Source organism: Rhodobacter sp. SY28-1, from assembly GCF_005222785.1.
Classification (GTDB): domain Bacteria; phylum Pseudomonadota; class Alphaproteobacteria; order Rhodobacterales; family Rhodobacteraceae; genus Tabrizicola.
In genome coordinates this window covers 1-195,831 of record NZ_STGH01000004.1, presented here as the reverse complement: position 1 = coordinate 195,831, position 195,831 = coordinate 1, and the positions used below count along the sequence as shown (strand labels likewise).

General features: G+C 65.8%; 195 protein-coding genes and 1 tRNA gene. 81 read left to right on the top strand and 115 right to left on the bottom strand.

Going from position 1 to position 195,831, the window contains the following annotated elements:
* The first annotated feature begins 5 nt into the window (after nucleotides 1-5).
* Nucleotides 6-710, top strand: a complete 705-nt coding sequence (gene phoU / locus E8M84_RS20000; RefSeq protein WP_137113021.1) for a phosphate signaling complex protein PhoU — start codon at nucleotides 6-8, stop codon at nucleotides 708-710.
* Nucleotides 711-849: 139 nt separating this feature from the next.
* The gene (locus tag E8M84_RS19995) at nucleotides 850-1,521 is read left to right on the top strand and encodes a DUF1028 domain-containing protein (RefSeq protein WP_137113008.1); all 672 of its coding nucleotides are present in this window, start codon (nucleotides 850-852) and stop codon (nucleotides 1,519-1,521) included.
* Nucleotides 1,522-1,643: 122 nt separating this feature from the next.
* On the opposite strand, the gene hppD is transcribed toward E8M84_RS19995, so the two are convergent.
* The gene (hppD, locus tag E8M84_RS19990; RefSeq protein WP_137113007.1) at nucleotides 1,644-2,738 is read right to left on the bottom strand and encodes a 4-hydroxyphenylpyruvate dioxygenase; all 1,095 of its coding nucleotides are present in this window, start codon (nucleotides 2,736-2,738) and stop codon (nucleotides 1,644-1,646) included.
* A gap of 139 nt (nucleotides 2,739-2,877) precedes the next feature.
* Between hppD and E8M84_RS19985 the strand changes: the two genes are divergently transcribed.
* The gene (locus E8M84_RS19985) at nucleotides 2,878-3,333 is read left to right on the top strand and encodes an Lrp/AsnC family transcriptional regulator (protein WP_137113006.1); all 456 of its coding nucleotides are present in this window, start codon (nucleotides 2,878-2,880) and stop codon (nucleotides 3,331-3,333) included.
* Here E8M84_RS19985 and E8M84_RS19980 read toward each other — a convergent pair.
* Entirely contained in the window at nucleotides 3,322-3,903 is a 582-nt protein-coding gene (locus tag E8M84_RS19980; protein ID WP_137113005.1) for a TetR/AcrR family transcriptional regulator, read from the bottom strand. The genes E8M84_RS19985 and E8M84_RS19980 overlap by 12 nt on opposite strands.
* Nucleotides 3,904-4,002: 99 nt before the next feature.
* Between E8M84_RS19980 and E8M84_RS19975 the strand changes: the two genes are divergently transcribed.
* The 5 genes from E8M84_RS19975 to E8M84_RS19955 all read left to right on the top strand — a co-directional run bounded on the left by E8M84_RS19975 (nucleotide 4,003) and on the right by E8M84_RS19955 (nucleotide 9,874).
* Entirely contained in the window at nucleotides 4,003-4,428 is a 426-nt protein-coding gene (locus E8M84_RS19975; protein ID WP_137113004.1) for an ABA4-like family protein, read from the top strand.
* Entirely contained in the window at nucleotides 4,425-5,195 is a 771-nt protein-coding gene (locus tag E8M84_RS19970) for a hypothetical protein (protein WP_137113003.1), read from the top strand. Before E8M84_RS19975 ends, E8M84_RS19970 begins: the two co-directional genes overlap by 4 nt.
* 57 nt (nucleotides 5,196-5,252) lie before the next feature.
* The gene (locus tag E8M84_RS19965; protein WP_137113002.1) at nucleotides 5,253-8,321 is read left to right on the top strand and encodes a valine--tRNA ligase; all 3,069 of its coding nucleotides are present in this window, start codon (nucleotides 5,253-5,255) and stop codon (nucleotides 8,319-8,321) included.
* 70 nt (nucleotides 8,322-8,391) lie between these two features.
* Nucleotides 8,392-8,721 (top strand): DUF1992 domain-containing protein, encoded by a 330-nt coding sequence (locus E8M84_RS19960; RefSeq protein ID WP_137113001.1) that lies wholly within the window; start codon nucleotides 8,392-8,394, stop codon nucleotides 8,719-8,721.
* Between the two features lie 52 nt (nucleotides 8,722-8,773).
* Nucleotides 8,774-9,874: a pyridoxal phosphate-dependent aminotransferase gene (locus tag E8M84_RS19955; RefSeq protein WP_137113000.1), complete on the top strand. Its 1,101-nt coding sequence runs from the start codon at nucleotides 8,774-8,776 to the stop codon at nucleotides 9,872-9,874.
* Here the strand turns inward: E8M84_RS19955 and E8M84_RS19950 are convergent, their stop codons facing one another.
* From E8M84_RS19950 to E8M84_RS19940, 3 genes are all read right to left on the bottom strand, one after another.
* Entirely contained in the window at nucleotides 9,875-10,255 is a 381-nt protein-coding gene (locus tag E8M84_RS19950) for a DUF4177 domain-containing protein (protein ID WP_137112999.1), read from the bottom strand.
* Between the two features lie 109 nt (nucleotides 10,256-10,364).
* Nucleotides 10,365-11,876 (bottom strand): Asp-tRNA(Asn)/Glu-tRNA(Gln) amidotransferase subunit GatB, encoded by a 1,512-nt coding sequence (gene gatB, locus E8M84_RS19945; RefSeq protein WP_137112998.1) that lies wholly within the window; start codon nucleotides 11,874-11,876, stop codon nucleotides 10,365-10,367.
* 74 nt (nucleotides 11,877-11,950) lie between these two features.
* A complete protein-coding gene (locus E8M84_RS19940; protein ID WP_137112997.1) occupies nucleotides 11,951-13,057 on the bottom strand; it encodes a hypothetical protein in 1,107 nt (368 codons plus the stop codon).
* Nucleotides 13,058-13,337: 280 nt separating this feature from the next.
* Here E8M84_RS19940 and E8M84_RS19935 point away from each other — a divergent pair, with 280 nt between their 5' ends.
* Nucleotides 13,338-13,850, top strand: coding sequence for a transglycosylase SLT domain-containing protein (locus E8M84_RS19935; protein ID WP_394347440.1), 513 nt, complete (start codon nucleotides 13,338-13,340; stop codon nucleotides 13,848-13,850).
* A 125-nt stretch (nucleotides 13,851-13,975) separates the two neighbouring features.
* Here E8M84_RS19935 and pepN read toward each other — a convergent pair whose 3' ends face one another.
* The gene (gene pepN / locus E8M84_RS19930) at nucleotides 13,976-16,537 is read right to left on the bottom strand and encodes an aminopeptidase N (RefSeq protein WP_137112995.1); all 2,562 of its coding nucleotides are present in this window, start codon (nucleotides 16,535-16,537) and stop codon (nucleotides 13,976-13,978) included.
* A 113-nt stretch (nucleotides 16,538-16,650) separates the two neighbouring features.
* On the opposite strand from pepN, the gene E8M84_RS19925 reads away from it, so the two are divergent.
* The 3 genes from E8M84_RS19925 (at nucleotide 16,651) to E8M84_RS19915 (ending at nucleotide 21,752) form a co-directional block, all read left to right on the top strand.
* Nucleotides 16,651-18,147, top strand: a complete 1,497-nt coding sequence (locus E8M84_RS19925) for an FAD-binding domain-containing protein (protein ID WP_137112994.1) — start codon at nucleotides 16,651-16,653, stop codon at nucleotides 18,145-18,147.
* Between the two features lie 72 nt (nucleotides 18,148-18,219).
* Entirely contained in the window at nucleotides 18,220-20,244 is a 2,025-nt protein-coding gene (locus E8M84_RS19920) for an FAD-dependent oxidoreductase (RefSeq protein WP_137112993.1), read from the top strand.
* Nucleotides 20,244-21,752: a trimethylamine methyltransferase family protein gene (locus E8M84_RS19915; protein WP_137112992.1), complete on the top strand. Its 1,509-nt coding sequence runs from the start codon at nucleotides 20,244-20,246 to the stop codon at nucleotides 21,750-21,752. The genes E8M84_RS19920 and E8M84_RS19915 overlap by 1 nt, the downstream gene beginning before the upstream one ends.
* Nucleotides 21,753-21,768: 16 nt before the next feature.
* Here the strand turns inward: E8M84_RS19915 and E8M84_RS19910 are convergent, their stop codons facing one another.
* The 3 genes from E8M84_RS19910 to E8M84_RS19900 are packed head-to-tail and all read right to left on the bottom strand — an operon-like array spanning nucleotide 21,769 to nucleotide 23,470.
* The gene (locus E8M84_RS19910) at nucleotides 21,769-22,659 is read right to left on the bottom strand and encodes an SRPBCC domain-containing protein (RefSeq protein ID WP_137112991.1); all 891 of its coding nucleotides are present in this window, start codon (nucleotides 22,657-22,659) and stop codon (nucleotides 21,769-21,771) included.
* Entirely contained in the window at nucleotides 22,656-23,132 is a 477-nt protein-coding gene (locus E8M84_RS19905; protein ID WP_137112990.1) for an SRPBCC family protein, read from the bottom strand. Before E8M84_RS19905 ends, E8M84_RS19910 begins: the two co-directional genes overlap by 4 nt.
* Complete coding sequence (locus E8M84_RS19900) at nucleotides 23,129-23,470, bottom strand: helix-turn-helix transcriptional regulator (RefSeq protein ID WP_137112989.1); 342 nt, start codon at nucleotides 23,468-23,470, stop codon at nucleotides 23,129-23,131. The genes E8M84_RS19905 and E8M84_RS19900 overlap by 4 nt, the downstream gene beginning before the upstream one ends.
* Before the next feature lie 200 nt (nucleotides 23,471-23,670).
* Between E8M84_RS19900 and E8M84_RS19895 the strand changes: the two genes are divergently transcribed.
* On the top strand, nucleotides 23,671-25,815 hold the full coding sequence (locus E8M84_RS19895; protein WP_137112988.1) for a malate synthase G: 2,145 nt from the start codon (nucleotides 23,671-23,673) through the stop codon (nucleotides 25,813-25,815).
* A gap of 280 nt (nucleotides 25,816-26,095) precedes the next feature.
* Here the strand turns inward: E8M84_RS19895 and E8M84_RS19890 are convergent, their stop codons facing one another.
* The 3 genes from E8M84_RS19890 to E8M84_RS19880 form a co-directional block, all read right to left on the bottom strand.
* Complete coding sequence (locus tag E8M84_RS19890; protein WP_137112987.1) at nucleotides 26,096-26,383, bottom strand: DUF6525 family protein; 288 nt, start codon at nucleotides 26,381-26,383, stop codon at nucleotides 26,096-26,098.
* Nucleotides 26,380-27,582 (bottom strand): GTP-binding protein, encoded by a 1,203-nt coding sequence (locus tag E8M84_RS19885; RefSeq protein ID WP_137112986.1) that lies wholly within the window; start codon nucleotides 27,580-27,582, stop codon nucleotides 26,380-26,382. Before E8M84_RS19885 ends, E8M84_RS19890 begins: the two co-directional genes overlap by 4 nt.
* A gap of 87 nt (nucleotides 27,583-27,669) precedes the next feature.
* On the bottom strand, nucleotides 27,670-27,921 hold the full coding sequence (locus E8M84_RS19880; RefSeq protein ID WP_137112985.1) for a BolA family transcriptional regulator: 252 nt from the start codon (nucleotides 27,919-27,921) through the stop codon (nucleotides 27,670-27,672).
* Between the two features lie 76 nt (nucleotides 27,922-27,997).
* On the opposite strand from E8M84_RS19880, the gene E8M84_RS19875 reads away from it, so the two are divergent.
* Nucleotides 27,998-28,630, top strand: a complete 633-nt coding sequence (locus tag E8M84_RS19875; protein ID WP_137112984.1) for a J domain-containing protein — start codon at nucleotides 27,998-28,000, stop codon at nucleotides 28,628-28,630.
* Here the strand turns inward: E8M84_RS19875 and msrB are convergent.
* Complete coding sequence (gene msrB, locus E8M84_RS19870) at nucleotides 28,627-29,073, bottom strand: peptide-methionine (R)-S-oxide reductase MsrB (RefSeq protein WP_137112983.1); 447 nt, start codon at nucleotides 29,071-29,073, stop codon at nucleotides 28,627-28,629. The genes E8M84_RS19875 and msrB overlap by 4 nt on opposite strands.
* A 175-nt stretch (nucleotides 29,074-29,248) precedes the next feature.
* Here msrB and cobS point away from each other — a divergent pair, with 175 nt between their 5' ends.
* Both cobS and E8M84_RS19860 read left to right on the top strand, forming a co-directional pair.
* The gene (gene cobS, locus E8M84_RS19865) at nucleotides 29,249-30,223 is read left to right on the top strand and encodes a cobaltochelatase subunit CobS (RefSeq protein ID WP_137113020.1); all 975 of its coding nucleotides are present in this window, start codon (nucleotides 29,249-29,251) and stop codon (nucleotides 30,221-30,223) included.
* Nucleotides 30,224-30,337: 114 nt separating this feature from the next.
* Nucleotides 30,338-30,715: a hypothetical protein gene (locus E8M84_RS19860; protein ID WP_137112982.1), complete on the top strand. Its 378-nt coding sequence runs from the start codon at nucleotides 30,338-30,340 to the stop codon at nucleotides 30,713-30,715.
* A gap of 4 nt (nucleotides 30,716-30,719) precedes the next feature.
* Here the strand turns inward: E8M84_RS19860 and E8M84_RS19855 are convergent, their stop codons facing one another.
* Nucleotides 30,720-31,304 (bottom strand): NADPH-dependent FMN reductase, encoded by a 585-nt coding sequence (locus tag E8M84_RS19855; protein WP_137112981.1) that lies wholly within the window; start codon nucleotides 31,302-31,304, stop codon nucleotides 30,720-30,722.
* 162 nt (nucleotides 31,305-31,466) lie between these two features.
* Between E8M84_RS19855 and E8M84_RS19850 the strand changes: the two genes are divergently transcribed.
* The 4 genes from E8M84_RS19850 (at nucleotide 31,467) to E8M84_RS19835 (ending at nucleotide 36,293) form a co-directional block, all read left to right on the top strand.
* Nucleotides 31,467-32,156, top strand: coding sequence for an aspartate/glutamate racemase family protein (locus tag E8M84_RS19850; RefSeq protein WP_137112980.1), 690 nt, complete (start codon nucleotides 31,467-31,469; stop codon nucleotides 32,154-32,156).
* Nucleotides 32,157-32,161: 5 nt separating this feature from the next.
* Nucleotides 32,162-34,030 (top strand): cobaltochelatase subunit CobT, encoded by a 1,869-nt coding sequence (gene cobT, locus E8M84_RS19845; protein ID WP_137112979.1) that lies wholly within the window; start codon nucleotides 32,162-32,164, stop codon nucleotides 34,028-34,030.
* A gap of 111 nt (nucleotides 34,031-34,141) precedes the next feature.
* Complete coding sequence (locus E8M84_RS19840; RefSeq protein ID WP_137112978.1) at nucleotides 34,142-35,941, top strand: aminopeptidase P family protein; 1,800 nt, start codon at nucleotides 34,142-34,144, stop codon at nucleotides 35,939-35,941.
* Between the two features lie 10 nt (nucleotides 35,942-35,951).
* Nucleotides 35,952-36,293, top strand: a complete 342-nt coding sequence (locus E8M84_RS19835) for a DUF427 domain-containing protein (RefSeq protein WP_137112977.1) — start codon at nucleotides 35,952-35,954, stop codon at nucleotides 36,291-36,293.
* On the opposite strand, the gene E8M84_RS19830 is transcribed toward E8M84_RS19835, so the two are convergent.
* Nucleotides 36,280-36,690 (bottom strand): SufE family protein, encoded by a 411-nt coding sequence (locus E8M84_RS19830; protein WP_137112976.1) that lies wholly within the window; start codon nucleotides 36,688-36,690, stop codon nucleotides 36,280-36,282. The genes E8M84_RS19835 and E8M84_RS19830 overlap by 14 nt on opposite strands.
* Nucleotides 36,691-36,830: 140 nt before the next feature.
* Between E8M84_RS19830 and E8M84_RS19825 the strand changes: the two genes are divergently transcribed.
* Complete coding sequence (locus tag E8M84_RS19825; protein ID WP_240790462.1) at nucleotides 36,831-37,289, top strand: hypothetical protein; 459 nt, start codon at nucleotides 36,831-36,833, stop codon at nucleotides 37,287-37,289.
* 77 nt (nucleotides 37,290-37,366) lie between these two features.
* On the opposite strand, the gene rnd is transcribed toward E8M84_RS19825, so the two are convergent.
* Nucleotides 37,367-38,521, bottom strand: coding sequence for a ribonuclease D (gene rnd / locus E8M84_RS19820; protein ID WP_137112975.1), 1,155 nt, complete (start codon nucleotides 38,519-38,521; stop codon nucleotides 37,367-37,369).
* 135 nt (nucleotides 38,522-38,656) lie between these two features.
* Between rnd and E8M84_RS19815 the strand changes: the two genes are divergently transcribed.
* A complete protein-coding gene (locus tag E8M84_RS19815; protein WP_137112974.1) occupies nucleotides 38,657-39,019 on the top strand; it encodes a YbaN family protein in 363 nt (120 codons plus the stop codon).
* On the opposite strand, the gene purN is transcribed toward E8M84_RS19815, so the two are convergent.
* Nucleotides 39,011-39,601, bottom strand: coding sequence for a phosphoribosylglycinamide formyltransferase (purN, locus tag E8M84_RS19810; protein ID WP_137112973.1), 591 nt, complete (start codon nucleotides 39,599-39,601; stop codon nucleotides 39,011-39,013). The genes E8M84_RS19815 and purN overlap by 9 nt on opposite strands.
* Nucleotides 39,598-40,644: a phosphoribosylformylglycinamidine cyclo-ligase gene (purM, locus tag E8M84_RS19805; RefSeq protein WP_137112972.1), complete on the bottom strand. Its 1,047-nt coding sequence runs from the start codon at nucleotides 40,642-40,644 to the stop codon at nucleotides 39,598-39,600. Before purM ends, purN begins: the two co-directional genes overlap by 4 nt.
* A gap of 208 nt (nucleotides 40,645-40,852) precedes the next feature.
* On the opposite strand from purM, the gene E8M84_RS19800 reads away from it, so the two are divergent.
* Nucleotides 40,853-40,929: transfer RNA gene (locus E8M84_RS19800), tRNA-Ile, on the top strand.
* 19 nt (nucleotides 40,930-40,948) lie between these two features.
* Here the strand turns inward: E8M84_RS19800 and E8M84_RS19795 are convergent.
* The 4 genes from E8M84_RS19795 to yajC are packed head-to-tail and all read right to left on the bottom strand — an operon-like array spanning nucleotide 40,949 to nucleotide 44,312.
* Nucleotides 40,949-41,305: an Mth938-like domain-containing protein gene (locus tag E8M84_RS19795; RefSeq protein ID WP_137112971.1), complete on the bottom strand. Its 357-nt coding sequence runs from the start codon at nucleotides 41,303-41,305 to the stop codon at nucleotides 40,949-40,951.
* A gap of 9 nt (nucleotides 41,306-41,314) precedes the next feature.
* Entirely contained in the window at nucleotides 41,315-42,286 is a 972-nt protein-coding gene (secF, locus tag E8M84_RS19790; RefSeq protein WP_137112970.1) for a protein translocase subunit SecF, read from the bottom strand.
* A gap of 15 nt (nucleotides 42,287-42,301) precedes the next feature.
* Nucleotides 42,302-43,969, bottom strand: a complete 1,668-nt coding sequence (gene secD, locus E8M84_RS19785) for a protein translocase subunit SecD (RefSeq protein WP_137112969.1) — start codon at nucleotides 43,967-43,969, stop codon at nucleotides 42,302-42,304.
* A gap of 10 nt (nucleotides 43,970-43,979) precedes the next feature.
* Nucleotides 43,980-44,312 carry a preprotein translocase subunit YajC gene (yajC, locus tag E8M84_RS19780; RefSeq protein WP_137112968.1) on the bottom strand — a complete coding sequence of 111 codons (333 nt, stop codon included), beginning with the start codon at nucleotides 44,310-44,312 and terminating at the stop codon, nucleotides 43,980-43,982.
* Nucleotides 44,313-44,497: 185 nt separating this feature from the next.
* On the opposite strand from yajC, the gene serS reads away from it, so the two are divergent.
* Together serS and E8M84_RS19770 are read left to right on the top strand one after the other, a co-directional pair.
* A complete protein-coding gene (serS, locus tag E8M84_RS19775) occupies nucleotides 44,498-45,787 on the top strand; it encodes a serine--tRNA ligase (protein ID WP_137112967.1) in 1,290 nt (429 codons plus the stop codon).
* Between the two features lie 57 nt (nucleotides 45,788-45,844).
* Entirely contained in the window at nucleotides 45,845-46,561 is a 717-nt protein-coding gene (locus E8M84_RS19770; RefSeq protein WP_137112966.1) for a hypothetical protein, read from the top strand.
* A 40-nt stretch (nucleotides 46,562-46,601) separates the two neighbouring features.
* Here the strand turns inward: E8M84_RS19770 and der are convergent, their stop codons facing one another.
* The 5 genes from der to E8M84_RS19745 all read right to left on the bottom strand — a co-directional run bounded on the left by der (nucleotide 46,602) and on the right by E8M84_RS19745 (nucleotide 55,635).
* Nucleotides 46,602-48,071: a ribosome biogenesis GTPase Der gene (gene der / locus E8M84_RS19765; protein WP_137112965.1), complete on the bottom strand. Its 1,470-nt coding sequence runs from the start codon at nucleotides 48,069-48,071 to the stop codon at nucleotides 46,602-46,604.
* Between the two features lie 48 nt (nucleotides 48,072-48,119).
* The gene (locus tag E8M84_RS19760) at nucleotides 48,120-49,475 is read right to left on the bottom strand and encodes a PQQ-binding-like beta-propeller repeat protein (RefSeq protein ID WP_240790461.1); all 1,356 of its coding nucleotides are present in this window, start codon (nucleotides 49,473-49,475) and stop codon (nucleotides 48,120-48,122) included.
* A 44-nt stretch (nucleotides 49,476-49,519) separates the two neighbouring features.
* Complete coding sequence (locus E8M84_RS19755) at nucleotides 49,520-50,176, bottom strand: tetratricopeptide repeat protein (protein WP_137112964.1); 657 nt, start codon at nucleotides 50,174-50,176, stop codon at nucleotides 49,520-49,522.
* 81 nt (nucleotides 50,177-50,257) lie between these two features.
* Nucleotides 50,258-53,611, bottom strand: a complete 3,354-nt coding sequence (locus E8M84_RS19750; RefSeq protein WP_137112963.1) for a caspase family protein — start codon at nucleotides 53,609-53,611, stop codon at nucleotides 50,258-50,260.
* 92 nt (nucleotides 53,612-53,703) lie between these two features.
* Complete coding sequence (locus tag E8M84_RS19745) at nucleotides 53,704-55,635, bottom strand: ABC transporter ATP-binding protein/permease (protein ID WP_137112962.1); 1,932 nt, start codon at nucleotides 55,633-55,635, stop codon at nucleotides 53,704-53,706.
* Nucleotides 55,636-55,734: 99 nt separating this feature from the next.
* On the opposite strand from E8M84_RS19745, the gene E8M84_RS19740 reads away from it, so the two are divergent.
* Nucleotides 55,735-56,100: a helix-turn-helix transcriptional regulator gene (locus E8M84_RS19740; RefSeq protein ID WP_137112961.1), complete on the top strand. Its 366-nt coding sequence runs from the start codon at nucleotides 55,735-55,737 to the stop codon at nucleotides 56,098-56,100.
* Here the strand turns inward: E8M84_RS19740 and E8M84_RS19735 are convergent.
* Complete coding sequence (locus E8M84_RS19735) at nucleotides 56,061-57,515, bottom strand: LysM peptidoglycan-binding domain-containing protein (protein WP_240790460.1); 1,455 nt, start codon at nucleotides 57,513-57,515, stop codon at nucleotides 56,061-56,063. The genes E8M84_RS19740 and E8M84_RS19735 overlap by 40 nt on opposite strands.
* A gap of 95 nt (nucleotides 57,516-57,610) precedes the next feature.
* Between E8M84_RS19735 and E8M84_RS19730 the strand changes: the two genes are divergently transcribed.
* The gene (locus E8M84_RS19730) at nucleotides 57,611-58,162 is read left to right on the top strand and encodes a TIGR00730 family Rossman fold protein (protein ID WP_137112960.1); all 552 of its coding nucleotides are present in this window, start codon (nucleotides 57,611-57,613) and stop codon (nucleotides 58,160-58,162) included.
* A gap of 60 nt (nucleotides 58,163-58,222) precedes the next feature.
* Here the strand turns inward: E8M84_RS19730 and E8M84_RS19725 are convergent, their stop codons facing one another.
* The 7 genes from E8M84_RS19725 to E8M84_RS19695 form a co-directional block, all read right to left on the bottom strand.
* Complete coding sequence (locus E8M84_RS19725; RefSeq protein WP_137112959.1) at nucleotides 58,223-58,825, bottom strand: superoxide dismutase; 603 nt, start codon at nucleotides 58,823-58,825, stop codon at nucleotides 58,223-58,225.
* A 168-nt stretch (nucleotides 58,826-58,993) separates the two neighbouring features.
* A complete protein-coding gene (locus E8M84_RS19720; RefSeq protein ID WP_137112958.1) occupies nucleotides 58,994-59,551 on the bottom strand; it encodes a sarcosine oxidase subunit gamma in 558 nt (185 codons plus the stop codon).
* Entirely contained in the window at nucleotides 59,544-62,462 is a 2,919-nt protein-coding gene (locus E8M84_RS19715; RefSeq protein ID WP_137112957.1) for a sarcosine oxidase subunit alpha family protein, read from the bottom strand. Before E8M84_RS19715 ends, E8M84_RS19720 begins: the two co-directional genes overlap by 8 nt.
* Nucleotides 62,459-62,794 (bottom strand): sarcosine oxidase subunit delta, encoded by a 336-nt coding sequence (locus E8M84_RS19710; protein ID WP_137112956.1) that lies wholly within the window; start codon nucleotides 62,792-62,794, stop codon nucleotides 62,459-62,461. The genes E8M84_RS19715 and E8M84_RS19710 overlap by 4 nt, the downstream gene beginning before the upstream one ends.
* Before the next feature lie 34 nt (nucleotides 62,795-62,828).
* Entirely contained in the window at nucleotides 62,829-63,584 is a 756-nt protein-coding gene (locus E8M84_RS19705; RefSeq protein ID WP_170972012.1) for an FkbM family methyltransferase, read from the bottom strand.
* 93 nt (nucleotides 63,585-63,677) lie between these two features.
* Nucleotides 63,678-64,016, bottom strand: coding sequence for a hypothetical protein (locus E8M84_RS19700; RefSeq protein ID WP_137112954.1), 339 nt, complete (start codon nucleotides 64,014-64,016; stop codon nucleotides 63,678-63,680).
* A gap of 103 nt (nucleotides 64,017-64,119) precedes the next feature.
* Nucleotides 64,120-65,367: a sarcosine oxidase subunit beta family protein gene (locus tag E8M84_RS19695; RefSeq protein WP_137112953.1), complete on the bottom strand. Its 1,248-nt coding sequence runs from the start codon at nucleotides 65,365-65,367 to the stop codon at nucleotides 64,120-64,122.
* A 229-nt stretch (nucleotides 65,368-65,596) separates the two neighbouring features.
* On the opposite strand from E8M84_RS19695, the gene ccmI reads away from it, so the two are divergent.
* From ccmI to E8M84_RS19680, 3 genes are read left to right on the top strand one after another with little or no spacing between them, the layout of a single operon-like run.
* Nucleotides 65,597-66,799 carry a c-type cytochrome biogenesis protein CcmI gene (ccmI, locus tag E8M84_RS19690; protein ID WP_170972011.1) on the top strand — a complete coding sequence of 401 codons (1,203 nt, stop codon included), beginning with the start codon at nucleotides 65,597-65,599 and terminating at the stop codon, nucleotides 66,797-66,799.
* The gene (gene ruvX / locus E8M84_RS19685) at nucleotides 66,796-67,269 is read left to right on the top strand and encodes a Holliday junction resolvase RuvX (RefSeq protein WP_137112951.1); all 474 of its coding nucleotides are present in this window, start codon (nucleotides 66,796-66,798) and stop codon (nucleotides 67,267-67,269) included. Before ccmI ends, ruvX begins: the two co-directional genes overlap by 4 nt.
* Nucleotides 67,270-67,273: 4 nt before the next feature.
* Nucleotides 67,274-67,507 carry a DUF1289 domain-containing protein gene (locus tag E8M84_RS19680; RefSeq protein WP_137112950.1) on the top strand — a complete coding sequence of 78 codons (234 nt, stop codon included), beginning with the start codon at nucleotides 67,274-67,276 and terminating at the stop codon, nucleotides 67,505-67,507.
* Between the two features lie 115 nt (nucleotides 67,508-67,622).
* On the opposite strand, the gene E8M84_RS19675 is transcribed toward E8M84_RS19680, so the two are convergent.
* From E8M84_RS19675 to E8M84_RS19665, 3 genes are all read right to left on the bottom strand, one after another.
* Nucleotides 67,623-68,363 (bottom strand): hypothetical protein, encoded by a 741-nt coding sequence (locus E8M84_RS19675; RefSeq protein WP_137112949.1) that lies wholly within the window; start codon nucleotides 68,361-68,363, stop codon nucleotides 67,623-67,625.
* Nucleotides 68,357-69,175, bottom strand: coding sequence for a sulfite exporter TauE/SafE family protein (locus E8M84_RS19670; protein WP_137112948.1), 819 nt, complete (start codon nucleotides 69,173-69,175; stop codon nucleotides 68,357-68,359). Before E8M84_RS19670 ends, E8M84_RS19675 begins: the two co-directional genes overlap by 7 nt.
* 72 nt (nucleotides 69,176-69,247) lie before the next feature.
* On the bottom strand, nucleotides 69,248-69,967 hold the full coding sequence (locus E8M84_RS19665; RefSeq protein WP_137112947.1) for an SDR family oxidoreductase: 720 nt from the start codon (nucleotides 69,965-69,967) through the stop codon (nucleotides 69,248-69,250).
* A gap of 134 nt (nucleotides 69,968-70,101) precedes the next feature.
* On the opposite strand from E8M84_RS19665, the gene E8M84_RS19660 reads away from it, so the two are divergent.
* Nucleotides 70,102-70,662: a TetR/AcrR family transcriptional regulator gene (locus E8M84_RS19660; protein WP_240790459.1), complete on the top strand. Its 561-nt coding sequence runs from the start codon at nucleotides 70,102-70,104 to the stop codon at nucleotides 70,660-70,662.
* A 104-nt stretch (nucleotides 70,663-70,766) separates the two neighbouring features.
* Complete coding sequence (locus E8M84_RS19655; protein WP_137112945.1) at nucleotides 70,767-71,960, top strand: multidrug effflux MFS transporter; 1,194 nt, start codon at nucleotides 70,767-70,769, stop codon at nucleotides 71,958-71,960.
* Here E8M84_RS19655 and dusA read toward each other — a convergent pair.
* The gene (dusA, locus tag E8M84_RS19650) at nucleotides 71,942-72,925 is read right to left on the bottom strand and encodes a tRNA dihydrouridine(20/20a) synthase DusA (RefSeq protein WP_137112944.1); all 984 of its coding nucleotides are present in this window, start codon (nucleotides 72,923-72,925) and stop codon (nucleotides 71,942-71,944) included. The genes E8M84_RS19655 and dusA overlap by 19 nt on opposite strands.
* A 323-nt stretch (nucleotides 72,926-73,248) precedes the next feature.
* Here dusA and E8M84_RS19645 point away from each other — a divergent pair, with 323 nt between their 5' ends.
* The gene (locus E8M84_RS19645; protein WP_137112943.1) at nucleotides 73,249-73,440 is read left to right on the top strand and encodes a hypothetical protein; all 192 of its coding nucleotides are present in this window, start codon (nucleotides 73,249-73,251) and stop codon (nucleotides 73,438-73,440) included.
* Nucleotides 73,441-73,623: 183 nt separating this feature from the next.
* Here E8M84_RS19645 and E8M84_RS21625 read toward each other — a convergent pair whose 3' ends face one another.
* A complete protein-coding gene (locus E8M84_RS21625) occupies nucleotides 73,624-74,487 on the bottom strand; it encodes a hypothetical protein (protein ID WP_205914645.1) in 864 nt (287 codons plus the stop codon).
* Between the two features lie 235 nt (nucleotides 74,488-74,722).
* Here E8M84_RS21625 and E8M84_RS21585 point away from each other — a divergent pair, with 235 nt between their 5' ends.
* Genes E8M84_RS21585 through E8M84_RS19625 form a run of 3 tightly spaced genes read left to right on the top strand, consistent with a single transcriptional unit; the run spans nucleotide 74,723 to nucleotide 77,255 of the window.
* On the top strand, nucleotides 74,723-75,196 hold the full coding sequence (locus E8M84_RS21585; protein ID WP_170972003.1) for a PepSY domain-containing protein: 474 nt from the start codon (nucleotides 74,723-74,725) through the stop codon (nucleotides 75,194-75,196).
* A gap of 44 nt (nucleotides 75,197-75,240) precedes the next feature.
* Complete coding sequence (locus E8M84_RS19630) at nucleotides 75,241-75,900, top strand: response regulator transcription factor (protein WP_137112941.1); 660 nt, start codon at nucleotides 75,241-75,243, stop codon at nucleotides 75,898-75,900.
* Nucleotides 75,900-77,255 (top strand): sensor histidine kinase, encoded by a 1,356-nt coding sequence (locus E8M84_RS19625; protein WP_137112940.1) that lies wholly within the window; start codon nucleotides 75,900-75,902, stop codon nucleotides 77,253-77,255. Before E8M84_RS19630 ends, E8M84_RS19625 begins: the two co-directional genes overlap by 1 nt.
* A gap of 108 nt (nucleotides 77,256-77,363) precedes the next feature.
* Here the strand turns inward: E8M84_RS19625 and E8M84_RS19620 are convergent, their stop codons facing one another.
* The 17 genes from E8M84_RS19620 to E8M84_RS19540 all read right to left on the bottom strand — a co-directional run bounded on the left by E8M84_RS19620 (nucleotide 77,364) and on the right by E8M84_RS19540 (nucleotide 96,220).
* A complete protein-coding gene (locus E8M84_RS19620) occupies nucleotides 77,364-78,605 on the bottom strand; it encodes a glycerate kinase (RefSeq protein ID WP_170972010.1) in 1,242 nt (413 codons plus the stop codon).
* The gene (locus tag E8M84_RS19615) at nucleotides 78,605-79,612 is read right to left on the bottom strand and encodes a LacI family DNA-binding transcriptional regulator (RefSeq protein WP_137112938.1); all 1,008 of its coding nucleotides are present in this window, start codon (nucleotides 79,610-79,612) and stop codon (nucleotides 78,605-78,607) included. The genes E8M84_RS19620 and E8M84_RS19615 overlap by 1 nt, the downstream gene beginning before the upstream one ends.
* The gene (locus E8M84_RS19610) at nucleotides 79,612-80,781 is read right to left on the bottom strand and encodes a dihydrodipicolinate synthase family protein (protein WP_137112937.1); all 1,170 of its coding nucleotides are present in this window, start codon (nucleotides 80,779-80,781) and stop codon (nucleotides 79,612-79,614) included. The genes E8M84_RS19615 and E8M84_RS19610 overlap by 1 nt, the downstream gene beginning before the upstream one ends.
* Before the next feature lie 9 nt (nucleotides 80,782-80,790).
* On the bottom strand, nucleotides 80,791-81,093 hold the full coding sequence (locus E8M84_RS19605) for a Dabb family protein (RefSeq protein WP_137112936.1): 303 nt from the start codon (nucleotides 81,091-81,093) through the stop codon (nucleotides 80,791-80,793).
* A complete protein-coding gene (locus E8M84_RS19600) occupies nucleotides 81,090-82,670 on the bottom strand; it encodes a GMC family oxidoreductase (RefSeq protein WP_137112935.1) in 1,581 nt (526 codons plus the stop codon). The genes E8M84_RS19605 and E8M84_RS19600 overlap by 4 nt, the downstream gene beginning before the upstream one ends.
* A 3-nt stretch (nucleotides 82,671-82,673) precedes the next feature.
* Nucleotides 82,674-83,432 carry a 3-ketoacyl-ACP reductase gene (locus tag E8M84_RS19595; protein ID WP_137112934.1) on the bottom strand — a complete coding sequence of 253 codons (759 nt, stop codon included), beginning with the start codon at nucleotides 83,430-83,432 and terminating at the stop codon, nucleotides 82,674-82,676.
* Nucleotides 83,429-84,916, bottom strand: coding sequence for an FAD-dependent oxidoreductase (locus tag E8M84_RS19590; protein WP_137112933.1), 1,488 nt, complete (start codon nucleotides 84,914-84,916; stop codon nucleotides 83,429-83,431). Before E8M84_RS19590 ends, E8M84_RS19595 begins: the two co-directional genes overlap by 4 nt.
* Nucleotides 84,917-86,026: an ABC transporter ATP-binding protein gene (locus E8M84_RS19585; RefSeq protein ID WP_137113016.1), complete on the bottom strand. Its 1,110-nt coding sequence runs from the start codon at nucleotides 86,024-86,026 to the stop codon at nucleotides 84,917-84,919.
* Nucleotides 86,027-86,086: 60 nt separating this feature from the next.
* Entirely contained in the window at nucleotides 86,087-87,331 is a 1,245-nt protein-coding gene (locus E8M84_RS19580) for an ABC transporter substrate-binding protein (protein ID WP_137112932.1), read from the bottom strand.
* A 195-nt stretch (nucleotides 87,332-87,526) separates the two neighbouring features.
* A complete protein-coding gene (locus E8M84_RS19575; RefSeq protein ID WP_137112931.1) occupies nucleotides 87,527-88,405 on the bottom strand; it encodes a carbohydrate ABC transporter permease in 879 nt (292 codons plus the stop codon).
* Complete coding sequence (locus E8M84_RS19570) at nucleotides 88,402-89,292, bottom strand: carbohydrate ABC transporter permease (protein WP_137112930.1); 891 nt, start codon at nucleotides 89,290-89,292, stop codon at nucleotides 88,402-88,404. The genes E8M84_RS19575 and E8M84_RS19570 overlap by 4 nt, the downstream gene beginning before the upstream one ends.
* 114 nt (nucleotides 89,293-89,406) lie before the next feature.
* A complete protein-coding gene (locus E8M84_RS19565) occupies nucleotides 89,407-90,657 on the bottom strand; it encodes an ABC transporter substrate-binding protein (RefSeq protein WP_137112929.1) in 1,251 nt (416 codons plus the stop codon).
* 34 nt (nucleotides 90,658-90,691) lie between these two features.
* The gene (locus E8M84_RS19560) at nucleotides 90,692-92,215 is read right to left on the bottom strand and encodes an aldehyde dehydrogenase family protein (protein ID WP_137112928.1); all 1,524 of its coding nucleotides are present in this window, start codon (nucleotides 92,213-92,215) and stop codon (nucleotides 90,692-90,694) included.
* A 1-nt stretch (nucleotide 92,216) separates the two neighbouring features.
* Entirely contained in the window at nucleotides 92,217-92,984 is a 768-nt protein-coding gene (locus tag E8M84_RS19555; protein WP_137112927.1) for an enoyl-CoA hydratase/isomerase family protein, read from the bottom strand.
* Nucleotides 92,981-94,552, bottom strand: coding sequence for an acyl CoA:acetate/3-ketoacid CoA transferase (locus tag E8M84_RS19550; protein WP_137112926.1), 1,572 nt, complete (start codon nucleotides 94,550-94,552; stop codon nucleotides 92,981-92,983). The genes E8M84_RS19555 and E8M84_RS19550 overlap by 4 nt, the downstream gene beginning before the upstream one ends.
* The gene (locus E8M84_RS19545) at nucleotides 94,549-95,544 is read right to left on the bottom strand and encodes a Gfo/Idh/MocA family protein (RefSeq protein ID WP_240790458.1); all 996 of its coding nucleotides are present in this window, start codon (nucleotides 95,542-95,544) and stop codon (nucleotides 94,549-94,551) included. Before E8M84_RS19545 ends, E8M84_RS19550 begins: the two co-directional genes overlap by 4 nt.
* Nucleotides 95,545-95,725: 181 nt before the next feature.
* The gene (locus tag E8M84_RS19540; protein WP_137112925.1) at nucleotides 95,726-96,220 is read right to left on the bottom strand and encodes a MarR family transcriptional regulator; all 495 of its coding nucleotides are present in this window, start codon (nucleotides 96,218-96,220) and stop codon (nucleotides 95,726-95,728) included.
* Between the two features lie 222 nt (nucleotides 96,221-96,442).
* Here E8M84_RS19540 and E8M84_RS19535 point away from each other — a divergent pair, with 222 nt between their 5' ends.
* A complete protein-coding gene (locus E8M84_RS19535; RefSeq protein WP_137112924.1) occupies nucleotides 96,443-97,213 on the top strand; it encodes an aldolase/citrate lyase family protein in 771 nt (256 codons plus the stop codon).
* Nucleotides 97,214-97,276: 63 nt separating this feature from the next.
* Here the strand turns inward: E8M84_RS19535 and E8M84_RS21895 are convergent, their stop codons facing one another.
* The 5 genes from E8M84_RS21895 to E8M84_RS19510 all read right to left on the bottom strand — a co-directional run bounded on the left by E8M84_RS21895 (nucleotide 97,277) and on the right by E8M84_RS19510 (nucleotide 103,132).
* Nucleotides 97,277-99,244: an aminotransferase class V-fold PLP-dependent enzyme gene (locus E8M84_RS21895; RefSeq protein WP_346763699.1), complete on the bottom strand. Its 1,968-nt coding sequence runs from the start codon at nucleotides 99,242-99,244 to the stop codon at nucleotides 97,277-97,279.
* Nucleotides 99,245-99,336: 92 nt separating this feature from the next.
* On the bottom strand, nucleotides 99,337-100,095 hold the full coding sequence (locus E8M84_RS19525; protein ID WP_137112923.1) for an inositol monophosphatase family protein: 759 nt from the start codon (nucleotides 100,093-100,095) through the stop codon (nucleotides 99,337-99,339).
* A gap of 134 nt (nucleotides 100,096-100,229) precedes the next feature.
* Complete coding sequence (locus tag E8M84_RS19520; RefSeq protein ID WP_137112922.1) at nucleotides 100,230-100,544, bottom strand: 2Fe-2S iron-sulfur cluster-binding protein; 315 nt, start codon at nucleotides 100,542-100,544, stop codon at nucleotides 100,230-100,232.
* Nucleotides 100,545-100,551: 7 nt separating this feature from the next.
* Complete coding sequence (locus tag E8M84_RS19515; RefSeq protein WP_137112921.1) at nucleotides 100,552-101,844, bottom strand: glutamine synthetase family protein; 1,293 nt, start codon at nucleotides 101,842-101,844, stop codon at nucleotides 100,552-100,554.
* 31 nt (nucleotides 101,845-101,875) lie between these two features.
* A complete protein-coding gene (locus tag E8M84_RS19510) occupies nucleotides 101,876-103,132 on the bottom strand; it encodes a cytochrome P450 (RefSeq protein ID WP_137112920.1) in 1,257 nt (418 codons plus the stop codon).
* Between the two features lie 69 nt (nucleotides 103,133-103,201).
* Between E8M84_RS19510 and E8M84_RS19505 the strand changes: the two genes are divergently transcribed.
* Nucleotides 103,202-103,915 carry a type 1 glutamine amidotransferase gene (locus tag E8M84_RS19505; protein WP_240790457.1) on the top strand — a complete coding sequence of 238 codons (714 nt, stop codon included), beginning with the start codon at nucleotides 103,202-103,204 and terminating at the stop codon, nucleotides 103,913-103,915.
* A gap of 30 nt (nucleotides 103,916-103,945) precedes the next feature.
* On the opposite strand, the gene E8M84_RS19500 is transcribed toward E8M84_RS19505, so the two are convergent.
* Complete coding sequence (locus E8M84_RS19500; protein ID WP_137112918.1) at nucleotides 103,946-104,611, bottom strand: GntR family transcriptional regulator; 666 nt, start codon at nucleotides 104,609-104,611, stop codon at nucleotides 103,946-103,948.
* A gap of 273 nt (nucleotides 104,612-104,884) precedes the next feature.
* Between E8M84_RS19500 and E8M84_RS19495 the strand changes: the two genes are divergently transcribed.
* From E8M84_RS19495 to E8M84_RS19415, 17 genes are all read left to right on the top strand, one after another.
* Nucleotides 104,885-105,898: a BMP family protein gene (locus E8M84_RS19495; protein ID WP_137112917.1), complete on the top strand. Its 1,014-nt coding sequence runs from the start codon at nucleotides 104,885-104,887 to the stop codon at nucleotides 105,896-105,898.
* A complete protein-coding gene (locus E8M84_RS19490; protein ID WP_137112916.1) occupies nucleotides 105,895-107,427 on the top strand; it encodes an ABC transporter ATP-binding protein in 1,533 nt (510 codons plus the stop codon). Before E8M84_RS19495 ends, E8M84_RS19490 begins: the two co-directional genes overlap by 4 nt.
* Entirely contained in the window at nucleotides 107,417-108,460 is a 1,044-nt protein-coding gene (locus E8M84_RS19485) for an ABC transporter permease (protein WP_137112915.1), read from the top strand. Before E8M84_RS19490 ends, E8M84_RS19485 begins: the two co-directional genes overlap by 11 nt.
* Entirely contained in the window at nucleotides 108,457-109,404 is a 948-nt protein-coding gene (locus E8M84_RS19480; RefSeq protein ID WP_137112914.1) for an ABC transporter permease, read from the top strand. The genes E8M84_RS19485 and E8M84_RS19480 overlap by 4 nt, the downstream gene beginning before the upstream one ends.
* On the top strand, nucleotides 109,405-110,673 hold the full coding sequence (locus E8M84_RS19475; RefSeq protein ID WP_137112913.1) for an amidohydrolase family protein: 1,269 nt from the start codon (nucleotides 109,405-109,407) through the stop codon (nucleotides 110,671-110,673).
* Nucleotides 110,674-111,001: 328 nt separating this feature from the next.
* The gene (locus E8M84_RS19470) at nucleotides 111,002-113,155 is read left to right on the top strand and encodes a serine/threonine-protein kinase (protein ID WP_170972009.1); all 2,154 of its coding nucleotides are present in this window, start codon (nucleotides 111,002-111,004) and stop codon (nucleotides 113,153-113,155) included.
* 2 nt (nucleotides 113,156-113,157) lie between these two features.
* Nucleotides 113,158-113,361: a hypothetical protein gene (locus E8M84_RS19465; RefSeq protein ID WP_170972008.1), complete on the top strand. Its 204-nt coding sequence runs from the start codon at nucleotides 113,158-113,160 to the stop codon at nucleotides 113,359-113,361.
* Nucleotides 113,362-113,474: 113 nt separating this feature from the next.
* A complete protein-coding gene (locus E8M84_RS19460; protein WP_137112910.1) occupies nucleotides 113,475-114,581 on the top strand; it encodes a transporter substrate-binding domain-containing protein in 1,107 nt (368 codons plus the stop codon).
* A gap of 202 nt (nucleotides 114,582-114,783) precedes the next feature.
* The gene (locus tag E8M84_RS19455; protein WP_137112909.1) at nucleotides 114,784-115,878 is read left to right on the top strand and encodes a LysM peptidoglycan-binding domain-containing protein; all 1,095 of its coding nucleotides are present in this window, start codon (nucleotides 114,784-114,786) and stop codon (nucleotides 115,876-115,878) included.
* A 92-nt stretch (nucleotides 115,879-115,970) separates the two neighbouring features.
* Entirely contained in the window at nucleotides 115,971-116,882 is a 912-nt protein-coding gene (locus tag E8M84_RS19450; protein WP_240790456.1) for a MurR/RpiR family transcriptional regulator, read from the top strand.
* A 76-nt stretch (nucleotides 116,883-116,958) separates the two neighbouring features.
* Nucleotides 116,959-118,866 (top strand): 5-dehydro-2-deoxygluconokinase, encoded by a 1,908-nt coding sequence (gene iolC, locus E8M84_RS19445; protein ID WP_137112908.1) that lies wholly within the window; start codon nucleotides 116,959-116,961, stop codon nucleotides 118,864-118,866.
* The gene (gene iolD / locus E8M84_RS19440; RefSeq protein ID WP_137112907.1) at nucleotides 118,863-120,689 is read left to right on the top strand and encodes a 3D-(3,5/4)-trihydroxycyclohexane-1,2-dione acylhydrolase (decyclizing); all 1,827 of its coding nucleotides are present in this window, start codon (nucleotides 118,863-118,865) and stop codon (nucleotides 120,687-120,689) included. Before iolC ends, iolD begins: the two co-directional genes overlap by 4 nt.
* A gap of 11 nt (nucleotides 120,690-120,700) precedes the next feature.
* The gene (iolE, locus tag E8M84_RS19435; protein WP_137112906.1) at nucleotides 120,701-121,609 is read left to right on the top strand and encodes a myo-inosose-2 dehydratase; all 909 of its coding nucleotides are present in this window, start codon (nucleotides 120,701-120,703) and stop codon (nucleotides 121,607-121,609) included.
* A 10-nt stretch (nucleotides 121,610-121,619) separates the two neighbouring features.
* On the top strand, nucleotides 121,620-122,426 hold the full coding sequence (gene iolB, locus E8M84_RS19430) for a 5-deoxy-glucuronate isomerase (protein ID WP_137112905.1): 807 nt from the start codon (nucleotides 121,620-121,622) through the stop codon (nucleotides 122,424-122,426).
* A gap of 244 nt (nucleotides 122,427-122,670) precedes the next feature.
* Nucleotides 122,671-123,456 (top strand): 5'/3'-nucleotidase SurE, encoded by a 786-nt coding sequence (surE, locus tag E8M84_RS19425; RefSeq protein WP_137112904.1) that lies wholly within the window; start codon nucleotides 122,671-122,673, stop codon nucleotides 123,454-123,456.
* Nucleotides 123,453-124,124 carry a protein-L-isoaspartate(D-aspartate) O-methyltransferase gene (locus E8M84_RS19420; RefSeq protein WP_137112903.1) on the top strand — a complete coding sequence of 224 codons (672 nt, stop codon included), beginning with the start codon at nucleotides 123,453-123,455 and terminating at the stop codon, nucleotides 124,122-124,124. The genes surE and E8M84_RS19420 overlap by 4 nt, the downstream gene beginning before the upstream one ends.
* 57 nt (nucleotides 124,125-124,181) lie before the next feature.
* Nucleotides 124,182-125,357: a M23 family metallopeptidase gene (locus tag E8M84_RS19415; RefSeq protein WP_137112902.1), complete on the top strand. Its 1,176-nt coding sequence runs from the start codon at nucleotides 124,182-124,184 to the stop codon at nucleotides 125,355-125,357.
* Between the two features lie 51 nt (nucleotides 125,358-125,408).
* Here the strand turns inward: E8M84_RS19415 and E8M84_RS19410 are convergent, their stop codons facing one another.
* The 5 genes from E8M84_RS19410 to E8M84_RS19390 are packed head-to-tail and all read right to left on the bottom strand — an operon-like array spanning nucleotide 125,409 to nucleotide 129,317.
* Complete coding sequence (locus tag E8M84_RS19410) at nucleotides 125,409-126,683, bottom strand: hemolysin family protein (protein WP_137112901.1); 1,275 nt, start codon at nucleotides 126,681-126,683, stop codon at nucleotides 125,409-125,411.
* A gap of 52 nt (nucleotides 126,684-126,735) precedes the next feature.
* Nucleotides 126,736-127,575 carry an ATP-binding protein gene (locus tag E8M84_RS19405; protein ID WP_137112900.1) on the bottom strand — a complete coding sequence of 280 codons (840 nt, stop codon included), beginning with the start codon at nucleotides 127,573-127,575 and terminating at the stop codon, nucleotides 126,736-126,738.
* Entirely contained in the window at nucleotides 127,572-128,489 is a 918-nt protein-coding gene (locus E8M84_RS19400) for a twin-arginine translocase subunit TatC (protein WP_137112899.1), read from the bottom strand. Before E8M84_RS19400 ends, E8M84_RS19405 begins: the two co-directional genes overlap by 4 nt.
* On the bottom strand, nucleotides 128,486-129,076 hold the full coding sequence (gene tatB / locus E8M84_RS19395) for a Sec-independent protein translocase protein TatB (RefSeq protein WP_137112898.1): 591 nt from the start codon (nucleotides 129,074-129,076) through the stop codon (nucleotides 128,486-128,488). Before tatB ends, E8M84_RS19400 begins: the two co-directional genes overlap by 4 nt.
* 25 nt (nucleotides 129,077-129,101) lie before the next feature.
* Nucleotides 129,102-129,317, bottom strand: coding sequence for a twin-arginine translocase TatA/TatE family subunit (locus E8M84_RS19390; RefSeq protein ID WP_137112897.1), 216 nt, complete (start codon nucleotides 129,315-129,317; stop codon nucleotides 129,102-129,104).
* Between the two features lie 173 nt (nucleotides 129,318-129,490).
* Between E8M84_RS19390 and E8M84_RS19385 the strand changes: the two genes are divergently transcribed.
* The 3 genes from E8M84_RS19385 (at nucleotide 129,491) to E8M84_RS19375 (ending at nucleotide 130,987) form a co-directional block, all read left to right on the top strand.
* A complete protein-coding gene (locus E8M84_RS19385) occupies nucleotides 129,491-129,844 on the top strand; it encodes a YafY family protein (protein WP_137112896.1) in 354 nt (117 codons plus the stop codon).
* Between the two features lie 135 nt (nucleotides 129,845-129,979).
* The gene (locus tag E8M84_RS19380; RefSeq protein WP_240790455.1) at nucleotides 129,980-130,291 is read left to right on the top strand and encodes a hypothetical protein; all 312 of its coding nucleotides are present in this window, start codon (nucleotides 129,980-129,982) and stop codon (nucleotides 130,289-130,291) included.
* A 21-nt stretch (nucleotides 130,292-130,312) separates the two neighbouring features.
* Complete coding sequence (locus tag E8M84_RS19375) at nucleotides 130,313-130,987, top strand: YafY family protein (protein ID WP_137112895.1); 675 nt, start codon at nucleotides 130,313-130,315, stop codon at nucleotides 130,985-130,987.
* A gap of 9 nt (nucleotides 130,988-130,996) precedes the next feature.
* Here E8M84_RS19375 and E8M84_RS19370 read toward each other — a convergent pair whose 3' ends face one another.
* Nucleotides 130,997-132,079 (bottom strand): ABC transporter ATP-binding protein, encoded by a 1,083-nt coding sequence (locus E8M84_RS19370; protein WP_137112894.1) that lies wholly within the window; start codon nucleotides 132,077-132,079, stop codon nucleotides 130,997-130,999.
* 230 nt (nucleotides 132,080-132,309) lie between these two features.
* On the opposite strand from E8M84_RS19370, the gene E8M84_RS19365 reads away from it, so the two are divergent.
* Nucleotides 132,310-132,774: a hypothetical protein gene (locus E8M84_RS19365; RefSeq protein ID WP_137112893.1), complete on the top strand. Its 465-nt coding sequence runs from the start codon at nucleotides 132,310-132,312 to the stop codon at nucleotides 132,772-132,774.
* Here E8M84_RS19365 and E8M84_RS19360 read toward each other — a convergent pair.
* The 4 genes from E8M84_RS19360 to E8M84_RS19345 form a co-directional block, all read right to left on the bottom strand.
* On the bottom strand, nucleotides 132,771-133,547 hold the full coding sequence (locus tag E8M84_RS19360; protein WP_137112892.1) for an SDR family oxidoreductase: 777 nt from the start codon (nucleotides 133,545-133,547) through the stop codon (nucleotides 132,771-132,773). The two genes, E8M84_RS19365 and E8M84_RS19360, sit on opposite strands and share 4 nt — an antisense overlap.
* A gap of 146 nt (nucleotides 133,548-133,693) precedes the next feature.
* Nucleotides 133,694-134,059 (bottom strand): nuclear transport factor 2 family protein, encoded by a 366-nt coding sequence (locus tag E8M84_RS19355; protein ID WP_137112891.1) that lies wholly within the window; start codon nucleotides 134,057-134,059, stop codon nucleotides 133,694-133,696.
* Between the two features lie 55 nt (nucleotides 134,060-134,114).
* Entirely contained in the window at nucleotides 134,115-135,173 is a 1,059-nt protein-coding gene (locus E8M84_RS19350) for a sugar-transfer associated ATP-grasp domain-containing protein (protein WP_170972007.1), read from the bottom strand.
* Between the two features lie 38 nt (nucleotides 135,174-135,211).
* A complete protein-coding gene (locus E8M84_RS19345; RefSeq protein ID WP_170972006.1) occupies nucleotides 135,212-136,270 on the bottom strand; it encodes a sugar-transfer associated ATP-grasp domain-containing protein in 1,059 nt (352 codons plus the stop codon).
* Between the two features lie 175 nt (nucleotides 136,271-136,445).
* On the opposite strand from E8M84_RS19345, the gene E8M84_RS19340 reads away from it, so the two are divergent.
* The 3 genes from E8M84_RS19340 (at nucleotide 136,446) to E8M84_RS19330 (ending at nucleotide 139,458) form a co-directional block, all read left to right on the top strand.
* Entirely contained in the window at nucleotides 136,446-136,883 is a 438-nt protein-coding gene (locus E8M84_RS19340) for a hypothetical protein (RefSeq protein WP_137112888.1), read from the top strand.
* 50 nt (nucleotides 136,884-136,933) lie between these two features.
* Nucleotides 136,934-138,529 (top strand): peptide chain release factor 3, encoded by a 1,596-nt coding sequence (locus tag E8M84_RS19335; RefSeq protein ID WP_137112887.1) that lies wholly within the window; start codon nucleotides 136,934-136,936, stop codon nucleotides 138,527-138,529.
* Between the two features lie 71 nt (nucleotides 138,530-138,600).
* On the top strand, nucleotides 138,601-139,458 hold the full coding sequence (locus E8M84_RS19330; protein ID WP_137112886.1) for a hypothetical protein: 858 nt from the start codon (nucleotides 138,601-138,603) through the stop codon (nucleotides 139,456-139,458).
* Here the strand turns inward: E8M84_RS19330 and E8M84_RS19325 are convergent.
* Nucleotides 139,455-139,850: a hypothetical protein gene (locus E8M84_RS19325; RefSeq protein ID WP_137112885.1), complete on the bottom strand. Its 396-nt coding sequence runs from the start codon at nucleotides 139,848-139,850 to the stop codon at nucleotides 139,455-139,457. The genes E8M84_RS19330 and E8M84_RS19325 overlap by 4 nt on opposite strands.
* A 217-nt stretch (nucleotides 139,851-140,067) precedes the next feature.
* On the opposite strand from E8M84_RS19325, the gene E8M84_RS19320 reads away from it, so the two are divergent.
* Nucleotides 140,068-141,702: a DEAD/DEAH box helicase gene (locus E8M84_RS19320; RefSeq protein WP_137112884.1), complete on the top strand. Its 1,635-nt coding sequence runs from the start codon at nucleotides 140,068-140,070 to the stop codon at nucleotides 141,700-141,702.
* Between the two features lie 75 nt (nucleotides 141,703-141,777).
* On the opposite strand, the gene E8M84_RS19315 is transcribed toward E8M84_RS19320, so the two are convergent.
* The 28 genes from E8M84_RS19315 to E8M84_RS19185 all read right to left on the bottom strand — a co-directional run bounded on the left by E8M84_RS19315 (nucleotide 141,778) and on the right by E8M84_RS19185 (nucleotide 165,465).
* Nucleotides 141,778-143,448, bottom strand: coding sequence for a ribonuclease J (locus E8M84_RS19315; protein WP_137112883.1), 1,671 nt, complete (start codon nucleotides 143,446-143,448; stop codon nucleotides 141,778-141,780).
* Nucleotides 143,445-144,218, bottom strand: coding sequence for a type III pantothenate kinase (locus tag E8M84_RS19310; protein WP_137112882.1), 774 nt, complete (start codon nucleotides 144,216-144,218; stop codon nucleotides 143,445-143,447). Before E8M84_RS19310 ends, E8M84_RS19315 begins: the two co-directional genes overlap by 4 nt.
* A 60-nt stretch (nucleotides 144,219-144,278) precedes the next feature.
* Nucleotides 144,279-145,025: a biotin--[acetyl-CoA-carboxylase] ligase gene (locus tag E8M84_RS19305; protein WP_137112881.1), complete on the bottom strand. Its 747-nt coding sequence runs from the start codon at nucleotides 145,023-145,025 to the stop codon at nucleotides 144,279-144,281.
* Complete coding sequence (gene nuoN, locus E8M84_RS19300) at nucleotides 145,015-146,451, bottom strand: NADH-quinone oxidoreductase subunit NuoN (RefSeq protein WP_137112880.1); 1,437 nt, start codon at nucleotides 146,449-146,451, stop codon at nucleotides 145,015-145,017. The genes E8M84_RS19305 and nuoN overlap by 11 nt, the downstream gene beginning before the upstream one ends.
* An 11-nt stretch (nucleotides 146,452-146,462) precedes the next feature.
* Nucleotides 146,463-148,001, bottom strand: coding sequence for an NADH-quinone oxidoreductase subunit M (locus E8M84_RS19295; RefSeq protein WP_137112879.1), 1,539 nt, complete (start codon nucleotides 147,999-148,001; stop codon nucleotides 146,463-146,465).
* A 12-nt stretch (nucleotides 148,002-148,013) separates the two neighbouring features.
* Nucleotides 148,014-150,377, bottom strand: coding sequence for an NADH-quinone oxidoreductase subunit L (nuoL, locus tag E8M84_RS19290; RefSeq protein ID WP_137112878.1), 2,364 nt, complete (start codon nucleotides 150,375-150,377; stop codon nucleotides 148,014-148,016).
* Nucleotides 150,378-150,551 carry a hypothetical protein gene (locus tag E8M84_RS21580; protein WP_170972005.1) on the bottom strand — a complete coding sequence of 58 codons (174 nt, stop codon included), beginning with the start codon at nucleotides 150,549-150,551 and terminating at the stop codon, nucleotides 150,378-150,380.
* 2 nt (nucleotides 150,552-150,553) lie between these two features.
* On the bottom strand, nucleotides 150,554-150,859 hold the full coding sequence (gene nuoK / locus E8M84_RS19285; protein ID WP_137112877.1) for an NADH-quinone oxidoreductase subunit NuoK: 306 nt from the start codon (nucleotides 150,857-150,859) through the stop codon (nucleotides 150,554-150,556).
* Between the two features lie 34 nt (nucleotides 150,860-150,893).
* The gene (locus E8M84_RS19280; protein WP_137112876.1) at nucleotides 150,894-151,433 is read right to left on the bottom strand and encodes a hypothetical protein; all 540 of its coding nucleotides are present in this window, start codon (nucleotides 151,431-151,433) and stop codon (nucleotides 150,894-150,896) included.
* Between the two features lie 4 nt (nucleotides 151,434-151,437).
* The gene (locus tag E8M84_RS19275; protein WP_137112875.1) at nucleotides 151,438-152,046 is read right to left on the bottom strand and encodes an NADH-quinone oxidoreductase subunit J; all 609 of its coding nucleotides are present in this window, start codon (nucleotides 152,044-152,046) and stop codon (nucleotides 151,438-151,440) included.
* Nucleotides 152,043-152,456 carry a carboxymuconolactone decarboxylase family protein gene (locus tag E8M84_RS19270; RefSeq protein ID WP_137112874.1) on the bottom strand — a complete coding sequence of 138 codons (414 nt, stop codon included), beginning with the start codon at nucleotides 152,454-152,456 and terminating at the stop codon, nucleotides 152,043-152,045. Before E8M84_RS19270 ends, E8M84_RS19275 begins: the two co-directional genes overlap by 4 nt.
* Nucleotides 152,457-152,462: 6 nt before the next feature.
* A complete protein-coding gene (nuoI, locus tag E8M84_RS19265; protein ID WP_137112873.1) occupies nucleotides 152,463-152,957 on the bottom strand; it encodes an NADH-quinone oxidoreductase subunit NuoI in 495 nt (164 codons plus the stop codon).
* Nucleotides 152,958-152,959: 2 nt separating this feature from the next.
* Nucleotides 152,960-153,997 carry an NADH-quinone oxidoreductase subunit NuoH gene (gene nuoH, locus E8M84_RS19260; RefSeq protein WP_137112872.1) on the bottom strand — a complete coding sequence of 346 codons (1,038 nt, stop codon included), beginning with the start codon at nucleotides 153,995-153,997 and terminating at the stop codon, nucleotides 152,960-152,962.
* Nucleotides 153,998-154,026: 29 nt separating this feature from the next.
* Nucleotides 154,027-154,434: a hypothetical protein gene (locus E8M84_RS19255; protein ID WP_137112871.1), complete on the bottom strand. Its 408-nt coding sequence runs from the start codon at nucleotides 154,432-154,434 to the stop codon at nucleotides 154,027-154,029.
* A gap of 1 nt (nucleotide 154,435) precedes the next feature.
* Nucleotides 154,436-156,457, bottom strand: coding sequence for an NADH-quinone oxidoreductase subunit NuoG (gene nuoG, locus E8M84_RS19250; RefSeq protein WP_137112870.1), 2,022 nt, complete (start codon nucleotides 156,455-156,457; stop codon nucleotides 154,436-154,438).
* A 4-nt stretch (nucleotides 156,458-156,461) separates the two neighbouring features.
* A complete protein-coding gene (locus tag E8M84_RS19245) occupies nucleotides 156,462-156,959 on the bottom strand; it encodes a DUF3291 domain-containing protein (RefSeq protein ID WP_137112869.1) in 498 nt (165 codons plus the stop codon).
* Entirely contained in the window at nucleotides 156,956-157,357 is a 402-nt protein-coding gene (locus E8M84_RS19240; protein WP_137112868.1) for a DUF5333 domain-containing protein, read from the bottom strand. The genes E8M84_RS19245 and E8M84_RS19240 overlap by 4 nt, the downstream gene beginning before the upstream one ends.
* 107 nt (nucleotides 157,358-157,464) lie before the next feature.
* The gene (locus E8M84_RS19235) at nucleotides 157,465-157,704 is read right to left on the bottom strand and encodes a hypothetical protein (RefSeq protein ID WP_137112867.1); all 240 of its coding nucleotides are present in this window, start codon (nucleotides 157,702-157,704) and stop codon (nucleotides 157,465-157,467) included.
* A 5-nt stretch (nucleotides 157,705-157,709) separates the two neighbouring features.
* The gene (nuoF, locus tag E8M84_RS19230) at nucleotides 157,710-159,005 is read right to left on the bottom strand and encodes an NADH-quinone oxidoreductase subunit NuoF (RefSeq protein ID WP_137112866.1); all 1,296 of its coding nucleotides are present in this window, start codon (nucleotides 159,003-159,005) and stop codon (nucleotides 157,710-157,712) included.
* Between the two features lie 9 nt (nucleotides 159,006-159,014).
* Complete coding sequence (locus tag E8M84_RS19225) at nucleotides 159,015-159,242, bottom strand: DUF5337 domain-containing protein (RefSeq protein ID WP_137112865.1); 228 nt, start codon at nucleotides 159,240-159,242, stop codon at nucleotides 159,015-159,017.
* A gap of 6 nt (nucleotides 159,243-159,248) precedes the next feature.
* A complete protein-coding gene (locus E8M84_RS19220; RefSeq protein ID WP_137112864.1) occupies nucleotides 159,249-159,830 on the bottom strand; it encodes an NADH:ubiquinone oxidoreductase in 582 nt (193 codons plus the stop codon).
* 86 nt (nucleotides 159,831-159,916) lie between these two features.
* Nucleotides 159,917-160,996, bottom strand: coding sequence for a hypothetical protein (locus E8M84_RS19215; protein WP_137112863.1), 1,080 nt, complete (start codon nucleotides 160,994-160,996; stop codon nucleotides 159,917-159,919).
* A 64-nt stretch (nucleotides 160,997-161,060) separates the two neighbouring features.
* Nucleotides 161,061-162,239 (bottom strand): NADH-quinone oxidoreductase subunit E, encoded by a 1,179-nt coding sequence (locus tag E8M84_RS19210; protein WP_137112862.1) that lies wholly within the window; start codon nucleotides 162,237-162,239, stop codon nucleotides 161,061-161,063.
* Nucleotides 162,239-162,733 (bottom strand): hypothetical protein, encoded by a 495-nt coding sequence (locus E8M84_RS19205; RefSeq protein WP_137112861.1) that lies wholly within the window; start codon nucleotides 162,731-162,733, stop codon nucleotides 162,239-162,241. Before E8M84_RS19205 ends, E8M84_RS19210 begins: the two co-directional genes overlap by 1 nt.
* Entirely contained in the window at nucleotides 162,730-163,974 is a 1,245-nt protein-coding gene (locus tag E8M84_RS19200; RefSeq protein ID WP_137112860.1) for an NADH-quinone oxidoreductase subunit D, read from the bottom strand. The genes E8M84_RS19205 and E8M84_RS19200 overlap by 4 nt, the downstream gene beginning before the upstream one ends.
* Nucleotides 163,971-164,573 carry an NADH-quinone oxidoreductase subunit C gene (locus E8M84_RS19195; RefSeq protein ID WP_137112859.1) on the bottom strand — a complete coding sequence of 201 codons (603 nt, stop codon included), beginning with the start codon at nucleotides 164,571-164,573 and terminating at the stop codon, nucleotides 163,971-163,973. The genes E8M84_RS19200 and E8M84_RS19195 overlap by 4 nt, the downstream gene beginning before the upstream one ends.
* Before the next feature lie 2 nt (nucleotides 164,574-164,575).
* Entirely contained in the window at nucleotides 164,576-165,109 is a 534-nt protein-coding gene (locus E8M84_RS19190) for an NADH-quinone oxidoreductase subunit B family protein (RefSeq protein WP_170972004.1), read from the bottom strand.
* Nucleotides 165,100-165,465, bottom strand: a complete 366-nt coding sequence (locus E8M84_RS19185) for an NADH-quinone oxidoreductase subunit A (protein ID WP_137112858.1) — start codon at nucleotides 165,463-165,465, stop codon at nucleotides 165,100-165,102. The genes E8M84_RS19190 and E8M84_RS19185 overlap by 10 nt, the downstream gene beginning before the upstream one ends.
* 272 nt (nucleotides 165,466-165,737) lie before the next feature.
* Here E8M84_RS19185 and E8M84_RS19180 point away from each other — a divergent pair, with 272 nt between their 5' ends.
* Nucleotides 165,738-166,157, top strand: coding sequence for a hypothetical protein (locus tag E8M84_RS19180; RefSeq protein WP_137112857.1), 420 nt, complete (start codon nucleotides 165,738-165,740; stop codon nucleotides 166,155-166,157).
* Nucleotides 166,158-166,286: 129 nt separating this feature from the next.
* On the opposite strand, the gene E8M84_RS19175 is transcribed toward E8M84_RS19180, so the two are convergent.
* The 5 genes from E8M84_RS19175 to E8M84_RS19155 form a co-directional block, all read right to left on the bottom strand.
* Nucleotides 166,287-167,081 carry an MBL fold metallo-hydrolase gene (locus E8M84_RS19175; protein ID WP_137112856.1) on the bottom strand — a complete coding sequence of 265 codons (795 nt, stop codon included), beginning with the start codon at nucleotides 167,079-167,081 and terminating at the stop codon, nucleotides 166,287-166,289.
* Nucleotides 167,078-167,596 (bottom strand): thermonuclease family protein, encoded by a 519-nt coding sequence (locus E8M84_RS19170; protein ID WP_137112855.1) that lies wholly within the window; start codon nucleotides 167,594-167,596, stop codon nucleotides 167,078-167,080. Before E8M84_RS19170 ends, E8M84_RS19175 begins: the two co-directional genes overlap by 4 nt.
* Entirely contained in the window at nucleotides 167,596-168,828 is a 1,233-nt protein-coding gene (locus tag E8M84_RS19165; RefSeq protein ID WP_137112854.1) for a DegT/DnrJ/EryC1/StrS aminotransferase family protein, read from the bottom strand. Before E8M84_RS19165 ends, E8M84_RS19170 begins: the two co-directional genes overlap by 1 nt.
* Entirely contained in the window at nucleotides 168,825-170,072 is a 1,248-nt protein-coding gene (locus tag E8M84_RS19160) for a TCR/Tet family MFS transporter (RefSeq protein ID WP_137112853.1), read from the bottom strand. Before E8M84_RS19160 ends, E8M84_RS19165 begins: the two co-directional genes overlap by 4 nt.
* A gap of 170 nt (nucleotides 170,073-170,242) precedes the next feature.
* Entirely contained in the window at nucleotides 170,243-170,893 is a 651-nt protein-coding gene (locus E8M84_RS19155; protein WP_137112852.1) for an HAD-IA family hydrolase, read from the bottom strand.
* Nucleotides 170,894-170,996: 103 nt separating this feature from the next.
* On the opposite strand from E8M84_RS19155, the gene glmU reads away from it, so the two are divergent.
* The 4 genes from glmU (at nucleotide 170,997) to E8M84_RS19135 (ending at nucleotide 175,574) form a co-directional block, all read left to right on the top strand.
* On the top strand, nucleotides 170,997-172,349 hold the full coding sequence (glmU, locus tag E8M84_RS19150) for a bifunctional UDP-N-acetylglucosamine diphosphorylase/glucosamine-1-phosphate N-acetyltransferase GlmU (RefSeq protein WP_137112851.1): 1,353 nt from the start codon (nucleotides 170,997-170,999) through the stop codon (nucleotides 172,347-172,349).
* A gap of 2 nt (nucleotides 172,350-172,351) precedes the next feature.
* Entirely contained in the window at nucleotides 172,352-174,169 is a 1,818-nt protein-coding gene (gene glmS, locus E8M84_RS19145) for a glutamine--fructose-6-phosphate transaminase (isomerizing) (protein WP_137112850.1), read from the top strand.
* A gap of 122 nt (nucleotides 174,170-174,291) precedes the next feature.
* Nucleotides 174,292-174,825, top strand: coding sequence for a DUF3833 family protein (locus tag E8M84_RS19140; protein WP_137112849.1), 534 nt, complete (start codon nucleotides 174,292-174,294; stop codon nucleotides 174,823-174,825).
* 50 nt (nucleotides 174,826-174,875) lie between these two features.
* Nucleotides 174,876-175,574 (top strand): DNA alkylation repair protein, encoded by a 699-nt coding sequence (locus E8M84_RS19135; protein ID WP_137112848.1) that lies wholly within the window; start codon nucleotides 174,876-174,878, stop codon nucleotides 175,572-175,574.
* 40 nt (nucleotides 175,575-175,614) lie between these two features.
* Here E8M84_RS19135 and E8M84_RS19130 read toward each other — a convergent pair whose 3' ends face one another.
* The 3 genes from E8M84_RS19130 to E8M84_RS19120 form a co-directional block, all read right to left on the bottom strand.
* On the bottom strand, nucleotides 175,615-175,830 hold the full coding sequence (locus E8M84_RS19130) for a hypothetical protein (protein WP_137112847.1): 216 nt from the start codon (nucleotides 175,828-175,830) through the stop codon (nucleotides 175,615-175,617).
* A 184-nt stretch (nucleotides 175,831-176,014) separates the two neighbouring features.
* Complete coding sequence (locus tag E8M84_RS19125; RefSeq protein ID WP_276607137.1) at nucleotides 176,015-177,850, bottom strand: beta-N-acetylhexosaminidase; 1,836 nt, start codon at nucleotides 177,848-177,850, stop codon at nucleotides 176,015-176,017.
* On the bottom strand, nucleotides 177,847-178,608 hold the full coding sequence (locus E8M84_RS19120) for a GntR family transcriptional regulator (protein WP_137112846.1): 762 nt from the start codon (nucleotides 178,606-178,608) through the stop codon (nucleotides 177,847-177,849). The genes E8M84_RS19125 and E8M84_RS19120 overlap by 4 nt, the downstream gene beginning before the upstream one ends.
* 233 nt (nucleotides 178,609-178,841) lie before the next feature.
* Here E8M84_RS19120 and E8M84_RS19115 point away from each other — a divergent pair, with 233 nt between their 5' ends.
* The 10 genes from E8M84_RS19115 to E8M84_RS19070 all read left to right on the top strand — a co-directional run bounded on the left by E8M84_RS19115 (nucleotide 178,842) and on the right by E8M84_RS19070 (nucleotide 189,670).
* The gene (locus tag E8M84_RS19115) at nucleotides 178,842-179,768 is read left to right on the top strand and encodes a carbohydrate ABC transporter permease (RefSeq protein ID WP_137112845.1); all 927 of its coding nucleotides are present in this window, start codon (nucleotides 178,842-178,844) and stop codon (nucleotides 179,766-179,768) included.
* A gap of 1 nt (nucleotide 179,769) precedes the next feature.
* Nucleotides 179,770-180,612 carry a carbohydrate ABC transporter permease gene (locus tag E8M84_RS19110; protein WP_137112844.1) on the top strand — a complete coding sequence of 281 codons (843 nt, stop codon included), beginning with the start codon at nucleotides 179,770-179,772 and terminating at the stop codon, nucleotides 180,610-180,612.
* Nucleotides 180,613-180,644: 32 nt separating this feature from the next.
* Nucleotides 180,645-181,853 carry an ABC transporter substrate-binding protein gene (locus tag E8M84_RS19105; protein WP_137112843.1) on the top strand — a complete coding sequence of 403 codons (1,209 nt, stop codon included), beginning with the start codon at nucleotides 180,645-180,647 and terminating at the stop codon, nucleotides 181,851-181,853.
* Nucleotides 181,854-181,909: 56 nt separating this feature from the next.
* Complete coding sequence (locus E8M84_RS19100; RefSeq protein WP_137112842.1) at nucleotides 181,910-183,007, top strand: ABC transporter ATP-binding protein; 1,098 nt, start codon at nucleotides 181,910-181,912, stop codon at nucleotides 183,005-183,007.
* A 16-nt stretch (nucleotides 183,008-183,023) separates the two neighbouring features.
* A complete protein-coding gene (locus E8M84_RS19095; protein WP_137112841.1) occupies nucleotides 183,024-184,166 on the top strand; it encodes a Gfo/Idh/MocA family protein in 1,143 nt (380 codons plus the stop codon).
* Between the two features lie 136 nt (nucleotides 184,167-184,302).
* Nucleotides 184,303-185,310 (top strand): SIS domain-containing protein, encoded by a 1,008-nt coding sequence (locus tag E8M84_RS21835; protein ID WP_276607136.1) that lies wholly within the window; start codon nucleotides 184,303-184,305, stop codon nucleotides 185,308-185,310.
* Nucleotides 185,307-186,365, top strand: a complete 1,059-nt coding sequence (locus E8M84_RS19085; RefSeq protein WP_137112840.1) for an SIS domain-containing protein — start codon at nucleotides 185,307-185,309, stop codon at nucleotides 186,363-186,365. Before E8M84_RS21835 ends, E8M84_RS19085 begins: the two co-directional genes overlap by 4 nt.
* A complete protein-coding gene (locus tag E8M84_RS19080; protein WP_137112839.1) occupies nucleotides 186,362-187,270 on the top strand; it encodes an ROK family protein in 909 nt (302 codons plus the stop codon). Before E8M84_RS19085 ends, E8M84_RS19080 begins: the two co-directional genes overlap by 4 nt.
* Nucleotides 187,263-188,522 carry a class II D-tagatose-bisphosphate aldolase non-catalytic subunit gene (locus tag E8M84_RS19075; protein ID WP_137112838.1) on the top strand — a complete coding sequence of 420 codons (1,260 nt, stop codon included), beginning with the start codon at nucleotides 187,263-187,265 and terminating at the stop codon, nucleotides 188,520-188,522. The genes E8M84_RS19080 and E8M84_RS19075 overlap by 8 nt, the downstream gene beginning before the upstream one ends.
* Entirely contained in the window at nucleotides 188,519-189,670 is a 1,152-nt protein-coding gene (locus E8M84_RS19070) for an N-acetylglucosamine-6-phosphate deacetylase (RefSeq protein ID WP_137112837.1), read from the top strand. The genes E8M84_RS19075 and E8M84_RS19070 overlap by 4 nt, the downstream gene beginning before the upstream one ends.
* A gap of 148 nt (nucleotides 189,671-189,818) precedes the next feature.
* Here E8M84_RS19070 and E8M84_RS19065 read toward each other — a convergent pair whose 3' ends face one another.
* Nucleotides 189,819-190,295, bottom strand: coding sequence for a hypothetical protein (locus E8M84_RS19065; RefSeq protein ID WP_137112836.1), 477 nt, complete (start codon nucleotides 190,293-190,295; stop codon nucleotides 189,819-189,821).
* Between the two features lie 86 nt (nucleotides 190,296-190,381).
* Between E8M84_RS19065 and moaA the strand changes: the two genes are divergently transcribed.
* On the top strand, nucleotides 190,382-191,383 hold the full coding sequence (moaA, locus tag E8M84_RS19060) for a GTP 3',8-cyclase MoaA (RefSeq protein WP_137112835.1): 1,002 nt from the start codon (nucleotides 190,382-190,384) through the stop codon (nucleotides 191,381-191,383).
* 77 nt (nucleotides 191,384-191,460) lie between these two features.
* Here moaA and hemP read toward each other — a convergent pair whose 3' ends face one another.
* The gene (gene hemP, locus E8M84_RS19055; protein ID WP_137112834.1) at nucleotides 191,461-191,619 is read right to left on the bottom strand and encodes a hemin uptake protein HemP; all 159 of its coding nucleotides are present in this window, start codon (nucleotides 191,617-191,619) and stop codon (nucleotides 191,461-191,463) included.
* Nucleotides 191,616-191,738 carry a hypothetical protein gene (locus tag E8M84_RS21830; RefSeq protein ID WP_276607135.1) on the bottom strand — a complete coding sequence of 41 codons (123 nt, stop codon included), beginning with the start codon at nucleotides 191,736-191,738 and terminating at the stop codon, nucleotides 191,616-191,618. Before E8M84_RS21830 ends, hemP begins: the two co-directional genes overlap by 4 nt.
* 154 nt (nucleotides 191,739-191,892) lie before the next feature.
* Between E8M84_RS21830 and E8M84_RS19050 the strand changes: the two genes are divergently transcribed.
* Nucleotides 191,893-192,915: a phosphotransferase gene (locus E8M84_RS19050; protein ID WP_137112833.1), complete on the top strand. Its 1,023-nt coding sequence runs from the start codon at nucleotides 191,893-191,895 to the stop codon at nucleotides 192,913-192,915.
* The gene (locus tag E8M84_RS19045) at nucleotides 192,912-194,225 is read left to right on the top strand and encodes an aspartate aminotransferase family protein (RefSeq protein WP_137112832.1); all 1,314 of its coding nucleotides are present in this window, start codon (nucleotides 192,912-192,914) and stop codon (nucleotides 194,223-194,225) included. Before E8M84_RS19050 ends, E8M84_RS19045 begins: the two co-directional genes overlap by 4 nt.
* A 207-nt stretch (nucleotides 194,226-194,432) precedes the next feature.
* Here E8M84_RS19045 and phoB read toward each other — a convergent pair whose 3' ends face one another.
* Both phoB and phoU (E8M84_RS19035) read right to left on the bottom strand, forming a co-directional pair.
* Nucleotides 194,433-195,125 (bottom strand): phosphate regulon transcriptional regulator PhoB, encoded by a 693-nt coding sequence (gene phoB / locus E8M84_RS19040; protein ID WP_137112831.1) that lies wholly within the window; start codon nucleotides 195,123-195,125, stop codon nucleotides 194,433-194,435.
* Nucleotide 195,126: 1 nt separating this feature from the next.
* Nucleotides 195,127-195,828 carry a phosphate signaling complex protein PhoU gene (phoU, locus tag E8M84_RS19035; RefSeq protein ID WP_137113009.1) on the bottom strand — a complete coding sequence of 234 codons (702 nt, stop codon included), beginning with the start codon at nucleotides 195,826-195,828 and terminating at the stop codon, nucleotides 195,127-195,129.
* Nucleotides 195,829-195,831: the final 3 nt, after the last annotated feature.

The following is a 195,831-nucleotide window of genomic DNA, read 5'->3' as shown; positions in this document are numbered from 1 at the left end:
GCGAGATGTCCGATCACGAACAGCACATCCTCTCGGCCTTCGACCGCGACCTCGAATCGCTGCAGGCCCATTTCCTGAAGCTCTCGGGTCTGACGGAACAGGCCCTGATGGACGCCGCCAAGGCGCTTGAGGCGCTGGATACGCCGGCGGCAGAACGGGTCATCGCCTCGGACACCGCCATCGACGAACTGGAAGAATTCATCCAGATGGAGGCCGCAAGCCTGATCGCCCGCCGCGCACCCACGGCCAGCGACCTGCGCCGCGTCTTGGGCGTCATGCGCGCGGCGCACAGTCTGGAACGCGTCGGCGACTACGCCAAGAACGTCGCCAAGCGGACCCGTGTCCTGCCGCGCTCGGCGCCGCTTGAAGGTCATGCGGGCACGATCCGGCGGATGTGCACGCTGGTCGTCCAGCTGCTGGATGAGGCCACCCGTGCGCTGGTGCAGAAGGATGCCGTCCTTGCCGCTTCGGTTCGCAGTCGGGACCTCGACATCGACCAGATGTACAACACGCTGTTCCGGTCGCTGTTCACCTACATGATGGAAAGCCCGGCCAACATCGGGCCCTCGATGCAGCTGCATTTCATCGCCAAGAACATCGAACGCGCCGGGGACCATGCCACGACCATCGCCGAGCAGGCGCTGTACCTTGCGACCGGCGCGATGCCCAGCGATCCCCGTCCCAAGGCTGGGTTGGAGGTCGAGGGCTGACAGCACAAGGACTCGCAAGGCGGCCTGGCCTGCCGTCTTGGGCCATGTCGACCCCTTGCCAGCCGGAAACGCTTGGCATCTTCTGCGAGGGACAGCCGCACGCCTGCCGCGTCGGCACCGTTCTGCAAGGACCCCTCGCATGACCTTCTCGATCATCGCCCGTTGTGCCCGTACCGGACAGTTCGGCATGGCGATCTCTTCCTCCTCCCCCGCCGTGGCCGCGCGCTGCGCCCATGTCCGGGCCGGGGTCGGGGCCGTCGCCTCGCAGAACATCACCGACCCGGCGCTTGGGCCGCTTGTCCTCGACCAGCTGGAGCTGGGCCTTCCGGCTGCGGCTGCGCTGTCGACGGTGGCAACCGGCCGCCCTCACATCGACTACCGCCAGCTTCTGGTGATCGACCGGACCGGTGCCACGGCAATGCGTTCCGGGCAGCAGGTGCTGGGGATCTGGGGCGAGGCGCGGGCCACCGACTGCGCGGCGGGGGGCAATCTTCTGGCGGGCGAGCTGGTGCCGATGGCTATGGTCGAGGCCTTCACGGCAGCGAAAGGTCATCTGGGAGAGCGGCTGATGGAGGCGCTGGAGGCGGGGATGCGGGCGGGCGGCGAGGCGGGGCCGGTTCATTCCGCGGGGCTGAAGGTGGCGGACCGGCTGAGCTGGCCCCTGATCGACCTGCGGATCGACTGGGCCGACGACCCGATCGGCATGCTGCGGCAGGCCTGGGAGGTCTACGCGCCGCAGATGGCGGCCTATGTCCAGCGGGCCGAAGACCCCACCCTGGCGCCGTCCTATGGGGTGCCGGGAGACGAGTAAGCCGGATCTGTCCACGGTGGACAAATCCGGATAATCCATTCTATTCAAACATTTACTTGCGGACGTTCATTCTTTTTTAACCCGCGGAACCGGGTGTCGTCGGCCCCGGTCACCGGCCCCCCTTACGAGACCTTCAGCACGCCGCGGTCGATCTGGTCCTGCTCGATCGACTCGAACAGCGCGCGGAAGTTGCCTTCGCCGAACCCGTCATCGCCCTTGCGCTGGATGAACTCGAAGAAGATCGGCCCGACCATGGTCTTCGAGAAGATCTGCAGCAGGATGCGTGTCTCTCCGCCGTTCAAGACCCCTTCGCCGTCGATCAGGATGCCGTGCTTGGCCATGCGGTCCAGCGGTTCATCGTGGCCGACGACGCGGGTCTTTGACAATTCGTAATAGGCCATCGGCGGCTTCGGCATGAACTTGACCCCGGCCTCGGCAATTGCGTCGGTCGCAGCGTAAAGGTCGTCGGTCCCCACCGCGATGTGCTGGATGCCTTCGCCCTTGTAGCGCTTGAGATATTCCACGATCTGCCCGGTCTCGCCCCGGTCCTCGTTCACCGGAATCCGGATGCGGCCGCAGGGGCTGGTCAGGGCGCGCGAGTGCAGGCCCGAGAACTTGCCCTCGATGTCGAAGAACCGAATCTGGCGGAAGTTGAACAGACGGCCGTAGAAGTCGAACCAGGTGTCCATGTTGCCGCGATGGACGTTGTGGGTCAGGTGGTCGAGGTAGTGGAAGCCCACCCCCTTCGGCTTCGGCATGGTCAACCACTCGAAGTCGGCGTCATAGGGGTTGCTGCCGCCGTAGCGATCCGTGAAGTAGATCAGCGAACCGCCGATCCCGACGATGGCAGGCAGGTCAAGAGTTTTTCCTTCCCCCTCATAGGGTTCCGCGCCATTCTTCACTGCGTGGTTGAAGGCATGCGCCGCATCCACCACCCGCCAGCCCATCGCGGGAGCGCAGGGCCCGTGCTCCTGAACAAACTGGCGAGCATGGCTGCCGGGTTCGTCGTTCACGATATAGGTGATGTCGCCCTGCTGCCAAAGCTCGATCGCCTTGGTCGTGTGCCGCGCGGTCAGGGTGTAACCCATCCGGGCGAAGGTGGCCCGCAGTTCATCGGGGTTCGGATGGGCGAATTCCACAAACTCGAACCCATCGGTCCCCGCCGGGTTTTCGGTCGAGATCACGGCGCGGGGGGCAGAATGCGGAAAGGGTCCCATCGGATGCTCCTGGATGCGGAAAGGCTATTCCCGAAATGATGACACGGACTTCCCGTCTCTGGCGCGCATCTTGCGGCAAAGTGAGACCAAACAGCGCGCAAATTTTCCGGAAATCGCTCAAACCATGCTACAAACAAGCATGCTTGATGAAACCGATTCCCGCCTTCTCGCCGCCGTCCAGTCGAATGCCCAGCTGACCGCGCAGGAGCTGGGCGAACTGCTGAACCTGTCGGCCAGCCAGGCCGCCCGCCGCCGCGCAAGGCTGGAGGCCGACGGGATCATCACCGGATACGCGGCGCGGCTGTCGCCCGGAAAGCTTGGGCTGAGCGTACAGGCCTTCGTGCAGGTCCAGATGGCCGCGCATAGCCCCGAGGCCGCGAAGGGTTTCCTGCGCCTGATTGCCACCCTGCCCGAAGTCGTGGCCTGCTGGACCCTGACGGGCGATGCGGACTACCTCTTGCGCGTCTGGTGTGCCGATCTGCCCGCCTTGAACGACCTGATCCACCAGCGGCTGCTGCCGAACCCCGCCGTCGCGCGGGTGCAAAGCCAGATCGTGATGGCGCAACCCAAACCAGACGCGGGGCTACCCGTCTGAAAGCGGCAGGCAGCGCATGAGAACGGCGCGAATCATCGCCTCGCGGTCCTGATGCGATTTTCCCTGCAGGGTCCGCATCTTCTGCCCCGCACACAGATCGGCGATCCCGTGGCTGGTGGCCCAAAGCGCGATCACATCCGTCTCACCGCCGCCCAGGACGGTGACAAGCCCGACCAGATGGTCATAAGCCCGGTTGGCGGCCGCGATCAGCTCTGCCGAAGCAAAGTCGGGGCGGGCCGAGGAAAAGATCAGCCGGAAGAGCGCCGGACGGGCGAGCGCAAACTCCAGATAGCCAAGGCCCGCCCGCACCGCCCGGTCGCGGTCATCGACGGCCCCCACCTCGCGCGCGTCGAGCGTGTCCTGAAACCGGGTGAAGCCCTCGGCCGCAAGCGCGGTCAACAGCCCGTTCGTATCGCCGAAGTGATGCGAGGGCGCGGCATGGCTGACCCCTGCCCGCTTGGCGACCGAGCGGAGCGAGAATCCCTCGACTCCCTTTTCAGTCAGTTCGGCCTCTCCGGCGGCCAGAAGCGCCGCCCGCAGGTCGCCGTGGTGATAGGGTTTTTCTGTCATGTCCAAGGCTTAGCCGCCCATCTTTCCAGCGTAAAGATTTTTCTTGACGCTGCGGCCATTCGCCCCATAATCCTGACAGTGTAAAGATAAGAGGCCGCCATGTCCGCCGACCAGTTGTTCCAGCTTGCCAATCCGCTTGCCCTGCTGGGCTGGCTGGCTCTCTTGCTGTCGCCCCTTGCGCCGCGGGCTGCGCAATGGGTGTCGGCAGCGGCAATTCCCCTTGTCCTGTCGCTGGCCTATGCCGGGCTGGTCCTCGCCTTCTGGTGGGACGCTCCCGGCGGCTTCGGGTCCCTGCCGGACGTCCAGGCCCTGTTCACCAACCCCCACATCGCGCTGGCCGGGTGGCTGCACTACCTGGCCTTCGACCTTTTCCTTGGCGCCTGGGAGGTCCGGACCGCCCGGGCCGAGGGCATCCCGCACTGGATGGTCGTACCCTGCCTGATCCTGACGTTCCTCTTCGGTCCCGCAGGCCTTCTGGCCTTCGCGATCCTTCGCTTCACCCTGACCCGAAAGGTCCTGCCATGACTGCTGTCCTGACCGCCCCGCGCCTTGTCGCGCTGTCCCGCCCCAATGCGCAACTGATGCGCCTGACCCTGTTCGTGGCACTTGCCGCCCTGCCGCTGATGGCCGCCTACGGGCTGGACGACCGCCTGTTCCAAGGCGACAGCATCTGGCTCAAGCCATTGAAATTCCACCTGGCGCTGACGGTCTATACCGGGACGCTGGCGTTCTATGGCATGCTTTTGCCCGAGGGCACCTTCTCCTCGCCCCGCTGGCGGGTCTACCTTGGTGTGGTGACCACGGCAATCCTGGCGGAACTTGTCTGGATCGGCGCGGCCGCGGCACTTGGCACGGCCTCGCATTTCAACCAGTCGGGGCTGTGGGGCGTGATCTATCCGATCATGGGCGCAGCGGCGGTGATCCTCACCTCGCTGTCGCTGTCGATGGGGGTAGTCTTCTGGCGGCACCGGGCCGATGTGCTGATGTTGTCGGTGGCGGTCGGCCTGATCCTGACCTTCGTCCTAACCGTGCCGATTGCCGCCACCATGTCGAACGGCACGGGGCATCTGGTTGGCACCCCCGTCACCGGGGCACGGTTCCCCCTGATGGGCTGGTCGACGGAGGTGGGCGACCTGCGGCTGTCCCACTTCCTGGCGACCCACGCGATGCACTTCGTGCCGCTGGCGGGGCTGACCGGCAGCCGGGGGGCGGTCTGGGGGGCGGCGGCGGGGTTCACGGCGCTGACTTTGTGGTGCTTTGCCCGCGCGCTGATGGGCCTGCCGCCCTTCTGACGCTTTCCCTTCCGCGCGGGTCACGCTAGAACCCGCGCGGACGCAAGGGGAAGCCACATGCCGATGGAAAAGACCTTCAACGCCGCCGAGGCCGAAGCCCGCATCTCGAAGCTGTGGCTGGATGCCAAGGCTTTCAAGGCGGGCGCGAATGCCAAGCCCGGACGTCCGGCCTTTTCCGTCATGATCCCCCCGCCGAACGTCACCGGCTCGCTGCACATGGGTCATGCGTTCAACAACACGCTGCAGGACATTCTGACCCGCTGGCACAGGATGCAGGGCGACGACACGTTGTGGCAGCCGGGGACGGACCACGCCGGGATCGCGACCCAGATGGTGACCGAACGCGAGATGGCGCTGCAGCAGGAACCCGACCGCCGCACGATGGGGCGCGAGAAGTTCCTGGCCCGCGTCTGGCAACAGAAGCAGAAGTCGCGCGGGAACATCCGGGGGCAGCTGGAACGGCTGGGGGCGTCGTGCGACTGGGACCGCGAGGCGTTTACCATGTCGGGGGCTCCGGGGGCTCCTGCGGGCGAGGAAGGCAACTTCCACGACGCGGTGATCAAGGTCTTCGTCGACATGTACAACAAGGGCCTCATTTACCGCGGCAAGCGGCTGGTGAACTGGGACCCGCATTTCGAGACGGCGATCTCGGACCTTGAGGTCGAGAACATCGAGGTCCCCGGCCACATGTGGCACTTCAAATACCCTCTCGCTGGGGGGCAGACCTATGAGTACGTCGAAAAGGACGCCGAGGGCCGCGTGACCCTGCGCGAGACGCGGGACTACATTTCGATTGCGACCACCCGGCCCGAGACGATGCTTGGCGACGGCGCGGTGGCAGTTCATCCATCGGATGAACGTTACGCGCCAATTGTGGGGAAACTTTGCGAAATTCCGGTGGGGCCGAAGGAACACCGCCGCCTGATTCCGATCATCACTGACGAATACCCAGACCCCACCTTCGGCTCGGGCGCCGTTAAGATCACCGGCGCGCATGATTTCAACGACTATGCCGTCGCCAAGCGCGGCGATATCCCGTGCTACCGTCTGCTGGACACCCGCGCCCAGATGCGGTCCGATGGGGTGCCCTATGCCGAGGCGGCAGAGATCGCCGGTCGCATGTCCCGCGCCTGGCTGGTGGCCAAAGGCTACGCGACGCCCGGTTTTGTGGAACAGCCCTTCACCCTGTCGGAAGCCGAGATCGACGCGCTGAACCTCGTCCCCGACGACCTCCGCGGGCTGGACCGGTATGAGGCCCGCAAGCGCGTGGTCGAGGCGATCACGGCAGAGGGGCTGGCGGTCACCACCCTGAAGAAATCCGTCGACAAGGAAACCGGCGCGGAACACCTGGAACTGGTGCCGTATGTCGAAGCAAAGCCGATCATGCAGCCCTTCGGCGACCGGTCGAAGGTGGTGATCGAGCCGATGCTGACCGACCAGTGGTTCGTCGATACCGCCAAGATCGTCGAACCCGCGCTGGAGGCGGTGCGCTCGGGCCGCACCAAGATCATCCCGCCCTCGGGCGAGAAGACCTATTACCACTGGCTGGAAAACATCGAGCCCTGGTGCATCTCCCGCCAGCTTTGGTGGGGGCACCAGATTCCGGTGTGGTATGGGCCACATTGCGGAGACGAATATGCGAGACGCGCAGGAATTGTGAGTTCGGACGGAGAACTACAGGCGTTCTGCGCCCCCAATTTCAGCGATGCCCGAGAAATCGCGAAGAAGTACTATGGTTGCGAGATTGGTGAAGAAGAACTTGCCTATGGCGACTTCCGCTGGGTGTTCAGCCAGCAGGATGAAAGCAAGAACGCAATCTACCTCACCCGCGATCCCGACGTCCTCGACACCTGGTTCTCCTCCGGCCTCTGGCCGATCGGCACGCTCGGCTGGCCGGAGCCCACGCCGGAGTTGAAGAAATACTTCCCCACCTCGGTCCTCGTGACCGGGCAGGATATCCTGTTCTTCTGGGTCGCCCGGATGATGATGATGCAGCTGGCCGTGGTGAACGACATTCCGTTCCACACCGTCTACCTGCACGGCCTGGTCCGCGACGCCAAGGGCAAGAAGATGTCGAAGTCGCTCGGCAACGTCATCGACCCGTTGGAGATCATCGACGAATACGGCGCCGACGCGCTGCGCTTCGCCAATGCCGCGATGGCCTCTCTGGGCGGCGTGCTGAAGCTGGATACCCAGCGCATCGCGGGCTACCGGAACTTCGGCACCAAGCTCTGGAACGCCTGCCGCTTTGCCGAGATGAACGGGGTCTGGGAGGGTCACGCGACCGGCCCGGCGCCTGAGCCCAAGGCCACCGCGAACAAGTGGATCATCGGCGAGACGGCGAAGACGCTCGCCGAGGTCAACGAGGCGCTGGAGAACTACCGCTTCGACCAGGCCGCCGACGCGCTTTACAAGTTCGTCTGGGGCAAGGTCTGCGACTGGTATGTCGAATTCGCCAAGCCCCTCTTCGACGGCCCCGACGCCGCCGAGACGCGGGCGACAATGGCTTGGGTGCTGGATCAGTCGATGATCCTGCTGCATCCCTTCATGCCCTTCATCACCGAAGAGCTGTGGGGCACGACCGGCAAGCGCGAGAAGCTGCTGGTTCACACCGACTGGCCGACGCTGCCTGCGACCCTGATCGACGCGGAAGCCGACCGCGAAACGTCCTTTGCGACCACGCTGATCGACGACATCCGGTCCGCCCGCGCGCAGGTGCATGTGCCGGTGGGGCTGAAGGCGGACCTGGTGGCGACCTCGCTGACCGACGAGGCGCGGCAGGCCTTCCAGCGCAACGAGATGCTGATCAAGCGGCTGGCCCGGATTGATCAGGTGACAGAGGGCGCGGCCCCGAAGGGCTCTATCGCCGTGGCGGCGGAAGGGGCGGCCTTTGCGATCCCGCTGGCAGGGCTGATCGACATTGCCGAGGAGAAATCCCGGCTGCAGAAGGCGCTGGACAAGCTGGGCAAGGAGATCGGGGGGCTGAAAGGCCGGCTCGACAACCCGAACTTCGTCAAGTCGGCGCCGGAAGATGTTGTGATGGAGGCGCAGTCGAACCTGGAGGCGCGGCAGGAAGAGGCGGCAAAGATCAGCGAGGCGCTGCGGCGTTTGGCGGACCTTGGCTGACCATTTCCGGAATCGCGCGGCCCTTGAAGAGCGCTCTGTGAAGGGCCACTTTTGGTGAGGAGGTGACGCGATGTCCTGGCTGTCCCGACTGGCCGAGCGCCAGATCCAGAAAGCCCGGCTGAAGGGCGAGTTGCAGGGGTTGGAGGGTGAGGGCAAGCCCCTGCCCGACCGGCCAGGCGATGCCTTCGTGTCGGCGGGCGATGCGGTGGGGTTCCGGATCATGGCGCAGGCAGGCGTGTTGCCCGAGGAAATCACGTTGAAGAAGCAGGCCGCGGCACAGCGGGCGCATCTGGCGACCCTGACTGACGAGGCCGAGCGCAAGGCCGCCATGGCGGAACTCGCCCGGCTGGAGATGCTGCAGGCCATCGCCGAGGAAAGCCGCCGCAAGTTCCTGCGTTGAGTGCGCGCCCCGGGGCTTGCGCGGGCCCCGGCCCCATGCCAGCTTTCGCCGCATGAGCCGCTTTCTGACCCCCCATGCCGCCGCCCTGCCCTCCTCCGTACCGTTCACCGGACCGGAGGCGCTGGAGCGACGGAGCGGCATTCCGTTCCGCGCCCGGTTGGGGGCGAATGAGTCGCTGTTTGGCCCCTCACCCCGCGCGATTGCTGCCATGAAGGCGGCGGCCGAGGGGGCCTGGATGTATGGCGACCCGGAAAATCATGATCTGAAACAGGCGCTTGCGGCGCACCATGGCGTGACACCGGCGCATATTGCGGTTGGACCAGGGATCGACGGACTTCTGGGTCTTGTCTGCCGTCTGGTGCAGGAACCGGGGACGCCGGTCGTGACCAGTCTTGGGGCCTATCCGACGTTCAACTTCCATGTCGCGGGCTATGGCGGCGACCTTACCCGGGTGCCCTATCGGAGGGACCATGAGGACCCGGAGGCCCTTTTGTCCGAGGCGCAGGCTACGGGTGCAAAGCTGATCTACTTCGCCAATCCCGACAATCCGATGGGTAGCCACCATCCTGCGTCGGTGGTGGAGGACATGGTGGCGAACCTGCCCAGTGAGACGCTGCTGATCCTGGATGAGGCTTATGCCGATCTTGCCCCGCCCGGCACGGTGCCAGTAATCCCGGCAGACCACCCTCAGGTGATCCGGATGCGGACCTTTTCAAAGGGGTACGGGCTGGCGGGGGCAAGGGTAGGTTATGCGATCACCAATCCTGGCCTGGCGCTGGCCTTCGACAAGGTGCGCGACCATTTCGGGATGGGCCGGATTTCTCAAGCCGGGGCCTTGGCTGCCCTGCAGGATCAGGACTGGCTGCGCGAGGTGCAGGCGCGGACGATTTCGGCGCGGACGCGGCTGTCGGGCATCGCGCGGGACAACGGTCTGGTCCCGCTTCCGTCGGCCACGAATTTCGTCACCATCGATTGCGGGCGTGACGGCGACTTTGCCCGGAAGGTTCTAGCCGAGTTGGGGCAAAGGGGTATCTTCATCCGGATGCCCGGGGTCAGCCCACTGGACCGCTGCATCCGGATCAGTCTGGGCGATGATCCGACGCTTGATCTGTTGGCCGAAGCCCTGCCGCTGGCGCTGAAGGCTGCGGGCTGACTACTCGGCCGCGAGGTCGGGCTTGGCGGGGCCGACGGCGGGCGCGTTTCCGGGCATCGGGGTTTCTGCAGGACCAAGGCGCGGTGTGGCCTGGACCGGTTCCTGCAACAGAAGACGTGTCGAGGACTGAACTTCGGCTGCGCCGCCAGAGATAACCCGCCGGAATACCAGCACATTCTGGAAGGTGGTCTTCGACCCGGTGAAGCCCACCCGTTCCTCGCACGGAAGCGCATCGGCGCGGACGTAGTCCCAGCCTTCCGCGCCAAGCTGGTTCATCAGGTTGGTCAGGGCCAGCGCGAAGCGGTCTTCCGTGGTCTTGACACCGCGCGCCTTTTCGCCGCGTTTGGGGGCCGGAATGACCTTGAACTCGAAACGTTGCATCGGGTGCTCTCGCAATGTGTTGCGAAAGAGATAGGATATCTTGCGACTTGTCGCAAACCACCCCGGATCATTCCGGCAGAACCGCGCCTGATCGGCAACAGCCGGGGCGTCAGAGACCCAGCTTGGCCGCGACCAGCGCGTTGACGGTGGCCGGGTTGGCCTTGCCGCCCGAGGCCTTGATCACCTGCCCCGTGAACCAGCCGGCAAGCTTTGGATTGGCCTTGGCCTTTTCCACCTGCTCGGGGTTTGCAGCGATGATCTCGTCGACCGCCTTTTCAATGGCTGCAGTGTCGGTGACCTGCTTCATCCCCCGCGCCTCGGCGATCTGGGCCGGGTCGCCGCCTTCGGTGTAGACGATTTCGAACAGGTCCTTGGCCATCTTGCCGCTGATCGTGCCCGCGGCGATCAGGTCGATGATCCCGCCAAGTTGCACCGCCGAGACCGGGCTTGCGGTGATGTCGTGGCCTTCCTTCTTCAGCCTGCCGAAAAGTTCGTTGATGACCCAGTTCGCCGCCATCTTGCCGTCGCGGCCCTTGGCGACTTCGTCAAAGTAGCGGGCGGAGTCCAACTCGGCGGTCAGGACGTTGGCGTCGTAATCGGTCAGGCCGTAGTCGGCCATGAAGCGGGCCTTCTTGGCGTCGGGGAGTTCCGGCATCCTGGCGGCCACGTCGTCGACCCAGGCTTGCTCGATCTCCAACGGCAAAAGGTCGGGGTCGGGGAAGTAGCGGTAATCATGCGCCTCTTCCTTCGAGCGCATGCTGCGGGTTTCGTTCTTGTCCGGGTCGTAAAGCCGGGTTTCCTGTACCACCGAACCGCCGTCCTCGATGATGGCGATCTGGCGGCGGGCCTCGTACTCGATGGCGGCCTGGATGAAGCGCATCGAATTCATGTTCTTGATTTCGCAGCGGGTCCCCAGATGCGAGAAGTCCTGCGTGGCCTGATATTTCTCATACTGGCCGGGGCGGCAGACGCTGACGTTCACGTCGGCGCGGAGGTTTCCGTTCTGCATGTTGCCGTCGCAGGTGCCAAGGTAGCGCAGGATCTGGCGCAGCTTGGTGACATAGGCCGCCGCTTCCTCGGGCCCCCGGATGTCGGGGCGGGAGACGATTTCCATCAGCGCCACACCTGTCCGGTTGAAGTCGACGAAGGACAGGTTCGGGTCCATGTCGTGGATGGATTTCCCGGCGTCCTGTTCAAGGTGGATGCGCTCGATCCGGACGCGGCGGGCGACGCCGGGGGCCATTTCCACGATCACTTCGCCTTCACCCACGATGGGGTGATAAAGCTGGCTGATCTGATAGCCCTGCGGCAGGTCGGGGTAGAAGTAGTTCTTCCGGTCGAAGGCCGAGGTCAGGTTAATCTGCGCCTTCAGGCCAAGGCCGGTGCGGACCGCCTGTTCCACGCAGAATTCGTTGATGACCGGAAGCATCCCCGGCATCGCGCAATCGACGAAGGAGACGTTGGAGTTGGGCTCGGCCCCGAAAGCGGTCGAGGCGCCCGAGAACAGCTTGGCGTTCGAGGAGACCTGGGCGTGGATTTCCATGCCGATGACCAGTTCCCAGTCGTGCTTGGCCCCGGCGATCACGCGTGGAGCGGGCGCGGTATAGGTCAGGTCGAGCATGGAAGCCTCCGAATGGTCCTTGGGGCCGGGTTTAGGCCGCAAGGACCGTCAGGGCAAGAGGTCAGGACTTGGGATCAGGTCCGGCGGACCAGAGTACCAAGGCCGTCGCCGCGCCGCACGATACGCGCGCCACGTTTCAGGGCGGGGCCGAAGACTTCGGCCATCGCGAAGGCGAGACTGTCGGTGCCACGGGTCCAGCAATCCATCTGAATCTCGCGCAGCCGGTTCCACAGGACGTCGGACAGCGCCGCGCGCACCTTGGTCAGCTGGTAGGCCGAGGTCGAGGCGTCGCGGCGGAATTCCAGCGCGATGTTGCTGAGAAGATGGGCCGCCACGTTGGCACGGTGCTGGCAGCCGGTGGCGGTCTGGTAGTCGGCCAGCGCCTCGCAGAAGTATTCGAGGTCGACTGTGGGGGACAGATCGCCCAGAAGATCGGCCGCAGTGATATGGTAGACGGCATAGGCGGCCTTGCCGGTCACAGCCTCGGTCATCCGGACGGCGCGGCGGGCTTCGCGTTCGAAACCGGACAGCGAGCCGTTCCAGCCGGGCATCATGTTCACGGCATGGGCAGCATGAGCGGCCGCATCCTCGGGGTCGAGGTCGACCCAGTCCTGATACCATTCACGGCAGACCGAGCCGCCATCCTCGATCCCGGGCAGAAGTGCGTAACGGGTCGCGGCGAGAAGCGGCGACATTTCCTCGATCGGGTCGAACTGGTTGACCAGCGCCTCGGCCCGGTCGAAATGGGCCGCGCCCTCGGCCAAGAGGTCGCGCGAGATCTGGCCTTGCGGCGCGGAACGGCCGCGCGCGAGGGCAAGGTCGATGTGACCCTGGGCCACGACCTGGGCCGCGCAATAGTCTTCGGGGTTGCGTTCATGCAGGACTTCCAGCGCCGCAAGCTCGGCCTGGGCGGCGGACCAGTCCTGACGGTTGATCGCGCCGGTCAGCGCGGCGCGCATGCCATCGCTGATCAGCGGGGCGACACGGTGGCCGCCCGAGGCCATGACGCGTTCCTGGTCGGTGTAGCGCAACGCTTCGAGAAGGTCGGCCCATTCCCCCGCCGCGGCCATCGCCGCGTGATCGTCACGCACGCACTGCCATTCGGTCTTCTCGGCCCCGACCCGCAGGACCGGAGCATCGATGCGCGACAGCACCTGATCGGCCGCAAGCCCGTCCGGCATGACAGCAGAAGCGGCACTGTCCGCGCGAAGGGCCAAGGCGTCTTCTTGCTGACTGCGGCCCGCACGGGTTTTCACATGCATAAGTGACGGTGTAACTAGCATCGACTCGCTCTCCGGGCAGGTTTTGCCTGCCGTTGGCCAAACCGTGATCCCGGATCAGGGCGAAAAAAGGGAAATGCAGTGATTTTCGGGTGACACCGCCATGATGAAACGCGGGATTATGGGAATGTTTGCAGCGGCTTCGCTGTCGGCGTGTGTGAACACCAAGCCGGCGGACGAGATGTCCTTTGTTGCGCCGCCCATGCAGTGGGACCACCACCCGGAAGGCCCGGAGTGGACCGAATCAACCCTGGTCGCCCTGTCAACCAAGGATCAGGTCCTGTCAGAAAAGGTGCCGGCGGACATCGAAACCTGGTGTCCAGGCTATATGGATGCCTCGGTCGACGAGCGGCGCGCCTTCTGGGCGGGGCTTCTGTCGGCGGTGGCAAAGTACGAAAGCACCTGGAATCCGGCCGCTTCGGGCGGTGGCGGGCGGTGGATCGGTCTGATGCAGATCTCGCCCCGGTCGGCGCTGAACTACGGCTGTGAGGCGACCTCGGTCGTGGCGCTGAAGGATGGCGAGGCGAACCTGGAATGCGCGGTCGAGATCATGTCGACCCAGGTGGCCAAGGACGGAATGGTTGCAGGCGGCGGGAATCGTGGCATCGGGCGGGACTGGGCGCCCTTGCGCAGCAGCGAAAAGCGGTCGGCCATGTCGGCCTGGACCAGCGCGCAGCCCTATTGCAAGGCCTGAGACCGGGTTGATCGGCCCGGACGGGCCGTTTCCGACAGTGCCAGGATTCTGGGTCCAAGCCCTTCTTTCGTTGAAGGAATTAGTCCCTTCGGTCGCCCCGTGGACGTGACCGCCCTATCCCTGTCCTACCCCGCAGCAAGCATTCGTTCGACCATCTCGCTCAGGTCGCCGCTGAGGCCGGGAGTATCAAGCATCCGGCCCAGCTCGCCTCTGGCCAGCTTGCGCCGGGCGGCGTCATAGCGTGGCCAGGTCTCGAAGGCGGTCGAGACGCGGGCGGCGGTCTGAGGGTTCAACGGGTCAAGCTTCAGAAGCCAGTCGGCGACAAGTCTATAGCCCGCCCCCGACCGGTGGTGGAAAGCCGCGTGGTTGGCCGCAAACGCCCCGATCGCGCTGCGGAAGCGGTTGGGGTTCTTCCAGTCGAAGCCCGGGGTCTCGATCAGCCTTGCGGTCACGGCTGCGGCCTCGGCCGGGTCGGCGTAACCGATCTGCAGTGCATACCACTTGTCCATCACGTTCGCGTCACGGCCCCAGCGCGCGGCAAAGGTGACAAGTTCCGACTGGCCTTGCTGCACATCCAGAAGCGCCGCCAGAGCGCCGATCTCCTCGGTCATGCTGCGGGCGCGGGCGAAGGCCGAAGCGGCAAGCTTGCCGCCGTCACGGCGCGACAGAAGGCCAAGGGCGGCAATCTTCAAGGCCCGCCTGCCCGCCTGCGCCGCCGATGGCGAGAACGGAGCATTGTCGTCCAGGTCCTTGTAAAGACGCGACAATCCGTCGCCCAGGCGGATCGCAAGTGCCCCACCCATTTCGCGACGCGCAGCGTGGATCTTTGCAGGATCGGGGATGCGGCCCATGGCATGAATGGTCTGCGCCATGTCGTCTTCGCCGGGCAGGCGCAGGCAGAGCGCACGGAACGCCGGGTCAAGCGTTTCGTCGAACGTCACCGCGGCAACCGCATCCAGCCAGTTCGTGCTGACCGGGGCCGCCTTCAGCACCATGTCGGCAAGGACCTCTTTCGCCAGAGCCCGGCCAGCCTCCCATTTGTTGAAGGGGTCGGTGTCATGGGCCAGAAGGAAGGCACGCTCGGTCGCCGGGGCCTTGCGGTCAAGGATCACAGGGGCCGAGAAGCCGCGCAGGATCGAGGGGACGGGCTTTGTGGCAAGGCCTTCAAAGCGGAAGGACTGCCTGGGGCGTGTCATTTCCAGCATGATCGTCGGCACGATCTCGTCGCCGTTGGGGTTCAGCAGTCCGACCTTGATCGGGATGACCTTCGGCTGCTTTTCCGGTTGGCCGGGAGTGGGCGGGTTCGTCTGGGTGAAGGTCAGCGTGTAGACACCATTGTCCCAGTTTTCCGTGACCTTGAGGCGCGGGGTGCCCGCTTCCGAATACCAGAGCTTGAACTGCGACAGGTCGCGGCCGGTGACATCTTCGAAGACCTTCAGCCAATCCTCGATGGTGGCGGCATCGCCGTCGTGGCGGTCGAAGTAAAGGTCAAGGGCGCGCTTGTAGCCGGTCTCTCCCACCAGAGACTTGAGCATCCCGATAACCTCTGCCCCCTTCTCGTAGACGGTGGCGGTGTAGAAGTTATTGATCTCGATAAAGCTTTCCGGGCGGACGGGGTGGGCAAGCGGACCGTTGTCCTCGCGGAACTGGCGGCTGCGCAGGACGGCGACATCCTCGATCCGGCGAACGGCGGCGGAGCGCATGTCGCCACTGAACTGATGGTCGCGATAGACAGTCAGCCCTTCCTTCAGGCAAAGCTGGAACCAGTCGCGGCAGGTGATCCGGTTGCCGGTCCAGTTGTGGAAGTACTCATGCGCGACGATGGCCTCGATCCGGGCATAGTCGTCGTCGGTCGCGGTTTCCGGGGACGCAAGAACATAGCGGGAGTTGAAGATATTCAGCCCCTTGTTCTCCATCGCACCCATGTTGAAGTCGTCAACGGCGACGATGTTGAAGACGTCCAGATCGTATTCGCGGCCGTAGGCCTGTTCGTCCCACTTCATCGAGCGGATGAGGCTGTCCATCGCATAGGCGCAGCGGTCCTCGTCCCCCGGGCGGACCCAGATGTTAAGGTCGACCGGGCGACCCGAAGCGGTGGCGAACTTCGCTGAATGGGCACGAAGGTCGCCCGCGACGAGGGCAAACAGATAGGCAGGCTTCGGCCAAGGGTCGTCCCATTCGGCCCAGCCCGGCCCCTGCCCGGTCGGGTTGCCGTTCGACAAAAGCACCGGCAGGTCGGATTCGATCCGCACCTTGAAGCGGGACATCACATCGGGGCGGTCGGGGTAGTAGGTGATCTTGCGAAAGCCCTCGGCCTCGCACTGGGTGCAGTACATGCCGTTCGACATGTAGAGGCCTTCCAGCGCGGTATTGGCCTCGGGCGCGATCTCGACTTCGGTTTCCAGAATGAAGGGGGCGTTCGGCAGCTCGTGGGCCGCAATGGTCAGGGACTGGGCGTCGACCGTCGGCGTGATGGGTTGGCCATCCAGACTGCAGGAAACGAGCTTCACCCCCTCGCCATCGAGGCGGAGGTGATTGCGGTCCTTGCGTTCGGGATTGGGGCGCAGGCTCAGCCGGGCAAGCACTCGGGTTGCCGTGGGATGCAGGCGGAAGGTCAGGTCCACGCTGTCGACGACATGGGAATACGGCTGGTAATCGGCCAGGTAGACAGTCTTCTGCTCGGACATGCGGGGCTCCCTTTGGCCCGAAGCTACGGGGAATGGGGCGCGACGCAAGGGGGAGGCAGGTAACAGTCTTTTGCCGCTTTACGAATCTGCGCTGGCGGCTACATCTATGTTCCATGAATGTTCTCGTCTGGTTCAAGCGCGACCTGCGTGTCCACGACCACCCGGCGCTGGTGCTGGCGGCGGGGATTGGGTCGGTGCTGCCCGTCTATGTGGTAGAGCCGGAGCTGTGGTTGCAGCCCGATGCCTCGTCCCGGCAGTGGGAGGTCGTGGCCGAGTCGCTGGTGGACCTTCGGGAACAAATGGCGTGGATCGGCGCGCCATTGGTAGTGCGCGTTGGCGATGCGGTGACGGTGCTGGCGGGGCTGTGCAAGCGGCACGCAATCACCCGGATCGTCAGCCATGAGGAGACGGGGAACCTCTGGACCTACGCGCGCGACCGGCGGGTGGCGGCCTGGGCGCGGTCTGAGGGGATCGAGTGGACCGAGGTCCCGCAATCGGGGGTCGTGCGCCGCTTGCCGACACGGGACATCTGGGCCGCCAGCCGGGACGGGTTCATGGGCCAGCCGGCGCTGCCCACCCCCGCCCTTCGTGCGGTCGAAGGGGTGGAGCCGGGTCTGATTCCCTCGGCCCGCGCCTTGAAACTTGCCCCGGACCCCTGCCCGCACCGGCAGTTGGGCGGACGGGCGCGCGGTCTGGAGCTGGTAGACTCTTTCCTGTCGCGTCGGGGAGAGCCGTATCGGGTCGCCATGTCATCCCCCCTGACCGCCGAACGCGCCTGTTCGCGGCTGTCGCCGCATTTCGCCCTTGGCACGCTGTCGATCCGCGAGGTGGTGCAGGCGACGGCTGTGCGACAGTCCGACCGGCCGGGGGGCAAGTGGGGCGGGTCGCTTTCCAGTTTCCAGTCGCGGCTGGCCTGGCGGGACCACTTCATTCAGAAGCTGGAGGATCAACCGTCCATCGAAACCCGGGACTTGCATCCCATCGCGGTGACCCGGCCGCGTGAGGTGGACGCGACCCGGCTTTCGGCCTGGGAAAATGGCGAGACCGGGCTGCCGTTTCTGGACGCCTGCATGCGCTATCTGCGGGCGACCGGCTGGCTGAACTTCCGGATGCGGGCGATGGTGATTTCGGTCGCGTCCTATCACCTCTGGCTCGACTGGCGGGCGACGGGGGCGCATCTGGCGCGGATGTTCACCGACTATGAACCTGGCATCCATTGGCCACAGGTGCAGATGCAGTCGGGGACGACAGGGATCAACATTCCGCGCATCTACAATCCGGTGAAGCAGGGGCTGGATCAGGACCCCACGGGGGTCTTCACCCGCCGTTGGCTGCCGGAACTGGGCGCGGTGCCAGATGCGTTCCTGCAAGAGCCCTGGCTTTGGCCCGAGGCACGGCGGCTTCTGGGGCACCGCTACCCCGAGCCGATCATCGACATCGCCTCGGCGGCGCGGGAGGCGCGGGATCGGATTTGGACGGCCCGCCGCAGCACAGGCTTTGCCGAGGTGGCTGCTGGTTTCGTCCAGCGTCACGCCAGCCGGGCCGGGAACCGCGAGGGGCGACGTCCGGTCCGCAAACCGGCCTCGGCTCAGCTGACCTTGCCCTTCTGACGCGACTCTGCGCGCCGCTTGACGCCTGTTCGCCCCGGACCCTACTGTCCGATCAGAAAAGAAGGCCCCCCGATGCCCCGCGATCCGCGCTACGACATCCTGTTCGAGCCTGTCCGCATCGGTCCGGTCACCGCCCTCAATAGGTTCTACCAGACGCCGCATGCGACAGGCTTCGGCTGGCAGCGTCCCCAATCCGGCGCGGCGTTGCGCGGGGTGAAGGCGGAAGGCGGTTGGGGGGTGGTCTGCACAGAGTATTGTTCGATCCATCCTTCGTCCGACGACAGCCCCTACGCATTCCTGACGCTGTGGGATGACGGCGACATCGCGCCGCTTGCGCTGACGGCGGAGGCGATCCACGCGCACGGCTCACTGGCCGGGATCGAGCTGTGGCACGGTGGCGCTCATGCCTCGAACCGGATGACGCGGGTGCCGGGGATCGCGCCGGTTGTGCAGCCGGCGCTTTACCACCTGCCCGCGACGGCGCGGGCGATGGATGCAAGCGATATCAAGGCCTTCCGGGTCTGGCAGCGGGATGCCGCGATGCGCGCAAAGCGGGCCGGGTTCGACATCGTCTATGTCTATGCGGGGCACGACTACCTGCCCTTCCAGTTCCTGTCCCGCCGCACCAATCACCGGATTGATGCCTATGGGGGCAGCCTGGAGAACCGGGTGCGGCTGCTGCGCGAGATGATCGAGGACACGAAAGAGGCCGTCGGCGACACCTGCGCCGTGGCGGTGCGGCTGGCGGTGGACGAGTTGCACGGGCCGGAGGGGATCACGTCGGAAGGCGAGGGCCGCGAGGTCATCGAGATGCTGGCAGAGCTGCCGGACCTTTGGGATGTGAACGTCGCGGGGGCCTTGGGCAATGACTCACGGTCGGCGCGGTTTTCCGCGGAAGGGTTTCAGGAGGAGAACGTTGCCTTCGTGAAGTCGCTGACAACAAAGCCGGTGGTGTCGGTGGGGCGGTTTACTTCGCCCGACCGGATGGTCAGCCAGATCAAGCGGAGGGTGCAGGATTTCATCGGGGCGGCCCGGCCCTCCATCGCCGATCCGTTCCTGCCCGCGAAGATCCGCGAGGGGCGTGAGGATGAGATCCGCGAATGCATCGGCTGCAACATCTGCCGGGCGGCGAACAATGAGGGCGTGGGTCTGCGCTGCACCCAGAACCCGACGATGGGTGAGGAATGGCGGCGCGGCTGGCATCCGGAGCGGATTGCCGTCTATCCGAAACGCGAAAAGGCGCTGGTGATCGGCGGCGGTCCAGCGGGACTGGAGGCGGCGCTGACCTTGGGGCGCCGGGGGCTGGAGGTGTCCTTGGCCGAGGCGTCGGATCAGTTCGGCGGGCGGCTGCTGCGTGAGGCGACATTGCCGGGGCTGCAGACTTGGACCCGGGTCCGGGACTGGCGACTGCACATGATCGGCAAGCTTCCGAATGTGGAACTGTTCCCGGCCAGCCGGATGACTGCGGCGGATGTGGCCGAGTTCGGGGCCGATCGTGTGGTGCTGGCGACGGGGTCGCATTGGCGGCGGGATGGGGTCGGCGTCTATTCGGTCCGGCCGGGAGAGTTCCCGCTGGCCCTGACGCCGGACGATGTCTTTGCCGGGGCGAAGATCGCGGGTCCGGTGGTGATCTATGACGACGAGCATTACTTCATGGCCGGGGCCTTGGCCGAAAGGTTGGCGGCGAAAGGGCACGAAGTTCACTATGTGACCACGGCCGCCGTTGCCTCATCCTGGAGCGTGATGACGAACGAGCAGGATTTCCTGCAGGCCCGGTTGATCGAGACGGGGGTGGTGATCCACGCGCTCAAGTCTTTGAAATCGAACAGCGATGGCGTGGCTGCCCTGTCCTGCGTCTATACCGGGCGGGACGAGGCGCTGCCCTGCGGAACGCTGATCCTTGCCACCGGGCGCCTGCCGGACAGCGCCCTGTCGGACGACATTGCCGGGGCCGGGATCGCGGCCACCCGGATTGGCGATTGCCTCACCCCATCCTCCATCGCCGATGCGGTCTATTCCGCCCATCGCTTTGCCCGCCTTCTGGGCGAGCCAGACCTGCCCCCGCGTCGGGAACTGCCCCCGGAAAGGACGCCCTGATGCGCCAGCGCCGCCCGGTCCGCACGCCGAATGCCATCCCGCAGCCGCCCTTCGGCCAGGTGCCGCGCGTCTACGATCCGATCCGGGTGCTGTCCGAGGATCATGTCGAGGCGATCCACCAGGCCGCCCTTAGGCTTCTGGCCGAACAGGGGATGCGCGTGTTGAACGGCCGGGCGCTGGACCTTTTTCGCCGTGCAGGGGCGCGGATTGATGGAATGATGGTCTACCCCGATCCCGGCCTGATCGAGACCTGCCTTGCAACCGTTCCGCGCAGCTTCACCATCGCCGCCCGCAACCGCGCCAAGGACCTGCGCTTTGGTGGGAGTGACATGGTCTTCTCGTCCGTCGGCGGTCCGGCCTATGTGATGGACCTTGACCGCGGCCGCCGGGACGGGACCTTGCAGGACATGCAGGATTTCCTGCGGCTCTGCCAACGCCTGAACGTGATCCAGCAGGAATCCGGCGGTCCGCTGGAACCTATGGACCTGCCCGCCAATTCCCGGCATCTGGACCTTTACCTTTCGCAGTGCACGCTCCTCGACAAAAGCTGGAACCTGAACGCGCTGGGGACAGAGCGCACGATGGACGGCATCCAGATGGCTGCCCTTGCAATGGGGTGGAGCCTGGACGACCTCGCGCGCCAGCCGATGATGATGGGGGTGATCAACACCAACTCGCCCCGGCAACTGGACGATCCGATGAGCCAGGGGTTGATCGCCTTGGCCGAACACGGTCAGGTGGCCATCGTCACACCCTTCACGCTGGCGGGCGCGATGGCCCCGGTGTCTCTGGCCGGGGCACTGGTCTTGCAGCATGCCGAGGCGATGTTCGGCGTGGCGCTGACCCAGATCGTGCGGCCGGGGGTGCCGGTGATGTATGGCGGGTTCACCTCTAATGTCGACATGAAGACCGGGGCCCCGGCCTTCGGCACGCCGGAATACGCCAAGGCCGCGCAGGCGTCAGGTCAGCTTGCCCGGCGGATTGGCGTCCCGTTCCGGTCGTCCAACACCACGGCGGCGAATGCGCTGGACGCGCAGGCGGCCTACGAATCGATGATGTCGCTGTGGGGCTGTCTGATGGGTGGGGCGCATCTGGTGATCCATGGCGCGGGCTGGATGCATGGTGGGCTCACCGCCAGTTTCGAAAAGCTGATCCTTGATGCCGAGATGCTGGGCATGATGCAGGCCTATTTCCAGCCCATCGCTGTCACGGACGATGCCCTGTCGCTGGACGCCATCGCCGAGGCCGGGGTCGGCGGGCATTTCTTCGGCACGGCACAGACGATGGCAATGTATGAAACGGCGTTTCACCCGCCGATGCTGTCGAACTGGGACAACTATCCAACCTGGCTGGCGCGGGGGTCGCAAGAGGCCCCTGCCCGCGCCAACCGGATCTGGAAGGACCTGCTGGCCAATTACGAGGCCCCGCCCATCGACCCCGGCACGTTGGAGGCTCTGGAGGCTTTCGTCGCAAAGCGCAAGGCGGAAGGCGGGGCGCCGACGAACTGAACCAGCCCAGCTGACCCTATTCGGCGCCGATGGACCGCGCCAGTTTGCCCAGTGTCTGCAGGCCAAGCTCGACCGCGCCGAACCCCTTGGCGTCGTTGTATTCCTTGGCGGTGGCCATCACCATGCCAAGGGTCACCTTAGTTGCCCCGCCCTCATCCTCGAACATGGCCCAGGCGTCCGCATGCTTCGGGCCATTCTCGCCCCAGTGCAGCGTGTAGTCCAGCCGGGTTTCCGGGATCACCGAGCCATAGCGGTGGTGGTTCGGATAGACCGTGCCGTCCGGCCCGATCATGTCGAACACCCATTCGCCCCCGGCCCGCAGGTCGATGCGGGAGGTGCGGCAGGAATACCCTTCCGGCCCCCACCATTTCGGCAGGCTCTCGGCGTTCATCCAGGCACCCCAGACCGTGGCCACGGGCGCCTTGATGACCCGCTGAAGCAGCATCGTGCGTTCCGCCACACCGGCAAGGTTTGCGACCCCGGCGGTAAAGCCCTGCCGGTAGCCGTCGGCCATATCCTCGGCCAACGAGGCAAGCTGGACCGTCACGGCAATCCGGCTGGCTTCTGCGTTGCCCGAAAACTCGGCCGTGACCAGCGCTGCCGATTTGCGTTCGCCGCCCGAGGAGACGACCTCATAGCCGACGCTGCGCGCATCGGACACAAGGTCAAGCCAGCCAGCCTCGACCCGGATGTCCGGCTGTCCCGCGACCTTGCACAGGGAAACCTCACGCCCGCCGACCCGGCTGTCGGCCTCCAGAAACTCCACCACCACACCCGGCGCGGGCGGCGCCCAGACCGCCCGTGCCGCGGGCGCGGTCCAGGCGGCGTAAAGCGTTGCCAGCGGGGCCGCGACCTTGCGCTCGAAGGTCAGGGTCGCGAAACGGTTGGATTGCAGATCGCGGCTCATTTCTTCAGGCCTTGGGCGTATTCTTCCAGCTGGGTGACCACGGTGCCCCAGCCGTCGTAGAACCCCATGTCCTTGTGCGCCTTGGCGGTGTCGGCGTTTCGGTGCCGGGCAATGGCTGTGTACTTGGTGCGGCCGTTGCCGATGTCCTCGAACGTCAGGATCGCGGTCATGAAGGGTTCGGGCGCGGGCTTCCAGCCTTCGGTGTAAGCGTCCGTGAACACAAGCTTTTCGTTCGGCACCACTTCCAGATACACGCCGTTGTTCTGCATCTCGTTGCCTTCGACGTTGAAGGTCGTGTTGCATTTGCCGCCGACGCGGACGTCCAGTTCGCAGGCCGTCACCTTGTGCGGCTTCGGGACGAACCAGTGGACCAGGTGCTCGGGCGTGGTCCAGCACATGTACAGGATCTCGCGCGGGGCATTCACCTCACGGGTCAGGACGAGGTCAAGCTCGGGGTCATAGTCAACTGTCATTTCTCGCGCTCCTTCATGAGGTTCATTACATAGTCATCCAGCCGGTCCAGCCGCGCCTCCCAGACCTTGCGCTGCTCGTCCAACCACTCGGTCATCGGCCGCAAGGCCGCGGGCTGGAAGGCGCAGGACCGGACACGCCCGTCCTTCTGGGTGGCAACCAGCCCCGCCTCCTCCAGCACCGAGAGGTGGCGCAGGATGGTGGGGAGTTTGAAGCCCGATGGTCCGGCCAGTTCCGTGACCGGGGCTGGACCCTTGGCTAGCCGATTCAGCATCATGCGCCGGGTCGGGTCCGACAGCGCGTGGAACAGAAGGTCCAGTTGGGGATCATGCTTAGCCATATTGCTAACTATACACCCTTTGCTGGCGCGGGAAAGAAAAACTTAGCCAGTCGGCAAAGTTTTTTATCTTCCGTTTTTCACGACAAGTGATTTTCGGCCCTGTTTGAAATTTCGGGTCTGCTTTTCTTTGCCCAGCCCCGCCCCCTGCCCTATTGTGTGCGACAGCATACAAAGCCCTGCGGGGCGCATGGGAGACAGAGATGACCGAGCGTCTGGATCGTGCGGGGCTAAAGGTGGATGCGGTGCTGGCCCGCTTTGTCGAGAACGAGGCGCTGCCCGGAACGGGGATCGAGGCCGGGACCTTCTGGTCGGGGCTGGCGGGGCTGCTCGCGGACTTTGCCCCGCAGAACCGGGCGCTGTTGTACAAGCGGGACGATCTGCAGGCGAAGATCGACGCCTGGCACATCGCCCGCCGCGGTCAGCCGCATGACCATACGGCCTACAAGGCCTTTCTCGCCGAGATCGGCTATCTGCTGCCGGAAGGCCCGGCCTTTACGATCGAGACGACGAACGTCGACCCCGAGGTCGCCAAGGTTCCCGGCCCGCAGTTGGTAGTCCCGGTCACCAACGCCCGCTACGCCCTGAACGCGGCGAATGCGCGGTGGGGCAGTCTGTATGACTGCCTCTACGGGACCGATGCGATGGGGTCCCTGCCCCCTTCCGGCGGCTATGAACGGGGTCGTGGCGCGCGGGTCATCGCCCGGGCACGGGTGTTCCTGGACGAGGCGTTTCCGATTGCCGGGACCAGCTACGCCGACGTGCGCCGCTATGTGGTGAAGGACGGAGCGCTTCTGGTGGACGACTTGCCGCTGGTGCAGCCAGAGAAGTTTGCGGGCTACCGGGGGAACCCGAAGGCTCCGGACGCGGTGCTGCTGCGGAACAACGGTCTGCATGTCGAACTGGTCTTTGACCGCGCGCATTTCATCGGCTCGCGCGATCAGGCTTTGCTGGCTGACGTCCAGCTGGAAAGCGCGCTGACGGCGATCATGGACTGCGAGGATTCGGTCGCCTGCGTGGATGCCGAGGACAAGGTCGGGGCCTATCGCAACTGGCTGGGGCTGATGCAAGGCAACCTGTCCGAGGTTTTCGACAAGGGCGGCCGCAAGGTCGAGCGGCGGCTGGCGGCGGACCGGGAATATCTTGATCCGAACGGCTCGCCGTTCACGCTGAAGGGCCGCGCGCTGATGTGGATCCGGAACGTCGGCCACCTGATGACCAACCCGGCGATCCTGCTGCCGGATGGGTCCGAGGTGCCTGAGGGGCTGATGGACGCGATGGTGACGGTGGCCATTGCGCTGCATGACCTGAAGAAGATCGAGGGGATGCGGAACTCGGTCCTAGGGTCGGTCTATGTGGTGAAGCCGAAGATGCACGGGCCCGAGGAAGTGGCCTTTGCCGACGCGGTGATGGCGCGGGTTGAGGAGGTCTTGGGTCTGCCCAAGGCCACGGTCAAGCTGGGGATCATGGACGAGGAACGGCGGACGTCCGTGAACCTGAAGGAATGCATCCGGGCCGCGAAGGGGCGGGTCGCGTTCATCAACACCGGCTTCCTGGACCGGACCGGGGACGAGATCCACACCTCGATGGAAGCGGGCGCGTTCAGCCGGAAGGACTTCATCAAGCGGAAGTCCTGGATCACGGCCTATGAGAATCTGAACGTCGATATCGGGCTGGAATGCGGGCTGTCGGGAAAAGCCCAGATCGGCAAGGGCATGTGGGCGATGCCGGATCTGATGGCGGCGATGCTGGACGAGAAGATCGCCCATCCCCGCGCGGGGGCGAACACGGCGTGGGTTCCGTCCCCCACCGCCGCGACCTTGCATGCCCTGCACTACCACAAGGTCGACGTCTTCGCGGTGCAGGCGCGGCTGGCGAAGGGGGGTCGGCGGGCACATGTGGACGGGATCCTGGATATTCCGCTGGCCAGCTTCCAGGCGTGGAACCGGGCTCAGGTCGTGCGGGAGGTCGAGAACAACGCGCAAGGAATCCTGGGCTATGTGGTGCGCTGGATCGACCAGGGGGTGGGCTGTTCGAAGGTGCCGGATGTGAATGATGTGGGCCTCATGGAGGACCGGGCGACGTGCCGGATCTCGGCCCAGCACATCGCGAACTGGCTGCATCATGGGGTGGTCAGAGAGGCCGAAGTGATGGAGGCGATGAAGAAGATGGCCGCTGTCGTGGACCGGCAGAATGCGGGCGATCCTTTGTATCGGCCGATGGCCCCCGCCTTCCAGGGGGCGGCGTTCCAGGCGGCGTGTGATCTGGTCTTCAAGGGGCGGGAGCAGCCTTCGGGGTACACCGAGCCTCTCCTCCATGCCTGGCGGCTGCGGGTCAAGGCGGGGTAGTGTCCACGGTGGACAATCTCTGATGGACGTTTGAAATCAACGGATTACCCGTGGGCGTTAGGGGATTCTTAACGTCTGGATTTCGCGTGGGTTGGGTCGGTTTTCAGGTGGAGCGCTGACGCGCGAGCCTTTTGTCTCGTCGTCGGGACTTCGCCCTCCTCCTCGGATGTTGGAGGCGCTTCGCCCCCCCAATCCCCAGTGAGTATTTGGCACATGGGCAAGCCAGCCCGATCGGCAGTCGACTAGCGCAGGGTCTTTCCTCTGCCGCGATCAACGGTCGTCACAAGTGAGGACCTGTCAGATCGTCAGCCGGGTATGCGGGGCCCCAGACCACCGCCGCGTCGCGGAGGAGGGTTTTTGCTTCAGCCTGGGTCAGGCGGGCGATGGCCTGTTTCGGACAACCGGTGTCGCGCAAGGCGCGCTGCCAGATTCGGAGGAGCGAGGTCGTGCTCCAGGGCAGTGCGGCCCCGGCGGCCCAGGCCCGAAGGTCCGGGGGCAGCCGGTCGTGCGCGGCCATGGGGTTCGTCTTTCGCCAACGGGCGCGGGGCGAGGCGAGGTTGCAGGTCATGCCGCCTGTCGCCGCCAGTCAGGGAAGGGATCGGAAAAGCCAGTCCATGCTTCAGGCGAGAAAGAGGAAGCCGGGACCAGGGCCGCGTCAAGGCGGGAGCGAAGGGCGGCCTCGTCCATTCCACTGCCGATGAAGACGAGTTCCTGCCGCCGGTCGCCCCAGGGGTCCTGCCATTTTGACGCGACTTCGCGCAGGGCGTCGGGGTGGGTCGGCCAGCGGTCTTTTGGGACCGAGGCCCACCAGCCGCCGAGCGGCGTCACCGAGGAGACGGCGCCAGCCAGCGAGAACTCGGCCACCCAGTTGGGTCTGGTGGCCAGCCAGAAATGACCCTTGGCGCGGATAACGCCGGGGAGGTCGCCGTTCAGGACGGCGTGGATACGACCGGGGTGAAAGGGGGCACGGGCGCGGTAGACGAAAGAGGTGATGCCGTATTCCTCGGTCTCGGGGGTATGATGGGCAAAGCCATACAACTCCTTGGCCCAGAGCGGATGTTCGGCGGCGCGGTCAAAGTCGAAGAGGTTGGTATCAAAGATGTCGTCCGGGTCGACGCGGGAATGGTCGGTCTTGATCAGGCGGGCGTCCGGGTTCAGCGCCTTGATGATCTTTCGGGCGGCGTCCGTGCGGTCGGGTCCTGCGTCGCGGACCTTGTTCAGGATCACCACATTGGCGAATTCGATCTGGTCGGTCAGGAGGTTGACCAGGGTGCGACTGTCCCCGTCCCCCAGGCTTTCGCCGCGGTCGGCCAGGAAATCGTGGCTGGAGAAGTCGCCCAGCAGGTTGATCGCGTCGACCACGGTGACCATCGTGTCAAGCCGCGCGACGTCGGACAGGCTGATGCCATTTTCGTCGCGGAAGTCGAAGGTCGCGGCGACGGGCATCGGTTCGGCGATCCCGGTCGATTCGATCAGGAGGTGGTCGAAGCGGCCTTCCGCCGCGAGGCGGCGCACTTCGGTCAGAAGGTCGTCGCGCAGCGTGCAGCAGATGCAGCCATTGGTCATCTCGACCAGCTTTTCCTGCGTGCGGGACAGATCGGCGCCTTCGCGAATGAGGTCGGCGTCGATGTTTACTTCGGACATGTCGTTGACGATTACCGCGACCCGGCGGCCGTCGCGGTTGTTCAGGACATGGTTCAGAAGCGTGGTCTTTCCGGCACCGAGAAAGCCGGAGAGGACAGTGACTGGCAGGCGGTTATCGGGCATGGCATCCTCGCGCTATGTTATCATATAACATATTTGGAGCGGAGGAGAGACGCAAGGGGCGTGACAGCAGCGGGGTGTGAGGGCGCCCTAGCCGATGTCCAGCGCGATGGCGTGGATGCGCTGGTTCAGTTCCCCCAGCGCCTTTTGCACCGCGCGATGGCGGGCAATGCGGTTCATCGCGGCAAGGGCCTCCGCCCGGATGGTGATGTGGAAATGGCTTTCCCCGGTGCCGTCATCCCCGGCATGGCCTGCGTGCTTGTAGCTTTCGTTCACCACCTCCAGCACTGACGGGTGGAAGGCTGCGGTCAGGCGGTCCTCGATCTCGTCCTTCACGGCCATGTCAGCACCCCCTGCCCTTCCAACTTCCGGGAAAAGCCTTAGACTTGGGCGCCCGAGTCGGAAAGGCCCCTGAAGCATGTCCAGTCGTCCTCCTTTCGAGTTCAACATCAGCGCCGCGGCGGCGAAGAAGCGCAAGACGGCCGGACGGCGCGGCATGTCGGGGGCGTTCGAGACCGCCGACCGGCCCTGCGACTATCCGGGCTGCAAGGACAAGGCCGCATTCCGGGCGCCGAAGTCGCCGGACCAGCTGGACGAGTATTTCTGGTTCTGCAAGGACCACATCCGCGAATACAATCTGAAATGGAATTTCTTCCAGGGCACCACTGACGAGGAGTTCCAGAAGTTCCTGGACAAGGACCGGGTCTGGGAGCGCGAGACGAAGCCCTTCAGCCGTCAGGGTGACGGCAATGCCTGGGCACGGCTGGGGGTAAACGATCCGATGGCCCTGCTGGGCGAGAAGGCGACGCAGAACCCGGGGCGCCCAAGCTCGGCCGCGACGCGGAAGCTTCCACCGACAGAGCGGAAGGCGATCGAAATCCTGGACGCCCGCGACACGATGTCGAAGACCGAGATTCGCAAGGTCTACAAGGGGTTGATCAAGGTTCTGCATCCCGACATGAACGGCGGCGACCGCACCCATGAGGAGCAGCTGCAGGAGGTCGTCTGGGCCTGGGACCAGCTGAAGGACAGCCGGTACTTCCGCGACTAGGCCGGTTTGAAGGCCAACGACACCCCGTTCATGCAGTAGCGCAGGCCGGTGGGCGGCGGGCCGTCATTGAACACATGGCCGAAATGCCCGCCGCAGCGGCGGCAGTGGACTTCGGTCCTGGCGCCGAAGATCCCGCCATCTTCCCTCGTGGCGATGGCATTCGGCAGGGGCTTCCAGAACGAAGGCCAGCCGGTCCCGCTGTCGTACTTGGTGTCGGACGAGAAGGCAGGCAGATCGCAGCCGGCGCAGTGGTAGATGCCCTTGCGCGTCTCGCCGTTGAGCGGGCTGGTGTGCGGGCGTTCGGTCGCCTCTTCGCGCAGCACGCGGTAGGCGAGGTTCGACAGGCGGTCGCGCCATTCGGCCTCGGTCAGGGTGACCTCGAAAGTCTCGGCCCGAGCCATCGGGGCGGCAAGCAGGGAGACGAGGAAGAGGCGGCGGTGCATGGGCGGGCTCCTTTCGCGCGAGGATACGGGCAGAGATACGCGGCGACGAAGCGGGAAGTTGCGTGGTCACGCGATTGGGAAGCGCCCCTTCCCCTTGAACCCCCTCGCGATATGTTCCAAGGATGGCCGGGTGCGGCGCAATGGGGTGCCGGGCGACTTTGGGTGGACTATGGCGATGCTGGATCAGGTGATGAAACCGACCGAGGAAATCTCGGTCCGCGATGTGTTCGGGATCGATACCGACATGCGTGTGAAGGGATTCACCGAGCGCACTGACCGGGTGCCGGAGATCGACCCGACCTACAAGTTCGACCCGGACACGACTTTGGCGATTCTGGCGGGTTTTGCCTATAACCGCCGAGTGATGATCCAGGGCTATCACGGGACGGGGAAGTCGACCCATATCGAGCAAGTGGCGGCGCGGCTGAACTGGCCCTGCGTGCGGGTGAACCTCGACAGCCACATCAGCCGGATCGACCTGATCGGCAAGGACGCGATCAAGCTGCGCGACGGCAAGCAGGTGACCGAGTTCCACGAGGGCATCCTGCCCTGGGCGTTGCGGAACCCTGTCGCCATCGTCTTCGACGAATATGACGCGGGTCGCGCGGACGTGATGTTCGTGATCCAGCGTGTGCTGGAGCATGACGGCAAGCTGACGCTTCTGGACCAGAACGAGATCATCACGCCGAACCCCTATTTCCGGCTGTTCGCCACGTCGAACACGGTGGGTCTGGGGGACACGACGGGCCTCTATCACGGGGTCCAGCAGATCAACCAGGCGCAGATGGACCGCTGGTCGCTGGTGGCGACGCTGAACTATCTGTCGCATGACGCCGAGACGGCAATCGTGCTGGCCAAGAACGCGCATTACAACACCGAGAAAGGCCGCAAGACCATTTCCCAGATGGTGACGGTCGCCGACCTGACGCGGACCGCGTTCATGAACGGGGACCTGTCGACGGTGATGTCGCCGCGGACGGTCCTGAACTGGGCGCAGAACGCCGAGATCTTCCGCAACGTCGGCTATGCCTTCCGGCTGACCTTCCTGAACAAGTGCGACGAGTTGGAGCGGCAGACCGTGGCCGAGTTCTACCAGCGTTGCTTCAACGAAGAGCTGCCGGAGAGCGCCGCCAGCATGGCGATGAAGTAAGCCGGAGCAACGTCGGATCATGGGCCGCCCTTCGGGGCGGCTTTTTCTTTTCGGGCTGCGCAGAAGTTTTCATTCCGCCTTGAAAAAGTGCGGTTTTCAGAGCCTCATGCTGAAATGGCGCGCGGTTTGGAAACTTTTCTGGCCGTCCTTGTGCTCGGGGCTGCGACGGCCCCCGGAGCGGCCGATCCCCTGCTGCGTGAGTTTGCGGTCTGCGCGGGGCGGCTTTCGGCCACGATGGAAGATCAGTGGATGTTCGACGGGCCTGCGTCGGAGCGGACGGCAGAGGAGCTGTCAGCCGTCGTGTCGCTGATCGAGGCCTCGATGCCGCAGGGCTCGGGACGGCAGGTGATGGCCTGGCGGATCGACGCCAAGGTGGCGCAGAAGGGCCTGTTGCAGCAGGCGCGTTTTGCCCGCGATGCCCGGCTGGCGGAAACGGCAGCGGCCAGAGCCGAAGCTCTGGCCGCCGAGTGTCGTGCGATGATCCTGAGCTGACGGCTTAGCCGCGCGCGGCTTTGGTCGCCTTTGCCCACCAGACCACGTCATCCAGCATGGCGGTCGCCGAGGGAGCAATCACGGCTTCGATGTCGCCAAGGTTGCCCGAACCGCCAAAGCCGGGGTGGACCTTGAAGAAGTCGGACCCGCCGATGCGGACGTTGTTGCGGGTCGGGACCATCTGCAGCTCGACGCCGATGTTCTGCAGGTGACCCAGCGCGTTGGCGCCGCCCATCGAACCGTAGGAGATGGCGCCGAAGGGCTTGCGGGCCCATTCCACATAGGCCTGGTCCAGAGCATTCTTCAGCGCTCCGGTGATCGAGCGGTTGTATTCCGCGACGACGAAGATGTAGCCGTCAAACTCGCCCACCTTCTTCTGCCAGGCGACGGCAGCAGAATCCTGCGAAGGCGCCCAGGCGTTCGACGCGACTTCGGCGAAAAACGGAAGCGGATGGTCGCGCAGGTCAACGACCTCAACGTCGATGTCGCCGCGGGCTTCTGCCTGAGCCTTGATCCAGGCGGTCGGGATGTCGGCAAAACGGGTCGCGCGGGTCGACGACACGATGATCGCGATTTTCGGGTTGGCCATGGGTCTGGTTCCTTGCGGGTTGGTGTTCGTTGCCTGTCTTATCTGGCCTGTATGCGGGCTCTGCCAACTCTCCAATCCCGCGCCGGTTCTGTGCGCTGGTGCACGGCGGCTTGTGGCGACCATTGCGGAGTGCTTTAGTCGGGTCCTTCGGGGAGGAGAGCCATGCACATCGGATTGATCGGCGGCATCGGACCGGCTGCGACCGTGGTCTATTACCAGCGGCTTTGTGCAGCGATGGCGGAACGGGAGGCGCGGTTGGAGCTGACCATCGTGCAGGCCGATATTCACGAGCTGATCCGCAACAACCTGGCCGACTGCCGCGAGGCGCAGGCCGGGATCTACGCCGGATTGATCGATCGGCTGAAGGCCGCGGGGGCGGAGTGCGCGGCGATCACGTCGCTGGGCGGGCACTTCTGCTTTGACGAGACGGTGGCGCGGTCTTCGCTGCCCCTGGTGTCGGCGGTGGAGCCGCTGGACGCGTTCTTTGCCGCGGAGGGTATTTCCTGCGTCGGCCTTCTGGGGACCCGCGTAGTGATGCGGACGAAGCTTTTCGGCCAGTTGCGGCAGACGCGGGCCATCGCTCTCGACGACGAGATCGAGGGGCTTGGCCAACTGTATCAGGACATGGCGGTGGCTGGGGTCTGCGATGCCGAGTCGCGGGCCACACTTCTGGCGGCAGGGCAGCGGCTGGCCGATCAGGGCGCTGAGGCGGTCGTGCTGGCAGGAACGGACCTGGGCCTTGCCTTCGATGGACAGGAAACGCGGTATCGGGTGATCGACGCTTTGGACGTGCATGTGGCGCTTCTGGCCGATCTGGCCTCTGGAAGCCGGTCGCTGGACGCACTAGGCTGAGCCCTATGAACAAGCCCACCGACAACCCCGCCGATCCGTTCAAGAAAGCTCTGGCTGAGGCCACCCGCACGATGGCGGATGACCCGGAGATGACCGTCACCTATTCGGTCGATCCCGCCGGGATGAACAAGGAGGGCATCCGCCTGCCCCAAGTCTCGCGCCGGATGACGCGGGACGAGGTCCTGCTGGCACGCGGGACGGCGGATGCCTTCGCGCTGCGGCGGCGGTATCACGACGAGGGGGTGGCGGCGCGCTATGCACCGACCGGGCCCCTGGCGCGGGACATCTACGATGCGATGGAAAACGCGCGGTGTGAGGCCGTGGGCGCGCGCGACATGCCGGGGACGGCCGGGAACATCGACGCGAAGATCGGCCATGAGGCGGACCGCAAGGGCTATGGCCAGGTGACGGCGGCGTCCGAAGTGCCCCTGCCGGTCGCGGCGGGGTATCTGGTGCGGCAGATGGCGACGGGGCGGGCGCTGCCGAAATCGGCCGAGCATGCGGCGGACCTCTGGCGCGGATTCGTTGAGGAGCAGGCGGGCGAGACGCTGTCGAACCTTGACCATGTGCTGGCGGATCAGGCGGCCTTCGCGCGGCTGGCGCGGAAGGTGATTGCCGACCTTGGGTATGGTGACCAGTTGGGCGATGACCCCGACGCACCGGAGGATGCGGGCGACGATCAGGCGGAGGAGGATCAGGATTCGCCCGATTCCGCTGGTGAGGAGCAGGACGAGTCGGATGAGTCCGAGGCGTCTCCGGAGCGTTCGCAGGAGGAGCAGCAGGACCAATCCCAGGCGCAGGTCACGATGGAAGACAGCGCCGACATGGAGCAGGGTGACGAGGCGGAGCTGCCCGAGGGCGAGGCGCCGCTGGAGCCGCCACCGCCTGCCCCGCATTCGGACGCAGACCCGAACTATGTCGTGTATACGACTGATTTCGATGAGGAAATCAAGGCGGAGGAGCTGGCCGAACCGGCGGAACTGGAGCGGCTGCGGGCCTACCTTGACCAGCAGCTGGAGCCGTTGAAGGGGGCGGTGTCGCGGCTGGCGAACAAGCTGCAGCGCCGCTTGCAGGCGCAGCAGAACCGCAGCTGGGAGTTCGACAAGGAGGAAGGCATCCTCGACGCCGGGCGCCTGGCGCGGGTGGTGGCGAACCCGACGACTCCGTTGAGTTTCAAGTGGGAGAAGGACACCGAGTTCCGCGATACGGTGGTGACACTGCTGCTGGACAACTCAGGCTCCATGCGGGGGCGGCCGATCTCCATCGCGGCGATCTGCGCCGACGTGCTGGCGCGGACGTTGGAGCGGTGCAACGTGAAGGTGGAGATCCTGGGCTTCACCACGCGGGCCTGGAAGGGCGGGCAGTCGCGTGAACGTTGGCTGGCGCAGGGCCGCCCGCAGATGCCGGGGCGGCTGAACGATCTGCGGCACATCGTCTACAAGTCAGGGGATGCTCCGTGGCGGCGGGTGCGGCCCAATCTGGGGCTGATGATGAAGGAGGGGCTGTTGAAAGAAAACATCGACGGCGAGGCGCTGGAATGGGCGCATCGGCGGATGCTGGCGCGGCCCGAGCAGCGGAAGATCATGATGGTGATCTCGGACGGGGCGCCGGTCGACGATTCAACCTTGTCCGTCAACCCCGCGAATTACCTGGAAAAACACCTGCGCGACGTGATCGCGATGGTGGAACGGCGGCGCGCGGTGGAGCTGATCGCGATCGGGATCGGGCATGACGTGACGCGGTACTACCAGCGGGCGGTGACAATCACCGATGTCGAGCAGTTGGCGGGCGCGATGACCGAGCAGCTGGCGGCGTTGTTCGAGGTGGACCCGAAGAAGCGCGCGCGGGCGCTGGGGATGCGGCGGACGGGTTGAGGGGACTGTCTGCCCCCCTCTGGCCTGAAGGCCATCAGGTCGGCGGCCTCTTGAACCGGTGGCGATGCCGCCGACCCACCCCAAGGATTCTTGTCGAAGGGAAAGCGGCTTATGTTTCAAAGCTTTGAGAGCCATGCCTCACCTGACCAGGGGCCTCCGCGCTTGGTGGCTTTGCGGGAACGGCTGGCGGCGTTGGGGCTGGCGGGCTTCATCGTGCCGCGGTCGGACGTGCATCAGGGCGAATATGTCGCGGCGCGGGATGAACGACTGCAGTGGCTGACCGGGTTCACCGGCTCGGCGGGCTTCTGCATCGTGCTGCCGGACGTGGCGGGGGTTTTCATCGATGGACGATATCGGACGCAGGTGAAGGCCCAGGTGGACCTTTCGGTCTTTACGCCGGTGCCGTGGCCGGAAGTGAAGCCGGGGGAGTGGGTCAAGGAGAAGCTGGCCTCGGGTCGCGTGGGGTTTGACCCCTGGCTGCACACGGCGGATGAGGTCGCGCGACTTCAAGCGGCACTTGAAGGAACGGGCGTAACGCTTGAGCTTGCCATCGAAAACCCAGTTGATGAGATCTGGCCGGATCAGCCTGTGGCTCCTGTCGGGAAGGCCTTCGTCCATCCGGTGGAACTGGCCGGGGAAAGCCATGAGGCGAAGCGCGCTCGGCTGGCCGAGGGGTTGCGGAAGGCGGGGCAGAAGGCTGCCGTCGTAACGCTGCCGGATTCGCTCTGCTGGCTGCTGAACGTCCGGGGGGCCGACGTGCCGAAGAACCCGGTGCTGCATGGGTTTGCCGTGCTGCATGACGACGGGCGGGTCGATCTGTTCGTGAACCCGGAGAAGCTGGATCAGGCGGTGCGCGATCACCTCGGGCCGGAGGTCGCGGTGCATCCTGTGGAACGGTTCGCCGAGGCGCTGAAAGGATTGACCGGGCCGGTGCGGGTGGACAAGGCCCAGGCGCCGCTGGCGGTGTCGGACATCCTGAAGGTCGCGGGAGTGGAGGTTAGCTGGGGCGATGATCCCTGCCGCCTGCCCAAGGCCTGCAAGAATGCCGCCGAGATCGCCGCGACGCGGGAGGCGCATCTGCGCGACGGCGCGGCGATGGTGGAGTTCCTGCGCTGGCTGGACGAGGCCTCACCTTCGGGCGGGCTGACCGAGATTTCGGTGGTGCAGGCGCTGGAAGGGTTCCGGCGGGCGACGAATGCGCTGCACGACATCAGCTTTGACACGATCTGCGGCGCGGGTCCGCATGGCGCGATCATGCACTACCGGGTGACGGAGGAGACGAACCGGCCCGTGCAGCAGAATGAGCTGCTGCTGGTCGATTCGGGCGCGCAGTATCTGGACGGGACGACGGACATCACCCGTACGGTGGCGGTTGGCGATCCGGGGCAGGAAGCGCGGGAGTGCTATACGCGGGTCCTGCAGGGGCTGATCGCAATCAGCCGGGTGCGGTTTCCGAAGGGGCTGCCGGGGCGGGATATCGATGCGCTGGCGCGGTTCAACCTTTGGGTCGCCGGGCAAGATTACGACCACGGGACCGGGCATGGCGTGGGCGCTTTCCTGTCGGTGCATGAGGGGCCGCAGCGGATCAGCCGCATTTCCGAAGTGCCTTTGGAGCCGGGGATGATCCTGTCCAACGAGCCGGGGTATTACCGCGAGGGGGCGTTCGGAATCCGGCTGGAGAACCTGATCGTGGTGCAGGAGGCCCCAGCGCTTGGCGACAACCGGGCGCAGATGTCATTCGAGACGCTGACCTTCGTTCCTTTCGACCGCCGCCTGATCCTGCGCGAGGAGCTGTCGCCGGGCGAGATGCGCTGGCTGGATGCCTACCACGCGGAAGTGCTGGAAAAGCTTGGCAATCGGGTTGCCGGTGCTACCTTGCAGTGGCTGAAGGACGCCTGCGCCCCGATCTGAGGAGGCATCGATGGCCGATCACATCAAGATCACCCCGGTCAATGGTCCGGTGACCGTCATGGCGGGCTCGACCCTGCTTGGGACCAGCGTCAAGGCGCTGGAGTTGAAAGAGGGGTCCTATCCTCCGGTCATCTATGTCCCGCGCGAGGATATCGACATGGATCGCTTGGTGCGAACGGATCATGCGACCTCATGCCCGTGGAAGGGCAAGGCGAGTTACTATTCGATAAAGGGCGATTTCGGGATGTTGGCCAATGCGGTCTGGACCTACGAGACGCCGAAGGATGATGTAGCCGAAATTGCCGGCCACCTGGCGTTCTACCCGGACCGGGTGACCGTTACGCGCGGCTAGCGGCCTCTTCCCGGATGCGCTGAACCATGGCGCGGACGCCGTTCGAGCGCTGGCTGGAGAGGTGTTCGTTCAGGCCAAGGCGGCCGAGTTCGGCGGTGGCGTCGATCTTGCCCACCTCGGCCAGCGGGACACCGGAGTAGAGCGCATGCAGGACGGCGATCAGGCCGCGGACGATCATCGCATCCGAGTCGCCCTGAAAGTCGAAGCGGCCATCTTCGATCATGGGCCGCAGCCAGACCTGGCTGGCGCAGCCCTGGACCTTGAGCGCCGGGACCTTGAAGCTGTCGTCCAGGGGCGGCATCGCCTTGCCCAGTTCGATGACATGGCGGTAGCGATCTTCCCAGTCGTCGAGGAAGTCGAAGGTTTCGGCGATGTCTTCGAAGGCTGCGGTGGCCATGGCTGTCTCCCTGCCCTGGCGGTGAGGTAAGGCCGGGATGCGAAAAGGTCCAGCCCCGGGGTGGCGCTTTCCCAGAGAAGCGCTTTTCAAACGCGGTGCCATCGGCTACCCAAGAGGCAACGCATCAGGAAGCTTGACCCATGTCCCTGTCCCGCCGTCACGTTGTTCTTGGCCTGGCCGTCGCCCTTGCGGGTTGCGGGGGGTTGCGGCAAAGCAAACTCAACCCGTTCAACTGGTTCCGGAAGTCCGAGCCGCGCGAGATCATCGTGCTGCCCGAGGCCAAGGAAGACGGGCGGGTGCTGGCCGAAGTGGTGATGTCGCTTGCGGTCGAGCCGATCCCGGGCGGGGCCATCGTGCGGGCCCGCGGGCAGATGCCGGTTCAGGGCTACTGGAGCGCGGAACTGGTTCCGCTGCCGCTGTCCGAGGGCGGCACGCAGGTCTATGAGTTCCGGGTGTTTCCGCCGACGACCAAGACTGATGTCAACACCGCGCAATCGCGGCAGGTAGATGCGGCGATCTACATTTCCGACTTCAAGCTGGAAAACGTGCGGGAGATCGTCGTGCAGGGCGCGACCAACGCGCGGGCCTCGCGGCGATAACGGGGCTTTTGCGTCGCGCCTTCGGCTTCGCGTCGCAGGTGCGCCCAGCGAGGAGTGACGAAGTCCGCGACGAGCGGTCAGAGGCGGACGACGCGCACCTCGTTGCCCTTTGCTGACAGCGCGATCTCACCCTTGCACAGGCGCATGGCGTCATCGCCGAATGCCTCAAGCCGCCAGCCGGTCAGGGCGGGCACGCTGCGGTCGCCCGCGGCGATCAGGTCCAGATCGGCCGAGGAGGCTATGAGGCGGGGGGCGACACCCAGCGATTCCGACTTGGCCTTCAGAAGCACGCGGAGGAGGTCGGCCAGTGCGGGGTTCACCTGCATCTGTTCGCGCGAGGACTCAACCCGAGGCATGTCCTCGGGCTTCATCTCAAGTCCCTCTTTCACCGCGGCAAGGATGCCGTCGGCGATCTCGGGCTTGCGGCCTTCGCGCAGAAGCAGGCGGGAGCGGCCCAGTTCTTCGACCGTGGTGGGGCGGGTTGAGGCGAGTTCAAGGAGCGCATCGTCCTTCATCACCCGGCTGCGCGGCACGTTCTGGCCCTGGGCATAAGCCTCGCGGAATCGGGCGAGCGCCTTGACGACAGCCAGGAAGCGGCCGGAGGTGGTGCGGGTCTTGATGCGCTGCCAGGCCTCATCGGGGTGGACGGTGTAGGTCGCGGGATCGGTGAGGGCGGCGAGTTCTTCGGCCACCCATTCGGCACGGCCATTCTTCTTCAGCTGGGCCGCGAGCCATTCGTAAATCACCCGCAGGTGGGTCACGTCGGCCAGCGCGTATTCCTTCTGCGCGTCCGACAGCGGACGGCGCGACCAGTCGGTGAAGCGCGAGGTCTTGTCCAGATCGGCGCGGGCGATCTTCTTGACCAGGGTTTCGTAGCCCACCTGTTCGCCGAAGCCGCAGACCATGGCGGCGATCTGGGTATCGAACAGGGGCTTGGGGAAGACACCGCCTTCGACGAAGAAGATCTCAAGGTCCTGCCGGGCGGCGTGGAAGACCTTCACGGTCGCCTCATGCCGGAAGAGGTCGTAGAGCGGCTCGAGCGACATCTCGTCGCCCTCGATCGGGTCGATGAGGACGGCCTCGCCCGCGCCGGGGAGTGCCATCTGGATCAGGCAGAGCTTGGACCAGTAGGTGCGTTCGCGCAGGAATTCGGTGTCGATGGTGACGAAGGGCTGGGTCTTGGCAAGCGCGCAATAGGCGGCAAGGTCTTCGGTCGTGGTGATCGTGCGCATGTGCCGTCCTTTCGCTCGCGGGGTCATCCCGCCCATTTCCGCGCCGCTATAGGCGGAGAAGGAAGAAAAGAAAAGGGCCGGGGTTGAGCTTGCTCCATGGCCATGCGCATTTGGCCGCCAGACGCGGAGGGCGCGATGCGTTGGATCTGGCTGACACTGGGTGGCGTGTTCCTGGGGCTGGGGCTCGTCGGGGTGCTGCTGCCCGTCCTGCCGACGACCCCGTTCCTGCTGCTGGCGGCCGGGTGCTTCGCCAAGTCCTCGCCCCGACTGCATCGCTGGCTGCTGGCGCATCCGGTCTTCGGCCCGTCGATCCGGAACTGGGAGGAGAACGGAGCAATCTCGCGGCCCGCCAAGCGGCTGGCGGTGGGGAGCATGGTGGCGGTCGTCGCGGTGTCGGTGCTGCTTGGGCTGTCCTGGAAGGCGCTATTGGTGCAGACCGTGCTGATTGCGGTGGGCTCGGCCTTTGTCCTGACGCGGCCAGATGGGCCTTCAGGGTAGCGAGACCGGCGTCCGGTCGCCCGTGACGAAGCGCCGGAGGACGGCGGGGTAGAGCTGGTGCTCCATCGTAAGGACCCGGGCGGCGAGGCTGTCTTCGGTGTCGCCGGGCAGGACGGGGACGCGGGCCTGGCCAAGGATGGGGCCTGCGTCCAACTCGGCGGTGACCTCGTGGACGGTGCAGCCGGCCTCGGCATCGCCTGCGGCCAGCGCCAGGGCGTGGGTGTGGAGGCCGGGGTATTTCGGAAGAAGCGAGGGGTGGATGTTCAGCATCCGGCCCTCATAGCGGCGGATGAAGCCGGGGGTCAGGATCCGCATGAAGCCCGCCAGGCAGAGGATATCTGGGCGGGTGGCGTCGATCTTTTCGGCGAGCGCGGCCTCGAAGGCTGCGCGATCCTTGCCATGGGGGCGGTGGTCGACCGAGGCGGTCGGGACTCCGAGTGCAGCGGCTTTGGCGAGGCCCCCGGCAGCGGGGTCGTTGGAGGCGACGAGGACGGGCTGGGCGTAGTGGGCCTGGGTCATGTCCCGAACCAATGCCAACATGTTCGAGCCACCCCCGGAAATCAGGATGGCGACGCGCTTCACAGAAGCTTGCCCTTGTAGATGACCCCCTGCCCTTCGACGATCCGGCCAAGGCGGGTGACGGTCTCGCCTTCGCCTTGCAGGAGCGCGGTCAGGGCCTGGGCGCGGTCTTCGGCGACCACGAGGATCATGCCGATGCCGCAGTTGAAGGTCTTGAGAAGCTCGGGTTCCGACATGTTCGCCGTGGCGGAAAGCCAGCGGAAGACCGGGGGCAAGGCCCATGCGCCGAGGTCGATCTCGCAGGCGAGGCCTTCGGGCAGGACGCGCGGCGGGTTCTCGGTAAGGCCCCCACCGGTGATGTGGGCAAGGCCGTGGACGCCGCCCGCGCGGACGGCGGCGAGGGCCTGTTTGACGTATAGGCGGGTGGGAGTCAGGAGCGCTTGGCCGAGAGTGCCTTCGGAGAAGGGCGACGCGGCGTCCCAGCCAAGGCCGGAAAGTTCCACGACCTTGCGGACGAAACTGTAGCCGTTGGAGTGGACGCCAGAGGAGGAAAGGCCGAGGAGAATGTCGCCCTTTGCAACGTCGCGCGGCAGGTCCTGGCCACGTTCCATGGCGCCCACGGCGAACCCGGCGAGGTCGAAGTCGCCCTTGTGATACATGCCTGGCATCTCGGCCGTTTCGCCGCCGATCAGCGCGCAGCCTGAATCGGCGCAGCCCTTGGCGATGCCGGTGATGATGCGGGTGGCCTCTTCGACCTCCAGCTTGCCGGTGGCGAAATAGTCGAGGAAGAACAAGGGCTCTGCGCCCTGGCAGACGAGGTCGTTGACGCACATGGCGACGAGGTCGATGCCGATGGTGTCGACGTGTCCGGTGTCGATGGCGATCCGCAGCTTGGTGCCGACGCCATCGGTGGCCGCGACCAGGATCGGGTCCTGGTAGCCTGCGGCCTTGAGGTCGAAAAGCGCGCCAAAGCCGCCGAGGCCGCCCATCACGCCGGACCGGCTGGTCGACTTGGCAGCGGGCTTGATCCGGTCGACGAGCGCATTCCCGGCGTCGATGTCCACGCCCGCATCGGCATAGGTCAAGCCGTTGTGTCCCGTCGCCATGTCGCATCCCCTTGAGAAGCCGGTTCCGCCTGTCCGCTACACCAGATGCAGGGCAGCGGCAACTGCAGGCTTGGCGGGTCTGGCCCACGGTTTCCTTGTTTTGCTAGTCCCGAGCGGCTGCGGCGTGACGGCGTCGCAGATGACGGCATGGGCCGGTCCCCCGGTGGCTTGACCCGACGCGCCGGTCTGCTAGGCAGAGGGGGCCTACGGGCCTGTAGCTCAATTGGTTAGAGCAGGGCGCTCATAACGCCTTGGTTGGGGGTTCGAGTCCCTCCGGGCCTACCATTGCCCCCGCTGACGGCGGTCAATCGACCGGGATCAGCGCCACTGCAACGCGGCGGCCTTCGCCGAGAAGCACGTTGTAGGTCCGGGCGGCGGTGGGGGAGGCCATGACCTCGACCCCGATCCCCTGCCCTTCCAGAGCCTCACGAAAAGCCTGCGGGACATGGGCGATGGCAGAGCCAGTGCCGACGAAAAGGACGTCGATCCTGTCCGCAAGCGACAGCGGCGCTGCCGTGTCCTCGAACCCGCCCCAGGGACCGGCGTCCCAGGGGGTGATGAGGCAGGGACCGCGCAGGACGTGCCCGGCCACACGGAAGAAGCCGGGGCCGTAACCCTCGATCGCCTTAGCGCTGCCGTAGGTGACTTCGGTCAGGCGCACGAGGCCCCCTTAAGCATCCACATTGGCGAATTCGCCGTTGCCCGGTTTCTTGGTCTTGTCGCTGCGGTCCACACCCAGCATCAGCACGATGTTCTTTGCCATGTAGAGCGTCGAATAGGTGCCGAGGACGACGCCAAGCAGCATGGCGAAGACAAAGCCCCGGATCACGTCGCCGCCGAAGATGAACAGGACGAGAAGCGAGATGAAGGTGGTCGAGGCCGTCATGATCGTGCGCGACAGCGTCTCGTTCGCGGTGAGGTTCATCATCTCGCGCAGGGGCATCTGCTTGTACTTGGCGAGGTTTTCCCGCAGCCGGTCAAAGATGACGACCGTGTCGTTGACCGAATAGCCAAGAATGGTCAGCAGGGCCGCGACGATGGTCAGGTCGAACTTGATCTGGAACAGCGCAAAGATGCCCACGGTGACCAGAACGTCATGGATCAGCGCCGCCACGGTTCCCACCGCGAACTGCCATTCGAAGCGGACCCAGACGTAGAACAGGATGCCGGCCGCGCCGGCCAGCACGGCAAGCAGGGCGGATGTGATGAGTTCCTGTGAAACCTTCGGGCCAACGGATTCGACCGATGGGAAGGTGATAGCCGGGTCGATTGCCTGCAGGGCGGCTTCGACCTCGGCAATGACTTCCGGCGTCACTGATTCCTCGCCTTCACGGGCCGAAAGGCGGATCATCGCGACGTGCTGGTCGTCGCGGAACGACGGATCGAAGACCTCGGTGATCGAGACATCGCCCGCACTGATTCCGGAGAGAGCGTCACGATAGGCGCCCACGTCGACGGCGGTCGTGGATTCGGTGCGGATCGTGGTGCCGCCCCGGAAGTCGATGCCGAAGTTCAGTCCCATCGTGAAGATCAGCACGATCGAGGCCAACATGGCGAAGACCGAGGTCCCGAAGGTGACCCACTGGATCTTGAAGAAGTCGATGTTGGTCTTTTCGGGAACCAGCCGCAGACGCCAGGCCATTTCCAAATCCTCCGGTCAGACCACGAGCGTCTTGGGACGCTTCCAGTCGATGTAGGTTTCGACGATCAGGCGGGTCACATAAACGGCCGTGAACATCGAGGTGATGATGCCAAGACCAAGGGTCACCGCAAAGCCGCGCACGGGGCCGGAGCCAAGCCAGAACATGATGATCGCGGTCAGAAGGCCAGTCACGTTCGAATCCATGATGGCCGAGAATGCCCGGTCGAAGCCCTGCTCGACCACCCGCCGCGGGTTGGCCCCGGCGCGGATTTCCTCTCGCATCCGTTCGAAGATGAGAACGTTGGCGTCGACTGCCATACCCATGGTCAACACGATCCCGGCGATGCCGGGCAGCGTCAGCGTGGCCCCGATGGCCGATAGAACCGCCATGATGAGCGCGATGTTGATCGCAAGCGCGAGGTTGGCGAAGACGCCGAAGAGGCCGTAGGACAGAACCATGTAGACTGCGACGGCCACCATGCCGATGAGGGCGGCTGTGCGGCCCGCGTCGATGGAATCCTGGCCGAGCTCCGGGCCGATGGTACGTTCTTCAAGGAAGGTCATCTCGGCCGGAAGGGCACCGGCCCGCAGAAGGACGGCAAGGCGGGTCGATTCCTCGACCGAGAAATTGCCGGTGATGATGCCCGATCCGCCGGGAATATGGCTTTGGATCACCGGGGCCGAGATCACCTCGCCGTCCAGCACGATGGCGAAGGGCGCGCCGATGTTGGCGGCGGTGTAGTCGCCGAAGGCGCGGGCGCCGGTGGTGTCGAAACGGAAGCTGACGGCGGGCTGGCCGTTCTGGTCGAAGGAGGGCTGGGCGTCGACCAGATCTTCACCCGAGACCACGGGCGCGTCCTCGACCACATAGTAGACGCCCTCTTCGTCAAGGGACGGCAGCAGCACGTTGCGGGCCCCGGGGGTGATGCCAGCATCGGTGGTGCGGCTGACGACTGCGTTGAAGGTGAGCTTCGCGGTCTGGCCGATCAGCGCCTTCAACTCTTGCGCCGAGCCGATGCCGGGGACCTGGATCAGGATGCGGTCTTCGCCCTGGCGCTGGATGGTTGGTTCGCGGGTCCCGGCTTCGTCGACGCGGCGGCGGATGATTTCCAGCGACTGCTGGATCGTCCGTCCGTCGGTGGCGAGCTTCTCGGCTTCGGACAGCTGGACCACGATGTCATTGCCTTCGGCGGTGACGTCGATGGTGCTTTCGCCGATCCCGGTCAGCGAGACGACGCTGGAGCCAAGCGCGCGGACCGCCTCGAGGGCTGCGGGCATGCCTTCAGGGGTGGAGATCGTGACGCGCAGGACATCGTCGGGCGAGGGCGCGCGGCGGACGGCGCCAACCTGGTCGCGGAGATCGCGGAGCGCGTCGCGGACCTCGGGCCAGAGGCTGTCCATCCGGCTTTTGTAGACATCCTCGACCTGAACTTCGGCCAGAAGATGCGCCCCGCCCCGCAGGTCGAGGCCAAGGTTCATCAGGGCCGACGGCAGGTAGCCCGGCCATTCGGCACGCGCCGCCTCTTGCTCGGCCGTGGCGGTTCCACCAGCCTCTTCGATGGCAGCGACGGCGTCATTGTGGCGCTCGACCTGAGCGTAGAACAGGTTCGGAATTGCCGCGACAATTCCCCAGCTGCAGACGAGCAGAATGAGAATCCGCTTCCAGAGCGCCATCGATTCCATGGGTCCGACCTTAGCTTGCCGCAGGTTCGGTCTTGTTCAGGACCTGGGTGATCGTGTGCTTGATCACCTTCACCTTGACCCCGTCGGCGATCTCGACCTCGACCATGCCGTCTTCCTGGACCTTCGAGACCTTGGCGACGATGCCACCCGAGGTCACGACCTGATCGCCCCGGCGCAGGGCTTCGACCATGGCGCGGTGCTGCTTCATCTTCTGCTGCTGCGGGCGGATCAGCAGGAAGTAGAAGATCACGAAAATCAGGATGATCGGCAGGAACTGCGCGAAGACGGCGGCTCCGCCGGGGGCGGCACTTGCGGCTTGCGCGAAGGCGGGGGTGGCGAACATGGACATCCTCTCTGGTAGGATCGGGTGGCTTAGGCTGCCGCCCGTTTTGCAATTGTCGGCTGATGTAAGGCCTTTCGGGACGGTTTGCCAGAGGGCGCGGTTCGTTTGCGGGCAGCCTCGCACCTTCCCCCCTGCCACGATATCGGGCATAAGCGCCGCCATTGGTGTTTCAGGAGACTAGGCCCATGCACGACATCCGGTTCATCCGCGACAATCCCGCTGCGTTTGACGCGGCGCTGTCTCGCCGCGGGTTGGCGCCGATGTCGTCGGAATTGCTGGCGATCGACGAGGCGCGGCGGGCGAAGATCCTGGCTGCGGAAACCGCGGCTGCGGCGCAGAATGCGGCCTCGAAGGACGTGGGCGCCGCCAAGGCGCGTGGCGACAACGCGGAATTCGAGCGGCTGCGGGCGCTGGTGGCCGAGAAGAAGGCCGAGGGCGCGCGCCTGACCGAGGAGGCGGGCGCCGAGGATGCGCGGCTGCGCGATGCGCTGATGCGGATCGCGAACTTGCCGCTGGACGAGGTGCCCGAGGGGCCGGACGAAAGCGGGAACGTCGAAATCCGGCGTTGGGGCACGCCGCGCGTCATGGATTTCAAGCCGTTGGAGCATTTCGACATTCCGGCGGCGAAGGACGGGCTGGACTTCCAGACGGCGGCGAAGCTTTCGGGCAGCCGCTTTGTCGTGCTGCGCGGCGCGGTCGCGCGGGTGCACCGGGCGCTGGCGCAGTTCATGCTGGACCTGCACACGTCTGAACATGGGCTGGCCGAGACCTGGACCCCGGTGCTGGTGAAAGAGGATGCCATGTATGGCACCAACCAGCTGCCGAAATTCGCCGAGGACAGCTATCAGACGACGAACGGCTGGTGGCTGATCCCGACCTCGGAGGTCACGCTGACCAACTCGGTCGCGGGGGAAATCCTTGAGGAGAGCGCCTTGCCCTTGCGGATGACGGCGCACACGCACTGCTTCCGGTCCGAGGCTGGGTCGGCGGGCAAGGACACGACGGGCATGCTGCGGCAGCACCAGTTCGAGAAGGTCGAGATGGTGACCATCTGCACGCCGGAGACGGCGCTGGCCGAACATGAGCGGATGACCAAGTGCGCCGAGGCGGTGCTGGAGCGGCTGAGCCTGCCCTACCGGACCATCGTCCTGTGCACGGGCGACATGGGATTCGGGGCGCAGAAGACGCATGACCTGGAGGTCTGGCTGCCGGGGCAGAACACGTTCCGCGAGATTTCGTCGGTCTCCACCTGCGGCCAGTTCCAGGCGCGGCGGATGAATGCGCGCTATCGGCCCGCCGGCGGCAAGCCCGAGTTCGTGGCGACGCTGAACGGGTCGGGCCTCGCGGTCGGGCGCTGCCTGATCGCGGTGCTGGAGAACGGGCAGGAGGCGGATGGGTCGGTGACCTTGCCTGCGGCGCTGGTGCCCTATCTTGGGGGCAAGACCCGGATCACTGCCGAAGGGCAGCTCGTCTGACCGGGAACCTTGGGCAGGGTGCGGGGTTTCCCCATGCCCGCCCCATTGGAGTCCGGAATGAACCGCCTGTTTGCGCTGATCGTACTTGTTTCCGCCGCCGCCTTTGCGGTGGCCCCTTTCGTGACCCCGCCCTTCACAGGCTATGAACCGGGACAGTTTCCGGTCGAAATCGCGCGCCCCGCGATCCAGCCAGCGGGATACGCCTTCGCAATCTGGTCGGTCATCTATCTGTGGCTGATCCTGCACGCAGGGTTTGGCCTGTGGAAACGGGCGGATGATCCGGCCTGGGTTCGGGTGCGACCGGCGCTGGCGGTGGCCCTGGTGCTGGGAACGGTCTGGCTGGCCATCGCCGGCGCAAGCCCGGTCTGGGCGACGGCAGTGATCCTGGTGATGGCGGCTTCGGCGATCCTGGCTTTCCTGCAGGCCCCTACCGAGCCGGACCGCTGGATCCTGTCGGCGCCGCTGGCCATCTTCGCGGGCTGGCTGACGGCGGCGTCGCTGGTGTCCACCGGGATCCTGCTGGCGGGATACGGATATACCGGGAACGAGGAAGCGGCGCTGGACATGCTGGGCGTCGTCCTGATCCTGACGCCGCTGGTGCAATCGCGGAAGCCCCGGATGCCGGTCTATTCGGTGACCGTGATCTGGGCGCTTGTGGGTGTTGCGGCGAAAAACTGGGGCAGCGAGACGCTGGTCGCCTGGGCGGCACTTGCGGTGGCGGCAGTCGTGCTGGTCGCGGCGGGTTGGCTGTGGCGGCGGAGCCAAATTCCTTAAGTAAGGAATTTGGCAAGAATTTTACTTAGAATTCTTGGATTTACTGCCCGGTGTTCTTTTCCTTGTGCTTCCGCAGCCGCGAAGGCGTGTTGAACTTGCGTTCCTTCCACGGGTTCTCGTTGCCCTGCGACCGCAGATACAGACGGATCGGCGTGCCAGGCATGTCGAAATGGTCACGCAAGCCATTCACGAGATAGCGCTTGTAGCTTTCCGGGAGTTCGTCGGGGCGCGAGCATTTTATCATGAAACCGGGCGGCCGGGTCTTGGCCTGGGTCATGTAGCGCAGCTTGATCCGGTGGCCTCCCGGTGCGGGAGGCGGGTGCGCTTCGGTCATCGCCCCCAGCCAGGTGTTCAGCTTGGCGGTGGGGATGCGGCGGTTCCAGACGTCATGCGCCTTCAGGATAGCATCATGCAGGCGGTCGAGGCCCCGGCCCGTCTTGGCTGAAACGGTGACAAGGGGCGCACCGCGGAGCTGCGGGAGGAGGCGTTCGAACATCTCCTTCAACTCGGCGAGCTTTTCCTGCTTTTCGTCCTCAAGGTCCCACTTGTTGACGGCGACGACCACGGCGCGGCCTTCGGTTTCGGCGAAGTCGGCGATGCGGAGATCCTGAACTTCGAACGGGATTTCGACGTCCAGAAGGACGACCACAACCTCGGCGAATCGCACGGCGCGGAGGCCATCGGCGACGGAGAGCTTCTCCAGCTTCTCGACCACCTTGGCCTTCTTGCGCATGCCGGCGGTGTCCCAGATGCGGATCGGCGTGCCCTGCCAGTCGGCGCGGACGGAAATCGCGTCGCGGGTGATCCCGGCCTCCGGCCCCGTAAGCATCCGGTCGGTGCCGAGGATCTTGTTGATAAGGGTCGACTTTCCGGCGTTCGGGCGGCCGATGACGGCGATCTGCAGGGGTTTCGCAGCCGTCGGCTTGTGGGCGTTCTCGTCGGCCTCAAGCTCGGCGTCTTCTTCCGAGATGTCGGTATCGGTTTCCGGCAGCATTTCGGCTTCGCGGGGGGCGAACTCTTCCTGGAAAGGTCGCAGGGCGTGGTAGAGGTCGTCGATCCCCTCACCATGTTCGGCCGACAGGCGGATGGGTTCGCCAAGGCCCAGCGAATAGGCCTCCAGCGCGCCGGAATCGCCCGCTTTGCCCTCGGCCTTGTTGACGCCGAGCAGGACACGGGCGGATTTCTTGCGCAGGATGTCGGCGAAGACCTCGTCCGAGGGGGTCACGCCGACGCGGCCATCGATCAGGAACAGGCAGACATCAGCCATGTCGACCGCGCGTTCCGTCAGGCGGCGCATCCGGCCCTGCAGGCTGTCGTCGGTGACCTCTTCAAGGCCCGCAGTGTCGATCACCGTGAAACGCAGATCGTGGATCCGGGCGTCGCCTTCGCGCAGGTCGCGGGTCACGCCGGGCTGGTCGTCGACAAGCGCCAGCTTGCGACCGACGAGGCGGTTGAACAGCGTCGATTTCCCCACGTTGGGGCGGCCCACGATGGCGAGCGTAAAGGTCATGTCTCAGGTCCGTTTCCTGCGAAGCGCCCCCGATACACGGGATCAGGCCTAGCGGAAAGCGAGAAGTTGCCCGTTGCCGCTGACGACATAGAGCGTGCCCCCGGCCACGGCCGGTTGTGCGGCGGCCCCGCCGGGGATTTCGGCGGTGTGGACGAGGTTGCCATTCACCGGGTCGAAAGCGCGCAGGATGCCATCCGAGGAGACGACGATGATCCGTCCACCGGCCATCACCGGGCCGTAATGGGCAAAGATGCCCTTGCGGCGCTTGATCTTGTCCTTGGTGAAATAGGGCATTTCGACCGACCAGATCGCCTCGCCCGTGGCGGCGTCAAGGCGCACGAGTTTGGCTTCGTCGTTCACAAGGAAGATCGAGCCGCCTGCAACGGCGACGGGGCCCAGGGCGCCTTCGCCGGCCGACCAGATGCGTTCGCCCGAGGAAGCCGACATTGCGACAGTGCGGCCCGAGCCGGAGCCTGCGAACAAGGTCTTGCCCGCGATGACTGCATCGCCGGTCACGTCCGAGGTGAGCGCGTAGGCGCGGCCAAGCCGCTTGCCCGCCAAGGACGCCTGCCAGATCTTGGTGCCGCCGCCGATCTTGAGGACGGCCATCAGGTCCCCGCCCGAGGAGGGGAAGATCACCGCGCGGTCGCCGATGGTGGGCGCAGCAGTGCCGACATAGGCGGCTTTGCCGGGGGTGCCGACGACCTGCCAGATCACCTTGCCGTCCGCTGCATCAACCGCCCAGGCCGAGCCGTCACGGCCCGAGACATAGACCGCCGATCCGTCGGTGGCCGGGGCGCCGCTGATCGGGGCATCGACGCGCTGCCGCCAGAGTACGGCACCGGAGGCCGCGTCGAGGGCAACGAGTTCGCCGTAGCCCGTCGTCGCGAAGACACGGTTGCCCGAGGTGGCAAGGCCCGCGGCCGACTGACCGCCGCCCTTGTCGAAGGCAGCCGTCAGGTCCGTCGTCCACAGTGTGGCGCCGTTGGTCCCGGTCGCGGTCACACCGACGCCCGCGTCGATGGTGAAGATGCGGCCGTCTGCCACGACTGGCGCGGCAGCGATCCGGTTCTTGCGGCTGGACCCGGCGCCGACCTTGGCCGCCCAGGCAAGCTGCGGGGCGGAGGACAGCGCGGCATGCGGCATCAGGTGGCGCGCATTGCCTGCGCGGTGGGTCCAGTCACCGCCGGTCTGCGGCCCCAGCGAGATGTCGACGCTCTGGTTCTCGGCGGGCGCGGGCGCGGTCGGGGCCGGCTGGCCTTCGACCGGGACGCTGGCCTCAAGATCGGCCCGCACCGGGAAGCGTTCACCTTGCAGGATCACCTCTCTTGGCCCGCAGGCCGCCAGAAGAGCCAGAAGCCCCACGCCGGCCATCAGCTTGCCGCCCATCTGTCTGACCTTCATGCCTGCCACCTGAAAGGACCTTTCGCTTGGCTCATCTTGGGGTCTCAACCACCCGAGGCTTCGGGCAGCGAGCCGTCGAGCGCCGTGATAACCTGGGCAACCCGCGACCGCAGCGAGCCCGAGGCCTCTTGATCCTGCAGGAGCGCGGTCAAGGCGGTGATCGCCTCGTCCGTCTTGCCCTCTTCGATCAGGAGGTAGGCCAGCTGTTCGGTGGCAAGCACCCGATAGGGCCGACCCGCAACGGCAATGCCGTCAAGAGCGGCACGGCGGTCGGCAATCGGCTGATCCGCCCCGGCGACCAGCACCCGGCGCAGCACGGCAAGATCGCGGTAGGCAGGCGACAGACTGGCGTCGGCGGTGACCTTGTCCAGAGCGGCCAGAGTGGCGGCCTTGTCCCCGGCCGGGTCGGACGCGAGGATCAGATTGAGAATTGCCGTCTGTTCGGCATCCGAAGGCACGGCGGCCAGCGCCTCGCGCCGTTCGTCGGGGGTGCCGTGGTCAAGCGCATCGATCAGCGCATCGCCAAAGGCTTCGGCGCGGGCTTCGTCGCGCGACTTTGACCATTCGGTCCAGGCGGTGCCTGCGACAAGGCCGATGATCACGACGACACCGATCCAGCCGTATTTGCGGAACAGACGGAACAGCCGATCCCGGCGCACCTCTTCGGTGACTTCCTCGATGAAGCTGTCGGGATTGCTCAACGCGGTGGCCTCACTTTTCGTTTTCCCCGTCTTACAGGCAAAGCCCGCGCGTTGCCAAGCCCTGCCCCACCCCGGCAGGCATTACTTCGTCGGCAGGCCCAGGGCCTGGCGGAAGGACGGGATCCAGTCTTCGTAACCCTGCGGCAGGGTGCCCATGGCCTGCATGTCCTCCAGAATTGCCAGCGCCTCCTGGTTCTCGGCTGTCGGGTCCTGCAACAGGATGGCGCGTTGGTCGAGCGCGCGGACCAGGTCGATCTTGTACCAGGGATCGTCCGGGAAGGCTGCGGCCAGGTCACGCATGATGCGCAGAGATTCGTCCTGATGCGGCAGGGCACCTTCGAAATCGTTGCGGTCGGACAGGGCCGTGGCCACGCTGGCGTGCGACAGGGCCAGATTGCGATACCACGCCGGGTTCGAGGGGTCCTGCTGCGACAGCCAGTCACGCAGGGCAAGCGCGTCCTGATGGCTTTTCAGCGCCCCGGCCACGTCGCCGGTCGCCGATTGCGCATTGCCCAACCGTTCCAGCGCAAGGCCCAGGTCATTGGCCCAGGGCTGGCTGTAGGGATCGACGTCGAGAAGCCGGTTCCCTTCGGCGACCATCGCCTTGAACGTGTCCGCCGCCGCGCGATTGTCACCCAGGGCGGCCTGCGCGTCGCCCAGCCGGTTCAGCGTGACCAGCCGGTCGTGGATGTGTTCGGGGATCGTCGGGTCCAGTTGCAAAAGCCGGTCTGCGGTCTCCAGCGAGGCCTGGGCCACGGTCACCGCCTCGCTGTTGCGGCCAAGCTGCATCAGGGTCGAGGCGTGCAGGTTCTGCGCGATCGAGAGGTCCCGCAAGGTAAACGGGTCGTCGGGCGCGGCCCCGGCAAGCTGGGTCTGCTTGGCCACGGCGTCGGCCACCAGGGGTTCGGCGGGTTCAGGAGCGCCTTCGTAAAGGTCCAGTTCGGCCATCGCCACCAACGCATAGGCGGCATCCCGCACGAAACGCGGAACGGCAGGGTCGGCGGCCACCACCGCCTGTCGCAGATCGAGCGCGGCCTGCAGCGCCTCGCGCGCGCCGAGCGGATCGCCCATTGCCTGCTTGATGTCGCCGATCTTCTGCAGCGCTGTCCCCAGATCGGCCTGGCGTGACAGGTTGTCGGGGTTCATGGCCACCATGCCCTCGGCGACGCTGCGGGCGGTTTCCTGCGCTTGCAGGGCAGCCACGAAGTCATTCGAATCGAAGTGGATGTCCCCCATCCGGTCAAGGCTGACCAGGTGGTCCTGCTGCCAGACCATGTTGGTGGGATCAAGTGCGGCGAGTTTCTCGCGGATCGTGAGCGCGGCCTGATAGGCGAGCAGGGCCGAATCCATGTCGCCCGACAGCCGTTGCACATCGCCGATCCGGTCGAAGTTGATCGCCAGGTCGCGCTGGCGCGGCTTGTTGTCGGGGTCAAGCGCGGCGAGCTCTTCGCGGATCGTCAGGGCCTTGCCGAAGGTTTCCAGCGCCGCCGGATAATCTCCGTCGTCCACCTGCATGTCGCCGATGCGTTCATAGCTGACCGACAGGTTGCGGCGGATCACGACATCGCCGGGGAATTCGGCAACCAGTGCTTCAGCGATCTGAAGCGCCGCCTCGAATGCTGCCTTGGCCCCCGCCTTGTCGCCCATCGCAAGCTTTGCATCGCCGATTCGTTCCTGGGTGAACGAGATGTCCATGCGGTAGGTGACGTTGTCGGGGTTCTGGGTCAGGAGGGATTCGGCGATGGCCAGCGCCTCGGCATGGGCCTCCAGCGAGCCCGCGTTGTCGTTGCGCGCCAGCCGGATCGAGCCCACGCGGTTCACGGCCACCTGCCGGTCGCGCAGCAGGTCAAGGTCGTCGGGCCGCTGGTCGGCCTGCCACGCCGAGAACTCCAGCGCGCTGGAATAGGCGGTTTCGGCTTCTTTCAGATAGCCTTGCTGCTGCAACACGCTGCCAAGGTCGTTCAGCGACCAGACCAGCTCGCGGACCCACTCCACATCGGTCGGGTCGGCCTCGACCCGGGTCTGCACGAAGGTCGCGCGTTCGTTGTAGGCGGCCCAGGCGGCTTCGGTGTTCCCGGCCACCAGTTGCAATTCACCAAGGCTGGTCAGGGTGGTGACGTAGTTGAATTGCGCTTCGCGGTCGATGTCAGTCGAGACCTCGGCATAGAGCGCGGCCGCTTTCTTGAGGTCGGAGATCGCCAGGTCGTAGCGCAGGTCGGTGCGGGCTGCGTTCGCGTTCAGCATGTGGGTCGCGGCCTCGGACAGCGTGCGCGACAGGTAGGTTTCCTTGATCGTGGTGCGGGCGGTGGCGTCGATCTCGGCGGCTTCGGTCAGGGCGGCGCGGGCTGCGTCGAAGGCGCCGAGGGTCAGCTGTTCCTCGGCCTTGGTGCGCAGGGCGGCCACGCGGGGATCGTCGGACTGGAACCGCTGCAACTCGGACTGGAAGTTCTCGTAAGACTGCGCCGCCTCCAGCAGCATCGCCCCGCGTTCCTCGGGGGACTGACTGTCAAGGTCAGCCGACAGAAGGGCCGCATAAAGCGGCGCGAGGGGCAGATTGCGCGCGGCGGCAAGGGTTTCGACCTCGGCCCGGATGTCGGGGGTCAGGTCGGCCATCGCGATCAGAAGCTGGTCGCGTTCAGGAAGCGCGCCCTGCCCCGAGATGAAGACCAGTTCGGGCAGGCCGCTTTCGATGTAGGGCAGCTGCTTGCCACGACTGCGGTCGTAGACGTCCTGCTGGACGAGGGTCAGCGCGGTGCGCAATTCGACCCCTGCGGTGGGGAAGTGGCGGACCAAGGCGGCAGTGAAGGGCGAGTTCGCCTCGTCCCCGTCCGATGCGGTCTCGCCCGGGGCGGCGGCGAAGGCGAAGAGGACACCGTCGGCACGGCCGATGCGACCAAGGCCGGGTGTCGGTTTCGCGGCGGTGGGCGGGTCGTCTTCAAGCGCGGCGGCCCCGCGCCCCTCGGTCCCGCCGCCGTTGAACGGGTCATCGCGGCAGGCGTCGAGGAGGATGATCGCGACGGGTGCGACGGACCGGATCGCCTCCTGCGCCTCGGACAGGGGCAGCGAGGTTTCGGCAAGCTTCGCGGCAGAGGACGCGTCGGCGTCGGTGGGCAGCAGGTAGTTCACCCCGTCGATGGCGACGCCGTGGCCCGCGAAGAACAGCAGCGCGACGTCTGCTCCTGCGGCGTCTTCCTTGAAATCCTCGAGCGCGCGGCGGGTGCGTTTCAGGTCGCGGTTCGTTTCGACAAAGACCTCGAAATCGAGGTTTTCCAGCACCGTTTCCAGCGCGCGGGCATCATTCGCCGGGTTTTCCAGCGGGCGGATGAAATCGTAGTCCTCTGCCGCAAGGAGAAGCGCCACGCGCTTTTCGGCCAGCGCGGCGGAGAGGCCACATAGCCAAAGCAACAGCACAAGACCAAGACGCCGGATGAGCATCGCCCACTCCTTAAGGGGTGGGCGAAGAATGCTGAAGCCTGACCGGATGGTCAAAGGAAAAAGCCTGTCATTTGACAGGGTTCACGCGCCTGTCAGCCAATCGGTGCAGCGCGTGCATTGTCTTCTCGGGCTGCCTCGCGTTCCGTATAGCGCAGGCCCGCCTTGGCACCCTCGAATTCGATGACCTGGCTTGCAAAATCCTCGCCTTCCATGATCTGGCGCTGCCACATCGCCGCATACACGCCGCCCTTTTCAAGAAGTGCATCGTGGGTGCCATGCTCGACGACGCGGCCTTCCTCCATCACCAGGATCTGGTCCGCGTCGGCGATAGTCGACAGGCGGTGAGCGATGGTGATGACGCTGCGCCCCTGCCCCATTTCCGACAGGCTTTCCTGGATCGAGCGTTCGGTCTGGGTGTCCAGGGCACTGGTCGCTTCGTCCAGGATCAGGATCGGCGGGTTCTTCAAGAGCGTCCGCGCGATGCCGACGCGCTGCTTTTCGCCCCCCGAAAGCTTCAACCCGCGTTCGCCGACCTTGGTCTCATAACCTTCGGGCAGGCGCGTGACGAAGTCATGGATGCGGGCGGCCTTCGCGGCGGCCACGATTTCCTCTTCGGTCGCGTTGGCTTTGCCGTAGGCGATGTTGTAGCGGATCGTGTCGTTGAAGAGGACGGTATCCTGCGGGACGACGCCGATCTGGGCGTGGAGCGAGGTCTGGGTCACATCGCGCAGGTCCTGCCCGTCGATCCGCACCGCGCCCGAGGTCACGTCGTAGAAGCGGAAGAGAAGCCGCCCGATGGTGGACTTGCCGCTACCGGAATGGCCGACGAGCGCCAGCTTTTGCCCCGGTTTCAGAGTGAAGGAGACACCCTTCAGGATCTCGCGCGTCGGTTCATAGCCGAAGTGGACGTCGTCGAAGGTGATCTCGCCGGCCTTGACCTGCAGGGGCTTCGCGTCGGGCGCATCCACGATCTCGGCCGGTTGGCCAAGAAGGCCGAACATCTCGCCCATGTCGACCAGCGCCTGCCGGATTTCGCGGTAGACGGTGCCGAGGAAGTTCAGCGGCATGGTGATCTGGATCATGTAGGCGTTGACCATGACGAAATCGCCCACGGTCAGGGTCCCGGACCGGACGCCCACGGCGCTCATCGCCATGACGATGACGAGGCCGGAGGTGATGAGCGTGGCCTGGCCGATGTTCAGGAAGGACAGCGACAGGCCGGTCTTGACGGCAGCGGTTTCATACTGGCGCATCGCACCGTCGTAGCGGTCGGCTTCGCGGGTTTCGGCGTTGAAATACTTGACGGTTTCGTAGTTCAGCAGGCTGTCGATGGCCTTCTGATTGGCATCGGTGTCCTGATCGTTCATCTCACGCCGCAGCTTCACGCGCCATTCGGTGACAGTGAAGGTGAACCAGACGTAGAGCGCGATGGTGACGACCACGACGGCGGCGTACTGCCAGCCGAAGACAAGCGCGAAGATCACCGCGACCATGGTCAGTTCCAGGATCAGGGGCCCGATGGACAAGAGCATGAAGCGCAGAAGGAAGTCGACGCCCTTCACCCCGCGTTCGATGATGCGGGACAGGCCGCCGGTCTTGCGGGTGATGTGGTAGCGCAAGGACAGCTGGTGGATGTGGGTGAAGGTCTCGATGGCCAGGCGGCGGATCGCGCGCTGGCCGACGCGGACGAAGACGGCATCGCGCAACTCGCCGAAAAGGACCGTGCCGAGGCGGGCAAGGCCATAGGCGACGACCAGACCCACGGCGCCAAGACCCAGAAGTGCGCGGGGGTCGGTTCCGGCCTCACCCGCCAGGCTGTCGACGGCAAGCTTGTAGATGTAGGGGGTCAGGACCGAGACGAGCTTGGCCATGACCAGGAAGACCAGCGAGAACACGACGCGGCGCTTTACCCAGCCCTGCCCTTCCGGCCAGAGATAGGGGGCGACCCGGCGGATCGTGGTCATCGCAGGGGCGCGGGAGGTGCCGCTGTCGGCAGTGGTGGCGTTCTTGGTCGTGCGGCGCATCGGACTTTCTCGGGCGGGCTGTCCTTGGCCTGCCATCGGCGTTGCGCGGCGGTCAGGGATCGGCTATTGTCATTTCAACGCTTCGTGAATAGTTGAACCATGGACCGAAGTAAAGCCCTCGCCGCCCTGTCGGCCCTTGCGCACGAGACACGGCTGGACCTGATCCGCCTGCTGACGCCGCAGGGCGATGAGGGCATGGCCGCTGGCCAGATCGCCGAAAGGCTGGGCATCGCTGCGCCGCGGCTGTCGTTCCATCTGTCCGCACTGGAACAGGCGGGGCTGCTCAGATCACGAAAGGCGGCGCGGAACGTGTTCTACAGCGTCGATGCGGCCGGAATCGGGTCGACCATCGCCTATGTGCTGAACCATTGCTGCTGCGACCACCCCGAGGTCCGGGCGGCCTGCAGGCCCGGGATGGCCGTGCTTCAGGGCGAAGTTGCGCTTTCGGGGACCGAGAACACCTGACCGGGATAGATCAGGTCGGGGTTCTTGATCTTGTCGCGGTTCGCCTCGAACACCTGAACATAGAGGACGCCGTCGCCATAGCGCTCCTGCGCGATGCCCCAAAGGGTAAAGCCCGGCTGGACCGTGACAGTGACCGGGGCCGGGGCGGCAGCGGGCGTCGCGGCGGGCGCATCGGCCTGCGGGACAGCGGGTGCGTCTGGAGCGGTGGCAGTTTCGACAGCGGCGGTTTCAGCCGGGGCCGCGCTTTCATCGGCCGTAAGTTCGGCGGCGACCTCGGGTGCAGCCGCCGGTTCCGGGGTCCCGGCGTTGTCGGCCGCAGTTTCGGCTATGGGAGGTTGGGCCGGGGCTTCGGCCGTCGCCATGGCGGTCGCTTCCGGCGCGGGCTCGGCTGCATTCCCGGCAGCCACGGCGGCAAGAGCCTCCAGCGTTTCGCGCTTGAAGGGTGTCTCGAACCGCGAGACCACCTTGCCCTTGGCATCCAGCTGATCGGCGCGCAGGGTGTAGATGCCGGGCGGCGTGTCAGGCAGGGTCGTGAGCCAGGTGCCCGCATCGGATATCTGCAGGGTCAGCTTTTCGGCATTGTCGACATAGATCCGCAGCGTGGTCCCCGCCGTGCCGCGCCCACCGACCTGCACGTCGCCATCCGGCGTGTAGGAGATCGTGTCGATCATCACCGACACCTTCAGAGCGGCGTCCGTCGCAGGTTCTGCAGGTGCCGGGTCCTGCAGCACGACGGCACCCTCTTCGGACAATAGCAGTGCGGGCGGCGCGGCGGGCTCTTCCACGGCTGCAACCTGCGTGTCCGTGCTGGCCGCTTCCCCGGCTGCAACCTCCGGCTTCGGCCCCTCGATCGGCCCCAGGGCAACCATTTCGGTGGACGGCACCGCGGCCTGACCCGGCACCGTCATCGAAAGCCACATCAGGCTGGGGTTCGGATTGGCAGGCAGCGAGAAAAGGATTGCAAACTCGCCCGAAGCGGTCGCCTCGCCGCTGGCGACCTTCGCCTCATCGACGATGACCTCGACGGTGGCCCCGGGCGCGGCGCTACCCGAGACTACGGCTTCGCCATCGGCGGCAACGCGCCAGGTGTCGATGACCGGGAGGGCGAGGGGGGCTGGATCAGGCTCGGAGGCAAGTTCTGCCTCGGGCGCTGGCTCGGCGGCGGCCACTTCGGTTGCAGCCGGTTCGGCGGCGCTTGCGGTTTCGGTTTCTGGCGCGGCTTCGGGCGTGGTGGCAGTCTCTGCCGGGGTGGTCGTCTCGGCTGTCGGGTCCTTAGGCGCTTCGGCAGAGGCCTCGACCTGCGGCGCAGGCCGGGTCATCTGCCAGCCAAGATAGCCGATCCCGGCCGCAGCGGCCCCGCCCAGCAGCAGGATGGCAACCCGTGTGCCACGGTCCAAGGCCCCGAATGCCGACATCCCCGTCTCCCCCCGGCGCGGTCTCGCCGCTTTGCATTTCTTGTCATCAGGAATCTCTATATGACGGGGCAAAGCAACCTTTTTCAGGTCCCGACATGCCCCTTCGTTCCGTCTGCGTCTTTTGCGGCTCGCGTTCTGGCCGCAACCCGGCCCATGTCACAGCCGCCCGTGCCACTGGCACAATGCTGGCCCGCAATCGCTGGCGGCTGGTGTTCGGGGCGGGCGATGTCGGCCTGATGGGGGCGGTGGCCGAGGCGGCGGCGGCAGAGGGCGCGGACAGTCTGGGGGTGATCCCCACGCACCTTCTGGGCCGCGAGAAGACCGGGCGGGACCGGGCGCGGCTGGTGATCACCGAGGACATGCATGAGCGGAAGAAGGTGATGTTCATGAACTCGGACGCCGTGGTGGTGCTGCCGGGCGGCGCGGGGTCACTGGACGAATTCTTCGAAGTGCTGACCTGGGCGCAGATCGGGTTGCATGCAAAACCGATCCTGCTGGTGGATGTCGAGGGCTATTGGCAGCCGCTGGTGGGCCTGATCGACCATGTGATCGCGGAAGGCTTCGCGGACGCAGGGTTGAGGCGGCAGTTCCTGGTCGTCCCGGATGTCGCGGCACTGGAGACGGCACTGGCGCAGGCCTTCGCCTGAGAGAATGCAAAAGGCCCGCAGATCGCTCTGCGGGCCGGGATGTCCTTGCAGGGCCGGGGCTTACAGGCCTGCGGCGACAGCTTCCCAGTTGACCAGCTTTTCCAGGAAGTTGGTCAGGTAGGCCGGACGCTTGTTGCGGAAGTCGATGTAGTAGCTGTGCTCCCACACGTCGCAGCCAAGAAGTGCGGTCTGGCCGAAGCACAGGGGGTTCACGCCGTTTTCGGTCTTGGTGACCTTGAGCGCGCCATCCTTGTCCTTCACCAGCCAGGCCCAGCCCGAACCGAACTGACCCGCACCGGCGGCGGCGAAGTCGTCCTTGAACTTCTGGACGGACCCGAAGCTGTCGGTAAGCGCCTTTTCCAGCGCGCCGGGGATCTTCTTGCCTTCTCCCGGGGCCATCCAGGTCCAGAACATGTTGTGGTTCCAGTGCTGGGAGGCGTTGTTGAAGATGCCGTTCTGGGCCACGGCGCCCGCCTGGTAGGTGCCGCGGATGATGTCTTCGAGAGATTTGTTCTCCCACTCGGTGCCGGCGATCAGCTTGTTGCCGTTGTCGACATAGGCCTTGTGATGCAGGTCGTGGTGATACTCCAGCGTCTCCTTCGACATGCCGAGGGACGCAAGCGCATCGTGGGCGTAGGGGAGATCGGGAAGGGTGAAGGCCATGGGAGTTCTCCTATTGAATGCTTGCGACGAATAAGAGGTCTTGACGCGGGAAGGTCAAGTGCAAGCGGGAGGGAGTAACCCCGTGACGGGGCTTTGGGTTCCCGAGACGACCGGCATTGGTCTGCTGATTTTCACCTCGCCGCCTTCCGTGAACTGGCCAGTCCGGCCCTAGAGCTCGCTTCCCGGCTGCGCAGAATGGGTCAGAAGGCCCATCACGTACCCCGCGACCGAACGGAAGCAGACCAGCGTGAACCCGCCGTCCTGAGCCCACAGGGCCGCCGCGACCTGGGCGGCGCGGGAGCGGCGGAGTTCACCGGGTTCCAGACGCTCGAAGTCGACCGGCGAGAGCTTGCGCAATACATCGGCTGCCTTGTCGCCCTCGATCCGGAAGATCGCACGGGCGTCGGAGACGTCGACGGCCAGGTGATGCTCGCCCGCCAGCGCCTTGGCGAGTTTGGCAAGCGCCTCTGCAACTTCGGGATAGGGCAGGATCAGCAGATACTCGTCCGGGCTCATCCACCCGCAGGCGCGATCTCCCTTGATCTCGATCCGGCGTTGCACGGGCAGCTTGGTGCCGGTGACAGCCTTGACGGCCTTGTCCAGCGCCTTCACGCCCTTGGCGCGCAGGGTAATCATGCCGAGGGGGCCGATCTCGCGGATGGTGGCAAAGCCCTGGAAGCTGGCGCCGTTGAGTGCGCTGACGGGGGCGCTGACTGGCTCAGACATTCTGCTTCTCTCCATCCTTGTCGAAGAAGACGGTGTCGCGGACCCGCGCCTTTACCGTGCCGCCTGCGACGGTGTTGAACTCCACCACCTCGCCCATGCGCGACGGCCCGTGCTTCAGAAGCCCCATCGCGATGCCGCGTTTCAGGGTCGGCGAGTAGTAGGTGGAGGTGACGCGACCTTGCGTGTTGCGCTGACCATTGGCGTTCGTGCCATCGGCGATGATATAGCTGCCGTCCGGGATGACTGACCCATCCAAAGTGTCGAAGCCGACAAGCTTCCAGCGGTCCGGGCTGGCAAGGTAAGTACGTTCCTGCCCCCGTTTGCCAAGGAAGTCGGCTTTCTTCTTCGAGATCGCCCAGTCCAGCCCAAGGTCCTGCGGGATGACGGTCCCGTCGGTTTCGTCCCCGATCATGATGAAGCCCTTTTCGGCCCGCATGATGTGCAGACATTCCGTGCCGTAGGGCATCGCGCCAAGGGCCTTTCCGGCCTCGGTGCAGGCTTTCCAGAAGGCCGCGCCGTGGCTGGCGGGGACGGCGATTTCGTAGGAGAGTTCGCCCGAGAAGCTGATCCGGTAGACCCGGACCGGGAAGCCCGCAAGTATGCCGTCCGCCCATTGCATGAAGGGCAGAGCTTCCTTGGAAACGTCCATGCCACCAAGGACTTGCAGAAGCTTCCTCGCGTTCGGGCCGACGACTGCCACTTGCGCGTATTGTTCGGTCACGTTGGCGGTGTAGACCTTCCAGTCCCACCATTCGCACTGCAGCCAGTCTTCCATCCAGGCGTGGATGCGGTCGGCCCCGCCCGAGGTTGTGTGGCAAAGCCAGGTGTCCTCGTCGATGCGGGCGACGACGCCGTCATCCGAGAGGAAGCCCTGTTCGTTGCACATCAGCCCGTAGCGGCACTTGCCGATGGGCAGCGTGGACATGACGCCGGTGTAGAGCATGTCGAGGAATCGGCCCGCGTCCGGCCCCTTGACGATGATCTTGCCGAGGGTGGAGGCGTCGAGGAGGCCAAGGTTCTGGCGGGTGTTCAGGACCTCGCGGTGGACGGCCTGTTCGTGCGTCTCGCCCGCGCGCGGGAAGCAGTAGGGGCGGCGCCAGAGGCCGACGGGTTCGAAATATGCGCCCGCCGCTTCGTGCTGTTCGTGCATGGGCGTGCGGCGCAGGGGCTGGAAGATGTCGCCCCGCGATTCGCCTGCCAGCGCGCCGATAGTGACGGGCGTGTAGGGCGGGCGGAACGTGGTGGTACCGACCTGCGGGATCTCTTGACCCAAACTCTCAGCAAGAACGGCGAGTCCGTTGATGTTGCTCAGCTTCCCCTGATCGGTCGCCATGCCCAGCGTCGTGTAGCGCTTGGTGTGTTCGACCGAGACATAGCCCTCGCGGGAGGCGAGCTGGACGTCGGAAACCTTCACGTCGTTCTGGTAGTCGAGCCACATTTTCGACCGCAGCTGGATCGGCGCGCCTTGCGGCATGACCCAGACGGGGGGGATCGCGACAGGTGTGCCGGACAGGTCGAGGTCCCCGGCTGCGCTGCCCACGACTTCGACCATCGCGGAGCCGTCGTGGTTCAAGGGCGGGCGCTTGGGGTCGGGGATGAAGGCGGACAAGGTCTCGTCCCAGCGAAGCTTTCCGCCGCAATGGCTCCACAGGTGGACGACGGGCGACCAGCCGCCGGACATGGCGACGGCCTCGCAGGCGATTTCTTCCTGGACCGCCCCTTCCCCGGCCTGCGCACAGATGGCGACGCCGGTGACGCGCTTGGACCCTTTGACCTTCGCGATGGCCTTGCCGGTGAGCACGCGGATGCCTGCGGAGCGAGCGGCCTCGGGCAGAGCGCCAGTCGCACTGTCGCGGGCGTCGAGGATCGCGGGGACGTCGAGGCCTGCGGCTTTCAGCGCAAGGGCGGTCTGGTAGGCAGAGTCGTTGTTGGTGACGATGACCGTGCGATCACCGGGCGAGACGGCGTAGTTCACGACGTAGTCGCGAACGGCCGAGGCCAGCATCACGCCGGGGATGTCGTTTCCGGCAAAGCTGAGCGGGCGTTCGATGGCCCCCGTGGCCGAGACGATCTTGCCCGCCCGGATGCGCCAGAGGCGGTGTTTCGGGCGGCCATCGCCGGGGGAGTGGTCGGCGACGCGTTCGTCGGCCAGAACATAGCCGTGGTCATAGACGCCGAAGCCGCAGGTACGAGTGCGGATCGTGACATTGTCGCGGGCGGCGAGGTCGGATTCCATGGCGGAAAGCCAGGTGTCGACCGGCTTGCCATCAACCTCGGTGTCGTCCACCGGAGCGCGACCGCCGAGGACCGGGGTCTGTTCCAGCAGGATGACGCGCTGGCCCTTGTCGGCGGCGGCTTTCGCGGCCTTGAGGCCTGCCACCCCTGCCCCGATCACCAGTACGTCGCAGAAGGCATAGGCCTGTTCGTAGCGGTCGGCGTCGCCGGTGGTCGGCGCCTTCCCAAGGCCCGCGGCGCGGCGGATGAAGGGTTCAAAGAGGTGCTTCCAAGCCGGACGCGGGTGGATGAAGGTCTTGTAATAGAAGCCCGCAGGCATGAAGCGGGCCGCGTAGTTGTTCACCACGCCCACGTCGAAGTCGAGCGAGGGCCAGTGGTTCTGAGACGTCGCCTCAAGGCCATCGAAAAGCTCGGTCGTGGTGGTGCGCTGGTTCGGTTCCAGCCGGGCGCCGGAGCCGAGGTTCACAAGCGCGTTCGGCTCCTCCGGTCCCGAGGCGACGATGCCGCGGGGGCGGTGGTACTTGAAGCTGCGGCCCACAAGAACCTGGTCGTTGGCCAAGAGTCCCGCGGCGAGCGTGTCGCCCTGATAGCCGCGGAAGCGCTTGCCGTTGAAGGAAAATTCGACCGGCGCGGAGCGGTTGACCAACCGACCGCCCTTGGCAAGACGCGTGCTCATTTCGGGGCCTTTCCGTCAGGCGTCCAGCCGGGGCGGCGGGCCTGGATCTTCGCGATGATGTCGGCGGGGGGTTCGGAGACCTGCGCAGGATAGGTTCCGAACACCTCCAAGGTGGCGGTGCAGCGGGCGGCCAGGAACCACTTGCCGCAGCCGTAGGTGTGCCGCCAGCGTTCGAAATGCACGCCCTTGGGGTTCTTGCGGGCGAACATGTAGGCCTCGAACTCCTCGGGACTGGAGCCAGGGCCGAAGCGCTTCAGATGCGCCTCGTAGCCGGGGCTCAGCTCGGTCTCTTCGGCCTTCACGCCGCAGTAGGGGCATTCGAGGATCAGCATTGCGAGGGTTCCGGAAACTGAAGGGAGGTGCGTGTCATTCTTCGTCTTCCTGCCGGGCGCCGATGCCCCTGTTGAAGAAGGTCAGAAGCTCTTCCAGCGGCACGGCAAGGCGACCGGGGGCGAGGCCGACGAGCCAGCCTGCGACAAGAAAGGGAATGAAGCCCGCAGCGGTCAGGGTGGCGATCAGGTTGGCCTCGGCCGGGCTGTCGGGCGCGGTGTGCAGGAAGATCAGCGAGGGGTCGAGCGCAGCAAGATCGCAGCCTGCAAGCACCTGTTCCTCATGCCCGCCCGCATTAATGACCAGAAGCTGGACCGTGTCGATGCCCAGCTCTTCCAGGACGATGTCCATGCGCAGGACGGGAACCTCCGCCTCTTGCACATCTTCGTCCGCAACACCGGGACGGGCGATGCGGTCGCGGTGCAGCGAGGCCCGCCCCCGGGGACCGCGGCGGTTGCGGGCCTCGGCCTCGGGGGTAAGGGAATGGATCTGCAGATTTGCCGAGACATCGGAAATGCCCAGGTTCAGGATCGCAACCCGGTCGCTGTCGTGATACAGGGCTTCCAGCTGGGCAAAGTTCTGCGGCAGGGGCTCAATCAGCAGGCCCGACCAGCCGTCATCGCGGAAGCGCGACAACAGCGGCAGGCCGGTTTCGCCGTTGCCCGCCCCCACTTGCAGCACGAAGACGCGGCCCTCGTGCCGGTCATGGACGGCGTTCAGCAGCATCGCCAGGATCGGCGGGTTCAGCTTGTAGGATCGCTTGGGGACATAGGGGCCGAGATCGCGGATCATGGCAGGTCCCCTGGAACCGGAATGCCGGAACATGCGCTGGCGCGCACCCGAAGGCACGCGCCAGTCGAAGTCAGGTCTCGCGGAACTGCCGCGTTATTCGGTGGCAGGAGCCGGAGTGGCTTCGGGAGCAGGCTCGGCGCCGTCAGCCGGGGCGACTGGATCGGCCACTTCGGGCGCCGGGTCGATGGTGACGTTGGTCGTGGTGTCAGCCGGCGCGGCCGGGGCCTCGACGGTGACATTGGTGGTGTCGGAAGCAGGGACGGTCGTTGCGACCGGTTCCGTCCCGCCGAAGACCAGCCAGATGACGAAGGCAACCGCGACGACAAGGCCGCCGACGATAAGCGCCATGCCGCTGCCCGAGCTTTCGGTCGTGCGGATTTCGCGCACATTGGTCTTGTAGGTGTCCTGCTTGTAGCTTTCCTGATCGGCCATTGGAGTGTCTCCATGCAATGTTGAACTGGCATGGAAACGCCGGGCATCCGCAGCGGGTTCCGACCCGCTGGAGGCACGGCAGGATTTCGCCGACGCGGGTGCATCAGTGCGCCACCCCGGCGGCTACGGATTCGTCGATGAACTGGCCGTCCTTGAACCGCCACATGTTGAAGTCTTCGGCAAGCGGGCCCGGTTCGCCCTTGGCCATCAGTTCCGCCATCGCCCAGCCCGAGCCGGGGATCGCCTTGAACCCGCCGGTGCCCCAGCCGCAGTTGATGAAGCAGTTGCCCAAGGGGGTCTTCGAGATGATGGGCGAGCGGTCGCCGGTCATGTCGACGATCCCGCCCCACTGGCGGAGCATCTTGAGGCGCGAGATGATCGGGAAGGTTTCGACCAGGGCGCGGAGCGTCTCCTCGATGTGGTGGAAAGACCCGCGCTGGGTGTAGTTGTTGAACCCGTCGGTGCCGCCGCCGATCACCATCTCGCCCTTGTCGGATTGCGACATGTAGCCGTGGACGGTGTTGGCCATCACCACGACGTCCATGCAGGGCTTGATCGGTTCCGAGACGAGGGCCTGAAGCGCCACGGCCTCGATCGGCAGGCGGAAGCCCGCCATTTCGGCCAGTTGGCCCGAGTGGCCGGCGACGACCATCCCCAGTTTCTTCGTGCCGATGAAACCTTTGGTGGTCTCGACCCCGGTGACCTGGCCGTTCTCCGACCGCACCCCTTTGACTTCGCAGTTCTGAATGACGTGCATCCCCATCGCCGAACAGGCGCGGGCATAGCCCCAGGCGACTGCGTCGTGCCGTCCGGTACCACCGCGCGGCTGCCAGAGGGCACCGAGGACGGGGTAGCGCGGGCCGTCGATGTTCAGGATCGGGCAGAGTTCCTTCACCCTCTCGCGGCTGATGAATTCGGTCTGCACGCCCTGCAGGGCGTTGGCATGGGCGGTGCGCAGGTAGCCGCGCACCTCGTGATGGGTCTGGGCCAGCATCATTACGCCGCGCGGAGAGAACATGACGTTGTAGTTCAGGTCCTGCGACAGCGTTTCATACAGCGACCGGGCCTTTTCATAGATCGCGGCTGACGGGTCCTGCAGGTAGTTCGAGCGGATGATCGTGGTGTTCCGGCCCGTATTGCCGCCACCCAGCCAGCCCTTTTCGATGATGGCGACGTTGGTGATACCGAAGTTCTTGCCAAGGTAGTAGGCCGTGGCCAGGCCATGGCCCCCTGCCCCCACGATGATCGCGTCATAGGACGCTTTCGGCTCGGGCGAGGCCCAGGCGCGTTCCCAGCCCATGTGGTAGCGGACTGCCTCGCGGGCGATGGCAAAGACCGAATAGCGCTTCATCGGGGCCTCTTGTCGGACGGGGGCTGCCAGACGGATCCGGCAGACATGTCTTGGATGAGATGTGGGATATAGCCACACCCACCTGCGGCACAATCGGGAAAATTGCGACATGGTCGCTCGGGGTGCCGCGGGCAGGCCATCACGGTCTGGTGCTGCGGCCGAATGCCCCTTTCTTGGGCGCGGTGAAACGACTATGTCGGGGCGGACTTACGGGGGTTCGAAGCAGGCGATGTCAGGCGGACTGTTCTGGGCGGTGGCGGCGGCACTGGCGGCACTTGTCGCATCGGTGCTGATCGGGGCGCTGCGGCGGTCACCGGTCGCGGGCGCGGCGCCGAATGCCGACCTGTCGGTCTACCGTGACCAGCTGGCCGAAGTGGACCGCGACCTGGAGCGCGGGACGATCGGTCCGGACGAGGCCGCCCGGCTGCGGGCCGAGATCGGCAAGCGGGTGCTGGATGCGGACCGCGCACGCAGCGCAGAGGCGAAGGTCGCTGGTGCGGGCAGCCGCCTGGCCACGGTCCCCGCGCTGATCGTCGCCGTGACGCTGCCGGGCGCGCTGGCCGCCTACTGGGCGCTTGGCGCACCGGGCTATCCTGACATGGCGCTGCAGCCCCGGCTGGCGGCCCTTGATGCGGGCATCGCTGGCCGCCCGTCGCAGGAGGCCGAGTTGCAGACTCTGGGCCGCGCGCGCATTCCGGCACTGGATGAGCGCCTCGCGGCCGAGCTTGCACAGGTGACCGACCCCGAGATGCTGCGCAGCCGGTTCCGCACTGCCTTCGAGGCTGGCAAGCCGCAAGAGGCGATCCGGGTGCAGGAACGGCTTCTGGCGGTGTTGGGCGACAAGGCCGGGTCGGTCGATCATGCCAACCTGGCGCTGGTGCTGGTGGCCGAGGCGGGCGGCTATGTCTCGCCCGAGGCCGAGGCGGCGCTGCGGGCCAGCCTGCAGGCGGACATGTCGAACGAACTGGCCCGCTATCTGGTGGGCGAGATGTTCCTGCAGGGCGGTCGCTTCGACCAGGCCTTCCGCTTCTGGCGGCCGTTGCTGGAAGGCGGCACGCCGGATGCGCCCTGGACGGCCTCGATCCGCGAACGCATCGGGGATGTGGCCGAACTGGCCGGCATCCGCTATGCCCCGCCCGAAGCGGCCGGACAGAATGGGCCGACGGCAGAGGATATGGCGGCAGCGGGCGATATGAGCCCTGAGGACCGGCAGGCGATGATCGAGGGCATGGTGGCGCAACTGTCCGACCGGCTTGCGACCGAGGGCGGCTCGGTCGAGGACTGGAACCGGCTGATCCGGTCGTTGGCGGTGCTGGAACGCTTGCCAGAGGCGCAAACGATCTATGACGAGGCGAAGACCAAGTTCGAGGGGCGCCCGGCCGAGTTGTCCTTCCTGCGGCTTGCGGCGGTGGAAAGCGGGCTGAACCCGTGATCTGTGCCGGTGTCGAGGACTTCCTGGCCGCCCTGCCCCCGAACCGGGCGATTGCGGGGCTTGATCTGGGCGACAAGACCATCGGTGTCGCCCTGTCCGATCTGCGGCGACAGGTCGCGACGCCCACCGAGGTGATCCGGCGTGAGAAGTTCACCATCGACGCGGGCCGACTTCTGACGCTTCTGGACACGCGGGGGGCGGCGGGCATCGTGCTGGGGTTGCCTTTGAACATGGATGGCTCGGTCGGGCCGCGGGTGCAGGCGACCCAGGCCTTTGCGCGCAATCTGGAAAAGCTGACAGCCTTGCCGATCTGCTATTGGGATGAGCGTCTGTCCACGGTTGCGGCAGAAAGGGCACTGCTTGAGGCGGATACGTCGAGAAAGCGTCGGAAAGAGGTTATCGACCAGGTGGCTGCGGGCTATATCCTGCAAGGCGCGCTGGACCGGATGGCGCATCTTGGGCGAGGGTAAGTCTGTGAAGGACGATGTCTGGAAGCGCGACGAGATCGCCTCGCCTTGCGTCAAGCTCTGCGTCGTCCACCCCGAGGAACGCATCTGTGTCGGCTGCTTCCGGTCAATCGACGAGATTTCCGGCTGGTCCCGGATGACCCACGAGGAACGGGCCGTGGTAATGGCCGAGCTTCCGGAGCGCGCCCCGCGTCTGCAGAAGCGCCGGGGCGGTCGGATGGCTCGGCTGGAACGCTCGTGAAATTGAGTACCTTCGGCACGTTCCTATAGGGCGCCTGCGCGGGACTTCGCCCGCTTGTCTTCCGCCGGGGGCGCTTCGCCCCCCGGACCCCCGAGAGTATTTGGGAATGGGCAAATCAGGGGGCGGTGAGCCACTGGTGAATGGTCGCGAGCTGCGGGCGGAGGTAGGCGATCATCCGGCCTTCCGGGGGCGCGCTGTCCCCCGGTTTCCAGGCAGCAACGCCGTGGAGCGTGAGACGGTGCAAGAGCGTGGCCTCGCCGGGTTTCGCGGCCAATTCGATCCGGCGGCAGGTCGCGAAGATGTCGCGGCGGGCCTGCTGGTAGGCTTCGGTGATGTCGATGTCGCCCCAGGTTTCGGGCGGGAGGGGTTCGAGGGCCTTCAGAAGCGCTGTGCGAAGGATTTCGTGGCTGCCCTCCCAGACCGTCAGAGGCGAGGCTTGGGTGTCATTCAGGGGCAGGCCGAGGATCCAGGCGTGGGGCTCTTTGACCATGCGCCGCTTTTCCGGGCCGATGGGAAGAAGGCCGTCAAGGTGGGCGGCATCCCGGTCGCGGCGGAAGGCGAAGGCGGCGGAGGTTTCCTCAGGCGAGGGTTGCGGGTAGCCGGGGCGGATGACGGAAAGCTGAGCCTTGTGCAAAGGCTCGGGCGAAAGCGGTAGAGCGCCCCAGGGGAAGGGCGTGCCATTGATCCTGCCGTCCGGGCCGTTGGGCAACGCATCGACGCCGACGAACCAGGTGCCTCCGCAACGCCAGGGTTCCGCCGTCGTGGCGAGGGTGGCGAGGGCGGCTTGCCGGGCTGCGTCGGCCCAGGCGGCGATGGCCGGGTCTGGCCCGATCCTCTGCCAGCCCTGCCCTACCACCCCAGAACCTTGCGCAGCATGTTCAGCGCAACCAGGGTCAGGAAGATCGCGAAGGCGCGCTTCAGCGGTTTCGGGTTCATCGCATGGGCCAGACGCACGCCCAGCGGCGTGGTCAACAAGGTGGTGCCGATGACCACAAGAAAGGCCGGAAGGTTGATCGCCCCCACCGTGTAGGGCGGCGCGCCTGCTACGGGAAGCAGCAGGAAGCCCAGGACCGCCGGAACCGCGATCAGGATGCCGAAGCCCGAGGCGGTGGCGACGGCCCGATGGATCGGCATCGCATAAAGCGTCATCAGGGGGACGCCGAAAGTGCCGCCGCCGATCCCCATCATCGCCGAGAAGAACCCGACCGCCCCGGCCAGGCCGCTGCGGACGGGCTGGCCGGGCATCGCGTCCCCCAGGCGCCAGTGGTCGCGACCGAAGGCCATCCAGAGACCGGCAAGACCGGCGAGGGTTCCGAACACGGCCTGCAGTGTCATCGAGGACACCTGTCCCGCCACGAAGGTGCCGATGGCGGCCGAAATCACCAGGGTCGGACCCCAGGTCTTCAGCACCTCCCAGTCGACCGCGCCCTTGCGGTTATGCGCCGAGACCGACCGCAAGGACGTGATGACGATGGTGGCCATCGAGGTCGCGACGCAGACCTGCATCAGCCGGTTCCCACCATAGCCAAGGTGGTCGAAGGCATAGAAGAAGGCGGGGACCAGCACGATGCCCCCGCCTACGCCGAGAAGGCCACCGATCACCCCGGCGAAAGCGCCGATCACGATCAGCGCCACCAGCATCGGCAGAAGGACGGAAAGTTCCGGCATGTATCACCCTGGGTCACGTCTCCCCGACATAGCCCGGGGTCGTCGCCGCCGCCAGAGGTGACGGCTTTTTCATCACCAGGGTGTCGCGCCATCGGTTTCGACGAACTGACCCGATGGCATGTCACCCAGCGCATACTGCACCGGTAACCGTGCCCCTTCCTCCGGAGTCATCGTCCCATAACCCGTGAGGTCGGTCTTCACGAAGCCCGGACTGACCGAATGTGCGGTGACGCGCGTATCCCGCAACTCCTGCGCAAGCTGGATGGTCAGCATGTTCAGCGCCGCCTTCGAGGCGTTGTAGCCGATGTAGCGTTGCGCATAGTAGGTCGAGGACGGATCGGCGTTCAGGGTCAGGGAGCCAAGCGAGGAGGCAAGGTTCACGATCCGCCCCGACGGGGCCGCACGCAACAGCGGCAGGACGGCCTGGGTGACGGCGAGCGCGCCGATGAAGTTGACCTCCACCACCCGCCGGACCGCATCAATCGATGCCTTGCCCGGTGCGCCGTCGGAGAAGTCGAAGATCCCGGCATTGTTGACGAGGATGTCCAGCCGGTCGTGCTGGTGGGCGATGTGCGCCGCAGCAGCCTCAATGCTGGCGCCGTTGGTCAGGTCAAGCGGAATTGCCTGCACTTTCAGGCCCTTCGCGGCAAGCTGATCGGCTGCAGTTTGGCCCCGCGCCGCGTCGCGGGACCCGAGGAAGATGCGAACACCCGCCTCGGCAAGCTGGCGGGCGATCTCGAACCCGATCCCCTTGTTCGCGCCGGTGACAAGCGCGATGCGTTCCTGGCTCATGGAGTGATCCTTTCGTTGGTTCCAAGTGCCCGTTACAGATATGAAGGAAGCTTCAGTTTGAGGATTCGCATTTGGCACCGACGGAAAAGGCCCCGCCAAAACCAAGAAAAGAACCGCGTCAGGCCCGCGCAAAGGTGACGGTCGATGCGATTTTCGAGGCGACCCTTCAGCTTTTGCTGACCGACGGGCCGCGCCGCCTGACGACGACGCGGGTTGCCCATCGGGCCGGGGTCTCGGTCGGGACGATGTACCAGTACTTCCCCAACAAGGAGGCGCTGATCTTTGCCCTCAATGCGCGCTACCTGGATGCCCTGGCCGAGCGGATAGAAACGGTTTGCCGGAACATGGCAGGGAGCCGCGCCGAGGCGATGGTCGCGGCCCTGATCGACTGCTACTGGCAGGCAAAGACCGAACGGGCAGATGTGACGCGCGCGCTCTATCGGTCCGTCGCCGAATTGGACAACTCGTCTCTGATCGAAGCCTTTGCCGAACGCGTGGACACCGCGACGCAGGCGATGCTGGCGAGTGCGCCCGACCTTGCCGGGCGAGAAGCCACACCTCTGGCCTTGACCCTGGTCACCGTGATCTTCGGCACGGTGCGCAATGCCTTCGAACGCGGGCTGTCGCCTGCCGAAGTGGCGCATCTGAAAGGAGAACTGTGCTCGATGTGCCAGGTCTACTTGCGCGCCCGCTGACCTCCAACACGGCAGCCAGACCCGTCCTGAGCAAGGCCATGATCGGGGGCTGGCGCCTATAGATACCAAGTGGTATGCAGCCGGTCTGTTTCAGGAGAGCCGTCATGCAACGCACCCTTTCCCTGACCCTCATGTCCGTGATTCTGGGACTTGTGGCTGCGGTCGGGCCCTTTGCCATCGACATGTATCTGCCCGCGATGCCCGAGATCGGACGCGACCTCGGTACGGACCAGCAGGCAGTGCAGTGGACCATCGTGGGGTATTTCATCACTTTCGGCCTTGCGCAGCTGGCCTATGGGCCCTGGGCCGACCAGGCCGGGCGGAAACCGCCGCTTTACGCCGGGCTGGCACTGTTCATCGCCGGGACCGTGATCTGCGCGGTGGCACCCTCGATCGAATGGCTGATCGCCGGGCGGATGGTGCAGGGTCTGGGCGGGGCGGCGAACATGGTGGTGTTGCGGGCGGTGATCCGCGACCTTGCCACCGGGCCGCAGGCGACGCGGATGATGTCGACGATCATGATCGTGATCGCGGTCTCGCCCCTGCTTGCGCCCTTGTCGGGGGCCGGTCTGCTGGCGTTCGGCGATTGGCGGCTGATCTTCTGGGCGCTGCTCGTCGCGGCGATCCTGAGTTTCTTCCTGATCCACTTCGCCCTGCCGGAGACATTGACTGACGGCAACCGGCAGCGGTTCGATCTGGCCAGCACGCTGGCCGGTACCAGGGTGCTTCTGGCCGACCGCGGTTTCATGGTGATGACTTTCCTGGCAGGCTTTGCCTTCGCCAGCTTCTTCGTCTTCATCGCCAGCGCTTCCTTCGTCTACCGTCAGGAGTTCGGCCTGTCGCCGACCCAGTTCTCCTTCGCCTTCGCGGTCAACGCGATCGGCTTCTTTGCTGCGTCGCAATTCGCCTCGACCCTGTCGCAGCGACTGGGGACGATGCGGATGATCGCCGGGGCGACGGTTGGCTTTGCGCTGGCGACCTTCGCGGGCTTCGCGATGGCACTGGCGGGTCTGGCCAGCCTTCCGGTGACGATGAGCACACTGTTCGTGGGCAACATCTTCCTGGGCGTGATCCTGCCAACGGCGCAGGTGCAGGCGTTGGAGGAGCACGGCGACATCGCGGGCCTTGCCTCGTCGCTGGGGGGCACGATGCAGATGGTGGCAGCGGGCGCGCTGGTCGCGGCGGCGGGGCCGTTCCTGGACGGAACAGTCACGCCGATGCTGGGGGCGATTGCGGCTTGCGGGCTGATCGCGCTGGTCCTGTCGCGGATGATCCCGCGTCAGGCGGCCCTGGCCTGAACCTCGGCGAGGGCCGCGTCCAGCACGTCGAGCCCGGCCCCGTCCCGGCTGGCGCGTTCCGACAGGACCCGCCGCCAGCCCCGTGCCCCCGGACGTCCGGTGAACAGGCCCAGCATGTGCCGGGTGATCTGGTGCAGGCGACCACCATCGGCCAGATGCGCGGTGATGTAGGGACGCATGGCATCCGCGACCTCGAAAGGGTCGGGGGCGAAGCTGTCGCCCCAGAGCGCATCGGCGCCGATCAGGACCGAGGCCGGATCATGATAGGCGGCGCGGCCGATCATCACCCCGTCCAGACCCTGGTCCAGCAGGTCGCGGACCTGGGCAAGGTTCGTGATCCCACCATTGATGCAGATCGTCAGGTCAGGGAAGCGCTGCTTCATCCGGACGACGAGGTCATGGTCCAGCGGCGGAATCTCGCGGTTCTCCTTGGGGGAGAGACCCTGTAGCCAGGCCTTGCGGGCATGGATGATGATGTGCCGGACCCCTGCCCCGGCTAACATCTCGATGAACTGCGGCAGGACGGTTTCCGGGTCCTGCTCATCAACGCCGATCCGGCATTTGACGGTGACGGGGACATCAGTTTCGCCCCGCATGGCGCGGACGCAGTCGGCGACCAGGGACGGACGCTCCATCAGGACCGCGCCGAAGCAGCCCGACTGGACACGGTCCGAGGGACAGCCGCAGTTCAGGTTGATCTCGTCGTAGCCCCAGGGCCGGGCAATTCGGACGGCCTCGGCCAGCTCGCGCGGGTCGGAACCGCCAAGCTGCAGCGCGACGGGATGCTCTGCGTCCGAGTAGTCCAGCAGCCGCGGTTTCGGGCCGTGGACGATGGCGGGGGCGGTCACCATTTCGGTGTAGAGCATCGCCCGCCGGGTCATCTGGCGGTGAAAGACGCGGCAGTGCCGGTCGGTCCAATCCATCATCGGGGCGACGGAGAGGCGGTGGGCGTCTGGGTTGAGCATGGGCGGGGGGTATCGCACAGGTGGGAGGAAAACTCCAGCAGGGGCGGCGGCCAGCGTGGACAGCGGTCCGTTCGGCGTGAAATCAAGGGCTTGGCCGATGGCGTTAACGGACTGGTAATGGTCCTGACCGGAATGTTTGTCCGCGTAGATCCGGACAGGTTTCGGGAGCGGGGCAGACTGAGCGATGGGATCCGCCCGAAAATGAACCGAAAATGAACGCCGGGTTCGCGGCAGGTTAAACAACTCTCGTGCAAGGTGAGTCGAAGCCGAGTCGCAATCCGCCGGGAAGAGCGGTCGACAGCCACGATCAATGGGGGTTGATCATGCTGAGCACGACGACAGACCAGAATCGGTTGTATCTGACCGCCGAACTTCGTGCGGTGGACGGGATTTCCTTGAAGTCCACGCCCAAGATGCCAACGCCGATTTTCGCATCCGAGGTTCGGCGGTTTCCGCCGGTCGAGGATGTTGTCGCCGTGCTGGACCGTATCGCAAAGCGGGCGTTCGTCGCCTGATTCCGCGACACTCGGCAAGAAAAGGCCGCCCGGTAACAGGGGCGGCCTTTTCGATTTCTGATGTCGTCTACAGACACGGCGCTTCCCGATCTGCCAGGCCGCGAAGACTGTCGACTCCAGCTTTGCGAAACGAAAAAGGCCGCGACCGGACGACAGGTCCCGGTCGCGGCCCCGAAGGCCGGACTATTCCAGCCCGAGCAGTTTCTTGACTGCGGCCTCGACGGCATCGGTCACCGGCTTGTTGGCGGCCGCTTCCAGCAGCGAGCGCTCCGCCTCCGGTTGTTCTTCAAGCCTGGTCTCCAGTTCGGCAACTTCTGCTTCCAGGTCGGCATAGGCCTGCGCGTCAGCAAGCTCTTCCGCGAGCTCGGCCTCCATTGCTTGCGCTTCCCCCAGCGCGATGCGCGCAGCTTCAAGATCAGCCTCGATCGCCGGGTCCGCCCCACCGGCCGCAGCCAGTTCGGCTTCAAGCCGGGCAACGTCGTCGGCCTTCAGCGCGACATCGTCCCGGACGCCATCAAGTTCGGTCTCGATGTCGGCAATCGGGCGATCAGGCGGCGTCATCCCTTCGAGCAGAGCGCTCTTCTCCTCAAGCTCGGCTTCCAGTTCGAGACCTGCAAGCACCGCATCACGGTAGGCCGCAATGCGTCCGACACGCGAATTCGGAGCCGCATTCTTTAGGGCATTCGGGTTGGCTCGGGCCGCGTTGAGGGCACCGAGATCAGACGCCTTGAGGCCAAGTTCGTCCAGGATGTCCTTCTTCTTGGCCTTGGTCTTCTTAGTCTTGGCGAAGTCAGTGTTGGCCTTGGTGGACGACTTCTCGACGGACTTTCCGCCGCCATTGCCGTTCCCGCCACCGTTGGCTTTTCCGTTCCCGTTCCCGTTCCCGTTGCCGCCGCCGTTACCGTTCCCTCCGCCATTCCCGTTGTCGTTGCCCGATTTCGCAAAGGCCATGTCCGGCATGGCGACGGAAGAGACAATGGCGACCGAGCCAAGCAGTGCGATGGTCAGTGTGCAGGCCCGTAGGACCTGGATGGCTGGTTTGGTCATTGGTGAAACCTTCCTGATAGGGGCGGCCGGATGAGTCCGGGCCGCGACAGTTGCAGTCAGACGGTTCGCAACGCTCCGACCGATTCTGGTGGCGGATGCGCAACCTCCGAGAGAACTAGACACCATCCGCGTTTAACGAGGCGCGAACCGAATGTTCATTTTGAGTTCACCTTGAATTGGATAGACTGGTCCCATGAATCTGAGACGTATTCTCTTTTGTGTTGCCCTCCTTGCCATGTCCGGCGCGGGTCAGGCCTCGACCCTGCGTGAGCTGGATGGGGCAGATTTGCGTCGTGTCGTCCGCGAACAGGACATGCTGAGCTTGAAGCAGGTGCTTCAGATCGTGACCAGCCAGGTCGGAGGAGAGCCGGTCGAGGCGCGTGCATTCCTGGCCGACAGCGTGTTCTACCGGATCGTGCTGAAGATGCCGGACGGCAGCCTTGTCAGCGTGATTATCGACGCCAGGACCGGCGAGCAGGTGGCCAAAGGTTCTGCCATCGGCAAGGAACTGACCGCGATCGCCAAGGAAAAATCCAAGTCCAAGGGCGGCAAGGCTGCCGCGAAGGACAAGGTTGCCGGCAATGGCAACGGGAATGGGAACGGGAACGGGAATGGCAACGGTGGCGGCAACGGTGGCGGCGGCGGGGGCGGCAACGGCGGTGGTGGCGGAAATGGCGGTGGGAACGGCGGTGGCAACGGAAAGAACTGACGCCGCCTTAATTGTTGCCAATTTGGTGTATAGTCTTCGTCGACATGCGCATACTCCTTGCTGAAGACGAGCTGGTCCTGTGCGACCAGATCAAGAAAGTGCTGATGGCCGAGGGCCGGATCGTGGACGTCGCCAACGACGGCCAGGAGGCCTGCTTCATGGGCGCGACCGAACCCTATGACATGATCATCCTCGACCTGGGCCTGCCGCAGCGCGACGGAATTTCGGTCCTGCGCGAATGGCGCAGCCAGGGGATTGCGACCCCGGTCCTGATCCTGACGGCGCGGGATGGATGGTCCGACCGGGTCGAGGGGCTGGACGCCGGTGCCGACGACTACCTGACCAAGCCCTTCCATCTGCCGGAACTTGCCGCCCGGGTGCGCGCCAGCCTGCGCCGCAGCTCGGGTCTGGCAAACCCGCTGTTCCAGCGCGATGGCGTGCTGTTCGATACGCGGCTTGGCCGGGCCACGGTTCATGGGGTGCCAGTTGACCTGACCTCGCAGGAGGTGGCGGTCCTGTCCTACCTGATCCACAACGCAGGTCGGCTGATTTCGCGGACGGAACTGTCGGAGCACATCTACGAATATGACGGCGACCGCGATTCGAACACGATTGCGGTCTTCATCAATCGCCTGCGCAAGAAACTTGGGGCGGATCTGATCCAGACGATGCGCGGCCGCGGATACATGATCGATCACGCCTGATGCTGTCCCTGCGGCAGAGGGCCTGGATCAGTGGCGGGCTATCGGCACTGGTATCACTGGGCGTGGGGATCCTGCTTCTGTATTCCTACCTGAACCAGCGGGCTTTGGACCGGTTCGACCGGACGCTGGCGGAACGTCACACGCAGGTTGTGGTCGCGCTGAGCTATGCCGCGGATGACCCGGGGCGGCTGGACGAGCTCTTGTTCGATCCGACCTATCAGGCGCCGTTCTCGGGGCGCTACTGGCAGATCAGCGGACCGGGGGGCGCGACCTATGCCTCGGGGTCGCTGCTGGGTTCAAGCCTGCCGGGGGCCGAGGAAGCCGCGACGACGCTGGCGCTGCGGGATGGGATCAATCCGGATGTGGAAGAGGTGCGGGTCGCGGAACAGCAGATCACGCTGGAGGACGGCTCGGTCTGGGTGGTGGCGGTGGCGGAAAGCCTGGCGCAGCTTAAGGCCGACCGGCGTGATTTGCGGCAAAGCCTGATTGCGGCGTTTGCGCTGGTGTCGGTGATCGGGTTGGCCAGCGTGCTGGTCCAGACCGCGGCGATCCTGCGCCCGCTGGACCGGCTGCGGCGGGACGTGGCGCACCGCTGGGACGTTGACGAGGCGCTGGTCGAGGCGGATTACCCCGAGGAGGTCGCGCCTCTGGTGGGGGACATCAACACGCTCCTGGCGCGGAACCGCGACATCGTGGGCCGGTCGCGGCGGCAGGCGGCGGACCTGGCGCATGCCTTGAAGACCCCGAGTGCGATCCTGCGGAACGAGCTGGTCACGCTGGCCGAGGGTGGGCAGGACATGGGCAAGGCGCTGGACGCGCTGGACCGGGTGGATGCGCAGCTGGCGCGGTCGCTGGCGCGGCTGCGGACGGCGAACACGGGTGACAGCCTGCAGGCGCGGACCGACCTGACCCATTCGGTCGACCGCTTTGCGCGGCTCTTCGGGATGATGGCGGGGCGCGAGGGCAAGGCCTTCACCGTCGCCCGCGATCCGGGTCTGATGGTGCGGATGGATGCGCAGGACATCGAGGAGGTGCTGGGCAACCTGTTGGACAACGGGCTGAAGTGGGGGAAGTCTCGGCTGTCCTTGACGGCCCGCAAGCGGAAGGGTGGGATCGAGGTCGTGGTCGAGGATGACGGACCCGGTATTCCCGCAGGGGACCGGGCCGAGGCGCTGCGGTCGGGCGCGCGGCTGGACACGTCGAAGCCCGGGACGGGGCTGGGGCTGGCCATCGCGAACGATCTGCTGCAGGCCTATGGGGCGACGCTGGCGCTGGAGGACAGTGCGGCGCTGGGGGGGCTGGCGGTGCGGATCACCCTGCCCTTGCCCCCGGTGCGCGGATCCAAAAAGGGCTAGGGTCGTTGGAGATGTCCACGGTGGACAAAATCTGATCCTCTTATGAAATCAATTACTTGGTAGCAGGCATTAGGGGATTCTTAACACCTTGCCCACGGCCGGATTCGCTCACTTCGGCGGCAGGATAAGCACCGCGCGGAAGTCGTTCACGTTGGTCAGCGTGGGGCCGGTCACCACCTGACTTCCCGCCTTTGCGAACCAGCTGTGCGCATCGTTGCGGTCCAAGGCCTCTGCCGCACCGGGAGTCTTCAGGGCGTCCGGGCCGATCAGCGCGCCCGCAACCTCGGCCGCCCCATCGACGCCATCGGTGTCGCAGGCAATGGCGTGAATTTGCGGGTGGCCACCAAGCGCCAGCGCGAGGGCGAGGCAAAACTCGGCGTTCGGACCCCCTACCCCTTCGCCGGTGCGGGTGACGGTCAACTCGCCTCCGGAGAGCAGGAGGACGGGTTTGTCGCCGGGTTTCAGGCTGGCGGCTATGTCCTTGGCGACTGCAGCCTGATCGCGGGCGACTGCGCGCGCTTCACCCTCGATCCGGTCGCCGAGGGTGCGGATTTCGGCCAGTTGTGCGGCAAGTTCGGCGGCGGCGGCGAGGGACTGGGCCGGGGCGGCGTAGATCACGTTTTCGGTGCGCGACAGGCGCGGGTCGCCAGGCGGGACAACTTTAGAACGGCTTAGCGCTGCAAGGGCGGAGGGCGGCACGGGGATGGACCAACGGTCGAGGATCGCCCGGGCGTCCTTGGGGCTGGTCGCGTCTCCGACCGTGGGACCCGAGCCGATGAAGGCCGGGTCATCTCCGGGCACGTCGGAGATCATCAGGGCAAGCAGTCGAGCCGGGTAGGTGGCCGCCGCAAGCTGGCCGCCCTTCACGCGGGACAGGTGCTTGCGGACCGTGTTCATCGCCACGATGGGCGCTCCGGAGGCCAGAAGTGCTGCATTGACCTGCTGCTTTTCGGCAAGGCTCATGCCATCCGCCGGGGCGCAGAGCAGGGCCGAGGCCCCGCCCGAGATCAGGGCAAGCACGGTGTCGTCTTCGGTGAGACCATCCAGGAGTTTGAGCATCCGCTTGGTCGCATCGACCCCGGCCTTGTCGGGGACCGGGTGGGCGGCTTCGACGATCTCAATCCCCTTGCAGGGGCGGGCATAACCGTAGCGGGTGATGACCAGACCCTGACAGGGCCCCCAGACGGCTTCGACTGCTTCGGCCATTCGGGCAGAGGCCTTTCCGGCACCAATCACCAGAATGCGACCCTTTGGTTTTTCGGGCAGGAACCCAGCCAGCGACCGCATGGGATCGGCGACCTCGACCGCGCGGTCGAAAAGCTGGCGCAGGAAGGTGGCTGGGTCGGTCATCATGCTCCAAGGCTCGACGCGCGGGGGACGAGGGTGACGGGGGTCACGACTTCCGGGGCCGGGCGTTGATTGTCTTCAAGCCAGGCAAGCACGGTTTCGGCCATCTGCCGCCCGAACCCCGCGATGTCGCAGCGGACCGAGGACAGGGCCGGAAAGGCTTGGGCGCAATCCTCGATGTCGTCGAAGCCCACGACCTTCAGCGTGGTGCCGACGGCGCGGCCAAGTTCGGTGCAGCCGGTCAGAAGGCCGAGCGCGGTGAGGTCGTTGAAGCAGAGGACGCCATCGACATCGGGGTAGTCGCGGGCCAGCTGATTGGCGGCCTCTCGCCCGAAAGCACGGCCCGGGCGGCCCGGAAGATGCAAGGGTTTCAATCTTTTGGCAGCGAGGGCGGCCTGGTATCCGGACATCCGCGCCTGCGTGACCGACCGTCCGTCCAGACCACCGACGAAGGCGATCTTGTGGGCGCCTTGGGCCAGCAGATGCTCGGTCGCAAGGCGTGACCCGGTTGGGTAGTCGGGGGCGGCGAAGGGGAAACGGGTGGTATCTTCGACCACGCGGCGCAGGACTTGCAGGGCTGGCACGTTGGCGCGGGCGATGGCGTCGAAGGTAGCGGCCTCTGCCCCATAGGCGGGGGAGACGATGAGCGCGGAGACCGAGTGTTCGAGCATCGCACCGACGACCTGGGCTTGGAGCGCGGGGTCTTCATCGGTGTTGGCGATGACCGTGGCATAGCCTCGTGCGGACAGCGCCATCTGGAGCGAGGTGGCGAATTCGGTGAAGAACGGGTTCCGCAGGTCGTTGATGACAAGGCCGATGAGGCCTGCGTTTGACGACCGCAGGTTGGCGGCGGCACGATTGTAGACGTAGCCAAGCTGCGCCATGGCGCGGCGGACGTCCTCGCGTGTTTCCTGTTTGACGAGGGGGCTTTGCTGCAGGACCAGGCTGACGGTCGATTTGGAGACGCCCGCAAGCGTCGCCACGTCGATGATCGTCGGCCGTTTGTCCATCAGTCCTGGTCGATCCCGTGGAGTGTGAGGAGGGTCTTCATCCGCGCTTGTGCCAGATCGGGGTTGGAAAGCAAGCCTGCCTGGTCGGCAAGGCGGACAACCTGGGCGTAGTGGGTGATGTCGCGGGAGGACTGGAAACCTGCGGGCATGATGAAGTGTTTCTGGTGGCCGTTGAGCCACGACAGAAACGCGATGCCCGCCTTGTAGAAGCGCGTGGGGGCGCGGAAGATTTCCCGGCTGAGGGGGACTGTGGGGGCGAGGAGGCTGTGGTAGGTCCTGGTGTCATTCAGCGCGAGGGCTTCGAGGGCCTGTGCGGCGGCGGGGGCGATGGCGGCGAAGATGCCGAGAAGCGCGTGGGAAAAGCGGGTGTCGTCGCCTTCGATCAGGGGCGCGTAGTTGAAGTCGTCGCCAGTGTAGAGGCGGACCCCTGCGGGGAGCCGGGCGCGAAAGGCTTCCTCGTGAGATTGGTCGAGGAGCGAGATCTTGATGCCGTCGACCTTGGCGGGGTTTTCTTCGATCAGGGAAAGGACGAAGTCGGAGGCTTTGGCGACATCCGGGCTGCCCCAGTAGCCGGTGAGGGCGGGGTCGAACATGTCGCCCAGCCAGTGGAGGATGACTGGGTCTTTCGCTCCGTCGATAAGGCGGCGGTAGACGTTGCGGTAAGTGTCTTCGGCGGCCTTGATCGCCGGAAAGGCGCGGGAGGCCATGAGGATGAGCTGGCCTCCGGCGGCCTCGATGGCTTCGGCCTGGTCGGTGTAGGCCGACAGGATAGCGTCGGGGGTGGTGAGGTCGGCGAGGTTTTTGTGGTCTGTCCCGGCCCCGCAAGCGACGCGCGGGTTCATCGAATGGGACTTGGCAGCGCGCATGGTGCGCTGGATGAGGTCGAGGGCCGTGGGCCAGTCGACGCCCATGCCGCGTTGGGCGGTGTCCATCGCTTCGGCGAGGTGGAGGCCCTGATCCCAGAGTTGGGTCCGGAAGTTCAGGGTAGTGTCCCAGTCGACGGCGGGGCGGGTGTCCCAGGGGGAGCGTTCGCGCAATGGGTCGGAGACGACGTGGGCGGCGGCGAAGGCCGTGCGTGTAAGCGGCGTGCGAGGGGCCCGGGGGATGAGAGGAGTGCCGGTGAGGCGGTACGGTTCGAGGCGGGCGTCTTGGGTGGGGAGGTTCAGCATGGGGTGGCCTCAGCAGGGAAGGTCGAAGACGAGGATGCCGTCGAGGCCACCTTGGGCGGCGGCGACGAGGGCGGCGCCGACGCGCTTGTGATCTGGGTGGGCCTGGTAGGCGGCGAGCGCGTCCCAGTCCGTGAAGTCGACGGTGAAGCCGTGGAGGTAGCCGCGTTCGATCTGTTCGGGGCTTTCGGAACGGCCGGAGTGGATGGCGAGGATGCCGGGTAGGTTCAGGGCGTGGAGGTCGGCAAAGATGGCCGCGATGTGGGCTTCCCTGACCTCGGGGCGGGCTTTGAGAAGGACGATGTGGCGGATCATTTCGCGGCTTCCTTGATAAGGTCGGCGGCTTTTTCGGCGATCATTATGGTCGCGGCGTTGGTGTTGGAGGAGACAACGGTGGGCATGACCGAAGCGTCGACCACGCGGAGGTTTTCGATGCCGTTGAAGCGGAGGTGCGGATCCACGACGGCCTCCATGTCCGCGCCCATGCGGCAGGTGCCGGCGGGGTGGTGGTCGGTCTTGGCGTTCTTGATGGCGTAGTTGATGTAATCCTCGTCCGTGCGCACTTCGGGGCCGGGGAGGCGCTCGGCGAGGACGAAGGGCTTCAGAGCAGGCTGGCGCATGATCTCTTGTGCGAGTTTGAGGCCTTTGATCGACATCTCGCGGTCGTAAGGGTCTTCCCAGTAGTTGGGGTCAATCTGGGGCGCGGCTTTCGGGTCCGCGCTAGCGAGGCGGACGGTGCCCCGGCTGCGCGGCCGCAGGAAGGCTGAGTTGAGGGTGACACCACCCTGCGGCATGGCGGCGACGCCGGCCTCGATCCCCGAGCCGAGGCCAAGGTGGAACTGGATGTCGGGGCTGCGGGCGGAGGGGTCGGCGTACCAGAAACCGCCCGTCTCAAAGAGCGAGGAGGCGACGGGGCCTTTCCTTGTCAGGAGGTATTGCAGGCCCGCGAGGGCGGACCAGTGCGGCTTGGCGTAGCGGTCGTAGGTGTGGGGGCCAGTGCATTCGGCGATGACAAAGAGGTCGAGGTGGTCTTGCAGGTTCGCGCCCACTTGCGGGCGGTCGAGGACGACTGGGATGCCGAGGCGGGTGAGGTCGTCGGCGGGGCCGATGCCGGACAGTTGCAGGAGGCGGGGGGAACCGATGGCTCCCGATGAAAGGATGACTTCGGTGCTGGCGCGGTAGGTGGTTTCCGATGTCTGGACCCCGACCGCCCTGCCCTTTTCGACGACGATGCGCAGGACCTGCTGGCCTGTTTTCACCGTCAAGTTCGGGCGGCCGAGGGCGGGTTTCAGGAAGGCGGTCGACGTGGAGGAGCGGCGGTACCAGCGCTGGGTCAGCTGGTAGTAGCCGAGGCCGTCCTGCGTCTCGCCCGTGAAGTCGCGGTTGCGCGGGATGCCGATTTCGGCCCCGGCGGCGAAGAAGGCCTCGCAGATCGGCAGGGGGGCGCGGGGCTGGCTGACGCCCAGGGGGCCGTCTTTCCCGTGGTAGCGGTTGTCGTGGCTGTCGTTGTGTTCGGATTTGCGGAAGTAGGGGAGCACATCCTCATACCCCCAGCCGGGGCAGCCCATCTGCCGCCAGTCGTCGTAGTCTTGCGCGTTGCCTCGGGTGTAGAGCTGCGCGTTGATCGAGGAGCCGCCGCCGATCACCTTGGCCTGGGTGTAGCGGATCTGCATGCCCTTCATGTGCCGCTGCGGAACGGTCTGCCAGCCCCAGGAGCCAATGCCCTTGGTCATCTTCGCAAAGCCCGCGGGGAGGTGGTAGAACGGGTGGCGGTCGCGGCCCCCGGCTTCAAGGAGGAGGACCTTGGCAGCAGGGTTCTCGCTCAGACGGGCGGCGAGGACGCAGCCTGCAGAGCCGCCGCCGATGATAATGTAGTCGTAGCCTTCGGCCATGTCTCAGAGCCTTTCGATGGAAAGCCCGCCGTCGACGGGGAGGACGGCCCCGGTGGCGAAGGCGAGTTGGCCGGTGACGAGGGGGATGACGGCCTGGCCGATGTCGGCGGGCTGGCCCCAGCGGCCGGCGGGGACGAGGCCTCCGGCGATGCGGGCGTCGTATTTGTCCTTCACGCCGGCGGTCATGCCGGTCTCGATAATGCCGGGGCGCAGCTCGTAGACGCCGATGTTGTGGGGCGCAAGGCGCAGGGCGAGGGTCTGGGCGGCCATTGCGGCGGCGGCCTTGGAAATGCAATAGTCGGCCCTCTCCGGACTGGCCATCTGGGCCGAGACGGAGGTCACGAAGGTGATGGACCGGTAGTAGTGGCTTTGCGTTGCGACCATCCGCTGGGCGACCTCTTGGGCCAGGAAGAAGGCTCCGCGCAGGTTGATGCCCATGATCCAGTCGAAATTCTCGGGCGTGATGTCGAGCATGTCACCGCGGACTTTCGCGGCGACCCCGGCGTTCTGGATCAGGGCGTCGAGGGGGCCTTGGTTCGCCTCGATGGAGTCGAGGAGAGTGGGGATGGCAGCGATGTTGGCAAGGTCGTGCCGGTAGTAGCGGGCGTCGGGGCCGAGGGTTTGCAGGGCCTGCGTGACGCTGGCGTCGGTGGGCGCGGAGCGGGAGGCGATGGCGAGGCGGAAGCCTTGGTTTGCAAGGGCTTCCGCGATGCCGAGGCCGATGCCTTGCTGGCCTCCGGTGATGAGGGCGAGGGGTTTCATGGCAGGGCTTTCGCGATGTGGTCGCCCGCGCGCAGGGCGAGGGCTGCGATGGTGAGCGAGGGGTTCACGGCGGCGGAGGTCGGCAGGACCGAGGCGTCGCAGATGTAGAGGTTGTCGAGGTCGTGGGCCTTGAGGTTCACGTCAACAACCGAGGTCGCGGGGTCCGCGCCCATGCGGTTGGTGCCGCATTGGTGGGAGGGTTTGGACTTGGGGAAGCCTCGCGCCAGGGTGATGGGCCAGCCTGCCTTCTTCATCGCTTGTTTCAGGCGTTTGACGAGGAGGTCGTGCGCCTTGGTGTTGGTCTTCTTCCAGTCGAGGACGACCTCTCCGTTGCGCCAAAGCACGCGGGAGTTGGGGTCGGGCAGGTCCTCGGACATGGCCATGATGTGGATCGAATGCTCGGCGATGTGGTGGGAGAGCCAGAGGGGGAGGCCGGATTCCCCTGCCAGTATCGGTCCGGTGATGCGGCCAAGCATCTGGATGTTGCCCAAGGGTTCGCCGTTCGGGCCGCCGGTGAGGTAGAAGTCGTTGACCTGGATGGTTTTCTCGTAGGTCGTGCGGTTCCGGCGGAAAGGGTTGTAGGCGACCATGCCGGTCAGGTTGTGGTTCATGAAGTTGCGTCCGACTTGGTCGGAACGGTTCGCAAGGCCCGTGGGGTGGTCGTCGTTCGCGCTGGCGAGGAGGAGGGCGGAGGAGAGGATGGCTCCTGCGGCGAGGACAACGAGAGGGGCGGTCAGGGTTTCCTTGCGCCCTGCCCTTTCGACTTCAACGCCAGTGATCTTGCTGCCTTGGGAAAGAAGGCGGGTGACCTTGGTGTTGGTCTGGAGGGTGACGTTGGGATGATTCAGCGCCTCGGCCAGAGCGCAGGATTCGGCGTCGGATTTGGCGCCGGTGGTGCAGGGGAAGGCGTCCCAACCGGTGCGGGCGCGTTTGAGCCAGGCTTCGATGTCCACGCCCAAAGGCAGGGCGGAGACGTGGAGGCCTTGCGACGCGAAGGCCTGGCGGAGGCGTTGGATGTCGGGCTCGTCGGGGACGGGCGGGAAGGGATAGGGGGCGGAATGGGGCGGCTCGGTGGGATCGCCCGCTACGTCGCCCCGGACGCGGTAGAGGGTTTCGGCCTTTGAGTACCAGGGTTCGAGGTCGGCGTAGGCGATGGGCCAACCGGGGGTGGTGCCTTCGAGGTGGCGGAGGGGCGCGAAATCCTCGGCCCGGTAGCGGAGGAGCACGGCGCCGTAGAACTTGGTGTTGCCGCCGACATAGGCGTAGTTGCCAGGGTGGAGGGGGGCACCAGAGATGTCGCGCCAGGTTTCGTTCGGCTTGAAATGGCCGCGCTGGAAGATGGCGGCGGGGTCGCGAGCCTCGGGGCTGTCGGGCAGGCGGTCGCCGCGTTCGAGGATTAGCACCTTCCGGCCAGTTGGGGCCAGGGCGGCGGCGAGGGTCGCACCTCCCATGCCGGAGCCGATGATGATGACGTCAGGCTGCATTCAGGCGATCCGTTGTTCGGTTTCCGGATCGAAGGCTACGGCCTTTTCCATGTTGACGGCAAAGTCGAAGACTTGCCCGGGGGCGACATTCGCGTCGGCGCGCATGCGGGCAATGGCGTCCTTGCCCGACAGTGTCATGGTGACGAAGGTGTCGGCCCCGGCGGGTTCGGTGACGGTCACGCGGTTCCTCAGGGCGACGATGTTGTGAGACTTGCGGTCGGCGCCTTCGGGATCGGTGATCGCCTCGGGCCGGATGCCGAGGAGGATGTCCCTGCCCTCCCATGCGCCGAGGTTACCTTGCGAGAAGCGGAGGTGCTGGAGGGTGCCGTCGGCGTCGGTGAGGGCGGCGTGAGGGTGGCCGTCGCGAAGGACGATCTTGGCGGGGACGATGTTCATGGCAGGCGAGCCCATGAACGTCGCGACGAAGACGTTCGCCGGGGTGTCGTAGATTTCCTTGGGCGTGCCCAGTTGCTGGACATGGCCCTTGTTCATCACGGCGATGCGGGTCGAAAGGGTCAGCGCTTCGATCTGGTCGTGGGTGACGTAGACGATGGTGGTCTTGAGCTTCTGGTGGAGCTTCTTGATCTCGGTCCGCATATCGACGCGGAGTTTTGCGTCGAGGTTGGAGAGGGGTTCGTCGAAGAGGAAGACATCGGGGTTGCGGACCAGGGCGCGCCCCATCGCGACGCGCTGGCGCTGGCCTCCGGAGAGCTGGCCGGGTTTGCGGTCGAGGAGCGTCTCGATTTGCAGGAGTTTCGCGACATCGGCGAGGGCGCGGTCACGCTCGGGCTTGGGGACGCCGTGCATTTCAAGGCCGAAGGTCATGTTCTGGCCGACGGTCATGTTGGGGTAAAGCGCGTAGGATTGGAACACCATCGCGATGTTGCGCTTGGAGGGGTGGACCCCGTTCACCACGCGGCCCTTGATCGCGATCTCGCCGGCCGAGATGCCTTCCAGCCCCGCGATCATGTTCAGAAGCGTGGACTTGCCACAGCCCGAGGGGCCGACGAGGACCAGGAACTCGCCTTCCTCGACCGCGATGTCGACGCGGTGCAGGACTTCGACCTGCCCGTAGGATTTGGTGACGTTGCGGATGTCGAGAAAGCCCATTTTGGTCCTCATGTCGTTGGTTGGCCCCGTCCCGGGGAGTACGGGACAGGGCCGGTTGCCTTACCGGGCCGCCGCGATGGCGTCGGCAAGGGCGGTTGCGGCCTCTTCCGGGGTCTGGTCAGAGTTGAAGAAAGCGGTGATGGCGTCGGTGGCGGCGCCCACGACCGAAGCGTTGGCCGCATGGGTTCCGGCGAAGGTCGGGACAGCGGTGCCGCCTGCGTCATTCGAAGCAAGGCTGGCGCTGGTCGCTTGCGCGCAGGCATCCATCGCCGACAGGTCGATGTCGGTCCGGGCCGGGATCGCACCCTTGGCCTGGTTGAAGGCGACCTGCACGGCGGGGTCCATGATCGCGCTGGCCAGCACCTCCTGTCCCTTCACAAGGTCCGGGTCGGTCTGGGTGAAGAGCGACAGCGAGTTCACCAGGTAGACGAACCCGTCGCCCTTGGCCTTCGGCACCGGGATGCAAGCATAATCGTCACCGGGTTTCTTGGCAGCGTTGGTGAATTCGCCCTTGGCCCAGTCGCCCATGATCTGCATCGCGGCCTCGCCGTTGATGACCATCGCCGAGGCAAGGTTCCAGTCGCGGCCGGGGAAGTTCGCGTCCACCATGCCGCGCAGCTGCGCCATCTGGGCGAAGACCGCGACCATCTCGGGCCCGCGTAGGGTGGCGTCGTCAAGCTCGATCAGGGCCTTGCGGTAGAAGTCAGCGCCGCCGACGCCCAGGGCGACAGCCTCGAACATGTAGGCTTCCTGCCAGGCCTGGCCGCCATGGGCGAGCGGGATGATCCCGGCCTCAAGGAATTTGGGGGCGAGGGCGTTCAGCTCCTCCCAGGTCGTGGGATAGGCCGCGCCGATCTTGTCGAAGGCGGCCTTGGAGGCCCAGATCATGTCGGTCCGGTGGACATTGGTGGGCACGCTGACGTAGTGGCCGTCGACCTTGGTGAAGTCCTTCACCGCCTGCGGCAGGGCCGCGTCCCAGCCCTGAGCTTCAGCCAGCACATCGACGTTGCCAAGCATCCCTTCGGCGGCCCAGTCGAGGATGTTCTGGCCAAGGATCAGTACGGCGGCGGGCGGGTTGCCTGAGGCGATGCGGGCCTGCAGCGCGGTCTTGGCCTGGTCGCCGCCGCCCCCCGCGACGGGCGCGTCGGTCCAGGTGACGCCTTCGGCCACCACCTTGTCACGCACCGCGCCAAGGGCCGCTGCCTCACCCCCGGAGGTCCAGAAGTGCATCACCTCGACCGAAGGCTCGGCGAGGGCCGGGCTGGCGGTGGCCAGCAACAGTGCGGTTATGGACAAGACCTTCATATTCGGTATTCCTTCCTGCTGTTCGCCCTTGTCGGTCTGAAGCGGGCTTGGGTTGAACATGACCGTCGGGTGGTTGCCGCCGCCCGGCGGTCGCCTTTCACGTCCTTTGCCGATGCGCGGGACGGTCGGGGTCGGGACCAAGAATTTTCGAAAATTCTTGGCAAAAGTTTTCGAAAACTTTTGCGGTCGCGCAGGTCATCCCTTGACGCTCCCCGCCATGAGGCCGCGGACGAAGTAGCGCCCGGCGACGATGTAGACGATCAGGGTGGGCAGCGCGGCCAGGATCGCGCCCGCGAAGTGGACGTTGTATTCCTTCACGCCGGTCGAGGACTGGACGAGGTTGTTGAGCGCCACGGTCATCGGCTGCGAGGTGCCACCGAACGAGGCTCCGAACAGGAAGTCGTTCCAGATGTTGGTGAACTGCCAGATGACCGAGACGACGGCGATGGGGCCGGAAACCGGGAGCAGGATGCGCCAGAAGATGCGGAAGAACCCTGCCCCGTCGATCATCGCGGCGCGGACAAGTTCCGTGGGGAAGGCCGCGTAGTAGTTGCGGAAGTAGAGCGTGGTGAAGCCGATCCCGTAGACGACGTGGACGAGGATCAGGCCGGGGACAGAACCCGCAAGGCCGAGTTTGCCCAGGACGACGGCCATCGGGATCAGGACGATCTGGAACGGGATGAAGCAGGAGAAGAGCATCAGCCCGAAGACCCAGGTGTCCCCTCGGAAACGCCATTTGGTCAGGACGTAGCCGTTCAGCGCACCGACGATGGTGGAGATGGCGACGGCGGGGACCACCATCAGGATTGAGTTCAGGAAATAGGGCTTGAGGCCGGTGGGCTCGACCCCGATCTGGGCGGTGGACCAGGCAGAGCGCCAGGGGTCCAGGGTCCAGGTAGACGGCAGGGCCATCATGTTGCCGCCGGTAATCTCTTCCAGCGGTTTCAGAGAGTTCACGCCCATGACGTAGAGGGGCAGCAGGTAGAAGAGCGCGAAGAGGATCAGGACCAGGTAGATGAAGGCCCGCGTGACGCGCCCGGTGGAGACGGCGGTGTCCTGGGTGACGGCGCTCATGCCTTCTTCTCCTTCAGCTCGGCGTAAAGGTAGGGGACCATGATCGCGGCGATGGTCATCAGCATGATCACGGCGGAGGAGGCGCCGATGCCCATCTGGTTCCTAGTGAAAGTGTAGGAGTACATGAAGGTTGCGGGCATTTCGGTCGCGCGGCCGGGACCGCCTCCGGTCAGCGCGATGACGAGGTCGTAGGACTTGATCGCCAGGTGGCTGAGGATGACGAAGGCCGACAGGAAGGCGGGGCGGAGGAGAGGGATGACGATCCGGCGGTAAAGCTGCCAGTTCGACGCGCCGTCGATCTGGGCGGCCTTCAGGATCTCGTTGTCGATGCCGCGCAAGCCTGCAAGGAACATCGCCATCACGAACCCGCTTGTCTGCCAGACGGCGGCGATGACGATAGTGTAGATCGCCATGTCGCCGTCCTTGATCCAGGTGAAGGAGAACGATTCCCATCCCCACAGATGCATGATCTTTTCCAGCCCGATGCCGGGATCTAGGAACCATTTCCAGGCGGTGCCGGTGACGATGAAGCTGAGCGCCATGGGGTAGAGGTAAATGGGCCTGAGGACGCCTTCGCCCCGGATCTTCTGGTCGAGGAAGATTGCCAGCATCAGGCCGATGGCGGTGCAGATGGTAATGTAAAGCGTGGCGAAGATCGCGATGTTGGTGATCGCGGTGGTCCAGGCAGGAAGGGCGAAGAGTTTCTCGTAGTTCTCGAAGCCGACCCAGTCGTAGCGGGGCAGCATCTTCGAGCCAGTGAACGAGAGGACGACAGTAAAGAGGATGAATCCATAGACGAAGAGCAGCGTCACAGCAAAGGAGGGGGCAAGCACCAGCTTTGGCAGCCAGTCCTGCAATCGCGTGCGGAAATCGACCTCGGTGGCCATCCTGTCCCTCCCGTTGGTTCTGCTGGCCAAAATCCTTGAGCAAGGATTTTGACAGATTCCTTTCTCAAGGAATTTGGGTCGGGGGGCAGCGCTGTGCCGCCCCCCGAAAGACGCTTACTGCGCGGCGGCTACGGCTTCGGCCAGAGCGGCGGCGGCGGCGGCGCCATCGGCGTATTCGCCGTTGAAGGCCGCGGTGATCACGTCATAGGTCGCGTTCTTCACCGCCGCCGGGGCTGCGTGACCATGCGCCATCGAACCAAAGAGCGTGCCGGCGGTCGAGGCTTCGGCAAGGTCCGCCATGCCCTTCTTGCCGCAGTCGTCGAAGGCGTCGTTCGGCACATCCGTCCGCGCCGGGACGGAGCCCTTCACCACGTTGAAGGCCGATTGGAAGGCCGGGTCCATGATCGCCTTGGCCATCGCGACCTGGGCTTCCTGGGCAGCCGGATCGGCCTGGTTGAACATGGCGAACTGGTCGGAGTTGAAGGTCACCGACCCTTGGGTTCCCGGGAAGCGGATGCAGACGAAGTCAGTCCCAGGAACCTTGCCGGCCTTCAGGAACTCGCCCTTGGCCCAGTCGCCCATCATCTGCATCCCGGCCTCGCCGTTGATCACCATGGCGGATGCCAGATTCCAGTCGCGGCCCGAGAAGTTGTCGTCGACGTAGGTAAGCAGCTTGATCAGGCGGTTGAAGGCTTCGGCCATTTCCGGACCGCCGAGGGCCGCGGGGTCGAGGTCGATGAAGGCCTTCTTGTAGAGGTCTCCGCCCATGCCAAGGACGACCCCGTCGAAGACGGTCGCTTCCTGCCAGGGCTGGCCGCCATGGCCCAGGGGGGTGATCCCGGCCTCTTTCATCTTGTCGAGGACGGCCACCAGTTCGTCCCAGGTGGTCGGCGCGGCCAGGCCAGTGGCATCCAGCGCGGCCTTGTTGATCCAGACCCAGTTGGTCGAGTGGACGTTGACCGGGGCCGCAACCCACTTGCCGTCCGAAGTCGAGAAGCCTTGCAGCGCGGCGGGGACGACCTTGTCCCAGCCTTCCGCAGTGGCGGTGGCGGTCAGGTCGGCCAGCGCCCCTTCCCCGGCCCAGTCCAGGATGTCGAAGCCCAGCATCTGGACGGCCGTCGGCGCATCGCCCGCCGTGACCCGAGCGCGGAGCGCGGTCATCGCGGCCTCGCCACCGCCACCGGCGACGGGCATGTCGACCCAGCCGGTGCCAGCCCCGGCAAGGTTGTCTTTCAGGACGTTGAGGGCAGCAGCCTCACCGCCGGACGTCCACCAGTGCAGGACTTCGACGTCCTCGGCGAAGCTGATCGAAGTGGTCATCACCAGAGCCGCCGCAGCGGTCATCGTTCTTCCGAAAAGGCGCATGGTTTCCTCCCGTTTTGCGCTTCACTTGCCCGCCTTAGCGGGGTCTTACCCAAGGCGCCCGGGTGCGGCCGATTCGCATCACGAGCGACTTGATTTCCATGAATTCGTCGAGGCCGTAGCGACCAATCTCGCGGCCCAGGCCCGATTGCTTGACGCCGCCAAAGGTGACCTCTGGAAAGCCGTCCATCCAGGTGTTGGTCCAGACCGTGCCGGCCTGGGCGGCGCGGGCGAACTGAAGGCAGGTGTGGACGTTCTCGCTCCACACCCCGGCTGACAGGCCGTAGTCGGCGTCGTTCACAAGGGCCAGGGCTTCGTCCAGCGTGCGGAAGGTCAGGATGGTGAGCACCGGGCCAAAGACTTCCTCGCGGGCGATGGCCATGTCGGGGGTGACATTGGTGACGATCGTCGGCTGGTAGAACTGCTGGGTAAGGCCGGGGATGTCCAATAGCTTGCCGCCGAGCGCGACTGTGGCCCCGGCCTTGGCTGCGGCGGTGACGTAGGCGTCGATCTTCTGCCCGTGTTCCGGGCTGACGATGGCACCGACTTGCGTTGTGGGGTCAAGGGGGTCGCCGAAGGCAACCTGTTTCGAGAGTTCTACAACGCGGGCGGTGAAGGCTTCCGCGATGTCTTCGTGAACGATGATGCGACTGCCGGAATTGCAGCATTGGCCGACGTTGAAATAGACGCCGAAGGTGACGGCATCGGCGGCTGACTCCAGATCTGCGTCGGGGAAGATCACTTGCGGGTTCTTGCCGCCGAGTTCGAGGGCGACTTTCTTGAGCGTGATGGAGGCGGCGGAAGCGATGCCCCGGCCCACGGCGGTGGAGCCGGTGAAGGTGACCATGTCGACGTCCGAGTGGCTGGCGAGAGTCGCGCCGACGGGCTGGCCGTAGCCGAGGACGATGTTTACGACGCCCGGCGGAAGGCCCGCTTCTTGCAGGAGGTCGCAGAGGATAACGGTGGTCGAGGGCGTGAGTTCGGAGGGCTTGACGACACAGGTACAGCCTGCGGCCAGAGCGAAGGGAAGCTTCTGGGACAGGATCCAGAACGGGAAGTTCCAGGGCGTGATGATCGATACGACGCCAATGGGCTCCTTCAGGACAACGGCGAGGATGTCCGATCCCAGCGAGTTGTGACTGTCGCCGTGCAGCGTCCGGGCGAGAGAGGCGGCGTAGCGCCAGAGGTCGGCGGCGCCTGAGACCTCACCCCGCGCCTGGGTGATCGGCTTGCCGCTCTCCAGAGTCTCGATCAGGGCCATGCGGTCCGTGTTGGCCTCGATCAGGTCGGCGACTTTCAGCAGGACCGTCGCGCGGGCCTTGCCGGGAAGCTGGCTCCAACGGCCATCGTCAAATGCGGCGCGGGCGGCGGTGATGGCGGCTTCGGAATCTTGGATCGTTCCAACTGCCGAGCGGCTGACCACAGTGCCATGCGAGGGGGAGAAGCGTTCGGACCAGGCGGCGTCCCCGGATCGGACGAATGCGCCCCCGATCCAGTGTCGGTTCACCCGAAGTTCGGGTAGCGTCGCGCCGATAGAGGGGATCAGGGTCAGGTCTAGCATCTCAAGTCCCCGGAAATTCTGGTTTGCGCTTTTCCTGGAAGGCGGTGACGCCCTCGTTTCGGTCGGCGCTGGCGGAGATGGCGGCGGAGCCCAGCGCCTCGATCAGGGCGGCGCTGTCCTCGCCCTGTCCGGCATGGATCATCGCCTTGGTGATCTCGGTGGCGCGGGGGGAAAGGGTGGCGGCTTTCTCGGCGATCTCTTGCGCGGTGGCGCGGACGTCATCGGCCACTTCGGCAACGAAACCGCAGGAGAGGAGACGGTCTGCCGGGATGCGGCGGCCCAAGAGGGCCATTTCCTTGAGAATGCCTTCGGGGATCAGGCGGGCGAGGCGCTGGCTGCCGGACCAACCGGGGACGATGCCGACGCCAGCCTCGGGCAGCGCGATTGTGGCGCGGGCGGTGATGATGCGGATGTCGCAGGCTGCCGCAAGTTCCAGCCCGCCGCCGAAGGCGTGGCCGTTGAGCGCCGCGATGGTGGGTTTCGAGAGGCGCGCGAGGCGGTCGAAGATGCGGTGACCGCCGCGGACCCAGTTCCGGGCGAATTCGGCTGGGGATAGCCCACCCCAGGCGTTGATGTCGGCGCCGGAGCAGAAGGCCTTTTCGCCCTCGCCCGTGATGATCACGGCACGGACTTCGGGGCGGGCTTCAATCACCTCCAGATGGCTGGCCAGTTGCCCGAGCATTTCCACCGTGAAGCAGTTCAGCTTAGCCGGGTTGTCCAGCGTCAGCGTGGCGACGGGACCTGAGATGTGAAGGCGGACGCCGCTCATGGCTGCCACCCCATCACGCCTTCGGAAAGAAGGGACAGCGGCATGGTAGTGGCGTTGTCAGCCACGGTGACCCGGCCCTGCGAGGAGGCGACGATGTCGCGAGCGGGGTCAATGCCCGGCATGATCTCGGTCGCGACGAGGCCGTGGTCGGTGGACCGGATCACGCAGCGTTCGGTGATGTAGAGCACTTCCTGACCCTGCGCGCGGGAGCGGGTGCCGGAGAAGGTGACGTGTTCGACGCGCTCGACCATCTTGCAGAACTTGCCGGGGGTCGCCACCTTGACGCCGGTCGGGGTCAGCTCCACCCCCGCCCCGGCCTCGAACCAGCCGGAGAAGACGATCTTGCGGGCATGGGCGGTGATGTCGACGAAGCCACCGCAACCTGCGGTGAGGTATGGCTTTTTCCCGAGCTTGGAGACGTTGACGTTGCCTTCGATGTCGATCTCCAGGAAGGAAAGGAACGACATGTCGAAACCGCCGCCCTGGAAATAGATGAACTGTTGCGGCGAGGGGACAAAGGCATCGGCGTTGGAGGCGCAGCCGAAGGCGAAGCCAGTCAGTGGCATGCCGCCTACGGCGCCCTGTTCGATGGCCCAGGTGACGGCCTCGGGGTGGCCTTCCTCCAGCAGGATGCGGGGGACCATGGCGCTGATGCCGAAGCCGAGGTTGGCGGTCATGCCACCCTTGAGTTCAAGCGCCGCGCGGCGGGCGATGACCTTTTCGACGCCATGTTCCGCGAGGGAGAAGGAGGACCAGGGCCGCATGATCTGGCCGGAGATGGCGGGATCGTAGGGGGTTTCGGTGGTCTGGCGCTGGTCGGGGTCGATCACGATCAGGTCCACGAGATGGCCGGGAACTCGCACGTCATGCGGACGCAAGCTGCCCTTGGCCGTCACGCGAGAGACCTGCGCGATGACGAGGCCACGGTTGTTGCGGGTTGCGATGGCCTGTTCAAGCCCGCCCAGATAGGCGCCTTCGTGTTCGTAGGTCAGGTTGCCCCAGTCATCCGCCGTGGTGGCCCGCAGGATGCAGACGTCAGGCTGGATGTTCGGGAAGTGGAGCCAGGCCTCGCCCCCGAACTCGACGCGGTTGACGATGGGCGCGGCGGCGCCCCGCGCGTTCATCGCGCACCCTTCGCGGATCGGGTCGGCGAAGGTCTCAAGCCCCACCTTGGTCAGGACGCCGGGGCGGCGGGCTGCGGCCTCGCGATGCATGTCGAACATGATGCCGGAGGGGACATTGTAGGCGGCGACGCGGTCCTCGACGATCATCTTCCAGATTTCGGGCATCGGCAGGTTGGAGGAGCCGGACGGGTAGGAGCCAGCGAGGACGCGGGCGAGGAGGCCGTCTTGCGCGATCCAGTCCATGCCCTTGACGCCGTACATGTCCCCAGCGGCGATCGGATGGAGGGTTGTGATGCCGCGCGGGTGGCCTTCGGCGCGGAAACGGTCGCCCAGCGCCTTGAGGACCAGGTCGGGGCAGCCCAAGGCGGACGAAGACGAGACGGTGACGGTGGCGCCGTCGGGGATACGGGAAACGGCTTCGGACGGGGAGACAAGCTTGGTCATGCGGGCACCTTCACGGGCTGGCGTTGGCCGGTCCGCGCAGCTTCGCGCACGGCCAGGGCCACGGCAAGCGAGGCGACGCCGTCTTCGCCCGTCGCGGCGGGGCTGCCCTGCCCCGCGACGGCAGAGAGGAAATCGCTGATGCCCTGGGCGTAGAGGTTGTGCGGGGAGTAGGGCACGGATTCACGGCCCTGGGCGGTGACCAGTTCGATCTCGCCAACCGGCTGCTGCGTCATCACCCCCCGGGCGAAGATCGAGCCCTTGTCGCCATGCACCTCCAGCCCCGATCCGGCGAAGGGGTGGGTGAAGCTTTCGTGGGACAGGACCATCGCGCCCGAGGGCATGGTCCAGACCGACATCGCAGAATCCTCGACCCCCTGCCCCATCCCTGACGCGGCCATCTGCGCGACGACAGAGACCGGCGTTTCGCCCAGAAGGAAGCGCGCTACATCGGCGTCGTGGACAGTAATGTCAGGGATTACCCCGCCGCCCGCGTCCGGATTGTCGATGCGCCAGCCCTGCAGGTGCGGCGGCAGGTGGACGGCGTGGAAGAGGCGGAGCGAGAGGACGCGGCCGATGCGGCCAGCGCGGATCAGGTCGCGGACAGCCCGGTGCGAGCCCGCGCATCGCAGGTGGTGGTTGGTGGCGAAGACCCGCCCGGCCTGTCGCGCCGCGCGGACCATCTCGGCTGCTTCGGACACGGTCAGCGCCAGCGGCTTTTCGCACAGCACCTGCTTGCCCGCCGCAATCGCGGCCAGCGCCTGGCCGTGGTGCTTTTCGTTGGTCGAGGAGATGTAGACTGCCTCGATGGCCGGATCAGCCAGAACGCGGTCAAGCTGCGCAGATGCGACCGGGATGCCGTGGGCGCGCGCGAAATCTGTGGCGCGGGTGGGTGTGGTGCTGACGACAGCGGCCAGATCCTGCCCGGCCCCGCGCAAGGCGCCGATCATGTGCTGAGCAGCAATCGTACTTGCCCCAACCAAAGCCCAGCGCATGATTCCCCCGTTTTGTCTCGTTCCAATTCTTAATGGAACGATCCAAATGACGTCAAGGTCCGATCTGCAGATTTTGCCCGGGGCATGCAAATCCTTTCCACCGGCCAAGTGGCACGACGGAAGTTCATGGACGCGGGACAGGTCCTGGTGGCGTTGCAGGGCCGTCAAGCGCCCGCGAGTGTCAGCGTTTCGCCTTGGAGCTGGGCTTCCGCTCCGCACCGGGTGCTACGGGATTGAGGTCCAGCTTCTGCAGGTCTTCCAGAAGGTCCAAGAGCGCTTCAAGCCGGTCGTGGCCGAACTCGGTCTCGATCCGACCCAGGATGGCGGCGCTTTGCTTGGCATGGGCGTTGACCAGCGCAAGCCCGACAGGTGTGATCGCGACGATCGACTTGCGCCGATCTTCCGGCGGGGTCATCCGCGAGATCAGGCCTTCCTCTACCATCGGGCCGACCATGCGGGTCAGGCTGGACAGGAGAAGCACCGCCTCGGCCGCAACCTGGCTGAGTTCCAGCGGGCCGCGTTCCTGCAACACGCGCAGGACCCGCCACTTCTGTTCGTTGACACCAGAGGTCGCCAGCATGCCACGCAAGGGGCCCATCACGGCCTCACGCGCGCGCAAGAGCGCAATCGGCAGGGACCTGCGGGTCTGGCGGAACGGTGGCGGCTGATCGGTCATGTCCGGGTTATCGCCTGTTTTCGGGCGGGCGACAATGCTTGCGATGCCGCAGTGTCGCGAGGACCTGCGCCTGCCTTGCCCGAGCCCTTGCCGGTTGCAGCGGGCGTGGGATTCCTCTGGCCAGCCCAAGCACTTGCGCTGTAGGGTCATGCGGCACGGGCGGCTGTTCCTTTCCAGCCGTCGCCCTGTCCAAAGCGCCAACCCCGAACGTCGAGTGTCGCAATGCCTGCCCCCCGGAACCACCTGAAACGCCGTCTGTCCGAGGGAGAGACGCTGTACGGCTGCTGGCTTGGCATGGCAGACCCTTACGCCGCCGAAATGGCCGCGACCTGTGGCTTCGACTGGCTGCTGATCGACGGGGAACATGCGCCGAACGACCTGCGGTCGACGATGGCGCAGCTGGCGGTGATCGAGCCTTCGCCGTCCTTGCCCGTGGTGCGGCTGCGCGACGATGATCCGGCGCGGATCAAGCAGGCGCTGGACGCGGGGGCACAAAGCCTGCTGATCCCGATGATCGAAAGTGCCGATCAGGCGCGGCGGGCCGTGGCGGCGACGCGCTATCCGCCCGATGGCATCCGGGGTGTGGGGTCGTCGCTGGCGCGGGCCTCGCGGTTCTCGGCGATCCCGGATTACCTGAAGACGGCTGGGGACCAGATCTGCCTGATCCTGCAGCTCGAAAGCCGGGTGGGGCTGGCGGCGCTAGACGAGATCCTGACGATCCCGGGGGTGGACTGCGTCTTCATCGGGCCGTCGGACCTGGCCGCCGACATGGGGCATCTGGGGAACGCCGGCCATCCGGAGGTGCGGGGGGCGGTCATGGACGCGCTGGCGCGCATTGCGGCATCGGGCAAGGCGGCCGGGGTGTTGTCGACGGAGGACCCGTTCATCGCCGACTGTGTGACGGCGGGGGCGCGGTTCGTGGGTGTGGGGATCGACGTGCTGGCCTACGTCGGCGCGTTGCGGGCGCGGGCGCGGCAGTTCATTCCCGGGTGATGCCTCGTCGTGCGCCCACGGCTTCTCCTCGCAGCGAGGAGAAGCGAAGCGCACGAGGAGCGGTCAGACCAGCGCCAGCGCCCGGATGGGTGAGCCGGTGCCGTCCTTGATCTTCAGGGGCGTCACGATCAGGACCGCGCCCTTCGGTGGCAGCTGGTCGAGGTTGCAGAGGCTGGCAAGGCCGAAGCAGTTGTCCCGGTGCAGGAAGTTGTGCGCCGGAAACGGCGGGCTGAACTTGCCCGCCATGCCCGCATCGGTGCCGATGCACTGGGTGCCCCAGCCGACGATCCCCTTGCCGAGGAGGTAGTCGATGCAGTCGGTGGACGGGCCGGGGGAGTGGGAGCCGTCCTCGTATGGGTCGGGGTCTTCGTTCAGGAACAGCTCTTCGTCGTGGGACCGCTTGTCCCAGTCGGTGCGCATCAGGACCCATTCTCCCGGCCCGATTGGCCCGTGCTTTGCCTCCCACGCCTTCACATGGGTGGCGGTCAGGAGGAAATCGGGGTCGGCGGCGGCCTCGGCCGAGCAGTCGATGACGTTCACTGGCGCGATCAGGCGTTGGACCGACAGGGTGTCGGTAAAGCCGTCCGGGTGGTCCTTGCCCGACAACCAATGGTGCGGCGCGTCGAAATGGGTGCCGGAGTGTTCGCCGAGGGTGAGCCAGTTCCAGGCCCAGAAGGGGCCGTTCTGGTCGTAGGCGCTGATCGGGTGGATGGCGACCTTTGGGGTGTTCTTCGCAAGGTCCGTGGGCAAGCGGAGGATCGGGGTTTCGGGGCCAAGCTGGGCGGTGAGGTCGACGACCTTGACGCCCCCGCCCGCAAGCCCCGTGGCGAGGCCCGCCAGCACTTCGGCAGGGTTTCCACTTCTTTCCCCCTGCCCCGCGAAGCGGCGGCGGCGGCGGGTCATCACCTCTTCGACCATGTCGAAGACGGCGTCCACGGCGCGTTCCTCGGTCACGAAGCCGGGGGACATGCGCAGAATCGGGCCGCGGAAGTCGACGGAGTAGCCCTCGAACCCCAAAGCGCCGACGCAAGCGGCGGCTTCGGCCTTGTCGGGCATGCGGATCATCACCGCACCGCCGCGCTTGTGGGCGTCGCGGGGGGAGTGGAGCGGCAGGTCCAGCCGGTCGGCGCGGATGATCACCCGGTCGACCAGACGGCGGTTGTGGGCGGCGACGTCGTTCAGGTCCTGCTTGGAGAACCACTCCATCGCCGGAAGTGAGGCGATGGCCGCGACAGACCCCGGCGTGCCGGTATCGAAGCGGCGGACGTCGGGGGCGTACTCGAATTTGTCGAGGTCCCAGGAAAACGGGTTGTTCTGGGAGAACCAGCCGCGGCCTTCCGGGGTGAGGCCGGGGATCAGGTCCTTGTCGGCGTAAAGGATGCCTGCCCCCGGCGTGCCGCAGAGCCATTTGAGGCTGGTCGAGACGACGAAATCCACCCTCGGGTTCATCGCGTCAAAGGGCATCAGGCCCGCGCCTTGGGTGATGTCGGCGACCATCAGGCTGCCCATCCGTCGGCCGTGGGCCACGAGGGTTTCGTAGTCCATCTTCGAGGAGCCGATGGAGGTGACCCAGGTGAGGAGAGCGAGCCCGACGTCGGGGCCCCAATGGCTCAGGAAATCCTCGGTGGTGACGAGGGGGAGGCCTTCGCTGAGGGGGACGGTAGTCAGGGTGAAGCCCATCTTCGGGGCAAGGCCCGCGAGGAGGAAGTGGAGCGAGGGGAAGCAGTCGGCGGCGGCCAGGACTCGCTTTCCCTTAAGGGTGCCTTCCGGCAGGGCACGGAGGATCTTCTGCAGGCCTTCGGTGACATTGTCGACAGTGGTCAAGCTGCCCTTCGGGACGTTGATGAGACGGCGCCAGCGGTCGATGAAATCCTGCCGCTTCCGCAGGACGTAGCCCCACTGTTTGTCGTTCGGGGCGGCCCAGACCTCGGAAAACTCGGCCATCGCGCGGGCCATGTCTTCTTCCTTGCCGGGATAGATGCCGATGGAATGGTAGAGGAAGTAGCCCCCCGTCGTCGTGTTGCTGGCCAAGGTATGCCGTCCTTCCCACCCGTTTGCCCGGGAACGATAGGGCACATGCGGGGGGGCCTCAAGATGTTTCAAGCTTGAATGATCTGGCAGGATCAATCGGCGCGGTGGGGGGCGAGGGTCCGGGCCCAGTCCGAGGGTAGGTTCAGGTCGAAAACCTGTCCCGCAAGGACATCGACCGTGCCGTCCGGGTGGACCTTGAACGCCGTCGGCAGGCCTGCCGCGCGGCAGATGGCGAGACCCGCAGCGCAGTCCCATAACCCGCCGACGCGGGGCTCGATGTAGCCTTTCAGGCGGTGGGTGGCGACCAGCATCAAGGAGAGCGCGCAGGAGCCGAAGAGGCGGGGGGAGAGACCTTGGGCCTCGATGGCGGCCTCAAGGGCGTGGCGGTCGGCGGCGGGCCAGCGGTCGTTCCGGCCAAGGCCGATGCAGGGGGGATCGGTCGAGCGGGAGCCGGGGGCGAGGCCGGTTTCATGGATCGCGGTGCCGTCGGTCACAGCCATGAGGCCCAGCGCAGGGGCGAGGATGCCACCGGCGATGGGTTGGCCGCGATCCATCAGGCCAACGGAGATCGTCCAGAACGGCAGTCCGGAAAGGAAGTTCGAGGTGCCGTCGATCGGGTCCACGGCCCAGAAGCGGCCGGAGGGTCGGCCGCCCATCTCCTCACCCAGGATGCCATCGTCAGGAAAGTGCCGGGCAAGGAGGCGGCGAAGGCTCACTTCGATAGCGCGGTCGGCGTCGGAGACGAGGTCGCCGGGGGCCTTGGCCTCGATGGTGCGGGCTTGGAGGGTGTTGAAGAAGCCGAGGGCCTGGGTGCCTGCTTCGGCGAGGATTGCGGAAAGGGTGTCGTGCATCGGCGTCTCCCGGCGGACGGGGGCGAACTTCGATCAGCCCGGCGCAGGCACAAGCGGGGGCCTCCTCGTTCGACTTCGTCTCCTCGTCGGCGGGGACCTAGCGAGGAGTGACGAAGTCATCGACGAGCGGTGTGTCAGAGCTCCGGCACGCTGAGCACGATCCCGTCCAGCGCGGCGGTCATCCTGATCTGGCAGGAGAGGCGCGAGGTCGGTTGGCGGCCGGCCTCGGTGATGTCGAGCATGTCTTCCTCGAACGCACTGGGCGGCCCTGCCCGGTCCGACCACGCTGGGTCGACGACGACATGGCAGGTGGCGCAGGACATCGACCCGCCGCATTCGCCGATGATGCCGGGGACGCCGCGGGCGGTGGCGGCTTCCATCAGGCTGGTGCCTGCGGCGACGTCGAGGGTGATTTCGCGGCCATCGGCCAGTTTCCAGGTGGCTTTCATCGGTCCCTCAGACATACCAGATGTAATAGTCACGCAAGGCCGCGCCCTCGAGGCCATCGGTCTTGGTCACCTCGATGCGCTTCATGAAGACGTGGTGTTCGACAAGTTCCGGGCCAATCGCGGCCGCCAGCGCCGTGTCGGCCTCGAGATCGTCCATCGCCTCGGCCAGAGAGGCGGCTACGCCGTAGCCCGCGTCGGTGCGGTCAAAGCCGTCGCCGGCCTCGGGCGCGGGGAGGGTGTAGCCGTTCTGAACCCCCAGAAGACCGGCCTGCAGGAGGGCGGCGAGCGCCGTGTAGGGGTTGCAGCTGGCATCGGCCATGCGGTGCTCAAGCCGGGTCTTCGGGCCTCCTTCTTCCGAGACGCGAACCGTCACGCCGCGGTGGTCGCCGCCCCAGTTGCACCAGTAGCCCGACATCGAGGCCGGTTGCAGGCGAAGGTAGCTTCCCACGGTGGGGGCGAGAAGACCGGCAAGGCCCTTGTGATGATGGAGCCAGCCCGCGACGACGCCTTTGGCGAGGTCGTTCATGTGGTCGGGGCCACCCTTGGCGCCGGTTTGCAGGGCGTTCTTGCCCGCCTTGTCGGCGAAGGAGAGGTTGAAATGCAACCCCGAGCCGCCCTTTTCCAGGATCGGTTTCGGCAGGAAGGTCAGCAGGATGCCGTGGTCCAGCGCCACTTCGCGGGCCATCTGGCGGAAGAGGACCATTTCGTCCACCGCCTTGACCGCCGTGTCATAGGCCAGGGTGAATTCGTATTGCGGGGTGTCGTATTCGGCCGTGATGAGGTCGAGCTTGAACCCCGCCTCTTCGGCCCGGTTCCAGATCGCATCGGTGAAGCCTGCAGGGTCGGCGAAGGGGCCGGTGCCGTAAACGATGCCGCCGGGGGCGTGCATGGGGGCGATGGAGCCGTCTTCGGCGATCTCGAAAGCGAAGGCTTCGAGTTCAATGCCGACTTTGGGGGTGAGGCCCTTGGCTTCCCAGGCCGCGACGGCGCGTTTCAGGGCGCTGCGGGGGCAGAGGGGGATGCGTTGGCCGTCGCTGTCGTAAAGGTCGCCGGTGACGACCTTTGTGTCGGGTTCCCACCCCTGGCGGATTTCCGACGCCTCCCAGCGGAGTTCCATGTCGGGAATGCCTTCGCGGCATTTGGTGTGGGGCGCGTCAAGGATCAGGTCCTTGTCCCAGTGCACGCTGAAGGTCGGCCGCGCCATGCGGGTGCCGTCGGATTTCAGTTTCGACGCGGGCAGGTATTTACCGCGCATCAGGCTGAGGTGGTCGCAGAACATCGCGCGCAGGCGGTCGGCCATTTCGGTAGTCCCCCGGTTGGTTCTTAACGGTTCATTGCAGCGTGACACGGACGGGCAGACTTTTCAGCCCCGCCACGAAATTCGAGCGCAGGAATTTCTGCTCTCCCGCCGGTTCGATGGATTTGATCCGTTTGGCGAGTTCCTGAAACAGGACCCGGACTTCCAGGCGGGCGAGCCACATGCCGAGGCACAGATGCGGGCCACCCTGACCGAAAGCGAGGTGCTTGTTCGGGTTGCGGGCAAGGTCGACGCGGAAGGGCTGATCGAAGACAGTCTCGTCGCGGTTGGCCGAGGCGAACCAGTAAAGGACCTTGTCGCCCGCCTTCACCTGTTTCCCGTGCAGCTCGAAATCGCGGGTGGCGGTGCGGCGGAAGTAGCTTGTCGGGCTGGCCCAGCGGATGATCTCATCCGCCATGGTGTCGTCGACTTGGCCGGACTGGATCAGGGCGAGGAGTTCGGGTTGGTGGGCGAGGGCTTGCAGGCCCGCGGCGATGGAATAGCGGGTGGTGTCGTTCCCGGCAGCGACGATCAGGCAGAAGAAGTTGCGAAATTCGTTTTCCGGCATGACCTGACCGTCGTGGCCGGGCTGAAGGATCATGTGCAGGACGCCGTTGGTGTCCCCCGCGGCGGCTTTGCGGGCCATCAGGTCCTTGGCGTAGACGAATAGTTCCGCGCCTGCCGGGGAGTTGAAGGGCATCATGCGAAATTCGTCGGTGGTCAGCTTGTCGAGGACGTGGGGCGTGAAGTCGGGGTCGGTGTTGGCGATGAGGGCGTCGCCCTTTTCCACCAGCCAGGGGAGGTCTTCGTCGGGCAGGCCGACGATGCGGCCCAGCATCCGCATGGGAAGCTCACGGGCGATTTCCTTTGTGGCGTCAAAGGTTTCCTTTTGTAGGGCGGCGTCGAGGATCGTGGTGCAAAGGTCGCGGATGGATTGCTCGAACGTGGCAATGACAGGTTTCGAGAAGGCCTTGGCGACCTTCACCCGCGTCATCATGTGTTCCGGCGGGTCGGTTTCCTGGAAGGTGCGGCGGGCGAGGTATTCCTCGTAGCTCTGATCCTCCATCCGGATCCCCCGGGCCGAGGAGAGGAGGTCGGGCTGGCCGTTCAGGCGGTGGATGTCCTCGTGGCGGGTGAGGGACCAGAAGCCCTGCCCTGCCGGGTAGTCGGTCCAGTGGCAGGGGTCGTCGCGGCGCAGGCGTGCGAAGGTGTTGTGGGGCGCGCCTTGCAGGAAGGTGTCATGCGAAGTGAGGTCGGCGAAACCGTCGTCGGTGGGCGTCCAGACTGTCATCGCTTCCTCCTTGCCCTGCGGTGCGCTCTGTATAATGATGAACATGTTAAATATGTAAAGGGAAATCTCATGCATATCGCGGTGCTGGCAACGAACACGGACGACAGCGCGTTTGCGGCGAAGCATCCGCGGGATGTCGAGAAGTTCCGGGCGCTGATGCACGGGGTGCGGCCGGGGTGGAAAATCACTGCCTTCGACCTGCCGAAGGGAGAGTTTCCTGAAGATGTGCAAGGGGTTGACGGCTTCCTGATCGGGGGCAGCCCGTCGTCGGTCCATGACGAGGACGCCTGGATCGAGCGGCTGTTCGCGGTGATCCGGGAGGCCCATGCGGCGGGCAAGCCGTTGGCGGGGGCCTGCTTCGGGCATCAGGCGATTGCCATGGCGCTGGGGGGCACCGTCGGGCCGAATCCGGGGCCGTTCGTTCTTGGGACGGCGGAGACGGAGGTGGTCTCCCCTGCCCCGTGGATGGAGCCTGTCGGCAGCTTTCGGCTGGCGGCGGCGCATGGCGAGCAGGTGACGGTGCTGCCACCGGGGGCGGAGGTGGTGGGACAGACGCCGGGGTGCCCGGCGGCGTGCTACCGGATCGGAAGCGCGATCTTTGCCACGCAGTATCACCCGGAGATGACGCCGGAGTTTCTGGCGGCGCTTGTTGAGGAATTTGCGCCGAAGTTTCCGGCAGAGGTTGGGGCGGCTGCTAAGGCCTCACTCGCGCTTGACACGGAAGGGCAGCGCTTTGCCGAATGGATCGCGCGGTTTTTCGAAGGCCCGAGGCCGCAAGTCTAAAATTCTTCGACGAAAAATTTTGGACTTGGGTCAGGACAGGGCGGCCAGCAGGTCCATCGCGGTGACCTGGTCGAACTGGACATGGGATTGCATCATCGCCTCGGCCCCCGCCGAATCCCGATCCGTGATCAGGCGCGCGATGGCGCGGTGTTCGGCGGCGGATTTCGGGATCGCCCCCTGAAAGCGGTAGCGCGCGCGGTAGTAGGCGAGCAGGCGGCGGGCATTGGTTTTCAGGCTTTCCAGAAGAACGCCGTTGCCCGAGGCAATCGCCACGCAGGCATGAAAGCGCAGGTTCAGCTGATAATAGCCGTCGGGGTCGTCGCTGGGGCTTTGCGCTGCCTTCGCCTCGCAGGCGCGGACGGCGGCCTCAAGGTCCTCGGCCCCCTGTCGCGACAGACGGCGGGCGGCAAGGCCTGCAGCCTGGCCTTCCAGTTTCGCATGGACTTCGAGGATCGCGAGGAACTCTTCGAGGGTGGGACGGAAGATCGCCGCCCCCTTGCGCGGCAGGCGGCGGACGAGGCCCAGCGCTTCGAGATAAAGAATCGCCTCACGCACTGGGGTGCGCGAGACGCCGTGGGTTTCGCTGAGTTCCGCCTCGTCCAGAAGATCGCCGGGGTTCAGCTGGCCCAGGTCGATCCGGTCCAGGATGTGCTGGACGAGGCTGGGGATCTGCGGGCCGGCGAAGGGGGTGGACATGGGCGCTCTCCTTGGCGGCGACCCTGCCACAGGCAAGGGCGGTTCGTCGATGCCCTGCCTGCGAAAACCCGCTGGATCAGCAGTTCAGGCAGTGCATTCAATTTCGGCGACAAGCCAATGATCTGCCGAAGGTTTCGGCAGTTTCCGTTGCGCGGGGAACGCCCCCTTCGCGCAGGTTGACCGAAGCAAACTGTCGCTTGTAACGAATCGGGAAAGAGTTTTACCTCTTGGTAAAAATTACCAGCGATAATCAACAACAGGGATGGCAATCAGATGACCTCAGGAACCTTTACGGTATCGCGGCGCGGGCTGCTTCTGGGTGGGGCGGCGGCGACGGTTGCCGCGAACCTGCCGGGCGTGGCGCTGGCGCAGGAGCCGATCAAGATGGCGGGCATCTACACGGTGCCGGTGGAACAGCAGTGGGTCAGCCGCATCCACATCGCCGCCGAGGCGCTGAAAGCGGCGGGGACGGTGGATTACACCTACACCGAGAACGTGGCGAACACCGACTACCCCCGCGTGATGCGCGAATACTGCGAGGCGGGCGTCAAGCTGATCGTGGGCGAGATCTTCGGGGCTGAGGCCGAGGCGCGCGAGGTCTGTGCAGAATACCCGGACGTCGCCTTCCTGCTGGGGTCGAGCTTCATGCCGGATGCGGCCGCGAACCCGAACCTTGCGGTCTTCGACAACTACATCCAGGACGCGGCCTATCTGTCCGGCATCGTCGCGGGGGGCATGACGGCGGGCAACATCGGCATGGTCGGCGGCTTCCCGATCCCCGAGGTCAACCGGCTGATGAACGCCTTCATGGCGGGTGTGCGCGAGGTGAAGGCGGATGCCAAGTTCCAGGTTTCGTTCATCGGGTCCTGGTTCGATCCGCCGAAGGCCAAGGAAACCGCCTTCGCGATGATCGATGGCGGGGCGGACCTGATGTATGCCGAACGCTTTGGCGTGTCGGATGCGGCCAAGGAACGCGGGGTGCTGGCGATCGGCAACGTGATCGACACGCAAGCGGACTACCCGGAGACGGTCGTCACCTCGGCGCTGTGGCACTTTGAACCCACGCTGAATGCAGCCGTGGCGGCGATCCAGGCCGGGACGTTCACGGCCGACAACTACGGGGTCTATTCTTTCATGAACGCGGGCGGCTGCTCGCTGGCGCCGCTTGGCACCTTCGAGGGCAAGGTCCCGGCCGAGGTGATGGCGCTGGTGGCCGAGAAGGAAGCCGCGATCAAGGATGGCAGCTTTACCGTGACCATCGACGACAACGAGCCGAAGTCGTCGTGACCGGGGAAAAGGGGGCGGAGGTTGTCCTCCGCCTCGACCGCATCACCAAGCGGTTTGGCGCGCTGACCGCGAACGATGGAGTCAGCCTGACCCTGCGGCGCGGGGAAGTCGTTGCATTGCTTGGAGAAAACGGCGCGGGGAAGACGACACTGATGAACATCCTTTTCGGTCACTATGTGGCCGATGAGGGGTCGGTGGAGGTCTTCGGTCAGCCCCTGCCCCCTGGCAATCCCCGTGCGGCGCTGGCCGCCGGGGTGGGGATGGTCCACCAGCATTTCACGCTGGCCGGGAACCTGACGGTGCTGGACAACATCCGGCTGGGGACCGAGGGGCTCTGGTCACGCTCGGACGCTGGCGCGCGGGAGAAGGTGGAACGGCTGTCGCGCGACTTTGGGCTGGCGGTGCATCCCGATGCCAAGGTGGGCCGTCTTTCGGTGGGCGAACGGCAACGGGTCGAGATCCTGAAGGCGCTCTACCGCGATGCGCGCGTCCTGATCCTGGATGAACCGACGGCGGTGCTGACGCCGCAGGAATCCGAGGCGCTGTTCGCGACCTTGCGCAAGGCGACGGGTTTGGGGCTGTCGGTGATCTTCATCAGCCACAAGCTGCACGAGGTGATGGCGATTGCCGACCGCTGCGTGGTCTTGCGGCACGGGCGCGTGGTGGGCGAGGTCGATACCCATGCGACCGACAAGGCAGCGCTGGCGGCGCTGATGGTCGGGGGCGAGCTGTCCCTGCCCCGGGCCGAGGCGCGCGCCGCTGGGGCGGTGCTGATGCGGATTGCCGGGGTCTCGACCCCGAACCGGGGGGCCTCTCCTGGGTTGAAGATGGTGACGCTGGAGTTGCGCGCGGGGCAGATCACGGGCCTCGCGGGCGTTTCGGGCAACGGGCAGGCAGCGCTGGCCGAGATTGTCGGTGGCCTGGCCCGACCGGCCGAGGGGCGACTGTCGCTGCATGGGCAAGAGCCTAAGGTCTGGACGCCGGGCGAGGCATTGGCGCGGGGCGTCGCACGCATCCCGGAAGACCGGCACCATCAGGGCAGCATCGCCGATTTCGACCTGACCGAGAATGCGGTGCTGGAAGGATATCGCACGCGATTCTCCCGGCGCGGCTGGATGAACTGGCGGGCGGCACGGGCCTTTGCGGAAGGGATCATCAAGGGCTACGACGTGCGCTGCCCGGGACCTTCGACGCGGATCAGGCTCTTGTCGGGCGGGAACATGCAGAAGCTGATCCTTGGGCGCGCGATGGCTGTGGGGCCGGACATCATCCTGGCGAACCAGCCGGTGCGGGGGCTGGATGTGGGGGCGATTGCCTATGTGCAATCCCAGCTGATCGCTGCGCGGGACCGGGGGGCTGCGGTTCTTCTGATTTCCGAAGACCTGGATGAAATCATGGGCTTGTCGGATATCATTCATGTGATGTCTCAAGGGCGGCTATCTCCGGGCTTCGCGCGCGGGACGATGACGGCGGCAGAACTGGGCCTGTGGATGGCGGGGCAGAAGTTCGAGGGCGCCCATGCGGCTTGAGCCCATCGCCAACCCGTCCGCGGCCCGCAGGCTGGGCCTGCCCGCGCTGGCGCTGGTCGCCACGCTGGGGGTGGCGATGGCTCTGGCGCTGGTGGCCGGGGCGAACCCCTTTGCGGTGCTGGGCCAGATCGCAACCGGGGCGCTGGGGTCGAAGCTGGCGGTGCTGGAGACGCTGAACCGCGCGACACCGCTGATCTTTACCGGGCTGGCCGTGGCGGTCGCGTTCCGCGCGAAGCTGTGGAACATCGGGGCCGAGGCGCAGCTTTATGCGGGGGCGATCGTGGCCGTCGTGTTGGGGACAGGCGCCTTGGGAAGCCCTCTGGTGCTGCCCGTCTCGGCGCTGGCCGCAATGTTGGCGGGGGCGGTGCTGCTGCTGGGGCCGGTGCTGTTGAAGACGCGGCTGGGGGTGGATGAGGTCGTAACGACCTTGCTGCTGAACTTCATCATGCTTCTCTTTGTCAGCTACCTGCTGGAAGGCCCGATGAAGGACCCGCTGGGAATGGGCTGGCCCAAGTCCCCTGCCCTGATCCCCGAGGCGCGGCTGCCCCGGATCGTCGAAGGGCTGCGGCTGCACTGGGGCTTTGCGCTGGCGATCCTTGCGGCGGTTATTGTCTGGGTGATCCAGACCCGCACGACCCTGGGGTTCGAGATCCGGGCCGTGGGCCAGAACCCGGAAGCGGCTCGGTTCGCGGGGATGCCTGTCAATGCGGTGCTGGTAAAGACCGCTTTGCTGTCGGGCGGGTTGGCGGCGCTGGCCGGGTGGTCGGAGGTGGCGGGTCTGAAGGGGCATCTGTCGTCGGACCTGTCGCCCGGGTTCGGCTACACCGGGATCATCGTCGCGATGCTGGCGCTGCTGCATCCGCTGGGGGTGGTCGTGACGGCGATCTTCGTCGCGGGGATCTTCGTGGGGTCGGGCGCGATGAGCCGGGCTGCCGGGGTGCCGACCTATATCGCCGACATGCTGATGGCGACGGCCCTTCTGTTCATGGTGCTGGCGATCCTGCTGACACGCGTCCGCGTGGTGCGGGGATGAGCGAAATCGTCGACATCCTGATTTCGGCCAGCTTTTGGGCTGCGGTGATCCGCATCGCCTCGCCGCTGATCCTGGCGACGATGGGCGAGCTGATCTGCGAACGGGCGGGCGTGCTGAACCTGGGGATCGAGGGGATCATGGTCATCGGTGCCTTCACCGGCTGGATGGCCGTCTATCAGGGGATGCCGCTGTGGGGCGGGGTCGCGGTGGCGATGGCGGCGGGGATGCTGTTCGGGCTTCTTCATTCGACGCTGACCGTGCCCTTCGGGTTGTCGCAGCATGTGGTGGGGCTGGGGGTGACGCTGTTTGCCACCGCCTCCGCGTCCTTCGCCTACCGGCTGATGCTGCCCGAGGTCACCAGCCCGCCGAAGATCGAGCCGTTCCAGCCGCTTGATATCCCTGTTCTCAGCGACCTGCCCTGGCTGGGTGAGGCGTTGTTTTCGCAGACGGCGCTGACCTGGGCGGCCTTTGCGGTAGCGGGGCTGGTGGCCTTCACGCTTTACCGCACGCCGCTGGGTTTGGCGGTGCGCGCGGTGGGCGAGAACCCGGCGGCGGTCGAGGCGCAGGGGCTGTCGGTGACCGGCCTGCGGATTGGGGCGGTGATGGTGGGGTCTGGGTTGATGGCAGTCGGGGGGGCGTTCCTGACGCTGTCGGCTTTCTCAAGCTTCTTCTTCGAGATGGTGAACGGGCGGGGCTGGATCTGCGTGGCGCTGGTTGTCTTCGGGGCGTGGAAACCGGGCAAGGCGGTCCTGGGCGCGATCCTGTTCGCGGCCTTTGATGCGCTGCAAATCCGCCTGCAGCAGACGGAACTGGGGGCAGTCTTGCCCTATCAACTGTTCCTTGCCCTGCCCTTCATCCTGTCGATCCTGGCGCTGATCCTGATGTCCCGGCGTGCTGAAGTCCCGGCGGCGCTGATGGTGCCCTACAACAAGGGGGAACGCTGAATGTTCGATCTTCTGGTCAAGGGCGGGACTCTGCCCGACGGGACGGTGGCCGATATCGGGATTGCCGGCGACCGGATCGCGGCGGTTGGGAAGCTGGACGCAGAGGCCGCAAAGGTGATCGACGCTGGCGGTGACCTGGTGTCCCCGCCCTTCGTCGATCCGCATTTCCACATGGACGCGACGCTAAGCTATGGCCTGCCGCGGGTGAATGCCTCCGGGACGCTGCTGGAAGGCATCAGCCTTTGGGGAGAACTCCGCGAGATTGCGACGGTGGAGGAGATGGTCGAGCGGGCGGTCACCTACTGCGACTGGGCGGTGTCGATGGGCCTTCTGGCGATCCGCACCCATGTCGACACCACGCCCGACCACCTGCGCGGGGTGGAGGCGATGCTGGAGGTCAAGCGGCGGGTTGCCCCCTACCTGGACCTGCAGCTGGTGGCCTTCCCGCAGGACGGGCTTTATCGCACCAAGACCGGGCGGCAGAACGTGCTGCGGGCGCTGGACATGGGTGTCGATGTCGTGGGCGGCATCCCGCATTTCGAGCGGACAATGGAGGAAGGGGCGGAATCCCTGCGCGACCTTGGCCGCATCGCGGCGGAACGCGGGTTGATGTGGGACGTCCATTGTGACGAGACGGACGACCCGATGTCCCGCCATGTGGAAACCATGGCGCGCGAAGTGACGCGGCATGGCCTGGGCGGTCGGGCGGCGGGCAGTCACCTGACCTCGATGCATTCGATGGACAACTATTATGTCTCGAAACTACTGCCACTGATCGCCGAGTCAGGCATGACGGCGATCCCGAACCCCCTGATCAACATCACCCTGCAGGGCCGCCACGACACTTACCCAAAGCGGCGTGGCCTGACGCGGGTGAAGGAGATGCAGGCGATGGGCATCCCGGTCGGCTGGGGGCAGGACTGCGTGCTGGACCCCTGGTACAGCTTGGGCACGGCGGACATGCTGGACGTGGCCTTCATGGGCCTGCATGTCGCGCAGATGACCCATCCGGCGGAAATGGCGCGGTGCTTCACCATGGTCACCGAGACCAACGCGCAGATCATGGGGCTGACGGACTATGGGCTGCGCCCGGGCTGCGTGGCCAGTCTGGTGGTGCTGGACGCAGGCACCCCGACCGAGGCGTTGCGGCTGCGGCCTGACCGGCTGGCGGTCGTGTCGAAAGGCAAAGTGGTGGCCGAGCGCCAGCGCAACGACGCCCGGGTGACGCTGCCAGGGCGGCCCGCGACAGCGCGGCGGCGGCACGGCTAGGGCCGCGAATCGCCAAGGTGGGCCGGTGACCGGACGTGCTTGCCAGATTCGTTCCGGTTCAGAAACAACCGATGCCCGTTTCAAAGGCGGAATAACCGCTATGCAGCACGATCAGGCCAGTTCGCGCCAGGGTTGAGGCGACCCATCCTTCAAAACTCCTCCTGATCGCCCCATTTTCGCCCCGTTCCACAACCATCACAGATGCAGTGAATTGGTGCGTTTGTGTGGACGATTGTCCCTGCGCAGGGGGCCGTCTGGGGGAATTAGATGCCTTGGATTGGTCGAAAGCGCCGGAGTTCACCGCACCTTTGCTTGAAGGATGAACGCGATGGCGCAGCAGAAGGCGGTGGAACCCGTGGTTGATGAGGTCGATGACCTGATCGATGAATTGCAGCCTGGCGCCAAGCTGCTGAAGGGTCAGTACACGATCACCCGCTATATCAACTCGGGCGGGTTCGGCATCACCTATCTGGCCAAGGACAGCCTCGACCGCGATGTGGTCATCAAGGAGTGCTTCCCCTCCTCGGTCTGCCGCCGGTCGAAGGTCATGGTCGCCGCCCGCTCGCGTGCCCACACCGCCGAACTGCGGTCTGTCGTCCAGCTGTTCGTGCGCGAAGCGCGGAACCTGGCCAAGATCGTGCATCCGAACATCGTCGCCGTGCACCAGGTGTTCGAGGACAACGGCACCGCCTACATGGCGATCGACTTTATCGACGGGCTTGACCTGCAGCAGATCATCGACGGCGAGGGTGCGCCGCTGAGCCAGGAGCATATCGTCGAGATCACCGTCAAGCTCTTGAAGGCGGTCGGCTTCATCCACGACCACGACATGCTGCACCGCGACATCTCGCCGGACAACGTGCTGATCGACAAGAAGGGCGAGCCGATCCTGATCGACTTTGGCGCGGCCCGCGAAAAGGCCAGCCAGTCGAACCGCGCGATGTCGGCGCTGCGGGTGGTCAAGGATGGCTACTCGCCGCAGGAATTCTACATCGCCGGGTCCGAGCAAGGCCCGTGGAGCGACCTTTATGCCCTGGGCGCCACGCTGTATCACGTCATCTCGGGCGAGGCTCCGGTCAACGGGCAGGCCCGTCTGGCGGCGCTGGCCGAAGACCGGGCCGACCCCTATCTGCCGCTGACGGGCCGGTTTGCCGGCTATCCGGCGGGCTTCCTGGAAGCCATCGACAGTGCGATGAGCACGCTGCCGAAGCAGCGCCTGCAGTCGGCGAAGGAATGGCTGGCGATGTTCGCTTCGGCGCCGGTGACCCTGGCCGAGCCCGCGCCCGGCACCGATGACGCCGTCAAGGCGCTGGTGACCGACTTCCGGCGCACGGAAGAGAAGGTCGCTGCACCCGCCCCGGTCGTCCGGCCGTCTCGGGTGACCACAACCGCCGCATCGGCGGCACCGACTGGCGATGCGCCGAAGGGCAAGAGCCCGATGCCGATCATCGCCGGCGTGGTGGCACTGGCCGTGGCGGCGGGGGGCTACATGTTCCTTGGCGGCAGCCCGGAGGCCCCGCAAGCAGCGAGCGAAAGCGCTCCCGCCTCGGCCACAGCAAGCGCGGAGTCCGGCACGAAGGTTGAGAGCGGAACGACCGCAGCGACCACCGCGCCTGCGGTCGAGACCGCGACCGCTGCCCCGGCGGAGCCAGAGCCTGCGCCGACGACTGCGCCCGAGACCAAGACGGAAACCGCTGTGGTCGCCGAACCCGCCCCGGCTGCGGTTGATCCGGAACCCGCTGCCGAGCCGGAAGTCGCTGCGGCAACGGTCGAACCGGCAGCCGAACCCGCCGTCGAGGCTGCGGCAGACCCCGCACCCGCAGAGACCGAAGTCGCGGCTGCGACCCCCGAACCGGCAGCGGCGACCGGCACCCCGGCGGCCTCGCAGGTGGACTTTGCCGCCTGGGATGCCGAGCTTCCCTTCGCGGCGGATGACCGACTGATCAATGGCAAGTCGGCGGCGATGGTCGTGCGCCTGTCGCCGAACTTTGACCCGCAAACTGCAGGCAGCTGGCTGCGGCAGGGCGTCGTCATCCACTCGATCAACGGACGTCCGACCCCCACGGCATCGGCGCTGACCACGGGCATCCTGAACGCCATGCAGGTCGACCCGGACGGCCGGGCCCGCGTCGTGGCCGAGTACACCGGCTCGGACGGCGATCGGAAGACCGGGCTTCTGACGGTCGAGGCCGTGCGTCTGGTCAACCTGTCGAATGGCGTGCGGGTGCGGACCGAAACCGTGGATGGCACCTGGCAAAGCGTGGTGACGGGCGTTGCCAAGCCCGCGATGACCTCGCTGCGGCAGGGTGACGTGCTGTTCCGCGACAAGGCCACGGGCATCCCGCTGGACGGCCCGACCTCGCTGGAATCCATCCTGGGCGAACTGGTGAAGTCCAACGCGACGCAAAGCGAGTTTTCGATCGTGCGCGACAAGAAGGTCGACGTCGCAACGATGCAGCTTGTGCTGTCGGGGAACCCCTGAGGATGTCGGCGGCGGAGTGGCAGGTCATGGCCCATGGTCAGGAACAGCTTGGACCGCAGCCGGTCGTCACGTCGCCGGGACAGACAGCCCTGCGGCCCGCGCCCGCACCGGGCATGCTGGACCCGCTGATCCGCGCACTTGACCACGCCGTGGTCCGATCCGCCCAGCAGGGCACCGGCTGCGGCACACCCGCGGCGCGCGACTAGAACGCGGGTTGCGGACAGATGAAACGAAACAGGCAAAAACGGCCGCTGTGGCAGGCCCGGGCAAGTCGCCAAGGGCGGCCAGGGCATGGCGGCTTGAAAAAGGAGCAAGGACAATGACATTCGCGCGCAGATTTCTTCTTGGCAGCACCGCCTTGCTTCTGTCGGGTGCAATGGCCCAGGCACAGGAAGCCTGTTCGGACTATACAGTGGTTGCAGGGGACAACCTGCGCTATATCGCCCGCGCCGCCTATGGTGACGCTGACCTCTATCGCCTGATCTACGAAGCCAACGTCGCCAAGATCGGCGAAAAGGCCGATCTGATCGAGATTGGCGTGACGCTTACCCTGCCCTGCGATCCGCAGACCGAAACCGCAGCCGTCGCCCCCGAAGCCGAACCTGCACCGGAAACCGTCACTCCGGTCGCCGCGACGACCGAGACGGCCGCCATCGAGGCGCAGCCCGCGGCCCCGGCAGAGAAACCCATCACCATGGTCACCGGCAACGGCTATGCGCCCTTCGCCGACGAAACGCTGCCGGGCGGCGGGATGATGACCCAGCTGGTGGAAATGGCCACGTTCCGGGCCGACCCGGGCATCGCTTACAACATCAGCTTCGTCAACGACTGGCAGGCCCACATCGACGCGCTGCTGCCGTCGGGCGCCTATGACCTCAGCTTCCCCTGGGTCCGCCCGAATTGCGAAGGCAGCATGCTGTCGCCCGGCGACCAGGCGCGCTGCACCGACTTTGCTTTCTCGGCCCCGTTCTTCGAAATCGTCGACGGCTTCTTTGCCAAGCGCGACAGCGGCCTTCTGGACGTGATCAGCGCCAGCGGCTTTGCAGACAAGCGGATCTGCCGGCCCGAGGGCTATACGACGGGCGTGCTGGACGCAGCCGGGCTGACCGCCCCGACCATCACGCTGGTCCGGGCCGAGGATGCCGAGGATTGCTTCCGCGCGCTAGCCGCCGGTGAGGTCGACCTGGTGTCAGTCGATGCCGAGGTGGGTGATGCGATGGTGGCCAAGCTTGGCCTGATTTCGACGGTCGCGTCGAACCCGCACCTGTCGACCATCGTGAGCCTGCATGTGATCGCGCACAAGTCCAACCCCAAGGCAGTGGCGATGATCGGCCAGCTCGATGCCGGGCTGATCGAGATGTACCAGTCGGGCGAGTGGTACGACATCGTCTCGACCGCGCTGTCGCAGCAGCGCAAGCAGGACTGAGCATGATGGCCGAACCGGCAGTCTGTGGCATGGATGCGCGCCGGTTCGGTCTTCGTGATCGCGCCATGGATCGCACAGACAATGATCACTCATTCGCCTTATTCGCGCCATCTATGCAACCATATGGTGTTTTATCCCGTGTATTGTTTCGGTTGCTGCAAATAATGACCCTCACTAACGGCCTCAAGAAGGAACCCCAGTCATGAGAACCGCCTCGCACCTGCACCGGCTTCCTTTCCTCGCGGCTGCGATGATTTCGTTGCCCGTCATCGCGTCTGCACAGGAAGCCTGCACCACTTACACCGTCAAGGACGGTGACACCCTGGGCTCGATCGCCCAGGCCGCCTATGGCACTTTCGACTACCAGATGATCTTCAACGCCAACCGCGATGCGCTGGCCGCGAACCCGAACAGCCTGCCGGCTGGCCTGCAGCTGATCCTGCCTTGCGAGGACGGTCGTCTGACCCCCGACCAGGAGCTGAGCTCGGTCATCGAGGCGGAAACGCAGAAGCAGGAAGCCAACACCAGGACGTCGAACGTCTACGAGCCGCCGCTGAAGTTCGTTACCTCGAACAACTGGGCGCCCTTCACCGATGAATCGCTGACCGGCGGCGGCATCTTCGTCCGCATGGCGGCGACCGCGATGCAGCGTGGCGGCAACGACCGCGGCTACGAAGTGTCCTACGTCGACGACTGGATGTCGCACATCGACGTGCTGCTGCCCTCGGGCGCCTTCGACATCTCGATCGCATGGGAATCGCCGGACTGCTCCAAGCTGGACATGCTGGGCGAATTCTCGGCCCGGATGTGCACCGACTTCGACTTCTCGCTGCCGATCTACGAGGCGGCCTATACCTTCAACACGCTGCCCGACAGCAAGTACGCCGAAGCCCGGTCGTTCTCGGACTACACCGGCGCGCGCATCTGCCGGCCGGAAGCCTGGCCGCTGGGCGACCTTGAAGTGCAGGGCCTGACCCCGCCGGTGGTGGAATATGTCCAGCCGAAGAACCCGCTGGATTGCGCCGAACTGCTGCTGAAAGGCGAAGTGGACGTCTACTCGATCGAGACCGAAACCTCGGTGTCGAACTTCCAGGAGCTGGATGCGTCTGACAAGATCGTCACCAACCCGGCGCTGACGACCTTCATCTCGTACCACTTCCTGACTTCGAAGAGCAATCCGCGCGGTCGGGTCTACATCGCCATGCTGAACCGCGGCATCACCGAGATGCGCGAATCCGGCGAATGGTACGACATTCTGGCAACCGGCCTGGCCGAGTTCAACAAGATGAGCCAGTAGGCTCAGGCCATCTCCTCAGCCTCGCAGGCCCCGGTCCGAAAGGTCCGGGGCCTGTTCCTTTCGGGTCGGCGTCGGCGCGACGGAACGGCGGAATGAGCACTTGGAACGAACGTTCCATGTGCTATGCTGCCCCGGCAGAGCAGTCGAGACCCGCCATGCCGCCCGTCCTACCGACCGATGATCCGGCCCAAACCCCGCGCGATGCGCCGCAGACGATTGACGCGTTTCGGGACCGGCTGACGGACCTGGACGGCCAGTTGCCGCGCCGTCTGCAGCAATGCGCCGACCATATTGCGCAGCATATGGACACGATTGCGCTGTCCACCGTGGCCCAGGTGGCGCAGGGGGCGGGCGTGCCGCCTTCGGCGATGATGCGGTTCTGCCAGATCATGGGGTTCTCTGGCTACGCCGAGATGCAGCGCCTGTTCCGCGAGGCGCTGTCCCGGTCGGCGCCGGACTATGCCACCCGGCTTGCCAATCTGAAGGCAGGGGGTGCCGGTCACCCGTCGACGCTGGTGGCCGAATTTGTCGAAGCCGGGCGGCAATCCATGGAGGCCCTGGCGCGGGACCTGGACGAAACCGCGCTGGATCAAGCGGTTACGCTCTTGTCCCGGGCGCGCACCATCCATCTGGCAGGCTTCCGGCGGTCGTTCCCGGTGGCCAGCTACCTGAGCTATGTCTTTGACAAGCTTGGCGTCCCTGCCCTGCTGCATGACGGGGTGGCGGGCCTGGGCCAACGCTCTGCGTTGCGGCCCGGGGATGCGCTGATCGCGATCACCTTCGCACCCTATTCCGATGAGACGCTGGCGCTCGCCACCGACGCGCGGGACCGCGGCCTGCCCGTGATCCTGCTGACGGACCCGCCCGCGACCCGGTTGGCCGGAATGGCCGATTGCGTGCTGACCGTGACCGAGATCGACTTCGGTGCCTTCCGGTCGTTGTCGGCGGCCATCGCCCTTGCCCTTTCGCTGGCTGTAGCTGTGGCGGCCCGCCGCGAAACTTAGCGCTTCCCCGACTCGGATTTTTGGAATAAACGTTCTACCGCAAGGGCCGACTCGGCCCCCGGTCGGAGCATCCCCCATGTCCCACAAGCCCCTCGACGTCATCACCATCGGCCGCTCCTCGGTCGACCTTTACGGCGCGCAGGTCGGCGGGCGGTTGGAGGATATGGGGTCGTTCCAGAAATACATCGGTGGCTCGCCCACCAACATGGCCGCCGGGACCGCGCGGCTGGGGCTGCGCTCGGCCCTGATCACCCGGGTCGGCAACGAACACATGGGCCGCTTCATCCGCGAGGAGCTTGCGAAGGAAGGCGTCGACGTGCGCGGGGTCAAGACCGACCCTGAAAGGCTGACGGCGCTGGTCCTGCTGGGCATCCGCGACGACAAGCAGTTCCCGCTGATCTTCTACCGCGAAAACTGCGCCGACATGGCGCTGTGCGAAGACGACATCGACGAAGGCTTCATCAGCGAGGCCCGTTCCGTTGTCGCCACCGGCACGCATCTTTCCCATCCCCGGACCGAGGCCGCTGTCCTGAAGGCGCTGACGCTGGCGCGGAAGCACGGGCTGCAGACCGCGCTGGACATCGACTACCGCCCGAACCTTTGGGGTCTGGCCGGGCATGGCGACGGGGAAAGCCGGTTCATCGAATCCGCCAAGGTCACCGCCAAGCTGCAATCGACGCTGCACTACTTCGACCTGATCGTAGGGACGGAAGAGGAATTCCACATTGCCGGCGGCACCACCGACACCATCGCCGCCCTCCGCGCCGTGCGGGCGGTGTCGAAGGCGACGCTCGTCTGCAAGCGCGGTCCGATGGGCGCGGTTGCCTTCACGGGCGCGGTCCCGGCCTCGCTGGACAACGGCGAAAGTGGCCCGGGCTTCCCGATCGAGGTCTTCAACGTCCTTGGCGCGGGGGACGGGTTCATGTCGGGCCTTCTGAAAGGCTGGCTGGACGGCGAGTCTTGGCCAGTGGCACTCAAGTACGCCAATGCCTGTGGCGCCTTCGCAGTCAGCCGCCACGGCTGCACCCCGGCCTATCCGTCCTGGGAGGAACTGCAGTTCTTCCTGAAACGGGGCGTCGTGGAAAAGGCCCTGCGCAAGGATGCGACGCTGGAACAGGTTCACTGGGCGACCAACCGCCACCGCGACTGGTCCACGATGCGCGTCTTCGCCTTCGACCATCGGATGCAGCTCGAGCAGATGGAGGGTGCCACACCCGAAAAGATCGGCGCGTTCAAGCAACTGTGCCTGCAAGCGGCGCTCAAGGTCGCCAACGGGCAACCCGGCTACGGCATCCTCTGCGACAGCCGCCTCGGCCGCGATGCACTGTTCCAGGCGGCAGGCACCGGCCTTTGGATCGGCCGCCCGGTGGAATGGCCCGGCTCGCGCCCCCTGACGCTGGAGCCGGAGCTTGGCCCGGATTTCGGCGGCCTGCAGGAATGGCCGCTGGAGCATGTGGTCAAGGTCCTGTGCTTCTATCACCCCGACGACGATGCCGAGACCAAGGCCGCGCAGGAAGACACCGTCCGCCGCCTGTTCCACGCCTGCCGCCGCAACCGGCTGGAGATGCTCTTGGAGATCATCCCGTCGAAGGTCGGCCCGGTGAATGACGACACCAGCGCGCAGGTGATCCAGCGCTTCTACGACCTGGGCGTCTATCCCGACTGGTGGAAGCTGGAACCCTTTGCGACCGCGAAAGCCTGGGACAACGCCTGCGCTGCCATCACCAAGAACGACCCGCATGTGCGCGGCGTCGTGGTACTGGGCCTCGATGCCAAGGAAGAGGACCTTGCGGCCTCGTTGGCCCTTGCGGCGCAGCAGCCCTTGGTGAAAGGCTTCGCCATCGGCCGCACGATCTTTGGCGATGCCGCGCGGGCCTGGTTCAAGGGCCAGATGACCGACGCCGAAGCCGTTGCCCAGATGTCAGACCGTTATGCGCGCCTGTCCCGCACCTGGGATGCCGCACGCCAGGAGGGGAAGAAATGACCACGATCCGCCTTACCGCCGCACAAGCCCTTGTCCGCTGGCTGTCCCTGCAACAGGCCGAGGACGGCAGCCGCTTCATCGAAGGGGTCTGGGCGATCTTCGGCCATGGCAACGTCGCGGGCTTGGGCGAGGCGCTCCACGCCCATCGCGACGCGATCCCGACCTGGCGGGGGCATAACGAACAGACCATGGCGCATACTGCGATTGCCTATGCCAAGGCGATGAAGCGCCGCAAGGCGATGGCGGTGACGACCTCGATCGGGCCGGGGGCGACGAACCTGGTGACCGCTGCGGCGCTGGCGCATGTGAACCGCATTCCGGTCCTGATGATCCCGGGCGATGTCTTCGCCAGCCGCGCGCCGGACCCGGTACTCCAGCAGATCGAGAATTTCGGCGACGCCATCGTCAGCGCCAACGACTGTTTCCGCCCCGTGGTCCGCTACTTCGACCGGATCTCGCGGCCCGAGCATGTGCTGACCGCCCTGCCCCGCGCCCTGCAGGTGATGACCGACCCCGCGACCTGCGGTCCGGTCTGCCTGGCCTTCTGCCAGGACACCCAGGCCGAAGCCTATGATTACCCTGTGGAATTCTTCACGCCGAAGGTCTGGCACATCCGTCGCCCGGAACCCGATCAGCGCGAGCTGGAGGCCGCCGTCGCGGCGCTGAAGGCCGCGAAGAACCCGCTGATCGTCGCGGGCGGGGGCGTCCTGTATTCGGGTGCCGAGGCGACGCTGCTGGACTTCGCCCGCAGCCACAACATCCCGCTGGTGGAAACCCAGGCCGGCAAGGGTGCTGTGGGTTGGGAGGAGAAGCTGAACTTCGGCACGCCGGGCGTGACCGGGTCGGACTGCGGCAACAAGCTGGCAGCGGAAGCCGATCTGGTGCTGGCCGTCGGCACGCGGCTGCAGGATTTCACCACCGGCAGCTGGACGATCTTCAAGCGGCAGGGGCGCAAGATCCTGTCGGTCAACGTGCAGCCGCATGACGCAACCAAGCGCGGGGCGCAGGCGCTGGTGGCCGACGCTAAGGTCGCGCTGGAGAAGCTGTCGGCGGGCCTTGGCAAGCACCGCTTTGCCGACCCGGATTTCGCGGCGCGGGACGCCTGGTTCAAGACAACGGATGCCCTTTGTGCAGCGCCGAACGGCAACCAGTTGCCAAGCGACGCGCAGGTCGTGGCGGCGGTGAACCGCAGCGCCACGCCACAGACCATCGTGATGGGGGCTGCGGGCTCGATGCCGGGCGTCCTGCACACGCTCTGGCGCGGGTCCGAGGGCGGCTATCACATGGAATACGGTTTCTCGACCATGGGGTACGAGATCGCGGGCGCGCTGGGGATCAAGATGGCGTGCCCCGACCGCGAGGTGATCTGCATGGTGGGCGACGGGTCCTACATGATGGCGAACTCGGAACTTGCGACGGCGGTGATGATGGGCGTGCCCTTCACCGTGGTGCTGACCGACAACCGCGGCTTTGGCTGCATCAACCGCCTGCAGGCCCACACCGGGGGTGCCGCGTTCAACAACCTCCTCGATGACAGCTATCACGTCAACGCCAGCCACATCGACTTTGTCGCCCATGCCGGGTCAATGGGGGCGAACGTGGTCAAGGCGGGTGGGATCGCCGATCTTGAGGCTGCGCTGGCCAGTGCCAAGGGCAGCAGCATTCCGACGGTGATCGTGATCGACAGCGATCCGGGTCCGGGGACCGGCGCGGGTGGTTCGTGGTGGGAAGTCGGCGTGCCCGAAGTCTCGACCCGCAAGGAAGTGGTCGAGGCCCGCAAGGAACATGAAGCGGGCGCGCGCGCCCAATGGCTTGTGAACTGAAGGACAGAAGAATGAGCGTGAAGATCGGGATCTCTCCCATCTCGTGGCAGAACGACGACCTGCCGGACCTGACCGCCGCCTATACGATGGAGCAGGCGCTGCGCGAGGCGCGGGAGATCGGCTATACCGGCGTCGAACGCGGGCGCCGGATGCCTGCGGATACCGAAGGGTTGCGGTCCTACCTGAATGCGAACGGACTTTTCCTTTGTGGCGGCTGGTGTTCCGGCAATCTCCTCATCAACGACGTGAAGACCGAAATCGAGGCGGTGCGCCAGCAGGTGGAGCAGTTCGCGGCCCTGAAGGCCCCCTGCATCGTCTATGCGGAATGTTCCAACACCGTGCAGGGCAACATCGCGGAGCCGGTGAACAGCCGTCCGAAATTCGCCGCCGCCGACGTGCGAGCCTATGGCGCGAAGCTGTCGGAGCTGGCGAAGTGGATGGCCGACCAGGGCGTGACCTTGGCCTACCACCACCACATGGGGTCGTTCATCGAAAGCGAAGACGACGTGAACGCGCTGATGGAAGGCTCGACGCCCGACGTGAAGCTTCTGTTCGATACCGGGCACCTGCTGTTTGGCGGGGCAGACGTGATGCGAGTGCTTAACACCTGGGCGGACCGGGTGCACCACGTCCACTTCAAGGACATCCGGCCCGAGGTCGTGAAGGATGTGCGCGCGAACAACCGCAGCTTCCTGGACGCCGTGATCGCCGGGGCCTTCACCGTGCCGGGCGACGGCTGCATCGACTTCCAGGCGGTGGCCGACAAGCTGAAAGCCATGGACTACGCGGGCTGGATCGTGGTCGAGGCCGAGCAGGACCCGGCCAAGGCCCCGCCCTATGAGTATTCCAAGCTGGGCTACGAACACATCCTGCAGGTCTGTGCCAAGGCTGGCCTTCAGATCGACCATTCGCGTCCTTAAGGGGAACCCGATGCCCGACCTCCTCCGCCACCCGACCGGCATCCGCGGCAAAGTGCATGAGATCACCGCCGAAAGCGCGGGCTGGGGCTATGTCGGCTTCACGCTTTACCGGCTGGAACCGGGCGATGTGGCCGAGGAGATGACAGGGGACCGCGAGGTGATCCTTGTCATCGTCGAGGGCAAGGCGACGGTTCAGGCGGCGGGGCAGGACTGGGGCGAGATGGGCGCGCGGATGGACGTATTCGAGAAGACCCCGCCGCATTGCCTGTATGTCCCGAACCGCAGCCAGTGGAAGGCTGTCGCGACGACACCCTGCACCATCGGGGTCTGCACGGCTCCGGGCAAGGGGAACTATCCCGCACAACGGCTGGGGCCGGAGGGCATCGAGCTGACGCCGCGCGGCAAGGGGACGAACACCCGTTACGTCAACAACATCGCGATGGAGGGGCGGGACGTCGCGGACAGTCTGCTGGTGACCGAGGTCTTCACACCCGCCGGGCACTGGTCGTCCTATCCGTCGCATCGGCATGACGAGGACGACTTCCCGAACATGACCTACCTGGAAGAGACCTATTATCACCGGCTGAACCCGGCTCAGGGGTTCGGCATCCAGCGGGTCTATACCGAGGACGGGTCGCTGGATCAGACGATGGCGGTCAAGTCCCACGATGTCGTGCTGGTGCCGAAGGGGCACCATCCCTGCGGGGCGCCTTACGGCTACGAGATGTACTATCTGAACGTGATGGCCGGTCCGATCCGGAAGTGGCGGTTCAAGAACGACCCCGATCACGACTGGATCGCACAACGCGACGCCTGATCCGTCCACGCGGGACACAGCTGATGCGGCCAATCCTATCAAGGGGTTGGTCGTTCGCGTTCAGGTGGCCTTCACCACGTTTCCCCCTGCGCCGTGGGCCGCTCGCCGCGGACTTCGTTACTCCTCGCTTGGGTCCCGCGCCGAAGCGAGGAGAAGACGAAGTCGCACGACGAGCGGCCCTTTGCCTTGAAGGCGGCGCGGGGCTCGTCTAATCAGGGGCAAGCCGGAAGGAACCCCCCAGACCATGCGCATCCTGATCACCAATGACGACGGCATCAACGCGCCCGGGCTGGAGGTTCTGACCCAGATCGCCACGGAAATCGCCGGGCCGAAGGGCGAGGTCTGGACGGTCGCCCCCGCTTTTGAGCAGTCGGGCGTCGGGCATTGCATCAGCTATACCCACCCGATGATGATCGCCGAGCTTGGGCCCCGCCGCTTTGCCGCCGAGGGCTCGCCGGCCGACTGCGTGCTGGCCGCGATCTACGACGTGCTGGATGGCGCGAGGCCGGACATCGTGCTGTCCGGCGTCAACCGGGGGAACAACGCGGCGGAGAACGTGCTCTACTCTGGCACCATCGGCGGCGCGATGGAGGCGGCGTTGCAGGGGGTCCCGGCGATTGCCCTGTCCCAGTTCTTCGGGCCGGAGAACGCGAAGCTCGCCGATCCGTTTGACTCTGCGCGCGTACATGGCGCGGGCGTCGTGCGGGCGCTGATCGACAAGGGCCTTTGGACGCAGGACGATTACCGGGTCTTCTACAACGTCAACTTCCCGCCGCTGCCTGCCGCCGCGACCAAGGGCACGAAGGTTGCCAGCCAAGGGTTCCGGCGCGACACGGCCTTTTCGGTCGATCCGCATATCTCGCCCTCGGGGCGCAGGTTCCTGTGGATCAAGGGCGGCCACCAGCACACCCCCACCCTGCCGGGAACGGACGCTGCGGTGAACCTGGACGGTTTCATTTCGGTCACGCCGATGCGGGCGGACCTGACGGCGCATGACCTTCTGGCCGACCTTGAGGCCAGGCTCGCATGACCGAAGGACCGGAGGAACACCTCACCTCCGAAGAGCTTGCCGAACGCAAGATGCGCTTTCTTTTCTCTCTCCGGTCGCGCGGCGTGACCGACACGCGGGTCCTGACCGCGATGGAGAAGATCGATCGCGGGTTGTTCGTGCGCAACGTCTTTGCCGACCGCGCCTATGAGGACATGCCCCTGCCCATCGCCTGTGGCCAGACGATCAGCCAGCCTTCGGTCGTGGGCCTGATGACGCAGGCCTTGGCCGTTAACCCGCGCGACACGGTGCTGGAGGTGGGGACCGGATCGGGCTATCAGGCGGCGATCCTGTCGCAGCTGGCACGGCGGGTCTACACCGTGGACCGCTATCGCCGTCTGGTGCGCGAGGCGTCCGAGCTGTTCCGGCAGCTGGACCTGGCCAACGTCACGGCCTTCACGGCAGACGGGTCGCACGGGTTGCCGGACCAGGCGCCCTTCGACCGGATCATCGTGACCGCCGCCGCCGAGGACCCGCCCGGGCCGCTTCTGGAGCAGTTGAAGCCCGGCGGGATCATGGTGGTGCCGGTCGGACAGTCCGACGCGGTGCAGGCGCTGATCAAGGTCACGCGCACCTCACGCGGGTTTGATTACGAGGAACTCCGCCCAGTGCGCTTTGTTCCACTGGTAGAGGGGATGGGCTCCGAGTAGACTGCGGGGCCATAAAACCGGGGAAAAACCGGACGGCGGATGAACAGGCGGGACCAGATGGCACTTTCTGCAAGACTTCGGACCAGCTTCGTGCTTGGCGTCAGCGCGCTTGCCCTGTCGGGCTGCATCGACACCGGGTCGCTGGACTGGGACCTGCGCAACAACGGCGGCGACACGTCGGAGGCCGCGCGGCAGGCGACGGCGGCCGCACCGACGCCGGACGCGAACGGGATCATCTCCTACCCCGACTATCAGTTGGCGACCGCGAGACGCGGCGAGACTGTGGCCAGCATGGCGGGCCGTCTGGGCGTCAGCCCCGAGGCGCTGGCCCGCGAGAATGCGCTGCGCGCGACCGACCCCTTGCGCGAAGGCGAGATGCTCTTGCTGCCCGACCGGGTGGCGGCGTCCCCGCAACCGGCAGTGATCGGCGGGTCGGCCCTGCCCTCGGGCGGCGGATCGGTCGACATCACCTCGATCGCGACGACGGCGCTGGACGCGGCCGGACCTTCCGCACCTGCGGCAGGCACCTCGCCCACCGCATCGAAGCCGATTTCCGGCCAGCCCCTGACCCACCGGGTGGCGCGGGGCGAGACCGCCTTCACCATCGCGCGGACCTACAATGTCTCGGCCAAGGCGCTGGCGGACTGGAACCAGCTTGGGTCCGACATGGCGGTGCGCGAGGGCCAGACCCTGATCATCCCCATCGCGACGGCCCCTGCCCCGGACCCGGAGCCTGTCCCCACCGCCCCGGGCGCAGGCAGCCCGACGCCCGAGCCGCCCTCGGCCAAGAAGCCCTTGCCGGACGAAAAGACGGAAGCCACCGGAACGAAGCCCAAGGCGACCCCGCCGTCGCCCGACCTTGGGGCGGAGAAGTCGACACCGTCCAAGATGGCGATGCCGGTCGCGGGCAAGATCATCCGCGGCTACGACGCCAAGAAGAACCAGGGCATCGACATCGCCGCAGCGGTGGGAAGCCCGGTGGTGGCGGCGGATGCCGGGACGGTGACGGTGATTTCCTCGGATACGACCGGCAAGGGCATTGTCATCATCCGCCACGCCGGCGACCTGCTGACGGTCTATGTGGGCGTCGCGAACATGGCGGTGAAGAAGGGCGACAAGGTCAAGCGCGGACAGGCGATCGGCAAGGTGGCCAACGGCGATCCGGCCTTTGTCCATTTCGAGGTGCGCAATACCTCGAAGCAGAGCTTCGACCCGGTGGGCTACCTGCAGTAAGGGGCGCGGAGCCGTCAGAGGCTCCGGCCGGTCTGCTTGACGACGTGGGGGTCAGGTGCCGACCTGCGACACCAGCACCTTGTCGATGCGGCGGCCGTCGAGGTCGATCACCTCGAACCGGTAGCCCTCGGCGGTGAAATGCGCGCCGAGGTCGGGGATCTGGCCCAGCTGGTGCAGGACGAGGCCCGCAACGGTGTCGTATTCGCCCGCAAGATCGCGCGGCAGGCCCAGCCGGTCGCAGAATTCGTCGACCGGCATCCAGCCCGCGACGAGGTGGCTGCCGTCCTCGCGCATGACCATTGCCGGTTCGTCGCTGTCGCTGGCGGCGATGGCGCCGGTGATCGCCTCCAGCACGTCGGTCGTCGTGATGATGCCTTCGAAATGGCCGTATTCGTCATAGACCAGCGCAAGGTGGTGGTCGGCTTTCTGCAGGATTTCCAGCACATCCAGCGCCTCGGCCCGGTCCGACACCACGGGCACCTCGCGCACAAGGGCCTTGATGTCCAGCGTCTCACGCCGGGAAACCGCCTGGAAGGCGTCGGACAGAAGCACGATGCCGACGACATCGCCCTCGGCATTGGCGACGGGCATCCGGGGGCGCGCGACCTTGCGGATGGCGGCGACGGCCTCGGCCCCGGTGGCGTCCAGCGGCAGCATCTCGACCTCGTGCCGGGGGGTCATCAGCGCGCGGGCGGTGCGGTCGGACAGGCGCATGACGCCGGTAATCATCTCGCGTTCTTCCGTCTCCAGCACGCCGCCTTCATGTGCCTCGGCCAGAAGGACGTGGACCTCCTCCTCGGTCACCCGGTTCTCGCTTTCCCCGCGCTGGCCGAGAAGCCAAAGGAGGACCCGCCCCGAGCGGTCGAGGAACCACACGAGCGGAGCGCCGATCACCGACAGGAAGGTCATCGCGGGGGCCACGCGGATCGCGACGGCTTCGGCATCGCGCAGCGCCAACTGCTTGGGGACCAGTTCGCCGACGATCAGGCTGACATAGGTGATGGCGACCACGACGCCGCCCACTCCCAGGGTCGAGGCCCAGTCCGGGTCCATCCCCTGCCCCTGCAGCCATTGCTGCAGCCGCAAGCCCAGCGTCGCGCCGGACAGGGCGCCGGACAGGACGCCGACTGCAGTGATGCCGATCTGCACGGTGGACAGGAACCGCCCGGGATTTTCGGCCAGCCGCAGCGCCATGCGGGCACCCCGGCTTTTGCCTTCCAGCGACTTCAGGCGGCCCGGCCTTGCGCTGACGATGGCAAGTTCGGACATGGCAAGGACGCCATTGAGGACGATCAGGGCCAGGATGACCAGGATTTCGGTTAGCATGGTTCTTCCGGGCTAAGGCCAGTTGCGCAGCGCTGCAAGTGAAGATCACATGTCAGGCGCGGAGGCGCACGCCTTCGCGCGCGGCAAGATCGCAGAAGAACTGCCATGCCACCCGGCCCGAGCGTCCGCCCCGCGTCGCCTGCCATTCGATCGCTTCGGCGTGCAGGCGGTCGTCGGGCACCTTGACCCCATGCGCCGCGCAATAGCCGCGGATCATCTCCAGGTAGTCGTCCTGGCTGCAAGGGTGGAAGCCAAGCCAGAGGCCAAAGCGGTCGGACAGCGAGACCTTCTCCTCCACCGCTTCGGACGGGTTGATTGCGGTCGAGCGTTCGTTCTCGATCATGTCGCGCGGCATCAGGTGGCGGCGGTTCGAGGTCGCGTAGAACAGCACGTTTTCGGGCCGGCCCTCGATGCCACCATCCAGGACCGCCTTCAGTGACTTGTAATGCTGGTCGTCGTGGGAAAACGACAGGTCATCGCAGAAGAGGAGGAACCGGTGCGGCGCCGCGCGCAGATGAGTCAGCAGACGCTGGACAGAAGGCAGGTCCTCGCGCGACAGTTCCACGATCTTCAAGTCATGGCCTTCCGCCCGGACGGCGGCATGGACAGCCTTGACGAGAGAGGATTTCCCCATCCCCCGCGCCCCCCAGAGAAGTGCGTTGTTCGCAGGCAGCCCGGCAGCAAAGTGACGGGTGTTCTCCAGCAGAGTGTCGCGCGAGCGGTTGACGCCCACAAGCAGCGACAGGTCCACGCGCGAGACATGCGCCACCGGCTCCAGCCGGTCGGGGCTGGTGTGCCAGACGAAGGCCTCAGGCGTGAAGTCGGGCGCGGGCATCGGCGCGGGGGCCAGCCGCTCCAGCGCTGCGGCGATGCGGTCCAGGGGGTCGGTCATGCCTTTGGCTCGGCGCCATCCGACGGCGCATCCTCGTCCTCGTCCCACAGCCCCTCAGCGCGCAGGTCGGCCTCGCGGCGTTTCTCGATGCGGTGGATCAGGAAGATCGAAACCTCATACAGCGGATAGACCGCGAAAAAGAGGATCAGCTGGCTCATCACATCGGGGGGCGTGACCAGTGCCGCGACGATCAGGATCACGACGATGGCATAGCGGCGCATGTTCGCCAGGCCCGCCGAAGTGGCCAGCCCCGCCTTGCCCATCAGGGTCAGAAGAACCGGCAGCTGGAAGCAAAGTCCGAAGGCGAGGATCAGCTTGAGGCTGATGTCCAACGTCTCGTTCACCTTGCCCTGGAAGACGATGTCGATGCCGCTGTCGGCGGCGGGTGCGGTAGCCTCGATCGCGGCCCCGGCAGGCGCATCGGCAAGGCCGGGGATCAAGGCGGTGACCACCGAAAAGGCGTCAGCAAAGCCCAGGAAGAAGGTCATCGCGATCGGCGTGACCACATAGTGCGCGAAGGCTGCGCCGACTAGGAACAGCACGGGCGATGCGATCAGGAACGGCAGGAAGGCCTGCTTTTCGCTGCGGTAAAGGCCTGGGGCCACAAAGCGCCAAAGCTGGTAGGCGATGACCGGAAAGCTGACCATCAGTCCCGCCACGACCGAAATGTGGATCAGGGTGAAGAAGTACTCCTGCGGCGCGGTGTACTGCATCACCGGGTTCGGATCGCCAAGCTCGCGCATCGCCCGTTCGATGGGGCCAAGCATGAAGTTCAGAATTGGCTCGGCGACGACGAAGCACAGGATCATCGCGATCATGAAGGCCGAGACTGCCCAGATCAGCCGGTTGCGCAGTTCGATCAGATGCTCGACCAGCGGGGCCGAGCTGTCGTCGATGGTGTCTTCCTTGCTCATGCTGCGTCACCGCCAGTGGGTTCGGCCTTCTTGCGCCGACGCCCCGGGGACTTTGGCGCGGGGACCTCGGCTGCGGGCTCGGCAATGGCGCGCAGCTTGGCCGAGGCCTCGTCCAGCACCGCCTTGCGCGCGGCCTTCTTTTCGTAAAGCGCCGCCGTGGCAGGCCCGGGGGCAGCGGCAGCCGTAGGGGAAGCGGCTGCAGGGGCAGCGATGGTCTCGACGGCCGGGACAGCGGTCGCCGCAGCGGCGGGGGTCGGTGTTGCAGGCATCGGAGCGGGGGTCAGCGGCTTGGTGGGCTTGGCCGCGTTCTTCAGCGGGTCCCACTTCTCGAACTTGTCGGCGGCCGACTTGACCGCATCCAGCCCCATCGTCTTGGGCGAGGCGACCTTCCTCAGGTCATCGGCCACGTCCTTGACGCCCGATTCCTTGGCGGCCTGTTCCATCGCGCGGCTGAACTCGCGCCCCATGGAACGGATCTTGGCGGTAAAGCGGCCAAGCTCGCGGAACATGCCAGGCAGGTCCTTCGGGCCGATGATGATCAGCGCGACGATGCCGACGACAAGAAGTTCGGACCAGCTGAAATCCATGTCTGTGTCCCCCGAAGATCAGGCCTCAGGCCTTGTCCTTCTCGGCGGCGGGCGTCACGTCCTTGGCTTCGGCGGCCTTGGCGTCGTCGATTTCCTTGGCACCGTCGTTCACGCCCTTCTTGAAGGCGGTGATGCCCTTGCCCACTTCGCCCATCAGGCTTGAGACCTTGCCCCGGCCGAACAACACGAGGACGATGACGGCGATCAGAAGAAGGCCGGGAAGACCGATATTGTTGAACATGGAATTACCCTCCGGTTCAGGCCCCATCAGGGGCAGCAGTTCCTGTCTGACCTCGTATTAGGACCAGCGCGCCGCGCCTTCCAAGCCCGAACCGGCTTGCGGGATACAGTCAACTGACAGTATTTTGTCAGTAAGTGGGGCCGGAAGGCCCCGGTCCCTGCCCCGGAATCCCGATGAAACGCGACGCCCGGCTGTATGACATCGTCCAGGAGCTGCGCGATGGGCGGCTGCACACGGCGGCCGAGCTTGCCGTGCGACTCGGGGTCTCGACCCGGACGATCTGGCGCGACATGGAAATTCTGGCGGCCAGCGGCATGCCGGTGACGGGGGAACGGGGACTGGGCTACATGCTGCGCTCGCCCCTGGTACTGCCGCCGACGATGCTGACGCCGGACGAGCTGGAGGCGCTGGTCGAGGGGCTGCGTCATGTGGGCCAGGAGGGCAACCCGAAGGCGAAGGCGGCGCGAAGTCTGTTGTACAAGGTCGCGACGCTGCTGCCGCAGTCGGGGATCGAAGCGGAACCGTAGTTGCGGGCGGCCAGAATCCTTCGAAGGATTCTGCAAAAGTCTTCGAAGACTTTTGGCCCCGCCCCACTGTTGCTGACAGACCCTTGTCAGTTGCCCCCTGTCACACCGTCTGCATCGCAACTGATGGAGATGACGATGCCCCCCGAGCCGACCGTGATCGAGTATGTGACCTTCACCCTGGTCCCCGGCGCTGACGAGACCGCCTTCCTGACCGCCGCGCGCGGGACCGAGGCGCTGGTGCGGCGCCAGCCGGGTTTCCTGTCCCGCCAGCTGTCCAGGGGCCCGGACGGGCGCTGGACCGACGCGGTGACCTGGGCCAGCATGGCCGAGGCCGAGGCCGCTCCGCAGGCGGTGATGGCCGACCCCGCCTTCGCCCCGTTCATGGCGCTGATTGATGGCCCTTCCGCGCAGATGCGCCATGAAGAGCTGGCCTTGACGCTGGCCTGACCCCAGGCCCACCCTGCCGCCATGCGCCGCACCGACCGCCTGTTCGAACTGATCCTGATCCTGCGCGACGGGCGGTTGCACACCGCGCGGGACATGGCGAACCGGCTGGAGGTTTCGACCCGGACGCTCTGGCGCGACATGGCGACGCTGATCGCCTCGGGCCTGCCGGTCGAGGGCGAGCGCGGGGTGGGCTATATCCTGCGCGAGCCGGTGACCTTGCCGCCCCTGACCCTGACGCATGACGAAGTGCAGGCCCTGACGCTGGGACTGCAACTGGTGACGCGGGGGGCCGACCCGTCACTGACCCGGGCGGCCGAAAGCCTGCTGGGCAAGGTGACGGCAGTGCTGCCCGCGCGCCTTCTGGACGGGATCGGGCAGGAGACCTGGGTGTTTCCGGGCGGCGAGGCGCTGGCCGCCGCCCGCCATCTGCCAAGCCTGCGTCAGGCGATCCGGCTGCGCCAGCGGGTGGTGATCGTCTATGTCGACAGCACGGGCCAACCGACCGAACGCGTGGTCCGGCCGCTGCTCCTGGAATTCTGGGGCCGCGTCTGGACGCTGGCCTCGTGGTGCGAAACGCGGCTGGCCTTGCGCAGTTTCCGCGTCGACCGGATCGAGGCGCTGCGCCTGACGGGGGAACCCTTCCCCGACGACCCCGGCACCACCCTGGCCGACTGGCGGCTGCTGCATGGCGGCTGACGTCTGCGGTCAGACCCCGAAGACGAAGCACCGGTCGCGGCGGATCATCAGCCAGAGGACCGTCCCCGGCTTCGGCAGGAACACCCCGGGGACCGAGGCGGTCAGTCGGGCACCTTCGAAGTCCATCGCGAAATCGACCAGGCTTTCGCGGCCCAGATAGCGGCTGCGCAGGACCGTGCCGCGCGCGGGCGTGCCGTCCTCGGGCGTGGGGTTCGGCCCCCTGCCCCCGCGGTCAAAGTCGATGCGCAGATGCTGGGGCCGGATGACGATGTCGACTGCGGCGCCGTCCTTGTGACCGGGGGTCAGGAAGGCGCCGAACGGCGTTTCGGTCAGCGCCCCGCGCGATACGCCCCGGATCACGTTGATATCGCTGAAGAAGGCCGCCGCGGCCTTGTCGACAGGGGCGTTGTAGACGTTGTAGGGCGCGCCCTTCTGGACGATCCGGCCGCCGCGCATCAGCGCGATCTCGTCGGCCATCCGCATCGCCTCGTCCGGTTCATGCGTGACCAGAAGGACCGCCGCGCCTGCCTCTTTCAACAGGTCCAGCGTCCGGTCGCGGATGCCATCGCGCAGCCGGTTGTCGAGACCCGAGAAAGGCTCGTCCATCAGCATGACGCGCGGGTTCGGGGCTAGCGCCCGCGCCAGCGCCACCCGTTGCTGCTCGCCACCCGAGAGTTCGTGCGGATGCTTCGGCCCGAAGCCGGTCAGGTCGACCTTCTCCAGAAGTGCATCTACCCGCCGAGCCTTTTCCGCCCGGTCGATGCGCAGGCCGAAGCCCACATTCTCGGCGACTGTCAGGTGCGGAAACAGGGCGAAATCCTGGAACATCAGCCCGACCGAGCGCACCTCGGGCGGGACATGCACACCCGGACCGGCTACAGTCTGCCCGTCCAGCCGCACCTCGCCCGCATCGGCGCGTTCGACCCCGGCGATGATCCGCAGCGTGGTGGACTTGCCGCAGCCCGAAGGCCCCAGAAGGCAAGTCACCTGCCCTGCGGCCACCGCCAGCGACACCTGGTCGACCACCATCCGTCCGCCGAAGGACCGGCTGAGGTTCGACACTTCCAGACGAAGAGGGGGACGGTCGGGCATGGATACTCAACGAAATCGGTCAGGCTTTCCCCTAGCAGCGCTGGTCCTGACGGGCAATACCAGAGCCGGGACCCGAGACCGACAACTAGGGATCAGGCCGCATCAAAGCCGGAACGCAATCGGGGATTGATGCGGGGTCCGATCCAATTCGACCCATATTTGTTGGGAAATTTGACGGGAATCACCTCTGGTGCTTGCCTTGCAGAATTGGTTAACCGACAGGTGCTGCGATGCTGTCCCGTCCTCTTGCGATTGTTGCGGCCATTGCCATTCTGACCAGCCTCTTCCTGCCCTGGCTGTCCTCGCCCTTTGGCGAGAACGTCGTGCCCTGGACCGTGCTGCGCGCGCTGGATGCCGAAGGGGCGCAGGCGATCCTTGCCGATGCAAGGCCCGAGACGATCGCCTATGGCTGTTCCTTCGTGCTGGCCGCGATGTTTATACTTTTCGCCCTCATCGGTCGCGAGTCGCGCCTCTTGGCCTTCCTGACCGGCGTGCTGCCCGTAGCCCTTGTGGCCTGGGCACTGTTCCTGCTTCTGCGACAGCCGGACGGAAGCCTGTCCTTCTCCGGATCGGACACCAGCGGTGTGACCACCCGGATGCTGGGGGCCGGGGCCTGGGCCTGGGTTCTGGGTGCCAGCACGCTGGCCACGCTGGGTGTCGTCGATCCGGGGCGCCGCCCGGTGCGCTACGCCTAAAGCGTTGCGTTGGTCGCCCCGCCGTCCAAAAGGACGTTCTGCCCGACGATAAAGCCCGCGTGCTGGGAACAGAGGAAAGCGCAGGTCGCCCCGAACTCGGCCGCGGTGCCGTAGCGCCCGGCCGGAATGGTCGCGGCGCGTTCGGCGATGGCGTCCTCCATGCTGATCCCGCGCGCCTTGACCACCGCCCCGTCCAGCGCGATGGCCCGGTCGGTGGCGTGGATGCCGGGCAGAAGATTGTTGATCGTCACCCCTTTGCCCGCCACCTGCCGCGACGTGCCCGCGACAAAGCCGGTCAGCCCGGCGCGCGCCGAGTTCGACAGGCCCAGGACCGGCACCGGCGCCTTGACCGAGACGCTGGTGATGTTGACCACCCGGCCCCAGCCCTTGGTGATCATGCCCGGCAGGACGGCCTGCATCAGCGCGATGGGGGTCAGCATGTTGGCGTCGAGCGCCTTGATGAAGTCCTCACGGCTCCAGTCCGACCAGAGGCCCGGCGGCGGTCCGCCCGCATTGGTGACCAGGATGTCGAACGGACCATGTGCCAGCACCGCCGCACGACCGGCTTCAGAGGTGATGTCGCCCGCGACGGTGACGACATTGACCTGATGCCGCGCCCTGATCTCGACGGCGGCGGCCTCCAGCGCCTCGGCCCCGCGGGCGTTCATCACCAGGTCCACACCGGCTTCGGCCAGCGCCTCGGCGCAGCCCCTGCCCAGACCCTTTGACGACGCGCAGACCAGCGCCCTTTTTCCTCTGATGCCAAGATCCATTTCCGCACTCCTGCTTTTGGCAAAGCCTAGCAGGCGGGACCGCCGCGACAAGACCACAAGACGGCCTTGCCGCCGCGCATGCCCGACTCCGATTGCTGTGCGGCGACGGGGCGTGTTGAACCCCGCCGCAACATCCGCAAGCGCCCTCAGGTGGAATAGTAGAACTCTTCCCGGACGATCTTGCCGTTCTTGACGTGGTAGACCCCCACCTCGCGGCCCTGTGTCCGTTCGCCAGTGGCCTTGTTCGTGGTGTCCATCCCGAAGATCACGGCAAAGCGGTCGTCGCCGTGCAGGAAAGGTCCTTCGACTGTCAAGGCATGCGTGACAAAGGCGCCGTCCCACCAGTCGTGCTTGCCATGGATCCCGGCAAGCCCCGAAGTCGTGGCCCCGCCGCCCATGTCCATCGCCTCGACCGAGACGGCATCGGGGGCATAAAGCTTGTCGAGATTTTCCCGCGTGCGGTTTTCCCGGCACCCGGCGACCAGTTCGTCGGCAATCTGTTGTAGTGTCATGTCATCCTCCAATGTTCTATTTATGTTCTCACCTTGCACTGGAGGAGTGAAGATTTCAAGACGGGCGGCGGAGTTTGTTCCAGCCGAGGTCGGCAAAGCAGGGGCCTTGCGTCGCCTCGGTGAACTTGATGCCGGTATGACCGCCATTCCATTCCAGGATCCGGACCGCGCCGTGGTTGTCGACGGTCACATCCCAGCCGATACAGCGCACGAAGGGAAAACGGGCATGATTGCGCAAGGCCACTGCGCGGCAGGCTTCGAACTCCGGAAGCTCAAAGCCTGCAAAGAGGCAGTTCGAATCCGGATGCCGGTCGGTGCGCTGCCAATCGGGGATGTAGCCAACCGGAGACAACGTGCCCGTGGCCGGATCGACGGGCACCAGGACATCGGTTCCCGCACGGATATGCTGATCCTTCGCCCGACCGATGCACAGGAAGGCCGCCCGCACTTCCGGCTTTCCATCGTCATCCGTCGCTGTCGTCAGACGCAGGGTCGTGACCGCCGGGCTGTTGCCGATGCGCTGGAACGCTTCATGCTGATGGACAAAGGGCTGGAACACGCCCGCCCCAAGCTCGCGCACCCGTGTCGGATCGAAGGACCCGCGGTCAAGCACCACAAGCCCAAGACCGGACTGGGTGGAGTCGCTTTTGAAGACGATGCGATCGGTCTCGGCGAAAAGCACATCGGCAAGGTCCCGCGCACGGACGGCCCGGCCGCTGCGATCGATCACCATCCCGTTGATCTGCACGGCGAGGTCGGGAAACTCGGGCGCTCCAAACAGGATCGAATTCATGCTGCGGAATTGCGAAAGCTCGCCATGGTGGCCAGAATTGTGCGGCAGCACGCATTCGTCGAAGAAGTTGTCCGGGATCCAGCCTTCCCTGAACTGGCCAAACACGACTGTGTAGACGTACAGCCAAGGCGCGAATTTCGCATGGCCAAGCTCGTCCAGCGCATAGGCATCGCAGCGGCTGCGGTCGGCGGGTTTCAACGCTCCGTAAAGCGCTTCAACTTTCTGCAGGGTGCTGCGGGCGGCATTCAGATGGTTCCGGCTGTAATGGCGCCGCAACACTGCCTTTCCGGCGATCTTTGTAACATGAAGAAGACTGTTCATACCCTGGTCCCTAATTTCCGTTCGAAACAATCCCGCCTTCAGGCAGGTCGACGCAGTTTGTTCCAGCCCAGGTCGGCAAAGCAGGGCCCTTGCGTCGCCTCGGTGAACTTGATGCCATTGTGGCCGCCATTCCATTCCAGGATCTGCACCCCGCCGTCCTCGTCCACGGTCATGTCCCAGCCGATGCAGCGGACGTAAGGCATGCGGGCATGGCAGCGGAGTGCGGCGTCTAGGCAGCCCCGGAAGTTCGGGACCGAATGTCCGGCGAAGGGCAGCTCCGACTGCGGATGCCGGTCGATCTTCAGGTAGCTGGGCAGGTAGCCGGTCGCGCCAAGTTCGCCAGTCTGAAGGTCGACGACGGCGTTCACTTCGACGGCGGATTGCAGATAGTCGCCGGTCCCCTGCCCGAACCGCAGATAGGCGCCGCGCAAGCTGACCTGACCCGCCTCATTCGCCGCGGTCGTCAGCCGCAGCGTCGCGACGGCCGGGCAGTTGCCAAGCCGCTCGAACAGCTCATGCTGGCGGATGAAGCGCTGGTATAGGCCCGGGCCGAGCGCCCGTGCCCGGGCCGCATCGAAGTCCTCGCGCCGCAGGACGGTGACGCCGACCCCGGACTGCGAGCTGTCGCTTTTGAAGATCACCCGGTCGCTGTCCTGAAACAGGCGTTCAGCAAGCTGGTTTTCCGGGATGACCCTGCCGTCGCGGCCCATGTACATCCCGTTGACGGAGGCGGCGATGTCGGGAAATTCGGGCGCGTCGAAAAGGACAGAGTTCAGGCCGCGCAGGTTGCTCAATTCACCGTAATTGCCCGAGTTATGCGGCAGTACACATTCGTCGTAGAAGTTGTCGGGGATCCAGCCGTCCCGGTATTCGCCCGCAACATGGGCAAAGACGTAAAGCCAGTGGGCGAACTTCGCGTGGCCCAGCACCTCGACCGCATAGGCATCGCAGCGCGCACGGTCGGTGGCGTTCAGCGGACCGTAGGCTGCTTCCAGCTTGGCCAGCTTGGCCTGGGCAGCGAGGATGTGGTTCCGTGCGTAGTGTCTGCGCAGGGCGGCCTTGGCAACTGACTTTGCGGCGTTGAAAAGTGTGTTCATGGTCTCGTTTGACTGCCCTACTGCGCCAATGATGCACAAACTTCCGTTCATCTAGCGTTAACATAGCCGCAGGGCAAATCCGGCGACTGTCTCGACTTTAGGCAATTGATCCGCAAGCACCGGACCGACACAATCGCCGAACCAGTTCAGTTTCCCCTTGCCATAGCCGGAGTTGATGATGCGCCTTGCCTATTGCCTTGCCTTGTTCCTGACCACCACTTCCACGGCCTCTGCCCAGGAACTACGAGCCGTTCCCGACTCCGAGCCGATGCCGGAGGCGGTTTCGGCAAGCGTCGAGGCGACCATGAACCCGGACGAGGCCCTGAACGGCATTAGGCGTTGGGAAGGCAATATAATTGGTGATGCAACGCCGGATTATCTGGTCGAGGCATCCTTTTCCCCCGTCGGCGGAAATGCCTTCTATCCGCGGCACTGGATCTTCATCGCCTCGCCGGACCGGTTCGAGTCGTTCTTCCCCATCGAGCTTCCGGGCAGCATCATTTCGGCGGCGGTCGAGGGCAACGCCCTGGTGATCACTGTCTCGACCTATCTGGACAATGACCCCCGCTGCTGCCCGTCGGGGACTGAGGTCGTCCGCATGCCGCTGAACTGACGCGGGCTCAAATCCTTGCGCAATGCGGGCGCGGCGGATATGTCGCGCCCATGTCGAACCGCGCCCCCCTTCCGCCCGAAATCGCCCGCCGCCGGACCTTCGCGATCATCGCGCACCCGGACGCCGGGAAAACCACGCTGACCGAAAAGTTCCTGCTGTTCGGCGGCGCGATCCAGATGGCGGGCCAGGTCCGCGCCAAGGGCGAAGCGCGGCGCACGCGGTCGGACTTCCTGAAGCTGGAACAGGACCGGGGCATCTCGGTTTCTGCCTCGGCAATGTCCTTCGACTTCCGGCAGTATCGCTTCAATCTGGTCGACACCCCCGGCCACAGCGATTTTTCCGAGGACACCTACCGGACCCTGACCGCCGTCGACGCGGCCATCATGGTGATCGACGGGGCGAAGGGAGTCGAAAGCCAGACCCGCAAGCTGTTCGAGGTCTGCCGGATGCGCGACCTGCCGATCCTGACCTTCTGCAACAAGATGGACCGCGAAAGCCGCGACACCTTTTCGATCATCGACGAGATCCAGGAGAATCTGGCGATCGACGTGACCCCCGCCTCCTGGCCCATCGGGTCGGGGCGCGATTTCGTGGGCGCCTATGACCTCTTGCACGACCGGCTGGAGATCATGGACCGCGCCGACCGCAACAAGGTGGCGGAATCGATCCAGATTTCCGGCGTCGACGACCCGAAACTGGCCGAACATATCCCGGCGGACCTTCTGGCCAAGTTCCACGAGGAACTGGAGATGGCGCGGGAGCTCCTTCCCGCCTTCGACCGCACGGCCTTCCTGAACGGCTCGATGACCCCGATCTGGTTCGGGTCCGCCATCAACTCCTTCGGCGTGAAGGAGTTGATGGACGGCATCGGCGAATACGGGCCGGAGCCGCAGCCGCAGAAGGCGGCCGAGCGTCAGGTCAGCGCGGACGAAACCCCAGTCACCGGCTTTGTCTTCAAGGTCCAGGCCAACATGGACCCCAAACACCGCGACCGGGTGGCGTTCGTCCGCCTCGCCAGCGGGCATTTCGAGCGCGGCATGAAGCTGCACCACGTCCGGTCGAAGAAACCGATGTCGATCACCAACCCGGTCCTGTTCCTGGCCGCCGACCGGGAACTGGCCGAGGAAGCCTGGGCCGGCGACATCATCGGCATCCCGAACCACGGGCAACTGCGCATCGGCGATGCGCTGACGGAAGGGGAAAACCTCCGCTTCACCGGCATCCCTTCCTTTGCGCCCGAGCTTCTGCAATCCATCCGCGCGCTGGACCCGATGAAGGCCAAGCATCTGGAAAAGGCCCTGACCCAGTTCGCCGAGGAAGGTGCCGCCAAGGTCTTCAAGCCGATGATCGGGTCGGGCTACATCGTCGGCGTCGTGGGCGCCTTGCAGTTCGACGTGCTGGCCAGCCGGATCGAGCAGGAATATTTGCTGCCCGTCCGCTTCGAGGGGTCGAATTTCACCAGCGCCCGCTGGATCTCCGGCGACAAGGCGGAAATCGAAAAGCTGGTCAACGTCAACAAGGGCCACATCGCGCATGACAGCGACGGGGACCTGGTGTTCCTGACCCGCCTGCAATGGGACATCGACCGGGTGGTGCGCGACTATCCGGGCGTGAAGCTCACCGCGACCAAGGAGATGATGGTCTGAGGTTCGCTTGACCGGTCCGGGGCGACGACCTAGCCTGCGCCCCCGAGGCAACGGCGGAGGTCCAAAGCATCATGACGACGCCGGACCCCCTGGCCGATCTGCCGTCAGACCCGGCGCCCGAAGCAGAGGGTCCGATCGAGACCTATCCCGATGCCCCCGACAGCCTGATCGGCGTCTGGAACCAACGGCGGCGGCGGCTGAAACTGGCGGCACGCGACTGGTTCCCGGCAGCTGATCTGGACCTTGCCCCCCTTCTCGCCACCCGCATCCCTGCGACGCTTCCGCCGCTGGACGGTCCGCAGACGCTGCATGCGAAAAAGCTGCACCAGATGCGGGTCGAACTGGCGGGAAAGCCGGAGCTTGCCGCCGTGAACGCCATCCTGATCGCGCACCTGCGCAAGGCACGCTTTCCGGCCCATACCCCGGCCCTCTTCCGCCGCATCTGGGCCGAGGCCGGGCCGCAGCTGATGCCGGACCTGCCGGGGCGCTGGCTGATCTCCTCGGCCATCACCTTCGGCGACCACGGCGAAACCGAAGCGCAGCGCCGGGTGGGCCTGTCGATCAACGTGCTGTTTTCGCTGATGAAGCTTTATGAGTTCGAGCGGCTTCACTCCGGCTATGATGCCGCGACACCCTTTCCGACCCGCCGCACCCGGAATCGCAGACTGCCGCTGGACATGCCGCATTTCAACCTGGGCGACGGGGGGCTGGACATCAACCTTCTGGCGCAGATCTGGAACGAGGCGCAGAAAACCCCTGTCGTGGGCCCCCTCGCCTGCCATCTGTTGCAGCGGCTGAACCAGGACCCGGGCGGCATCTTCCGCCGCATCGGCATGATGCGGGCGGGCAAGCACATGGCCCGGCTTGACCGGGCGCTTGAGGCTGCTCCGGAGGCCGCGGACACCCCCCCCGGCCCTTCCGACGGCTAGAACCTCTGCGCGCGCCAGCTGTGGTCCGGCCCCGCATTCGCCAGGATCACCCGACGGACTGCGGCCGGGGGCGTATCGCAACCGACCGAGGCGATGGTCACCTGGTTTTCACCCTGCGGAAAGCCGCGACCAATGCGGACGACGGCCAGTTCTCCGGGCGCAAGCGGCGGCGACTGGCCCAAAAGGCGTGCGCCGGTCCCGTGCACCCGAAAGCGCACATGCGCACAGCCACTGTCTGGCGCGGCGACCAGAAGGCCATAGCTGCGGCTGTCCGAAGTCGAGGCGAAGGGAACCACCGTGGGACAGCCCTTGGCGTCGCAATCGGTGCTGGAGATATCGGCGAAGGTGGGCGTGGCCAGCAAGAAGCCTGCCAGGACGAAAGGGAATTTCATAATGCACCTGATGGGATTGATGTTGAAAATGGGGACTCTGCAATGCGCGAAGGCTAGTGGATTCGGCTCCTCACGTCCACGCAATTGCCCCAGACTTGACCTTGCAACCGTTTTCCGCTAAGCGCCTCCGGCGGCCAACGTGGCCGAGACGCCGGGGCGCCCGGAAACATGCGTCCCATCATTCATGCGGTCCGATACCGCATATATTAGGACGCTAATGACCAAATTTTCCGACCTCGCGCTGGACCCGCGCGTGCTGCAGGCCGTCACTGAAGCCGGCTATGAGACTCCCACTCCGATCCAGGCCCAAGCCATTCCGGAAGCGCTGAAAGGCCGAGACGTTCTTGGGATCGCCCAGACCGGCACCGGCAAGACGGCAAGCTTCACGCTGCCAATGATCACGCTTCTCGGTCAGGGCCGCGCCCGCGCCCGGATGCCGCGGTCACTGGTGCTGGCACCGACCCGGGAACTCGCCGCCCAGGTGGCCGAAAACTTCGACATCTACGCCAAGCACACCAAGCTGACCAAGGCGCTGCTGATTGGCGGCGTGGCCTTTGGCGAGCAGGACAAGCTGATCGACCGTGGCGTGGACGTGCTGATCGCCACCCCGGGCCGCCTTCTGGACCATTTCGAACGCGGCAAGCTTCTTCTGACCGGCGTCCAGATCATGGTGGTGGATGAGGCTGACCGGATGCTCGACATGGGCTTCATCCCGGATATCGAACGCATCTTCCAGCTGACCCCGCCCAAGCGGCAGACGATGTTCTACAGCGCCACCATGGCGCCGGAGATCGAGCGGATCACCAAGACCTTCCTGAAGGACCCCGCCAAGATCGAAGTGGCCCGTCAGGCGACGGCGTCGCTGACGATCACGCAGTCCCTCATCGAGGTGAAGCCAGTCCGCAAGGACCGCAGCTTTGGCGACAAGCGCGCCGTGTTGCGCGGGCTGATCAAGGCCGAGGGCGAGGCTTGCACCAACGCGATCATCTTCTGCAACCGGAAGATGGACGTGGACGTGGTAGCGAAGTCGCTGAAATCGCACGGTTTCAACGCAGCGCCGATCCATGGTGACCTGGCGCAGTCCGAACGGATGAAGACGCTGGATGCCTTCCGCGACGGGACCCTGCACCTGTTGGTCGCGTCGGACGTGGCGGCGCGCGGACTGGACATCCCGGCGGTCAGCCATGTTTTCAACTTCGACGTGCCATCCCACCCCGAGGATTACGTCCACCGCATCGGCCGCACTGGTCGCGCCGGGCGGCTGGGCAAGGCCTTCACCATCGCGGTGCCGTCGGATGACAAGTATCTGAAGGCCATCGAGAGCCTCATCAAGACCGAGATCCCGCGTGGGTCCCTGCCGGAAGGCTTCGAACCCGACACGCGCGAAGGCAAGCCCGACCGTGCGCCGCGCGACGACCGCAAGGGCCGCGAACGGGGTGGTCGTAGCCGCGACCGCGAACGTCCGGTGAAGGCGCATGACGAGGTGGCGGCGATGGAGCCGCTGGTCGCAGCGCCCCGGGCCGAGGTGGCAGAGGAGGCCCCGCGCGAGGAACGCCGGGAAGAACGCCGTGAACCGCGGGCCGACCGTGGGGATCGTGGTGGCGACCGTCGCCGTGAAGACCGTGGGGATCGTGGCGAACGCCGCGAGCCGCGAGAGGACCGGCGCGAGCCGCGCGAACCCCGCGAAGACCACCGGGACGAACGCCGCGACTATCGTCGCGATCGCGACCTTGGGCCCTCGGTCATCGGCATGGGCGACCATGTGCCCGACTTCATCCTGCGCAGCTTTGCCCTGAAGGCGGCCCCAGTCGAAGAGGTCGAGGAAGTTCCCGCCACCGGCACCGAAGGCTGACGGGCGGCTCATCCCTTCCTTCGGTCGGTCTTCGCAACCCTCAGCGAAGAGCAACCGAAGGAAAGCGAGGAGCCGTCATTCCGCCACCAGCCGGCTGATGACCACCGTCACCTCGGGCTTTTTGCCGATCTCTTCCATCGCGACCTGGCGGACGACCTTGCGGATCTCTTCCTCAAGCTTGCCGTCGTCGGCCATCACCTTGCGGCCCAGCCGCCCGATGACCTCGTCTAGGTCGGACTCCAGCGTTTCGGACAGGGGCCGTTCGCCCCGCCCCGTTGGCGGCAGGCCCATCAGTTCGACCCAGGGCTCGCCCATCGGCGTGTCGGTTTCGTCCAGAATCAGCGTGACGGTGACGACGCCGTTCAGCGCCATCCGGATGCGGTCGCGGACCACACCATCCAGCGCCCCGATGATCGCCGTGCCGTCCAGGTAAAGCCGCCCGGTTTCCACATACTCCGCCACTTCCGGCACATCGCCCGTCAGGTCCAGCATCGTCCCGTTCGGAGCGACGGCCGCCGCGATCCCGCTTTCGGTGGCGATGCGAGCATGTTCCGAAAGATGCCGGTGTTCGCCATGCATCGGGATCAGCATGTCGGGCAGGACAAGGCGGTGGACATGCTCCAGATCCGGCCGGTTCGCGTGGCCCGAAACGTGGTACTTCCCGCCCTGATCGTCGATCACCTGGACGCCCATTTCGGAAAACGCATTCCAGACGCGCAACACGTCGCGCTCGTTCCCGGGGATGGTCTTCGAGGAGAACAGGAACGTATCCCCCTCCTTCATCTCGATCCCCAGATACTTGCCGCGAGACAGCTGCGCGGAAGCCGCCCGGCGTTCACCCTGGGAGCCTGTGACCAGTAGCATAAGGTTGCGGCGCGGCACTTCCAGCGCCTCTTCCGGCGTCACGGTCTTGGGGAACCCCGACAGCACCGCCGCCTCTTCCGAAGCCGAGAGCATCCGCTTCATCGACCGCCCCAGGACACAGATCGTGCGGTCTGCGGCACGCGCCGCCAATGCCAGCGTCTTCAACCGCGCGACGTTCGAGCCAAAGGTCGTCGCCACCACCATGCCGGTCCGGCTGCGGATCAGTTCGGTCAGGGGTTCGGCCAGCGTCGCCTCGGACCGGCCGGCATGTGTGGAAAAGACGTTGGTGGAATCGCAGGTCATCGCCTTGACCGGGCGTTCGGCGACGATCTCGGTGATCCGGGCATCGTCCCAGCCCTCACCCACCACGGGCGTATGGTCGATCTTGAAGTCGGCGGAGTGGAAGATGCGCCCCGCAGGCGTGTCGATCACCAGAGCCGAGCTTTCCGGAATGGAGTGAGACACCGGCACGAACTGCACCTTGAACGGCCCGACCTCCACGGTCGCCGGACGCGGTTCCACGGTGACGATCTGGTCGACCGGAAGGCCCGCCTCCTCGAACTTCAGCCGCCCGATGGTGGCGGTAAAGCGGCGGCAGTAGACCTTTTTTTCCAGCTGCGGCCACAGGGGGGCGAGGGCGCCGATGTGATCCTCGTGCGCGTGAGTGATGAAGATCGCTTCCAGCCGGTCCAGCTTGTCGTGCAGCCAGCTGACATCGGGCAGGATCAGGTCCACCCCGGGCGAGGTGTCCATGTCGGGAAACGCCACGCCCAGATCGACGAGGATCAGGCGCTCCTTCCCCTTCGGACCATAGCCGTAGACGTAGGAATTCATGCCGATCTCGCCGGCGCCGCCGAGGGGAAGATAGATGAGGCGGTTCATGGCTGGTCCTTGTTGAAGTCGTTGATCAGGACGAGGCCATGCATGGTCAGATCGTCCTCGATGGAATGAAATAGCTCGGTTCCTTGCGCGAAAAGGGAAGCGAGGCCCCCGGTCGCGATCACTTTCATCGGCCGGTCGCGTTCGCGGCGCACTTCGCGCACGATGCCCTCGACCAGCCCCACATAGCCCCAATACACGCCCGACTGCATGCAGGCCACCGTATTCGTCCCGATGGCCTTCGCGGGTTTGGCCACGTCGACATGCGGCAGGGCAGCGGCGGCCATGTGCAGCGCCTCCAGCGACAGGTTCACCCCGGGCGCGATCACCCCGCCGATATAGGCGCCGTCAGTGTCGACCACGTCGAAGGTGGTGGCGGTGCCGAAGTCCACGACAATCAGGTCGCCGCCATGCCGGTCATGCCCGGCGACGGTGTTGACCAGCCGGTCGGGACCGACCGTGGTGCCCTGGTCGACCCTTGGCGGAACGGGCAGCTTGCAGTCAGGCTTGCCCACCACCAGCGGGCGGCAACCGAAATAGCGGTCGCAGAGGACACGCAGGTTGAAGACGACGCGCGGGACCGTCGAGGAGATGATTGCCTCGGTCACTGTCGCCTCGGTCTTCGTCAGGGACATGAGGGAGGACAGCCAGACGAAGTATTCGTCCGCCGTGCGCTTGTGGTCGGTCGCGATGCGCCAGGTGGCGATGAAACGGGCGCCGTCCCAGATCGAGAAGACGGTATTGGTGTTGCCGCAGTCGATGGCGAGAAGCATCTCAGGCCCCCAGTCCGGAACGGGGCCCAAAATTTTTCGCCGAAAAATTTTGGGCGTCGGTCAAAAGAACACCTCGGCGGCGGGGATGGCAAGCGTGCCATCCGCCATGCGCAGGATCAGGTTGCCCTGGGCGTCGATCGTCTCAAACGTGCCCTCGCGCGTCTCGGCCCCAGTGCGGGCAACGACCCTCTGGCCAAGACGTGCGGCGTGTTCAAGCCAGGCGGCGCGGAGGGGGGCGAAGCCTTCGGTGGTGAACCGCGCCTCCCAGCGGTCATAGGCGGGGGCGAGGGCGTCGAGGAAGGCCTCGGGGCTGAGGCGAAGGCCGGTTTCCTGGAGAAGTGAGACCGGCGGAACGGCACCGGGTTCGACCATTGCGGCATCCGGCGCGGCGATGAGGTTGACACCGATGCCGATGCAGAGGGTCGCGTCGGCGGTATTCAGGCCCTGGGACTCCAGCAGGATACCCGCAATCTTGCCGCCGTTGCAGAGGACGTCGTTCGGCCATTTCAGGGCAAAGCTTTGCGGCAGGCCGGTGACCTGCACGAAGGCATCGCGCAGGGCAAGTGCAGCGGCAAAGGAGCGCAGCGCCACGGTCTCGGGCGGCTCGGTCGGTTTCAGGACCAGCGTGCCGTGGAAATTGCCCAAAGGACTTGACCAGGGGCGGGCCCGGCGGCCCCTGCCCGCAGTCTGCACCCCGGCGAGGATCCAAGTCGGGCCCGGCAGGGCGGATGCCCGCCGGAAACCCTCGGCGTTGGTGCTGTCGATTTCGGGCAGGGTGATGCGCCCTGCCCTGCCGTCAGCGGACAAGCGCTTCGGCGGCCAGCGCCGCGGGGGCTTCGATCCCGAAGAGGTTCACGATCCCCAGAAGCATGATCGCCGCCACGGCCACCAGCATGCCCCACTGCACCGGGGCCATGCGGCTGTCGACGGGTTCCTGCTCGGCGCCGAAGTACATGAAGTAGACGAGGCGCAGGTAGTAGAAGGCGCCGATCACCGAGGCGACGGCCCCGGCGACAGCCAGCCAGACCCAGCCCGCATCGACGGCAGCTTTCAGGACATAGAACTTGCCGAAGAAGCCGACCATCGGCGGGACGCCCGCAAGGGAGAACAGCAGGACCAGCATGGCCAGCGCCTTCAACGGCTCCTTCTTCGCGAACTGGTTCAGTCCGGCGATGTCCGACACGGGACGGCCGTCACGCTCCATCGACAGGATGAAGGCGAAGGTGCCGACGTTCATCGTGACGTAGATCGCCATGTAGATCATCGTCGCCTGCACGCCATAGGCCGTGCCGACGCACAGCCCGATCAGCGCATAGCCCATGTGGGCGATCGAGGAATAGGCCATCAGCCGCTTGATGTCGCGCTGACCGATTGCGGCCACAGCGCCCAGGAACATCGAAGCCACTGCCAGAGCGGCCAGCACCTGGCCCCATTGGCCCGGGATGCCACCGAAGGCGTCCTGCACCAGCCGGGCGATCAGCGCCATCGCGGCGACCTTCGGGGCGGTCGCAAAGAAGGCGGTGACCGGCGTGGGCGAGCCTTCGTAGACGTCAGGTGTCCACATGTGGAAGGGCGCGGCTGAGACCTTGAACGCCAGCCCCGCCAGCATGAACACGAGGCCGAAGAGGAGGCCCAGCGGCACGCCGTCCTGCACCGTGGACAAGATGCCCGCGAACTGGGTCGTCCCGGCATAGCCGTAGACCAGCGACGCGCCATAGAGGAGCAGGCCCGAGGACAGCGCGCCGAGGACGAAATACTTCAGCCCCGCTTCCGAGGATTTCGCGCTGTCTCGGCGGATCGAGGCGATTACGTAAAGCGCCAGCGATTGCAGTTCGAGACCCATGTAAAGCGTGATGAGGTCGGCCGACGACACCATCACCATCATCCCCACCACCGACAGGGTGACGAGGAGCGGGTATTCGAACCGCAGCAGGTCGCGGCGGGTCATGTAGTCCTGGCTCATCACCAGCACCGCCGCCGCCGACAGAAGGATCGTCACCTTGGCAAAGCGCGCGAAGGGGTCGTCGGTGAACAGGCCATTGAACACGGTCCGCTCGCCCTCGCCCGTGCCGCCGATATAGAGTGCGAGCGCCACGAACAGGCCCGCCGTCGCCCAGACCAGCATCGGCGCCAGTTTGTCCTTGGTCGTGTAGACTGCCACCATCAGCGCGGCCATGGCATAACCCGCCAGCAGGATCTCGGGCAGAAGGGTCTGAAAATCTGCAGAGGTCATCTTGGGCGTCCTTAGTGCATGGCCAGCTCGGCCCCGTCAGCGGGCAGAGCGGCGTGATAGTCGGTGACGAGGGCGGCAACCGAGGGGCCGATGATGTCGGTCACCAGGCTCGGATAGACGCCCAGGATCAGGGTCATGGCGATGAGCGGCGCGAAGATCGCCTTCTCACGCCGGTCCATGTCGGTGATCGACTTCAGCGCCTCTTTGATCAGGTCGCCAAAGACGACGCGGCGGTACAGCCACAGCGCATAGGCCGCCGACAGGATCACGCCCGAGGTTGCCACGGCAGCAACCCAGGTGTTGACCTGGAAGATGCCCATCAGCGTCAGGAATTCGCCGACGAACCCGCTGGTGCCCGGCAGGCCCACGTTCGCCATGGTGAAGAACATGAACACCAGCGCATAGGCCGGCATCCGGTTCACCAACCCGCCATAGGCGTCGATCTCACGCGTGTGCATCCGGTCGTAGATGACGCCCACGCAAAGGAAGAGCGCACCGGAGATGAAGCCGTGCGACAGCATCTGGAAGATCGCGCCGTCGACGCCCTGCTGATTGGCGGCGAAGATACCCATCGTCACATAGCCCATGTGGGCGACCGAGGAATAAGCGATCAGCTTCTTCATGTCGGTCTGCGCCAGCGCGACAAGGCTGGTGTAGACGATGGCAATCGCAGACATCCACAGGACCAGCGGGGCCATCACGTCGGACCCCACCGGGAACATCGGCAGGCTGAAGCGCAGGAAGCCGTAGCCGCCCATCTTCAGCAGGATCGCGGCCAGCACCACCGACCCCGCCGTTGGGGCCTGAACGTGCGCATCCGGCAGCCAGGTGTGGACCGGCCACATCGGCATCTTCACCGCAAACGACGCGAAGAAGGCGAGGAACAGCATGGTCTGCAAGCCGCCGACGACTTGGAAGCCGAGGACGCTGAACGTCTCATGCCCGAAGTCATGCGCCAGAAGCTTGACGATATCCGTCGTCCCCGCATCCAGATACATCGCGATCATCGCGACCAGCATCAGGACCGAGCCGAGGAAGGTGTAGAGGAAGAACTTGAACGCCGCGTAGATCCGGTCCTTGCCGCCCCAGATGCCGATGATCAGGAACATCGGGATCAGGCCTGCCTCGAAAAAGAGGTAGAAGAGCACAAGGTCCAAGGCACAGAACACGCCCAGCATCAGCGTTTCCAGGACCAGGAAGGCGATCATGTATTCCTTGACGCGCGTCTCCACGCCCCAGCAGGAATAGATCGTGATTGGCATCAGGAACGTCGTCAGCATCACGAACAGGATCGAGATCCCGTCGACGCCCATCTTGTAGGTCAGGCCCAGGATCCACTGACGCTCTTCCACGAACTGGAAGCCGGTGTTCGACGGGTCGAACCGGAACAGGATGAACAAGGAGATGACGAAGGTCGCGCTGGTGGTGAACAGCGCAAGCCACTTCGCCCCCTGCCGCGCCGCCGCATCGTCCCCGCGCATGAACAGCGCGAGGATCAGCGCCGCGACCAGCGGCAGGAAGGTGATGATCGAGAGAAGCTGGTTTTCCATTGTGCGCGCCCCTTACTTCGCGCCGCCGAAAAGCGTCATCCAGGTGACCAGGGCAACAATTCCCAGCACCATCGCGAAGGCGTAGTGGAACAGGTAGCCGGACTGCGCGCGGCCTGCGAGGCGGGTGAGCATGGGGATGACCCCCATCGCCACCCCGTTGAGCGAGCCGTCGATGACGTTGCCGTCGCCCTTCTTCCACAGGAAGTTGCCCAGCCACTTGGCGGGACGGACGAAGATCACGTCATACAGCTCGTCGAAGTACCACTTGTTCAGAAGGAACAGGTAGAGCGGCCGCTGCTGCACCGCCAGACGGCGCGGCAGGCTGGGGTCCTTGATGTAGAACAGCCAGGCAATCGCAAAGCCGATCAGCATCGCTATGAAGGGCGAGACCTTGACCCAGGACGGCACGACATGCGCCGCGTTGATCATCGTCGTCGGCGCATGTTCGGCCTTGGCGGCCTTTTCGGCATCCAGACGGGTGTCGACCACGGCCTGCTCTTCCGGCGTGAAGGGCAGCATCAGGATTGCGCCTTTCGGGGCGACGCCCGGGGCATGACCCTCGGCAGCGGGTTCGACAGCAGCGTGATCTTCGGCCGGTGCAGCCTCGGTCGCAACGGGTTCCGCCGGAGCGGCTTCGGTTGCGACTGCCGTGCCTTCAGCCGGAGCGGCTTCAGTATCCACAACCGTGCCCTCTGCAGGCGTAGTCTCGGTTGCCGCAGTCTCGCTGTGGGCTTCGGTCGCGGCCTCGGTGCCATGATCGGCGGCGGTCTCGCCATGCGCGTCACCATGGGCGGCGGCTTCCATGCCGAACCAGTCGCGGACAGCGGCTTCCTCACCGAAGAAGACCTTGTACCACAGCATGCCAGAGAAGACCGCACCCAGCGCCAGGACCCCCAGCGGGATCAGCATGACCATCGGGCTTTCGTGCGGCTCGTGGTGGTGGTCGTCGTGGCCATGCGCATCATGCACCGCGCCATGGTGGTCGTCGTGGCCATGACCGTTCGCATGCGCGCGGCTCTCACCGTAGAAGGTCATGAACATCAGCCGCCAGGAATAGAAGCTGGTCATGCAGGCCGCGACGACCAGCAGCCAGAAGGCATAGCTTGACCCGACCCAGGCGCTTTCAATCACCGCGTCCTTGGACAGGAACCCGGCGAAACCGTAATGCGTCAGCGGGATACCAACCCCGGTGATTGCCAGTGTCCCGATCATCATCGCCCAGAAGGTCAGCGGGATCTTCTTCCGGAGCCCGCCGTAGTTCCGCATGTCCTGTTCGTGATGCGTCGCGGTGATGACCGAGCCTGCGCCAAGGAACAGCATCGCCTTGAAGAAGGCGTGGGTGAACAGGTGGAACATCGCCACCGAATAGACCCCCACCCCGGCGGCCACGAACATGTAGCCCAGCTGTGAGCAGGTCGAATAGGCGATCACGCGCTTGATGTCGTTCTGCACCAGACCCACTGTCGCGGCGAAAAAGGCCGTCGTCGCGCCAAGGACGGTGATGAAGGCCGAGGCCTCGGGCGCGTATTCGTACAGCGGCGACATCCGGCAGACGAGGAACACGCCTGCGGTGACCATGGTTGCCGCGTGGATCAGCGCGGAGACGGGCGTCGGGCCCTCCATCGCGTCCGGCAGCCAGGTGTGCAGGATCAGCTGCGCCGATTTCCCCATCGCGCCGATGAACAGCAGCACCCCGATCAGGTTCGCCGCATTCCAGTCCGCCCAGAGGAAGGTCAGGTTCGTCTCGGCCAGCGCCGGGGCGGCGGCAAAGACATCGTCAAAGCGGATGCTGTCGGTCAGGTAATAAAGCGCGAAAATCCCCAGCGCGAAGCCGAAGTCGCCGACCCGGTTCACAACAAACGCCTTGATCGCGGCGGCATTGGCCGAGGGCTTGCGGTAGTAGAACCCGATGAGGAGGTAGGACGCGACGCCCACGCCTTCCCAGCCGAAGAACATCTGCACGAGGTTGTCGCTGGTCACCAGCATCAGCATGGCAAAGGTGAAGAACGACAGGTACGCAAAGAAGCGGGCCCGATAGGGCTCATGCTCGCCCCAGTTCTCGTCATGCGCCATGTAGCCGAAGCTATAGAGATGCACCAAGGCCGAGACCGAGTTCACCACGACCAGCATGATCGCGGTCAGCCGGTCCAGCCGGATCGCCCATTCGGACCCCAGCGTGCCGCTTTCGATCCAGCGCATCAGGACGATCTGCTGCGTTTCGCCATCGAAGGTCAGGAAGATGTACCAGGACAGGGCCGCCGCCAGGAAGACCATCGCCGTGGTGATGACCTGCCCCGCCTTCTCGCCGATCAGGCGCCAGCCGAAGCCGCAGATCAGGGCCCCGATCAGGGGAGCGAAGAGGATGATCGTTGCCATTTACTCGGTCCTGCCTTGGGTAGCACCGCAGCGGGTCGATCCGCAGCGGGTCGATGGGAATTCCTGCACTGGGGCGGCCCCAGCGGTGTGGCATGTCTCGCATTCCAGATCGACCATCCGGCCCCGTAGGGCGGTGATCCGCATCTCGAACACGTTCTTCTCTCCGACCTGCATGGTCAGCCCTTCATCACGTTGACGTCTTCCACCTCGATGGTGCCGCGGTTGCGGAAGAAGACGACGAGAATGGCAAGGCCGATGGCGGCCTCTGCCGCCGCGACGGTCAGGACGAACATGGTGAAGATCTGGCCCACGAGGTCCCCCGAGAAGGACGAGAAGGCGACGAGGTTGATGTTGACCGCCAGAAGCATCAGTTCGATCGACATCAGGATGACGATCACGTTCTTCCGGTTCAGGAAGATCCCGAAGATCCCGATGACGAACAGCGCCGCGGCCACCGTCAGGTAATGTTCAAGTCCCACCATCTCTCGTTCCCTCTTGGGCTCTCGCGGCCCGTATTCAGTAAGTGCTGACCGTATCGGTCCGGTCTTCGAAGGGCGTCATGCCCTTTGGTTTCAGGTCCGGGAAGTAGAAGCTGCAGCCGCAGGTCTCTTCCGTCTCTTTCAGTCGCAGCTGCTTGCCGTAGACGGCGCGGATGGCCGAAGCGAGGTCCGCCCGGCTGACCGGCTTTCCAGCCTTCACCGATGCCCGCAGGAACTCGGTCGCCGCCAAAGCCGCCGCCACTTCACTCGGGCCGTTCCGCGTGTCGATGGCGTGGAAGGTCCCGCTGGCACAATGCACAACACGGATACCGTAAAAGCCGTTCAGCGCCGCGACAGGCGCCGGTTGGTCGCGGTAGACCCCTTCCGGCGTATCGTCGGGCTTGCTGTCCACCTGATACGCCTCAATCGTCACGCCGCTGGCATTGGTATCAGGGTCCAGCGGGTAAAGGTCATAGGTGTTCATCCCGGCTTCCATGCCGACGCAGGGCGGCAGGGGCGTCAACGCCTGCGCCGCCGTGCCGGTCAGCATCGAAAGGATGATCGCCGCGCGGATCATGCGCTTACAGCCCCTGCCCCGGTTTCACGTCCTTCAGCTCCATCGCCTTGGCCGGATCACGCCACATCTGCTGCAGCACGTTCTGCCGCTTGACGTCCTTGCGATGGCGCAGGGTCAGCAGGATTGCCCCGATCATCGCAACCAGCAGGATCAGGCCCGCCAGCTGGAACAGCAGGAAATACTTGTCGTACATCAAGAGGCCCAGGGCCCGGGTGTTCTCGATCTCCGCCGGAGCAACCGCCTGACGCAGCCCCTCTGCCCCGTCGGCCACTTGCCAGACGCCCACACCGATGGCGACCTGCATCAGAAGGACCACACCGATCAGCAGGCCCAGCGGCATGTAGCGCGCCAGTTCCCCCTTGAGCGCGGCAAAGTCGATGTCGAGCATCATGACCACGAACAGGAACAGCACCGCCACGGCACCGACGTAGACGATCACCAGCAGCATCGCCACGAACTCGGCCCCCAGAAGCACGAAGAGGCCCGAGGTCGACAGGAACGCGAGGATCAGCCACAGCACCGAATGCACCGGGTTGCGCGACAGGGTGACCATCAGGCCCGACAGCACCGTGATCACGGCGAACATGTAGAAGGCGAAACTGAAGACGGTCATGCGTCTTTCTCCTCAGGGGTCTCAGCGAAGACGGACTGGGCAATTTCCAGCGCCTTCTGCATGGCGGGGACGCCGCCGAACATGGACATCTGCCAGATCACTTCCGCGACCTCGCGCTTGGTGGCCCCGGCGGCCAGCCCGTTCTTGATCGTCATCCGCAACTGCGGCTCACCCACCGGGCCCAGCACGGTCAGCGCCGCGATGGTGACCAGAAACCGCGTCCGCGCATCCAGGCCTTCCGGGTTGAAGGTCTTGCCGAACCACATCTCCAGAAGTTCCTTCGGCATCGCCGGAAAGAACTTCTCCATCGCCTTCGCGTCGAAATTCTCCATGCCTGGCATGAAGGCCTGGGCCATCTTCTGGCCCTGCTCCATCCAGGCGGAAAACATCTTGGCGAAGTCGTCGGTCATGGGGCCTCACCGATACGGGGCGTCGATTTCAAGGTTGCGGGCGATCTCGGCTTCCCAGCGCTCGCCGTTCGCAAGGAGTTTTTCCTTGGTGTAGAACAGCTCTTCCCGGGTCTCGGTCGAGAATTCGAAGTTCGGGCCTTCGACGATGGCATCGACCGGGCAAGCCTCCTGGCAGAAGCCGCAGTAGATGCACTTGGTCATGTCGATGTCGTAGCGCGTGGTGCGGCGGGAGCCGTCCTCACGCGGTTCGGCGTCGATGGTGATCGCCTGCGCCGGGCAGACCGCCTCGCACAGCTTGCAGGCGATGCAGCGTTCCTCGCCGTTCGGATAGCGGCGCAGCGCGTGTTCGCCGCGGAAGCGGGGCGAGAGCGGCCCCTTCTCATGCGGGTAGTTCACCGTCGATTTCGGCGCGAAGAAGTACTTCATGCCAAGGCCGAAGCCCTTGATGAAGTCCATCAGCAGGAAATACTTCGTGGCGCGGGTCCAGTCGATGTTGGACATCATCAGCCTCCAATCGTCCAGCGGGCCCAGAAGCCGCCGAACACTTCGAATTTCGCAAGGAACGCCACGATCACCACCCAGGCCAGCGACATGGGCAGGAAGACCTTCCAGCCGATCCGCATCAGCTGGTCATAGCGGTAGCGGGGGACGATGGCCTTCACCATGGCGAACATGAAGAAGAAGAGCCACATCTTGGCGACCATCCACCACCAGCCGTCGGCCAGCCCCGGGATCGGCGACAGCCAGCCGCCGAAGAACAAAAGGCTGATCAGCGCGCACATCAGGAAGATCGCGATGTATTCGCCGGCCATGAAGAGGAGGTAGGGGGTCGAGGAGTATTCCACCATGAACCCGGCGACGAGTTCGGATTCCGCTTCCGGCAGGTCGAAGGGCGGGCGGTTGGTCTCGGCCAGGGCGCTGATGAAGAACAGGAACACCATCGGGAAGTGCGGCAGCCAGTACCAGTTGAACAGGCCCCAGTCGCCGTCCTGCGCGGCCACGATGGCGCCGAAGTTCATCGCACCGGTCGAGATGATGACGCCGATGATGATCAGGCCCAGCGACACCTCGTAAGAGATCATCTGCGCGGCGGACCGCAAGGACCCAAGGAAGGCGTATTTCGAATTCGACGCCCAGCCGCCCATGATGACGCCGTAGACCTCAAGGCTGGAGACGGCGAAGACGAAAAGGATCGCCACGTTGATGTTGGCCAGGACCCAGCCGTCATCGAAGGGGATCACCGCCCAGGCGAGGATTGCCAGCACGAACGACAGCATCGGCGCCAGGAAGAACACCGGACGGTCCACGCCCGCCGGGATCACGATCTCCTTGACGACATACTTCAGCGCATCCGCCACCGACTGCAGCAGGCCGAAGGGTCCCACCACGTTCGGACCCCGGCGCATCTGCACCGCCGCCCAGATCTTCCGGTCGCCGTAGACGAGGAACAGAAGGCTGATCATCACGAAGGCCACGATCAGCAGCGACTGCGCCGCGATCAGCACCGCCGTTCCGAACCCTGTGGCAAGAAACCCGTCCATGTCAGTCCCTCATCCTCAATCCGCCAGTTTTACTGGCTTGGTATTCCAAGCTCGGCGCATTCCACCGCCACCACTTCGGCGTCGATGGTCCGCAGGCCCTGCGGCAGGCTGGCCGAGATCACGTAGACCGCATCCCCGTACCACGTCTGCCCTTCCTTCTTCACGATGGTCCGCACCTGACGTGCGAAGCCAAACCCTTGATCCAGCGCATATTGCGCGGCAGCGCAGCGGCCATAGGCCTCGACCTCCGCCCGGTCCTTCGCGCCCGTCATCGCGACGCTGAAGCTGACCAGATCGTCGTCGAGAAGGATCGTACTGACCCCCTGATAGACCGCCGTCTGCCCGCGCTCCTCTGGCACCTCTCCGGCGGGCGTGCAAGCCCCAAGCGCCGCTGTCGCGGTGCCAAGGGTGGCCACAAGAGAGAGGCGCTGCGCCATGTTATTCCGCCGCAATCGGGGTCGATGCCCGGGCCTTGGCCATGGCGGAAAGTTCCGCCATCACCGCGGACGCCCGCGCGATCGGGTTCGTCAGGTAGAAGTCCTTGATCGCATTGCGGAAGGTCGCCTTGGCCGGGGCCTTCACCGGCAGCGGCTGCCAGTCGTTCTCCGGCACCTCGTCGATGCGGCCCAGATGCGGATGCGCCTTGACCAGCGCGGCCCGCAGACCCGCCAGCGAATCCCACGGCAGCTGCGCGCCCACTTCGGCCGAAAGCGCCCGCAGGATCGCCCAGTTCTCCTTCGCCTCACCCGGTGCGAACCCGGCGCGGAAGGCCAGCTGGGGCCGCCCCTCCGTGTTGACGAACAGCCCGTTCTCCTCCGTGTAGGCCGCCCCCGGCAGGATGATGTCCGCCCGGTTCGCGCCACGGTCGCCGTGGCTGCCCTGATAGATCACGAAGGGCGCGTTCACCCCGTCGCGGCTGATCTCGACCTCGTCGGCGCCGAGGTTGTAGATCACCTGCGCGCCTTGGGTTGCCATCGCGAGGCCCCCTTCGGTCACCGCACCCACGTCCATCGCGCCCACGCGCGAGGCCGCCGTGTGCAGGACCATGAACTTCGCGCCCGCGCCGGTGGCATAGGCCATGGCCTGGCTCAGGACTGCCTCGCCATCCGCCTCGTTGATCGCGCCCTGGCCGATGATGACCAGCGTGTTGTCCTTCTGGGTCACCCGACCCACCAGCTCCACCAGCGCGGCGCGGTCGGACCCCATGTGCTTGTAGTCATAGGTCAGGTCGACCTTCTCGCCGAACAGCCCCACCATCGCGCCGTTGGTCCAGGCCTTGCGGATGCGGGCGTTCAGGACGGGGGCCTCGACGCGCGGGTTGGTCCCGATGAGGAGGATCACCTTGGCGCTGTCGATGTCCTCGATCTTCGCGGTGCCGACATAGGCCGAGCGGTTGCCAGCGGGCAGCTTCGCCCCATCCGTCCGGCACTCGACATGGCCGCCCAGCGATTCGACCAGCGTTTTCAAGCTGTAAGCCGCCTCGACCGGGGCCAGATCACCGACGAGACCGGCCACCTTCTTGCCCTTCATCGCGGCAGCGGCCTTCTCCAGCGCCTCGCCCCAAGAGGCTTTCCGCAGCTTCCCGTTCTCACGGACGTAAGGGGTGTCCAGACGCTGGCGACGGAGGCCGTCCCAGACGAAACGGGTCTTGTCGGAAATCCACTCCTCGTTCACGCCATCATGGTTGCGCGGCAGGAAGCGCATCACTTCGCGGCCCTTGGTGTCGATCCGGATGTTCGACCCAAGCGCATCCATCACGTCGATGCTTTCGGTCTTGGTCAGCTCCCACGGGCGGGCCGTGAAGGCATAGGGCTTCGAGGTCAGCGCCCCCACCGGGCACAGGTCGATGATGTTGCCCTGCAGGTTCGAGGCCAGCGTCTCGTTCAGATAGCTGGTGATCTCGCTGTCTTCGCCGCGACCCGTCTGGCCCATCTGGGTGATCCCGGCGACCTCGGTGGTGAAGCGCACGCAGCGAGTGCAGGAAATGCAGCGCGTCATCTTGGTTTCGACCAGCGGACCAAGGTTCAGGTCTTCCGACGCGCGCTTGGGTTCCCGATAGCGCGAGAAGTCGACGCCATAGGCCATCGCCTGGTCCTGCAGGTCGCACTCGCCGCCCTGGTCGCAGATCGGGCAGTCGAGCGGGTGGTTGATGAGCAGGAACTCCATCACCCCCTCACGCGCCTTCTTCACCATCGGCGACTTGGTCTTCACGACCGGAGCCTGACCCTCCGGCCCCGGCCGCAAGTCGCGGACCTGCATCGCGCAGGAGGCGGCGGGCTTCGGCGGGCCACCGACCACCTCGACCAGACACATCCGGCAGTTGCCCGCGATGGTCAGCCGTTCGTGATAGCAGAAGCGCGGGATTTCCACCCCGGCGACTTCCGCCGCCTGGATAATGGTCATCGCGCCATCGACCTCGACCTCGATCCCGTCGATGTTGATTTTCTTGAGGTTGGTCATGGCCTTACTCCGCCGCCACTTGCGCGCATCCGTGGGTCTTCCACGCCTGCGCTTCTTTCAGATATGTCCACCCAAAGGCATGGTCGCTGTCGCCATGCGCTTCCAGATGCTTCAACCGCTCCAGCGCCTCGTCGAGCGTGGGCTTATGCCCCGCAGGCACCCACCACATGACGAAATGCATCCGGCCCAGCACTTCGAACCACTCCTGCCGACGTTCGTAAAACGCCCGGTGGACGGTGTTGAAAACGAAATGCTCCAGCGTCTCGACGCTTTCCCAGACCGTCAGGTTCGACACGAATTGCGGGTCGCCCTCGATCTTGGCTTCCGTATTCCCGGTGCCGGGCTCGCCCGAGCCTTCCATCATCCAGACGAACCCGGGCGTCCGTTTGCCCATCCCGTTCACCCGGTCCAGCGCCGCCATGAATTCGGCCACGCGCGGGTCGTCGGTGGGGGCCAGAAGGCGCCCCACGTTCAACTCGGCCAGGTGGCGGGCTTCGGTCATTTCGTCGACCTCAACAGCGATCCGGCCAGCGTGCCCTTGGCGATCTCTTCCTCGCCGATGGTGCAGTAGGCCTCCGTGTTGCCCGGCTCCGCCCCTTTGGCCTTCAGCCATTCGGCAGCCTCGGCCTTGAACTTGGCCTTCTCGTCTTTCGAGGTGACGAAGGCGCGCACGACGTCGGCCTCATAACCCTGGCTCAGCGCATAGTCGCGAAGGTTGTTCAACTCGCCCAACGCCTTCATCGTGCGCGCCTTGATGGTGGGGCAATTGTCGGCAATGGCATCGCCGATGAAGCCCTGAAGAAGCTTTTCGCGGATTTCCGGGTTCTCGTTGATCGGTACCAGCGCGTAAGCCGGGGCGGTCACGGCAAGGGTCAGTGCAATGGTCAAAGTGCGAAGCATGTTGGCCTCCTTGGCTGCTCGTGCGCCGGAGATGGGGCCAAACCCCCTTGATATGCCATGACAAACCGGGGTTCTCAGCGGTTTGTGACCGAGGGTGACAGCATTCGTCATGCGCAGCCCTCCGGATAGACCCACTCACCCGTCGCCCGGTCGAAGCGGTCATAGATCGAGACGTTGACGCGGCCGCCGCAAGCCGCATCCGCCGCCTTTCGCGCTGCCGCCCCGTCCCACATCGCGAAGGGCTGGCCCCCGTTCGACACCCGCACAGGCTCACGCGACGCGGGCACGGTCGCTGCCGTTCCCACGCAAGCGGCCTGCGCCAGGGTCACCGAAAGGGCCAGCGCCATCCGCATCACTCCGCCGCGACCGCCGAGATGCGGCCGGTTTTCTTGGCCTTGATCCGGTCCTCGATCTCGTCCCGGAAGGCGCGGATCAGGCCCTGGATCGGCCAGGCGGCCGCGTCACCCAAAGCGCAAATGGTATGACCCTCGACCTGCTTGGTGACCGACAGAAGCATGTCGATCTCCTCGACCTCTGCCTCGCCGCGGACCAGACGGTCCATCACGCGCATCATCCAGCCCGTGCCTTCGCGGCAGGGGGTGCACTGGCCGCAGGACTCGTGCTTGTAGAACTTCGACAGCCGCCAGATCGCCTTGATGACGTCGGTCGACTGGTCCATCACGATGACCGCCGCGGTGCCAAGGCCCGAGCGCTGCTCGCGCAGCCAGTCGAAATCCATGATCGCGTCGTCGCATTGCGCCTGGGTCAGCAGCGGCACCGAAGACCCGCCCGGAATGACTGCCTTCAGGTTCTTCCACCCGCCCCGCACGCCGCCACAATGGCGGTCCAGCAGTTCCTTCAGCGGGATCGACATCGCTTCTTCGACGACGCAGGGCTGCATGACATGGCCCGAGATGCCGAAGAGCTTGGTCCCGGTGTTGTTCGGGCGACCAAAGGACGCGAACCAGTCGGACCCCCGGCGCAGGATCGTCGGTACAACCGCAATCGACTCCACGTTGTTCACCGTGGTCGGGCAACCATACAGGCCCGAGCCCGCCGGGAACGGCGGTTTCATCCGGGGCATGCCCTTCTTGCCTTCAAGGCTCTCCAGCAGGGCCGTCTCTTCGCCGCAGATATAGGCCCCGGCACCGTGATGCAGATACAGGTCGAAGTCCCAGCCGGACTTCGCGGCGTTCTTGCCCAGCAGACCCGCGTCATAGCATTCGTCAATCGCGGCCTGCAGCGCCTCGCGCTCACGAATGTATTCGCCGCGGATGTAGATGTAGCAGGTGTTGGCGTTCATCGCGAACGACGCGATCAGGCAGCCCTCGATCAGCGTGTGCGGATCGTGGCGCATGATTTCCCGGTCCTTGCAGGTCCCGGGTTCGGATTCGTCGGCGTTCACCACCAGATAGGACGGCCGCCCATCGGACTGCTTCGGCATGAACGACCACTTCAGACCCGTCGGAAAGCCCGCGCCACCCCGACCGCGCAATCCCGAGGCCTTGACCTGCTCGATGATCGTGTCGCGCCCGCGCTTGATGATGTCGGCGGTGCCGTTCCAATGCCCGCGCTTCATCGCACCCTTCAGGCTGCGGTCATGCATCCCGTAGAGGTTGGTGAAAATGCGGTCCTGATCCTTGAGCATCTTGTCTTCCTAACCCCGGCGTCCGCGCCAGATCTGATACGTCACCACCAGGGCCCAGACGAAGGCCGCGATGGCTGCAAGGTCGAAGAGGAACGCATAGCGCGCCTCCAACCCCAATTGTCCGCCCACAAGCTGGGCCCCCATCCACAGGATGATCGTCACCGCCAGCACGATGCCGACCAGCCGCGCCTGGCGGGCGCGGTGAAGGTCGGCGGGATCGGGGCGGTGCGCGGTCATCGGATGTCAGTAGTTGTTTGTCTTGGCGCGTTCGCGGAATGCCTCAAGGCCTTCTGCAACGATGATCTTCGCCTGCGCCACCCAGCGGTCGCGGGTGATGCGGCCCTTGAAATTCTTCATGTTCGCGTCGACCCAGGCCACGTCGGCGTCCGACCAGTTGGCGATCTGGGCGAAGTGGTAGAAGCCCATTTCGTTCACCAGCTTCTCCATTGCCGGGCCGATGCCTTCGATTTCCTTCAGATCATCCGCCTTGCCGCCACGCGGGGCGGACAGGCGTTCCGGCCCATCCGCGCTGGCAGCCACGGGGGCAGCCGGGGCAGACACGAAGGCGGCAGGCGTCACCACGGGCGCGGCTTCTGCTGCGCGCACCGGCGCGGGCATCGCAGCAGCAGCGGGACGCGCCCCCGCACCCCAGGGCATGCCAAGGATCAGCCCCACGACCAGCGCCACGACCGAGCCGATGGCCGCCGCGGGAAAGAGGTCGAACTTGCCCACCGCGACCAGCGCGCCGAAGGCCACCAGCCCCGCCGCCGCGCCGATCAGCCAGCCGCCCAACCAAGGGGCATTCACGTTCTCTGCAGTACGCATTCCCTGTCTCTCCCGTCGTAGCGGCCCGCTTGCCTCAGGCGCGTTGCAGGTCTGGTGATGCAGGGCAAGTCTGCATCACGCGTCTCTCAATAGTCGTTCGTCTTGGCGCGTTCGCGGAACGCCATCAGCCCCTCGGTCACGATGATCCTGGCCTGCGCCACCCATTTGTCGCGCGCGATCCGGCCCTTGAAGGTCCGCAGCTCGGCATCGACCAGCGCGACATCCTCGTCGGTCCAGGCGGCGATCTGGTCGAAGTGATAGAAGCCCAACCCGTTGACCAGCTTTTCGATGGCCGGGCCGATGCCTTCGATCTCCTTCAGGTCGTCCGCCACCCCATCGCGCGGGGCCGACAGGCGCTGAAGTCCGGCAGGCACAGCCTTTTCCGCCTTCGGCTTGGGCGCGGCCTTCGGCTTCGCGGCAGCCTTCGCCTTGGGTTCGGCCTTGGGTTTCGGCTCGGCCTTGGGTTTCGCTGCGGCTTTCGCCTTGGGCTCGGCCTTGGCCTTGGCCGCCGGCTTGACCTTCGGTTCGGCCTTCGCCTCGGACTTGGCAGCAGCCGCTTCGGCCTGAAGCTCGGCCTTCGACTTGAAGGCGGCTTTCGGCTTGTCCGTCGGCGCAGGGGCGACCGCAGGCGCCGGCGTCGCGGTCGGGGCGGGCCGGGCCCAGACGTCGGTCTCGTCGGCGAAGATGTCGATGGGCGCCTTTGCAGCCGGGGGCGGCGCGGGCGGTTCCGGCGCGGCGGGTGCGGCCACCACAGGCTGCGGCGGGATCAGCGGGGCAGGCTCGACGCGGGACAGCGGCGTGACAACGGATGCGGGCCGCTGCGATGCCTGCGCCGCCGGATCGGGCCGAACCGGCACGGCCACGATGGTCGAACCCTGCGCCCCCTCGACGCCGCGCACGCGGATGGTGCCATCGGTCACCGCCGAGGCCGGAACGATCTTGCGCACCTGCCGCTCTGACTCGGCATCGTCATGGCGGTTCACCGCGACGGCCAGCCGGTACAGGATCAGATAGACGATCAGCGCGATGGCTGCCGAGAAAAGCACGGACGGGAACAGCAGGTAGCTCAGGAGAAAGTGCAGGACCGCGAACGACAGGACGGCCGACGCCAGCACCAGCGCCCAGCCACCCCGGCCGATCGTCGTGTCATTGATCTCGTCGCTCATCCAGCCCTACTCCCTTCGTCCGTCCGGCCCTGCCGGACCGACCGGGTCCCACCGCTTACCAAACCTAGCCCCGCGCCGCCGCTTCGGCGTCCGCGACCGAACCACCCGCCGCCAGGACCTTTGCCTGAACCACCCACTTGTCGCGGGTCACCCGACCCTTGAAGCCTTCCAGATTCTCGTCGACCCAGGCGATCTCCGCCTCGGTCCATGCGGCGATCTGGTCAAAGTGGAAGAAGCCAAGTTTGTGGCACAGCACCTCAAGCTTGGGCCCGATCCCGAGGATCAGCTTCAGGTCATCAGCCTTGCCCCCCTTGGGTGCCGAAAGGCCTGCGGGCTTCGCGCCCCCCGCCTGACCGGAAGCCTTCGCCTTGGGCGTAGCCAGCGGAGTCGCGTTCGGCGCGTTGCCGTCGGACTGCGGCTTGCCTTTGGAGGTCGCCTTTGCCTCTTGCACCGTTGCACCGGTCGCGTCCGCCGGAACACCGGCGGAGGGCTTCGGCTCCACCGCCTTGGCCTTCGCCGGTTTCACCGGGGCGGCCACACCCAGCCAGGGCGTCGTCAGCGGCACTTCGGTCCCGTCGATCCGCTTGACGGTATCCTTCAGGTCCACCGCCGCCTGTGCGCTGGCGTTGTACTGCTTCCGGCCCGAGACGAATTCCTTGAGACTGGTCAGCCCGCCGGCCGGTTCCGCCGCATATCGCCCGTTCTGGGGGCCGGGCACCGGGACCTCGCCCTTGGAGAACCGCCCGATCAGCTCACGCAGTTTTTCCCCGGTCAGGTCCTCGTAGTAATCCTTGCCGATCTGGGCCATGGGCGCGTTGGCGCAGGCCCCCATGCACTCGACTTCTTCCCAGCTGAACTTGCCGTCCGCGGAAAGGGTATGGGGCGTCGGTGCGATCAGTTCCTTGGCCACCGCCACCAGATCCTCGGCCCCGCAGATCATGCAGGAGGTCGTGCCGCAGATCTGGACATGGGCCACGGAACCCACCGGCTGAAGCTGGAACATGAAGTAGAAGGTCGCCACTTCCAGCGCCCGGATATAGGCCATCCCCAGCATATCCGCGACGTGCTCGATGGCGGGACGGGACAGCCACCCCTCCTGCTCTTGCGCGCGCCACAGAAGCGGGATGATCGCCGATGCCTGACGTCCGGCCGGATACTTGGAAATCTGGCCCTTCGCCCAGGCTTCGTTCGCCGGAGTGAAGGCGAAAGAGGCGGGTTGGTCCTTGTGAAGACGACGCAGCATCACTTATCTTCTTTCCTGAGCGTCCAGACGTATGTTCTAGTTGCGTTCAAACTGACGTCCTTTTCATTGTACGGGCTCACAAAATTTGTTTCGTGCCTCATCAAGACAACTGGCGGCTGTGCATTATCTCGAATGCTAAGTGGGTCACCGAACCTGACAAACCCAAGAGAAACCAATTCTTCGCTGAGTTGCTCATTATTCCAAAGATCAGATTTAAGCGCGAATTCTTCAAAGTTTGGTAGGTCTAAAGACGCGCGTATCGCCGCGATGTCTTCTTTGCCTAGCTTGCTGTGATTGTAGACGGTTCCCTTAGACACAGGGTCAAGAGCAACATGAGAGTTCTTGATCTGGTCCCAAATACCCAACTGTTGGTTTACCAATAGAAATGCAGACAAGAATCCACCAACAGCTCCGGCGATAACCGAAACAAGCGCCACAATCGCCGTGGCACTCTTCGCGCTGTTTGCAGCTCTATCAATTGGCTTTTCATTCACCGGTCGATCTCCCCGAAGACCACGTCCATGGTCCCGATGATGGCGCTGACGTCGGCCAGCTGGTGGCCCTTGCAGATCCAGTCCATCGACTGCAGGTGCAGATAGCCCGGGGCGCGGATCTTGGCGCGGTAGGGTTTGTTGGTGCCGTCCGCCACCAGATAGACCCCGAATTCGCCCTTCGGCGCCTCGACGGCCGCATAAACCTCGCCCGCCGGGACGTGGAAGCCTTCGGTGTACAGTTTGAAGTGGTGGATCAAGGCCTCCATCGAGGTCTTCATCTCCGCCCGCTTCGGCGGCGTGATCTTGCCGCGCGCCAGGATGTCGCCCTGACCGTCGGGGGCCTTCAGCTTGGCCACCGCCTGCCGGATGATGCTGGTCGACTCGCGCATCTCGGCCATGCGGCAAAGATAGCGGTCATAGCAGTCGCCGTTCTTGCCGACCGGAATCTTGAAGTCGAACTCGTCGTAGCATTCGTAGGGCTGGCTGCGCCGCAGGTCCCAGGCAAGGCCCGAGCCACGGACCATCACGCCGGAATAGCCCCATTCCAGGATGTCCTTTTCGGTGACAATCCCGATATCGGCATTGCGCTGCTTGAAGATGCGGTTCTCGGTCAGAAGCCCGTCGATATCGTCCAGCACCTTGGGGAAGGCCTCGGCCCAGGCGTCGATGTCGTCCAGAAGCTGCGGCGTCAGGTCCTGGTGCACGCCACCGGGCCGGAAATAGGCCGCGTGAAGCCGCGCCCCGCAGGCCCGCTCATAGAAGACCATCAGCTTTTCGCGTTCCTCGAAGCCCCAGAGCGGAGGCGTCAGCGCCCCCACGTCCATGGCTTGCGTGGTCACGTTCAGAAGGTGGTTCAGCACCCGCCCGATTTCGCTGAACAGAACCCGGATCAGGCTGGCGCGACGCGGCACGACCGTCCCGGTCAGCTTTTCAATCGCCAGACACCAGGCATGTTCCTGGTTCATCGGCGCCACATAGTCGAGGCGGTCGAAATACGGCAGGTTCTGCAGGTAGGTCCTGCTCTCCATCAGCTTCTCGGTCCCGCGGTGCAGCAGGCCGATATGCGGGTCGCAGCGTTCGACGATCTCGCCGTCCAGCTCCAGCACCAGCCGCAGCACACCATGCGCTGCCGGGTGCTGCGGGCCAAAGTTGATGTTGAAGTTGCGAATGCGCTGTTCGCCGGTCTCGAAATCCTTCGAGCCGTCGTCATAGGTGTTCACGCGGATATCGCCGTCCATCATTTTGCGGCCTTCTGATCGCCCGGAAGGATGTATTCGGCACCTTCCCAGGGGGACATGAAATCGAACTGACGGTATTCCTGCACCAGCTTGACCGGCTCGTACACGACGCGCTTCAGCGCCTCATCGTAGCGGACCTCGGTATAGCCCGTGGTCGGGAAGTCCTTGCGCAGCGGATAGCCCCGGAAGCCATAGTCGGTCAGGATGCGCCGCAGGTCCGGGTGACCACTGAACAGGATGCCGAACATGTCGAACACTTCGCGCTCGAACCAGTTGGCGGCAGGGTGCAGGTCGACCAGCGAGGGAACCATTTCCTCCTCGCGCACGGCGACCTTCACCCGGATGCGCTGGTTCCGGTACATCGACAGGAAGTGATAGACCATGTCGAACCGCTGCGCGCGTTCGGGATGGTCGACGGCGGTGATGTCGACCAGGGTCGAGAACCGGCAGGACGCATCATCGCGCAGGAATTCCACCAGCGCTTCCAGGTTCGCAAGGTTCGCAACAACCGTCAGTTCGCCAAAGGCCACGGCGGTGGAAACCACCGCCTCGGGCTGCTTCAGCTCGATATAGCCGGCCAGTTCGTTCAGGGCTTCGGACATGATTACCTCACCAACGTGCCGGTGCGGCGGATCTTCCGCTGCAACTGAAGGATACCGTACAGCAGCGCCTCGGCCGTGGGCGGGCAGCCGGGAACGTAGATGTCCACGGGGACGATCCGGTCACAGCCGCGCACGACGGAATAGCTGTAGTGATAGTAGCCGCCGCCGTTCGCACAGGACCCCATCGAGATCACATAGCGCGGCTCGGGCATCTGGTCGTACACCTTGCGGAGCGCCGGGGCCATCTTGTTGGTCAGCGTGCCCGCGACGATCATCAGGTCCGACTGGCGCGGGCTTGCGCGCGGGGCGGTCCCGAAGCGTTCCAGGTCATAGCGCGGCATACTGGTATGCATCATCTCGACCGCGCAGCAGGCCAGACCGAAGGTCATCCAGTGCAAGGAGCCGATCCGCGCCCAGTTGATGATGTCCTCGGTGGACGTGAGGATGAACCCCTTGTCCGACAGCTCGCGGTTCAGCGCCTGGACCGCAACCTCATGGTCGCCCCCGGCCGTGTTGGCACCCGCCATCACTCCCATTCCAGCGCCCCTTTCTTCCATTCATAGGCAAACCCGACCGTCAGCACCGCCAGGAACAGCATCATCGACCAGAAGGCCGCCATGCTGATCTCGCCAAAGGCCACGGCCCAGGGAAACAGGAACGCAACTTCCAGGTCGAAGATGATGAACAGGATCGACACCAGGTAGAAGCGCACGTCAAACTTCATCCGCGCGTCGTCAAAGGCGTTGAAGCCGCATTCGTAGGCACTGACCTTTTCCGGGTCCGGGTTGCGGACGGCCAGGACGGCAGCGGCGAGGATCAGGACCAGGCCCAGTCCCACGGCAACGGCAAGAAGAATGAGGATAGGCAGGTACTCTCGAAGGATCAGGTCCACGAGGAGGCTCCTTGACTGCTGGCGGCGCGCGTGCGTGCGGACGCGATCAGGCGCCCGCTTGTCTTCCCGCCCGTTTACTCTGCGCCCTTCCCGGGGTCAACCGAAGGCAGGGCAGATTCCGGGGGATGCAGGTGCAGAAAATGCACAGACACCAAGCGTTTCTCTCAGGCATCATGGCGGGTGCGCGGCGGGCAGGCCGGGGCCGGTTCCCCTTACCTTGACCCCCTGCCCGATCCGGCCTTTTCTGCCGCCAAAGCTGAAAGGACCTGCCCATGCGCGCTGCCATTCTCCCCGCCCTCATGATTGCCGTTACGGCCGCCACCGCCCAGGCACAGAGCTGCAGCATCGACGGCGCTGCGGTCGAGGCCCGGATTGCCGAGCTTGAACCGAACCACGGAATGGTCCTGTCGGACATCAGCTGTGATGCCCCCACCAACCCCGCGCATATCCTGATGTGCGATGCGGCGAACAGCCCCGACTGGTCGCTGTGGCGCATGGGACGACTGGACGACCTGGCCTGGATCTACGCGGTGGAAAACGCGACCGGGCAGGATGTGGACGAGACGAACCCGCCGCGCGACGCCGATTTCCTGGCCCGCCGCGACGCCTGCACCGACGAAGCCTGCCTGTGTGAGGTGCTGATCCAGCACACCAACGACAGCCTCGGCGGCACCTCGCCCTATCCGCAGTGATGGGCGGCTTTCAGACGGAGCGCTGACGCGCGAGGCTTTCCTCTCGTCGTCGGCCTTCGCCTCCTCCTCGGCTGATGGGGGTTTCCCCCCCAAACCCCCGTGAGTATTTGGCAAAGGGCAAAATGAAGGTCAGCGCATCACCGGGTGGAAGACGTAAGCGTTGCCGTCACGCTCCAGCCGCCCGATGCCCGGATGCGGCAGGTGCGACCCGGCCACCATCCAGCCTTCATCCAGCACCCGGTCGAACAGGCCCGCCCGCGTCGCCCGCGCCTGGTCCGGGTTCTCGTCGTATTTCCACGTCAGCCCGGGCTGGGCGAGCTGTAGCGGATGGTGCACCAGATCGCCCCAGATCAGCAGCCGCGCCTCGACCAGATACGCCATGTGCCCCGGCGAATGGCCCGGCGCGTTCACTGCCATCACCCCGGGCATGGGTCCATCCCCCTGCTCCAGCGGAACAAGACGCGGCAGGACCGGGATCATCCGCGGCTCGGCGCGAAAGGCCATCAACTCCTCGGTCGCGACAAAGACCCGCTCGGCGTTCGGGAAAGCCAGGCCCCCGTCCCCGTCCACCAGCCCCGACAGGTGATCGATGTGGGTATGGGTCAGCGCCACCACCGTCACCTCCTGCGGCCCCGATCCGGCCTCGGCCAGCGCCGCGCCCAGTTGTCCTAGACCCTTGTGCCAGGCCTGCCCGGCGCCCGCGTCGATCAGCAGGCACCCGTCCGGCCCCTGCACCAGGAACGCCCGCACCGGTAAGGGCAACCGGCCGTCCACCAGATCCCCCGGCGCGTAGCCGCGATACGCCCCGTCCGGCCCGCGCAGGCAGTCCGGCCCCATCGTCGTCTCGCCGTCCAGAAGCATGGTGACCGACAGGTCGTCCAACTCGACCGTCAGGCTCCGCTCGGTTTCCCGTACCACTCTCATCCGCACCAGCTCCCGCGCAGACCGCCACTGTATTGCCGCGCGTGGCCCGCCCGGACCATCAGCCGCGCCACGTCGACCCCGTCCAGTTCAAGCCGCACCAGCGCCCGGCCATACTGGTCGGTGCCATCATGCGTCAGCACCAGCCGGTCCGCCTTCTGGATCAGCGTCCGCAGCGCCCAGCTGGCCTTTTCTGCCGCCACGAACTCATCCACACACTTCGGCGCGTATTTCTCCGGCGTGTCGAACCCCAGAAGCCGCGCACTGACCATCCCGTCCTCCGGGCAGATCAGCGACACCGTATCCCCGTCCACCACCCGGATGATCCTGCACGAGCCCTGATCGCTGTCGACCGGCTTCATTCCGGCGTTGACCAGATCGGCGATGGTCGGCACCAGGATCAGCCCCGTCACCGCCAGCCCAAGCACCGCCTTGAGGTAAAAGCGTGGATCGACCAGCCGCCGCAGGCCCCGCGTCACCGCGCCCGCCGGCCGCGCCGGGCGGAACAGCCAGCCCATCAGTCCGCCGCCACGCGGACCACCGGGCCCAGCGCCTTGGCCCCCGCCGCGACAGCCGCCTCCTCGGTCAGTATCCGGGCGATCTGGTCCACGTCATCCACCCCGAAGGTCAGCGGCAGCCGCATGTCGATCAACCCCGCCAGCACCCGGTCGGTCTGTGGCAACGGTTCCGGCTGCGCATACTGCCAATGCGCATAGCGGCTGGTGAACCCCTGCGGGTCGGCCGCCCCGAACCACTTTAACTCAACCCCCCGCGCCGCGGCCCCGGCGACGAAGCCCGCCACTCGCGCCGGTTCCCAGCCCGGCAGCAGGAACTGGAAGCTGGACCCGACATAATCCTCATGCTGCGGCCGCGGGATCAGCTTGATCCCTGGCGCACTGGCCAGCCCCCGCTCCATCCCCTGATACAAGGCCCGCCAGCGCGCCCGCCGGTCATCCAGCATGCCGATCTGCGGTCGCAGGATCGCCGCGCGCAGGTTGTCCATGCGCGAGGAGACGTTCGGGACATCCAGCTTCAGCGCCTCGAACACCTCGGGCGGGGGCGCTGCCCGGTGCCGGGCGAACAGCATGTAGGACCCCGACAGCAGCACTGCCCGCGCCGCCAACTCGGCATCGTCGGTCACCAGAAACCCGCCCTCGCCGGAATTCATGTGCTTGTAGGTTTGCGTCGAATAGCAGCCGATGGCCCCGTGCCGCCCGGAAGGAACCCCCTTCCACTTTGCCCCCATCGTATGCGCGCAATCCTCGATCACCCGCACCTGGAGCCGGTCGCACAGCGCCATCAACGCCTCCATGTCACAGACATGGCCGCGCATATGCGACAGCAACAGCACCTTCGCGCCCGAGGCCTTGGCCTGCGCCTCCAGATGGGCAAGGTCGATGGTCAGATCCTCGGTCACCTCGACGAAGACCGGCCTTGCACCGATGGACGCGATCGCCCCCGGCACCGGTGCCAGTGTAAAGGCGTTCGACAGCACCGGCTCCCCGGGCTTGACCTGCAAGGCGCGCAGGGCGCAGGCCATCGCCGCCCCGCCCGAGGCGAGCGCGAGGCAATACTTCGCGCCCACATAAGCGGCGAATTCCTCCTCCAGCAGCGCCGTCTCGGCCACTTCACCGGCCACGGTGTTATAGCGGTGCAGCCGCCCATGCCGCAGCACCGCCATCGCCGCGTCGATCCCGGCCTCGGGGATCGGCTCTTGCTGGGTGAAGCTTCCGGTGAACCGCTCGGTCATTCCTTTTCGGACCTCTTCAGCATCAGGAACAGGACTGTCGTCAGCGCAAGGAACCCCGCCGCCACCCAGAACGCCACGTCGGTCGACCGCCAGACCCGGTCCTCGGCCCAGAAATGGCCGAAGATGAAGGCGAAGAATACCGTTCCGAACAGCATGGCCACATTGGTCACGGCAGAGATCCCGCCCTGCAACTCGCCCTGCGCATCCTCGGGCACGCGCTTGGTCAGCAGCGTCGTCATCAAGGGATGCACAAAACCCTCGGGCCCATGCAGGATCATCAGCGCGATGACGCCCCACAGCGCACCGACAAAGCCATAGCCCAGCACCACCAGCGTCGCGCAGACCAGACCGAAGAGGGCCACATTCCACTCGCCGAACCGCTTGGTCGCGGGGCCGGTCAGGAACCCCTGAAAACCGCCCGCGATCAGCCCGAAGACCGCAAGCGTCGCGCCGACCATCGCCTCGGACCAACCGAACTTGGCGATGCCCCAGAAGGTCCAGATCGCCGGGTAGACCGAGGTCGAGAAGAAGAACAGCCCCATCACCAGCACCATCGGCAAGACACCGCGATAGGTGGCGAAGACCCGGAAGGCGCCGAACGGATTGGCCCGCCACAGCTCGAACTTGCGGCGGTTCTCGGGGGCAAGGGATTCGGGCAGCACGAACCAGCCGTAGACGAAGTTCAACAGCGATATCCCCGCCGCCACCCAGAACGGCACGCGCGGCCCAAGCTCGCCCAGAAGCCCGCCGATGGCCGGGCCGATCACGAAACCCACACCAAACGCCGCACCCATGTAGCCATAGGCCTTGGCGCGGTCGTCCGGTGTCGTGACATCGGCGATGAAGGCGCTGGCGATGATCCAGCTTGCACCACAGACCCCAGCAATGATCCGCCCGACGAACAGCCACTCCAGCGTCGGTGCCAGTGCCATCAGGATAAAGTCCATCCCGAGGCCAAAGATTGCCAGCAACAGCAGCGGACGGCGTCCGAACCGGTCGGCAAGGTTGCCCATCAGCGGCGCAAAGACGAACTGGGCCAGCGAGAAGGCCGCGAACATCCAGCCGCCGATCACCGCGGCCTGGGCGATGTCGACGTGGCCCACGTCCTCGATCAGCTTGGGCAGGACCGGCATGATCAGGCCAAAGCCCACCATGTCCAGGAAGACCGTAATCAGGACAAAAGTGACCGCATGGCGGTTGGCCACCGGAGGGACCGGGACAGAGGTATCGGGGACCTGGCTCATGGGCCGCGACCCTATGGGTCGGCGGGTCGACTGTCAAAGGGGAGAGCGGGATCTCGAAGGGCCAGCGGCAGGTCGCCGCACGCCCCCCTGGCAAATGTTAAATTTTCCTGAACGCCCTCGGACAAGTATCTGTTTTTACTTGGCAAGCCGGGATTGTCCACCGTGGACAGTCACCCGATCAGCCGCCCGGCCAGCCACGGCAGGTCCTCGAACCGGTCCAGCAGCGCTGCCGGATTGAACCGGCTGACCCCCGCCCCCTCCGGCCCGAAGGTGACCAGCGCGACCGGAACTCCTGCGGCCACCCCGGTCTTCGCGTCGGTCTCGGTGTCCCCCACCAGCATCGACCGCCCGACCACCCCGCCCGCCCGCTCCACCGCCGCCCGGTAGGGGGTCGGGTCCGGCTTCCGGACGGGAAAGGTATCGGCCCCCACCAGCGCCCCGAAGGCCCCCCGCACCCCCAGCGCGGTCAGCAGCATCTCCGCCAGCCCCTCCGGCTTGTTCGTGCAGACCGACACCGCGAACCCGCCCGATTTCAGCGCCTCCACCGCATCCATCGCCCCCGGATAGAGGCGCGTATGGGTCGCGATCCCCTGCCGGTAGGCCTCCAGCAGCAGTGGATAGGCCGCGTCCACGTCCGCCTCCGACCAATCCAGCCCCAGCCGCTGAAACCCCAGCCGAAGCATCGCCCGGCCGCCATGGAACGCCGTCAAGGCATCCTCGGGCCCCAGCACTGCGCGCGGAAAACAGGCATTCGCCGCTGCCAGCAAATCTGCCGAGGTATCCGCCAAAGTTCCGTCCAGATCGAACACTACACAACGCATCGCGGGTCCCTCATGTCGGGCCTGTAACCTCATGTGAAGCGCGGCCCCTTGCCGTCCTTCGCCACGGGGGTAAAACGGGCGCCGACAGTTTGGAAGGGCAAGAATGCAGGTTTCAGTCATCGTTTTGGCCGCAGGGCAAGGCACGCGGATGAATTCCGACACGCCCAAGGTCCTGCACCATGTCGCCGCCGCCCCCCTTCTGCACCACGCGCTTGCCACCGCCCATCACCTGGAACCCTCGCGGATCGTCGTCGTCACCGGCCACGGCGGCGAGGCGGTCGCAACCTCCGCCACCAGCTATTCCGAGATGGTCGAGACCGTCGTCCAGGACCCCCAGCTTGGCACCGCCCATGCCGTCGCCCAGGCCGCGCCCCTGCTGGCGGACGAAGCGGGAGAGGCCATCGTCCTCTACGCCGACACGCCCCTCATCCGCGAGGAAACCCTCCGCGCAGTGCTCGACGCCCGGGCCAGGCACGCCGTCGTCATCCTGGGCTTCCATGCCAAGGACCCTGGCCGCTACGGCCGCCTGCTGACCCAAGGTGAAGAGCTCCTGGCGATCCGCGAATTCAAGGATGCCACGCCGGAAGAACGCGCCATCACCCTCTGCAACTCCGGCGTCGTCTGCGCCGAGGCGAAGACGCTCTTCTCCCTGATTTCCGAGGTAAAGAACGACAACGCCGCGCAGGAATACTACCTGACCGACATCGTCGAGCTTGCCCGCAAGCGCGGCCTTTCTGCCGGCGTCGTTCTCTGCCCCGAGGCCGAGACGCTGGGCGTCAACACCCGCGCGCAGCTGGCCGAGGCCGAGACCGCCTTCCAGGCGCGAGCCCGGGCCGAAGCTCTGGAGAACGGCGTCACCCTCACCGCGCCGGACACCGTATTCTTCGCGCTCGACACCCACATCGGCCGCGACGCGATCATTGGCCCGAACGTCCTGTTCGGTCCCGGCGTCACCGTGGAATCCGGGGCCGAGATCAAGGGCTTCTGCCATCTCGAAGGCTGCCACGTCAGCCGGGGTGCCACGGTTGGCCCCTTCGCCCGCCTGCGCCCCGGTGCGGAACTGGCCGAAGACGTCCACGTCGGAAACTTCGTGGAAATCAAGAACGCCATCCTCGACGAAGGCGTGAAGGTTGGCCACCTGACCTACATCGGCGACGCCTCCATCGGCGAACACACCAACATCGGCGCAGGCACCGTCACCTGCAACTACGACGGCGTGATGAAGCATCGCACCACAATCGGCAAACGCGCTTTCATCGGGTCGGACACCATGCTGGTGGCCCCGGTCACCGTCGGAGACGGGGCGCTGACGGCGTCGGGGTCGGTCATCACCGAGGATGTGCCAGCAGAAGCCGTGGCCATCGGCCGGGCACGGCAGGTCACAAAGGCAGGCCTCGCGACCAGGATGTTCGAAAAGTTAAAAGCAATTAAGGCTACGAAGGCGAAGGGGCATTAGAAATGTGCGGTATTGTAGGGGTATTGGGGAACCATGAGGCGGCCCCGTTGCTGGTCGAGGCGCTGAAACGGCTGGAATATCGCGGCTATGACAGCGCCGGGATCGCCACGGTCAACGCCGGCAAGCTTGACCGCCGTCGGGCGGTGGGCAAGCTCGTGAACCTTTCGGACCTTCTGGTCCATAACCCCTTGGCCGGAAAGGCCGGGATCGGCCATACCCGCTGGGCGACCCATGGTGCGGCCACCGTCAAGAACGCCCACCCGCACCGTGCGGGCGGGGTGGCTGTCGTGCACAACGGCATCATCGAGAACTTCCGCGAGCTGCGCACCGAACTGGCCGCCGACGGATACACCCAGGAATCCGAGACCGATACCGAGACCATTGTCCTTCTGGTGAGCCGCGCAATGGACCGTGGCGCCTCACCCGTCGAGGCCGCGAAGGACACGCTCGCACGCCTGCACGGCGCCTTCGCGCTTTGCTTCCTGTTCGACGGCCAGGACGACCTGATGATCGCCGCCCGCAAGGGCAGCCCGCTGGCCATCGGCTGGGGCGAGGGCGAGATGTTCGTGGGCTCGGACGCCATCGCTCTGGCGCCGATGACCGACCGGATCACCTATCTGGAGGAAGGCGACTGGGCCGTCGTGACCCGCGCGGGGGCCGAAATCTACGATGCGCAGAACCGCCGTGCCAACCGGGCCGAGACGCGGATCCAGCTGGACGCGACCCGGATCGAAAAGGCCGGCTACAAGCACTTCATGGCCAAGGAAATCGCCGAGCAGCCGGTGGTCATCGCCGACGCGCTGAAGCACTACACCTCAGCCGAGGGCGAATTGCACCTGCCCAAGGGCGTCGACTTCAAGGGCGTGACGCGCCTCACGCTCGTCGCTTGCGGCACGGCCTCTTACGCCTGCCACGTCGCGAAATACTGGTTCGAGCAGATCGCTGGCCTCCCGGTCGACATCGATATCGCATCGGAATTCCGCTACCGCGAACCGCCGCTCTCGCCCGCCTCCTGGGCGGTCTTCGTCAGCCAGTCTGGCGAAACCGCGGATACGCTGGCGGCGCTGCGCTATGCCGAAGGCAAGGTTGCCAAGATCGTCTCGGTGGTGAACGTACCGACCTCCTCGATCGCCCGCGAAAGTGATCTGGCCCTGCCCATCCACGCCGGGGTCGAGGTGGGGGTGGCCTCGACCAAGGCCTTCACCTGCCAACTGACGGTCCTCGCGCTCATGGCATTGAAGGCGGCCTTCGACCGTGGCCGGATCGATGCCGTCGGACTCCGCGCCCGGCTGGACTCGCTCCGTGCGGTGCCGGGCCTGATGAACGCGGCCCTCGCCCTGTCCGACCCGATTGCCAGGATCGCCGAGGACCTGGGCAAGGCGCAGGACATCCTGTTCCTGGGCCGAGGCCCGATGTTCCCTCTGGCGCTGGAAGGCGCGCTGAAACTGAAGGAAATCAGCTACATCCACGCCGAAGGTTATGCATCGGGTGAACTGAAGCACGGCCCCATCGCGCTGATCGACGCTGCCGTCCCGGTGATCGTCCTGGCCCCCAAGGATGCGCTGTTCGACAAGACCGTTTCGAACATGCAGGAGGTCATGGCGCGCAACGGCAAGGTGCTCCTCCTGTCCGACGCGGGCGGGGTGGAAACGGCTGGTCAGGGCACCTGGAAGACACTGACCCTGCCGACGGTCGATCCGCACTGGGCACCTATCCTTTACGCGGTCCCGGCGCAGCTTCTGGCCTATCACACGGCCATCGCCAAGGGGACGGACGTGGACCAGCCCCGCAACCTCGCGAAATCGGTGACCGTCGAGTAAGGCGCCGATTTCTTTGAAGGAACAACTGAGCCTTCAAAGGCTCCGATGAACTTCCGTCGAAGATTGTGCGTCCTTGATCCAGCCGCGCCTCCCCTCCGTATCCTGATAAAGCGGAGATCCAGATGCAGCGCAGAACCCTTCTTCTCGGCCTGGCCGCCCTTCCGCTGGCTGGTTGCGCTGACACACCTGCCCCGCCTGCCGACACCGGCCCGCCGATCACGCTGGTCTCTGCCTTCCAGGGCCGCACCTCGGGGCGCGGGCATTTCCGTGTCTGGGTGACGGGCGACGAACGCCGCTTCACTGCCCGGCTGAACGGGACCGTGAAGGGCCCCGAAGGCGCGCGGACGCTCACCGTGGTCGAGGATTTTCTTTACGATGACGGTCAGCAGGACCGCCTCACCTGGGTCTTCCGCGAACAGGGCCCCGGGCGCTGGACCGGAAGGCGCGAGGATACCGTGGGCGAGGCGACGGTGGTCGAGGAGGATGGCCTGATCCGCCTGTCCTACACCGCCGACTTCAGATCGCCGTCGGGCGTCAACCGGCTGGGGTTCGAGGACATCCTCTACGCCCGGTCCGACGGCACCACCGTCAACGACGCCGTGGTCACCCGCGCCGGGATCGCCGTCGCCTCGGTTCGCTTCCTGATCCGGCGCTGACTTGCCCTTCGCCCCTGGCGCTGGCAGTTAGGGCCGGAATGGAGGCCCCGATGACCCCGCTTCAGGAACTGCAGGCCCTGGCCGACTCCGCAAAGGCCACCGAGATGGCCGCCTACCACAAGGCCACCCGGCCCTATCTGGGCGTGACCGTCCCGCAGATCGAGGACCTGACCGACCGCTGGCGGGCCGAACTGTCGCTTGACGAGCGGTTCGCGCTGGCGGCAGACCTCTGGCGCACCAACATCCACGAGGCGCGGGTGGCAGCGGCGAAGCTTCTGACCCAGGCCCGCATCCGGCCCGATCAGACGGCGTGGGAGCTGATCGTCTCCTGGGTCCCGGACTTCGATGGCTGGGCGCTGGCGGATCATGCCAGCATCGCCGGGCAGAAGCGGCTGGTGGCCGACCCGTCTCGGCTGGAGATGGTCGAGGGTTGGGTGACCAGCCCGCACATGTGGACCCGCCGGGCGGCCCTGGTGATGACGCTACCCTGGACCAAGCAGAATTTCCCCAAGGAACAGGATCTTGCGATTCGTGCCCGGGTGCTTGGCTGGTGTGCGACGCTGGCCCCCGACCGCGACTGGTTCATCCAGAAGGCCGTGGCCTGGTGGGTGCGCGATCTGTCGAAGCATGATGCCGAGGCGGCAAGGGCCTTTCTTGATCAGCATGGCGGCAGAATGAAGCCCTTTGCGCGAAAAGAGGCGGCCCGGCACTTGTCCGAGACACAATTAAAAAGGGGGCGGCCGCAATAGGCCGCCCCGTAAAAGCATTGTCCGCTGGTCCCGTCCCGGATCAGCGTCCGCTGAACTTGTCGTTCGCTGGCCCGTTCACGGACTTGGTCACGGACGTCTTGCCGTCGTCGCTTCCGTTGTTGGTGGTGTCCGCGCCATTTCCCCAGCCGTTGTTGCCCTTTACGGGATCGCAACTGCCGTCGCCACAGGCAAAAGCCGCCGAGCCAAGGCTCATGGTGATCGCAAGAACAGACGAAGCTACAGTCAATTTCTTCATTGTCGCATTTCCCTCCCTAATTGATTGGTACGGAAAGCGTACAAACACTGCGATTAACCCAGAATTAACATTGATTCTGCAATTCTCGGTTGATTGTTCCGTCCAAACATGCAGTTGACCAAGTTCTTGCCGCATTGCCGCCCAGATCGCGGCTGAATTTTTGATGCGCCCTGCTGTCCGGTTCTCAGGCACCCCGATACCGCTTCCAACGAATTCGGTCGAAAAGCAGCGCATAAACCCCTGCCAGCGCGCGCAAGCCCGCGCCGTCCGTGTGCCCAGCAGGCTCCCACCCCTTCGTCGCAATCCCCAAGATGCGTGGGGCGATCATTCCCTCGGCCTGGCCGTCCTCGGTGGTGAACTCGCCCCAGAAACAGGCCTCGACCCCGGCGATGCGCGGCGCGATGTCCTCGGCGCCTTTCGGAATCGGGTCCCAGGCCACGGTCTTCTCCAAAGGCACGAACCCGGCCCAGGCAGCACCCCAGTCGTCCGGGTCGGGCGAATGCGCCAGGTCGAAATAGGCGTGCTGGGCCGGGCACATCACCACATCATGCCCGCGCCGCGCCGCCTCGATCCCCGGGCCCTGCCCCGTCCAGCTGAACAGCAACGCCCCATTGCCGATGCCGCCCTGACACCCCTTCGCAGCCTCTTCCCAGGCCGCCACTCGGATACCCGACGCTCCAAGCTCCGCTGCCAGTTTTGCCAGCATCCAGCCCTGCACGTCGTCCGATGTCTCCAGCCCCTCCCGCGCCTTCAGCGCCGCCACGGCGGGCGAGCCGCCCCAGGCCCCATGCGGCGCCTCGTCCGCACCAAGGTGCAGGATGCCCAGTGGAAAAAGGCCCGCCACCTCCTTCGCCAACGGCACCAAGAGGTCCCAGGTCGCCGGGACGGCCGGGTTGACGATGTTGTCGAGATAACCTTGAACCGACACCTCCTCCCCGTTGTCGCCGGGGTCGCGCAGGCCGGGAACAGCCTTGACCATCGCGTGGGAATGGGCGGGAACCTCGATCTCTGGCAAGACCTCAATCTGCAGCGCCTTCGCCCGCTCCACCACCTTGGCGACGTCGGCCTTGGAATAGCTGCCCCCCGCCCTTATGCCGCCACCGAAGACGCCAGGGACCAGCTCGCCCTCACCCCGGAAGCCGGTGCGCTGCCAGAGGAGCGGTTGCGTGTCGACCTCCAGCCGGAAGGCCTCGTCATCGGCGAAGTGCCAGTGGAAACGGTTCAGCTTCAGAAGCGCCATCAGGTCCAGAAGCCGCAGAATGAAGTCGACCCCGAAGAAATGCCGCGCGCAATCAAGGTGTTGGCCGCGATAGCCAAAGCGGGGCTTGTCGGTGATCGTCCCGCAGGGAAGCCGCCCGCCGCAGGTTTCGCGCAGGGTCAGAAGGGTTATCCCGGCGTAGTGCAGGCCCACTGCCCCCCCGACCACGACTGTCAGGCCGGTGGACGAAATGGTCAGACAGTAGCCTTCCGGTCCCAAGCCCGCGTCCTGGCTGACCGAAAGGGCAACCCCTCCGACTGCGACCAGTGGTGCGAGGCCCAGACGCAGGGCAAGGTCCGACACGCCCTCCAGCCCTGGTGCCAAGGCAAGCGCCGCAAACTCCAGCGTTCCGCCCGACGGCCGCCAGTCGGTCGGCTGCGGCACCAGCGGCAGACGGTCGGAGGACAACGCAGGCGCTGGCGGGCCATCATTCGCCCGCAGCCCCAGATCATTCCCCGGCGGCAGCGGCAGGCAGTCCTTCCCCACCCGCAGGTAGGCCCCCAGCGGCAACCAGGCCCGGTTCCTCGGCCCGAACTCCTTGTGCGCGTGTTCCAGCACCACTTCATGCTCCGCCCCCGGCACAAGATCCGGCAGCGCCACTTCGGCATAGCCCGCCACGCGCCGCACCAGCGTGCCGCCCGAGATCACCTTCGGCGCGGCCATCAGCGAGAAGCAGAGGGTCGGCGCGGCCAAAGGGCGATCCGAGCCGATCAGGCAGCGGATCTGGTTCCCGTCGATGCGGGAGACGAAGGTCAGGGTCATGGCGCGTCCAGCCTCAATTCGGCAATGAAATCATAGATGTCGCTGCGGTAGAGACCGCGGGTGAACTCGATTGGTCGGCCCGAGGGCAGATAGGCCGTCCGGTCGATCCGCAGCACCGCCGCCCCCTCGGGTAACAGCAGCAGCTTCGCATCCGCCGCCGTCAGGTTCACCGCCGTGATCCGCTGCACCGCCCGCGTGGGCGCCCGTCCCGCCGCTCGCAGGACATCGTAAAGCGAGGTCTCCACCGCCTCCGGGTCCGGCAGCACGTCCGTGGGCAGCGACGACCATTCCAGCGCCAGCGGCGTGTCGTCGGCAAAGCGCAGGCGTTCCACCCGTGCGACGCGATCACCCTGCGGCAGGCCCAGCGCCATCATCTCGTCAGGGCTGGGCAGGAACAGCCCCCGGCGCAGGATGCGGCTGGAGGAGGTCTTGCCCCGCTGCCGCATGTATTCGGTGAAGGACAGGAGCGCCGAGAGTGAATGTTCCATCTTCGACTTGGGCGGGCGCACGAAGGTCCCCGCCCCGCGGCGCTGTTCCAGCACCCCATCCTCGACCAGTTGGCTGACGGCCTTGCGAACGGTCACCCGGCTGACATCGGCAATCAGCGCCAGTTCGCGCTCGGGCGGCAGCTGCGCCTCGGGCGGCAGTTCCCCCGCCGCGATAGCCGCCGAAAGATGGCGGTACAGCTGTTCATAGCGTGGCCCGCGCGCGGCGCGGAACCAGGCGTCGGGGCGGTACAGCGCCAGATCGTCTTCCATCGGAAGCCCCCGAATTGGTATTGTTTCCATGAGACCAAGCCGCACGGCTACTCGCAAGATGGACCATGAAGCCTGCGGAAAACAAGGGGAATCGGCAGATGGTCCGCTTTTTTCACGATATTGGTATTATGATGGTAGCGTTGTCGCACTTTTTTGGTATCGTTGGCCCAACACGATGATTCGACCCGCGCCGCCCCTGCCAGGGTGGCCCAAGGCTGAACAGGGGGAACCGCATGACGCTTGTCGCCGAAGGGGCCGCACTGGAACGGATGCAGCGGCGCGAGCTGTCGGACCGCGCCTTTGCCTGGCTCCTGATCTCGCCCGCCCTTCTGTTCATTCTGGTCATCGTCGTCTGGCCGCTGGTGGAGACGATCCGGCTTTCCTTCACCGACGCCACGCTCGGCGGGGAAAACTTCGTCGGCATCGCCAACTATGCTGCGCTTTTTGGCGATCCGAAGTTCTGGCAGACCGTGGGGCGGACCTTCTACTGGATGGTCCTCGCTGTCAGCCTGAAGCTGATCGTCGGCTTGATCGGTGCCACGCTTCTGAACGCCGCGATCCCCGGCAAGGCCCTCTTCCGCGTCCTCGTCATGCCGCCCTGGGTGATCCCGGTGGCCATCGGCGTCATTGGCTGGAAGTGGATGTACAACGGTTACTTCGGCCTGATCTCCGGCCTGTTGCAGGAATTCGGCCTCGTGCAGGACCGCGTGGCGCTTCTGGCCACTAAGACCTCTGCCTTCTATTCCGCCATCGTAACCGACGTCTGGGTCGGCACGCCGATGGTGACCCTCTTCTTCCTCGCCGCCATGCAGGGGGTCAGCAAGGACCTCTACGAGGCCGCCTGGGTCGACGGCGCGAGCCGCTGGTATCGTTTCCGCCGCATCACCATTCCCCAGATCATGCCGGTGATTGTCTCGATGGCGCTCCTCTCTGCAATCTGGACCTTCAACAGCTTCGAAATCATCTGGATCCTCACCGAAGGCGGCCCGCGCGGGGCGACGACCACCCTCATCATCGACACCTACAAGGTCGCGATCTCTTCCCAGCGCTTCGGCGAAGGGGCGGCGCGGGCGGTGGTGATCGTGGTGCTACTTGCGACCTTCTCGCTCTTCTACCTGTGGTTCCTGAACCGCGTGAACCGGCATTACGGGGCGAAATGACATGATCGACCGTCTGACCCTTCTGCAGAAGATCGGCGTCTACTTCGCCACCTTCGTCTTCCTCCTCTTCATCCTGATGCCCTTCATCGAGATGATCCGCGTCTCCTTGCGCCCCATGAGCCACCTGATGACCGCCGACTTCACCTGGTGGTCCGAGGATTTCAGCCTGCAGGCCTACCGCGACATGTGGAACACCGTGCCGCTGTTGGGCCGCTACATCTTCAACTCGATTTTCATCGCCGCCTCGGTGACCCTGGTCACGATGATCGTCGTCATCCCCGCCGCCTACGCCTACGCCCGCCTCGAATTCCCGTTCAAGTCCCTGTCCTTGGGCGGATTTCTTGCGGTGAACATGTTCACCGGCGCGGTCCTTCTGATACCGCTTTACCGCGTGCTCCGTAGCCTCGGGATGCTCAACACCTACTGGGCGATGATGATCCCGGGCGTCGCCTTCCTGATCCCCACGGGCATCTGGCTCCTGCGCTCCTACCTGGAGAAAATCCCCAAGGAGTTGGAAGAAGCCGCCTATGTCGACGGCGCCTCGCGCCTCTACACCCTCCGCCGCGTCGTGATCCCGCTGGCGATCCCCGGCCTGATCGTCGTCGGCACTGCCGTCTTCATCGGCGCCTATGCCCAGCAGTTCCTGTTCGCGATCACCTTCAACAACGTCCGCGAGATCCAGCCGCTGCCGGCGGGCCTTTTCGAGTTCGTCGGCTATCAGGACACCACCTGGAACGAGCTGATGGCTGCGGCCCTCACGGGCGTCCTGCCGGTGATGCTCGTGTTCCTGTTCCTGCAGAAATACCTCGTCGCGGGCCTGACCGCGGGCGCGGTGAAAGAATGACCAACCAAGACCACCAACAAGGGAGACTACCAATGACCCACTTCAAGACCCTGACGGTCGCCGCTGGCCTGATGGCCGGAACGGCCCTGTCGGCCCAGGCACAAGAGCTGCACTTCATCATGTGCGGCGGCGAAGTGCGCCCGGCCGACCAGGTCGTGATCGACAAGTTCCAGGCCGACAACCCCGGCGTGACCGTCAAGATGGAAGCGGTGGAATGGGGCACCTGCCAGGACAAGTCGATGCAGCTTGCCGCCGCCGGTGACCCGCCGGACGTGGCCTACATGGGCTCGCGCACGCTGCGCCAGCTTGCCAACAACGACCTGATCGTCCCCGTCACCTTCACGCCCGAGGAAGAGGCCGCCTACCAGCCCGGCGTCCTGAAGACCGTGACCAACGGCGGCCAGTACTGGGGCATCCCGCACGCCTTCTCGACCAAGGCTCTCTACATCAACTGCACCGTGGTTGAGGCTGCCGGGGCCGAGTGCAAGGCACCCGCCACCTGGGCTGACCTCGTCGCCCTGTCGAAGACCGTGACCGACAACACCGACGCCGCAGGCATCGGCATCGCGGGCAAGGACTTCGACAACACGATGCACATGTTCCTCGACTTCCTCTATTCGAACGGCGGGAAGGTCTACAACGACGACGGCACCCCGGCGCTCGACAGCCAGCAGACCCGCGAGACCCTGCAGCTTTACGCAGACCTTCTGCCCTACATGCAGTCCGGCCCGACCGAATGGGAACGCGACCAGATGAAGGACCTCTTCAACGACGGCCAGATCGCGATGTATGTCTCGGGCCCGTGGGGCGAAGGCCAGCACAAGGAAAAGGTCCCGAACCAGATCGTCGCCCCGATCCCGGCCGGCCCCTCGGGTCCCTCGGGCACCATCCTGATCACCGACTCGCTGGCGGTCTTCAAGGGCACCGGCAACGAGGAACTGGCGATCAAGCTCGCCAAGGCGCTCACCTCGGGCGACGCGCAGTATGACCTCGACTCCTCCTGGGGGCTGACGCCGATCCTCGACTACGAAAAGCTGGGCAAGACCGACGTCTACTATAAGCAGGGCAACTGGCCGATCTTCGTGGCCGGGATCTCGACCGGCGGACCCGAGCCGATGGTCGAAGACTTCAAGGCGCTGCAGGCCGTCTTCACCAACATGATCCAGGGGATCATGCTGGAAGAAGGCACCGTCGATGAACTGGTGACCCAGGCTGGCGTCGAGCTGGCTGCGGTTCGCTGATCCCAACGGGGGCGCGGCCACCCGCGCCCCCACCTCTCTGCAAAGGACTGCCCCACATGGCCACGCTCGACCTTCAAGGCATCACGAAGAGCTTTGGCACCGCCCAGGTGCTGACCGGGATCGACCTTGCCATCCGCGACAAGGAGTTCGTCGTCTTCGTCGGCCCCTCGGGCTGCGGCAAGTCCACCCTTCTGCGCATCATCGCAGGATTGGAGGCCGCCACATCGGGCCACATTCTGATCGACGGCGTCGACGTCTCCGCCGCCGCCCCGGTGGATCGCGGCATCTCCATGGTCTTCCAGTCCTACGCCCTCTACCCGCACCTTTCCGTCTTCGAGAACATCGCCTTCCCCCTCCGCGTCGCCCGCCTGCCCGAAGCCGAGGTCAAGCAAAAGGTCGGCCGCGCCGCCGAGATCCTGCAACTGACCGAAAAGCTGAACCTCAAACCGGGCCAGCTCTCCGGTGGCCAGCGCCAGCGCGTCGCCATCGGCCGCAGCATCGTCCGCAACCCCAAGGTCTTTCTCTTTGACGAACCGCTCTCGAACCTCGACGCCGCCCTTCGCGGCGAGATGCGCGTCGAACTCAGCGCCCTGCAACGCGACCTCGACGCCACCATGGTCTACGTCACCCACGACCAGGTCGAGGCGATGACCATGGCCCACCGCATCGTCGTCCTGAACAAGGGCCGGATCGAGCAGTTCGGCACCCCGATGGAGCTTTACCACCACCCCGCCACCCGCTTCGTGGCCACCTTCATCGGCCAGCCCAACATGAACCTTCTGCCCGCCAAGGTCCTCGGCACCAGGGCCGAGGGCCTCACCGTCGAATTCCACGGCGGCACTCGGATGACCCTGCCGGTCGACACCGCCACCGCGAAGCCGGGCGACATGGTCGAAGTCGGCATCCGCCCCGAAAACCTCCGTCTCGGCCAAGGCTTCGCCATGCACCTCCGCGTTCTCGAACGCCTCGGCGGCACCGCCATCGCCTATGGCCAGATGGCCGACGACCTGAAGATCTGCGCCGCCCTCCCGGGCGACACCACCGTCCATGAAGGCGAGGAGATCGGCCTGACCTTCGCCCCCGCCGACGCTCATGTTTTCGACACCCAAGGCCGCGTAATGCGGCGGCGGCAGGCCCCGGCCCTCGCTGCCTGAATAAAGGAGACTACCGATGCGCATCGTCACCTCAGGCATCGGCCTGCGGGCCGGTCACGTCTTGACCACGCTCAAACAGGAAATGCCGGAAGCGGAAGTGGTCGGCTTCTACGACCCCCAGCCCACGCATCTTGAGATGATCGGAACGGACACCCCCCGCTATCCGTCGGTCGAGGCGATGCTCTCTGACGCCAAGCCCGACCTCTACTGTGTCTTCTCGCCCAACGTCTTCCACCTCGACCAGATCCGTCTGGGGCTTGAGGCGGGCGTCCAGGTCTTCACCGAAAAACCCGTCGTCGTCTCGATCGAAGAAACCCTCGAACTCGCCCGCCTCCTCGCCCAACACGGCGGGGTCAACCGCGCAATGGTTGGCCTTGTTCTGCGCTATTCGCAGCACATGGTCGACCTCCGCGCGGCCATGGCGCAAGGCTGGCTCGGCGACATCACCTCGCTTGAGGCCAACGAACACATCGGCCCCTACCACGGCGCCTTCTTCATGCGCGACTGGCGGCGGAAGACCGGCCTTGCCGGCGGCTTCATGCTGGAAAAATGCTGCCACGACCTCGACATCTACAACATGGTCACCGGCTCCCGGCCCCAACGGGTCGCCAGCTTCGGCGGCCGCAAGTCCTTCGTCCCGCAGAACGCGCCGAAGTCGAACGCCGAGGCCGAAATCTTCCACGTCAAGAAATCCGTCTGGGAATCGACCGACGACCCGTTCAACTCCGACGGCGACATCATCGACTACCAGACCGCGATCCTGCAGTATGAGACCGGCGCGAGCCTCGCCTTCCACACTAACCTGAACGTCCCCGACGAACACCGCCGCTTCTGCGTGATCGGCACTCACGGCATGGCCGAAGGCGACTTCGTGCGCGGCTTCCTGAAGGTCACCGCCCGCGACGGCCGCCGCCTTGCCGACCACGACTACACCCAAGGCACCGCCATGAAGGGCGCGCATTACGGCGCCGACCAACTGATGTGCCGCGACATGACCGCCTACCTGCGCGGCCAGTCCGACAGCCTCCCCGTCTCGATCCTCGACGCGATGGAGGCCGGCATCGCCGCCATCGCTCTCGATCAGGCCCGCACCACCGGCCAGGTCGTCGACCTGACGGAAACCTGGGCCGAACTCGACAAACACGGCCTCAGGACATGACGGACCTCACCCCTTCACCTGTTCCCAAATATCCCCGCCGGAGGCCGCCCGAGCCGCTTTGCGTCCTTCACGCAAAGGGGCGAGACAAAAGGAACGCACGGAACGCGCTCAATTCAATAGACGCCCAGTCCCAACCATGACCGACCTCTCCCCCGATGCCGGACAGCATATGTCGCACGAGATCGCCGAGGCCCCCGGCGTCTTCGCCACCGCCGTCGCGCAACCCGTGACGCTGCCCGATCTCTCCCACCTCCGCGCGATCTACACCGTCGCGCGCGGCTCCTCCGACGCTGCCGCCAACATCCTTGCCTATGAAATCATGCGGGAAACCCACCTCCCCGTTACCTCGCTCCCCCCCTCGATCTTCTCCCTTGGCCACGGCGTCCGCCTGCAGGACAGCGCCGTCCTTGTCGTCAGCCAGTCCGGCGCATCAGACGACCTCGTCCGCTCTGCCCGCGGCGCCAAGGCGATGGGTGCGACCGTCCTCGCGCTCACCAACGCCCCCGGCAGCCCGGTGGAAACCGAAGCGCAGACGACCCTGACAATCGGCGCCGGACCTGAACTTGCCGTCCCCGCCACCAAATCCGTCGTCGGCGCCATCGCCGGAGGCATGGCCCTCCTCTCTGCCCTCACCCCCGCCTACGCCCCCCGCGCCAAAGCCTCCGCCCAGGCCATCGCCGCCCTTCAGGGCAAGCAGCTCCCGCAACAGAGAGCCCTCCTCGCCGCCCTCCTCCGCGCCAGCCACGTCTACGTCATCGGCCGCGACACCGGCTTCGGCGCCGCCCAGGAACTCGCTCTCAAGCTCAAGGAATGCTGTGCCCTCCACGCCGAGGCCTATTCCTCCTCCGAAGTCCTGCACGGCCCCCTGCAACTGGTGACGAACCCCCTCCTGATCCTGATCCTCGACACCGAACAACCGGACGTCCAGCCCAGCCTCGACACCGCCGAGGCCCGCTTCAAGGCCGCCGGCGGCACCGTCTTCCGCCTCCGCCCCTCGGACGCGGGTGCCACAAACCTTACCCCCGCCGCCGCCGCGGCTGCCCTCCTGATCCTCACCTACCCTTTGGCCCTGCAAACCGCCCTCGCCCTCGGCCACGACCCCGACCGCCCTGCCACGCTCTCCAAAGTTACCCAGACGCGATGACCGACCTGACCCGCCACGCCACCTTCCGGGAAATCCTCGCCCAGCCCGCGATCTGGGCCGCGTGGGGCGCGCAACTGCCTGTTTCCGACCTCCGCCACTGGATCTCCGGCACAGGCACCGACCAGGTCTGGTTCTGCGGCGCAGGCACCTCCGCCTATATCGGCGACATCCTCGCCGCCGGGCTTGAGGGCCAGGAAGGCCCCCGCTTCCGTTCGGTCCCCACCACCGACATCGTCGCCCGCCCAAACACCTATCTCCGGGGGCGGCCGAAACTGATCGTCAGCTTTGGCCGCTCCGGCAACTCCACCGAATCCATCGGCCTCCTCGACGCACTTGACGCCCTCGCCCCCACCTGGCCGCGCCTGAACATCACCTGCAACGGCACATCCATTCTCGCGACAAGGCCAGGAGCCAAAGTCATCGCCCTGCCCGAAGCTACCCACGACCTGGGGTTCGCGATGACCTCCAGCTTCTCGACCATGCTCCTGACCGCCGCCGCCCTTTTCGACACCGCCCTTGCGACTCACGACACGCCCAACCGCTTCGCCACCCTCGCCGACGGCCTGCAAACCCTCCTCCCCACCTTCATCGAAGCCGCCCGAACTGCCCGCCGCCCCCAGCGCGCCGTTTTCATCGGCTCCGGCCCGCTCGCCTTCGCCGCCCGCGAGGCCGCGCTCAAGGTCATGGAACTCGCCGCCGGAAAGGTCCCCGCTCTCTGGGACTCGACCCTCGGCTTCCGCCACGGCCCAAAAAGCTTCACCGTGGGCGAAACCGACCTTTGGCTCTTCCGCTCCGCCGACCCCCACACCCGCGCCTATGACGACGACCTCCTCGCCGAACTCCGCGCCCAATTCCCGCACAGCATCATCTCTGCCCCCGACATCCCGCAACCGCACGGAGACCTCTGGTCCACCCCTCTCTACGTCGCCCTCGCGCAACTTCTCGCCGTCCACTGGTCCGACGCGCTTGGCCTGAACGTCGACGACCCCTTCGCAGGCCAAGGCACCTTGACCCGCGTCGTCTCGGGCGTGCGCCTCCACCCGGTGACGCCATGATCGCCGCGGGCATCGACCTCGGCGGCACCAAGATCGAGGCGCAGGTCTTCGCCGCCGACTGGAGCCTGCAGGCCCGCCATCGCTGGCCGACGCCGAAGGAGTACCCCGCTCTCGTCACCGCCATGGCCGAGGCCATCCACTGGTGCGATGCCCACGCCCCCGGCCTGCCCATCGGCATCTCCGCCGCAGGCCTCATCCACCCGCACACCGGCCTCGCCCTCACCTCCAACCTACCCGCCACCGGCAGGCCCTTCGCGCAGGACATCGCCACCGCCGCAGGCCGCCCGATCGCCTGGATCAACGACTGCCGCGCCCTCACCCTCTCCGAAGCCACCCTCGGCGCCGCCAAAGGGGCCGACCCCGCCGTCGGCCTCATCCTCGGCACCGGCGTCGCGGGTGGCGTCGTCACCGGCGGCCACCTCTTGCCGTCCCCTGCCGCAACGGGGGGCGAGTTCGGCCACTTCCCCCTCTCCGCCGCGCCAATCGTTGCGCACAACCTGCCCATCCTGACCTGCGGCTGCGGCCGCGAAGGCTGCGCCGAGACCTATCTCTCCGCCCCGGGCCTGTCGCGCATCGCCGCCCACCTGACCGGCCAGACGCACACGCCCGAAACCATCGTCGCCGCCCGCGCCACCACCCCCGCCTTCCAGATGGCCTGGGACATCTGGCTCGACCTCGCGACCGAGTTTCTCATCACCCTCTGCCTCACCATCGACCCTCAGGTCATCGTGATCGGCGGCGGCCTCTCCCGCGCCCCGGGCCTGTCCACCGACCTGACCCATCGCCTGACCCAGGCCACCCTGAAGGGTTTCCCGATCCCCGCCATCCGCCTCGCGGAAGGCGGCGACGCATCCGGCGCCCGCGGGGCCGCGCTCCACGCCCTGAACGAGGTCGCCCATGCCTGACCTGCGCCAGATCATCGCCCGCAACCGCGCCGGGGAAGCCATCGCGATCCCCTCCGTCTGCACCGCCCATCCCGACGCGCTGGAGGCCTCCCTCACCCTCGCCGAAACCCTCGACCAGCCCATCGTGGTCGAAGCCACCTCGAACCAGGTGAACCAGGACGGCGGCTACACCGGCCTGAGACCCGCCAATTTCCTAAGCTTCGTTCGTGCTATAGCCACGAAATCTCATGTAGCACGTGAACGAATCCTCTTCGGGGGCGACCACCTCGGCCCTCAGGCCTGGCGCAAACTCCCCGCCGAAGACGCCATGCAAAAGGCGCACCGGATGGTCGCCGACTACGCCGCCGCAGGCTTCACCAAGATCCACCTCGACTGCTCCGAGGGCTGCTTGGGCGAGACCGCCCAACTCCCCGACGAAACCACCGCCACCCGCTCCGCCGCCCTTGCTGCCACCGCCCTGAAGCACGCACCGGACGCCACCAAACTCCTCTTCGTCATCGGCACCGAGGTCCCGCCCCCCGGCGGCGCCCGGACCGACGACCACGGCGACATCCCGCCCACGACCCCCGACAGCGCAAAGTCCACCCTCGAAGCCCACCGCGACGCCTTCAATGCCGCCCAGATCCCCCTCGACCAGATCGGCGGCCTCGTCGTCCAGCCCGGCGTCGAGTTCTCGCCGATGGAGGTCCACCACCTCCCCCTCGCCCGCGACCCCGGACTCCTGGGCGCCCTGACCGACTGGCCCGGCGTCTGCCTCGAGGCCCATTCGACCGACTACCAGCACCCGGAAGCCTACCCCCGCCTCGCCCAACTCGGCTTTGCCTTCCAGAAGGTCGGCCCCGCCCTCACCTTCGCCTGGCGCGAGGCGCTCTACGCCCTCGACACGATGCGCGCCCAGACCGGCTGGTCGACCGGCCCAAGCCTTCCCGACGCGATGGAGGAGGTGATGCTGGCGAACCCCGGTCACTGGAAGGCCCATATCCACGGCCCCGAGCAGCGCCTGCAACGCCACTTCGGCCTCGCCGACCGCATCCGCTACTACTGGCCGGACGCCAAGGCGCAGGCGGCCGTTCAGCGCCTACTGACCGATCTCGCCGACAAACACCTTCCCGATCCTCTCCTCGCCGCGCATTTCCGCCCGTCCGAGATTGCAATCGCCCGCAAAAGCCGCCATCCCCTGCCGCGCGCGCTGGCCCTTGCCCGGGTGCAAACCGCGCTTCGCCCCTATTTCTTCACGGGACCAAGGCCATGACCGCCAAACCCGACCTCTGGCTCCTCCCCGATGCGATCTACGACGGCACCCGCCTGAGGCCCGGCTTGGCCCTCGGCATCGCAGGCACCCGGAGCCTGCGGATAGGCACGCCGCCAACGGACGCCCCCATCCATCGGGTCAAGGGCACGCTCACCGCCGGCTTCCTCGACCTGCAGGTGAATGGCGGAGGCGACGCGCTTCTGAACAACGACCAGTCGCCGCAGGCGCTCCACCGCATGGCTGCCGCCCACCGCCGCTTTGGCACCGTCGGCATCCTGCCCACCGTCATCACCGACGCGCCCGAAGTCCTCGCCCGCGCCGTGGACGCCATCCTCGCCGCCAATGCCGAACCGCAACCCAACCGCAGCCTCCTCGGCCTGCACATCGAAGGTCCGCACCTGTCGATCCCCCGTCGCGGCACCCATGCCGCCGAACATGTCCGCCCGTTCGACGCGACCACGCTCGCCCATGTCCATCGCCTTCGCGCCGAAGGGATCTTCGTCAAGATCACCGTCGCACCGGAAAGCATCACGCCCCAGGACGTGGCCCGCCTCGCCGGGACCGGAGCCACAGTCTCCATCGGCCACTCCGACGCCACGGCGGAAGAGGTCCGCGCCCTCCTCGACGCGGGCGCCACCTGTTTCACCCACCTCTTCAACGCCATGTCGCCGATGCTGAACCGCGCCCCCGGCGTGACCGGGGCCTGCATCAACTCCACGGCCTTCGCCGGCATCATCTGCGACGGCATCCATGTCGCGGACGAGATGGTCGGCCTCGCCATCCGCGCGCGCCCCGTCCCGGGCCGCATGTTCCTGGTCTCCGACGCCATGTGCACTGTCGGCGGCTCCGACCACTTTCGCCTTTACGGCCAGGACATCTGGCTCCGGGACGGTCGCCTTGTGAATGCCGAAGGCTCGCTAGCCGGGGCGCATGTCACGATGGCCGAAGGCCTCCGCCGCCTGATCACGGTCGTCGGCATTGGACCCGAAACCGCGCTCGACATGGCCGTGGCTGCCCCCGCGCGCGTCCTGAATCGCCCCGACCTCGCCACACCAGAACAGCGCGACACGGCGGACCTCCTTCTCCTCGGCCCCGACTGGCACGTCACCGCCACCGTCGCCGCGGCGCTCGCGCCCCAGCCAGCCTGAGACGCAATCGTCTTGCCCATGGCCAAGTACTCTGGGGGTATGGGGGTAAAGCCCCCATCAACCGAGGAGGAGGCGCAGGCCGACGACGAGACAAAAGCCTCGCGCGCCAGCGCTCATTTCAGTAACCGCGCCCCGACCGCGAGGACGCCTACGGCCCGTAGATCGTGACCTCAGGCAATTCGGTCAGGGACAGCCCCAGCGCCTGGAAGGCCGCCAGCGACAAAAGCGCCCCGCCCGTTCCCGGCCGCAGTTCGACCGCCAGCGACTTGCCCGCCGCCGTCACGATCCGCCCCTGCGCCTTCTCCTTCACCAGGGCCGATGACAGCCAGATGCCCTGCTCTGCCGGTGGGCCCAGCGCCACGACGACTCGGCCCAACTCCCGCTCGCCGCCCGCAGCCGGTGCCGCCAGTGCCGCCGCCTTCTCCTCGGCGGTGGTCTTGTCCAGGGCTTCCGCACTCACCGCCCGCGCGCCCAAAGTCGTGGTCGCGACGGCCGGGGCAAACTCGGTCGCGGGCTGCGGCTCGGCCGGGCCGGTGATCGACCTCGGTCCCGCCCCGTCCTTCTGGAACAGGGCACAGCCCGACAGGGCCAGGGCAAGGACGGGAACAAAAGCAAGCTGTCTCATGCCCGTCAGCCTATCCCGCCGCTTCCCGCCCCGCAATTGCCGCTCTCGCACTTGTGCGCCCGCCCGCGCAAGCCTACCTTCCCTCCATGCAGCAGCTCATCGACCCCTTCGCCCGCGCCATCAGCTACCTGCGCGTCTCGGTCACCGACCGCTGCGATTTCCGCTGCACCTATTGCATGTCGGAACACATGACCTTCCTGCCCAAGGCCGACCTCCTGTCGCTGGAGGAGCTTGACCGCCTCTGCACCACCTTCGTCCGCCTCGGCGTGCAGAAACTCCGCATTACCGGCGGCGAGCCTCTCGTCCGCAAGGGCATCCTCACCTTCTTCGAAGCGATGTCGCGGCACCTTCAGACCGGCGCCTTGAAGGAACTGACACTGACCACCAACGGCAGCCAGCTCGCCAAATTCGCCCAACCCCTCGCCGACCTCGGCGTCCGCCGGATCAACGTCTCGCTCGACACCCTTGACCCGAAAAAGTTCCAGGACATCACCCGCTGGGGCCGCCTGCCACAGGTCCTCGACGGGATCGAAGCCGCCCGCGCCGCAGGCCTCCGCGTCAAGATCAACGCAGTTGCCCTGAAAGGCTTCAATGAGAACGAGCTCTTCCCGCTTCTGGACTGGTGCGCGGCCAACGACCACGACCTCACCTTCATCGAGGTCATGCCGATGGGCGAGGACATGTCCCCCCTCCGCCTCGACCAGTACTGGCCCCTGAAGGACCTCCGCGCGCGCCTCGCCGAACGCTTCACGCTAACCGACCTTGCAGAACGCACCGGCGGCCCGGCCCGTTATGTCAGGATCGAGGAAACCGGCCAGAAGGTCGGCTTCATCACGCCCCTGACCCATAACTTCTGCGAAAGCTGCAACCGCGTGCGGCTCACCTGCACCGGAGAGCTCTACATGTGCCTCGGCCAGGAAGACATGGCCGACCTCCGCGCCCCCCTGCGCGCCAGCCCCGACGACGCGGTCCTGGAACAAGCCATCCGCGCCGCCATCGCCCGCAAGCCCAAGGGCCACGATTTCGACTACTCCCGCCAGAAGGTCGCGGGGCAAATGACCCGCCACATGAGCCACACCGGCGGCTGAGGACCCCAAATTCCTTAAGCAAGGAATTTGCCAAATTTCTTACTCAAGAAATTTCCCCCGGCCCGACCACCACAGCCCTACTTCGTCAGGATCAGCTTCCCCGCCCGAGTGATGCGCAACGAATACACCTGCCCGTCCAGCACGATCCGCGCCAGCGAGCCACCTTCGGTCAGCACCCGCGCGTCATGCAGCGGCGTCGCATCCGTGGTCAGCCAAGTTTCCACATGCGCATTCATCGCCGATCCTCCAGCCGCGCGATCAGCGCCTCCAGGACCGGCCCCGGGAACAGCCCCGTCACCGCCTGGCTGAACAGATCCAAAAAACCGGCCCCTCGGGCCGCTTCGTGTTGGGACATGGTGATCTCCGCCAAGTTGACTGACACCGGGCGTGCCCCAACAGGGCTGGCTAGGCTTGCCCGAATATCCTGACTAAATCACTCATCATTGTCAACGCACATTCCGCTGGCCCCCCGCGCGCCAGCCGCTATCCTGCCCGCGGACCAGAAGACCATGACCCAAGACCCCGCAGGCACGCTCCTCTCCCTCCCACCGCCGCAAGTGCCGACACAGGCCCTCGCCGCGCTTGTTGCCACGCAGTGGGGCCTGACCGGCTCGCTTCATCCCCTCACCTCCGAACGCGACCAGAACCACCGCCTCGACACCCGGCAAGGCCAGTTCACCCTGAAACTCGCCAACCCGGCCGAGCCCGCCCCGCTGACCGAATTCCAGACCCTTGCCCTCCTCCACACCGCAGCCACAGCGCCCGACCTTCCCATCCCCCGCGTGATCCCCACCCGGGACGGCCGCACAATCGTCACGACACCGGACGGCTCCCTGAGGGTCCTCACCTGGCTTTCCGGCACGCCCATCGCCCACCTGCCCCGCACCCCGGCCCTCGCCACCTCCATCGGCTCCGCCCTCGGCCGCCTCGACGCGACGCTCGCAGACTTCCATCACCCGGCCGCCGACCACCACCTCCTGTGGGACATCCGGAACACCCCCGACCTCGCCCCGCTGACCGACGCCCTCCCGACCGATCTTAAGCCGAGGATCACCGCCTTCCTCGCCCGCTTCACCAGCCTCATCGCCCCTGCCCTCGCCCAACTCCCGCGCCAGGTCATCCACGGCGATTTCAACCCGCACAACCTGCTTGCCGACCCCGTCGAGCCTGCCCGCCTCACCGGCATCCTCGACTTCGGCGACATGACCCTGTCGCACCGCATCTGCGACCTCGCCGTCGCCGCCTCCTACCTGATCGACCCCGCCGATCCGGCCGCCCTCCTGATCCCGCTGACCAAGGCCTACCATCAGGTCAACTCCTTGACGCGCCAAGAGATCACCCTCCTCCCCGATCTCATCACCGCCCGCCTTGTGACCACCCTGACGATCAGCGCCTGGCGCGCCGCCCGCTACCCGGACAACGCCCCCTACATCCTGCGCAACGCCCCCACCTCGCGCGCGGGTCTCGACGCCCTGACCGACCCGTCCGCCCTCCTCCCGCAACTCCTGACCGCCTGCGAAAGCCCGCCATGACCCGTCAGACCACCATGCTGAACGCCTATACCCCCGGCGCCGGGCACCTGTCCCCGGAAGACGAGGCCCTCGCCCAACGCCGCGCCAAGGCCCTCGGCCCGGCCTATCGTCTGTTCTACGAAACCCCCGTCCACCTGACCCGCGGCCAGGGCGTCCACCTCTACGCCCCCGACGGCACCGCCTATCTCGACTGCTACAACAACGTGGCCTCGGTCGGCCACTGCCACCCCCGCGTCGTCGAAGCCCTCAGCCGACAGGCCGCCCAACTCGCCACCCACACCCGCTACCTACACGACGGCATCCTCGCCTACGCCGAGCGTCTCCTCGCCCTTTTCCCCCCCGACCTCTCGCATGTCATGTTCACCTGCACCGGGTCCGAGGCGAACGACCTCGCGCTCCGCATCGCCCGCGCTGCCACGGGTGGCACCGGGGTCATCGTCACCGACAACGCCTACCACGGCGTCACCCTCGCCACCGCCGAGATGTCGATGTCCATCGGCCCCGCCGTGGCCCCCGGCCCCACGGTCTTCCCGATTCCCGCGCCCAGCACGGAAAACTATCCAGACGGCATCGCCGAAGGCTTCGCGCAAGCCGTCATCGCAGCCTGCAACCGGATGCAGGCGCAAGGCATCAAGCCCGCGCTCCTGATCGTCGACACGATCTTCTCCTCCGACGGCGTCTACCCCGATCCCGCAGGTTTCCTCGCGCCAGCCGCCGCCGCGATCCGGGCGCGCGGCGGCCTCTTCCTCGCCGACGAGGTCCAGCCCGGCTTCGGGCGCACCGGCTCGCACTTCTGGGGCTTCCAGCGCCACGGCCTGATCCCCGACATGGTGAGCATGGGCAAACCCATGGGCAACGGCTACCCGCTCGCGGGGCTGGTCCTGAAACCAGACACCATCGCCGAATTCGGGCAGCAGGCGCGCTACTTCAACACCTTCGGCGGCAATGCCGTCGCCGCCGCCGTTGGCCTGGCCGTCCTCGACGTGCTCCGGGACGAGGGCCTGCAAGAAAATGCTGCAACCGTCGGTGCAGCCTTCGCGCAAGGCCTGAAGACCCTCGCGCAACGCCATGACTCGCTTGGCGAAACCCGCGCCGCCGGTCTCTTCATCGGCCAGACGATCCTGACCGACGGCACCCCCGACCCTGCCCGCACCGCGCGCCTCGTGAACGCCCTCCGCGAGAACCACATCCTGATCAGTTCCACCGGCCCGAAAGGCGACAGCCTGAAGATCCGCCCGCCGCTCCCATTTAGCCTCGGCAAGGTCGATCAGGTTCTCACAACCCTGGACGGGGTCCTGAAAACCCTCTGATCTTGCTCACGTCCCAAATGCTCCGGGGAACTCGAGGGGCAGCGCCGCTCGTCAGCCGAGGAGGAGGCGAAGGCCGACGACAAGAGGAAAGCCTTGCGCGTCAGCGCTCAATTCGAAACCCGCCGCCAGCCAGGTTAAGAAACCCCTAACGCCCGCGCACAACCATCTGATTCAGATAGACAATCCAGAAATGTCCACCGTGGACACTCAGCCCAGCGAATAGCCCGCCCCGCGCACCGTCCGCACCGGATCGCCACCACCGTGGCTCATCAGGCTCTTCCGCAGCCGGCCCACATGGACGTCCACCGTCCGGGTGTCGACATAGATGTCCCGCCCCCAGACCAGGTCCAAGAGCTGCTCGCGGGAAAACACCCGCCCCGGCCGTTCCATCAGCGTGACCAGAAGCTTGAACTCGGTCGGCCCCAGCTTCAGCACCTTGTCCCCCCGGTAAACCCGATGGCTCTCCGGATCGAGGCGAATATCCTCGTGCTCCAGCACCACCCCGGCGGTCGAGGGCCGCACGCGGCGCAACTGCGCCCGCGCTCGCGCCATCAGTTCCAGCACCGAATAGGGCTTCACCACATAGTCGTCCGCGCCCGTCTCAAGCCCCCGGATCCGGTCCACTTCCTCGGCCCGGGCCGACAGCATGATGATCGGGATGCCCCGCGTGTCGGGCCGCATCTTCAGGCGGCGGCAAACCTCGATCCCCGACACCTTCGGCATCATCCAGTCCAGAATGATGATGTCCGGGTCCTCTTCATCGACCAGCACCATCGCATCCTCGCCGTTGTCGGCCTGCGTCACCGCAAAGCCCTCGGCTTCAAGGTTGTAGGCCAGGACCGTGCGTTGCGCCGGTTCGTCCTCGACCAAAAGCACCCTTGGCTGTCCGCTGCGTGCCATCTCAGGCCCCCGTTCCGGTGCTGTCGACCTTCGGCCGCTCGTCCCCCGGCAACGCTCCGGTGACGAGGTAGATCACCTGTTCCGCCACTGAGGTGGCGTGGTCACCCACCCGTTCGATGTTCTTGGCGATGAAATGCAGATGCATGCAGGGCCCGATGTTGCGCGGGTCCTCCATCATGTGGGTCAGGAACTCGCGGAAGATCGAGTTGTACATCTGGTCGACATCACGGTCCCGGGTCCGCACGTCCTCGGCCAACTTCACGTCGCGCCGGATATAGGCATCCAGCGCATCGGTCAGCATCTGCACCACCGCCTTCGCCAGCCGACGGATCGAGCCTGAGGCCCCCGGCACCGGCGTCATCTGCGACAGGACGGCCGTCCGCTTGGCCAGGTTCTTGGCATAATCGCCGGACCGCTCCAGCGCCGCGGCGATCTTCATCACTGTCAGCACGGTGCGCAGGTCGCTGGCCGTTGGTCCGCGCAGCGCAAGTAGCAGCGCGCATTTGGTGTTGATCTCTTCCTCCAGCGCGTCGATGGCCGCATCGCCAGAGCGTACGCGGGCGGCAAGATCCTCGTCGCGGGTGTCCAACGCCTCGGCCGCGTCCAGAAGGGCGGTTTCGACCAGCCCCCCCATCCGCATGACCATGGCCTGCGCCGCCTCAAGGTCGCGGTCGAAGGCGGAAACGATATGGGCGGTGTTCATGGT

Excerpts from the sequence above, each read along its gene's own strand:
- E8M84_RS19160 (WP_137112853.1), bottom strand. The coding sequence starts at position 170,072 with ATGAGCCAGGTCCCCGATACCTCTGTCCCGGTCCCTCCGGTGGCCAAC.
- phoB (WP_137112831.1), bottom strand. The coding sequence starts at position 195,125 with ATGGCACGCAGCGGACAGCCAAGGGTGCTTTTGGTCGAGGACGAACCG.
- E8M84_RS19480 (WP_137112914.1), top strand. The coding sequence starts at position 108,457 with ATGAGCGAAATCGTCGACATCCTGATTTCGGCCAGCTTTTGGGCTGCG.
- E8M84_RS19500 (WP_137112918.1), bottom strand. The coding sequence starts at position 104,611 with ATGTCCACCCCCTTCGCCGGCCCGCAGATCCCCAGCCTCGTCCAGCAC.
- E8M84_RS19540 (WP_137112925.1), bottom strand. The coding sequence starts at position 96,220 with ATGACCGATCAGCCGCCACCGTTCCGCCAGACCCGCAGGTCCCTGCCG.
- E8M84_RS19610 (WP_137112937.1), bottom strand. The coding sequence starts at position 80,781 with ATGCTGAACCTCCCCACCCAAGACGCCCGCCTCGAACCGTACCGCCTC.
- E8M84_RS19405 (WP_137112900.1), bottom strand. The coding sequence starts at position 127,575 with ATGACCGACCCCCTGGACCGCATCGCCGCAGCGCTGGAGCGGCTGGCC.
- surE (WP_137112904.1), top strand. The coding sequence starts at position 122,671 with ATGCGCATCCTGATCACCAATGACGACGGCATCAACGCGCCCGGGCTG.
- E8M84_RS19240 (WP_137112868.1), bottom strand. The coding sequence starts at position 157,357 with ATGCTTCGCACTTTGACCATTGCACTGACCCTTGCCGTGACCGCCCCG.
- E8M84_RS19330 (WP_137112886.1), top strand. The coding sequence starts at position 138,601 with ATGACGACGCCGGACCCCCTGGCCGATCTGCCGTCAGACCCGGCGCCC.
- E8M84_RS19525 (WP_137112923.1), bottom strand. The coding sequence starts at position 100,095 with ATGCACGACACCCTTTCCGCAATCCTCGCCGAAGCAGGCACCCAGGCC.
- E8M84_RS19190 (WP_170972004.1), bottom strand. The coding sequence starts at position 165,109 with ATGGGAGTGATGGCGGGTGCCAACACGGCCGGGGGCGACCATGAGGTT.
- E8M84_RS19350 (WP_170972007.1), bottom strand. The coding sequence starts at position 135,173 with ATGAACAGTCTTCTTCATGTTACAAAGATCGCCGGAAAGGCAGTGTTG.
- E8M84_RS19720 (WP_137112958.1), bottom strand. The coding sequence starts at position 59,551 with ATGTCTGAGCCAGTCAGCGCCCCCGTCAGCGCACTCAACGGCGCCAGC.
- moaA (WP_137112835.1), top strand. The coding sequence starts at position 190,382 with ATGCAGCAGCTCATCGACCCCTTCGCCCGCGCCATCAGCTACCTGCGC.
- ccmI (WP_170972011.1), top strand. The coding sequence starts at position 65,597 with ATGTCAGGCGGACTGTTCTGGGCGGTGGCGGCGGCACTGGCGGCACTT.
- E8M84_RS19180 (WP_137112857.1), top strand. The coding sequence starts at position 165,738 with ATGCGCGCTGCCATTCTCCCCGCCCTCATGATTGCCGTTACGGCCGCC.
- E8M84_RS19470 (WP_170972009.1), top strand. The coding sequence starts at position 111,002 with ATGGCGCAGCAGAAGGCGGTGGAACCCGTGGTTGATGAGGTCGATGAC.
- E8M84_RS19195 (WP_137112859.1), bottom strand. The coding sequence starts at position 164,573 with ATGTCCGAAGCCCTGAACGAACTGGCCGGCTATATCGAGCTGAAGCAG.
- E8M84_RS19085 (WP_137112840.1), top strand. The coding sequence starts at position 185,307 with ATGACCGACCTGACCCGCCACGCCACCTTCCGGGAAATCCTCGCCCAG.
- E8M84_RS19980 (WP_137113005.1), bottom strand. The coding sequence starts at position 3,903 with ATGACAGAAAAACCCTATCACCACGGCGACCTGCGGGCGGCGCTTCTG.
- E8M84_RS19455 (WP_137112909.1), top strand. The coding sequence starts at position 114,784 with ATGAGAACCGCCTCGCACCTGCACCGGCTTCCTTTCCTCGCGGCTGCG.
- E8M84_RS19860 (WP_137112982.1), top strand. The coding sequence starts at position 30,338 with ATGGCGCGCGGTTTGGAAACTTTTCTGGCCGTCCTTGTGCTCGGGGCT.
- E8M84_RS19905 (WP_137112990.1), bottom strand. The coding sequence starts at position 23,132 with ATGACAGTTGACTATGACCCCGAGCTTGACCTCGTCCTGACCCGTGAG.
- E8M84_RS19910 (WP_137112991.1), bottom strand. The coding sequence starts at position 22,659 with ATGAGCCGCGATCTGCAATCCAACCGTTTCGCGACCCTGACCTTCGAG.
- tatB (WP_137112898.1), bottom strand. The coding sequence starts at position 129,076 with ATGGATTTCAGCTGGTCCGAACTTCTTGTCGTCGGCATCGTCGCGCTG.
- nuoH (WP_137112872.1), bottom strand. The coding sequence starts at position 153,997 with ATGGACGGGTTTCTTGCCACAGGGTTCGGAACGGCGGTGCTGATCGCG.
- E8M84_RS19975 (WP_137113004.1), top strand. The coding sequence starts at position 4,003 with ATGTCCGCCGACCAGTTGTTCCAGCTTGCCAATCCGCTTGCCCTGCTG.
- nuoL (WP_137112878.1), bottom strand. The coding sequence starts at position 150,377 with ATGGCAACGATCATCCTCTTCGCTCCCCTGATCGGGGCCCTGATCTGC.
- E8M84_RS19645 (WP_137112943.1), top strand. The coding sequence starts at position 73,249 with ATGCTGAGCACGACGACAGACCAGAATCGGTTGTATCTGACCGCCGAA.
- E8M84_RS19165 (WP_137112854.1), bottom strand. The coding sequence starts at position 168,828 with ATGACCGAGCGGTTCACCGGAAGCTTCACCCAGCAAGAGCCGATCCCC.
- E8M84_RS19280 (WP_137112876.1), bottom strand. The coding sequence starts at position 151,433 with ATGATCCGCGCGGCGATCATCCTTTCGATGCTGACCGGCACGGCGGCG.
- E8M84_RS21625 (WP_205914645.1), bottom strand. The coding sequence starts at position 74,487 with ATGACCAAACCAGCCATCCAGGTCCTACGGGCCTGCACACTGACCATC.
- E8M84_RS19125 (WP_276607137.1), bottom strand. The coding sequence starts at position 177,850 with ATGACCCTGACCTTCGTCTCCCGCATCGACGGGAACCAGATCCGCTGC.
- E8M84_RS19360 (WP_137112892.1), bottom strand. The coding sequence starts at position 133,547 with ATGGATCTTGGCATCAGAGGAAAAAGGGCGCTGGTCTGCGCGTCGTCA.
- der (WP_137112965.1), bottom strand. The coding sequence starts at position 48,071 with ATGACCTTTACGCTCGCCATCGTGGGCCGCCCCAACGTGGGGAAATCG.
- E8M84_RS19270 (WP_137112874.1), bottom strand. The coding sequence starts at position 152,456 with ATGACCGACGACTTCGCCAAGATGTTTTCCGCCTGGATGGAGCAGGGC.
- E8M84_RS19045 (WP_137112832.1), top strand. The coding sequence starts at position 192,912 with ATGACCCGTCAGACCACCATGCTGAACGCCTATACCCCCGGCGCCGGG.
- E8M84_RS19275 (WP_137112875.1), bottom strand. The coding sequence starts at position 152,046 with ATGACCGTCTTCAGTTTCGCCTTCTACATGTTCGCCGTGATCACGGTG.
- E8M84_RS19550 (WP_137112926.1), bottom strand. The coding sequence starts at position 94,552 with ATGACCAAGCTTGTCTCCCCGTCCGAAGCCGTTTCCCGTATCCCCGAC.
- E8M84_RS19895 (WP_137112988.1), top strand. The coding sequence starts at position 23,671 with ATGACCGAGCGTCTGGATCGTGCGGGGCTAAAGGTGGATGCGGTGCTG.
- E8M84_RS19725 (WP_137112959.1), bottom strand. The coding sequence starts at position 58,825 with ATGGCCTTCACCCTTCCCGATCTCCCCTACGCCCACGATGCGCTTGCG.
- E8M84_RS19370 (WP_137112894.1), bottom strand. The coding sequence starts at position 132,079 with ATGCCCGACCGTCCCCCTCTTCGTCTGGAAGTGTCGAACCTCAGCCGG.
- E8M84_RS19245 (WP_137112869.1), bottom strand. The coding sequence starts at position 156,959 with ATGACCGAAGCCCGCCACCTGGCCGAGTTGAACGTGGGGCGCCTTCTG.
- E8M84_RS19465 (WP_170972008.1), top strand. The coding sequence starts at position 113,158 with ATGTCGGCGGCGGAGTGGCAGGTCATGGCCCATGGTCAGGAACAGCTT.
- E8M84_RS19875 (WP_137112984.1), top strand. The coding sequence starts at position 27,998 with ATGTCCAGTCGTCCTCCTTTCGAGTTCAACATCAGCGCCGCGGCGGCG.
- E8M84_RS19630 (WP_137112941.1), top strand. The coding sequence starts at position 75,241 with ATGCGCATACTCCTTGCTGAAGACGAGCTGGTCCTGTGCGACCAGATC.
- E8M84_RS19535 (WP_137112924.1), top strand. The coding sequence starts at position 96,443 with ATGCCTGCCCCCCGGAACCACCTGAAACGCCGTCTGTCCGAGGGAGAG.
- E8M84_RS19110 (WP_137112844.1), top strand. The coding sequence starts at position 179,770 with ATGATCGACCGTCTGACCCTTCTGCAGAAGATCGGCGTCTACTTCGCC.
- E8M84_RS19050 (WP_137112833.1), top strand. The coding sequence starts at position 191,893 with ATGACCCAAGACCCCGCAGGCACGCTCCTCTCCCTCCCACCGCCGCAA.
- E8M84_RS19340 (WP_137112888.1), top strand. The coding sequence starts at position 136,446 with ATGATGCGCCTTGCCTATTGCCTTGCCTTGTTCCTGACCACCACTTCC.
- E8M84_RS19620 (WP_170972010.1), bottom strand. The coding sequence starts at position 78,605 with ATGACCGACCCAGCCACCTTCCTGCGCCAGCTTTTCGACCGCGCGGTC.
- E8M84_RS19615 (WP_137112938.1), bottom strand. The coding sequence starts at position 79,612 with ATGGACAAACGGCCGACGATCATCGACGTGGCGACGCTTGCGGGCGTC.
- E8M84_RS19970 (WP_137113003.1), top strand. The coding sequence starts at position 4,425 with ATGACTGCTGTCCTGACCGCCCCGCGCCTTGTCGCGCTGTCCCGCCCC.
- E8M84_RS19950 (WP_137112999.1), bottom strand. The coding sequence starts at position 10,255 with ATGCAACGTTTCGAGTTCAAGGTCATTCCGGCCCCCAAACGCGGCGAA.
- nuoI (WP_137112873.1), bottom strand. The coding sequence starts at position 152,957 with ATGTCCAACATCGACTGGACCCGCGCCACGAAGTATTTCCTGCTGATG.
- nuoF (WP_137112866.1), bottom strand. The coding sequence starts at position 159,005 with ATGCTCAAGGATCAGGACCGCATTTTCACCAACCTCTACGGGATGCAT.
- pepN (WP_137112995.1), bottom strand. The coding sequence starts at position 16,537 with ATGTCCGAGCAGAAGACTGTCTACCTGGCCGATTACCAGCCGTATTCC.
- E8M84_RS19595 (WP_137112934.1), bottom strand. The coding sequence starts at position 83,432 with ATGAAACCCCTCGCCCTCATCACCGGAGGCCAGCAAGGCATCGGCCTC.
- E8M84_RS19665 (WP_137112947.1), bottom strand. The coding sequence starts at position 69,967 with ATGAGCCAGGAACGCATCGCGCTTGTCACCGGCGCGAACAAGGGGATC.
- E8M84_RS19220 (WP_137112864.1), bottom strand. The coding sequence starts at position 159,830 with ATGCGTACTGCAGAGAACGTGAATGCCCCTTGGTTGGGCGGCTGGCTG.
- E8M84_RS19710 (WP_137112956.1), bottom strand. The coding sequence starts at position 62,794 with ATGCTGATCCTCGAATGCCCCTACTGCGGCGTGAAGGCCGAAGAGACC.
- E8M84_RS19885 (WP_137112986.1), bottom strand. The coding sequence starts at position 27,582 with ATGCCCGATAACCGCCTGCCAGTCACTGTCCTCTCCGGCTTTCTCGGT.
- E8M84_RS19915 (WP_137112992.1), top strand. The coding sequence starts at position 20,244 with ATGCGCCAGCGCCGCCCGGTCCGCACGCCGAATGCCATCCCGCAGCCG.
- E8M84_RS19510 (WP_137112920.1), bottom strand. The coding sequence starts at position 103,132 with ATGACAGTCTGGACGCCCACCGACGACGGTTTCGCCGACCTCACTTCG.
- E8M84_RS19575 (WP_137112931.1), bottom strand. The coding sequence starts at position 88,405 with ATGAGCGCCGTCACCCAGGACACCGCCGTCTCCACCGGGCGCGTCACG.
- E8M84_RS19070 (WP_137112837.1), top strand. The coding sequence starts at position 188,519 with ATGACCGCCAAACCCGACCTCTGGCTCCTCCCCGATGCGATCTACGAC.
- E8M84_RS19560 (WP_137112928.1), bottom strand. The coding sequence starts at position 92,215 with ATGCTAGACCTGACCCTGATCCCCTCTATCGGCGCGACGCTACCCGAA.
- E8M84_RS19390 (WP_137112897.1), bottom strand. The coding sequence starts at position 129,317 with ATGTTCAACAATATCGGTCTTCCCGGCCTTCTTCTGATCGCCGTCATC.
- E8M84_RS19355 (WP_137112891.1), bottom strand. The coding sequence starts at position 134,059 with ATGACACTACAACAGATTGCCGACGAACTGGTCGCCGGGTGCCGGGAA.
- rnd (WP_137112975.1), bottom strand. The coding sequence starts at position 38,521 with ATGCGCACGATCACCACGACCGAAGACCTTGCCGCCTATTGCGCGCTT.
- E8M84_RS19825 (WP_240790462.1), top strand. The coding sequence starts at position 36,831 with ATGTCCCTGTCCCGCCGTCACGTTGTTCTTGGCCTGGCCGTCGCCCTT.
- E8M84_RS19670 (WP_137112948.1), bottom strand. The coding sequence starts at position 69,175 with ATGCCGGAACTTTCCGTCCTTCTGCCGATGCTGGTGGCGCTGATCGTG.
- E8M84_RS19760 (WP_240790461.1), bottom strand. The coding sequence starts at position 49,475 with ATGAAGGTCAGACAGATGGGCGGCAAGCTGATGGCCGGCGTGGGGCTT.
- E8M84_RS19600 (WP_137112935.1), bottom strand. The coding sequence starts at position 82,670 with ATGGCCGAAGGCTACGACTACATTATCATCGGCGGCGGCTCTGCAGGC.
- E8M84_RS19320 (WP_137112884.1), top strand. The coding sequence starts at position 140,068 with ATGACCAAATTTTCCGACCTCGCGCTGGACCCGCGCGTGCTGCAGGCC.
- E8M84_RS19960 (WP_137113001.1), top strand. The coding sequence starts at position 8,392 with ATGTCCTGGCTGTCCCGACTGGCCGAGCGCCAGATCCAGAAAGCCCGG.
- E8M84_RS19695 (WP_137112953.1), bottom strand. The coding sequence starts at position 65,367 with ATGAAGCGCTATTCGGTCTTTGCCATCGCCCGCGAGGCAGTCCGCTAC.
- E8M84_RS21580 (WP_170972005.1), bottom strand. The coding sequence starts at position 150,551 with ATGCAGGTCGGAGAGAAGAACGTGTTCGAGATGCGGATCACCGCCCTA.
- E8M84_RS19715 (WP_137112957.1), bottom strand. The coding sequence starts at position 62,462 with ATGAGCACGCGTCTTGCCAAGGGCGGTCGGTTGGTCAACCGCTCCGCG.
- E8M84_RS19580 (WP_137112932.1), bottom strand. The coding sequence starts at position 87,331 with ATGAAGGTCTTGTCCATAACCGCACTGTTGCTGGCCACCGCCAGCCCG.
- E8M84_RS19200 (WP_137112860.1), bottom strand. The coding sequence starts at position 163,974 with ATGATGGACGGCGATATCCGCGTGAACACCTATGACGACGGCTCGAAG.
- cobT (WP_137112979.1), top strand. The coding sequence starts at position 32,162 with ATGAACAAGCCCACCGACAACCCCGCCGATCCGTTCAAGAAAGCTCTG.
- glmU (WP_137112851.1), top strand. The coding sequence starts at position 170,997 with ATGCAGGTTTCAGTCATCGTTTTGGCCGCAGGGCAAGGCACGCGGATG.
- E8M84_RS19365 (WP_137112893.1), top strand. The coding sequence starts at position 132,310 with ATGCTGTCCCGTCCTCTTGCGATTGTTGCGGCCATTGCCATTCTGACC.
- E8M84_RS19210 (WP_137112862.1), bottom strand. The coding sequence starts at position 162,239 with ATGCTGCGTCGTCTTCACAAGGACCAACCCGCCTCTTTCGCCTTCACT.
- hemP (WP_137112834.1), bottom strand. The coding sequence starts at position 191,619 with ATGAATGCGCATGTGGAAACTTGGCTGACCACGGATGCGACGCCGCTG.
- E8M84_RS19900 (WP_137112989.1), bottom strand. The coding sequence starts at position 23,470 with ATGGCTAAGCATGATCCCCAACTGGACCTTCTGTTCCACGCGCTGTCG.
- E8M84_RS19065 (WP_137112836.1), bottom strand. The coding sequence starts at position 190,295 with ATGAGACAGCTTGCTTTTGTTCCCGTCCTTGCCCTGGCCCTGTCGGGC.
- E8M84_RS19850 (WP_137112980.1), top strand. The coding sequence starts at position 31,467 with ATGCACATCGGATTGATCGGCGGCATCGGACCGGCTGCGACCGTGGTC.
- E8M84_RS19075 (WP_137112838.1), top strand. The coding sequence starts at position 187,263 with ATGCCTGACCTGCGCCAGATCATCGCCCGCAACCGCGCCGGGGAAGCC.
- iolB (WP_137112905.1), top strand. The coding sequence starts at position 121,620 with ATGCCCGACCTCCTCCGCCACCCGACCGGCATCCGCGGCAAAGTGCAT.
- E8M84_RS19215 (WP_137112863.1), bottom strand. The coding sequence starts at position 160,996 with ATGAGCGACGAGATCAATGACACGACGATCGGCCGGGGTGGCTGGGCG.
- E8M84_RS19605 (WP_137112936.1), bottom strand. The coding sequence starts at position 81,093 with ATGATCCGCCACATCGTCCTTCTCAAAGCCCGCCCCGAGGTCAGGGAA.
- E8M84_RS19815 (WP_137112974.1), top strand. The coding sequence starts at position 38,657 with ATGCGTTGGATCTGGCTGACACTGGGTGGCGTGTTCCTGGGGCTGGGG.
- E8M84_RS19520 (WP_137112922.1), bottom strand. The coding sequence starts at position 100,544 with ATGAAAGCCACCTGGAAACTGGCCGATGGCCGCGAAATCACCCTCGAC.
- msrB (WP_137112983.1), bottom strand. The coding sequence starts at position 29,073 with ATGCACCGCCGCCTCTTCCTCGTCTCCCTGCTTGCCGCCCCGATGGCT.
- E8M84_RS19155 (WP_137112852.1), bottom strand. The coding sequence starts at position 170,893 with ATGCGTTGTGTAGTGTTCGATCTGGACGGAACTTTGGCGGATACCTCG.
- phoU (WP_137113021.1), top strand. The coding sequence starts at position 6 with ATGTCCGATCACGAACAGCACATCCTCTCGGCCTTCGACCGCGACCTC.
- nuoG (WP_137112870.1), bottom strand. The coding sequence starts at position 156,457 with ATGACCAACCTCAAGAAAATCAACATCGACGGGATCGAGGTCGAGGTC.
- E8M84_RS19410 (WP_137112901.1), bottom strand. The coding sequence starts at position 126,683 with ATGCTAACCGAAATCCTGGTCATCCTGGCCCTGATCGTCCTCAATGGC.
- E8M84_RS19920 (WP_137112993.1), top strand. The coding sequence starts at position 18,220 with ATGCCCCGCGATCCGCGCTACGACATCCTGTTCGAGCCTGTCCGCATC.
- E8M84_RS19335 (WP_137112887.1), top strand. The coding sequence starts at position 136,934 with ATGTCGAACCGCGCCCCCCTTCCGCCCGAAATCGCCCGCCGCCGGACC.
- E8M84_RS19505 (WP_240790457.1), top strand. The coding sequence starts at position 103,202 with ATGCATATCGCGGTGCTGGCAACGAACACGGACGACAGCGCGTTTGCG.
- E8M84_RS19890 (WP_137112987.1), bottom strand. The coding sequence starts at position 26,383 with ATGACCTGCAACCTCGCCTCGCCCCGCGCCCGTTGGCGAAAGACGAAC.
- E8M84_RS19940 (WP_137112997.1), bottom strand. The coding sequence starts at position 13,057 with ATGCCGGACGGGCTTGCGGCCGATCAGGTGCTGTCGCGCATCGATGCT.
- serS (WP_137112967.1), top strand. The coding sequence starts at position 44,498 with ATGCACGACATCCGGTTCATCCGCGACAATCCCGCTGCGTTTGACGCG.
- E8M84_RS19935 (WP_394347440.1), top strand. The coding sequence starts at position 13,338 with ATGTCCTTTGTTGCGCCGCCCATGCAGTGGGACCACCACCCGGAAGGC.
- E8M84_RS19310 (WP_137112882.1), bottom strand. The coding sequence starts at position 144,218 with ATGCTTCTCGCCATCGACTGCGGCAACACCAATACCGTCTTCTCGATC.
- E8M84_RS19745 (WP_137112962.1), bottom strand. The coding sequence starts at position 55,635 with ATGCGCCGCACGACCAAGAACGCCACCACTGCCGACAGCGGCACCTCC.
- E8M84_RS19115 (WP_137112845.1), top strand. The coding sequence starts at position 178,842 with ATGACGCTTGTCGCCGAAGGGGCCGCACTGGAACGGATGCAGCGGCGC.
- E8M84_RS19315 (WP_137112883.1), bottom strand. The coding sequence starts at position 143,448 with ATGAACCGCCTCATCTATCTTCCCCTCGGCGGCGCCGGCGAGATCGGC.
- E8M84_RS19880 (WP_137112985.1), bottom strand. The coding sequence starts at position 27,921 with ATGGCCGTGAAGGACGAGATCGAGGACCGCCTGACCGCAGCCTTCCAC.
- E8M84_RS19485 (WP_137112915.1), top strand. The coding sequence starts at position 107,417 with ATGCGGCTTGAGCCCATCGCCAACCCGTCCGCGGCCCGCAGGCTGGGC.
- E8M84_RS19585 (WP_137113016.1), bottom strand. The coding sequence starts at position 86,026 with ATGGGCTTTCTCGACATCCGCAACGTCACCAAATCCTACGGGCAGGTC.
- E8M84_RS21585 (WP_170972003.1), top strand. The coding sequence starts at position 74,723 with ATGTCCGGCGCGGGTCAGGCCTCGACCCTGCGTGAGCTGGATGGGGCA.
- secF (WP_137112970.1), bottom strand. The coding sequence starts at position 42,286 with ATGGCCTGGCGTCTGCGGCTGGTTCCCGAAAAGACCAACATCGACTTC.
- E8M84_RS19955 (WP_137113000.1), top strand. The coding sequence starts at position 8,774 with ATGAGCCGCTTTCTGACCCCCCATGCCGCCGCCCTGCCCTCCTCCGTA.
- E8M84_RS19095 (WP_137112841.1), top strand. The coding sequence starts at position 183,024 with ATGCGCATCGTCACCTCAGGCATCGGCCTGCGGGCCGGTCACGTCTTG.
- E8M84_RS19995 (WP_137113008.1), top strand. The coding sequence starts at position 850 with ATGACCTTCTCGATCATCGCCCGTTGTGCCCGTACCGGACAGTTCGGC.
- E8M84_RS19985 (WP_137113006.1), top strand. The coding sequence starts at position 2,878 with ATGCTTGATGAAACCGATTCCCGCCTTCTCGCCGCCGTCCAGTCGAAT.
- E8M84_RS19730 (WP_137112960.1), top strand. The coding sequence starts at position 57,611 with ATGCCCCTTCGTTCCGTCTGCGTCTTTTGCGGCTCGCGTTCTGGCCGC.
- E8M84_RS19375 (WP_137112895.1), top strand. The coding sequence starts at position 130,313 with ATGCGCCGCACCGACCGCCTGTTCGAACTGATCCTGATCCTGCGCGAC.
- E8M84_RS19835 (WP_137112977.1), top strand. The coding sequence starts at position 35,952 with ATGGCCGATCACATCAAGATCACCCCGGTCAATGGTCCGGTGACCGTC.
- E8M84_RS19565 (WP_137112929.1), bottom strand. The coding sequence starts at position 90,657 with ATGCGCCTTTTCGGAAGAACGATGACCGCTGCGGCGGCTCTGGTGATG.
- E8M84_RS19495 (WP_137112917.1), top strand. The coding sequence starts at position 104,885 with ATGACCTCAGGAACCTTTACGGTATCGCGGCGCGGGCTGCTTCTGGGT.
- E8M84_RS19700 (WP_137112954.1), bottom strand. The coding sequence starts at position 64,016 with ATGGCCGATCAGGAAAGCTACAAGCAGGACACCTACAAGACCAATGTG.
- E8M84_RS19655 (WP_137112945.1), top strand. The coding sequence starts at position 70,767 with ATGCAACGCACCCTTTCCCTGACCCTCATGTCCGTGATTCTGGGACTT.
- nuoK (WP_137112877.1), bottom strand. The coding sequence starts at position 150,859 with ATGGTGGGACTTGAACATTACCTGACGGTGGCCGCGGCGCTGTTCGTC.
- E8M84_RS19175 (WP_137112856.1), bottom strand. The coding sequence starts at position 167,081 with ATGAGAGTGGTACGGGAAACCGAGCGGAGCCTGACGGTCGAGTTGGAC.
- phoU (WP_137113009.1), bottom strand. The coding sequence starts at position 195,828 with ATGAACACCGCCCATATCGTTTCCGCCTTCGACCGCGACCTTGAGGCG.
- glmS (WP_137112850.1), top strand. The coding sequence starts at position 172,352 with ATGTGCGGTATTGTAGGGGTATTGGGGAACCATGAGGCGGCCCCGTTG.
- E8M84_RS19475 (WP_137112913.1), top strand. The coding sequence starts at position 109,405 with ATGTTCGATCTTCTGGTCAAGGGCGGGACTCTGCCCGACGGGACGGTG.
- E8M84_RS19170 (WP_137112855.1), bottom strand. The coding sequence starts at position 167,596 with ATGGGCTGGCTGTTCCGCCCGGCGCGGCCGGCGGGCGCGGTGACGCGG.
- E8M84_RS19380 (WP_240790455.1), top strand. The coding sequence starts at position 129,980 with ATGCCCCCCGAGCCGACCGTGATCGAGTATGTGACCTTCACCCTGGTC.
- E8M84_RS19400 (WP_137112899.1), bottom strand. The coding sequence starts at position 128,489 with ATGAGCAAGGAAGACACCATCGACGACAGCTCGGCCCCGCTGGTCGAG.
- E8M84_RS19555 (WP_137112927.1), bottom strand. The coding sequence starts at position 92,984 with ATGAGCGGCGTCCGCCTTCACATCTCAGGTCCCGTCGCCACGCTGACG.
- E8M84_RS19625 (WP_137112940.1), top strand. The coding sequence starts at position 75,900 with ATGCTGTCCCTGCGGCAGAGGGCCTGGATCAGTGGCGGGCTATCGGCA.
- E8M84_RS19830 (WP_137112976.1), bottom strand. The coding sequence starts at position 36,690 with ATGGCCACCGCAGCCTTCGAAGACATCGCCGAAACCTTCGACTTCCTC.
- E8M84_RS19925 (WP_137112994.1), top strand. The coding sequence starts at position 16,651 with ATGAATGTTCTCGTCTGGTTCAAGCGCGACCTGCGTGTCCACGACCAC.
- E8M84_RS19295 (WP_137112879.1), bottom strand. The coding sequence starts at position 148,001 with ATGGAAAACCAGCTTCTCTCGATCATCACCTTCCTGCCGCTGGTCGCG.
- nuoN (WP_137112880.1), bottom strand. The coding sequence starts at position 146,451 with ATGACCTCTGCAGATTTTCAGACCCTTCTGCCCGAGATCCTGCTGGCG.
- E8M84_RS19515 (WP_137112921.1), bottom strand. The coding sequence starts at position 101,844 with ATGGCCGACCGCCTGCGCGCGATGTTCTGCGACCACCTCAGCCTGATG.
- E8M84_RS19450 (WP_240790456.1), top strand. The coding sequence starts at position 115,971 with ATGAGCACTTGGAACGAACGTTCCATGTGCTATGCTGCCCCGGCAGAG.
- dusA (WP_137112944.1), bottom strand. The coding sequence starts at position 72,925 with ATGCTCAACCCAGACGCCCACCGCCTCTCCGTCGCCCCGATGATGGAT.
- secD (WP_137112969.1), bottom strand. The coding sequence starts at position 43,969 with ATGGAATCGATGGCGCTCTGGAAGCGGATTCTCATTCTGCTCGTCTGC.
- E8M84_RS19345 (WP_170972006.1), bottom strand. The coding sequence starts at position 136,270 with ATGAACACACTTTTCAACGCCGCAAAGTCAGTTGCCAAGGCCGCCCTG.
- E8M84_RS19705 (WP_170972012.1), bottom strand. The coding sequence starts at position 63,584 with ATGATCCGCGATCTCGGCCCCTATGTCCCCAAGCGATCCTACAAGCTG.
- E8M84_RS19105 (WP_137112843.1), top strand. The coding sequence starts at position 180,645 with ATGACCCACTTCAAGACCCTGACGGTCGCCGCTGGCCTGATGGCCGGA.
- yajC (WP_137112968.1), bottom strand. The coding sequence starts at position 44,312 with ATGTTCGCCACCCCCGCCTTCGCGCAAGCCGCAAGTGCCGCCCCCGGC.
- cobS (WP_137113020.1), top strand. The coding sequence starts at position 29,249 with ATGCTGGATCAGGTGATGAAACCGACCGAGGAAATCTCGGTCCGCGAT.
- iolE (WP_137112906.1), top strand. The coding sequence starts at position 120,701 with ATGAGCGTGAAGATCGGGATCTCTCCCATCTCGTGGCAGAACGACGAC.
- E8M84_RS19590 (WP_137112933.1), bottom strand. The coding sequence starts at position 84,916 with ATGCAGCCTGACGTCATCATCATCGGCTCCGGCATGGGAGGTGCGACC.
- E8M84_RS19750 (WP_137112963.1), bottom strand. The coding sequence starts at position 53,611 with ATGCTCATCCGGCGTCTTGGTCTTGTGCTGTTGCTTTGGCTATGTGGC.
- E8M84_RS19135 (WP_137112848.1), top strand. The coding sequence starts at position 174,876 with ATGACCCCGCTTCAGGAACTGCAGGCCCTGGCCGACTCCGCAAAGGCC.
- E8M84_RS19235 (WP_137112867.1), bottom strand. The coding sequence starts at position 157,704 with ATGGCGCTGGCCCTTTCGGTGACCCTGGCGCAGGCCGCTTGCGTGGGA.
- purM (WP_137112972.1), bottom strand. The coding sequence starts at position 40,644 with ATGGCGACGGGACACAACGGCTTGACCTATGCCGATGCGGGCGTGGAC.
- E8M84_RS19740 (WP_137112961.1), top strand. The coding sequence starts at position 55,735 with ATGGACCGAAGTAAAGCCCTCGCCGCCCTGTCGGCCCTTGCGCACGAG.
- E8M84_RS19120 (WP_137112846.1), bottom strand. The coding sequence starts at position 178,608 with ATGGAAGACGATCTGGCGCTGTACCGCCCCGACGCCTGGTTCCGCGCC.
- E8M84_RS19965 (WP_137113002.1), top strand. The coding sequence starts at position 5,253 with ATGCCGATGGAAAAGACCTTCAACGCCGCCGAGGCCGAAGCCCGCATC.
- E8M84_RS19325 (WP_137112885.1), bottom strand. The coding sequence starts at position 139,850 with ATGAAATTCCCTTTCGTCCTGGCAGGCTTCTTGCTGGCCACGCCCACC.
- E8M84_RS19140 (WP_137112849.1), top strand. The coding sequence starts at position 174,292 with ATGCAGCGCAGAACCCTTCTTCTCGGCCTGGCCGCCCTTCCGCTGGCT.
- E8M84_RS19840 (WP_137112978.1), top strand. The coding sequence starts at position 34,142 with ATGTTTCAAAGCTTTGAGAGCCATGCCTCACCTGACCAGGGGCCTCCG.
- gatB (WP_137112998.1), bottom strand. The coding sequence starts at position 11,876 with ATGCTCGACCTGACCTATACCGCGCCCGCTCCACGCGTGATCGCCGGG.
- E8M84_RS19255 (WP_137112871.1), bottom strand. The coding sequence starts at position 154,434 with ATGGCGCAGCGCCTCTCTCTTGTGGCCACCCTTGGCACCGCGACAGCG.
- E8M84_RS19420 (WP_137112903.1), top strand. The coding sequence starts at position 123,453 with ATGACCGAAGGACCGGAGGAACACCTCACCTCCGAAGAGCTTGCCGAA.
- E8M84_RS19460 (WP_137112910.1), top strand. The coding sequence starts at position 113,475 with ATGACATTCGCGCGCAGATTTCTTCTTGGCAGCACCGCCTTGCTTCTG.
- E8M84_RS19570 (WP_137112930.1), bottom strand. The coding sequence starts at position 89,292 with ATGGCCACCGAGGTCGATTTCCGCACGCGATTGCAGGACTGGCTGCCA.
- E8M84_RS19735 (WP_240790460.1), bottom strand. The coding sequence starts at position 57,515 with ATGTCGGCATTCGGGGCCTTGGACCGTGGCACACGGGTTGCCATCCTG.
- E8M84_RS19415 (WP_137112902.1), top strand. The coding sequence starts at position 124,182 with ATGGCACTTTCTGCAAGACTTCGGACCAGCTTCGTGCTTGGCGTCAGC.
- E8M84_RS19385 (WP_137112896.1), top strand. The coding sequence starts at position 129,491 with ATGAAACGCGACGCCCGGCTGTATGACATCGTCCAGGAGCTGCGCGAT.
- E8M84_RS19770 (WP_137112966.1), top strand. The coding sequence starts at position 45,845 with ATGAACCGCCTGTTTGCGCTGATCGTACTTGTTTCCGCCGCCGCCTTT.
- E8M84_RS21835 (WP_276607136.1), top strand. The coding sequence starts at position 184,303 with ATGACCGACCTCTCCCCCGATGCCGGACAGCATATGTCGCACGAGATC.
- E8M84_RS19130 (WP_137112847.1), bottom strand. The coding sequence starts at position 175,830 with ATGAAGAAATTGACTGTAGCTTCGTCTGTTCTTGCGATCACCATGAGC.
- E8M84_RS19855 (WP_137112981.1), bottom strand. The coding sequence starts at position 31,304 with ATGGCCAACCCGAAAATCGCGATCATCGTGTCGTCGACCCGCGCGACC.
- E8M84_RS19080 (WP_137112839.1), top strand. The coding sequence starts at position 186,362 with ATGATCGCCGCGGGCATCGACCTCGGCGGCACCAAGATCGAGGCGCAG.
- E8M84_RS21830 (WP_276607135.1), bottom strand. The coding sequence starts at position 191,738 with ATGTCCCAACACGAAGCGGCCCGAGGGGCCGGTTTTTTGGATCTGTTC.
- E8M84_RS19100 (WP_137112842.1), top strand. The coding sequence starts at position 181,910 with ATGGCCACGCTCGACCTTCAAGGCATCACGAAGAGCTTTGGCACCGCC.
- hppD (WP_137113007.1), bottom strand. The coding sequence starts at position 2,738 with ATGGGACCCTTTCCGCATTCTGCCCCCCGCGCCGTGATCTCGACCGAA.
- iolD (WP_137112907.1), top strand. The coding sequence starts at position 118,863 with ATGACCACGATCCGCCTTACCGCCGCACAAGCCCTTGTCCGCTGGCTG.
- E8M84_RS19545 (WP_240790458.1), bottom strand. The coding sequence starts at position 95,544 with ATGCGCTGGGCTTTGGTTGGGGCAAGTACGATTGCTGCTCAGCACATG.
- iolC (WP_137112908.1), top strand. The coding sequence starts at position 116,959 with ATGTCCCACAAGCCCCTCGACGTCATCACCATCGGCCGCTCCTCGGTC.
- E8M84_RS19225 (WP_137112865.1), bottom strand. The coding sequence starts at position 159,242 with ATGACCGCGCACCGCCCCGATCCCGCCGACCTTCACCGCGCCCGCCAG.